The organism is Rhizobium sp. NLR10b (assembly GCF_019685435.1).
Lineage (GTDB): Bacteria > Pseudomonadota > Alphaproteobacteria > Rhizobiales > Rhizobiaceae > Rhizobium.
Genome location: NZ_JABDWV010000008.1, coordinates 57,265 through 287,950, shown reverse-complemented (window position 1 = coordinate 287,950; position 230,686 = coordinate 57,265). Strand labels below are relative to the sequence as shown.

Below are 230,686 nucleotides of genomic sequence, written 5' to 3'. Positions count from 1 at the left end.
GAAGGCGACGACTTCGACGGCACGGTCGGTTTCGATGCCGGCGTCGCTCAGCGCTTCGAGCACCTCGAAAGCACTGAGCGTGCCGAGAGCGCCATCGAAACGGCCACCAGTCGGCTGGCTGTCGAGGTGGCTGCCGATGAGGATCGGTGGCAGGGAAGCATCCCGGCCCTCCCGTCGAATGAACAGATTGGCGATATCATCCTGGAAGACGGTGAAGCCGCGGGCAAGCGCTCGCTCAGCGAGCAGCCGGCGCGCCGCACGGTCTTCGATGCTCAAAGCCTGCCTGTTGACACCACCGGCAGGCGTCGCGCCGATCGCTGCGAAATCGGCGACAGACGCGAGCAGGCGCGCGGCGTTGACATCCGGCTTCCGGGTCATCGGCCAAGGCCTGCAATGAACCGCTTGACCCGCTCGAGCTCAACCGCATTCCACCAGACGCCATCGTATTTAAGGGCGCTTGCAATGATCACGCCGTCCGCGACGGACAGAATATCGTTGGCATTATCATGCGTGACGCCGCTGCCCACCAGTGTAGGCAGCGACGCCGCCTCCTTGATCATGCTGATATAACCGAGATCGGCAGCGTGGCCGGTGCGCTGGCCGGTGGCGATGACGACATCGGCATCGAAGAAGACGAGATCCTTGACCTGTTCTTCGACCGGCCGATCCGCCACGATGGCATGCGCCCCATGCTTGACGTGGGCATCGGCAAAGATGCGGACGCCACGGGCGCGAAGATGGGCACGGTAGCGCATGGCGCGTGCCGATTCTCCCTCCACAAACCCCTCGTTCGCAATATAGGCATTGGCCCACTGGTTGACGCGAATGAAGGATGCTGACGAGGCAGACGCGATGGCAAGCGCCGGGATCGCCGCATTGGCGAGCACATTGATGCCGATCGGGCGACCGAGCTCGCGGCGGATGCGATCCGCGACAACGGCCATATGCGCTGATGTCTCGGGGCCGATATCATCAGGCTTGGCAAACGGAACATCGCCGTGGTTCTCGACGATGACAGCGTCGCAGCCGCCCGAAAGGTAGGCGCGTGCATCTGAAAGACCGCGCTCGTAGATCGTCTCGACGCCTTCATCGTCATAGCGTGGCGCCCCCGGCAATGGCATCAGATGCACCACACCGATCACCGGCTTGTCGCGCCCGAAAAGCGTCCTCAGTGTGTCTTTGTCCTGCCGTCCGATAGGGTTGCTCATGGCGATCACACGTTTTCCAGTTTCAATGTCTTTGTAAGGGCGGCTAGGTCTGCCGAGGTGGGGAAAGAGGCGAGGGTACCGGCACGGCCGACAGCTAGACCCGCCGCCCGTGTTGCAAGTCTTGCGGCATCGGAAACAGGGACGCGCTGCGCGAGAAGCCCCGCCAAGGTTCCGGCAAAACAATCGCCGGCTCCGCTCGCATCCACGGCCTGACGTTTTTTAGCCGGGATCTGGAGCCGGGAAGAGGCATCCAGAACGAAGGCACCTTCTGAGCCGAGCGTCACGATGACGGTGGGGGCTCCCATCGCGCGCAAGCGGTCGGCGGCGCGCTCGGGAGCGGTCTCGCCGGTCAAGGCCTCGGCCTCTGGGCGATTGACGATCAGAAGCGATACCGCCGCCAGATCCAGCGCTTCGGCAGAGAGCGGGCTCGGATTGAAAACCGTGAGCAGTCCGGCTGCGTGCGCCGCCTTCAGGCATTGCGCTGTCACATCGGCACCGAGGTTGCCTTGCATCAGCAGCATGTCGCCGGCGCGCCAGGTCGATACGATCGGGCTCATTGTCAGCGGATCGAATCCCTCTGCGCAGGCGGCGGCGGTGACGATGACGTTCTCGCCGTGGCGATCGATCAAGATCACCGAGCGGTCGCTGGGCAGGTCCAGGCGCGAGAGGCGCAGGTCGGACATCTCCGCGGAAAGCAGGCTTTCCATCCCGTCGCCGGCCGCGTCCCGTCCCAGAGGCGCCCAGAGCGTGACCGACGCCCCTGTCCGGGCGGCAGCGACGGCCTGGTTTGCCCCCTTGCCGCCCAGGCCTTCGCCGGCAGCCGTTGCGTTCAGCGTTTCGCCCGGCTGCGGCAGCCGCTCCAGGCGAAAGCTCGCATCGACGCAGACATTGCCGACGACATGGATGGTCATGGCCTCAGGACCTTCCGTTCAGTCCGTTGCCCAGGCGAGCATCTGCTCGAACAGGGTCTTGTAGCCCGGCCAGGCGATGAATTCCGGCGGCAGCCAGTGCGGGCCGACATCCGACGTCCAGACGAGCGAGCGGCCTTCGCGGTAGGTCCCCGTGACGAGCAGCGGCAACGAACCATATTCCGAGGAAACGGTCATGAGCTGGTTTGCCCCTTCCTTCAGCGTCACTTCGTTGAAGCCAAGCAGATAAGGGAACTCGCCGGAAATGCCCGAAAGGATCGGATGCGAAGCATCGCCCGAAACAATCGGCGTAAAGCCCTCCGGCACCTCGACACGATCATCGACGGGAAGGCAGGCCACCGGCAGCACTTCTTCGACCGCGGTGTTGCGGAAGCGCGCGCCGCCATTGATGCCCTGGAACGAATAATAGCCACCGAACATCAGGAGCGCACCGCCCTGGGCAACGTAGTCGCGCAGCAATTTCAGGCGGTTGGGCGTCCGGCGCGAGTGGATCCAGGTATCGGGATGCAGAAGCAGCGTGTTGGCGCCGATATCCGAAAGCACGATGGCGTCATAGGCCTGAAGGCCTTCGAGCGTGCTCGGAAACTCCTTCTGCGCCTCGTGCGCCGGCATGAAGGTAACGTCGAAGGGGCTATCCTTCAGGGCCTTCAGCAATTCGTCCGCGCCGGTGTGGTAGGTCACGGTCGGGAACTGGTCGAAACCCTTGATGTGGGTGGCAGTCGACACCCAGGATTCGCCGGCGAGCAGCACTTTTTTCTTGGTCATGGAAACTCCTTGAACGATGGGCCAGCGCTTAGGCGATGGCGGAAAAGACGGATTTCGGGTTGTCGATCAGCATGCGGTCGATAGCCGCCTGATCGACGCCATGGCGCTTCAGCCGCGGCAGGAAGTGCTTGAGGATGTAGCCGTAGCCAAAGCCGCCGTAGCGCGTCAGCATGATCTTCAGGAACACATCCTGCGACAGAAGCAGCCGGTCGCCGAAACCCTTGTCGATGAGGGCGGCGATGGCACGGGCATTCTCCTCGTCGGACGGCGACTGGGCGTCCTGATCGGCATAATAATAATCCATGCCGATCATGTCGTATTCCAGGAAAGCACCGCGCTTGGCCAATGCCATCTGGTAATCGAGATCATTATGGCTGGGGTTCATATGACAAAGGACGGTGTGGCGCAGATCCGCGCCCTCTTCTTCCACAATGTCGAGCACGCGATGCGCCAGGCGCTCCCAGCCCGGCAGATGGACGGAGAGCGGCAGGCCGGTGATGCGCGACGCCCGCGCCGAAGCACGAAGCGACTTCTCCTCCTCGGCGGTGAAATTCCGGCTGACGCCAACCTCACCGATAATGCCGGCCATGATCTGGGGCTGCGTCTCGCCGCCACCGACATCATCGACGATGAACTGCGTCACCGCATCGACGTCCATGGCTTTCAGCCAGTCGGGATGGGTGTGCTCCAGATAGAAGCCGGTGCCCATGATGATCCGCAGCCCCGACATGCGCGCGATGCGGGCAAGTCCTGCCGCATCACGGCCGATGCCGAAATTGGTCGTTTCGACTACGGTACAGCCGCCGAGCGCCTGGAACCGCTTGAGCTCCCCAAGCGCCAGATCCCCGTCGTCGAGCGAGACATTGTCCCGGTTCATATAGGGGTTCATGCGCAACTCGCCGATGATCTCGATCGAGACCTTCTGTTCGGCGATTGCCTTTTCGTCCGGATGGCAGGGGCAGATCCAGCTGGTCGCGCCATCAAGGAAGATGTGCTCGTGCATCAGCGTTACGCCGAGATCCTCCACCGGCACGGGGCCGGTGACGGTCATGGCAGCGCCGGAATTCACCCCGATGGGCTGGCGCGCTTTCAGCGCGTCCTTGAAGAGGTCATCGAGCATTTTCAGCGCCCCTTTGCGCCGCCGCGGAACAGGCGGAAATTCAGCCAGATCGCGACGAGGATAATGAAGCCGGTGACGATCGGCGTGAAGAAGGGCGAGAGGTGCGACAGGATGAGGCCGTTTGCGAGCACCGCGACGGTGAGCGCGCCAAGTACGGTCCCCACGAGAGAGCCGCGTCCGCCGAAGAGGCTGGTGCCACCAAGCACGACCGCTGCGATGACATCGAGTTCGAATCCCTGTCCCGCATTCGACGAGCCGGAACCGAGACGGGCGGAAAGGATGACGCCGGCGGCGGCCGCCGCCGTACCCGAGAGCACATAGACCCAGAGGATGACACGGCGCGTGTTGACGCCTGCCCGCCGTGTCGCCTCGGCATTGGCGCCGACGCCCGTGACGTAACGACCGAAATGGGTTTCGTTGAATGCGATGTAGGCGACGGCGAGGATGACGATGGCGATCAGCGCCGGAGCGGGAATACCGAACACCCAGGCGCGGCCAAGCGCCACGAAGGGGCTGGTCGGCTCGATCGGGATCGAATAACCGCCGGTGATGAGCAGCGCAAAACCACGGATCACGGAAAGACCGGCAAGCGTGACGATGAAGGCGGGGATACGCTCATATGCGATGAAGTAGCCCTGAATAACGCCCACAAGGCCGCCGAGAAGCAGCATCAGCAGGATAGCCAGCGGCCAGGGAACACCAGCCTGAAGGGCGGCCGCCGAAAGCGTGGCCGTCAAGGCGAGAACAGAGCCGACCGAAAGATCGATGCCGCCCGTCGTGATCACGAAGGTCATGGCGGCTGCAACGATGAGCAGCGGGGCGGACTGCCGGATGACGTTGAGAAGGTTTGGCGCGGTCAGGAAGGAATCGGTCGTCACCGCAAAGAACAGGCAACAGACGACGAAGAACAGCGCGATCGACATGACGCCGCCATTGGCCACGACCTTGTCGAGGATCGTTGCCTCGCGCATGCGGGGCGGATGGCTGGCATAGGCGTTGGGTTCGGAACTCATGCGGAGACGCCCTTTTCCCGGTTATGGCCTGCGGACCGGGCGGCAAATTTTCGCCCGACGATGAGATTGACGACGTCCTCGATATTGGTGTCCTCGATTCGGCGCTCGGCGACATTCCGCCCCTCGTACATCACCTGGATGCGGTCGCAGACGAGGAAAAGGTCCTGAAGGCGGTGCGTGATGAGGATGACGGACACGCCGCGTTGCGAGACGGTGCGGATGAGTTCGAGCACCGCCTCCACCTCGGCGACGGCAAGTGCCGCGGTCGGCTCGTCCATGATGAGCACGGACGGATTGAAGGATGCGGCGCGGCCGATGGCGATGGACTGGCGCTGGCCACCCGAAAGGTTTTCCACCTTCATGCGCGTATCGGGAATGACGATACCGAGATTGGAGAGCATGTCGCGCGCCCGCTCGTGCATCAGTTTCTTGTCGAGCATCGGCACGCCGGCTATCCGTCGTTTCGGCTCGCGACCAAGGAAGAGATTGCCGGCGACATCGATCGTGTCGCAGAGCGCCAGGTCCTGGTAGACCATCTCGATCCGAGCTGCGCGCGCATCCGCCGGCGAGGTGAAGGCAACCTCCCTGCCATCGATCTCGATGGTGCCGGCATCGGGGATCACCGCGCCGGAGAGAACCTTGCTGATGGTAGACTTGCCCGCGCCGTTGTCACCCACCAGACCGAGGACTTCCCCGGGCTTCAGGTCGAGTGAGGCGTTGTCGAGCGATTGTAGAGCGCCGTAGCGCTTGGAAATGCCGGTCATGCGGACGCGGCTGACTTGCGTGTCGGTCATATTCAACGCCCTTGCTGGAAATCCGGCCGCCCAGCCTGATCGTCAGGCCGGGCGGCGGCGGCAGTTCGGCTTACTTGAACATTTCGCGATACTGATCGACGTTCGCCTTGGTGACGATGGTGACCGGCACGTTGATGATCGGCTCGATCTTTTCACCCTTCTTGACCTTGACGAGCGCCTCGACCGCGGCCTTGCCCTCACCGGCAGGATCCTGCTGGATCACAGCCGTCACGAAGCCCTGGTCGATGCCATCGATGGCGGATTTCGTCAGATCCCAGCCGAAGACCTTGATGCTATCACCGCGGCCTTGGCTGGCAACGGCGGATACCGCGCCGAGCAGCGCCGGCTCGCCGGTCGCGTAGAGTGCCGTCATGTCGGGATTGGCGGTCATCAGGTTTTCAGCGGCAGACAGCGCAACGTCCTGCACATTCTGGCCGTCAACGGTATTCAAAAACTCAACCTTCTGGCCGCCCTTACCCACGGCTGCCTTGAAGCCATCAAGGCGCTGGTTCTGGATGAAGGAGTTGAGCGCGCCGACGACGCCGACTTTTGCAGCACCACCCATGTCGCTCTTCACATAATCGGAGAAGAACTTGCCGATCTCGGCGCCAGCTGCGGTGTTGTCGACACCGACGAAGGCGATGTTGTCCCCTTCCGGAATCTGCGCATCGATGGCGATGACCGGAATGCCGGCATTCTTAGCAGCAGTGATGGCCGGCTTTACGCCGTTGACATCGATGGCAACCAGAATGATGCCGTCGACCTTCTGCGTGATGTAGGTTTCGATCGCATCGTTCTGCGCCGCGGGCACATTGTTGGCGTTGAAGATCACGAGATCGGCGCCTGCAGCCTTGGCTGCGGCGTTGGCACCGTCATTGATCTGGTTGAAGAACAGTGCCTGCTGGTTGATGGTGACGAGCGCGAATGTTTCGGCAAAGGCGCTGGAAACGCCCATGGAAAGCGTCATGGCTGCAGCTGCAGCGCAGCCGAGAAGATATTTGGTCCGACCCATTTTAGGTTCCCCTTGTTAGAAGCCGCTGGCGGCAACAGAATTTACAGGGGCATTATTCAAGTGACTTGAATTATTGTCAAGTCACTTGAATGCAAGCAATCACAAAAGTTAACTCGCAACTTTTCCTGAGTTAAATCAGAATGTTGCCGGGGTATTTACCCAGAAAATCGAGGCGCGCTGATTTCCGACATTGCGATACCAATGGGCCAGTTCGGAATTGAAAACGAAACTGTCTCCGGCGGCCAGGCGAAAGGTCTTATCGCCGATCATCAGTTCGATCTCGCCGACAAGAACGTAGCCCACTTCCTCGCCGACATGCTGGATCGGCCCGGCGCTCTCGCCGCCCACATCGATATGGTGAATGTTGCATTGGAGCAGATGGCCCTGTGAATAGGGAATGATGCGCTCCAACGATATGCCCTCGCCGCGCCGCAGCGGATCGAGCGAGATCAGCGGTCGCGTGCCAGCGCGAAATACCACCCCCTCATCGGCATCCGTCTCCTCGAACATCCAGCCGATATTGGAATCCAGTGCCTGCACCAGCCGGTGCAGCATGGGCAACGAGGGCGAAGCTTTGCCGTTTTCGATCTTGGACAGCAGGCTTTCTGAACAATCCGCAGCCAGCGCCAGTGCCTTCAACGTCAAGCCGCGCGTCTGCCGCGCAAGCTTGAGGCGTGCACCAAGCCGCACCGGATTCGATTGGACCTTGTCCTCTCGGTTGCTTTCGGACGGCAAAGGCGGCTTGACCATATTCATGTTAGAAGCATCGCATTGATCGGTGCCACAATCATAAATCCTTCAGGCAAGCGCTGTCCAGTTAGGATGCTTTAGGCGTAGAACGTTAGGCCTGCTTGCGTGGAGCAAGGCTATCAAACAAAAGGTGACGACAATGCTTGGGCCAGACGGCGTGAACATGCTGCCGACCGGGATTTCTGATTATAATGTCGACTAATCGGAATGTCCCTTTTTTGTTAGTACATGTATAGACATTATTGTTGAACGGTGGTTCTATCCCGCAAAAACAAGGGGATCATCATGGCCAATACGATGTTCGATCTGGCAGGAAGAGTGGCAGTTGTGACTGGTGCGAGCCGCGGCATGGGCCAATGATTGCGCTGGCGCTTGCCGAAGCGGGTGCCGTTATTTGCGTACGGCGCGATCAAAATTCGCTAATCGAAACCAAAGCGAGTATCGAAGCCCTTGGCAGGACCTGTATCACGGGCGCCCAGGATGTGACAAATATTTCGTCCATCGACGAAACGCTAAGCAAGTTCGAAAACATCGCTGGCGCTGTCGATATCCTTGTCAATAATGCGGGTACGAACAGGTATCTCCCTCGCTCGAGATCGATGAACAAATTGGGACAAGATCATCGGCACCAACCTCAGGGGCGCGTTTTTCTGGTCGCAAGGCGCAGCGCGGCGGATGTCAAGGCAGTGCTTGCTCATACGCATAGCCGGAAGAAGCGGTAGTAGATGGACAGGAGTACGGGAACATAACCTCGGCACATTGCACAGAATGGCTTTGCGGCATTGCAATAATTAATAACGCACTGCAATATAGCTGTCACAAACCTGTGCAGTTAAGGTTCCGTTCGATGAGGATTTGTATCTATAAGTCGGAAAGAGCACCTGAGCTTACCCTCCTGCTGCGAGAAGGATTGCCTCTCCCGCTCGATACCAAGGTAGACAAATGGACCAAAATTAAGGTGGTCACCGATAGAGAAATGAGAGCAGACCTTTTGATTCAGATTGGTGGCGTCGGATATGCGTTAGTCCGGCTTGGCGCGATCAGACAACATTAGGCAGTAGCACCCGCCTTGCTGCCGCGTTATCACCAAACGACCGTCGCATCGTGGGCTTTGTCTGCTGGACTCACGAGCCGACCAGCGGCCAATTGTCCGCCTCGGATTGAAAGCTGCTTTGTTGAATTGGTTAGGCTCTTGAAGAGATTCGAACTTGCGATCCGTGATTTAGTCACGTAGCAGGCAGGGGATCAGTGCCTTCGCTTAGGATTGCAAGATATCTACGGTAGCTGAAAACACGGCCACGCTTGCGACCTGTCACCTCGTCGACAATCCCCAAACGCTCCAAGTCAGCGAGCGCTGCATTGACAGTCGGCGCGGAAAGGCCTGTCATTTGAACGACCTGATTTGCCGTATGAAAGGGGTTTTGCTGAAAGAGTTCGTGAATACGAAGGGCCGATCCGGCTCGGTCGCTCTCGACTGTGATTTTCTCCCTGTCCTCCTTGAAAAGATCGACAATCCGAGTGGCAGCTTCAAATGCTTGGTTGGCGGTGTCGGCTACACCTGTCAGGAAGAAGTCTAGCCAAGCTTCCCAGTTTCCATGTTCACGGACCTCTTGCAGTAATCGATAATATTCGCTTCGATGGGCCTTGAGGTAAAGACTGAGGTAGAGCAATGGTTTGCGTAGAACGCCGTTCATGCACAGGTAAAGAGTGACAAGCAGACGACCTATCCGGCCATTGCCATCGAGAAATGGATGGATCGTTTCGAACTGGACATGCAGGAGGCCAGCTTTGATCAGAGCCGGTAACCGTGATTGATCGTCATGCATGAAGCGCTCGAACGCGTCTAGGCAGCCACCCAATTCCGTCACGGGTGGTGGCACGAAGAGTGCGTTGCCGGGTCGCGTGCCTCCAATCCAATTCTGCGAGCGCCGAAACTCTCCTGGATCCTTAGTGCCTCCCCGCCCGCTTTGCAGCAGTCGTGCGTGCATCTCTCGGATCAGGCGCAATGACATTGGCAGCGTTTCCAAACGCTCCAAACCGTACATCATCGCATCAACGTAATTGGAAACCTCACGAATATCATCGACCGGTTGCCCCGCTTGAGCCTCGGTCTCAAACCGCAAAAGATCGGAAAGCGTCGACTGTGTGCCTTCAATCTGCGAGGAAAGAACTGCCTCCTTTCTTACATACATGTAGAGGAATAACTCCTGGCGCGGGAGCAGCATTGTGATGCCATCCAGGCGACCTAGCGCACGCTCTGCCAGACTGAGGCGCTCCAATAGCGAAAGGACATCGATGGATGGCTCGGGCGGCAATGGCGGAGGCACGAACGCCCGCACTGTTTCGCTCGCTGCCGTTGTTTTGACAAAACGGCCCAGGCGCAAATTAGGTTCGGAATCAGACATAGCCTAATATGAATTCCGTCCGTTATTTAAGCAAGAGCCCCTTTATTTAAATAAGCCTCAAGCTTAGGTAAGCGCGCTTAATTAACGTAGACCGTTGTCATTGCGTCAAGCGCAGGCTGAATAGCCCCGAGTTTCGTAGACACCCTCGGGTTAGATTTTCTACTGCTTCTCGAACTCGACGGGCGACAGCATTCCGTTTCTGACGTGCTTGCGTTTCGGGTTGTAGAACATCTCGATGTAGTCGAACACATCCTGGCGAGCTTCATCGCGTGAACGGTAGACCCTGCGACGTATCCTCTCTCGCTTCAGAACATTGAAGAAGCTCTCGGCCACCGCATTGTCATCTGCGCGAACGCCACACGCTTGAGTCTCTGGGAAACCTTGTCGGAATGAGCACACGCAGCCTTGCTCGACACTTCGTGCAGGCCACAGGCTGCACCCCGCATGAGTTCGTGGAGCGGGCAAGAGTAGATGCCGCGAGGAACCTGCTCGAGGGTAGCGATCTTCAGCTGAAGACGGTGGCCTACGACTGCGGATTTGGCACGGCCGACAGGCTGCGGGCCGTCTTCACGCAACGGCTCGCGGTCACTCCAGCTCAGTATCGCGCAAGCTTTCGGAACACGCGGTGATTGGGTGGCCACACCTAAAGCCGCGACCGTTCGGCCAGCTCCAGAAGCCGGCGGCAGGCCTCGCGGAGATTTCTCTGGGGAGCACTCGCGACGCCCAGAAGCAGCCCCGGCTGAGCGCTTGCTGACGACGCGAACCACGTCGAAAGCGGTGCTGGAAACAGACCGAATGGGAGAGCCTCGCTGACCACGGCGACGTCCGAAATGTCGTCCCGCAGCTTGAGCAGGACCGCGAGACCCGGTGTCGAAACATCAACGACGCAATCGGAGCTTGGAAGGGCAGCAAGCACGGCCTGCTGTCGCGAGGCATAGAGACGCTTCATGCGGCGTATGTGCCTCAGATAGTGGCCCTCCCTGATGAACTCTGCGACAGCCATCTGCACTGCGGGACCAGGCGCCGGCATGAGACAGGCGGCCGTCTCCGCGAACAACGGCACCAGTGCATGGGGTACGATGACGAAGCCGAGCCTGAGCGCCGGGCTAATGGTCTTGCTGAAAGAGCCGATGTGGATGACACGCCCGGCTCGATCCAGCGAGGCAAGAGCGGGGGCTGCCCTGCCTGTCAGCTGCAGTTCGCTCAGGTAGTCGTCTTCCACAATCCATGCACCATTCGCCGCTGCCCAGTCGAGCAGAAGCAGACGGCGTCCCAGGGACAAGGTATGGCCCAGAGGTGCCTGCTGTCCCGGCGTGACAACCGCGAGCTTCGCGCCGGGGCATGAGCGCATACCGTGTTCCACGTCGATGCCCTGCGCATCGACCGGGATCGGTGCGACTGAGAGACCGGCCAGTTCGACGCCTCTTCTCGACCAGGGAAAGCTAGGCTCCTCCAGCCAAGCGGGATGTCCGGCCAGCTTTAGGGCGCCGAGTGCAAGCCCCAGACCTGCAGCATATCCATTGGTCACCATCACCTGGTCCGGCGAACAGTTCATGCCACGGGCTATGGCCAGAAAGGAGGCGATCTCGCGTCTCAGCTCTAGCTCCCCACGCGGATCCGGGTAGAGCAGCGGCGCGCTCGCACCGGCTCGCACGGCCTGGCCATACAGACGGGCAAACAATGTTGCGGGAAAGACGTCGGTCGCAGGGACGCCCATTTGGAAGAACGCGGGTCCCTGCGTCATTTCCAGATACATTTGCATGAACGCACCTGGATCTACCCGCGTCTGCATATCCGCAACGGCACCTGGCCGCTGCGCCACGCGGGTGCCCGCCGCCCTTGAAGCCTCGATCAGCTGCGCTGCAGCAAGCCTGTCATAGGCGACCCGGACGGTTCCGCGCGCAACCCCAAGCTCGGCCGAAAGATCCTGCCAGGAAGGCAAGCGCGCTCCCTGTTCCAGGACGCCGTCCTCGATCGCCTTCCTGATTCCGGAGTGAATCTGTTCCGAGAGCGATGTCGATGCGGAGCGGTCGATGGAAAGGCTAAGCTTGGTCCCCATGGGTTCATGGTACACTGTTTCTGCATGTTCTTGGTTCTTTTTTTTATGCCACGGCAGCGGCATCTTCAGGCCATCGAAAGGAGCACACTCATGAAGATGAAAAACCTGTTGCCCGTCGCCGTCGCGGCAATGTCCTGGATCATGGCGTCGCAGGCATCGGCGCATGATCCGCGGTCCGAGACGGTCACCCCCAGGCTCCGGGAAGCCATCCCCAACGTACCGGGTAAGTCGCTTGTCGCAGTCGAAGTCGACTACGAGCCCGGTGCGGCTTCCAAGCCGCATACCCATGCCAAGTCGGCCTTCATCTATGCCTACGTCCTTTCCGGCCGGGTCGAGTCGAAGGTCAACGACGGCCCGGCTCGCATCTACAAGGCCGGAGAAGGCTGGTCGGAGCCGCCTGACACAGTTCATTCCGTCAGCCGCAACGCGAGCTCGACGGAGCCAGCCAGACTGCTTGCCGTCTTCATCACCGATGCCAGCGAAACAAGGCTCACTTTCCCAGTGACGCAAAACTAAGGAGAACCGACATGACACAGAGGCTTGATTACAACCAGATCGCACCAAATGGAGCGAAGGCACTCGGCGGGGTCTATGGCTACGTCACCCAAAGCGGCTTACCGGGAGAACTCGTCGACCTCGTCTATCTGCGCGTATCGCAGATCAACAACTGTGCCTACTGCCTCGACATGCACACCCGCGAGCTTATCAAGCGAGGCGTCAACATAGAGAAGTTGGCCCTCTTGCAGGCCTGGGAAGAGGGCGGCAACCTATTCTCCGAGACGGAGCGTGCGGCTCTCGCGTGGGCGGAGAGCGTCACCCTCGTCGCACAGACTGGCGTGCCTGACAGCGCCTATCTGGCAGCGCGGAAGGTCTTCGACGAGAAGCAGCTTGTCGACCTCACCATCGCGATCAGCCTGATGAACAGCTATAATCGCATGGCCATCAGCTTTCGCAACACGCCGCAGGCAGTGCGGTAAATCGGCCGACGGCCGGTTCCAACCAACCAGTGAATGGAGCGAGCCATGATCCCACTGGAGATAGCCGGTATACGCATTCCTGACAGCAAGCTGGCAGGGGATGTGACCCAGCTTATACGCGACACGGAGAGCGAGCTGCTCTTTCACCATTCGTGTCGCGTCTACTTCTGGGGAGCCATGAGCGGGAAAAGCAAGCGGCTCGTCTACGATCCCGAACTGCTCTTCGTCGCCTCCATGTTCCATGATCTGGGACTAACGGCGCAGTTTGCAAAAAGCCGCCTTCGCTTCGAAGTGGATGGGGCAAATGCCGCGCGCGACTTCCTGCATGCGCGCGGCATCTCGGAGGGCGACATCGAAACGGTGTGGAACGCGGTCGCCTTGCATACGACGCCCGGAATTCCAGAGTTCATGCGTCCAGAAATTGCGCTGCTCCAGGCTGGAGCCGGGATGGACGTCGCCGGGAGAGGATTCGAACATTACACAGAGGCGCAGCGTAATGCGGTCGTCACCGCGTTTCCTCGTGAAGCCGACTTCAAGGCCGGGATCATCGACGCGTTCTACCAAGGCATGAAACACAGACCCGAAACCACCTTCGGAACCTTCAACGACGATTTCCTTGCCGCAAGGGATCCGCAGTTCAAGCGGGTTAATATGTGCTCGGTTATCTGCCATTCGCACTGGGAACACTGAAACCTTCCTGGAGCGTGAGGCAGAAGCGTCAGCGGACACCAGGGGGCCTTCCGTTGCAACTGCATCTCACGAAATCCCGACGGGAGGCAGACGTCGGGGCGGATTTCGTCACCGCGTTCTACCGGCTCCGGAGGACGACCAGACGGCAACCTCGCCGCATAAACCATCTGCAGAATCCTCAGGTGCGCCCCTCAAACGGTTCCGCAATCACGTGATTTTTACGATGACAGGTACAGACATGACTGAACGAATTTTCCTGGTGACTGGTGCAAGCAAGGGCATCGGTCGCGCACTTTCAAATCGCCTCGCCTCCGCAGGCCACCATGTGGTCGGCATTGCACGCGGAAAGGATCCTGACTTCCCTGGTACTTTGGTCTCGGTTGATCTCAACGATACAGAGGCGTCAGAGGAAGCATTCAGGGAATTAGCGCAACTCTACTCCTTCGATGGCGTGGTCAACAATGTCGGATTGGCACGCCTTCACGCGGTGGGTGAAATCGACCTTCTTGATTTGGAGGACATGCTTCGTATCAACTTGCATCCAACGATCCAGACCGTGCAGGCTCTTCTGCCGACAATGAAGGCAAAAGGCTGGGGCAGAATCGTAAACGTCAGCAGCATGGTGACGACCGGGACGCCACTTCGCAGCGGGTATGCAGCTGCGAAGGCTGCGGTAAACAGCCTTACGCGTACCTGGGCAATAGAGCTTGCAAGCAGCGGAATAACTGTTAACGCCGTCGCACCGGGCCCCGCCGAAACTGAAATGTTCCGCCGCAACACGCCCGTCGGGAGCGTTGCCGAAGGACGTTTCCTTTCGATGATTCCTATGCGCCGTCTCGGCAGACCAGAAGAAATTGCGGCAGCTATCGACTTCCTTCTTTCTGAAGACGCAGGCTTCATCACCGGACAGATTCTGTTCGTTGACGGCGGTGGCTCGGTCGGGAGGAGCGCGAGCTGACGCACTGCATCCCCTTCCTGTCTCGATATGTTTGGCGATTGGTGATTTTTCCATTCGTTGGCACACAGCCATTTCCAATCGATCCATTATGCGATATTCATGGCCCAGAACGTGAACACGCTAGCAACAAGCTAGGGAAAGATCTCAGACCAGCGATGTTGGAAATCCCTGGCTGAAGCGGATGTCGACTAGCCGCTATAGTACTAGTATCAGCCCCCACCGGGCCAGAAAATCGATCGTCCGGAGGAAGTTTCGATGCGTTGACCAGCCACTGAATTTTCATCCGGCGATTAGAGCTTCGGCGGTTTTGACCGACAACTCGGGCGGTGAGGCACTGCCAAGCAGCGTGACTGCACCGGATACCCACCACGACCGCGGGTTCAAATTCGCTTCGATGGTCGTGGCGTCAGCCCCTTGGCAATCCGGTCAGCAACAAGTCTCTCCTCATAGGCTTCTCGACCGAACTCCTCCGGCGCGACCCTATGGAATGGAAGGTTGATTATGTTCAGCCCGGCGGCCGCTCGTAGGATCACTTCTTCAGCATGACTGATCGGCCCGGGTGTCCTCGTGGCAGATATCCATTGGGATCTGTTTATGACGAAGGCAGCGAAATCTGCCAACTGGAGGCCGGCAACGTCGGCAGAGTTGCGGAAGCACGCCTTGGGACCCTCAATCACGTCTCCCCAATTCGGAAGGATTCGCTCGCCTCCCGCAGGCATCATGCCTTCATCGATGTAGAGTGGAAATGGCAGATTGAAGTCATGCGGGCTATCGCCTGCCATGGTGCGGATATGGCGAGAGACCTCCGAGCACAACATTAAAAGCCCCAGGTGCGAAATATCTTCGAGGTCCCAATCGCCCGTGCGACCCCTCACCGATGGGAAGGCCGAGCTTGGCCATCACAACTGCCATGAGTTTGATGACCTCGGCGCGTCTTTGAACCGAAACCCGCCTCCACGCGCCCTTGTTGCTGAAGATCTCCGTGAAGTGCAACTCGGCAACCCCGAATTCGTCGCGCACGCCATTCAGGAAAATATCCATTCCCGCCTGGACGCGCGCGGCGATCACAGATGGCACGATGACTGCCGTCCAGGATTTGCGGGCCGACGGCAGAAAGTCCGAACCCGACTCCGCGCCTGGGTTCCCGGAATCGTCGATATAAATCGCGCCTCGAATCATCCAATCTCCCTCCATTCAAGCCCATCGAAAAATGGCGAAGGCTCGGAGCCTCGGTCCAGAATAAGGATCGAAAAACCATAACGCCAGCACTGCGTTTTCTCAGCGAGGCCGCGGTTCCTTGGCCGCGCTCTATCGCGCCGACAACGAAGCACTTCGCTTATTCGGCAAGCAGTCGAGAGAGGTGCCGGTGCTGCAATACAGGCAATTGACTTTGCTGTTCTTCCAGAGATACTTTCTGAATAGATTTAACCTCTCCGAGAGGGGCCGAATTGTCGTTCGCAAAGTTTGATTTTTGGGCTCTTGTGGTCGCCATCTCGGGCTTGTCGTCGCTATTATCAGCGCAGTATTTGCCTATTACGCAAACATCTACAGCAAGGCTGCCAATTCGAATGCGCTAGCGACAGGGTTTGCAGTCGAATCGAATGCCAATCCAACCTCAAACGAGTGTCTGTCGTTCGCCAATCAACTCGGCCCGGATTCCTACGGGCGCTTATTCCAACAACACAACGCGGAGATGATATACGCGGAACCCGCGGCGACTGAGGCATTGATGAGATGTTTGGGTAGTGGCCCAAGAACTGCGCAAGCGCTTACGGTTGACGAAGCAACCAAGGTTAGATGGTCGATCTTCTCGAAATTGAACGCCTATGACGATGTTTTTGAAGGCCTGGCCGCCGGTACGGCTCTACCTGAGATACTTTGTGATGACGTCGCATCCTTTCACCAGGAAAACGCCAAAGCCTTTGTCGAAAAGGCAAGCAGCATGGCTAAACCGCCGCACCAAATACAGGGCTTCAACCAAAATTATTCCGTACTTGTCAGTGCCGCAAAGGGTGCTTTTTGCCCGAAATGAAGTCGGACAACTTCCTTGCCAGTGTACTCAAGTCTTTCTTGATCAGTACCAGAATTTTCTTCAGCATGGCCCTTTTCCTCGACCGTAGGACTTTAAATTAGATGATCCTCCCAGAGGCGCATGTCAAGGATGACTAATATACTATTTTAAGCACCTCGAAGAGCGCCGGGACGATCTCACTCGGTCTCAATGAAAATCCGCGACTTCAGCTTCAAGGAACGAAGTGAAGATCCGGTCATGAAGCTTGGCATTGGTGAAGACGTTTGGCACCGGCGGCGATAATGCGGATGTAGATTGGTCAGCCTTTCGGTAGCATCGCGACCTCGCAATCTCGACAAAAACCCGGGTTGTAAAGTTGAGAATACGCAGCTATAAATATAGCAGATTTCCTGCGCTTGGAAATTGATGACGTTTACGCCGCAATACTTTGAACGTTGCTACACCCGCTGCGAAAGGTTTTCGATATGAGCACGGATTATCGCGTCCAACTGACTGCATCCGACGGATCGCAAGCCAATCTCACAATCGTCGACAGTGCCATTCCTTTCCAGGATAGTTGGAAACCTGACGATCAGTCCCAATGGGGCAGCAGCGGAGGCGCTGTCTCCAGTTGGGGATCTGGAGGCGCATATTTAACAGGCCCAGTCGGGTTGCAGTCAATATTCCTTGATGGTTTCGGGCAGGACACCCAGGTAAATCAATCCGGCTCAGGCCAGAAGAACTACGACGACGGATCCTTTCCCATGGGAACCTTCACTTGGAGATGCCTGTCTAAGGACTGACGCCAGCTTGGCCGAAGCGGCCACTGAGGGCGTTACGCCTGCGCGAAAGCACTGGCACGTTTCAGCAGAGACCCAAGTTCGGGTTCATCGACCATACCTGCCGCGTCATGCGGTGAAAACCATCGTTGGGTCCTCTGACCGCCTTCGGGAAACTTCTGGCTGAGAACGGTCAGCAGGTGGACTTGAACGAGCGAGGGAACCAAATCGCCATTGCGCAGCCTCTTGATGTATGTGTAGAAGTCGATAGGTTTCTTCTTGACCTTGCCGACTACGCCGGCCTCTTCCCAAGCTTCTGGGCCGCGACGTGATGGGGCTTCCTCGTCGCCATCCCCCAACCTTTGGGATTGACCCAGCGATCGCCGTCGCGGCTGGTGATCAGCAAGATCTCGACACCGTTGGGGGATTGCGCACGCAAATCGCCGCGTACTGGCTGATGGCTTCTCCCCCAGGATTTGGGCGGTGACGGTGCTCAACGCGGCAAGCGTCGTTCGTGGCCGATCATCAACTGCATTGCGAAGCCTGCTCTCGGTGAGGAGACCGCTTTCGTCGAGGATCGGATGTGCGACGGAGACGATGTGGGGGTTGGTGCGCTTGAGGTCGCGCAATATGTCGAGATGCAGCGCGCTTTTCTGCAGGCTGTCGGCGCGGCCGTCGCGCAAGCGTTCCAGATGGCTTTCTGCCGACTGCTTTTCCATCCTTCGCACCTCGACCTTCACCTGCACTAGTTGTTTGGCGAGATTGAAGTCACGCGTGATGAAAATCATTTGGGCGACGCGCAGGTTGTTGAGGGTAGGGTCGAAGAGCTGCTTCAGTTCCTCGTACCACTCGTCAGAGAAGTTCAAGGCGAGCTAGGCCTTCTTGGCGCCCTGCGGAAGCAGTCCTTTTCAATACGTCGATATCCTCGAGGTTGATGACCTAGTCGATGATGACGATCGAGCGACGGCCGTTCTCTTCGCTGAGACCTTCGCAGCCGAGCTTGGAAAGGTAGATCTTCTCTCCTGCTGCAGGCTATCGACTTGGCTTTCGAGCGCGGGAACTTCCTTCAGCCTGGACGGATCGTTGCATTCGAAGGCTTCGGAGGCGCGCATCAGCATGCGTTCGATGATGTCGACGACGCCGAGGATCTCGCGGGTGGCGCTGGCAAGGGCGACAAACCGGCGTCAAGATTCCCGGCCGTCCAGATATATCGGCACCTTGTCGGTCCGGGCTTCCTCCGGAACGAGCCGCAGCATCAGCCGCGACAAAAGGCGTGAGAATGGCCAGGCGAGCGCCGCAAGAATGAGGTTGAAGCTGAGATGGGCGTCGACCGGCAGCTTAGCGGGCGCCAGCGGCAGCATCTCCAGAAGTTCGGCGCCATAGCCTGCAAGCGGCAGTGCGATTATGCAGCCGGCGGTCCGCACGATCAGGTTGCCAACGCAACGCGTTTTGCGGAGGCGCGCCCCGAAAGTGAGGCGATGACATGGCGGGATTGCGCTGCCGAGGTTGGCACCGAGAACGAGCACGATGACCAGGCCGGCCTACAGGACGCTGGTCGATGCGAGCGACAGTATCAGGACTACGGCGGCAAGGCTGGACGAGGAGATGAAGGCGATACTGGCGGAGAAGGCAAGCGCCACAGGCCAGACATTGTCGAGCAGGCCGATGAAGGCCGCCAATGCCGGCGACTGGCGCGTCGATCCGGTGGGCACTGCTTAAAAGATGAAGCGACAGTAGCATCAGGCCAGATGACGATCATGGAAGACACGTTTTCTGCCTCCGCACGGCCACCTCCCGCAGAGGAGTCCGCTCAAGGAAGGAACCTATCTGTTCTTCCCAGGAGAGCAGCCGTCCAGACAAGCGACACGCCCAGAGCGACGCATCAACAAGATTTCGATATCCAAGCCAAAATTGCAGAGAGTTGCAACTCAGCGCGCAGTTTTTGGGGGACACGTAATGGCGAGTGCAGTTTCTATATTGACCCGAATGCCGCGGCGCAGTTATCTGCACTTCTAACATCGGTTGCTCCAGTAAATGGGTGACACCCCACAGAGACGCCCATTATGCCCGTAATCCTCACCGCCTGCACGCAAAGAAAGCGGGTTACCCACAATCCGTTCCTGTGCGCCCGCGATTTACCCAAAGGCGCCCTAGAGGACGTCGCTGCGGCGTGGAACGCTCGGCGCAAGAAGGCTCGCTCCGTCGGACGTGCCCGGGAACTTTACAGCGGTCGATCGTTTGTCGAGGCGACGAAGGCGGCACAAGCAGCGCAAGCGGCCTTATACATCGTCTCAGCGGGGCTTGGGCTGGTGCATGGGAACGATGAGGTGCCGTCTTACAATCTGACCGTGTCAAAAGGCAGCCCAGATTGCGTTCTGGACAAAATCGTGGACAGTCGCTCGGAAGCCGACTGGTGGACGGCGCTCGGCGGCACCCAAACGCTTCAGGAAGTGTTTGACCGGCTAGACAGTCTCATCGTGCTTGCGCTGCCCTCCCCTTATCTTCGCATGATTGCTCCAGCGCTTTCATCCCTCACCGACGAAGCATGCGACAGGATCAGGATCGTTGGCGGTCGCGACGCGCCCGACCTGGATCTGCGACTGGAACTCGCGCGTCTTCCCTATGATGACCGTTTCGACGGCCCCCAAAGTCCACTGCCCGGCACCAAATCAGATTTTGCCTCTCGATCTGTTCGCCATTTCGTCGAGGAAATCCTGCTAAGGGCTCCCCATGCGACAGCCGAAACCCACCGTGAACTGGTGGAAGCCGCCTTGTCGACCTGGACACGCCCGGTTGCGAAAGCTGGTGCTCGTATGTCCGATGCGGAATTAAAGTCGGTCGTCCGGGATCAATGGACGCGCGCCGGCGGACGCTCAACAAAGCTTCTTCGAATTCTGCGGGACGAGTTAAACATTGCCTGCGAGCAAAAGCGGTTTTCACGATTGGCTGCCGAGATACGCGAAGAGAGGGCCCGATGACGGGCGTCCACGACACTCTCATGGTTCGGGCCGTCAGAACCCAACAGGGGGACGGGGTGGATGTCTACGCCTTCTTCCTGCATGGCTCCGATCTGACACGTATTGCTGACATCAGCCGGATCCATCGCGATGAAAAAGATCTGAAGGGCTTTCAACGGAAAGAGATTCGAAGCCACGTCAAAGCGATTGTGGAATTTTTGGACAGCGGCCCGGTCCTATTTCCGAACGCGATCACGCTCGCCCTCTCCTCCGATGTATCGTTCGACGTCTCGCGTGGTCCAAAGCCCAAAGGGCTGACGGAGGTTGGCCAATCTGGAACACTGAATATTCCCCTGAGAAAAGACGGCGAGCGGGCTGCCTGGATCGTCGATGGCCAGCAACGTTCCCTTGCACTGGCGAAAGCGAAAGATAGTCGATTTCCAGTTCCAGTCGTTGGCTTCGTGTCTCAGGACGTGCAGGTCCATCGCGAGCAATTTATTCTGGTCAACAAGGTCAAAGCCTTGGATGTCCGGCTGATCAACGAACTCCTTCCAGAAGTCGGCTCTCTGCTGCCGAAGGATCTGGCGGCTAATCGCCTCCCGAGCGAGCTTTGCAACCTTCTCAACAGACAACAAAAATCGCCCTTCTATCGCCTCATCCGACGTGCTTCTGACGCCGGCAACGAGCAGAGCGTCGTTAACGACACGGCCTTGATCGCCGCAATCAAGCAGAACCTTAAGGGTCCGTATGGCGCGCTGAGCCAATATAAGCTTGCCGCGGACGCCTCTAACCCTGATGCAATGTATGAGAGCCTAGTCCTCTATTGGTCGGCCGTCCGAGATGTTTTTCCGGACGCCTGGGGCAAGCAGCCGACCGAAAGCCGACTGATGCACTCCGCCGGCATCAAGGCGATGGGCGCGTTGATGGATCAGGTCATGTTGCGCGCCGACAGCTCGGCGACACCGGAAACCGAAGTCAGGGAGGCGCTGCAGCGGATCGCGCCCCTTTGCGCCTGGACAGAAGGGACGTGGGAAGGTCTCGGCCTGCAGTGGAACGAGATCCAGGGGACACCGCAGCACAACCGCTTGCTTGCCGATCACCTCATGCAACTCGACCGCAGACTATCGAGGCCGACACGATGAAGTTCATTTTTGCCGACAGTCTCGATCATGTCGATCCAGGTTACGACTTCATCAGAGATCGATACTCTGAAGGCCGCACGCCCTACTGGGATGATGCCTACCCCCATGAAATCATGGGCTATGCGCCGTATAAAGGGATGCTCGTCTCGCGCGGCATCGTTGGCGGTGCGGTTGTCGGAGGAAAATACACTGAAGCTCAAGCGATGCGCTTCCGCCGCGTGGGGGCACGGGAATTCCTGCGCCTGGACAAACCGCAATTCGCCAGTCTTCCAATCTTCGGGGACTGCGGCGCCTTCACCTACCACAAGGAAGACAAGCCGCCTTATACGCCTGAGGACACTGCTGAATTTTATGACGACGCGCGCTTCACCCACGGCTGCTCGGTCGACCATATTATCTTCGACTTTGACGAAAGCCTCAAAGGCTTCGAGGGCGGAACTGAGGAAGCGCGACGCCGCTTTGAAATCACGCTCGAAAATGCGTCCGCATTTCGCACGGCGACCCAGCATATGTCGAACCGCTTCACGCCGATGGGCGTCATTCAAGGATGGTCGCCGGGGAGCATGGCCGAGGGCGCCCGCCGGTTGGTTGCCATGGGTTACGACTACCTGGCGCTTGGTGGTACCGTTCCCCTAAAGGCATCGCAGATCAAGGCATGCCTAGTGGCAATCCGCGACGTCATTCCGGAACATACGCGGCTTCACATCCTTGGTTTCGCGAAGGCCGACGAGATCGATACCTTCGGCTCGTTCAACATTACGAGTTTTGACACGACCTCGCCACTGATCCGCGCGTTCAAGGACGCCAAAGCCAATTATTACCTGCCGACAAAAACGGGCAAGCTCGACTACTATACCGCGATCCGGGTGCCGCAGGCGCTTGAGAATCCGAAACTCATGCGTCTCGCCAAGCGCGGCGTGCTCAATCAGGAGCAACTCGTCTCGATGGAAAAGAGCGCTCTTGGCGCACTTCGATCATATGATCGGGGCGAGGCGGAACTCGAGGCGACGCTCGATACGGTCCTCGCCTACGCGACCCCAGCGGTCATCGGCGCGACGATCGACGAATTGCCGGGGGCGAAGGCGGTCAAGGACCTGCGCGAGAAGTATAAGCGCACCTTGACTGACAAGCCTTGGAAACGGTGCTCGTGTCCGATCTGTTCTGCGCTGTCGATCGAGGTTGTCATCTTCCGTGCCAGCAACCGAAACAAAAGACGTGGCATACACAATCTGGGTGTCTACGACACCCTAGTCGACCAACTCCCGAGTAACAGTGGGCGAAATGACGATACTGAAATTTCCAGCAATCAGAGCCAGACAGAGCGAAGCGCACACAGTTCTTTCGTTTGCAGCGCTAGCGTCTGACCTGCATAAATTTGCCGTCATCGAACGGGTGGCGCGCGATGCCGAAGGCGGCTTGAGCGGTTTTCAGCGTCCGCAGATTGCGGGCCATATCAGAGAAATACGGGACTATCTGGAAAAGCCGGAGGCGATCCTTCCAAACCCGATCGTCGTCGCTTTCACAACCAATGTCGAAATTAGCGGCCAGGGTGCAGACGGGCGCTGCATGGTCGAGATCGACATCGCATCCGGGGCTCCGGGCATGGTCGTCGATGGTCAGCAACGTTTGACGGCGCTCGGCCAGGTCCATGAGAAGGATTTTCAGGTGTTCGTTTCGGCGATTCTTTGCCGCGACGACGAGGAACTGCGTCGGCAGTTTGTGCTGATTAACAATACGCGGCCTCTTCCGAAGTCGCTGATCTATGAACTGCTTCCGACGGTGACCGGCCTGCCGCGCCGTCTGGGCGACCGTTCGGTTGCCGCAGATATCGCAGCGCGCTTAAATTACGACGAGGCCTCATCGCTGAAGGGACAGATCTATCAGCACACCAACCCGGGCGGGCTGATCAGAGACACGGCGATCCAGCGTGTGATCATCAACTCTTTGAGCGACGGCGTTATGCGCGAACTGATCCGCGAACCTGACGGTGCGGATCTATGCTTCAAGCTGATCAGCGACTTCTACAAGGCCGTTCAATACGTCTTTAAGGACGAATGGAAGAACCACACGCCGAAGACATCGAGGCTCGTTCATGGTGCCGGCATCATGGCACTCGGCTACGTGATGGAAATCCTCGTTCTTCTCGATGGCGCGCGAACCTTCGACGACTTTGCAAAAGGGCTCGCCTGCCTGGTCGACAACACAGCTTGGACTTCGGGCGAATGGAACTTCGCAGAGAACGACAAGCGCCACTGGAAGTCCGTGCAGAACGTCAACCGAGACATCGTCACGCTGGCGCAATATCTCGTCGGCCTTGTCCGGGCGGACGTAAGGCGGCGGCGCAGCCACGGGCAAAACGGATCTGCAGACCAAGTTCAGAAGGTCGCGGGGATGTCATGATCTACGCAGTCAAGGAACTGTTCAAGACGCTACAAGGCGAAGGCGCCCAAGCCGGGCGCACTGCGGTATTTTGCCGGTTCGCCGGCTGCAATCTGTGGTCCGGTCGCGAAGAGGATCGGCATAAAGCGGTTTGCCAGTTCTGCGACACTGACTTTATCGGCACGGATGGCGAGGGCGGCGGCAAGTTCCGCGACGCGGCGGAACTGGCATCGGCAATCGCCCGGACATGGGGGAGCGTGACGAACCGGCGCTATGTCGTCTTCACCGGCGGCGAGCCTCTTCTTCAACTCGATGACGTCCTAATTGCCGCGGTTCACGAACACGGGTTTGAGATCGCGATCGAGACGAATGGAACAATCGAATCCCCAAGGGGCGTCGATTGGATCTGCGTCAGTCCGAAGGCCGGCGCGCCGCTCAATCTCAGATCCGGAAACGAATTGAAGCTCGTCTACCCCCAGGCGGAGTTGCTTCCCGACGATCTGCCCGAGGTCACCTTCGAGCATTACTTCCTACAGCCCATGGACGGGCCAGACCGGGTCGAAAACATCGCAGCGGTGACGGCGTTTTGCCTTGAAAACCCCCGCTGGCGGCTCAGCCTACAGACACACAAAATGATCGGGATCCCATGAAAATCACCCAAGCATTCACATTCGAGGCCGCCCACCGACTGCCGCACGTGCCCTCGACGCACAAGTGCCATCGCATGCATGGGCATTCCTACCGGGTCGAACTGCAACTGAAAGGGGCCGTCGATCCACAGACCGGTTTCGTGATCGACTTCTTTGATGTGGAGAAAGTCTTCGGGCCAGTTCTCGAGCAACTCGATCATCATACACTCAACGATATCGACGGCCTCGAAAACCCGACGGCCGAGAATATCGCGGTCTGGATCTGGCAAAAGGTCAAGCCGCTGCTCGATGAGTTGAATTCGGTGAAAGTGTTCGAAACACCGTCCTGCTGGGCGGAGTATGAAGGCGATTAAACAGGGAGCGTGCGATGTCGACGACTGCACTGGTGCTTTTCTCGGGCGGCCAAGACTCAACGACGTGCCTTGCCTGGGCTCTCGATCGCTTTGAGCGCGTAGAGACTGTCGGCTTCGACTATGGTCAGCGCCATCGGATCGAACTGGAATGCCGAGACACGCTGCGCGCTAAAATCAGCGCGCTCAATCCAGTCTGGGCGGACCGCCTTGGGGATGATCACACGATCTCGCTCGCCGCACTCGGTGAGATCTCGGACACTGCGCTGACGAGTGGCATGCAGATCGAGATTGCCGAATCTGGACTTCCGAACACGTTCGTGCCGGGCCGTAATTTGATCTTCCTGACCTTTGCCGCGGCTTTGGCATATCGGCGCGATCTGAAGCATATCGTCGGCGGCATGTGTGAGACCGATTATTCCGGCTATCCCGATTGCCGCGACGATACGATCAAGGCCTTGCAGGTGACACTTAATATCGGAATGGAAAAGCGGTTCGTGCTCGACACACCCCTGATGTGGATCGACAAAACGCAGACCTGGCAGTTGGCCAAGGATCTCGGCGGCCGGCCGCTGGTGGATGTGATCGTTGAGGACAGCCACACCTGCTATCTTGGCGAGCGTGGCGAGTTTCATGATTGGGGTTACGGCTGCGGCTTATGCCCGGCCTGCGACCTGCGGGCGAAAGGCTATGAAAAGTTCATCGCGGAAGAAGTGTGAAATGGAGAGCGGGATGAATACGCGGAACCGACAATGGATAGAGGGTGGGATTTTTCTGGCTGGCTTCGCCGCCTGTATCCCGCTCGCCAATTATATGATCGGCCATATTGGCACGATCTGCGTGCCGGACGGTCCCTGCCTGATCCCCGTCGGCCTTGGTCTGACGGCACCAAGCGGTGTCTTGCTTGTCGGTCTCGCGCTCGTTCTGCGTGACCTGGTGCAGCGTCGCCTCGGCCTTTTGTGGTCGCTTGGGGCGATCGTTGTTGGCGCTTTCCTGTCGACGACCTTCACGGCGCCGTCTTTGGCGCTGGCCTCTGCAAGCGCCTTCCTTACCTCCGAGTTTGCTGACCTACTGGTGTTCACGCCTCTCCAGAAAAAGGGCCTGGTCAAAGCGGCCTTTGCAAGCAGCATTGTCGGCCTCGTCGTCGACAGCGTGATGTTTCTTTGGCTGGCATTCGGTTCGCTTGATTTTCTGGCTGGACAGGTTCTAGGGAAATTGATCATGGTTGTATTGGCGCTTCCAATACTATTCTGGATCCGCAACCGAGACCGGCGATTGGGGCTGATGGCAGCATGACGACAGAGGCCGAGGATAAATTGGGATGCATCCAGGCCGTTTTTGAGGCCATTTGGGGTAAGTCTATCTCCTTCTTTCCTCGAGCCGACGACAATCGCGCCCCCGGCAAGCTCCGGACGCTTACCGACAAGGAAGCGATCGAAGCAATCGGTGCCGAGGTCAATCAGTTGGCGCCTGACAAAGTCTCCCTTGAGGCTGCGTTGAAGGTCGCTCGCGAGTCTCTCGACGAAGTCACTGCCCAGACCGACTATCAGGACGGAAAAGCGACGCGTCTGCTCACCATCTTGACCTTCATGTCCGCGTTCTCCGGACTTGCCTTCAATCGGCTCGCGGATGGCTATCCGCTCTCGATCATCTCGTGGGCGGATAAATGGTCAGCAATCAACAGCGTCCTGGTTCTCGCCAGTTATCTGCTCTTCGCAGCGTTTGCCTTGCTCGCCACGTCCGGAGCCCTGGTGACGTTTCATGCGATCAGGGCTCGCTTCCGCTATCCAAGAGCAGCAGCGAAGGACAAGCCTCCGGTCTCGATGCTCTTTTGGATGGGGATCTCGCGCACTCAACCAAACCGGTGGGCAAAAGCCTTCGTTGATCCCGCCGATCCGAAAAAAGTCGCACCGGAACTGCGCACGGAATACCTTAGAAACTATATCGTCGAAACCTATCTGATCGCCGCCAAGGTCGCTGATAAAGTGAGGTTTCTAGAGCCGGCGCAGCGAATCCAGTCCTGGGCGATCAAGACCCTATTCTTTTGGATTATCGTAACGGCTTTCGTATTTGCCTTTGTGCAGCCGGTAAAAAAGGAGTCTAATCCGGTGATTCGAATAGAAACGCCGATCTCCTCGGTGTGCATCACTGGTGGAAACAATGTCTCCACGGCAGCAAACGGCCAGCCTTGCAACACCTCGCCCTGACACGGGTCGCGCGAGACCGCTGGTCTTGATTGATGCGGACAATACCCTCTGGGACACGGATGGCGTTTTTGCCGAAGCTCAATTGGGTCTTCTGGACGCTGTCGAGCATGCCGCCAATCTAACTGGTCCTAAGGCCGACCGCCTAGAGTTCGTCCGGACATTCGATCAGGAATTGGCCCAAAGGCATCATCTTGGACTTCGCTACCCTCCCCGCCTGCTGATCGATGCGTTGACGCTCGGGCTACGGGGCGTCGATTTTCAAGAGGCTGTGCGCCGTGCCTGGAGCAATGGTCCGGATTCGGGTCTCGACCGTGCTGTGGTGGCCAAGGTGGAGAGCGACTTCTTCGTCAACATCGCAAAACAGCCAAAGCTCCTCGCGGGCGTGGTAAAGGGTTTGCGCGACCTCAACTCGATTGGCGCGACGGCGGTGGTTTTCACCGAAGGAAGCCGCAAGCGGGTAATCCGCACGATCGAGTCGCACCAACTCGGCGAGTTCATTGATCGGGTATTCGAAGCGCCAAAAACGGTCCGGATGTTCGAGCGGGTAAAGAAACTGGCGAGGAAGGGTCAATCGATCTATGTGATTGGCGACCAACTTACACGCGACATCCGACCGGCGAATGAAGCCGGCGTCCGGACGATCTACATACCTGGGGGCTTTCAGCCGAAATGGGAGCTCGAAGCCGGGAGCCTGCCCACATTCCAAGCTCGCTCGTTCGATGCGGCGATTTTCTTCCTGCTTCATTCAGAGGATGATCCCCGCCCGGCGACCAGACAGGTCGAAGATCGAGATTATTCGCTGATCCAGAACAGGACATAATCCTCGCCGACCGGCACCAGACGGAATTGGATCGCCTGCGCGAAAGCTGAATCGTCAAACGCAATTGCGTGATATTTCTGCTTTGGCCTTTTTCCGGCGGGAGCCGGCAGGGGCCGATGTCACCGCAAAGCGGGGAACCTACTTTGAAGGCAACTCATGGGCGCCCCTTCTCTTGTCCAGATCAGCCTCTCCAGCTTACTTTGGCTCGTGTGGTGCCGCACCGACAAGGCGGCCGACCTCCCCGGAACCGGCAACGAGTCCACCCTTCCGCAAGACGTAACCGGCGGTGGCTTTGATGCTGGGGCCGGTATTGTTGACCCGGTCGCCAACCATTGCGATACCGTGCCAATGACCGCCCTTCTTCCAATCGACAGAACGCAGGCAGTGGGCCAGATCCTCCGACCAGTCGTCCCGTTCATCTTTGATCAATGCGGCAGCGGCGGTCGCGATAGCCTGCCAGCCAAGTCCAAATGCGAAGACATACCCGGTCGTGTTCTTAGCCTCATCCCCCTCACGCAACTCGCGTGCGGTAACCTTGCCGTTCATCAGATCGTCCCATTCCGGGACGTTATCAATAACGACCTCCCAGACATCCTGGAGCTTTGCCGCCACGGTGCCAACCCGATCCTCGTTGGGATCGCGTTGGCGAAGAGTGGTAATCTCCTTAGCGTCCTTGTATTTTGGCCCGTAGATGGCCTCGAGCAGAATATGATGGGCCTGCACCAGCGTGCCCATTGTAATGACGTCGGGCGACTTCCTTGCCAACGAATTGGATATTTCGTTGACGCGTTTTTCGAAGAGCGGGACGTCTCTCATAATCCGTTTGGTAATGATGACGATCGGATCGCGGCTTTCGAACGCGTAACCCATCGACTGAGACACCGGTTTGGCATTCAGGTTGAGATCACTGAAATGCTGACGCAACTTGTCCTTATCGACATAAGGCAAGAGCACGACAGGCACCTCTTGTGACGTCATGCGCGCCCTATCCTGCTTTAAAGCCTCGATGATTGCCGCCGTGCGATGCTGACCGTCGGCCGGAAACATATCGATGCTCTCGTCGATTTCGAGCATCCCGATCTTGCTATCGGGTACCATCGGGATGAACTTAAAATCCGGGCCTTCCTTGAGCGGTTTGCCGCTGGCGGGCACCAGAATGAGAGCCAACGACGAGAAGAATGCGTCATCGCTTCTGAGAAGATAGGGAACGATCTCGTTGTTGACGCGTGTCTTGTTGAGCTTTCGCTGGGCCTCTTGCTCGCCCTTGCCGCCAAAGACATCGTCCCAGTCGGTATTTTCCGGTAGTTTAACGTATTTTGAGATTGCGGAGAACGACAGGCTTCCAAGCCAGTATTCTGTCGAGAGCGTCTTCCCTTTGACGACGGGAATTTGAATCGCCATAAAATGTGTTCCTTCCGACAGATACGTCTTTGCGGGCCGAGAAGAATTTGGCAGTCCTCGCCCCTTTCTCGGTGTGTGACCGGACCGCCCACCACAGCGCGATTTTAGGCGAACGGGTCAGAATTTTTTCAGATATTTTTCGTCCGGTGGCTGCCTGGGTTCATCTGCGGATTGATCCAGTCATCTTCTATTTTACGCTAGTATATCTGTCAAATTCGCCCTTAGAAATTTACCACATGCATTAAGAAGGATACCATCAGTCCGTTGGTGACTCCTCTCGCTCACTGTGGAAATCCTGTAACGAAAGCATGCGCTTGCGTCCACGGCCGCGCGTCGGCATCGTGCGAACAGCAAAACCGAATCGCAAGCGTGAGTTGAGAATGGGGAAGGGCTTCAGCGCATCTACCGTCAAATCCTGGTTCCAATATCGATGCGAGCGCAAGGTTCGCTACGAACTCTCATCCGATATCGAGCTCGCGGCGATCCCCATCGTGAAAGACGTGCGCGAAAAACCTTGGGCGATCCTCGGAAACCAGTTTGAAGAGCGCGTGGTGCGGCGACTTTCGCGTGAAAATAAGGTGTTGAAGCCGTCTTTCGGGGATGATGCCCTCAGTGAGGTTTTGACCGGTGCCTTCCTCAGAGGAAAACGTCCGGAAACCTATGCTGCGCAGATGAACCTGCGCCCAAGCGGACCAGTTAGTTTTCTGGAAGGCACCGGCCTCTATCTCAATCGCAATCTTGCCGACCTGATACGTCGGTCGCCTTCGGCGAGCGATCCCGGCCGTACAGAACTGACAATTATCGATGTGAAGGCTACCCGACGCGCCACGGCATTCCACAAAACCCAGGTCGCGTTTTATGCCCGCGTGCTGCAGGCTTTGCTGCAGGAAATGAAGGTTTCCGATACCTCCATCAGCAGGACTGGTGAAATTTGGCGTATCAAGGACGAAGGATCCGCTGCCTCGGATAATTGGCAAATCGAAGCGTTCGCACTTGATCCGTATATTCGTCTGGTCGATGACTTTTGCGCCAACCATCTTCCGGAGATCGCCTCAAAGCAGGTCGGGATCGGCGTCGACCGGACGTTTTTCCATGTCTACTTCAAATGTGAGCAGTGTAGCTTCTTAGAACACTGTCGATCCGCAATCGACGACCACAATCCTCCCTCAACAAGGGATGTCTCTGCAGTTGCAGGTCTGACCCATGAAGCAAAACGATCACTCCAGCGTCTCGGCGTGACCTCGGTCGGCAACCTCGCCACCGCAAAGGGGTTGGCGCAAGCGCCCGGAATCAGCTGGTCGCTTTCGAGACGGGCGGGATTGCTGGTCAATCGAGCCGCGTCCCTGGCGAGCGGTTCCGTCTTGCGGACCGAAGAGCAAAATACCTATCTCATGCCGCCCCGCATTGACGCGGCGCTCGTTATTTCGGTCGACCATGATCCGGTCGATGACCGCATAGCCGCACTCGGCTATCGCCGCATTGACGGTGGAGTGATCCGGAATGAAGTCATTAAAGTGGTTCGGTCCGGAGAAGCCCGGGACGAAATCGCTGCCATCGTCGAAGTGCTGGCGGCCCTGATCGCCGACCTGACCGCTATCGACGCTCATAACGAGGCCGTTGACGGTGATGATGATAGGTCCGTTTACGCACACATCTTGTTCTATGAGCCTTCCGAAGTCATCAATCTCCAGACCGCCATCGGGCGACACTTAGAGGACGAGCGGATCCGCACCGGACTGCTTCACTTGGTGCGGCTGTTTCCGTCCGATGATCTCGTGCCGGAGCCGGAGTTTCGTGGCGTCCATCATCTTCCGGCAACGGCGATGAGAACGGTCATCGAGCAGTTATGGGCACTTCCTGTTACCGTTGCATATGACCTTCGTCAGGTTTCACAAGCCGTTTTCGGCCGTGCAGACCCGCGCGCCTATCAGCCGGCGCCACAATTTGAGAGGCCGTTCTCATCGCTCCTGTCGATCGACGTTGTTCGCGATCTGCGCGAAAACGGGGAGGTCCGAACGACGTTTGAGGATGTGAGAAAAGACGTCTCGGATCGCCTTTCTGCTTTGCAGGCTCTTGCGAATTGGACATTGGACCAAAACAGGCAGGCTGCGACGAACGGAAAGGCGCTTCTGCGTTTGTCCAAGAGGCCTTTCCGGTTTCAAGCCACATTCGATCCGTTGAATGCCGTGGATCTCGATGTGCTTCTTGCCTGCGAACTGCTCGAAAACCGAGCAGGGATGCTCGACGCGCTGATCAATCTGGCGCGGCCGGCACAACGCCGCCGCGATTCCGGAAAGTGCTTTGCGAACCTCTATTTTCGAGATGCTCAGCGAAAAGGCGGTAAGGTCTTCATTCAGTTCGAAGTGCCGATCGAGAGCCAAAGTGCCGAACTCAACGCGGGCGAATTTGGCTTGATCCTCACCGACGACGATCCAGACAATCGCCTGAACCCTGCTCTTTGGCCGGCATTCACCTGCCGGATCAGAGCGCCGTCAAATTCCTCATCCTTCCAGACGGGGATATTGCACCTGGAAATGCCCCGTCCGGTCTTCGAGGGACCCGTGTTTCAAAGCGTCCTGCAAAGGAACGCCCGGAACAATTGGTTTGTCGACAAGGCATTTTTCGACGTGAACACAGATCGAGCCGCACGGTTCCTCAGCTACCTTGCAGCGGGAGACGACCGGTGAATATCCGCAGCCAAATTCTCTCATTCCTACGCGATCCGGCGTCATTTGCTCAAAATGCGGATGACGCCGATGTGTGGCTGTCCGGCCTCACAGAATTTGCGATGCCCAATCTCTCCAAGGACGGCCACTACCCCTTGAGGCCCGCGCAAGTTGCCGCGTGGCGAGGTCTAGCTCCAGTCAGGACCGGGCTCATTCTTGGTCCGCCGGGAACCGGCAAAACACATCTTCTGAATTGGCTGATACTTGGCTATATCCATGCGCGAAGAGCCGCTGGGCTTCGCGCAAGGGTTCTGGTGACGGCTTTTACACGAAACGCCATCGGCAATGTCGTCGATGCTGTCGCCAAAAGCACCTCCGAACATTGTCCGGGTGAGATCGAGGTTCGCTACTTCGGCAATGGTCCGGCCAACGGCCTTCGATCGGACGTTCAACACCGGAAAACGATCAGCGACGACACGGTTGGCGCCGCTCTTGGCGATCTCGACAAAGAGTCATTCGTTCTGGGCGCGTCCGTCTGGACGCTAAACCGCCTGCTAGGCGCAGCGAGCGACGGCGATGGGTTCACCTGCGACCTCTTCGATTTGGTTTGCATCGATGAAGCCTCTCAAATGGTCTTGTCCCATGGTTTGATGGCAACGGCCGGACTTCGTCTCGGTGGTCGGCTTATCGTGGCCGGCGACGATCGTCAGCTGCCGCCGATCCGCTCGGGCCGGGAAATCAAAATGGGCGAGCGCCAATTGGGGGGCTCGCTCTATGGGTTTCTCAAATCTGCCGCGGTGCCAGAGTTCGCGCTCGACGAAACATTTCGACTTAACCAACCGCTGGCCGCCTTTCCCGAGAGCAAATTTTATCCCGGCGCCTATCAATCTGCGGTACCGCGATCGCGGCTTGAATACGTGCCGGATTGGCGACAGAGTCTGGAAGACTGGGAAGTTGCCGCGCTCGATCCCGACTATCCTGTTGTGGTGATCCTGCATGATGGCCCAACGGCCGCGACCAGCAGCCCGTTTGAGGTCAGCGTTGTCTCGCGTCTCACGGAGAAGCTTGCGGAGCGCCTTGCCATACGCGATCCGAGCGGTGGCCCGCCTTCAGACTTTTGGACAAACCGTCTGGCAATCGTCAGCCCCCACCGGGCACAAAACGCAGCTCTTCGCAACGGACTGCCTGCTCGCCTGCGAACCGATGCCTTTGTCGAAACCGTTGACCGTATCCAGGGCAAGGAACGGGATGCGATATTTCTCTCCTACTGTGTCTCCGACCCGGAATTTGCCGTCGCCGAAGCAGATTTCATATTTGCGCCAGAGCGATTGAACGTTGCTGTCACGCGCGCGCGCAAGAAACTTGTCGTGCTGATCGGGCGACGCCTTCTTGATTCCGTTCCCACAGATCAGGAGCAAATGGACAAGGCAGAGATCTTGCGGGAATTCGTCATGAACGCGCCCGTTCGAGGCACCGCGTTGATCGCGAACGCCGCCGGTCCGAGTGTGCCTGTAGAGGTCAGGTCGCTGGGGTTCGCAGATAGTCCGGCGATAGAGCCTTTCGAGCCGCTCAACGGCCAAGACGGTTCTGACGATGACAGTCTCCCGCCGGATCTCGAACTTCTCCTCAGCGCCGTCCGACAGGTTTCCCTTGTCGATCCGCACGGCACTGCAACAATCGGGAAAATTCAGCGGGCGCTGGCCCGACGGGACGATCCGCTTCCTGGGCTCGCGAGGCTCCATGCGCTGGGTTATATAGGATTGGAGCATCGACCGGGAACCTATGGGCACTTCTGGCGAGCAAAACCGTTCGAACAACGCCGACGCGTTTACGATCTGGAGATCGAAACTGTTCGACGGACATTGAAGGATGTTATCGCCCGAAATACCACCGGAAGGTCGCTGGCATTTTATGACAATGTCCGAAAACCCTACGCTTGGATGGATGGCGAAGGGACCGATTGCCTGAAGGCTCAGATTGACCGCCTCCAAGACGAACATCTTGTCGCCTGGCGGATCTCCGGCACCACCCGGATGCTTGAATGGATCGACAAAACATCTGAGCAGAATGCTACACCGCTGGAAGAACCACCGGAACTCACCCGCCGCGATTTTGAACTCCTGAACGTCTTGGAAGATATCGAAGCCAAGCGCATTAATTTTGGCGTCTTCGAAGGATGGGTCTCGACCGCAGGCCTCGCGGACGCCGCCGGTCGCACGCGATTGGAGGTTTCAACATCGCTGCCAAAATTAGCTGCGAATGGATGGTTGATGATCGCCGGAGACGGAAGAATCCGTTCCCGCATGGCCGAACTTGCTCGTGAGATCAGATACGTTAAACAGCGCTTTGAGAGAGATGATGCCGACGAGCGTCCCTTTCTCGTCCGCAGCCTCAAGGTGGAACTGCGCGATCGTAACAAACCGGACCGAGAGATCCCTCTCAAACGCACGATCGAGGATCTCAAGGGTACGCTGGCCCACGGCCATTCGGACGCGCTCGAAGCTTTGTATCGCATGCTCGAAGAACTCTGGGGAACTGATCCAGAAATCGCAGGCTTTCAGGCAAGAAGTCTCGAAACGATATCGCGCGCATGGAGCGCTCGAGAGAGCGCAGCCCTGGCGATTGCCGCCGATACTGGATCAGGGAAGACGGAAGCGGCAATCTTGCCCTTGATTGCTGCCGCTGCAGCGGACTATGCGACTGGAAAACGCGGCGTGCGAGCAATCCTGGCGTATCCGCGAGTTCGGTTGGCGACCAATCAGGCGCAACGCATCGCAGGCTATCTTTCGAAGTTCAATGTCCAGGAAGGCATGCCGGTTCTTACGCTGGGCGTACAGATTGCCCAGGTGCCCAGAACTTTCGCGAACCTGCACGATCGTGATCGCGCCGCTGGATGGAGTGACCTCGGCGGCAAAGAGTTCAGCTTTCCACTGTTCAACTGCCCCCACTGCGCATCGGATCTGACCCTCCGCCTCGATGGCGGCAGGGCGAGCGCGGACCGGATTTGTTGCACCGCCTGCCAATGGTCTTTTGACGGCTGGATTGGGTCGAAGGAGAAGTTGCAACGTACACCACCGGCTTTCTTTCTCCCAACGACGGACTCCCTTCATCAGTGGATGCACGACCGCAACTATGGGCGTATCTTCGGCGACGACCCAGATTGGTTTACGCCCAAGGTTCTGATCGCCGACGAGATACATCTTTATTCTCACATCCATGGCGCTCAGGTCGGTTACACGTTCCAACGTCTCGCGGCCCGGGTGGAGTTAAACAACCCTTCTGAGCCGATGCTGATGATCGGGATGAGCGCGACGCTCGGTGACCCCGGCACGGCTTGGGCAAAATTGATCGGCCGCCCGACCAAAGCCGATCTGATCACACCGTGGCAGAATGAAAAGTCCGGTAACCCAAAAGGCCGAGAGTACTTCTACTTCATCCAGCCCGAGGTGGAGTCTCGCGGGAAGGATATTGCCGGGGCATCGACGTCCATCCAATCGATTATGTGCCTTTCCCATGGCATGCGACGAAGAACTGGAAAAGCAGGCGGTTTTCGAAGCCTCGTCTTCCTTGATTCCATCGACAAAGTGCGCCGGCTGCATGCAGCCTATCAAGATGCGGAAAACCATGCTCTGGCGAAGCTCAGAATTGCGGAATTTCCAGACGATCCTGTCACGGGCGCCGAGCGTATCGCTTGCTGCCGGGAACCGCATGGTTGCGACTCGTTTCGAAACGGCGAATGCTGGTTTTTCGCCGCAAACGATCAGGCACAGGCCTCGGTCGGCGGGCGAAAGCTCCCAGGCAGCCCGTTGGCCGTCGCCTCTCAACCGATATTCTCCGGTGCGACCGGTCGTGTAGAAACTTTGATCCGCTCGTCCGACATCGTTTTTACGACCTCGTCTTTGGAAGTCGGATATGATGATCCGGATATAACGATGGTCTATCAGCACTACTCACCTGCAAACCTTGCGAGCTTTGTTCAGCGCAAGGGTCGTGGCGGGCGAGGCGCCGACGACCGCCCGACGACGGCCGTCACGCTTTCGATCTACTCGAACCGGGATACGTGGTGGTTTCAAAATCCGCGCGAAATGATCGAACCGACGGGCTTTGAAACCCCGATGAACCCGGGTAATTTTTTCGTCAGGCGTGGGCACGTTTTGGCAGCAACGCTCGACGCCCTGTCGCGATATCAACGAAAGGAAGGCATACCCGTCGACTTTTGGAACCCCTCTGCCGTCGCGCTTCAAAACGCGTCTCACTTTGTTGAGATGATTTTCGGACAACAGGCCTGGCGGGAATTTGGCAAGGATACGCTCGCTTCATTGTGGCAAGCCGCCCTGGAAAAGCTCAACGATCGAAATTCGGACGACCAGGCCAACGTCTTGCGAACGCGTTGCGACTGGATTCCGGAGCTCTTGTTCGACACGATCAATCTGCCACGGGTCGTTGTCGACGTGGCGGGAAAAGGAGAACGTCAGGAAGACGTCATCATCGGCCTTGCGACGTTGGCGCCCGGAAACGCATCTAGACGTTATGACGGTTCGGATGTGGTCTGGATCCCTCCGGCAAATGGCAGTGAACCTTGGTTCACGCCTGGCGATTACGGCACCGGCTATCGTTCCAAACCCTTTGGCGACGATGCAAATGAATGGCTAACCAGGCTTCCGGATGATGCCAAGGACCTCTTGAAGGATCTGGTGCCAGATTATTTCCGACCCGGCCGTGTGACGGCCTCCAGGTTAGGGCAGATGTTTGGAGCAACTTGGCAGTCGGACTGGAGCATCGACGGGGCAGTTACGCGGCTTTCACCTGCGGGAACGGACAAAGCAAAGCGTGTGCGGCATGACTCGCGCAGTACTCTCCGTGGTTTCCCGATCGTAAAGAAGCAAGACGATTCCGCGACGCTGATAGATGTCGGTCAACTCGCGCCTTGGATTGACCAAATCCAATATTTCCGGGGCGACGGCGTGGGCGGACAGCGGACCGGTCTAGCTCTTGCCAAGGTCTATTGGGGCGCCGACGCGGAAGCAAAGCTCGAAGACCCCCGTCTGGATCCTGTCGTGTTCACGCAGACGTTCACTGCGCCCGGCGACAAACGGCCGATGCTGCATGGTTATCATGTGCAGACGGAGGGGGTAAGCTTTCGATTGAAGAGGGTGATGGTCGACAAGGTCGTCGACGCAGAACTCGCGCAACTCAACGAAGATGAAAAATTGAAACGCTGGCGATCCGGCCAGATGCTTCGCTTCCTGATCGAAAGCAAGGCTACCTTTGCAGGCGTCAACGCCTATGAGGCCATGCGTGGGGCGGAAATCATTGTCAGTGCCGCAGCCGATCCTGAACTGCGCCGTAAACTGATTCGCCTGCGGACTTTTTGGGGCGCCGAGGCACTGCACAGCCTGTTTGAGGAGACCCGAGAAACGCTTCTGTCGCAGCACCCGCTTCTGACCGCAACGCGGGTCAGGGCTGTTGCAAGTTCGCTCTCGGACCAGCGCTTTCAGAAGATCTTCCAGGATGCGATTTCATCGGTGAACGATGAATCCGCTTTCCGGCGCTACCTGAAGAGCACGATCGTCCACAGTCTGACGAACCGGATCAAAGCATCATTTTCGCAATTCGGCGGCGGGGACGAGAGACGCGTTATCGCTCACGCTCGCTTACCAATTCAATTCCAAGAGGTGCAGGATCTGGAGATTACCGTTTGCGAAGCCGGCGCGTTCGGCGACGGAACGGCTCGATCCTTCGTTGCGAACTTCGCAGAATTCCGCGATCAATGGGCCGACGATTTTGGTAGATGTCCCAATGCAGAGGAAGATGCGGCCTATCAACGTTTTCTCAACAATCGCCAACATCACCTAGCTTGGCGGGAATTAGACCCGTATGATCCAAGTTCTCTCACCGCAATTTCTGCAGAGTTAGGGCTCAGGGGAAAGCCCATTCCGAGTTCAATTCTGCGAACGCTCTATGGAAGTGAGAGCATCGGGTCGGAGCGCTTCTCGCTCTATGACCTCGCAATTGCGGTTGATGACGTAAGAGCCGAGTTCGTGCGCCGTGTTCAAAGACGACCGACCGTCTGGGAGTTGGCAAGCGCTGCTGTGACACGAGCTAAGGACCAGAGCGACGGTGATTTGGGCAAGCTTCTGAGGGCTTATGAGGGGTTGGAAGACGCCATTCTTGAGGAGGCCCTGAGCCCTGATGGGCGATTGGCAGACCAGGTCGTGAGACTGAACGCGTCACTTTGCTACGACGGCTGCAGAGCATGCGTTCACCAACCGAGCGACATGATGAGCGACAACATGGTGGAGTCCTCGACGAGCCGAACACTGTTGCACCGGTTCCTTTGTACGCAGGCATAGAAACCTAGGCGATCGGGCGTACCTCAAAAAGATCAAGTGCATCATGCTCCGACAGCCAACGAAAAACGTCGGGCGATACCGATCGGAGTTTGGCCTGACCCTGCGCCAGGCCGGTCAAGAAATGATCGACCTGCTCGTCAGCGGTGAATGATGTTTTTTCGGATTCGAGCAGCGCCCGCGTATCGATGAGCCTTGCGACCGCTAATTTGAATTGATCGGCCTGCATTACTGACAAGCTTGCGTTGGCGTCTTCTGCCAGTTTGACCATCCGGACGCCGAGGCAGTTGCCGTGATCGATTTTCGATAGCAGTTGTCCAAGCGAGAGGAACGGTCGGTAATCTGTTGCCACCTGCGTCCGCCATCGCTGTTTGATCGCTCCCAGGGCACCGCCAATTGTCGACTTGAAGTGCGGCAGGTCACGTTCGATCTGATGCAGGGAAGCGGCGTCGTTCGCATTCATGAGCAACGAAGCCAATTGCGCGGCCTCCTCGATCAAGTCATCCATTTTCTCGACGACTTCGGGGACTTCGCCGAAGCTTATGATATCAGAAATCTCACAGATATCGGAAAGGCGCTGGGTCGCCGCAGTGATGTCGTTCAACAACAAGGCGACGCGAGCAAGGCTCTCTCCCAGTGATCGACGCTCGAGCGCCATCGGAAGTTCAGGGAGAAGTGATTCCAGTTCTTCAAGGACGTCAGCCATTGCGCTTCCCATGATCATTCAGGACCTGCGCAACCGCGCGGCCGACGTCGTGCACTTGAGCAAGTGAGAAAGATCCGCCGCCGTCTTTAATGCAATCTTTAACGTGTCCAAGAAGTTGACCTATGGTCTGTTCGCCTGTTTTCGCAGCGTCCAGGAAAATGCCCAAGTCCTTGGAAGGTGCCAGAGTAAGTTGTTCGAGGCCAAGTCCAGTCCCCGCATCCCGATGCTCCGCAATCGACAGCATGAAGTTCTCCGCGGTTTCGTCAGCTTTCTGTTCAATCCGCGCGGTCGCCTTGGAAAACTCGCCCTTCCAGGCCGCGACACTCTCCGGGTTCGCACGGGGTAGAAGATCGGCGACAGACGTGATCGCCCTGTCAATCCTGATCAGGTGTGCCTCGATGCTTCTCCCCCGTAATAGCTCCTGAAGAGCAGTGGCTCGCGATTCGAGCTGCTGGCGTTCAATCCTTACGATCTGGCCTATGCTGTGCTTAAAGTGCGATGCAATCTCCCTGATAGCATCGAATTCGGAAACGCCGGTTTCTCCGGCATCCGAGGGCGGCTCATCGAACCTTTGGGTCTGACGCAAGCGCCTGATCGGCCCTGCTACCCTTGAAACGTCAGCTAGCCCGAAGCCCGCCGAAGCGCCCTGCGGCATCGAAATCATTGCGCGGAGAGCCTCGCGCAAATTCGCATGGTAGCCCTTCGTCCTGTTGAGAAACTCCTGCCATGGGGCTGACCGAGTGGCAGGATCACTTTCAGTTGGAGGCTCATCAGACAAGATCCCTTGCAATTGCACGAAATGCGGATCGTTCGGTCTCACCGTTCCCCGAAGCCACGCGCGGGCGACCAAAAGTTGCGTGAGGAGAGGAATTGGGCTCCATCTGGAGCCTTCAACCATGCCCAGGCGGCGATCAGCAAAGTCGGAAAGCAGACCTTCCAGCCTTGTTGTGAGCACTGCTAAGGAATGCCGATGGAAAGCGATATCGTTGACCGACATTGTGCCGTCGAGTTGCAGGCTGACAACGGCTTCGAGCCCGCGCCAAAGCCATTCCTCACGCGGGATTGTGAGATAGCTTCGCTGTGAGTGGCCGGTTCCTTCGATCTTTACCTGTTGCTCGGTCAGGATCCGTCTTTTCGAGTAGGGATCGAGGCCAACACGGCGGGGATCAATCTGAGAGAGGATCTCGAATATCGCGACATTATAGACATTAGGATTCTGCGCTTCGCCGCTGATTTCCCAGTTTCGTATCTCGTCTAGCCGGGATTGCAGGTCGGACTTGCCAATCAACCTCTTTGCGGAAGGTGGCTGAGGAATGCGTGTCTGGGCGGGAGACCTCTCTGTCAGGATCGACCGTGTTCCTGGTACTTTGGGTTGCGCGGGCTCACTGATGTTCTCTTGCATCGAGGCGAGAGCGGTCGCGAAAGGTTTCGCTGGAACAACGGACTGTACCGGTTGGGACCCCTCTTCGGAACCCACCCATGGCAGGCCGAATGCTTCAAAAAGGGATCTCGGCACGCCGGCAAAGTGTAACTCACCGGCCGCGTCCACCACCGTATCCGCACGCTCCTTGTCTCCCCAGTAGGAGATAATTCGACGCGTTCGCGCGAAGTCTGCAGGGCGCTCCGTAAGCTGATTCATCAGAACGGCAGTCGCGCGGCGGCCGAGATTGCGACTTTCGGCCACCAAAGCCGCATTTTCCGTCAGCGCGGTTGGGAACTGTCCATCATTGATGGCTCTGACTTGCAGTAGATTGGGGCTGAGTACCGCCTGCAAAACACCGCGTGGCGTCTTCCAGGTCATGCCATTGTCGTTATCGTTCAGCGCTTCAAAGAAGTGGTCGAGTGCGGTCTTGGTGAAGGGATACAATCCGATCCCCGCCGAGGCTCCAAACGTCGCATGGCATCTGTCCTTGTCTGGACAGTTATCGCATCGATTTGGGGGGGCGGCATTTCTGTCGTGCCACAGGTCGTTACGCCATTTATCGAGGGCATCCGGGCCAGCCCTTACGGCCGAAAGATACCGCGACACAAACCGGACCCGATCGTCAGCATTCCTTAGGGTCGCGACATCCTGCAATTCGCCATCCTGTTGTGCGGCGCCGAGATTGACCTCGTGCGTAATACGGCCGCGGTAGTTGCCATGTAGCTTCTTGTAATAGCCGGGTGTGACGCCGACCACCGAGATCAGCGGGCACATATCGGATGCGCCGTCAGCACCTCGCGCCTCGGCATTCGTGACGAGAACATCGATCAAGCTGTCGTCAATGCCTTCCCAACTCGTTATGTCCTCGAGAAGAAGGACGAGCCTCTGACCGCGCTCGGCGAGCGCAACGCGGATCTGGCGAAAGAGTGTTTTCAAACCTTCTGCAGAAACACCGAGGAGGTTTTGAACCGCGTCATTTCGACGTCGATTGAGGGCCCCCACAAGCTTCATCGTTGTGGGAATCTTGTGAGCTTGCTCGGCTGCGATTTCATCCGCTGTCCAACGGGTTTGGCGCAACTCGGCGATATGCGCGGCTTCTTCCATGAGCTTGCGCGCAAGTCGTTCGGTTGGTCCGACAACGCCGCTGTTGAAAACAGCTCCACAGTGGCTTGCCAATTCCTCGATATCGAAGACGTTGAAACTCGCGGACTGAGAATTACGCTCTGCCCGCTCGCCATCGCCCTTTCCTTCCATCAAGGCAAGGATGCGGGCCGGTCCCCGCCAATGATGCTTGATTACCGGCAGATCGATGAGATCTCCAGGGTGAACCGCTCTACACCAATCAACGTCTTCAAGCGGAGGATCAAAATGATCAGGGTGCAGCGCGTTCGCCAGGTTACTCAGAAGCAAATTGGCTCGGCCTCGATCTGTCGCACGATGGCGTCTGCCCATTTTATCGAACAGATCCTGAAATTCTGGAGGTAGGCGTTCGCGCATCTGCCGAAGGGCGCCTTCGAGACTACCGTCGGCACGTTGCAGCAAAAGCTTAACGTCATTATTTCTCGGCCACTTAATCGAAAGCCAGCGGATCAGGTGGGATTTCCCTGATCCAGGCTCCCCCTGTACCACGCAAAACGCGTGTCGGCGGGCGGGATCAGCCAGGACGTCCAAAAGCGCTGCTTCGTCGTGACCGTCAATTTCGCCACCGTGACTGCCGGAAACATCAAAATCGGTAATCGGTGAATGGGTCGCGAGGAAGATCCCTTCATGCCCTTCCAAGGCCTCATTGCTGATAATGGCGGTTGCGTCTTCGGCCCGCCAGCAGGCCGTCATGGGAGCGCTCATGTTATGCACCTCCCTTTATTGCAACTGCATAAAATGCGTCGATTTTGTGGGTGGTGTTCGGGTGAAGCTGCAGGTTGGAAGAGATATCTCCAAGGACCTTTAGTTCGAGGGTACCATCGTCGTGCAGGTCCCGCAGGGCTTCCGAGAGAACGGGCGACAATTGGCGTGGGTCCGGCGTGAAATTAATCCGGCGTGCCGCCTCTAAATACATGCGGCCGCCATCGATGAACGGCATATTTTGCCGCAACAGCCGAAGGAATTCCTCGACGCCAATTTCAACACCGCGATCGACGTCGAGCCGCGTTATCTCACGCCTCAGACGTCGCGAGATGTCGATCTCGTATGGAGGGCTTGCAGCTAGTTCCTCCATAAGGCCCAGGAAGACGAGCCATCTGCGCCAAAAAGGCACCTTGGTGGAATTCATCCGACTTTCAACGTCGTCATCTGCCCCCGAAGGAAGTGCAGCTTCTGCGCTGTCGGCGAGTTCAGGATTCGTCATCTCCAGTATCCAACCCGAAGTCTGACGTTTGGCCGATTCGCACATCACCCACGCGAAAAGTTCCAAGAAGACCGCATCTTTTTCTTGAGACGGCAAATCGATCAGTTGACGATACAGCCAATCTGCGAGTTGATCATAGGTATCGGCTTCACAACTCGGGTTGATTTGCAGTTCCTGCCCGACCAACGAGACCGCACCCATACTCGTCGCAGCGCCCAGAACCTGTCCAAATGTTCCAGGCTTTTCACCGATCGTCTGGCCATCCCTCAGAAATCCCGGATTGAGCCAAGCTGCAGCTTCAGCGCGGCTGATCTTTCCGTCGTATTCCCGAAGAAGGGAAACAAGTGACCAGACCCGTTCTGGTGAACCCTGCGTTGACGACAACATGCTCATGCTACGGTTTCCAATATTGAAAAATGCTCGAGCGAATCCTCGAAATACGGCGCCCGCGGCGATAACGTCTGGTCGAGACGGCGTCCGTCAAGTTCAGTGCTTGGACTTGTGACGACAAGAAGCGGATCGGGTAATATACCTGCGCTTTGCCACTCCTTGATTGCGCTCAGCACCTGTTTCGAAGTTGCCTCGTACGGTCGCAAGAGGACGGCTGTCGGCAAATTGGTAATGCCGCGAGGATCTCGGATAACGCTGCTATGATTGATGACGAGGCCTAGGCGAGCCACGGAATGCATCAAAGCTTCCGCGCATGCGTTGGCCAACTCGTCCGGCGTCAACAATTGCTCTATGCCGGCGGCTGCTAGACGTTCCGTGAGCGACGTTAGATTCTTGCTTAGTGACGGATCTGCCGGAACAAGAAGTGTCACGCCGGGCGGAAGTTTTAACTGCTTTGGTACCTCCTCTGCCGGCCAGGCGTCTGCCAAAACCCTGTATGGTGTATTAAGTGCAGGGGTCTCGCCTCTCGCTCGACAGCCCGGGCACCGGCCGCAGGGAAGAATTTCGTCCGTGGGCCTGTCTTGCAGGAGTTCAAAAACATCGCGCAGCACGCATGTTTTATCCGCCCGCCTCATCACATTAACGAACTGTCGGACGTCCTCTCGAGCGCGCGCTTGCTCGCGGTCTCTAAGTGCAAAAACGCGGTCCCAGATTTCTACAGGATCGTGGGCAAGGAGGCCGGGTTCACGAATCTCTACATCCCAGGCAAAGCGATTCGGCTCTTGCGTGCACGAGATGACATCGACCATGCGTGCACGTTGAAGCAAGTTAATAATGCTCATATTCCAGCGACGATTATGGTCCGTCGAGATCGTTATACCCTGGCGGATAGCGTCAAGGTTGATGGTCATCGCTCGCCTGTCATCGGTCCAACGACCGTTGTAGCTTGATCGGACCATCGCTTCCCAGCGGGGGACGGCCAAATCACGGGTGATCCAGGAGCTTGCTGCGGTGGAGCGTGCGTGTGTCGTATCATCGATCACGTTGTCGGTTTTCGCGTCCGTGAAAAGACAGATCGCCAGACCCTGCCTGCCGTCGCGGGCCGAGCGGCCAATTTCCTGATACCACCGGGCCGGGCTATCGGGAAGGCAAGCGTGGATCACGGATCTAACATTCGATTTATCGACACCCATGCCGAATGCTGACGTTGCGACGACGATGTCTAGTCTATCCGCCGCCCAGTCCTGTACGATCCGATTTCGTTCCGAATTCGAGGATACATCGCCGCTAAAAAGAGCGATGCGTTCATAACCACGCTCGCGCAGACGATTGTAGAGTTCGCTCGCACTGAGGCGTAAGTCACGAGGTCCGCGATCCTCGTCTTCGTCGCCGGCAAGGGTGGTATAAACGATTAGGGGTCGAGGGGCACGATCCAACACGAAATCGAGAGCCCCCAGGCGCGCGTCGGCAGTATCGTAAGCCTGGATGACAATATCGAATTCTGATCGAGGAGTTGCTGCATCGACTTCGGCCCATACACGACCTGATTGGTAGGATGCACGCAGAACGGCGCGAGCGGCCGGTGGCAACGTCGCAGACAGCAGAACGCATCGGAGGTCTCGGTTTTTATCCCTGAGTTCTTGCACAAGACCCGGAAGCCGCTGGAAATCAGGCCGGAACGTGCGCCCCCAATTCTCGACAACATGCGCTTCATCAATGAAAATGGCTGAAAGGTGGGCTTTCAGGGGCCCGAGTTTTTGCGTTGGATTTGTGGCGGCTTCGATCAGATGCTCGCGCGCGGCGCCAAAGGCGATTTCCGGTGACATAAGAAGAATGGGGATTTCTCCCCGTCGGAAGGAATCGACGACATTTGCCCGCTCGATCGGAGCCATTCCGCCGACGAGAGCGCGGCTCCCCTCCAAGCCTGGGATAACAGAAAGTGTGAGCTCGTGATTTAACGCCAACGATACTGTTGGCGTGATGACAACGACGCACCCGCCGGCATTCTCCTCGCGCAATTTGGCCGCCATCAACTGGAAGAGCAGGCTCTTGCCTGAACCCGTCGGCAGACAAACCATCAGCGATGCGCCATAGGGCATGGTGAAGAGCGAGCGGACGGCGGCTTTCTGACCGTCTGAGCGATAGTCCAGGTGCTGGGTATGCCTCAAGAGCATTGCGTCGGGTGGAAGATGCTCGCGATGGCGCCGCAAGGAGACATCCAGGTCGTGGGCGGGCCAAAACCCTTCTGGTGCTCGATCATCCCGCTCATCCAGTAATCGAACGGTGGATGAGTTTATGGCGAGACCGAATCGGGAGGCTGCCTCAAGCTCCTGGTTTGAAAACTCCCATCGAAAGTCTTCGCGGGCCATCCTGCCACCCTTGAGGCGCACGATGGATCGGAGAAGCGCAAGCTTATCCGCGGTCGAAATGGCTTGGGCGAGGCAGTCGTTTAATCGAGCCGCCTCGCCCCTCACCCATTCTTGCGTATCTGAAGAATCACCGGAAGACATTGAGCGAGAAGCTAACATAACTTTTGCTACTTCTGAGTTAATACCTTCATCTTCAACCTTTTTCTTGGTACGAAAGTTGGCTCAATGACTAACGATCGGCCAACCGGCTGTGGCTGCGGGCCGTTGCCTCGACAACGTTCAGGGGTCGGGTTCCGACACAATGCCGTGCCAAATGAAACTTCTAAGGCCGGGATAGTATCGATCTAGAAACGGCAAGAACGGATGCGTCCGGCTCCAATCCAGATAAGGGGGTTCACGGACGAGCCCCAGATAGTAATCCAAGCCGACCAACTGTGCTCTTTGCACATTTTCGACTTTTAGGTGATGGCTAATTACCTCTAAATAAGAAAAGAATGTGTCAAAGCAGTAGCGATAGGTGAGCGCCTCTGGCGTTCTCCAACTCGCACCAAGATCAGCTTTCAGTGCCGCGGACATGTTGCTCTGACTATGCTCGAATGTGCTACAGGGCGGAGTGAATAGGATCCGATATTTTTCCGGGATGATTAGAGGCCCGACACCCCATTCAAGAGCACGTGTACAAAAGACCAATTCGTCATCAGACGAGAGTCGGTCGATCAGACCACGCGCGAATTCGGTTCTGCGCCACTGTTCGTCTCGTTGTTGTTCTTGCCTGCCAAGCTGTATTTGCCTGGCCGCATAGATGACGCCACCCGCCGTGCCCAGGCCGCCCAGCAGGCCACCCGCAGCGGATATCCAGTCTGGCCAATCTATCATTTCCTGGTCTCCCATTAGATAGCACATCCCGCGTCGACCCGCTCTGTCCGCCGCGCATGACCGTCCGATTGAAGAGCCTCGCGGCGGAGGTCGCTTGTTGGTCCTTCGGTATCGTCAAGCAGAACCGCGATGTAACCGTTCAAAGCGCGTCGCAAATCGATTCCATTACTCTGCCTGCCTCATGCGAATAGAGCGGTTGATCTTGGTATGCGAACCCAGCTTCTTGGCGATATGCTTCGCTTAACCTGTCCAAATCGAACATCACCAGCAATCATAATGCCTCCGCCTCCGTTTGTTGACCGCGACGGGAAAGCTCGCCCCGTCACAAATCGTTGAGTTGCGCACCCCCTGACCGATCGAATTTCAGCAGGTCGGTGCGGGCATCCTTCGGTTCGGCGCCGCCAAGAGCATAGCACCAGACAAAGAGCGCCCGTCGCCTGACGTGGCCGAGCGCCAGATCCCGAAGCAGTCCAGGAAACTCAATTTTCTGCGGCAGCGGCGCGGCTGCATGCAGGCGTACGCGTACGACGCCTTTTTTCGATGTTTCGACGACGGAGAAGACCGACGGCGGTGGCGCGATCACTGGTTCAGGTACAATATCGACCTGGACGACCGCCCTGCCGGCCACGAGTTGCAGCCGATCGCCGGGCGCCAGCGGACAGCGTCTACCCAAGGCGTCCTCAGCGAGGCTGGGCGAGACAAGATTCGCAAGAGCCGCCTCAAAGACCACCGCATTGGTCAGGCTGTAGCGGCCGCTACTGTTGGGCGCGATCTCCTGAAGCACCAGCGGCTCCGGAGGTGGCTGGTCGCCCCCCGGAGTGCGCGGCGGCAGTCTTGAGAAACCGATCTCGTACTTGCCATTGTCTTTGACAAACTCCCCGCTTTCAGTGGCAGTCAGCCCTGCGGCGAAATAGAGGGTCGATCCTAGGTCATAGGCCACGCGATCCGCAGCGAGCATGAACGAGCCTGCGCCGCCGATTGCGTCGCTGGCGGTCGGGCTGGCAAGCTGGCGGTCATAGGACGGATCGCCGAACAGAACCGTCTTCGACCACACCGGCAGCACCCGACGCGCACCGGGATCAAGCAGGAGCGGAAGCAGGATCTGCCATCGTGGGCCATCCGGCAGGTCACCGGGAGGCTGCCCGCCGCCCCCATCGCCCTTGGCCTTGAGGTCGACCACCAGCCGCAGATGCGTGTCGGCATTGGCTTCGCGCAGCGCTATCTGGACATCGCCAAGTCCCTCTTGAAGTTTGGCGTAGACTATCGAAGTCACAAGCTTCAAGTCGAGCAACGCCGCGAAAGGCCCATTCTCGTTAACTGATAACTGAACCGGAAACGACAGCGAGCCGATCTCGATCCGACCTGAGGCCGTCAACGTCGGTTCAACGCCGGCGCCTTCTATGCGCGATGCTACTTCGATCGAGATCGCCGCCAGTCCATTCCATCTGGCGCTGATGGTAGCCCCGCCCTTGAGCGTGAACAGGGCGCGGTCGTGTCGATGGGCGTTTGGAGAAGAGAACTCGAATCGGGCCACATCGGCCAGTCCGTCCGACCCCAGGAAGAGTGCAACTCGGCCAGCCTTTTCATCGAAATCGGCCAGCGACGCATAGGTGCGACGGCGAAGGCCGAACGTGACGCGTTCCATCTCCGCCAGGCTCACTGGTTCCCCACTTTTGTCCGGCGGCAAAAGATCGGCCGGGAGAACCGGAGAGCGCGGAGTGCGCAGTTGATGTGCAACCACGGGGCCGGAATTCGCCGGCCGGCCGAACTGGGCCTGTCCGTCGTCGAACGCCGTCTCGTCTGCGGGAACCGTCAACGAGGCAACCGAAACGTCGATCACGCCGGGCCTGCGGCCCACCGTCCCTCGCTCGATGACGGGCGGCAAAATGGCCGCCGCCTGCTTGTGTTGTGGTTTCTCATTTGCCTTGGCGGCCGCGATCGCGTCCGCTTGCTGCAGTGGAGCCGTATGCAGGACGGTTTCCAGCACCGCCTCTGTGGCTTTCGACAAAGGCGCCCGCCGCCGCGCGACCGAAGGCAAGAGATGTCGCGCTGCTGGACCGTCAAAGCCGAATTTGGCGGCATCGCCGCGATCGTAGGCTATCTGGTTGGCGAAAGTCAGATAAAGACCCGCTGGGTCGGCCAAAGGTTGTTCCGTCGACATCGGGATTTCGTCGGAAGAGGCTGGCGCAAAGGCTGGCCATCCGAACATCTGGAAACGTCCCGCAAAGCCGGAGTCGTGACCGAGCAGCGGCAACTCGTCGCCCATTGCCGGCCCCAATTTTGCAAGCCATTGCGTTCCCTCCCCCGTCGGCCATCCAAGCGCAGCGGACGGACCGACATCGCCGTTAGCCGGGGTGAGCGCGGCTCCCTTCACCAGGCCCGCCAGCGGTCGGGAAATTCGCCGCCAGGCAACGCCCGGCAACTCGCCGAGAACGGACGTCACCCGTATCGCGATCAGGGCGTTGGTGTCGACATTGAGCGCCGCCTCCACCAGCTCATCGCGCATGACCTTGTCGGAAAGATCATCTGCGGCGCCGGCAATGACACGCCGATACCTGTCAAGCTTGGTTGCCCGGCTGCGCGACAGGACGATCAGATCTGCAAACACCACAGCCTGTGGATCAGCCAACAATCCGGGCGCGTCGGCGCGGATGGTAACCCGCACGGCAGGTGTCGCGGGCCTGAGGATCAAGCTCCCTGCTGCAAGAAAGCGTCCGCCCTGCAATGTCGATGCCCTCCAGTCAACGGCTGGGCGATCGGCGGCAAACTTATCGAGGTCCCGACGAGCGGCGATCGTGACCATCGCTCGTAGAAAAAACGGCGCCGCTTCCAGGTCCGCCGGTTCAAGAGGCACGCCTGCCTTGCTTTTGCGCTTCTCAAAATAGGCTTGCTCTGCGGGAATGACCTCTCGGGCTTGCGGATCGCCGTCAAAGCCCTCCGGCGTCAACCGTCCCATAATGAACGCAGTGTCGATCGCGCCACCTTCTGCCAGGCTTCCTATCGTGACGTTGCTGATCGGTCCGGTTGTTTTCTGCGGCGTCGAGGGCCATAGATCGACGCTTGCAACTTGCCAGACGCCGGCCTTGGTGTTGAGCGGCTTCGCACCTATAGGCGACTTTGCCAGTGACAGGTCGGCCCATGGCACGACGGCAGAATAGGCATTCGCCTCCCCACCGGGGAATTGCGTAACTGCCCCGCCGATGAAGATTGGAGCATCGTCGCCTTTTGACCACCACTGCTCGACGAGGAGATCGTCGAAGAAGCCGGAGACCGCTGTCGGGAAGGGCGCCAGCCCGTTCTGAACGTCCACTTTTTTCCCTCGGTAGATGTCCTTCCTGCCGAGCGGGGCGAAGGTTTTGGCATTGTTTGCGGCGACCATAAGCTTCGCGGTGGTGATAATGACGTGGTCAAGCGTGGTCCATTGCGACTGCGCTCCCTCCGGTCCCAGCGTATGCGCGGCGACGACAAGCAGGCGTACCGGTTGGCTGACTGTGGCGAGGCCGGCGATCGATGCCAGCCGATCGCCATCGATCCGGTGCCGCTTCAGGGCGAAACGCACCTGATGCTCAAGCCTCGAACCGTTGCTTGCCGCGATATGAAGCTCGCGGCTTAGAACAGTCTGATCGGCATCATCGGGTCTCAGCCATGCGTTAGGAATGCTTTTTCCGCTGGCGTCCTGAAACTGGGATCGAAGCGGCCACTGAATCGGGCTTTTGGCGAGTTTTTCCCAGGTAATGTGGAGGCTGTGCTCGCGTTGATCGTCCGTTGCAGCCAAGAGCACGTGCTCCATCACGTGCTTGGGCTGCTTGGCATCGACGGCGCGAACCTCCATCCACACCGATGACATGTCGAAGCTGGAGATCTGGGCCGCGGGGGCGGCTGCAACTGGTGCTGCGGCAATCAAGGTCGCGGACAATGTCAGCCCGTTCGCCTGGAATCCAAAGGGAGCGATCGCAGCCTTGGTATCCGCCTTTTTCAGACGCCACGACAGGACTCCTGCCTGATGGTCGACGTTGATCACCAGGTCCTTGACGGGGACTGCCAGACCAAGCCAGGTCAGCTTGCCCTTTTCCAACGTGATAAGACACTCATCGGCCAGCGTCTTGCCCCCAGGCTGTGGATAGACCCTGACCTGGCCGGCAATTGTCAAAGTGCGGGATTTTCCGTCTATCGATACGGACCCGCTCTGCGGATAGAACACGACACAGGTCGGCCCTTTCGAAAGCGGCGCTGACGGCATTTCAACCGGCAATTCGACCTTAAAGCCCCGAGCCGTTGGTACAACAGCGGTGTTCTTCGTGGCAAAGTCGTTGCCGAACAGTCGGAAAGTGAAATCGGCGGTCGGTTTATCATTCGCGATGTTGACACAAACGATGGTCTGAACGTCGTCCACCGACTTGAAGAATGCTCCTTCGGGATTGCCAAGCGAAGCCTGGAAATTGACCGTTGGCTCTCTTGTGGAAGCGAAGCTGAGCGTGTTGCCGACGGTTGAAACCTCGCTGCCGGACCAACTGTACGACCACTGTCCATCTTTCCATGTCAGCGTCAGTGTAAAGAGATCGTTGCGTGCGTAGACGTCGTCTTGGCCAAATGGACCGTCGGTATTGGCGGCATCGCCGTTGTCCGGATCAAAACACAGGCTGCCGAGGATGGCGAGCGCCGTTGGTTTGCCCGACTTGTCGAATGTGGCCTTGCGCAGGCGCAACGGCTTGAACGTAAACGGTCCCCAGCGGATGTCATATGGTTTGGATCCGCTGTCGCCCCCAATCTCAAACATGCGCCATTCGTAAAGCGAATAAGGAAAACGGTCCGCATTGAAGGCTTGGCCATCAGTGCCGCGGGCGCTTTCGATCGACAGTTTGTTCTCCCCGTCGAAGACCATGCCCTCCAGAGGCAGATCGCGGGCGAAAAAACCAAGCTTGGTTGCGAATGACCAGGCTTTCTGCGGGTCGACGGCCTCGATGACTGCCACCTCTGCGCTGGTCAGCAGGTTGATAGGCTTTTCGCCTTTCTTAGCATCGGCGAGATAGGCTGCGCCGCGGATGCCGGACTGGAGCTGGGATGACAGGCCAAAGCCGCGCGAATCCCAAAGCCTTTCCGGGTCCCCAATGCTGACTGAATGCTTGAACAGGTTGGCCGCGTAGCCCTCCACTTCGATCGCGCCCTCGCCTACCTTGATTTGCGAACCCTCGATATAGAACGGCACCGGCTTGTCTCCGCCCAGCCCCTCGGCCGCGCGATCCTTGGAGTATTCGACCGTTGCGAGTGCGTACTTGCCCCATCCGTCCAAGGCTTCTGGATGGACCTCCGCCTTGACTGACCACTCGTAAGGCGCGATGAGGCTGTGGATCGTCTGCGGGACGTTTTTGCCAACATCAAACCAGTCGGTCACTTCCGCGTCCTGGGTTCGGGTCAGCGCCATCCGGTTCCGGCTCGCCTGCCAACCTTCCGCCAGTTGCTCCGGTTGCAAAGCGGTGGGGAGCGCCGGCGGCCTAGTAGTCGCCCCATGCGGCGGCAAGGTCGACGACGATGCGGTTTGTTTTGGTGGGTCGGACCAAGCGAAGAGCTCGTCCAGAACCGGCAAATCGAACCGCAGCATCGCCTTGTCGATCCCGTAGTCTGCGCTGGATCTGAACTCGGTTCCGGGCAGCGTGAGAAGGATCAGACGATCGTCGTCAGTGACGACTTGTTGTTGGCCGTTCTTGAGCTTAGCCAGGAACCCGAACCATTCCGTGTCCGGGGCGGTCAGTTTGGGGAGATATCCGCTTCCTGGATCGGACGAAAGCTGGAAAACGGGATTCTTAAGGGGAAGGATCCGCCGTGGCAACAAGCCACGCGAGACGGATGGGTCGGGCGCCGAGGGCAAGCTACGGGTCAATGCGAAGTTCGAAATATAGGCGCTTTCGGCCGGCGGCAGCCAGCAGAGCACAGCGTCAACTCCTTCCGGCGGAACAGGCACGCCAGTGATCGACGCCGAAAATACGCCTGTGTCATGGTTCCAGTCGACATGTCCCTTGATGCAGGGATCGGCAGGCTCGGCGCCAAACCACAAAGGCAGATCGCGGGTCGAAGCTGGCCCCCCGCTAAACGTCGGCAAGGCCTCACGGGCATTGGGGCTGCTCTCGGAAACATAAACCATCCCTAGCAGTTGGCCCTTCGGCGCTCCGGCCCGAAGCTGGATCAGACTGGGCGTGGACGTTCCTGCGAAAGACCAGTCGATCTTGAGCTCGATTGCACTGGCGTCGTCGATGACAACGCCACGATTGGAGCCTTGGTGCGAGACAAAAATGCGCCCGCTCATGGCCGAATCCGGTGTCTCTTCATTGTTCGCAACAGCGCCGAGTTTATCCGAAAGCGGTCTTGGCAACGCGATCTGCAGCCAACCTTCCTGTACTGGCAGGAAGACATAAGGGACCGCGTCTGCTTCAGGACCTATACCGCCCCCTGCCTGATAAATTGGCAACAGCCGTTCCACGACTGGTGTGAGCGGCGCGAAAAAGGGGCAATCCGTGATGTCCGCAAGCGCAGCCGTCCAACCACCCGTCCCATCCTTGTCAAAGGTAATCTCGACGTCGCCCGGGCTGGGTTGCGGCTTCATCGCAACCACGCCCGCGCTTATCGTGAGTTCCACGGTTGGCTTGGCCATGCGCATCCAGGCCACGGTCTTGACGAAGATCGTGGCGAGACCCCGCTCATCGCCGCTGATGCCCTGCGTCCTGACGCGCACGTCAATGGCGGACGCGTCGATCCGCATCTCGAAGTCCTGGTCAGTCTTTACAAGGGTGAGAGCGTTGGCGCTCTGCTTCAGAGGCCATGAGAGGGGAGGCACCAGGGGCCGTTTGTCGTAGCGAATTGCGATGGGCGCCGAGGCCGCGGCAGGCTCGGCCAGCGCCAATGCGATGCGCCCTTCGGTCTTATCGATGGCTGCCTGATTCTCTACGGAAACCAGGCGCAGCAGGTATTGCGGTTCGGGGCCCCGGCTATCGCATTCGAGCCTGAAGGTTCCTTCGATCACATCTGTGGGGGCCCCGCCGAAATCGCGCGTCGGATCCGGCAGGGAACCCTTGAATTCAATGCCGCTCGGAACAAGGCGTGCGTCAAGAAGGGCCGTCCCTTTTGCAACCTGAATCATGAGGCCGCCGAAAAGGCTTTGGGCGCCCTTGGAATAGGCGAGGAATTTGCCGAGACCACCGTTCTTGAGATCGAGCTGGATACTGGCGACCCCGTCAACCAGTCGCATCGCGGGAAGGCGGACATTGGCTCCCTCGTTGCTGGTTGGCCATGGGTTGGTCGGCACAACCATCAGATCGAAGGCGGCAGTCGATTCTTGAAGCAGCCCCTCGATCACACCCTTTTTAGACCACAGAAAGAAGCGCCTTGATCGCACACCCTCGCCCTTTTTCGGGTTATATCCGTACTCCCTCGAGCGTGGATAGACCCGCAACACCGTCGGCGGATTCATCGTGGTTTTGGGTTTTATGATGTCGCGGGTGCTCGCATCGATGAGCAGGCTGCGCAGGCCGAAACTCTCGTCGACAACTTGGCCGGCGTCATCTTTGCTCTCGCGCCAGAACGATCGCAATTGTGCGCTGTAGAAGGGCTTTTGATCGCCGCCGGCGATGTTGATGCGAGCGAGATCCCTCTCGCCGTCGGGTGCAGCTTCCAACAGGAATTGGTCGATGCTCAGGTCAGCCATGTCGAGGCCTCCTTGCGGGAAACGAAAGCGTCACTTGGCAGAACCTGGGCGCCCTTCGACGCGGCCAGGGCCGGTTGACGGCCAGGTCCAAAAAGCTGCTCTTCGGCGAGATCGTAGACCTTGTCGCGAAGTTCGGATGCTTTGCCGCCGCTGTCTGCGAAAGCCTTCAGTTCCATGTCAGTGGGCGGCCTGCGCAGAACGAGCAGATCGGGCATGGCGGGGGCCGGATCAACGCCGGTGATCGATTTCAGAGCTGCAGCGACATTTGGATCTTCCAGTGCTTCAGGCGGTACCGGTAACATGAGAACGCCATGCGTCGGGAGTGTCTGCTGTGCTGCCGCGCCTGCCAACCCAACCGCCTCCGGGCAATCAGAGCGTGCCACGAGGGCATCAACTAGGCCCGTCCACTGCATGGCTGTCGGCATGACCTTCCATTCCACGGGCAAGGTTTGCAGTCCGGCGACGGCAGGACTGGTTCCCGCTGTCGGTGCTGGCAGCAATTTCAGGGCATCTTGAAGCGCCTTTGCCAGACCCGTGTCGAGTGTCAGAGTGACTGGCGCCGGCTCTCGCGCCAGACGGACCGGGACAGCAATGCGCCAGGTTATTTTATCTTTCCCGGTCGGGACAGGCGTTGCGGTGTAGACTGGAGTCGGGTCAATCGGATTGCCCTCCTCATCAAAGTCGAGGCCGGGTACAAACCGCGCGCCTGACTGTTGCAGGAGATAGAGGTCGTCCTCCGTCATCTGAGCTGGCGGATTTGGCAGCACATCGATCTCGGACGTGCGCGCCAGCACTTCCTTGCTGCCCACATCGCTGGAGGTGACCTTGAACGATGTCTCGACCAAAATGCGGTAATTGACCGACGGTTCTGGAAGGTGCGCGACAGCCTTAAAGGCTGTTGACCATAGGCTGCCATCCTTGCCGAACCATGTCTCAGCCTCAGCGACCACCATGCAGTCGACGAACCGGATAGCGGCAATGTCAAAGGTGACAATTGTGACTTCACTAATGCGCTTGGCCGGGTCTTTCTCCGGGTCTGGCGGCGGCTCGGTCGGCCTTCGGCTTACGCTGTAGCGATGCTGCCTGGACAGCTCTCGATATTTGTAGCCGTCGGCTGCGTATGGCCATCCCAGTTTGAAGAACCCCTCCTCGAATGTCGTTGCCACCTGTTCGGACACGACCACGCCGGCCGTCGCGTGGACCAGCGCGTGCACCCTGAAGAAGTACGGCAGGTTCATCGCACTGATCATTGTCGATCCGAGCCAGGCATCGGGAACGCGCTTCCTGAGGTCTGTCAGACGCTCATCGGCGATATCGCGTGTGATCGCCAGGCTTGCGGAGTCGATCGGCCCATCGAGCGTGCCGAGTTGATCCATCGGCTGTAATGTTAGATCGTACTTGCTCTCCAGCGACGTCAACCAGGGCATGTTGGAAAACTCGCGCCAGAATCCGACAGACATATCGAGAGGCGCAAGCAGAGCGGCATTGCGCCGGTTCGCCTCTCCCAGCACAACGTCCGAACTGTGAGCGATGACCAGTTCCATTCGTCCCGGCGCGCTCTTGCTGGGCTGGTGCGTCACCGACGACAAGATGACAGGCTTCTCGAGTGGCTCGGTCCGCGGCAGCGTTACGTCAACGAAGTAGGTCCTGCCTATGGCCTCGGCAGCGACATCCCCAAGCGCTCCCGCTAGATCGGTCGGACCGGTCCAGGTGAATTTCCTTTTTCCCGTGACGTCGAGCTTGTCAGGAGCCGCGCTTGCCCATGCCTCATAGCGACCATAGGGACGTATGGCGAACTTGCGTCGCGCGCCCCTGCGGTCGGCATCCACCATGGTAACGGAGACCGTTCCTGTCGAACCGGGTGCGCGCCGCCACTGACCGGGATCCGCAACAGTGCCCAGGGACAGGAAGACGGAAATAGGCTGGGCTGGCGTCAGTGCGCTCGAGGCCGCCTTGCCCCAGGCCGGCGCGCAATGATCGAGGAAACGACCCCAGAAGGCGACAAACCGATTGGCCATATCTGACCGCAACCGCTTCGCATCCGTCTCGTCGTCGCCCGAACTGACCGGAAACACGAGCGGCGCAAAGCGGCGACCGGCATAGTGCGCGAGCCGATCGAGCGACTGATGGACAGCGATATTGCTCCGCGTCCCCGAAAATAGAGCATCGCCCCAATCGGCCGCAGTCAGTCGTTCAAACCGCCCGAAGCAGAATTCTTCGCCCGGAACCGCAGACTCTGCAAGGGCATTGATAACTGCCGGCTGCACGACCCGTTTCCATGGTTCGTCTATCCCGATTACCGCGCCTTCCGGGGCAAGGATGTCCAGCAGGGGGGCGTCGGGACCTGGTGGGGCGATCCTGATTTCCCGCACGATTGCGATCAGCTGCATGCCGGTTTCCGGCCAGTTGATGGCTTTCGCAGGCTCGTGGAACTCGACGTAAGGCGCATCCTTACTCAGCCGCTTGGGCTTCTGCGTCGTCACCGTGCGCACGACACTGAGAACGTCGTAACGCACCTTCTCGAATGTTTCGTCCCTCTGAGTGATGCGCCAGGGCTTGCTCGCGATTGGCTGGTTCGCGTCAATGACCAGGGCATAGTATGCGACAGCCAGATTCTTCACGGCAGTCTCTTCATCAGCCTCGGCGATTTTCGCGGGCAGAAGCCGGTCGGGACGCGGTCTTAGCGCGATCTGCGCAACTGCTAGCATTTCTTCGCGAACCTGGTCGGCCTCGACGCTGGACACGCTCAAATCACCACCATCGAACCACTCAAGTTTCACATTGCCCCAGGGCTGCGTCAAAAGATCGAAGAATGGCTGACCGTTGTCGCGATCTCCGTCGTCGCCGTACCGTTCAAGTGCGCGCTCGAACGCCAGTTGGACACGCTTCTCAAGCCCTTCAAGCCCTGTTCCGAAACGGACATAGTCGCCGGTGTCGGTGTCGTAGAGCCGGAACCCTGCGGCAAGGCCCAAGGTGCGCAGGGCACCCCAGCCATAAGGATCGCGTTCCGGCGGCACCTCGTCGAGGTAAGCGAGGAAATCCTTTGATGTGATTTGGGGGCTGCTGTCCGGCGCGACGGCGAAGCGGCGATAGATTTTGCCGTCAGCGTTCTTCAGGCCGTTGTCATCCTGGCTATCGTACTGAAGGAAGGCGAGCGCATCGGCCAGGATGGGATGGGTGGCCGGCATCGGGTCGAAACTGTGCTCCTGGCTTGCAACGACCAGCAGTTGCCCGTCGCGGCCGACGCGCAATGCTTCTATGAGAACGCCAATCGACGACATGAAGTCCGGCTGGCTCATCCTCAAGCCCAGAACCTCCTTTTCGCGACCGACGGCTTGCGCTGGATTGTCGCCGGGACTCAGTCGAAGGTTCTGCAGAAGGCGCCTGAGCTTGGCCACCGACATGGCGCCCCCCTCTGCCAGGGAATAGGATACGCTCCAGCCACGCGGGTCAGGGCCAGGGACCGCCACGGGCGCGCTCGCCTGGTCGGTGTATTCGTCCCAACCGGTTGCGTCTTTCAGCGCGCGGCCGATGGATATTGTCCAGCCATCAAGTGCTGGCATCTTGCGATCATCGGCCAGCCAGGACGGAATCGATACCCTGATCATATCCGGCTTGCCGCCGGCAAAGAGTGCTGCGATGAGGCCTTCATCGGGATCGGGCATGATTGAACGCCGGATGGCTGGCTCCGGGAATATCGCCGTTGTATCGGCGTCCGAGTACCAGCCAGCCTTCGACAAGCCGCTGGCGCCCTTCATCTTCTCGCCGTGGAGCAGGCGCAAGGTCTCGCTTGGGTAGGCGCTCTCGATACGCCCGAGGTCGCCGAAGCCGGACGGGTCGAGCCCATCCATCTCGGCCGGGAGCAGCGCCACGCGACCCATGGGACGGGCTGCCGAGACCACCTCCCCAACGACCGTCTCATCGCGTCCTGGCAATGCGTCGGGATCGACGCAGAATAGATCGAAGCCGCCGATCGTGCGGTTGTCGACACCGGCAGCGCTGGTGGTCAGCGCCAGAGAAGCGGGATTGGCGTTCCACTCCAGCCGTGTGGCGGTGCGACGCGCCGCATCACGCACGCCGGCATAACCGATCTTGCCAATCGTCGATGCGACGCCGGGGTGGATAATAATCAGACGGCCGCTCTCGGCGCGCATGTCGCTGCGCTGGAGAGCCTTGAACTCGTAGTGAACCGGCTGTTCGAGAACCTCGACGACCGAACTGATGGCGGTCGTCTCGTCGCTCCTGGCAATTGCAATGTTGAAGGCGGCGGTTCTCCATTCGCCACGCACCGCGGGATCGACGGCGATTTTGTTCGATTCCGCCTTCGGCAGATCAACAGAGGCCAGGAAAAGCCTGTATCCCAAGCGATCGGACGCCTGCGCATTGACGGCATTGATGGCCTTGGCGAGATCGCCAAGCGCCGAAACGCTGTCGGTCTTTTTCGGCAGTTCAGTTGGCCCTTCAGGAGCACGATAGGCCGTTGCGGCAAAGTATCGGATGACCGGCTCTTCCTTGCCCCCTTCAAGATATTCCACGACTAGCGCATAATCCTCGCTCCGCTTTACCTCTTTCATCTGCAGGTAGAATTGCTGGATCTCTGATGGATTGAGCCGGTCGATGGCGTCCTGGTCGGGCTGCCGCCGCGCCTCGTCGACGGCATCCGAGCCGTAACCGCCAGAGGGCGCGATTGGCTGTGGCGCAATGCGCAGAAGATAGACGACCTCATCTGGCCATTGAGGGCGCAGCACTATCTCCTGGCCCTGCTTCTCCGGTTTCATGCCTGGCTTGAGCAGGAAGCAAAGCTTCGCCGAGGGAGCGGCTGTGGCTCCGCCGGGCGCCGCAATATGACTTGGCATGGCGGGATAGGAGACTTGTAGCGTGACTTCGCTAGGTGAAATCGGCGCCGTGTCAATGAGTCCAAAGTCATCGACGACATAGGCCAACCCGAAGTCCGACGTGCCGGCATTGTCCACCGGTACGATCTCGTAGAGAAGGTTGATGGAGGCTCTGACTTTGTCGGCGTCGACTCCGAGTGACTTTGGCCCCCATTCAGTTGTCGTCGCCTCGCCGAGCAGCAGCTTTCGCAGCAGGTCCGGAATGGTTTCGGCCGTGCTCGCCGCCGAGCCGTCGTCCTGCATGCGCAAGCTGTCGACGAACTGAAAATCGGGACGCAGGAAGCTGACCTTTGTGGTCGTCTCACCACTTTCATCGATGCCGAGATGGTACTTGATGGCAGACGCTGCCTTGACCAGGAAATCGGCGCGGTACTCCTTGCCCGGGATGCCGCGCACGGTGCGTCTTATACGGTAATGCTTGAGGTGGAATTCGGGGTCGTCATAGGCGCCCTGCGAGGCGCCCCATGCCGGCTCCAGGTCCCAGTTCAGCTTGATGCCTTGGGCATCGATCTTGCTCGTCGGGGTGAACTTCGGCTGCGCCTCGCGGAACATGCGGGCCGGGGGGTTGAACAAGGCAACGCGGCCATTGTGGTCATAGCCGCCGCCCGAGGCGACATCGCTCTTGAGGACGGCGAACCGCGCCGGCGGCGGCGTGATGGCAGCGCTATCGAGGTCAAACAGCATGCGAAGCGCGGACCGGTTGACGATGAAGGTCAGGCCAAAGTAGCGGGCATCAACCTGTGACAGCCGGTCCGGCCAGACACCATTTGCATCCGCGCCCGCCGCGGCAAGCGAGGCCGCAGTCTCCATCACGGAAGACAGGACAGCCGAACGTGTATCTTCGATCTCCGCCTCACGCCTCTGGTCTCCGGAAAGGTTGGAACGGCTGCGCCCCGCTCTGTCCAGCTGGCTGGCGGAAGCCTGGGCGTCGGGATCTATCGCGGTCAACGAAACGTCAACACTGCGGACTGCGGGCTCGGTCAAGTCGCCGCCGTAGCCGGCGTCGTCCGGCTTGCCGGCAAACAGAGACTGAAGCAGTTTTCCGAGCCGGAGCTCCCGGCCTGTTCCCTCCTCGAGCGCCACAACCGCGTCTAGCAGAATATCGCTGGTGTCCTCGCCATTGGGGGCGATATCGACCTTGCTGACGCTGTTGTTTACCGGAATGCGACCGAGATAGGGCTTTCCCTCGGGTGCGGGAACATCGCCAGCGAAGATCAACTTGTGGCCTGGGGCTGCGAAGTCTTCAACCACCGGCGCCTTTGGCGAGGCATAGAACGTCGCGCGCCCTGTTTCGCGTGCTTTCTCTTCCGGCGTTGTGATCTCTGCTTCCGGACCTATCCTGGTATGGTCGCGGGGCAGGAGCTGCATGACGAACCATTCGCCACCGTCGTCACCATCGCTTGCAAGATCGGCAGAGAAGGTCGGCTCGCGGGTCGGATAGAGGATCGCCCAGAAATCTGATGGACCGATCGGCCTGCCCTTGGCGAACTGGTCTTGGTCGACTGGCGGCAGCGGCTCGGCGCCGATTTGATCTTCGATAGCGGCGTCGCCCTGCCCTGCGGTTTCACCACGGGGCGGATCAGGTTGCGGGTTCTTTTCGATCCTTTGTCCGTCTTGGGTTTTATCGGGTATCGGCGCGGCCAGCCCCATGTCCATGAAGCGGGCGACTTTGGCCCTGGCAATCGCCAGTTTGTCGTTGTTGAAGGATAGCGCGATGCGCACCGAGAGCGAGCGGCCGAAGGCGCGCACGCCGATCGATACATCCGCCCGCCCGCCAAGCAGCGACGGTCCGATCACCGCCTCCAGCGCGATTGAGACGGCAAGAGTGAGCGAGAAGCTCGCCGAGAGGGTAATGCGGCCGCCAAACACGGAGAAACTGAGCCAGACCTCGACGCCGACCCCAACCGAAACGTCGATGCGCATATAGCCGTAGTAGAATGAGTCGCCGATGTCCTTGAGGGATAGATATGAAAGCACCCGCGCCTCGATGGCAAAGTTGGCGCGGGCCACGGCTGCAGCCCCGAGGCTGCTGCCTCCTACCCTGCCTTCCAGGTAGACGGAGCCTTGCGCTTTGAAGGCGATGCCGTTCAGCACGGAAAGATCCTCAATGCGGTGGATCAACCCGCCCTTGAGGTCGAGGTAGAACTTGTCGTTCGGCGCTCCAAGCGTGAAGCTAAGTTCGTAGGGCCAACCGAGTTCAGCATGGAATAGGCCGGGTCTGATATAAAGCGTGGCCGAGAACTTCGTCGCCCTAATCGCCTTGACCAATTGCTCCGGCAGTTTCCGGTGCTCGCCAACATATCCCGATCCGTCTGCGATGAAGCGGCCAAGGAACTCCTTGCGTGGCACCGAAAAATACAAATAGCCGCGCATGGTGGGCGCCGACTTCCAGCTTTCGTTGAGGCCTGAGGAAACCCAGTCGTGGTAATTAACGCTCAGCCAGGCACGCAAATTGATGAGGAAGGTGAAATCCGTACGAAAGGCGGCAACGATGTCAAACAAGAGCGGATTGGGCAGGTTGGCTTCTTCCTTCGGCCTGTACTCCGCCGAACCCTGTGTAGCCGCCGATAGTGCAAACATCCCGCGCAGTGCGAGCGTCAGGCCGTCATTATCATAGGTGGGTTGCCACGCCTTGAAGGTAGCTAGGTTTCCCTGGTACTTCGAGACATCGTCGAGTACTTTGACCAGCTGTTGCGGCGACGTCGCCGTCTCGGCCTGGGCTATACCGGCAAGCGTGTACTTATATCCAAATCCGAAACCGAACTCCCGCAGATATATCCGGCCAATGGGCGTGTCTATTGGCTCGGCAAGCTTTTCCTCCTGTCCGTAGATGAAGAAGGAATGGCGAGGCGCAGAAGACGGATATTTCTTGTTACGCAGCTCGAGAAAGCCCATGGCTCCCGACATCGAAGCCCAGCCGTCGATGTCGAGCTTGCCCGACGCCAGGAACCCTTGAGCCGTGACGTCCTTCGGCAGCACGCCGGGATCGTAAAGGTCGGGCATCGAGCCGTCGACGGCGATCGCGGTCGCTTCGACATTGACGGCGCCGGTCTTGAGGCCGACGGTCAATCCGTCGAAGCGCACCTGGGGCATGGCGGACCCCTCTTTCGGCCCACCGATCAACATGGAGTGGAACTCGACCCCCAGACCCTCCTTATCGTACGGGGTGAACTTGGCCTGGCCGGAGATCGACATCCCAGGCGCGCCGTCAAATTTCGGGACTGCCGGATGAAAGCCGAAGCCACGCAGTTCAAAGTCGAATATGTCGAAGAGCGAGATCTTTTTCGGCGGGTCCACCTTCACTTGGAAGGAGATGGCGCTCATCAGCACGCGCGGGTCGGCCGCCAGCGGCGCCTTGTCGAGCTTTATGGTGATGTCCTTGAAGTTCTTGAGAAGCCCGGTCGTATATTCCGAATTGCCGGGCTTGAAGACCGCGGAACCGGTCAACAGGAAGTAGAAATGATAGCTGCCGGCGTTGACGAAGTCGAAGCCCAATTCGGTGATTGTCAGTTCGAAGCGGGTTGCGTTGCAGCGGATCGGGTCGCCGGCCTTGTCCAGCCTTGCCGTCGCCCCCTTGACGATCACGTCGCCATCGCCGCCAGCGCCAAGCTGAAGCGCAACGGTCGCGTAGGCCTCGCCCACGAGCGCCTGCGGCAACTGGCCGGTACCGGTCAGCGCCCCACCGCCGAATTTCGATCCCTTGATCGTCACCTGGCCGGATGTGAAGCGGAAGGGCATATCGACACCGCCGAGCCTGACAGGTTCGGGCAGGATCGCCGCCTCCAGATCGAAGCCGGAGCGACCGATGCGAAATGTCGAGACGTCGAATTGCAGGCCCTTGCCCGCGCTCGACACTTTGCCATAGGAAAGCAACGCCTTGGCTTCGTCAGCAAGGCCAAGGCTTTCTCCGCCCCGCGACAGATCGATATAGAACTGTTTGTAGGGATCTTTTCCGGGATTTATCGGTAAAATGGTGAGGTCCAGTCCCAGCGGTTGGTAACTTGCCGTCGGCTGGCCCTGCTTGCTGTTGATGTAGATCTTGTCGCCGCCGGTAATCCTCATCGACAGGTCACGCAGCGAGGCTGAAATGATCAGGTCCGTCTGCGGTGCGAAATTATCATCAATGTGGACCGTGACCTCGAGCCCGACCTCGATCGACAAACCCGCGCCCGCCTTGTAGCTGACACCAGTGACCTCGACCTTCTGCTTCAGTTTGTCGAGGAAATCGCTTTTCTCTGCTGCGGGATTTGCGCTGGTTAGCAACGACAGCAACCGGTTTTTGAACGCCTGCGCTTCGAGGGTGACGTCGATAACCGGGTTTCCGACGACCGTCTGCCCGGCTGAAGGAACGATCAACCGTACGCCGGCGTCCTTCAGAACGCCGGTTTCGCGCAGCGCCGCGGCGACATTGCCGTCCTTGAAGTCGAGGAGCTCCGTGAAATTCTTGCCGTCCTCGAAGGTTTGAAAGAACCGCGGCCGCCCACGCTGGATCGCCGCAACGACAATCTCCTGGACCCTGTTCCCGCTCGCCTCCATAGATGGGCTGGCCTTGAGCTGGATCAGTCTCTGCCCATGCGCCTTACCCGTCTCATCTGTGCTTCCCATCGCCTGCTGAGGCGTCGTCTCCTTGTCCAACCACAGATCGGTACCAAGCACGGCGTGGCTGTCGGCGGTCGGCTGGATCACCAGGCCGACCCAGCTTGAGGGGCCAAGGTCAATGATCAGAGAGGGCCTCAGAGCCGCATCGAGGTCGAAATCGAAGCCGAGCGCGCTGAGCGACAGCGTCTTTGTTAAAAGATCGGCGTCCCTGCCGGCCGGCATGACAATGATCTGGCGCAGTTGATATGTCTTGGGATCGAGCCGAACCTCGACAGCGATGTGGCTGACCACGTCGCCTCCAAGCTCTGCGAGGTTGCGCCCCAGTCGCATCAGCCCCTCGAAAACCGCCTCTACCAGCCCAGCAAGTGCCTCTGCGGCATTGCCGGCCTGCCTCGCAAGCCACTTCCCGGCGGTCGTCAACAACTGGCCAATGCGCGCCAAAAGCGCGAAAAACCCGTCCATCTGGGGCTTTGACGCGGTGGGCTTAGGCACAGGAACTGCGGCGATCAACCGGATCAATTCGCCGAGCACGTCGCCGGTCAGCCTGATCAGCTCGATCGGATAAGGCTCGACGATGCTGAGCGCTTTGAGGGTCGCCTTGGTTTTCCCCGAACCGGGGGCAAAGCTGACGTCGACCTCGATTGCGAAGGCGATCAGGATCGAGGGATCGTCCTTGGCCGCGACGACGACCCTGTCGCTCTTGAAGTTGATCGAGAGGCTGGCATTGGCCAGAACCTCGCCGCCACCGATGTCGATGTCGTTGAAACTGGGGGTGAGGGTGCTGCCAGCCAACCGGATTGTGAACGGCGACAACGGAGGGCTGAATTCCTTATCGGGAATGCCGATCGGCGGCGTTTTGCAATCGAGCTGGCTGGTCAGGGTGAATTTCGCGTCAGCGAGGCTGAGGGTGATGTTGGTGACATTCACCCAGGCTTGACCGTCCACATAGAACGTCCCAGCGCCGGCGACGGAAGTTGAGAGTAACAGTGTGCCATTGACAAACCTGGCCGCAAGCTTAGGCGCAGGCGCCCATTTGAAATCCAGTTTGTCCACAAATGGAGGCAAGGCGAGGCAAAACAGCGACGGCGCATCCAGGAAGTCGAGGTCGACCGATGGCAGGTGCAGAACGGCGCCGTCCAGCCAGGAAGCGCCGAATGCAATCTTTGGCAGCCTCAGATTGAAACCCGGAAGCTGCGGCATGTCGAAGCCGATCTCGTCCCAGGCGATCCAGTCTTTAAATGCTGCTTTCCTCACCAATACCGTCGCGAGCAACCGCCCTGTGAGATCCAGCCCTTTCGTGTTGGCGTTGAGGTAAGTGAGGCTGACGTCGGCTGATGCTTCCGCCCGAAGCACCCAATCCTGGTCGTTGATGGCGCCATCAACCAAGGCCGGATTGAGGAAAATCCGCGCTGTGAGCTCAGTCCCGCCAATCGCCTTGACACCAAACAAACCTGTGGCGCTGCCGGCGCCGACATTGGCCTCGATCGGGCTCGCCAGCCGCCGGCGCACACGATCTTTCAACGCTGCCCATTCGTCTTTATCCGCGAATTCGTCGCCCTTCCGGAAGCGGTAACGCTCACTGTCCGGAATCACGAGATTGCCGGGTATGTCGAGCGATAGAGGCTGCTTGTCTTCCAATTCCAGCTGGATGGTTGTGACCGACGTCGTCATCGCCGACTTCACCACCGTTGTGAGACCGGAAAGTCTCAGGTCGCCGGTTTTAAGAAATACACCCAGTCCGACAAGCTCGAAGGTATATTCCGTGGCACTGTCGACGCCGGTTTGGCTGAACAGGACGAGTTGGATTTCCGCCATATCAACCTCCCTCGCATCCTGCTCAGTCTCGTCAAGACAGCTCGCGAGACGCAGAATCGCCCAGCGCAGCGAACGCCGCCCGCCGTAAAAATAGCTTGAAAGTGTATCTTTGATTCAGCGCTTCTATCTATGCATGCACAAGAATAAATAGCAAGAAATATCTGACTTGTACTCTCTGATTATCAGAAATTGCTTTGCGTACAGAAATAAAAGCATACCCTTCACGAGATGAGGCAATACATCTCATGGATTGCAACAAGTATATTACCCGTCCTCTTTCCGGCACCACGCCGTCGAGTTCTCCCCTCAACAGGAGGTTTGTCTTGATTTGCACGCGTGAGATTTAGACGAGGTTTGCGCCGAAAGTCATTTTCCATCATCCTACCAATGCATCAGGTCACCAGAGAAAGCTGCCGTGATGACGCCGTAGGTCGCTCCGCCGACGGCCGGTTCGGGGTTCAAGCCAGTTCGAGGCCTTGTGCCTGTGGGAACCAAAGCGCCGCTGCCCACGGTCGCGGCGGTTGCTGTCCAGCTGATAATCGTCATGACAATGGCCGTGCCGTCAGAATGCTTGGTTCCGAAACGCCGTCACTCGTGGATTAGCTAACTCAGTGTTTCGAAAAACCGGCAACAGTACAGGTCGGGGGATATCCGCGAGGCTGCATCGTGCGTGGTACGCAGGGCTGACTTTAACCGTTTCCCTCCGTTCGACAGCAAATCCTTCCGTTGAAAGTTCCGATCCTATAGTCGATATCCGCGCTGAAAATATAATAATACTGTCCTGTATCTTCAGTCTTTACAGTGAACTTCTGAGCTTCTTTGTGGGTCCCATCGTCAGCTGAAATTCTAACCGTCGTCACATCGTTAAGTGCTACGTTAAGGTGGCCCATCGCCTGAGGTTGGATCGTCACATTTGGCTGTCCGGCGGCCGCTGGTTCAAGCAGGTCAAATCTCGTGGGTATCCCAGCACTGTTGTGGATCGCTATCGAAGCTAAGAAGACTGGCATGAATCATCCTCCTCATGGATTCACTAAATTTCTCGGCTATGCCTACTGTGCGGAAGCTATTGTATAAAAGACTTAGAAAAGTCCTCGCTGCTGCTCCCGTCGCACTAGCAGTTGGGGCTATTTTGAGCTCGCGCAATTCGGAACATCTAGCTAACTCCAAAAGTCCGCCGGTTCCACAAATGTATCGAATATCTCGGGTTTCCGTGTATTCAGTTGGTAGTATAGTGGAGAGAATTGCTGGTACTCTTCCCTATTTGTCCGATTTAACTTGTAAGCTTCTGCCGCTTCCCAGAACTGACCTGGTGAGTCTACATCGATGTCGAACCAGTACAAACCCAATGGATCGCCTCGTTGTAATTGTTGGGAAAACATGTCGTGCACTCGATACTCCCCATTTCTTTTCGCTTGAAAGTATCTGTCTGTTCCTGACTGAACAATCGTTTGCCGAACATCGATACGGGGAGAATGAGGTGATATCCAATTGTTGTAGAAATCCTCCACGTCTTGCAGTCTTGCAAAAGCTTCGTCGTACTCCTTCCGCGCGTCGAGCATAAAAGCTTGTGTCCACGGTGAATCGAGAACGTGCCCAGTCTCATAGACCAGGGCTGCCTTTTCAAGTGTCACCCGACCCGACAGCCATGTCGCAAGCAGGGGCGACGTGAGCAAGAGACCGGCCATACCCTTCGCCCCTTTCACACGCCAAATCTGATCCTGGAGCGAGTTGAGGTCCAACCGCATCGCGGGAATACTTTGCTGAATAAGACTCGGACGCATATAGTCGCTCAGACGTTGGCAAATCGAGTTGGCGATTGCGAGTGCGTCCTGTGCCAAGGCATCATCGATTTGGCCGCGAATTCGCAGTGGCAATAGTCTGATCTCGTTCTGGATGTCGTCCAGCTGGGTCTTGATCTCGTCGAGCTTCCGCGAGATTTCAGCGAGTTGGGTCCGAATAAGCTCCACACTTGCTAAGTAGTCGCCCTGATTATTCGCGCTGACGACTGCTGCATAGGCGTAGGCGAGAGCTACAACGGCCGCCACGATCGGCATAGCATCTTCCTCCCAATCCGAAACAACTTAAATTAGCATATAGAAATCGCCTTACCGATCAACCTATCCGTTTGGGCGACGCTGGTCGCAACTTTGAACCAAAGATCAAAGCTCTGAAGTGCCAGTGGAAGCAACTACCAAGAGCTTTCGCGGCGAGGCGCATCGGCTCGCCAAACGATCGAAGGCAGAATCCATGTTCGGCACGTCACATGGGACGGACCGCTCGAGCCGAACCTTCCCATCTGGTCAATGATGCGGATCGCAACTGAACGCGGCGACAGTACAAAGCAGCATAAAACATCGTCGTCTCCCTTCATCTCGGCCAAGCCGGATAGTAGTGGGTGCTCGCCCGTTTTGTGAGCGCCCGACTACACATGTTTTTGGCAATCAAGGTGGCCCTCGTCACGGCATAACTAGGTTATGGCACCTTCAAGAAGATCAACGCCTACGGGTGTCTACTGGAAGCCAACAAGCGCTTTCGCGCAGCCCAAACGTGAGAAATGCACGAACCGTTAACCATGTGGATTATCGACCAAAATTCCGCAAACAGAAGTTATGGAATTGTTATAGTCCGTCACCTGGGCGCTATTCTTCTCGTGTCCTAACTTCCGATAAGTACTGGTTATCGATGGTTATATGGTTAACCAGTTGGCCTATGCCAGAACTGCTATTATTTTAACGATTGAACCCACTCTGGAAGGCGCACCCCGATGACGACGACGGTAAAATTTCGGAGGCCAAAACCCACCTGTCCGAGCTGCTGGCCCGCGTTGAAGCCGGCGGGGACCGGGGAAATGATCCGGTGGCGCATTATTTTTAGGCAGTTCGCGAAAATCTGTTTCCGGCCAGGACCCGGAGTAATTGCCTTGGCTGCCTGAACCGCGCCGCGATATTCCGGCAGCGAGATTTCCGTGGCGTCATCCCCCACTCCGTGGGGCGCGGGACAATTGTCGCGATAGAGTCCAACGCTGGCTTTGGGCAGATTCAGCCATTGGTCGCCGCGCTGCAGATTAAATTTCGTTAATTGCGAGCGCGTCGATGCTGCTGCAGAGCACGTTGGAGTCGGTAAGAGGCCGCGGATCTAATAGCGACGGCGCCAGCTGGAGCCAATCGGGTTGCGCTGGCAACTGGATACCGTTTACGTCGCCGCGAAGGCGACCAGCAACTCATCGACGGTTTGCCGCATGCCAGTAGTGAGTTGGCGCCCTCGTTGCCAGAACACCACGTAGTGATAGACAGCGCCAGGTTCGAACGGCCTGAACTCCAGCCCGAATTGCCGATATTCGCGTGCAATTAGGCTATTGATAATCGAAATCCCGACGCCGGCCGCGACGTAGCCTACGTCATGGCCGTTCGCGTCGTATTCAACGGCGAGGTCCGGTTCTACGCCCCTGTACCGCAAGGCATTGATATTCATCTGATGAGCCGCAAACTGGGGTTCTATATCCACCAATGCCTCATCGATTATGTCCTCTGGCGTGATCACGTCTTTGACGGCCAGCCGATGCCCCGCCTGGAACAGGCAGACGTTCCTGGCCGTGGCGGCCGGCGCCCACTCGAAGGCACGCTCATCGAGCGGCAGGCGCGAAACTCCCAGATCCGCCCGACCGTTTAGAACATGCTCTGCGATCTGCTGGTGGCTGCCGGATTTGATCTGAAACGACAGGGGATTGCTTTGGCGGACGACTTGGATGGACCGGGGAATGGTATTCAGACAGAAAACGCCAGGAGCAGCCAAGCTCAATGAGCCCGCCTCTTCGTTGCGAATGGCAGCGATCGACTTTTCGATACGGTCGACGCTCTGTAGGGCGCCGTCGACGCTGCGCAACAGATCCCAGGCACGATCCGTCGGTACCAGCCGGTTGTTCTCCCGCGCAAACAGCGCGAGATCAACCTCCAGCTCAAGCTGCCGGATCTGCTGACTGACGGCCGGCTGGGTGATCTTGAGGATCTTTGCGGCATGCCGTTCCGATCCAGCGCGCAAGACCTCGCGAAAAATCTGGAGCTGCCGGATCGTCACGCCCGTCGTGGTTTTGCCGACCATATTTTCGGTCCTTTGGTATTGACCGGCCCGAGCCACATCGCCGTCAAAGAGAGGTTCTGCGAGGGTACGGGAAACGACATATAAGCTGCGCTTATCCCAATTAAGAGCAGCTTATAAATTGACGGCAAATTGTCAAAGTATAAATCTCAAATGAATGCGAACATTACTTGAGATTACAGGTATAAATAATGCTATCTGCGGTAGTATGAAGCGCTTTTTGATGAGAAACCGTACATAACGCGACCTTATTCCGGGACATCCCGATAAGGCGGAGAGGACGTGCGTGCTGAGCTTTGCACTTCAGTTCTTCAATGGTCTCCAGATCACAGTTTTACTGGCGCTCGCAAGCGGCGCGCTGGGATCACTTCTTGGTCTGCTTGTCGCCATGGTCAAACTGTCAAAGCTGGGTGTCTCAGCCCTCCTTGGTCAGGCATACACGACGATCGTGCGCGGCCTGCCCGAACTGCTCGTCATTCTCGTCGTCTATTTCGGGGGAACTGCGGCCATCACGGCGCTGACGGGCCGCTATGTCGAAATCAATGCCTTTGCAGCCGGTGTCGCCGCGCTGATGATTGTGATCGTGCTTGACGAGTGCGCGAAACAGGACGTGAAAGGCGACGCCGACGAGCGCATAGGCGATCGATCCTGCGGTGATGTAAAGAATGGTCGTCAGCATGATGTTGACGCCCATGGCCTCCATGGTCACGCCGGCGATCATTGCCGGGCGGGTGCATGCGAGAAACAACGTATCATCTTCGAGGTGCGGGGCGTTCGTCACGGCGATCAGCTCCCGACGATGGTGTTGACCAGTTCGGTCGCCCCGAAAATTCCGCCGATGCCGATGATCCAGAAACCTGCGCGCCTCAGATCCATGTATCCAAACATCCACGAAATGCAGATGATGATGACGGCAATGACCGCCAGCAGGCGGGCGATATTGCCGGTCAGCATGTCGACGATGTTCTGCAGCACGGTTTCGATACCGGCGGCCTGGGCGAAGGCCGGCTCGACCATGAAGGCGACGATCGCGGCCGCCATGAGGGTGGATTTTGCAAGGGGGCGAAGACGGGGTTTCGAGATCATTCGCTTTGCTCCAATCTATCGTTCTGGAAAACGAGAGCCGACGACCGCCGCCGGGAGTTATAAACATCCCATGGCTCGGCTTCAGCGGCCTCGGCGGGGTGTGAGGCTTGTTTGAGAGGCGCTTGCCTCGGCTGATCCTGCGGCGATGGGGCTGACGGGAGCTGGTCGTCCGTTCCCGCAATGGAGAGCGAGGCCAGCAGAGGCGATAGCCGCTTTCTTTCCTGGCGCACCTGCTCGTCATACCGGACTATTGCGCCGACCGATGGATCGCCGCGACCGTAATAGGAGCGGAGCATGACTGTCTCGGCTCGCGCCGGATCGTCGCCCGCGCGGAGAGCCTCACGGTAGTATCCGTCGAGAAGCGTCGCCGTGGCCTTGAGGCTCAGGCAAGGATCGAAGGCGTCCGCAAGGGACAGATCGAGTTTCTGAAGCGCCTCGATCCCGAGGCCGCCAAGACCGACCTGGATATCCTGGCGATCGGCCATCAGAGATGTGGCGTCCTCGATCGCCTCTTCCTTCGATGTGGGTTGGTCGGCAAGTGGCGGGCCGCTGTTGATGCGAATGGCGAGAGGCTGAAAACCGCTCTCAAGGCTGACGACGGCTGCCAGCGTTTCGACCTTGACCATCGGCGCGCAGGCTTGCGCGATATCGATGAAGGCAGCGGCCATTGTCAGTACCACACCCGCTGCGTCGTCGCGCCGTCGATGGTGACGTCGATATAGTGAGGCTGCGACCTCACATTCGGGCGCATGATCGGGTAACCCATGCACCGGTAGCGCCCATCCTGACGCTGCCAATGTGGTGACAGTACCGAATTGTCGTGGGTGCCAAAGTTGTCAGCATCATGCAAGCAGAGGGCATTGCTCACCGGTTGCGGTGAAGTCGCCACGCAGGTCACTTGCCCCCCGCCGGAACCGTCTCCTCCCCTCAGCCTGTATCCGGCATCGCAATAATAGGGTTCATAACCAGGCCGCGAGCTGTGAAAACCGACGCCGCTGCAGGTCGGGAACGCATGACCTCTGGCAAGCTCCCGCCACAATTTTTGGATCGGCGGCCGGCATTCACCAAATTGCGTCGGCCCTCCTGGATTCGAAAGGCACAGGATAACCTGGCATCCCCAAACTTCAGCTTGCGCTTTACTGCCGGAAATAAGATAGGATGGCGTCATGCAGCAGATCGCAAGCAATGATTTCAGCAGAAGGCTTTTCATGGGCAAACCCCTTCGACACGACGATGTTCCATCGCATTCGGGAGAGCTTGCACAGCTGCCTTCCCGAACTCATACTGCCTTATATAACACAGTTAAATGACATGACAAGCGCACTCAAAAAGCAATGGCAGAACCTTGCCTTCTCCGGACTTATTCTCCATGAGATCCTCGATCATCCATTGGAGGACGAGACGCCGCAGGCGCGACTGAAACAGGTCGGCATGATGACGATCCTCTACACGATGAGCCAGGCGCACCAGAAGCTAACCCTTTCGAATATCATCGAGATTACCGAGCTGACGCGAACTGGCGTCAAGGAAACCGTCGACCTTCTGGTCAAGCGTGGAATGCTGAGCGAGACGATGGTGAAGAATTCCATGGGCAGGGGAACGGCCCGGCAATTCGAGATTTCGGAGGATCTTTTGAACAAACTGAGTTCGTTCCGCGTCGGCCAGAAATCGGATTAAACTGACTTTCTTTCGCAAGTAACGGGACGCAACGGCGAATCATTTGTCGCCCGGTCGTGCTGCTGACCCGGAGAGAAAGGGTGGTCGGGCAACCCGCCCCCGGGCGGGTTCCAGACAGATAATTGAAGAGTATCGGAGAAATCAGCATAGCGCCGCCGAAGGCGGGATTTCGGGAATTCTCGCCACGCTAAGGGCGGAACAAGGGCAGCCGCAGGAGCCTCAGCATAGCGGCCGGCAGGGAGGCGGAACCGACTGCCCCCGCCCGTGCGTTCCTTTTTTCCCGAGAATATTCGCCGCACCTTGTCATCATTATCGCGCGGGAGCCTGGAAGGGGCGATGCGGTTGGCGGAAAAAACAATGCCGTCGAGCGGGCTCGGACCGATCGACGTCATTACCTTATGAGGCGCGCTCAGACCGCGCTTTCGAGTAGCCTCCTCGCCTTACCTTCCAGCTCCAGACGGACGTCCTGATGGTTCTTGTCACGTGCCAGGGCGGTGATTCCCTGAACGAAGTCGAAGACCGATTCCGGCGGGCGGCCTTCTTCGGAGAGAACAGTCTCGATGATCTTGCCCGTTTCACTTTTCGAGAAACCTCGCCGGCGCAGGAATGATTGTCTGTCATCATCGTCGTGGGCGACGATCCGCTCGCGCGCGGCCTGGATGCCTGCGACGAAAGCTGCAGGTGAGGAATTGGCAAAGCTTGTCAGCGCCGGTGCTGCTTCATGGACGAAACGCTCAGCAGCGAATTTGCTGTGCCGGATGCTGATCTCCTGGAAGTTTTCCGTGCCCCAGATGTTGCGGTTGGCGCAGACGGCACGCAGGTAGAAGGAGGCGATGCCGAGCGTTTTCGACCCCACCTCCGAGTTCCAGGCATAGAAGCCGCGAAAGAAGAGATCAGGTTCACCATTGGGCAGGCGCCCCGCCTCGATCGGATGAGTATCATCGACCAGGAACAGGAAGACATCACGGTCGGATGCGTAGAGCGTGGTCGTATCCTTGGAGATATCGACGAAGGGGTTATATGTCATGCTCGCCCAATCAAGCAGGCCCGGCACTTTCCAGATCGTGTCGCCGGTCCCGTTGCCGGCGATTTTCATTACGGCAGACACGAGCTCGTGGTCCCAGATCTTGCCGTAGTCGGGGCCGGTCACCGCCCGCAGCTCGACGCGGCCATCATCCATTTCGAGCGTCTTGACGAGCTCGGCACGATTGTTAAGCAGGCCATGTTGTAGATTGATCGCGGCAAGCGGCGCGGGAAGCTGGCGCATATAGGTGGCGGGCGCGCCTACCAGGTTGCAAAGCTGACCATAGCTCCAATGCGTCGGTGCCACCGGGCGTCGGTTGCCGGGTAAGATCAGCTCGAGCCGCTGGGAGTTGTCGCGACTGGCCTCGAGGCGGATCGACGAACTTTCCACCGTTCGGGCGTGAGCGCGCTCAGCACGGGACCTGACCGCACGTAGAGTTCGCCAAGAGAAAGATAGCGCTCATCAGCAGGTCGAGAGAACCATTCGGACGAGACGCGGCCATTGCGCTCACCGCGCGAGATGTCGACCCTGAAGCCAGATGCCGGTTGCGAGGCGGAGGTGATGGAGTCCATGACATTTGCTCCTTGAAACGAAAGTGGTCCGGCCTCCTGTTGGAGCCGGACCATGCGCGTGGATCGGAATCGAAGGCCCGGCATACCCGCCGGACCATATCGGTCGGATGGTTAAAGCCTACTCGGCAGCATCTAGATGCTTCTGCTCCTGCCGAAAGGCGTCATCCGGCTCTGCCGTCGCTTGCTCGGCGTTCACCTCGTCACTGAGAAAGGCCGGAAGATCTGAAGCCGCGGCTTCGACCAGAACATCATCGGCAGCGCGGTGGGCGATCTCACCGACTGCTGTTCCGGAGCTGTCTGCCGATGCGTCTTCAATCGCCATTTTCAGCGGCTCGGGTAGCCAGCCGCTGCCGTCGAGCAGGCGCTCGGCTTCGCGCGCCATATCGGCTTTCTTCAGATGATCGATCAGGTGAGCGGCTTGTTCGCCCTTCGCCTCCCGCACGGCCTGCAGGATCTGAGCCTTGGTGACCCTTCCAAGATAGGCGTCGACTGTCGGCATCCAGCCGGCACCGGCCATGTCGAAGCCGATTGCACGGGCGAGCTGGTCGGCATGAGCGATCGCGCGGGTGCGTTTGTTCCATGGCTCGATTACGGCATTCAGCGAGAGGGATGCGCAATGGGCAAACAATGCCAGCCGGCTGACCTCATCGAGCCCGATCAGAAAGTCCCAGAGATCCTCGGGTAGCTTCGGAAGGTCCTGGCCCCATGCTTCCTGCCGCTGATCGATCTCCCTGGCCCAGACGGTGCCGGAGAGCCCTTCCGTCTGGCCGAAGGTGGCGCTTTGCAGCGTCAGTTCCAGGCACGTGCCCGACCCATAATGGTAGAAGCTCTTCAGGACGAAGGCGTGCAGCACGGCGATGAATGCGACAGCCGGATTGTTGGCGAGCGCATTGCGCAGCGCCACCGTTCGCGTCGCCGTCAGATCGACAAGCAGACGATCGGATATCGGGCGGATGGCACCGTCCTCCTCTTCTGCCTCATCACCGGCAGCGGCCCGACCGTCGAGCGTTGCCCCACCGGTGGACGATGATCCACTCACCTCGTAGCCGTCATCGCTCCCGGACATCACTGCCTCGGTCTCCACCGTCTCCGGCTGCGGTTCGTCTTCCGGCCGGACAAATCCGCGCTCGATCTTCAGTTCGCCGCCGGCGCCAAGAGAGATGAACGCGCCCCCACGGGCGACATCCTGAGGATCGAAGACATATGGCCGGTCGTTGATCCTGTCGAGCTCGTTCCCGAGTTCCTCCAGCCGATGTTCGGTCTGCTCGCACGCTTCCTCGGCCTCCGCATAGGCTGCATCCAGATCGTCGTATTCGGCCTTCAGCGTGCCGTATCGAGCAGTCTCTTCGTCGGTCATTTCGGCCTGGTGCCCATAGAAGCGACGCAGCCCGGCTGTATGCCCGTAGGGAAAGTCGAAGGCCGCTTCGACCCACTTCCAGCCTTCCGCAGCCTTTATTGCTTCTGCATCTGCCGCCAGTTTCTCGAGCGCCAATTGCTCGAGCAGCGCCGGATCCTGAAGCCACCCGCCGTTGTCCTGCTCGAACAGGTCGCGCATCACGACACCGCCTGCGGCTTCATAGACATCGATGCCAACATAGACGGTCCTGCGATCGCTCGCGCGGATCGTCGTTTCGGTCAGGAGCCTGCGGATGTAATAGGGTTCACGAACCTGCTGGCGCGAGACCGTGTCCCAGACCTGCTCCTGGCGGACGTGGTCGTTGCTGATGGAAAAAGCCATGATCTGTTCAAGTTTCATCTCCTCATTGGCGTAGAGTTCGAGCAGTCGCGGCGAGACCGAAGCCAGGCGCAGGCGCTGCCGGACGGTGGCGGCCGAGACAAAGAAGCGCGCTGCGATTTCCTCTTCGCCAACCCCCTGCCCGCACAAGGCCTGGAACGCGCGGTATTGGTCGAGGGGATGAAGTTCGACGCGCTGGACATTTTCCGCGAGAGAATCCTCGGTTTCGAGGCTATCGCCGCTGCTGACGATGCAGGGAATACCGGCTGTCTTTGCCAGCCGTTTGCGGGAGACCAGCAGCTCAAGCGCACGATAACGCCGGCCACCGGCGGGGATGCGATAAAAGCCGGTCTCCTTGCCGTCGCCGTCGACTTCAGCACGCACATTCAGGCTGGTCAGCAGTCCGCGACGTGCTATGTCCTCCGCAAGATCTTCGATCGAGACTCCTGCCTTGATCCGACGGACGTTCTGCTCGCTCAGGATCAGTTTATTGAAAGGGATGTCGCGTCCAACGTTCAATGTGATTTTCTCGATGGCCTGTGCCATTTCGCTTCTCCGTGACGAGCCGGCCGGAGCTCTCTCCTGCCTTCCAAACCCGTCTCAGAATCCCCCTCCCTCCTCTCCCTCTTGCGTATACTCGCCTGGAATGATCGCAGGAGACCCCGATTGCCTCGGCGTTTTTCGAAGTCGCAAGTTCTTCTGGTGGATTTGTTGGCGAGACCTACGTCTGGCGCGGCCAAAGTGTTGGCAAGTTTCGGTACATCCAGTCTGAATTGATCGACGATGTTGCGCCAGTTCTGACTTCCGGCTTTGCAATGGATTTCGCCGATGGGGCCGGCAAGCTTCAGCGGCGGCGGCGTGGTGCTCGGTGCCGCCCTCCTGCCTTTCCTCAACACGCTCCTGCTGCCGCCGGCTTCGGCCTAAGCCGAAGTACAGCGCGATTCGGCTGCCTCAATCGATCGCCTCGTCGGCGTGGCTGAGATCGGAGGCGATTGCCTTGTCGAGCACCTTCTGGATGTTGGCGACACGCCGGAAGGAAGGCTCCTGGGTCTTGCCCGCACGCACTGCCTGGACAAAACGCTGGTAGCTCGTTTCCACCGGATCGAAGGGCAGGTCACGCCAGGTCGCAGTATGCACGTCTTCGCCGAGGCAGGCGCGCAGCGTCGATTTGCCGGTTCCGATGCTGACCATCACCGAGGTGTCGCGACGCAGCGGCGTTGCCTCATCAGCTCTGCGCTTCTATGAGGAGCGTGGGTTGATCGCATCGGAGCGCGCCGGCTCGGGACACCGACGCTACCACCGGTCTGCATTGCGGCGGATCGCTTTCATCGTCTTTGCACAGCGGATCGGGCTGACGCTTGAGGAGATCGGCGCCGAACTCGCTAAGCTGCCGGCCGATCGCGTACCGTCACGTCGGGATTGGTCGCGGCTGTCGAGCGCGTGGGCAAAGCGTATCGACCAGCGCATAGCCGAGTTACAGCGCCTACGGTCCGGTCTTGGCGAATGCATCGGTTGCGGCTGCCTGTCGATCGACCGATGTCGCTTGGCGAACCCTGCCGACGTGGCAGGGCGCAAAGGGCCGGGAGCGAGGTACTGGCTGGGGTGAATGAGCCTCCAATGGTATGCCGAACGATCTACGATCTTGCCGGTTATTCAATGTGTCATGTCCCGACTTCACCTCCACACTGAAGATTGACTTATGGCGGAACGCTACCCGCATAACCTGATCTCAACAGCCGAAACGACGATTCGAATGTCTGCTTCAAGAAATGAACACAGTATCCCAGGCCACGATCGCCAAGATTGCCGTATAGGTCAGGTGATGAGCGAGCTGGTCGGCACCGTGAAGTATCCAGAATGAACGAGTATTGACCGGGTGCGGCTGACGTTGACCGTGGATGGCCTTCAAGTGGTCGATGAGGAAATGGATCAGAAACTCGCCGGAGGCAATGGCGAAAATCCACATCGGATCCGTGATTGCAACCAAGAGGATTGGCGCGGTGGCGAGGGCGTGGATGCCAGCGTGGACATAAGCGCCCGGCTTCTTGAAGTTCCCTTTGCCGGCAATCATCCATTCGGGCTGCAGGACATAGTCAGCCATGAAGTGCTTGGTTTGCAACCAAATCAGCGTTGTGAGCAGCAGCATCGTCATGCTCCTTCAGTCCGCCATAACCGCCGGATCGATCGTGTGCACACGGACCGGCGCAATCCTTCCCCGTATGCCGACGCAGCCAAGCGGTCTTGTCTGAATAAGGTCTCGGGTCTTTCGAAGCGTTTCGTCGCTTAATGCAATTTCCACGCCTTTGTCCTTGGCCACGCCAACGAGCCGGCTCGCGAGATTGACGACGTCGCCGATCGCCGTATAGCTGAGGCGTTCAGTCGAGCCAATATTGCCGACAAGGGCCACGCCGGTGTTGATGCCGATACGCACCCGAATCTCATCATGCTTGGGCGCAATCGGCGCCATGGCATGCATCGCATCGCGAATTGCCGCTGCGGCGCGGCACGCGCGCAATGCGTGATCCGGCACATTGCCGGGGGCATTCCAGATCGCCATCACCGCATCGCCGATGAATTTGTCGACTGTGCCGCCTTCGGCATGAATAGCGGCGATCGACAGGGTCAGAAACCGCGTCAAGCTTGGTTCAACGCCAGCGCCGAACTCTTCCGTGAGTTCCGTAAAGCCTGGCAAATCCGCAAACAACACCGTTATGTCCCTGAGTTCGCCGCCGGGACGAGGCTTAAGACCGCCATCGACAAGGGGACGAACGACCTCGACGGGCATGAAGCGCGCGAACGCGGCAAGGCCGCTCGACATGCGCTTCAGGGCGGAGGAGAAATGATCGAGTTCAGTCAACAGCGCCGGGCGATGTTCCACGGCGTCGAGTTCGAACCTCTCGATCATATGCAACTGCTCGGCAAGGCGCGACAGTGGCCGAGCGAAGAGAATTCTGGCAAACAGGATCGCCGTCACAGCGGCCAGCACAGCAATGCCCCCGATGATGAAGATCAGTCGCTCGGTATTGGCATCGATGTCACGGGCAAAAGTCGCCCGCGGTATGGCGGTGACCAGACGCCAGTCTTCGAACGGCAACTTGCCAGATGACACGAAGATTGGGCCGAGCGCCTTGCTTGCCACCAGCGTCCGGGAACCGTCGGGCTTTTCGGGGCTGGCAGCCATGGCGACTGCCGCGGCCAGGGCGTCGGACGCGGCAAAATCCTTGAGATGAGCAGCGATCATACCGTCTGACGGCTCGGATGTCGCCAGTACCGCATTATCCCGCGTTAGCACAAAGGCCTTGCTGCCTTCCGGCATCTTGAGCCCTCCAAGGATGGCCGACAGCCGATGCAGGCTGACCGCCACCATCACCACACCTTCGAAATGGCCGAACACCTCGACTTTCTTCGAGACGACGATCGCCGGTTCAAAGCCGTTCGGAAGAATATTGACGAGGCTCCAGGCCGGTTCTGCACTGGTCCGGCCACGTCTAAACCATGGCGAGCCCTCCGGAACGTAGACACTCTCGGCCCTCAGCCGATTTTCGAAAAAGATATCGCCAGGGATTGGCTTATAGAGATCGCGGCGTAGCGGACGCGGCTTGCCGAGAGGTGCGTGGCCGATCTCCACCATTTCGATCTCGCCATCCGGCAGCGCGTGCGCCCCAAAGAAGCGGCCGTCCGGGAAGCCGAAACCGATCCAGGCAATCGCCGGCTGTTCACGCAGCAACGACAGGAATAGGAATTCACGCTTCACCTCGTCGTCCGGCCTGATCGCTCCCTGGAAAAAGACCGATCTGACGATCTCCGCGCTGCTCGAAACCAGCGCCAGATTAGAAGAAAGCTCGTTGCGAACCGCAGCGGTGCTCTGAGCATCAAGGCTCGCAACAATCGTTTCAATGTTCCGGCTTGCGGTACGATACCAGACCAGGTGCACGAGCGCCGCCGTTGACAACACTGCAAGCAGCAGCAGTGCAGTGACCGCACGCCCCATCTTTATGCGTGGGAATGTTCTAGCGTTCATGGCGGTCGGTAATCAGACGGGCGGCGCGGTCATACCGGACATAAGCCAGCGCCCAGTCCGCAAACACCACGATGCGATTGCGGAAGCCCACGAGAAACCAGAGATGGGCGATGTTCCAGACCAGCCAGGCGGAAAATCCTGAAAGACGGATGCGGCGAAAGTCGGCGACCGCCGCATTGCGTCCGATGGTTGCCAGATTTCCGAAATCGCGATAGCCGAACAGACCAGCGGTCCGACCATCGAGACCGGCGAGAATGGCGCGGGCCGCGTATTCGCCCATCTGCTTGGCGGCCGGCGCGACTCCGGGAACCGTTCTGCCGTTCTTGTCCGTGAGCGCCGCGGTGTCGCCGATCACGAAGATCTCGTCATTGCCCGGCGGGTTGAGGTTCCGGTCGACATGAACGCGGCCGGCGCGGTCCGCGGGCACGCCGAGCCATTTGGCCGCCCTGGAGGCCATGACACCGGCCGCCCACAGCACGCAGGACGATCGGATTTGCCGGCCGCCGGCAAGCGCTACTCCTTCAGAGTCGCAGCGCGTTACCGCTTCCCCAAGGGACACCTCGACGCCGAGCATCTCCAGGTGTCGCCGGGCTTCTCCCGACAATTTCGCCGGCATGGTCGGCAGAACGATATTGCCGGCTTCGACCAGCACCACGCGAGCCGAGGACGGATCAATGCGCCTGAAGTCACGGACGATGACCTTTCTTGCCAGCTCGGCGATTGCTCCAGCCAGTTCAACGCCTGTCGGGCCGCCGCCAACAACGACGAAGGTGAGAAACCGCCGCCGCTCGGCTTCGTCCTCGGCTGCCTCGGCACGTTCGAAGGCCGACAGGATCCGGGCACGGATTTCGGTCGCATCGGCGATTGTTTTCAACCCGGGCGCGGTCTCCGCCCATTCATCCTTTCCGAAATATGCGTGCCTTGCACCGGTGGCGACGACCAGATAGTCGTAGGCGATGCGACTATTTGTGGTCTGAACGAACCGGTTCTTCTTGTCGATCCCCTCGACACGCTCCATCAGCACAGTGACGTTGGATTGCCGAGAGAGAATGCGGCGGATCGGCATGGCGATCTGGGCTGGCGAAAGCGCGGCCGTCGCGACCTGATAAAGCAGCGGCTGAAAAAGATGATAGTTGCGCCGATCGACGACCGTCACATCCACGTCCGCATGCCGAAGACCCTTGGCGGCGGCAAGGCCGCCAAATCCGGCTCCGAGGATGACGACCCTAGGACGGCGGCCCGCCGCCTGACTTGCCGCTGGATCCATGAGTGGCGAGTCGCCGCTTGTTTCTTCGATGCCGGCGCGCATGGCTCAGCGCCCCCTCGGGAACAGGCGTGCTCCCAGATAGTCGAGTGAAACCGCACCGGCCCCGCGCGTCAGGATCAACAGCAACGGTGCCGTCCAGAGCAAATGGTCCGGCCAGTTCTGCGGGTAGACGAGGAGCTGGATTGTCAAGATGACGCAAAGCAGCAAAAGGGCAGCGGGCCGAGAGAACAGGCCTAGAAAAATCAAGATCGAGCCAGTGACTTCGGCCGTCGTCGCAAGCACGGCGGCCACGCCGGGATCGATGACGGGCAGCTGGTATTCGAGCGTAAACAGCTGAACTGTCGCCGGCCAGGAGGCAAGCTTGCTCTGCGACGACTGCCAGAAGACGTGGGCGACCGCCAGACGGGCAACGAGCTGGACGAGCGACAACGGCAGGCTGTTGAGGCTCTCGATAGCGGCGACATAGAGACCGATAATACCGCCTCTGTGTCGCGTCGAAGAAGGGGACATCATAGTCATGACTTCCATCCTGTTCACTTGGTTGCGGGCTTGATGTGGCGAATGCGAGCGACGAGGCCAAAGGCGAAAAGGCCGCCAAAGGCACCCTCGAGATCGAAGCCGGGAGTGCGGGCAAGCACACGGCTGACCGCAGCCTCCAGGCTGGCGCGCCTTTTCAGGGCATGAAGGAAGGCGAAATGACTGGCATCGAGGCGCAGAAATCGCATGCTATCTTGGCCGCGCCAGAGCGCGATCCGCTCCGGTCGGCGGCCCAGCCTCGCCAATGCTTCGATGTTTCCGCCGGCTTGATGCGCTTCCCATATGTCCAGCGCCGGCCAACGACAAACCAGCAGGCGTAGCGAGGGCTGAAGAACGATCTCGGGTGAGGTGTCGTCTTCACCGTCCGCCAACTGCTCCAAGCGACAGCCGGGCAGCGCCAGCGCGTCCAGCGCCTCGGCAATCATCCATTCCAGCCGCGCCGTTTCGGCAATGAAGGGCATGGCGCGGATGCCATCAAAGTCCGCCAGGAAGCGCGGGAAACTGCCGCCATAGCGAACAAGCTGCGCTTCCTGCGGCGGATTATTCCGGATGAAGGCGCCGGCGACATGACGAAAGTAGTTTTCGCCGAGAAGCTGGACCGTGATCGGAAAAACCGCGATCAAAGTCGCTGTCAGCGAGGCGAAGGTGTTGTTGCGATAGATGTTGAACCGACGCAGCGGGTCGAAAGCACCTTTCGCCAGCACCGGCGCAAGATCGCAGCCATCTTCACGGAGGACGGCTTGGGCGACCCGCGATTGCAGTGCGCAACTAGAGAGCATGGCCCACCCTCCTTGCGCCGGGACGATTGGCGAACACCGACGGCTTGATTGTCGCAAACGCGGCGAGCGCCGGCATTGGGCCCGTTCGGCTGTCGGCCCGCAATGGCAGGATCATCCCCTCGAACCGGGTCGACTGTGGTGTCGGCCGTTCCACCAGCATGCGATCTTCGAAGGCGATCGATTGCGCCAGCATGTCGGCCCACATGGCTTCACCGAGTAGCACGTCGAGAGCGGGCACATCCGTATCCCATTCGATGAGCGTCGGACGCGGTCCAATCTTGCGGATCGCGTAAGCATAGAGCGACCAGACGGCCGGCGGAACGCGCGAACCGTGGTCGTCGATCAGCACGATATCACCTTCGACCTCGTTGATCGCGTGCCCGGCAAGATGGATCTCACCGATGGCGCACGGGGGAAGCTGGTCGATGAAGGCTTTGGAATCGAAGCCGAGATTGCAGGCCGAGACGTGAACATTATTGATATCGAGAAGCAGGCCGCAGCCGGTAAGGCCCACGAGCTCGACCAGGAATTCCGCCTCGGTCATTGTCGACCCCTCGAAGGCGACATAGGCAGAGAGGTTTTCGATATAGACACGCCGCTGGAGGGTGTCCTGCAGCCTCGAGACATTGGCGGTCACGATGGCGAGGGCCTCTGCGTCGTAACGCAGCGGCAGGAGATCATTCAGATAGGCGCCGTCGGCGGCGCTCCAGGCGAGATGCTCGGACACCAGGCTTGGCTGGAAGCGCAGGCAGAGCTTGCGCATGCGCTCCAGATGGTCGCGGTCGAGACCGGAACTGCTCCCGAGTGAAAGGCCGACGCCATGGACGGACAGGGGATAGCTTTCCCGCAGCCGCTCCAGCGCGTCGACGGCCGCCGAGCCACCCATGTAATTCTCCGCATGGACTTCAAGCCAGCCCGCCGAGGGGCGGCGAGACAGCATTTCACCGATATGCTGGGAGCGAAGACCGATGCCCGCGGCGGTTGGCACCGGATTGCTCGGAAATATCTTGGACATCGATTACTCCTTTGGTTGAAGTGGTGGAAAGGTCAGGCCTTGGGTTCGTTGCTTCCGCCGGTGATTTTGGTGCAGGTGCCGGCCGGCACGTAGATCCAGGAATCCTTGGCGTTGTCGGCGGTGGACGTGCCGGCACAGGAGTGGCTGGCCGTCTGGCAGTCGTTCAGGCCAGCCTTGACGACGCCGAAGCACTTTTCGAACGAGAAATCCGGCTTGGCAGCCGGGCCGGCAAAGGCGCTGCCGGCAGCCACGGAGGCTGCGGCGGCGAGGGCCGAACTGATGAGAAGACGAGTGGTATTCATGAGAAATCTCCTGGGTTGCGTGAGGTCAAACCGCCATCGGCTTGCCTGTCTTCACATTCCCAGAAGTCAGCCGTCATCTGAAATGCTGTCTCTGCATGATTTCGATACGCCGTCTCTATGTGTCGATGGGCAATCTCTTTCAGACAAAAAAAGCCCCCGCCGGAGTGGTGGACGGGGGCTTAAGTTTCGGCCGGCGGGAGGCGGACTGCCGAAATGGCTGAGGATCAAAGATAACGTTCGCGGACGTCTACGGTCGATCGTTTGCCGATTTCCTGGTAATTGGCCTGCAGCCAGAGGTTGGCGCATTGGCGGCCGCGATCCCTCAGGTCCATGAGCGCCCCCCAGTCGGCGTTCATCTTGCTCGCTACGCTGAGGTTTTTCATCGCTTCGTCGTCTGAGATACCGTGCACGAAAATGCGCTTGAGATTGGAAGGCGGCGTCGCTGCCGTGTCGATCAGCTGTGTGACGAAGGCCACCGCCCGCATCTCCCTCAGCAGCGACGAATTGAAACTGATCTCATTGATGCGGTTGAGAATTTCTCCAGCCGTGCGCGGCAGTTCCGTTCGTTCTATCGGATTTATGTGAACCACGAGCACATCGGGCGTGTCGCAGCCATAAATCAGCGGGAAGATTGCGGGGTTGCCCATATAGCCACCGTCCCAATAGGCTTCCCCTCCGATTTCCACGGCTTGGAACAGGAAGGGCAGGCAGGCAGACGCCATGATGGCATCGACCGAGAGCTCGTCGTTGCCGAACACCTTCACCTTGCCAGTCCGCACGTTGGTGGCGCAGATGTTGAGCTTGACAGGGCAGCGTGCCATCCGGATTGCCTCCAGGTCGATCGATTGTTCCAGCACCTGGCGCAGGGGATTGAAATTGAAGGGGTTGAACTGGTACGGCGACATCAGCCGTGTCACCAGGTCGAACATGATGAACGCCGGCGAGAATTCCAGCGATTTCGAGCCTGTAAGGCGGTCGAGCAAGGTTGGCTGCAAAGGTCCGGATGCAGCTGCGTGGCTGACACGGCGCCAGAAATTGGCCAGCGCCGTCTGTGCTCCGCTCCGCCCGCCCTCAGCCAGGCCATAGGCTGCGACCGCAGCATTCATCGCGCCTGCGCTGGTTGCCACAATGCCTTCGAATGACAGGCTTGGCTCGTCCAGCAACCGATCGAGCACTCCCCACGTAAAGGCGCCGTGCGCCCCGCCGCCCTGCAGCGCAAGATTGATCGTCCGCGGCTCGCGCTCGGCGAGCGAAGAGTCGGGCTGCATTTTGAGCTTTGCACCCACATGTTTGTTCACGATCGCAACCTCCGTGTCTCAAATAAAGATTCAGTGCGCAGTCCATCCGCCGTCGACAGGGATCGCCGTGCCTGTGATCGATCCAGCAAGATCGCTGCAGAGAAAGACGGCAAGCGCGCCCATTTCCTCGACGGTGGCAAAGCGCCTCGTCGGCTGGTCCTTCAGGAAGACGTCTCGGATCACCGCGTCGCGTGGGATGTTATGCGACTTCGCCTGATCCTCGATCTGGTGTTCGACAAGCGGCGTCCAGACGTAGCCGGGGCAGATCGCGTTGGATGTCACCCCGAATTCGGCGCCTTCGAGCGCGATCGTCTTGGTGAACCCGACAATGCCGTGTTTGGCCGCCACATAGGCGGATTTGAAGGGGGACGCGACCAATCCATGGGCGGAGGCGACATTGACGATCCGGCCATAGCGGTTGGCGCACATGCTGTCGAACGTCGCCTGAACGAGATGGAAGGCTGAGGAAAGATTGATAGCAAGTATGGCGTCCCACTTTGCAGGCGGAAACTTTCCGAGTGGCGAAACATGCTGGATACCGGCATTGTTGACGACGATGTCCACCTGTCCGAAACGCGCGAACGCCCTCTCGACCATCATATGGATCGCTTCCGGCCTCGACATGTCGGCGGCGTCGTAGGCAACGTCGACATCGTTATCCGTGGCAATGCCGTCGCGCAGCATCTCGATCTCGGCAGGGTCGCCGAAGCCGTTCAACATCACGGCGGCCCCTGCCCTTGCAAGCGCATGTGCAATGCCAAGGCCGATGCCGCTGGTCGAACCAGTGACAATGGCGCTACGCCCTTCCAAGGGCCTGCGGCCGACGAGAGTATCAGTTACGGGATCAAAGGCGTTCAGCATATGTGCTCTCCACTACGATCGACTACGCCGTCTGGCGTCTTGCAATCAGAATGGCCGACGGGGCTTCGCTTTAGAAATGCCAGTCTGGTATGGAATTGATAAATCCATGGCATTGGTGGAGAATGCCGCCCGCGGAGAATATTGAGGGTATTGCAAATAGAATTCATGCCGGGGGGCGGCGATGGATATCCACCATATAAGGTATTTCCTGGCGGTGTGTGAAACTCGAAACTTCACGCGCGCGGCCGAAAAGTGCAATGTTACTCAGCCAGCGCTCAGTCGCGCCATCCAGCAGCTGGAGGATGAGGTGGGCGGCCTGATGTTCCGCCGGGAGCGCAATCTCACCCACATAACAGATCTCGGCAACCTTCTTCGCCCGCGATTCCAGCAGATCCAGGACGAGTTGATGGGCGTGCGTACGGAGGCGTCGCGATTTCTCTGTCTTAGTGAAGCACCGCTCAAGGTCGGCATTATGTGCACGATCGGACCGCGCCGGTTTACTGGCCTGCTCACCGACTTCAACATGCGCCACAAGGGAATCCAGCTGCAACTGATCGAGGGCGTGCCCGCCCGATTGTCCGATCTGCTGGAGACTGGCGAAATCGATGTGGCTTTGATGTCGACGGCAACAAGCTTTCCGGAACGCTTCGACGTGACCTCGCTCTTTCGCGAGAGGTTCATGCTCGCTTTCCCCGCCGGCCACCGCCTCGGTCAATACGATGCCATTCCCATCGCGGCGATCGACGGTGAGATCTACCTGCGGCGTGTCAACTGCGAATACTGGGATTACCTCACGGATCTCTGCGATGCACAAGGCGTGAAGACCCTCGTCTCCTATTCCAGCGAGCGCGAGGACTGGATTCAGAACCTGGTCGCCGGTGGCCTTGGTATCTGTTTCATTCCCGAATACAGCGCCGTTATCCCAGGATTGCAGGTGCGACCTGTCGCGGACCCGGAAGTCTCGCGCGAGGTCTGCCTTGTGACGGTGGCGGGCCGACGCTTCTCCCCGGCGGTTTCAGTCTTTGTCGGCGCCGTGAAATCATACGGCTGGGCGAAAGCGTCGGGCCGTTCGCATTAAGGGCAGTATCGTAACAATCACGGGAGCACAGCCTGGCAAGCTGCCGGGCATTCGGTGTTTCCCCTGCGGCTGACAATAGCTTGCGGCTATCGAAATCAAAAGCATCTGGCATTTCTCTTTCGATCGGCGCTCCGCCAGTCTTCGAACATGCTCGGCACCGTCCTCGCCGGGCTCCAACAAGGAGAAACCGCTGATGAAGCCCGTATTGAAAACCGACCGCATGTCCCTCGCCGCTCTCGCATTTGCTGCAGTGGTCCTGGGCGCCGCCCTGCCCGCCGCGTCCGCCATGGCGGGCGAATGCCCGGCTGATCAGGTCACTGAAGATGGCATGAAGCCTGGCCCGATGATGCCGAAGGGCGTCTCCGACAGCGTCGTCAAATCACTCGATCTCTCGTCCAAGGGCGACGCCTGGAAAGGCAGCATGCTGCGCATGCGCAAGCTCGTCGTGCAGCCGGGAGGCATCGTTCCCTGGCATTCGCACGAGATGCGCCCGGCCAATATCCTGATCATCTCCGGCTCGATTACGGAATACAGCAGCACCTGCAAGGTGCCGATCCTGCACAAGAAGGGCGAGGTGACGGCCGAGTTTGGACATCTCTCCCATTGGTGGAAGAACAATGGCAAGGCTTCGGCCGTGCTCTATTCCTCCGACATACTGAGCCCGGAAATGCACACCGATGACGCGGCGATGTAACGGTTGCCCTTTGATCTGAAGCAGCCCCATCGCTCGCCGGCGTTTCCCTCGCACTGGCAGGGAAACGCCGCATCCCGGAGGAACAAGCATGACCGACATCGAACAGCCGCTCACGGCATCCGTTCAAGAGCGCCGGACCATTCACGCCGACAGTTGGCGCTTTGGACTGATCGCACTCATCGCCTTTTTGACCTTGGTCGACCTCTTTGCGGCGCAAGCCGTATTGCCTTCTCTGGTCGAGAGGTTTCAGGTCAGCCGCGCCACGATGGGTTTCGCCGTCAATGCCAGCACCCTCGGTATGGCGCTCGCCGGTCTGCTCGTCGCCTTCGTCGGCAGCGGCCTGGACCGGCGCAACGGCATCTGGATCAGCCTCGCGATCCTGTCCGTGCCAACGACGCTTCTGGCATTTACCGACAACATCATCGTCTTTGCCGCGCTGCGAGTACTTCAGGGGCTTTGCATGTCGACGGCCTTCACGCTGACGGCCGCCTATCTGTCGGAGCATTTCTCCGCCGGAAAGGCCTCCACGGCCCTAGCCGCCTATGTCACCGGCAATGTTGCCAGCAACCTCTTCGGCCGCATGCTGTCCGCTGCCGTCGCAGGCATTGGCGGCCTCTCGATAAATTTTCTGGTGTTTGCCGCCCTCAACCTCCTCGGCGCCGCCCTGGTTTGGTTCACGCTCAAAAGGACGGCCAGGATGATGCGGAGCGATGATCGCGGGAACCTCACCATGCGCATCTGGGGCGGACATCTTGCCGATCCAAAGCTGCGACGCGTCTTCGCTATCGGCTTCCTCATCCTCTTCGTGTTCATCGGCACCTACACCTATGTCAACTTTCGGATTGTCACGCTCGGGGTACGCCCGATGGCGCTCGGCCTTGTCTATCTCGTCTTCCTTCCGTCGATCTTCACCACGCCTTTCGCCGGCAGGCTCGCAAGCGCTGTGGGGCCGGCAACCGGAATCGTGCTGACGCTTGCGATTGCCATCGTCGGACTCGTCGCGCTTCTCAGTGCGTATTTGCCGGTCATCCTGATCGGTTTGACACTGGTGGCAGTCGGCACCTTCCTCGCACAGGCAATGGCAACCGGCGTCGTCGGTCAACATGCCAGGAGCGACAAGGCTGGAGCGAGCGGCATCTACCTCGCATCCTACTATACCGGAGGCATGGCCGGCAGTGTGGTTCTCGGTCAGGTCTACGATCACGTCGGCTGGAACGCATCCGTCTACGTGCTTATCGCAGCTCTGGCGGTAGCAATGCTGCTCGCGGGTTCGCTAAGCGCCCCGCACCGATAGATCCCAACTTTCCGTGGTAGCCGGAATAGGGGTCGCCCCTTCCATGCGGAAGCCGGCGACGAGTTTGAATACAGACACAACCGAAAGGAGTAAATGACATGCAAAGAATGATCAGACTATTGTTCATGGCCGCGCTTTCATTGGCAGGAATTCTGTCGGCATCAGCCACTATCGTCCAGGCAGGTGCCCGGGACGGTGTCGTTGTTCTGAAGAGTCGCTATTCGGTCGACGAGACTGTCACAAAGATCAAAGGCAGCGTCGCAGAGAAGGGCATAATGCTGTTCGATGATATCGATCAAGCAAGGCTCGGCAACGCGGCTGGCAACAAGGTCCGTCCATCGCGGCTGATCCTGTTCGGCAATCCGGCGCTCGGAACGACGTTCATCACCGCCAATCCAGTGGCCGGGCTCGATTGGCCCGTCAGAGTTCTCGTTTACGAAGCGAAGGATGGAACGGTCCGTGTCGCCTACACCGATTTTAACTGGATCGCGCGACGCCATGGCATCACCAGCCGCGAGAAGGAGTTCAAGATGGCGTCCGAGGTCATCAAAGCGGTGACGGATCCGGTCCATCAATGAGGTCACGGCGATGCGGTGATGAATGGGGAGGGAGCGACTTCCTCCTCATTGCGGATGTTGCAGAGAGGTTACCATCCGAGGCTGCCCTGACCTTGATGGTTGGTTGAGAACCTTCCAGGCGCGATGCTGACTTTGGTCCAGATTCTACTGGTTCTGATGACCGTTGCTCGCCACGGACTTCGCAATGCCCACGGTCCGCTGGTGGCCCCAGACCTGCTGATCATCGTATACAACGGGAAGCTCTGCGCGTTCGCTGATTGGTATAAGGCTGCCAACCATCTCGTGGGACGAGTTGTTCAGCAACTTACTGAAGTGCGACTTGGGACGCTGCTGACATCAATTCTTCGGGACTCGGCGCCCGGCATAGATTTTGGCCCCCCTCTTCGGCTTCTGTGAAACTCCAGCGCACAGTGCCGTCCCGATCGAGCAGGAACTCGCCGATAAGCGGCATGTGACCGGCGATGATAATCTGCTGGTCGGCCGCCGTCATTTCATACGGGTCCTTTTTCTCCAGAAAGTCGCCCGCCGCAGCCGGGTTCATCGGCACGGGCAACTCCCGCGGTAAATCGATCCGCATTGTCCTGACCGCGTCCATTCCGAGCTTGTGCGGCCATTCGGTTTCATTCTCCGTGAGCTCGAGGATGGGTAAACCGAAGGCGCGATGCGAAGCCCCCTCCGGGTCGGATGCGCTGATAAGGTTGGGTAGTGGATGGTAACGAAAGTAGAGCCGCGCCCGTTCGACGGGCGTCTTGACGACAGCGAGACACTCGATGCCTTTCTCCTTCAGGGCAGGGTTGAGCTGCGCCATCGCCGAGACATGACGCCGACAGAATGGACAGTGTAGGCCTCGAAATAGACCGATCAGTAGCGGGCTACGGCCTCGAAAGTCATCGAGCGCGATCTTGCCTTCGCGCGAGATCGCATCGAGTACAACATTCGGTGCCCGGTCGCCCGGCTGCAGCGGGCGGTCGACACTATCCGTGGACATGAACAACCTCCTCCCGATCGATCAAAAAGGCAGCACACCCAGCGCTTCGGGGGGCGAGCCCTGCTGGGCGCAAACTCCCTTCGCCGGGGCAAAGTAGCGTTCGGCCTCTGCCATATTCCAGACGTCGAACTTGAGCTTTGCAGGCCCATCATAGCATGGAAAAGACATCCGCGGGCGAACATTCAGGCTGGTCAGCAATCCGCGGCGTGCTATGTCCTCCGAGAGATTTTGGATCGAGCCGCCTGCCTTCATCCGACGCACGTTCTGATCGTCCAAGACAAGTTTATCGAAAGCGATATCACATCCAACACTGAGCGTGATCTTCTCAACGCCCGTGCCATGTCGTTTCTCCTTAACGAGCCGGCCGGAGCTCTCTCCAGCCTCCGAGCCCTTCGAAAAACTCCCTTTCTAAGTAGGCGACCATCAGCCGCAAGGATAACGCAATCTTGATCGATGATGACAGTTTCCTGATCGCAGCATCGACCTATCTGCTTTGGCAACCACACTGAAGACGCTGCCTGTTGGCGGCGAAGGGAGGGTTGAGGGATGCTCCGGATGTGGAAATTGCCGGCAGCGATGGCAGCGCTCATCGCCGTTGCCATGTCGGCGTCGTCCTGCACGACGACCTCTACCGACCCGGCGCAGACCGGATCGGTTGGATACTCCAGCGCTGACTTCGCACTCAGGCCGGCTTGTCGCGACGGTTTCGGCAACGATCGTCCTTGCAGCTATTAACGTATAGAAGACGCAGCGAGGATGATCGGCACGCCGTTGCGGTTCTCGAAAGCCGGAGCACTTCGTTGGAAAATCGTTACGAACACCGATAAGCGTGATACACACCGTCGAAGTGCTCTCAAGAAAGACGGTCATGCGGTATCTTCGGTCGGGGCCGCGTCGGCTTCACACTCAAGAGTTGGGCGCGCCCCGCGCCAAAACGGTGGGCTTGAGATCGGGTGAGATCGCCGACCGGAATATCCGCGTCATCCTAGAAGCAATCCGCCGGCACGGGCCACTGACGCGCACCGAGCTTGGGCGGCATAGCGGGCTGACCGGGCCTGGCATCACCAATATATTGCGGCGGCTTGCCGACGAGAAGCTCGTGACATCGAACCGGCGCACCGGGCTCGGCGGCGTGGCGACGGCCACGGAATTCGCGCTGCGGCCGGAGGGCGCGTTTTCGATCGGCGTCAAGCTTCGACGGACGCGCGGCGAGATCGTGCTGATCGATTTGAGCGGCCAAGTGCATGACCGGGTCTATTTCGACGTGGAGCCGGAAGACGGGGTTGGCGCGGTACACGCGGCGGTCCGGGACATGGCCGATCGGCATGCGACATTGCCGATCGTCGGGCTCGGGATCGCCGCCAACGATTGGAACGATGCCCGCAGCGAGCAGCTTGCCGCGATGTCGACGATCGCACGCACCTACGTCGAAAACGAATGCACGGCGAGCCTGCTTGCCGAGCGCACGATCGGCAGCGCCATGCCGGAGGGCGGGCTCGCGATGATCATCATCGACGATGACGTTCAGGCGGGTTTCCTCATCCGAGGCATACCCTATTCCGGCGTGCATGGGCGGGCGGGCAGCATCGGCGAAATGCTGACCGGGCCCGACAATGTCCAGCTCAATACCGTCGTCGGTTTCGATTCCCTGCGCTCGCGCATCGGAGACGAGGACTTCGCGCGCCTGCTCAGGGGCGAGGAGTTCTCCTCGTCGTCGCTGTCGCAATGGATACGCGAGGCCGCCGGCCATCTGCTCGACCCGATCATCGCCATGGCCGGCTTCATCGCCCCGAGCGTCGTCATGATCGGCGGCGACCTACCGCAGGGGGTGATCGAGGCGCTGATCCATCAGCTTTCCGTCGAGCGGCGCGACACCTCGACCAGGCCGCTGCTGACGCCATGGATTTCGCCGATGCGGCCGGCAAGCTTCAGCGGTGGCGGCGTGGCACTCGGTGCAGCCCTCCTGCCCTTCCTCAACACGCTTCTGCTGCCGCCAGCTTCGGCCTAAGCCGACCGTGCAACATAATTCGGCGGGCTCAGCCGAGCGCCTCATCGGTATGGCTGAGATCGGAGGCGAGCGCCGTGTCGAGCACCTTCTGGATGTTGGCGGCGCGCCGGAAGGAGGGTTCCTGGGTCTTGCCCGCCCGCACGGCCTGGACGAAACGTTGGTAGTTCGTCTCCACAGGATCGAAAGGCACATCGCGCCACGTCGCGGTATGCACATCTTCGCCAAGGCAGGCGCGCAGCGTCGATTTACCGGTGTCGTAGATCATCTCGACCGAGCCGGTTTCACCATAGACCCTAAGGCGCAGCTGATCCATCTGGCCGGCTGCCGTGCGTGTCGCCTGGATCGTGCCGATCGCGCCATTGGTGAAATCGACATTCATCGTGAAGCTGTCATTGGCGTCGAGATCGTATTCGCCGATCCTGTGATCCGGCGCCTTGTCGAAAGTCTTCAGCCGCGCAAAGACGTGGGCGACGTCGAGGCCGGAGCCATAAGAGGCGAAATCGACGATGTGAATGCCGATATCGCCAAGCGCGCCGTTCGAGCCGTGTTTCTTGCTCAGCCGCCAGAGCCATTTGCTTTCGCTCTTCCAATCGCCCCAGTGGCGGCCGACCAGCCAGCTTTGCAGATGCGACGCCTCGACATGGCGCACGGCGCCGATCTCGCCGGCAAGCACCATCTGCCGGCCCTTCTGCAGCGCCGGCGAATTGCGATAAGTGAGGTTGACCATGCCGACCTTGCCGGCCCGCTCGATCGCCTCGGTCATTTCCATCGCCTTGACGGCATCGGTGGCGAGCGGCTTTTCGCAGAAGACATGTTTGCCGGCGGCGATCGCCTGAAGCGTCGTCGGGTGGTGGATACGATCGGGCGTGACGTTCGCCACCGCATCGAACTCGCCCCACGCGAGCGCATCCTTCAGCGAGATGAAATGATTGGCGATGCCATGTTCGGTGCAAAAGGCCGCGAGCCGCTCCGGGACGACATCGACGCCGCCAACGACGCTGACGCCTTCGATCGCCTTGAAACGCGCGGCGTGCTGGTTGGCCATGCCGCCGGTTCCGAGAATGAGTAAACGCATCTTCTCCTCCATGGACTTCAGTTTCCGGCTGCCGCTGCGGCCCGGAGCACGAACTGACACCATCGCGGCCATCCGCGATCGATCGGCCTTTTCCTCAGGAAAATTGCGGGTTGGATGCGCCTGATTTCCCTAAGGCGCTGTCGGCAACTTATTTTGGCGTGCATCCCTTCCGAAAACCGCAGCGTGCGCTAGCTGCTGTTGAATGTCGCCAGCATCTCATCCTCCCAAGCTCTGGCTTGACATCAAATCAAAGTAACTTAATCTAATTAATGCAGCACGGAATTGAGGAGAGGTCAACCGACCGCCAGGCTGTATTCGTTCAAAATGGGGAGGAGACCCATCATGAAGAGCGCGACCGTCAGCGCATTGGCGCTGAGCACTGTCTTATTTTCAGCATCCACCATTTTTGCCCAGGAACTTGCCACCAAAGACCGGATCGGCCTTGCCGATGCGCCGAAAACGCTCGTCGTCCGCCTGACGAACGACAGCCCGAACAATTCCGATCCCGCCATTGCCGAGGGCTATCAGAAGCTCTTCGTCGATTTCATCAAGAAGCATCCGGACTGGAAATTGCAGATGCAATTCATGTCCTCCGACATCGGCACTGAACAGGCCAAGATGCTGGAGCAGGCCAAGGCCGGCAACGCGCCGGATTGTGCGGCCGTCGACTCCTTCGTGCTCTCGCAGTTCATGGTCAATCACGTGCTGGCCGATTTCACACCCTATTTCTCCAAGGAAGAAGTGGACGATCTCTTCCCCTTCATCCGCAGCGGCATCACCGACAAGGACAAGACCATCCGTGCCTGGTGGTGGGATACGGACCTGCGCGTTCTCTACCGCAACAAGTCTGTGGTCGCAGATGCGCCGAAGACCTGGGACGAACTGAAGAAGGCCGCCCTTGCCTCCACCAAGGAGGGCATGGAAGGCGTGCTCTTCAACGGCGGGCGCTGGGAAGGCACGACCTTCGACTGGCTCGCCAATTACTGGGCGCTCGGCGGCAAACTCGTCGACGACTCGGGCAAGCCAATCTTCGGCGAAGGCGAGAACAAGGAGAAATTCCTGAAGGCGCTGAACTACTTCAAGGATCTCGTCGATTCCGGTGCGGCGCCGAAGCGCGTTACGACGATCGCCAATTACGACGATATGAACGCTGCGGCGGCTGCCGCGACGACGGCGCTCTTCATCGGCGGCAACTGGCAATATGCACAGCTGAAGACGACGCTCGACGAAGAGGAATTCAAGAACTGGACCTTCTCGCCGATCCCGGGCCCCACGGCCGACCAGAAGTCGACGGGCACCGGCGGCTGGACGGTCGCCTCCTTCAGCAAGGACAAGGAGAAGATCGAAATGTGCGCCAACCTGGCGCGCGACGTCTATATGGGTCCTGCAAACGCGCTGCAGCAGCAGCTGCCGACGCGCAAGTCGCTCTTCGACAAGTATGAGGTCTTCTCGACGGAAGCCAACAAGACCTTCGCCAATGCGCTGGTCGATGGCCAAGCCCGGCCCGGCGTGCCGATCTATCCCGAGATCTCCAACCAGATCCAGATCATGATGGGAGACGTGCTGTCGGGGACGAAGAAACCGGAAGAGGCCCTGGATGCCGCATTTAGCGCGGCGATGGAGGCTTACAAGCGTCTCTGATCCCGGGCGTTTCCACGCTTCCGACCGCGACGGCGCCTGGACTTGAGGCGCCGTCGACAGTGCCAAACCCGGACAGAGAAGCCAATGAGCCCAATTGCCATCGAGGCTGACAGCCCGCCTCAAAGCAGAACGTTCATGCGCCGGTTCGCCGGTGCGCCCCTGCCCTGGATCATGCCCGTGATCATCGTCATCGGCATATTCTACCTCTATCCCGTCATCGACGTTTTCCGGCTTTCCTTCACCAATGCGACGCTGATCGGCGAGAACCAGCAATATACGTTTGGCTCGATCACCAGTGCGCTGAGCTCGCCGCAACTGCCCGACATTCTCTGGGCGACGCTGATCTTCGTCGGCGGCAGCGTCATCGGCCAGCAGATCCTCGGGCTTGCGGTCGCCGTCACCGTCATTCGCGGCGAAAAGCGCGGCCTGTTCGGCACCACGATCCTGAGGACCACGGCGCTTGTCGCCTGGGTCGTGCCGGGCATTGCCGGCGGCATCATCTGGCAGATGTTGTTTTCCGAAGCGCCTTACGGCGCGCTCAACAGCATTTTGAGGCTGATGCACATGCCGACCGTCGCCTGGCTCTCGGACCCGGCAATGGCGCCGTGGTCGACTCTGATCTCGAACATCTGGCGCGGCACCGCCTTTTCGATGGTCGTCATGTATGCGGCGCTGAAATCGATCGATCCCTCGCTCTACGAGGCGGCGGAGGTCGACGGCGCCAGCGCCTCGCAGCAGTTCTTCTTCGTCACGCTGCCGCAGCTGCGCGCTGCCATCCTCGTCAACATGATCCTGATCACCATCCAGACGGTGAACACCTTCGATGCGATCATCACACTGACAGGCGGCGGACCCGGGCGCGCGACCGAAGTGATCTCGCTCTACGTCTTCAATATCGTCTTCCGAAACTATGATCTCTCCGGCGGCAGCGTGCTCTCGGTGCTGATGCTGATCATCAGCCTCGGGCTTGCCTTCCTCTACGCGTCGTTCCTGCCAAAGGAGGAAGAGCAATGAGCGGACGCACCGGAACCCGGCTCGGCGACGCCATGAGCTATTTCTTCATGCTGGTGATGTTCGTCTTCTTCGCCGGCCCCCTCACCTATCTCCTTTCGATGGCGCTGCGTGACAAGCGCGAGGTCTATCGCGGCGCGGCGCGCTACATTCCCGACAACCCCACCATCCAGAATTTCATCACCGTTCTCAACAACAGCTATTTTCCGATCTATCTCTGGAACGGCCTGAAGCTTGCGGCGCTCAGCGGTCTCGGCGTGCTGATCGTTGCCTTGCCCGCCGCTTACGCGTTCTCCCGCTTCCACTTCCGCGGCAAGGGTCTGTCGATGATGGGGCTGCTGCTCTTCCAGATGATTTCGCCGCTCGTCATCATGGTCCCGCTCTACCGCTACATGAACCGCCTCGGCCTGCTGGACACACATTTTGCCGTCGTTATGGTCTATATCGCGCTCGGCGTTCCCCTGGCGACCTGGCTGTTGAAGAGCACGGTCGACGGCATTCCGCGCAGCCTCGACGAGGCGGCGATGATCGACGGCTGCAACCGCTTCTCGGTCTTCTGGCGCATCATCCTGCCCCTGTCGGCGCCGGGCATCGCGTCCGTCTTCATCATCACCGTGATTGCCGGCTGGTCGCAATTCCTGGTGCCTTTCCTGCTGCTCACCAAAAATGACCTGATGCCGATCGGCGTCGGAATCTTTAACTTCCGCGGTATGCAGACCGACTCGTCCATCCAGTTGCTTGCCGCCGCCTGCCTGATTGCGGTCGTTCCGGCGATCGTGGCCTTCCTGTCGCTCCAGAGGCTGATCCTCGGTGCGATGACCAGCGGCGCGGTGAAGGGATGAAGAGGTCTGCTTCACTCTTCACGCGTGCGGAAGGATTGAACGCATGAACCAGACACTCGGCGCCAGGCACTCTCCCGATCTGACGGGCGCCAATGTCGAAGACGCGGGCGAGCACAATCGGGCTGTCGTCCTGCGCTGCATCCACCGTCAGGCGCCGATTTCGCGCGCCGAGATCGCCAGGCAGACGGGCTTCACCAAACCAGCGATCGCCCGCATCGTCGACCGCCTGCTGGACGAGGGCCTGATCATGGAGGCCCGCCGCCGGCATGGGCTCAGAGGCCAGCCGGCAATCGAACTCGAAATCAATCCCGATGCCTATTACGCCATCGGCATCAACATCGACCGCGACCATCTGACGATCCTGGCGGTCGACGCCGTCGGCAATGTGCGCGCCCGCGTACACCACGAGAAGCGCTTCATCCTGCCGGCGGAATTCATGCAACTGACATCAGATGCGATCTCGCATTTCCAGCGCAGCCGACTGATCGACGATGCGCGCCTTGCCGGCATCGGCCTTGCCATGCCGGATTGGCTCGGCGAAATCTCGCTGCTCGGCAAGCCCGACGCCTATCAGGAATGGACTGATTTCGACGTGCGCGCCGCACTGGAGAGCCTGACGCCGCATCCCGTCTTCATCGAAAACGAAGCCAATGCCGCGGCCCTTGCCGAACTGGATTACGGCCTCGGCGCAGAAAGCAGCAGCTTCTTCTATATCGCCGTCAATGCCTGCCCGGGCGGCGGCCTCGTTCTCGACGGCAACGGCCATCGCGGCGCCATGGGCCTCAGCGGCGAGATCGGCTGGCTTCCGATTGCCGACGGCCGCAACGGCGAGGCGCAGAAGGTCCAGCTTCTCGGCGAGATCTTCTCGCTGTTCTTCCTCTATGACTTCCTGTCTCGGCACGGGATCAAGGTAAGCGTGCCGCAGGATCTGCTGACGCTCGACGCACGCGGCAAGCGCCTCGTTTCGCAGTGGCTGAAGGAGATGAGCGCGCATCTCGCCGTCGCCGTCAAACATATCGCCATGATCGTCGATCCCGACGCCGTGCTCGTCGGCGGCCGGCTGCCGATCCGCATCGTCGATGAATTGCTGCGTTACGTCCACGAGCATCTCGACGCCGAGGACACGAACCTGCCCTCGCTGCATCGCGCCTCGATCGGCGAGGACGCCTCGGCCATGGGTGCGGCGGCCATGCCGATGGCGGCGGCCCTGATGCTCGCATCGGCCGATGTGGCGCAGCGCACGCGCTCGCCGCTGAAATTCATGGATCGGCTGAACAGTTGAAACGACCGCAAGGCCCCGGATTTTGATGAGGATCGGAGGATATGGTGAAGATCGGCTTCTATACCTCGACATTCAATGATTGCCCGCTGGAGGAGGTGGTGGATTTCGCCGCGTCGGCGGGGTTCGAAGCGATCGAGATCGATGTCGGCGGCCACATCAAGACGCCCGACCGGGTGGAGGATGCCGTTACGCTGGCAAGAAGCCGCGGCCTCTTCGTCTCCTCGATCACTTTTTTCGGCAATCAGCTTGATGCCGATCGCGACAAGCGCCGGGAACTCCGGGCAAGGACCTCAGAATTTGCCGAAGCGATCGGCGGCGCCGGCGTTCCGATCTTCGTGATCTTTCCCGGTCGTAACGATACGGCAAGCGACGAGGCCAATTATGACGACTTCGCCGACTTCGCGATTGGGCTGATCGCGCAAACGCAGGCAAGCGGCCTCACCTTCGCGATCGAGAACTGGCCCGGACCTAGAGACAATTTCATCGGAACGACGCCTAGGGGATGGCAGGAACTTTTCCGCCGCATCGAGGACCCCCGCTTCGGCCTCGAATTCGACCCCTCGCACCTCATCCGCATCGGCGTCGATCCCTATCGGGCGCTGGAGGCGGTCAAGGACCGCATCGCCATTCTGCACGCCAAGGATACGGCGATCGACGCCGAGGCCCTGCAGGCACTCGGCTATCACGGCAAGGGCTGGTGGCAATACAAGTTGCCGGGGCTCGGTCTGCTCGACTGGCCGCGTTTCCTCAGGCAGGCCCGCGGCTACGGTTTTGATGGCACGCTGTCGATCGAGCACGAGGATGCCGCTTACGGCTGGCCGGGCAAGAACTTGGCCGCGCGCAAGGAGGGTGAGCGCCTCGGCCTCGATTTTCTCAAAAGTGTCTTGAACGGACTTTGACGGCGAATTCGGGAGGAGTTTCATGGCCCATGTTTCGGTCAGCAATGCGCGCAAGGACTACGGCGCGTTCAAAGCCATCAAAGGCGTGTCCGTCGATATCGGCGACGGCGAATTCGTCGTCCTGGTCGGCCCCTCCGGCTGCGGAAAATCGACGCTGCTCAGAATGATCGCCGGCCTGGAGGGCATCACCTCGGGCAAGATCCAGATCGGCAAGCACATCGTCAACGAGCTTGCGCCCAAAGACCGCGACATCGCCATGGTGTTCCAGAACTACGCGCTCTATCCGCATATGACGGTGGCGAAGAACATGGGCTTCTCGCTGCGTATGAAGCGCATGCCGAGATCGGAGATCGATCAGCGCGTCGGCAATGCGGCAAAAATCCTCGGCCTGGAAAACCTGCTGGAGCGTTATCCGAAGCAGCTTTCGGGCGGCCAGCGTCAGCGCGTCGCCATGGGCCGGGCGATCGTACGCGATCCGGCCGTCTTCCTGTTCGACGAGCCTTTGTCGAACCTCGATGCCAAGCTTCGGGTGCAGATGCGCTCGGAGATCAAGGAACTGCATCAGCGGCTGCAGACGACGACAATCTACGTGACCCACGACCAGATCGAAGCCATGACCATGGCCGACAAGATCGTCGTCATGAAGGATGGGCTGATCGAGCAATCGGGCTCGCCGCTCGAACTCTACGACCGCCCGAACAATCTGTTCGTCGCCGGTTTCATCGGCTCGCCGGCGATGAATTTCATCAAGGGCAGCATGAGCGAAGACGGGTTCAGGACCGTGGACGGGCTGCTGCTGCCGAGCGAACGCCGGCCGAAGGATGCCGTGACCTACGGCATTCGCCCCGAACATATCATGCTCGACCCCAACGGCATCGAAGTGACGACCGTCGTCGTCGAGCCCACAGGCTCGGAAACACTCGTGCTCGTGCGGCTCGGAGGGCAGACGCTGACCTGCGTCTTCCGCGAGCGGATCCGGGCCGCCCCCGGCGACGTGTTGAGGATCGCCCCCGGCCACGACACCGTTCACCTCTTCGGCGCCGACGAGCAGCGCATCACTACAGGCGAAGCGCCATTGAGTTAAGCCCGCCGAATGCCCCCTCCCCTTCGGCCGGGCGCCGCCGGGGGCGCTTTGTCAGCGCCCCCGGCCCAAAATCCCCGGTCGTCCGGACATCACGCAGAGATCCGGCAAGCGCTTGAACGAGCATCGAAAAGGTTAATATGCGTTAACCTTAAATTTCTTGGCCGGTATCGGAGAATCGCGGATAATAACGGTTACAGGGGCTTTTGATCCCGAAAACCGTTATCCGAAAGATTGCTGCCGATGAACGCTAATTCGAACGCCGTGAAGGCCGCGCCGCTCTATTTCGAGGATCAGATTCTCGAGCACGGCGACGTGATTTCGAAGAAGCTGCATCTCCTGAGCGTGCAGCGCTTTCCGCCGAACGCGAAGAAGACGCTGCGCAACTTCTCTCTCGCCGAGGTCGCCAATTATGTCGGGGCCTCGCAGAGCACGTTGAAGAAACTGCATCTCGAAGGCAAAGGCCCCTGCCCGCAGACTTCGCCTTCCGGGCGGCGCTCCTACAGCGCCGAGCAGATGCTGGAGCTCAGGCGCTATCTCGATGCGCATGGCCGCTCCGAGAGCCGCATGTATGTGCCCCATCGCCGCGGCCATGAGAAGCTGCAGGTGATCGCCGTCGTCAACTTCAAGGGCGGCTCGGGCAAGACGACGACATCAGCCCATCTCGCCCAGCACCTGGCGCTGACCGGCCACCGCGTCCTTGCCGTCGATCTCGATCCGCAGGCATCGCTCTCCTCGCTGCACGGCTTCCAGCCGGAGTTCGACCAGGCCTCGTCGCTCTATGAGGCGATCCGCTATGACGGCGAAAAGAAGCCGCTCTCCGAGATCATCCACAAGACCAATTTTCCCGGCCTCGATATCGTGCCGGCCAATCTCGACCTGCAGGAATATGAATACGATACGCCGCTCGCCATGACCGACAAGTCGAGCAATGACGGCAAGACCTTCTTCACCCGCATCTCCCGCGCGCTCGCTGAAGTCGACGACCGCTACGACGTCGTCGTCATTGATTGCCCGCCGCAGCTTGGCTACCTCACCCTGACGGCGCTGACGGCGGCGACCAGTGTCTTGATCACCATCCATCCGCAGATGCTCGACGTCATGTCGATGGGCCAGTTCCTGCTCATGCTCGGCGGCATCCTGAAGCCGATCCGCGCCGCCGGCGCCGAGGTGAACCTCTCCTGGTATCGCTATCTGATCACCCGCTACGAGCCGACCGACGTGCCGCAGGCGCAGATGGTCGGCTTCATGTCGACGATGTTCCACGAGTTCATGCTGAAGAACCAGATGGTCAAATCGACGGCAATCTCGGATGCCGGGATCACCAAACAGACACTTTATGAGGTCGAGCGTTCCTCGATGAACCGGGGAACCTATGATCGCGCGATGGAGGCGATGGACGCCGTCAACGCAGAGATCGCCGGGCTTATTCACCAGGCATGGGGAAGGTGAATTTGTCGGCTGACAAATTCACGCTTTCCGTGAAGCAAATCAATGGAATGACCGCAACCGGAGGAAGCGATGGCACGGAAAAATCTGCTGGAAGGACTGGCCGATATGCCGGACGAAAACGCGGGCGCGCCTAACTATCCGATGCGCGGCGCAGGCCGGTCGCTCGTCCGCTCGCTGGATGAGCTGGCCAAGCAGGCGGAAAAATTCCTCGAAGGCGAGGCGGTGGTCGATCTTGACCCGGATCTCGTCGAAGCCTCCTTCGTCAAGGACCGGCTGTCCGAGGATGACGAGGACTTCCAAATGCTGGTCGAAGCGATCCGGGCGCGCGGGCAGGATACGCCGATCCTGGTACGTCCCCACACCAGGATCGACGGACGTTATCAGGTGGTCTTCGGCCACCGGCGGCTGCGCGCCGCCCGCGCGCTCGGCCGCAATGTCCGCGCCGTCGTCAAGGCGATCGACGACCGGACCCATGTGATCGCCCAGGGGCAGGAGAATTCCGCCCGCGCCGACCTCACCTTCATCGAGCGCGCGCTCTTTGCGAGGCGGCTTGAGGAACTCGGCTATGACAGGGAGGTGATCTCGACGGCGCTCGCCGCCAATGCGGCTTCAGTCTCGAAGATGCTGTCGGTCATGGATCGTATCTCGCCGGAGGTCGTCCAGGCGATCGGCGCCGCACCCGGCGTCGGCCGCGAGCGCTGGGTGGAGCTGTCGCTGCTCGCCGGCAAATCGGCCAATGCGGCAAATGTCGCCAAAGTCCTGCAAGACGACAACTTTCATCAGCTACCTTCCGACAAACGTTTCGAGGCACTCCATGCGGCGCTGAACAAAAGCGCGCGGCCGGTGAAGAAAACCGTCGCCGCGAGGAAGATGACATGGCAGCCGCTTGATAAGGCGGTCCAGGCGGAAATGAAGAATGACGGTAAGGCGTTCTCGCTCTCGATGAAGGCGAGAAATGCCGGTCGCTTCGGAGAATTTCTCTCCGGCAGGCTGGATGCGCTCTATGAGCAATTCCTCGCCGAGGAGGGCAAACAAGGAGACTGAAACCGCAAAAGAAAAAGGCCCCCAAACGAACGAGTCGTGGAAGCCCTTCTCATATCCTTAGCAAGACAGAGAATCGCATTTTCACGAATCCCCGTCAAGAGTCCTGCAGCGCCTGCGCGTCTTTTCAGACGCGTAAATGATGCTGCAGCACCTTTTCCCTCGCATCGTTTCGGTGAGCGGATTTCTTTTGCCCGATGAGAGGTGAAGGAAATGGAGAGTGACTATGTGACGACGCCCTTCGGGCGGCGGCCGATGACGCTCGCCATGCTGCTGAAACAGCGGCGAGGCGAAGCGATCGCGGCCGAGACGACGCGCAGCAAATGGAAACTGTTCCGCTCCGTCTGCGAGGCGCGGGCAGGGCTCGACGTCTCCGACAGAGCGCTGACGGTGCTCGATGCGCTGCTGAGTTTTTATCCTGAGGACGAACTGTCCAGCGAAAAAGGACTGGTGGTCTTCCCCTCGAACGCGCAGCTTTCGCTCAGAGCCCGCGGCATGGCCGCCGCCACTTTGCGCCGGCATCTCGCCGTACTCATCGAGGCCGGCCTGATCTCCCGCAAGGACAGCCCGAACGGCAAACGTTATGCCCGCCGCGGCCGGGGGGGCGGAATCGACGAGGCCTATGGCTTCAGCCTCGCCCCGCTCCTCGCCCGGGCCGGCGAGATCGAGGTGATGGCGGCACGGATCGCCGCTGACCGGCAGATGCTGCGCGCCATGAAGGAGCGGCTGACGATCTACCGGCGCGACATCGCCAAGCTGATTTCCGCAGCCGTCGAGGAAGCGGTTGCGGGAGATTGCGAGCGCGTGTCCTCAATGTTCCATTCTATCCTGGATCGGATTCCGCGAGCCGCGACGATCGAAACCCTCACGCCCGTCCTCGAAGACCTCGAGACACTCCGCACAGATATCGTCAACCTGTTGGAGCTGCACGCGAAAATGCAGATGGCGAGCACCAGTGAATCCCGGATTGAGCGCCACATACAGAATTCTCACACCGAATCCCTTTCTGAATCTGAACCGCGCTTGGAAACGGGGGCGGGGCAGGCCGGCCGGGATCCGCAACCGGGGACGAAGCCGCACGATGACGGGCCGAAAGCGCAAACACGCGGCCGGGAGGGATCGCGCCTCTCCGTTTGGCCGAGAGTATGCGAACTGAAATCCTTCCCGCTCGCCACTGTTCTCCAGGCTTGCCCCGACATCATGGACTACGGCCCTGGCGGCAAGGTCGACAGCTGGCGGGATCTGATGACAGCGGCCATCGTCGTGCGCTCGATGCTCGCCGTCAGTCCGTCGGCCTATGAGGCGGCGTCACGCGTGATGGGGCCGGAAAGCGCCGCCACCGTCATGGCCTGCATCCTGCAAAGGGGAGAGTGCATCAACTCCGCCGGAGGCTATCTCAGGGACCTGACGCGGCGCGCCGAACGCAGTGAATTTGCACTCGGCCCGATGCTGATCGCCCTGCTGCGTGCAAAAAGCCCGGCTGTCAGCCGGGCCGGGACCTAATCGTGCTTACCTCACGCTGCGTCGCGATAGCTCCGCGTGCCGGAGTCTGCCCCACCCAGTTCGAACTGAGTGACCAGTTCGCGCAGCCGTTCGGCTTCGCTGGCCAGTGTGACGCTGGCGGCGGTCGTTTCCTCCACCATGGCGGCGTTCTGCTGGGTTACCTGGTCGAGCTGACTCATGGCCGAATTGACTTCCGAGAGGCTGGTCGCCTGGTCGCGCGCCGAGGCGGCGAGCGTTTCCATGCGCTGGTTGATATCGACGATGAAGCGGCCGATGTCGCCAAGTGCCGCGCCGGTGTGGTTGACCAGTTCGACGCCGCTCGCGACCTTGGCGGATGCTCGCCCGATCAGCTCCTTGATCTCCCGGGCGGCCTGGGCCGAGCGTTGGGCGAGCTCTCGCACTTCCTGGGCGACGACGGCAAAACCCTTGCCGGCCTCGCCGGCGCGTGCGGCTTCGACCCCTGCGTTGAGCGCCAGCAGATTGGTCTGGAAGGCGATCTGGTCGATGACGCCGATGATATTGTTGATCTGCTTGGAGGATTCCTCGATCTGACTCATGGCGTCGACGGTCTGGGCCACCACCTTGCCGGATGCGATCGCGCTGCGATTGGCGTTGTCGGCAACGCTGCGCGCCTCTTCGGCGATATTGAAGGCTTCGGTCACCTTGGCCGTGACGACGTCGAGCGCAGCGGCGGTCTCCTCGAGCGTTGCCGCCTGCCGCTCGGTGCGGCCGGAAAGCTCGCTGGAGCCGTTGTTGATCTCGCGGGTACCCGTATTGATGATCGACACGCTTTTTGAAACCGAAAGCAGGGTGCGCCCGAGCTGCTCCACCGACGCGTTGAAATCATGCCGCAGCGGCTCGAATTCAGGCGCGAACCGATCCAAGAGCTGGAAGGCGAGATCGCCCTCCGCAAGCCGTTTCAGGCCGGCGGCGAGGGCCGAGGTCGCAGTCTTCAGCCGTGCTGCAGCGCTGCGCTCCGCCTGCTCCTGGTCGGCCAGCCGGTTTGCTTCGGCCAGACGCCGGTTTTCCTCCGCCTGGCTTTCCAGTTGGATGCGCGCAATGGCGTTCTGGCGGAAGACTTCGACGGAGCCCGCCATCAGGCCGATCTCGTCGCCACGCCCGGCATAGGGGATCGCATTGTCAGTCTCGCCGGAGGCAAGTTCCTGCATGGATCGGGTGATGCGCTGGATCGGACGCGACACATGCCGGGCGATGGCAATGAGAATGCCGAGGCCGACGATGGCGGCAAGGCCCGCGAGCGCCAGTTCAGTTTCGATCTTCGTTTCCAGGGCCTTGCCGGCCTCGGCGACGCTTTCGGTCGCGATCCTGTCGACGATACCGTTGACGGCGGTGATGCCTTCCATGATCGCCTGCTGCGAGCGCGCCAGCTTCTCGGCCGTCGGCACTTGGTCGGCCTGCTGCAGGCCGAGGCTCACCTTGACGTCCTTTTCCCAGGCGCCGTGCGCCTCGCGAAGCGAGCGCACCCCCTCGGTCAGCGACATGGCGAGATCAACGCGCCCAAGCTCATCGAGCGACTGCGAAAGCGCGCCATTGCTTTCCTCGAACGCTGCCTTGACCTCGGCTGCCGGCACGAAATTCGTCATCGAAAGCACCCGGTCGACCACCGATGTCGCCTGCCGGAACTGCTGCTCGATATGGGCCGAGCTCAGCTTGGCGTTCACCGCCTCCTGCACCACAGCGGCAACCCGAGCCTGGCCGGTGATAGCCTGGTTGCCGATCAGGAGGGCGCTGCCGAATCCGACGACGATCGTCGCCACCATGGGGACGAGGATCTGCATGCGTATGGAGAGTTTCATGGTATGCACCTCAGTTCGGCAACGTCGGCAGGGGAATGTCCTGCTTTTCGGCGGTCAGAGTTCCCAAAAAGGCGATCAGATCATCGCGCTCCTGGTCAGTCAGCAAGAAGGGCATCATGGCGGGATCTTGCGAGGGGCGGCCGACGCCACCGCTTTCGTAGTGGGCGATCACCTCGTCCATGTTCTTCAGGCTGCCGTCGTGCATATAGGGGCCGCGATAGAGCGTGTTGCGCAGGCCCGGCGTCTTGAAAGCATGCTGATTGTTCGGGCTGCTCGGATCAATCTTGAAGCGGCCTATATCCTCATCCGGCAGGCCGATGTCATGAAACTTGTTGTCAGTGAAATTCCAGCCCGAGTGGCAGGCGGAGCAGCCGGCGCTGCTGGTGAAGACCTCGAAGCCGCGCTTGGCGCTGTCGGAAACCGCCTTCTCGTCGCCATCCACCCAGCGGTCGAAGGGCGACCAGTTGGAAACCACTGTCCGCTCATAGGTGGCGATCGCCGTCAGAATCGTCCCCCTTGTGATCCCTTTATCGGGGAAGACTTCGCCGAACCACGCCTTGTAATCGGGAATGTTCTGCATTTCGGTGACAGCAGTTTCGAGCTTGCCGTTCATCTCGGCGGCTGCGGTGATGGGGCCTGCCGCCTGATCCTCCAGGTTCTTCGCGCGGCCGTCCCAGAAGAAGGGTGAGACCCACGCGACGTTCAGGACTGTCGGCGCCTGGCGGGCGAGCGCGGTATTGGCCGCGCCGATCGGTGTCTTCACCGGCGTCTCGAAGCCGAAGGAAGGATTATGACAGCTGGCGCAGGTCATGTTCTTGTTGCCGGAAAGCCGGGGATCGAAGAACAGCATCTTGCCGAGCGTCGCGAGTTGCGGCGAATAGGGCGTCACCTTCTCGAAAGGCACCGTCAGCGGCCTTTTGTAGGCGGAAAGATCGGCCGCCGCGGACTGGGCTGCGGCCATTGCAAAAAGGGAAGCTGCAACCAGAAAACGCATCGTTTTAGAACGTCCAGCGAGATTTAATAGCTGGTGCTTAAATTAGAATAATAGCGTTAAAGCTCTGTAAAGCGTGAAATACATGAAGTTATAACTACCTGACGTTGCGCAGAAAATAGTTTGGTGTGAGAATACACCAGCAGGTTATTCTTCCATTGCATGTCGAGCGCAATATTCTTCAAGACTTCTGCGTCATGGGTGCTTTCACGACGAGGAGGGCCGCGCCCGCGAGCGCCGCGAAGGCGGCGCCGGCGGTGAAGGTGATGGCGGCCCCGCCGCTTCCCACAGGGCGCCCGCCACCACACTGGCGAGCAGAATTGCAACCCCCGAGACGAGGTTGAAAAACCTAAACCCCGTGCCGCGCAGATCAGCAGGTGCCGCGTCGGCGACGAGCGCCGCGAAAACGCCTTGTGTGAAGCCCATGTGCGGGCCCCAGAAGAACCCGGCCCTTCGTGATGATATCAGCCATCTGCGGATCCTCCGGGCGGGGCATTTTTCTGGCGCAACCGTCAACCCGCCCTGTGCCATGGAAATGCTCAGGGCTTCACCGAAGGAGGAGCAAGGCTGACGTCGTTTCACCCTATTGGGCGGCGTTCCTTTTGCCGAGAAGGGCGGCGCGGATCTGCTCGTTCTTGCTGATGACAGGAGGAGGAACCACCACAGGCGCTGGCTCAGGCTCCTCGGCCTTCCCGGCGCTCTGCTTGAGGCTCAGGAACCGCTTCTGCCCGACCAATCGGTCTTCCTCCGACAGCGGCTCGACCGGTTCGCCGTCGATGTTATGGCGCATGGAATCGGGCTGGGCGCTGGCGAAATAATAGCGCCGGCAATGGACATAGGCAGCGGTCGCGCGCCGAAGCGTCGTCACGCCGGCATCGGGCTTCAGGAGCGGGCGCAGCTCGTTGAAGAGGCCGACGGCGAAGGGAAGGACGGGATCGCCAGGCTTTGTCGGAAGCACGCCGACCGGCCGGACCAACAGCGAGTTGATCGCGTTTGCCTTCTCCACGTCGAGCTCCGTCGCCGCAATCGGCCCACGGCTGATTTTCCAGGGTTTGTCCATGCATCCTCCATAACGGCCGACTGTGATGGTATCTTGACGGAGAGGGTAGATAGAGGCGCAGGTCGCACATTGCTAGCCCTACGGCAAGCCGGATGCGAGAGACGATTTCCCGGCGGATATGAGTGGGGTTTATCGGCCTGCCATGCATCTAATCGTTTTTTGTCGCGGAAGTGCATTGACCTCCCGCTTCGATTACACTTCTTATCCGCGCCCAAGATGAGTGACCGGCCGCGGGGAGGATGTATGCGGGTTTTCTCGAATATTGAAGAGCTGCGCCACACGCTCGATGCGCTGAAGCGGCAGGGGCGCACCGTCGGCCTCGTTCCGACCATGGGCTATCTCCACGCCGGACATCTCAAGCTCGTCACCCGCGCCCGGGCAGAGAACGACCTCGTCGTCGTCTCGATTTTCGTCAATCCGCTGCAGTTCGGCCCGGCCGAAGACCTCGGCAAATATCCGCGCGATCTCGAGCGCGATGGCGACATGCTCAAGCAGGCCGGTGTGAATTTCCTCTTCGCGCCGGGCGTCGAGGACATGTATCCCCGCCCGATGATGACGGTGGTCGACGTTCCCGATCTCGGCCGCGAACTCGAAGGCGCGGTCAGGCCCGGCCATTTTGCCGGAGTGGCCACCGTCGTCACCAAGCTTTTCAACATCGTCCAGCCGCAGACTGCCTATTTCGGCGAGAAGGACTACCAGCAGGTCGTCATCATCAAGCGCATGGTGGAAGATCTCGCCGTGCCGGTGCGGGTGATCTCGGTGCCGACGGTGCGCGACAGCGACGGCCTCGCCTTGTCCTCGCGCAATGTCTATCTCAGCCCCGATGAGCGGCGCGCGGCAGTGATCGTTCCGCAGGCGCTCGACGAGGCCGAGCGGCTCATCGCCGAAGGCCTGACGGATGCGAAAGAACTTGAGGCGAAACTCACCGCCTTCATCGGCCGCGAGCCTCTGGCAAGGGTCGAAGTCGTCGCCGTCAGGGATGCGGTAACGCTGGCACCGGTCGCTTCGCTCGAAGACCCCATCGTCGTGGCGCTCTTCGTGCGAATCGGCACGACGCGGCTTCTCGACAACAGAGTTGTCGGAGACAACAGCAGCCCGGCAAGCGGGAACAGCAAAATGATCCGGGACAACCGAGTGAGCGGCCAGCCGGGGAAGGGAGTGACGAAATGAGCGCCACCGGATCTCAGAAGCGCCTGACGCCGACGCGGATCGCAGCCATGAAGGGCGGTAAGCCGATCGTCTGCCTCACCGCCTATACGACGCCGATGGCGCGCCTTCTCGACGAGCATTGCGACCTGCTGCTGGTCGGAGACTCGCTCGGCATGGTGCTCTACGGCATGGAGACTACGATCGGCGTGACGCTCGACATGATGATCGCCCATGGCAAGGCGGTGATGCGGGGCGTCGCCAATGCCTGCGTCGTCGTCGACATGCCGTTCGGCAGCTATCAGGAATCCAAGGAGGTCGCCTTCCGCAATGCCGTGCGCATCATGCAGGAAACCGGCTGCGACGCCGTCAAGCTCGAAGGCGGCGAGGAGATGGCCGAAACAATCGCCTTCCTGACCAAGCGAGGCATTCCCGTGCTCGGCCACATCGGCCTGATGCCGCAGCTCGTTCACACTGCAGGCGGCTATCGCTCCGTTGGCCATTCCGAACACGAGACCTCCAAGATCCGCCGCGACGCGCATGCGATCGGCGGCTCCGGCGCGTTCGCCGTTGTTGTCGAAGGCACGGTGGAGCCGCTCGCCCGCGAGATGACGACCTCGATCCACATACCGACCATCGGCATCGGCGCCTCGTCCGCCTGCGATGGCCAGATCCTGGTCTCCGACGATATTCTCGGCCTCTTCAATGACTTCAGGCCGCGTTTCGTCAAGCGCTACGATGAACTCGGCAAGAGGGTCGCTGACGCCGCCGCCTCTTATGCCGAGGAGGTGCGCGCGCGCAAATTTCCGGCAGCCGAACATACGTTCAAGCGCCGCAGCTGAGGCGAGGGCAGGGGTCTTTGGCACTCAACTGGCAGCCATCGTCCGTCACCTGCCCATATGCTGCTCCCGCATCGTCTCGGCTGAGCGGCGCACCGCGTCGGCGACCTCCTGCAACTGCTTGGCCATCGGTGTCGAATTGCGCCAGACCATGCCGATCGTTCGCGAGGGCTGTGGCGAGGGGAAGCGGGAGATCGAGACATGGGCCGAGCGTGTTTCGACGGGAACGGCCATCTCCGGGATCAGTGTCACGCCGATGCCGGCGCCGACCATCTGGACGAGAGTGGAGAGCGAGCTGCCTTCCATGATCTCCCGAGGACGGGCAGGGCCCACCTTGCAGAAGGACAGCGCTTGATCGCGGAAGCAGTGGCCCTCTTCGAGCAGCAGCAGCCGCATTTCGCGCAGCGCCTCGCGCTCGGGCACCGGCTTGTCTCCGTCCTCCTGCCGCCTGACCAGCACGAACTCCTCCCTGCGAGTTCGGTGAGCGAGGGTGCCGACACCGGCAGCGCCACGATCGCCATATCGAGCTGGCCCTGCGCCAGTTCATGAACCAGCTTGCCTGTCTGCGTCTCGCGCACCTCGATCTGAATTCCGGCGAAGGTTTCGTTGAGATCGTTTATAATTGCCGGCAGCAGATAGGGCGCGATCGTCGGGATGATGCCGATGCGAAGACGCGTGAGGAAGGATTCGCGCGAAGCGCGGGCGAATTCCCCTAGCTCATCGACGGCGCGCAGGATGTCGCGGACCCTTAGGGCAAAGCTCTGGCCGAATGGGGTAAGCTTGACCTCGCGCGCGCTTCGCTCGAAGAGTTCGCCGCCCAATTCCTGCTCGAGTTCTTTGATCTGCATGGAGAGCGCCGGCTGAGAGATGGCGCAGGCGTCGGCGGCGCGGCGGAAGCGGCCATCCCGCGCCAGGGCTTCAAAATAACGCAGCTGTTTCAGGGTAAGTTTCTTCATAACCTCAGCTTATCGCGGCAATCAGTAAATCCAACTTAAAATTATTGAACGCTTCCGATATGAAGACTGCAAGGGAGAGAGTGGGGCGTCAGCTCGGCTCATCTTTTTGAACCGCAGACAGATCAAGCAATGAAGGAGACGATCATGGACAACCCCACTGACAGCACAGGCAAATGCCCTGTGGCCCATGGCAATACGCCCCGTGGCCGCGCCAACCGTGACTGGTGGCCGAACCAGCTGAACGTGCAGATTCTTCATCACAATTCCGGCCGCGCCGACCCTATGGGCAAGGAGTTCGACTATGCCGAGGAGTTCAAGAAGCTCGATCTCGACGCGCTGAAGCAGGATCTTCACGCGCTGATGACGGATTCGCAGGACTGGTGGCCGGCCGACTTCGGCCATTATGGCGGCCTCTTCATCCGCATGGCCTGGCACAGCGCCGGCACCTACCGCATCACCGACGGCCGCGGCGGCGCCGGCCAGGGCCAGCAGCGTTTCGCACCGCTGAATTCCTGGCCTGACAACGCCAACCTCGACAAGGCTCGCCGCCTGCTGTGGCCGATCAAGCAGAAATACGGCAACCGCATCTCCTGGGCCGACCTCCTGATCCTGACCGGCAACGTCGCGCTCGAATCCATGGGCTTCAAGACCTTCGGCTTCGCCGGCGGCCGCGCCGACGTCTGGGAACCGGAAGAGCTCTACTGGGGTCCTGAGGGCACCTGGCTCGGCGACGAGCGCTACAGCGGCGAACGCCAGCTGGCGGAACCGCTCGGCGCCGTTCAGATGGGCCTCATCTATGTCAACCCGGAAGGCCCGAACGGCAATCCCGATCCGGTCGCGGCGGCCCGAGACATCCGTGAAACCTTCGCCCGCATGGCAATGAACGACGAAGAAACCGTGGCGTTGATCGCCGGCGGCCACACTTTCGGCAAGACCCATGGCGCGGGCGACCCGTCCTTCATCGGCGCCGAGCCGGAAGGCGGCGCGATCGAGGACCAGGGCCTCGGCTGGAAGAGCTCGTTCGGCACCGGCGTCGGCAAAGACGCGATCACCGCCGGCCTCGAAGTCACCTGGTCGCAGACGCCGACCAGGTGGAGCAACTATTTCTTCGAAAACCTCTTCGCCCACGAGTGGGAGCTGACGAAGAGCCCTGCCGGCGCCCATCAGTGGCGGGCCAAGAACGCCGAAGCCTCCATTCCGGATGCTTATGAGCCGGGCAAGAAGCATGTTCCGACCATGCTGACCACCGATCTCTCGCTGCGTTTCGACCCGATCTATGAGAAGATCTCGCGCCGGTTCCTCGAAAATCCCGGTGAGTTCGCCGACGCTTTCGCCCGCGCCTGGTTCAAGCTGACCCACCGCGACATGGGGCCGAAGGTGCGCTACCTCGGCCCGGAGGTTCCGGCCGAAGACTTGATCTGGCAGGACGTGATCCCGGCCGTCGACCATCCCCTCGTCGACGGCAAGGACATTGCCGACCTCAAGGCAAAGGTTCTCGCCACAGGCCTTTCCGTACAGGAACTGGTCTCGACCGCCTGGGCCTCGGCTTCGACCTTCCGCGGCTCCGACAAGCGCGGCGGCGCCAATGGCGCGCGCATCCGCCTTGCTCCGCAGAAGGACTGGGAAGCCAACCAGCCGGCCCAGCTCGCCAAGGTGCTCGGCGTTCTCGAAGGCATCCAGAAAGACTTCAACGCCGCCCAGACGGGCGGTAAGAAGATCTCGCTCGCCGACCTGATCGTGCTCGCCGGTGCGGCCGGCGTCGAGAAGGCGGCAGCTGCCGGCGGCAACACCATCAGCGTGCCCTTCACGCCGGGCCGCATGGATGCGTCCGACGCTCAGACCGACGCACATTCCTTCGCCGCACTCGAGCCGCGCATCGACGGCTTCCGCAACTATGTGAACGGCAAGCGTCTGCAGTTCATGAAGCCGGAAGAAGCGCTTGTCGACCGCGCTCAGCTCTTGACGCTGACCGGGCCCGAGATGACGGTCCTCGTCGGCGGCCTGCGCGTGCTGAGGGCCGGCAACCCCGAGCACGGCGTCTTCACGTCGCGGCCCGAGACGCTGACGAACGACTTCTTCGTCAACCTGCTCGACATGGCGACGCAATGGGTTCCCGCCGGCGAGGACGGCATTTATGAAGGGCGCGACCGCAAGACGGGTGCCGCCAAGTGGACCGGCACCCGCGTCGACCTGATCTTCGGCTCGCACTCGCAGCTGCGCGCCTTCGCCGAAGTCTACGGCCAGGCCGACGCCAAAGAAAAGTTCGTCAAGGACTTCGTCGCCGCCTGGAACAAGGTCATGAACGCCGATCGCTTCGATCTCGTCTGATCGGCAGGCATGCCCAAGGCGTGCCGTGTGGCACGCCTTGTCCACATCATCCTGAACAGGCGCGAGACGGAGTCTCGAAGAACACGCCGAAACGCCGCTGAAGCTCTCTTGGACTACCGCCCGACCGTCCAATCCTCGACGCACAAGCCTTCGACGCGCTGGAATTCCCCGACATTGTTGGTGACGAGAGCCAGATCGCGGCTCCTGGCTTGCGCGGCAATCAGCACATCGTAGGGACCGATCGGCTTTCCCTTGGCCGCCAATGCGGCGCGGATCTCCCCGGCTGCCAGCGCATCCTCGCGCTCGAAACCGACGGCTGGGAAATCCGCCATGAACAGGCGCAGGGTTTCGAGATTGTAGGAAATTTTAGCGCTCTTGTAGGCGCCGTAATAGAGTTCGTGCATGACCACGGTGGAGAGGCCGATCGATCCCTCGTCGCTCTCCATCACGCGGGAGAGCAGCATGTCGGACTTGCGACCGATCAAGGCAATCACGGCATTGGTGTCGATCAGATGCGTAATCACTTGAACAGGCCCTGAAGACCAGGCCTCTCCTGATCCTCCGGCTGTTCTCGCCCTTGTGCCATGAAATCGTCGCTGAGCCCGCGTTCAAGAGCGTTTCGCAACGACGCCCACTGCACGCGGCTATCGACCCGCGGCCGGAGAATGACGGCATCGCCTTCCCGCGTCACTTCCACTTGTTCCACATCGAAACGGAACTCCTTCGGCAGCCGCACGGCCTGCGAATTGCCGGATTGAAACACGCGTGCATATTGCGGCATAGAGAACTCTCCACAGTCTGTATATATAAACATGTATATACGCGACACGCGCCGTTTCTGCAAGAAGCCTTTCCATTAACGAGGCAGAATGCCGAACGGCGAGAGCGTCAGCAGATCGGGATCATCAGTCGCCGTCGCTTTCCCCACCTCGGCATGGCTGATGCTGTAGCCGTAGGCAAGGATGCGGACGCCGTCGATCATGAAGAACTGCGCCTGATCCAGGCCAGGCCGCAGGCTGCCCGTCACGGTCACGGTCTCGTACATTCTTTCGAGATGCAGAGGTTCCTGCGGAACGACGCGCACCAACTGGTTGGGCGGCGGGGAGGGCATGTGGCTGCAGGCTCCAGCCCAGGGCACCAGCATGAATTCGTAGACAAGGTCGCCGTCCTGGTCGATCGGCAGGACGAAGCCCGTCAAGTCGACCGGATGCTCCTCATCATGCCAGGCTAGCGTTTCGCCCTGCGGACCGCTGACCGCCTTGCCCGACAGCGGCACTGTCGCCTTGGCCTGATCGACCGGCCGCAAAGCACTCCAGAAAATGAGCTGCGCTGCAGCGAAGGTGTCGGAAACCGGCCATGCCAAGCCGAATGCCAGCATCGCGAACGTCAGGAAAAAAGGTCTCAGCTTCATCATCGCATTTCCCCGGGCCGGTCGCTTGACCGCCTGCCACTGCCGCACGGATGCTACTCCCGATCCCGCTCGCGGGTCCATCAGCCGAGCTCCCTATGCGTATTGGCCGTCCGCGAATGCTGGCCGAGCAGCTCGGCGGCGATCGGCAGCAGCGAGGCGGCCTCCGCAAGCCCGGCGGGACACGCACGCACAGCCGCTGCAATATTTCGTGTATCCGAGAATAGGCTGCCATCCTATTCATGTCATGCACTTGACGAGGATTCGCACCGTGATTTCAGGCTCAAGGATTGACCCATCGCCTATGGGTGAGCGCGCCGGTTTCGTCATAGCTGAACAGGGCTCTTCGGTTGTCCTGCTGACGCAATTGAAACCAGTCCAGCATCCGCGCGCGAAAACTCAGGACGCCAAAGCGAGCCTTCCCCTCCACTTCGCCGCGAGGCTCCGGCAATTCGGCCACGGTTTCGAAGGCTCGTTCATCTCCCGCGGCCCACCGATATAAGTCATCCGCGTCCGGTTGGGCAGGTTTTCCCAAGCCGCGTCGGCGCGTTCGCTTCCGGGGCCGTGGCGTTCGACGGTGCCTTGGAGCCGTAACTGCAGCCGGGCCTGCGGGCAGAAGCCGAGCACCGTAACGTCGGGATTTGCCGAAAGCTCCAGCCATTTCGGGCTTCGCGTATCGGTGTGGAATTCAAGGCTGCGCCTCGCTCTATCGGCCGCCCGCAGCACCACCATGCGCGCCTGCGGTCTGCCCTCGGCGCCCACCGAGCAGAGGTTCACATAGCGGAAACCCGACTGCGGACCCGCCGCAGCCGTTTCGAGCTCCGCCCATGCCGAGGCATCGATGTCTATGAGATCCACCGCCAGGCCTCGCTCAGACGGAACGGGCGATGCCGCCGTCGACGCGAATGTTCTGGCCGGTGATGTAGCCGGCCCCATCCGACAGGAGGAAGGCGATCGTCGCCGCAATTTCCTCGCTCGTGCCGTAGCGGCCCATCGGAACGCTGTCGCGCCTCTCGTCGGTGGCCGGCAGGCTGTCGATCCAGCCCGGCAGGACGTTGTTCATGCGGATGTTCTTGGCCGCATAGGTGTCCGCGAAGATCTTAGTGAAGCTCGCCAGGCCCGCCCGCGCGACCGCCGAGGTGGGGAACATCGCAGAGGGTTCGAAGGCCCATGCCGTGGAGATATTCACGATCGCGCCGCCGCCCTGCGCTTCCATGATCGGCGTCACCAGCCGGATCGGCCGCACGGCGCTAAGGAAATAGACCTCGATGCCCTTGTGCCAGTCCTCGTCGGAGATTTCGAGGATCGGCGCACGTGGGCCGTGGCCGGCGGAATTGACCAGCGCGTCGATACGGTCCCACCGCTCCATCGCCAGATCCACGAGCCGCTTCACATCGTCGTTCGACTGGTTCGAGCCGGTGACACCGACGCCGCCGAGTTCCTTTGCCAGCGCCTCTCCCTTGCCGGAGGAGGAGAGCACGGCGACGCGATAGCCGTCCGCGGCGAGCCTCCGGGCAGCCGCAGCCCCCATGCCGGACCCGCCTGCAGTGATGAGAGCGACTTTTCCTTCAGACATTGAGACCTCCGATAGCTGATATTGCGAGCATTATGGCAGATGCCGACGGGACTTTCGCGCGAGAAAGAAAGGTGCCAGACTGTAGAAAATCTCCTGGATATGCCGATGACCCAATCCCGCCGCACGCTGCCGCCTCTGAATGCCCTGCGCGCCTTCGAGGCCTCGGGCCGCCGACTGAATTTCCGCGCCGCCGCCGAGGAGCTCGGTGTCACGCAAGGGGCGGTCGCGCAGCAGGTTCGCGCGCTGGAAGAGCAGCTCGGCCTCAGGTTGTTTCTACGCCTTGCCCGCGGCCTTGCGCTCACTGCCTATGGCACGGCCTATCTGGCGGATGTGACCCGCGCCTTCGATACGCTCGCGGAGGCAACCGGGCGGCTTCTCGACCGGCCGGAAATGGTGACGATCAGCGCCACCCCCACGGTCGCCACCAGGCTGTTGATCCCGCGGCTCGCCGAGCTCTACGCGGCCCTTCCCGACATCGATCTGAGGACGGTCGCCACCGAGGCGCTGTCGGATTTCGACCGCGACCAGGTAGATATCGCAGTACGCCTCACCCGCCCGCCTTTTCCGGCGAACCTGCAGGCACAGTTGCTGTTCCGCCAGGAACTTGTGGCGGTCGCAAGCCCGCATCTGGTCGAAGGCCTGATCTTACCCTTGAGCGGCGAAGAGCTTCGCAAACTGCCGCTTCTGCATGACTCGCACGATCAATGGCCGGCATTCCTGCACTCGCGTGAGAAGCTGCCCGGTGCAGCATTCAACCATACGACACTGGCGCTGGATGCCGCACTCGCCGGCCAGGGCGTCGTGCTGGTTTGCCGGGCGTTCGTCGCAACCGATCTCGAAACAGGGCGGCTGGTGCAGGTGACCGATGCGACGGCAACCATGGGACCCGATTACTACCTGGTGCGCAAACGCTCCTCATCGCCGAGAAAGGCCGTGGACGCCGTCTGGGACTGGTGTGCAACGCGGCTGTCGCCGCCCCTGATCGACGCGGCTTAGAACATGGTGTTCTTGTTGGCCGACTCGCTCGGAACGGGCTGGATCACATCCCCATGCTCGACGATCTTGCCGTCCCTGACGCGGAAGATATCGACGATCGCCTGGCCGCAATCGGCCGCGCCGTTCGTCGCATGCACATGCGGCCAGGCGAGATCGCCATCGGCAGCGCTGCGGACGATCTTAGCCTTCGACTGGGCGTTGAAGGAGCCGACGAGAAATCGCAGACTTTGTTCGATTGTATCGAATATGGTTGTCGGGGCAGGGATTCGAACCCCGCGTCACAGCTCGAAAGCTGGAAGCAACCTCGAATACCCGAGGGATGGGGAGAGCGCCGCGCTCCAATTACCCTTACGCCCGACTAAGCATTAACTACCTCGCCTTGCGATTGTTCCTAAAGGGATATTCTGCTGCCAAGATGGTGTGGGCTTTCTGCCCATATCACCCCCGGCTATCGAACCACGCCAACATACAATTCAACCTCCGTAAAGAACGGCGGCACGCCGATAGTGATCATGGGCCGTGCAGTTCGAGGCAAACTTTAAGAGCGCTGCCTTCAGTGTGCGCGCTCTTCGCATTCAGAAACAACCTTGAAGACTTCATTATGGTTGGGTAAGCTCGCCCCTGTTGCGGTGTTATCCATTTATCTCTTCACGGTCCTGCATCCTGTCGTGCACGTTCTCCGGGCCCGCGATCAAGGCGGCGATCGCCGTCACCTTCTCCCGATCACCATAACCGGCCACATAGCCCTCCAACAGGACGCTTCTGCCCACCATGCTTACAGAGATGGACGAGCTTTCTAGTTCTGGCTCCGCGGATACCGCGGCCTGCACGCTCGCAAGCTGATCGTAGGCTAGGCTTTCCGGCTCAAAGGTCATGGCAGTCCTCCTTGGTGATACGAAGGAAACAGCGCGAGGCCAATTTGGTTCGGAGCCGGGACTTAGGTCCCAGAAGCCATGACCGGAAGTCTTATCGGTCCTGTGGTCTCGGCCTTCGGGGACCTGACTGGAGCGACCGGCTCGCGGCGATCATGGGCGACAATATGGCTGGCTGCTCACGAGAGCTTGATGGCCATAAGCCTGTCTGTTCTAGCGAAACTCTTCATTGTTCCAAGTCCATTTGCTCGAGCTAAACGGCCGAAGAGGCTTGAATTCCACCGCCTGCACAGCGCCCGGAAAGGTTGTCATCTTTGCCCGCTCTTTAGAGAGCTCCGCCCACCACTTCGAGGTGGTCCTGATCCGATCAATGCCATCAAGTATACAAAGCATATGTCGGGCTTCCGTGGCCTCCATTCTTACGAGGGGTATGCCGTCCAATCGGGCCGGTGCACCAGTCGCTTCGTCGATTACGGCCCAAGTGGTATCATTCGCTTGCAAACGGTAATTGCTTGCCATTTCGTCCCTCCCGGTCACAAGGGAAGATTGATGTAAAAATTCCAGTGCGCACATCCTGCAAAAGGGATTGGCTTCACCACCAAAAGGTGAATGCGGCCGTTTGAACATACCTCAGCGCTGCTGTTTCAATCGATTAGGGATCACCTCAAGCGAGGCGTATGACATGACGCCCAACGTGGCCGATGCAGGCCAAAAGCAGTGCATCAATTCGGACGGTATTCCTTTGAAAGACGACTACTGGCCCGGCTGGAGTGCGGTCGAAAGCTTTGACACGGTGGAATTCACTCTTTGACCGGCGAAGAGCTTCGCAAGCTGCCGCTTCTGCACGACTCGCACGATCATTGGCCGGCATTCCTGCGCTCGCGTGAAAAGCTGCCCCGTGCAGCATTCAACCATACGACACTGGCGCTGGATGCCGCTCTCGCCGGCCAGGGTGTCGTGCTGGTTTGCCGGGCGTTCGTCGCTGCCGATCTCGCAACAGGGCGGCTGGTGCAGGTGACGGATGCGACGGCAACCATGGGACCCGATTACTATCTGTTGCGCAAACGCTCATCATCGCCGCGCAAGGCTGTCGACGCGGTCTGGGCCTGGTGTACGATGCAGTTGTCGCTGCCGTCGGTTGCGTCGCAGGAAGTCCGGGGAGAGGACCGTGGACGCTGAAATCGAAAAGTTGAAACGCATTTACCGACGACGTCGCATGGGCCAACGGCATGGAGGGCGGCCACGTTCATGGGCGCGAGGCCGTTCGCGCCTACTGGACCCGCCAATGGGCGATGATTGATCCCACGTGGAACCTGCAAGCTTTCACAGGACTTCTGACGGCGCCATCGTTGCAGATGTCCGCCAGTTGGTGCGGGATCTCCAGGGCGCACTTCTGCAGGACAAGATGGTTGGACATGTCTTCCACCTCAGGGACGGCAAGATCATTCGCTTCGACATCCAGGAAGTCTCCTGACGGACGGGTATGACGCACTCAAAAGGAATCGCGGCCCTGGAAAGTCGCATTCGCCGGAACGCCGCGGTCCTCGAGGGCCAACGGGGCATGCCTGCATCTCCGGAGCGGCATCAGTTTCAACCGGTGCGGTGAGAGCGCAGCTTGCCATCACGCCAGCAGCACCTTCCCGCCCGTGCGGAAGGGCAGGGCGGTACGCAGCGCCTCGCCGATCTTTTCCAGTGGAAACACCTGTCGCACTTCGGTGGCGATGACCTTGGCCGTGATCTGCGCGGCCACTTCGGCATATGCGCGCTGGACGTCTTCCATCGCTTCGGAATGGACCCATTCGCGCAGGTGGCAGAAGGAAAAGGCGATATCGAGATGGGGGGCCCAGAAGGAGGGTGGGATGCTCTCCCCCGACAGCAGGCCGTAATGCAGGAAATGCCCGCCGGGCCGCAGCGCATCGGCGAGGATTAAGGCGCGTGCGCCACCGACGCAGTCGAGCACCGCATCGAGCCCGTGCCGGCCCGCGAGGCCGGCGGCGAGATCACCGTCCGACCGGTCGACGATAACTGCCTCCAGCCGGCCGCTGAGGCGCGAGAGGGACTCTTCGCTGCGGACGATTGCGATCGGCTCGACGCCAACCGCGTTTGCCATGCCGATCAGGATGGACCCGATCGAAGACGCCGCGGCATTGATGGCGATGCGCATGCCGGGTCTCAGTCCGATTTTCTTGTGCAGCATCAGCCAGGCCGTCATCGGGTTGACGTAGCTCGTCGCCGCCTCGAGATCGGAAATCGCGTCGGGAACGCGAAGGCACCAGCTTGGGTCGGTGTCCTTGAATTCCTGCCAGCCGCCGGCAGTGCGCACCGGCAGGACGCGCGTCCCCGGCACAAGTCCGTGCACCTCTGCGCCGCATTCTTCCACCACGCCAAAGGCTTCAAAACCCGGAATGAAGGGCAGTGTTGTTCGGCCGGCATAGGCGCCCGAGATGGTGATGATATCTGAGGGATTGATCGATCGTGCCAGCAGGCGCAGCCTCACCTGGTCACGCGAGAGCGGCGCCAGTTCGGCGCGTTCGATCCCGACGACCTCCTCGGCCGGCCCGAATTTTCGCACGACCGCCTGATATTGCATTTGCATCCCCCACACAGTCGGTTAGAACACGCCGTCGAAATTTCGGTGATCGAATGAGCGTTGACGACAGGCCTTTAGCATCGTTCCGGGTCTCGATGCGAGACATCGACATTTATGGTCATGTCCACAACTCGGTTTATCTCGACTATTGCGAGGATGCGGTCGTCGAATTCCTGCGCCACCGCGAGATCCTCACCCACTTCCGCCACACCACCTCGGGCGTGGCCTATCACGTCAAGAAGGCGGAGATCACCTTTCACAATCCGATCGATGTCGACGACGTCGTCGAGGCGAAGGTCAGGGTCGAGAAGATCGGGCGGTCGAGCCTCTCCTTTACGATCGAGCTCTATCGCCAGCGCGATGGCGCCCATTGCGCCTCGGGCGGACTCGTCTGGGTCTGCGTCGGCCTTTCCGACAGCCGCCCGACGCCGATCCCCGAGGCCACCAGGGCCGCCTTGTCGCAGGGCTGACCATGCCGATCCATAGAGCGCTTATTCGACACGCCACGGAGAAACCGGAGAAGGCGGCGGTCGTGATCGACGGCCGCGCCTTGAGCTATGGCGAACTCTATGGCCGCGCCGGCGCGATCTACCGGTTCCTCCAAGCGCTTCCGCGCTCGAACGGCCGTTCATTCGATCTGCCCGGCGTCGAGAAGCTTGTAGCGGTCAGCCTCGGCAATCACATCGGCTTTGCCGAGTATTTCGTCGCCTCCACCGCGCTGGCGAATGCCTGCGCCGTCATCGATCCGGTGATGCCGGAAGACAGAATCGAGCGTATCGTCGAGCGCCTGGCGCCCGACGTGCTCGTCGTCGACGACGCTGCGAGCCCGAGCGCCGAGATCGGCCGCAGGCTCGGCATTCCCGTCATCGTCGCCGGAGCCGAGCCCTTCGATCTCACATCGACGGGAGACGACCTTCCAGCCGATGCCGACGGCATCTTCCTGATCGGTTTTACCTCGGGTACGACAGCCGAGCCGAAGGCCTATTACCGCTCGCGCGAACAGTGGCGCCGGAGCCTCGACCGGGGACGGATCGTTTTCGAACTCCAGGACGCGCCCTCGACCCTGTGCCCGGGAGCTCTCGCGCACGGGCTCGCGCTTTATGCCCTGGTCGAGGCGCTCGATGCCGGAGCGACCTTCCATTCGGTGGGGAAATGGGATGCCGGAGCGGTCGCGAAGATTCTGTCTTCCGGGATCGAACGTCTGGTCGCCGTGCCCACCCATATAGCGGGCATCGCCCGGGCATGGGCGGGTGAGCCGATGGCGTCCTTGCGTGACGTGCTGACGGCCGGCGCCAAGCTCAATCTCAACGAGGTCGAATCCATGCGCCGCCTCTTTCCGAAGGCGCGCATCCGGGAATATTACGGCGCATCCGAAATCGGCTTCATGACGGTCTCGACACTTGTCGGCGGCGTACCCGATTTTCCGATCGACCGGGTCGGACGAGCCTATCCCGGCGTCGAAATTTCCATCCGCGACTCTGGGGAAAACGATGTCGGCGCCGATGTGCCCGGCACCATCTTCGTCAACAGCGACCTGATCGCCGACGGCTATCTCTGGGGCGACGACGGCCAGGCGTTCCGGGTCACGCCGGCGGGTGCTACCGTCGGCGATCTCGGCGAGATCGATGAAAACGGCATGCTGCGGGTGATCGGCCGGGCGGGCGGCATGATGATATCGGGCGGCAACAACGTCTATCCCGCCGAAGTCGAGAGCGCGCTCAAAACCTGCCCCGGCGTCGAAGATGCCGTCGTCTTCGGGGTGCCGGATGCCTATTACGGCCAAAGGATCGTCGCCATCGTCTCGGGCGAGGCGACGGATGCGAAAATGCTTGCCGAGCATTGCGCAGGCAGGCTTGCAAGGTTCAAGGTCCCCAAGCAGTTCTACCATATCGGCTCTTGGCCGATGACGAGCAGCGGCAAGATCGCGCGCGGGCAGGTAGAGGCATCGGTGATTTCGGGAGATGGTCTTGTCCTACGCCTATCAGCCTGACGAGGATTGGCAGCCGGTCGTGGTCGCCGCCTACCGCACGCCGATCGGCCGGGCCTTCGGCTCGCTTTCGACGGTTGCAGCCGAAGACTTGGCTGCGCCCATCATCCGCCGCATCCTTGCAGAAACGGGCGTTGCGCCCGACGCCATCGACGACGTGCTGGTCGGCAATGCCACCGGCGGCGGCGGCAATATCGGCCGACTGGCGGCGCTCAACGCAGGCCTGCCCATGGAGGTTCCCGGTGTCGCCATCGACCGGCAATGTGGTTCCGGTCTGGAAGCGATCATCCTGGCCGCCCGGCTGATCCAGGCGAAGGCCGGTTCGTGTTTCCTTGCCGGGGGCGTCGAAAGCGTCAGCACCGCGCCATGGCGCGTCGAAAGACCGAAAGCCAATGGCGCCCTGCCGCGCTTTTACGGCCGCGCACGCTTCTCCCCCGAGGCGATCGGTGATCCCGAAATGGGCATTGCCGCCGAAAACGTCGCGCGCCAATTCGGCATATCGCGCCAGCGGCAGGATGAATTCGCCCTTCGCAGCCACAGGCTCGCCGTCGCAGCCGCCGAAGCGGGCCGCTTCCGGCCCGAGATCGTAGAGATCGCCACCGGCCACGGACTGGTGGAACGGGACGAATGCCCGCGACCCACGACGTCGATTGAAGCACTGGCAAAACTCCGGCCCGTCTTCCTGGCCGACGGTTCGGTGACGGCAGGCAATGCCTGCCCGCTGAATGACGGCGCCTGCCTGGTGCTCGTCATGAACCGCGGCATGGCGAAAAGCATGGGCATCGAAAAAGGCCTCGCCTTCATCGACAGCGCCGCCGCCGGCGTCGACCCTAACCTGCTCGGCATCGGCCCGGTCGCCTCGACGGATAAGCTTCTGCAGCGCCAGCCCGGCTTCTCGCTTTCCACGATCGATGCGATCGAATTCAACGAGGCTTTCGCCGCGCAGGTCCTGGCTTCACTCGATCAGCTGGATATATCAGCCGACGCGGTCAACAAGGATGGCGGCGCCCTGGCGCTCGGCCATCCGTTCGGAGCCTCTGGCGCGATTCTTGTTAGCCGGCTATATAGTCAGCTGGTGCGCGGGAATGACTGGTCGCTCGGCGCGACCGGTCTCGCCATGATCGGCATCGGCGGCGGCATAGGACTGACGGCGCTGTTCGAGGCGGTCAGGCTATTCTGAGAAGACAGCCATTCAGGCAGGTGCGCTGCCGGCTTCGATCCTCTTCTGATCTGGCTCGGTCATATCGGAAACCAAGGCGGCGCCGGCGCGGCGAGGGCCTGCGCGATCTGATCCCGGAGCCACACACTGCCGGGATCGCGATCGAAACGACGAAGCCAATACATGGTCACGTCCATTTTCGGCGAATCCACCGGAGGCATGAACACATCAAGCATCAGCCGGCCGGTCAACATGCGAGCGAAATGAACCGGAATGCTCCCCAGCATTTCGCTCGCTTCGACGGTAAGAGCGACCGCCTGGAAATGCGGTACCGTGACCATGACACGCCTGGCAAGGCCCAGGCGTGCAAGGGCGGGATCAATCGTCCCCGTCTTGCTGCCATCGGCGGAGCGCAGAACGTGGGGAACAGCGCAGAATACGTCCGCCGGTATGACTTCTCCTGGACAAATGCCATGATTGGCAAGGAGCGGATGTCCTCGCTTCGCAATGCATACCAACCATGATTGGAACATCTTGCGGCTGACAACCCATTCAGGCGGTTCGAGCGATCGATCAATAACAATGTCAGCTCGGCCGTCACGCAACATCTCGAAGACTTCGGATGAAGCATGATCGATCATCTGCAGGGTGGTGGACGGCGCCGCTTTGGCGACGCGCGCAGCGAGGGGCGGCATCAACAGCGAGGAAAAATAGTCCGATCCGATCAACATGAAGGATCGGGTAGACGTGGCAGGGTCGAATGCAGCATTCGTCGCCAACGCCTCTTCCATGCCGGCCAATGCTTGTCTTATCGGTTCACGCAGCTCAAGCGCCCGCGCTGTCGGCATCATCTGATTGCCTTCCCGGACGAACAATTCGTCGTCCAAGAGGGCGCGCAGTCTGCCCAACGCCGAACTCACGGCCGGCTGGGACAAGCCGACACGCTCGCCAGCTCGCACCGTCGAGAGCTCCGCCATCATGGCGTCGAATACACGCAATAGATTGAGATCGAGGGCTGAGAAATTCACGGGCTCAATATCCCTTATACGATCATTCAATTTCCGCGCTGCCGCTTCCGGCGATAGTTTTGGACAGCAGTATAAAACTCTATTCCATTCAACCTTGGAAGGAAATTGCGATGAACGTCGTTGGGCGCATCAGTCGGACCATAACCTGGCTGGGCACCGCCTACACCATCAATGTGGGAAGGATTGAGAGCGGCGGAATTGTCGGAGTTTTCGAAAGCACCGTGCCGGCGGGCGGGGGGCCGCCCGTCCACATCCATCACAATGAGGATGAGGTGATCCACGTCATCGAGGGCGCCTATGAATTCTGGCTGAACGGCGCGATCATCCCGGTTGCCGCGAGCAGATCAATCTTCCTGCCACGAGGCGTGCCGCATACTTTTCGGGTGGCGAGCGCGTCTCCGGGACGCAACCTCACCGTCCTGACACCGGGCGGGCTGGAAGAATTCTTCATCGAGGCCGCTGTGCAGGCTCCGCGCCTACCGGAACACATGGATCGGTTGCTGCAGCTTGCGGGACGCTACGGTATCGAATTTCGCGGGCCGCCGGATTGGGACACCGCCCGGGCGTCCTGACGACGGCGCCCTTCATCAACGATTGCAAAGTGCCTCTCCGACCCCTGGTACGAACCCAGCGCTTGAGCGCCTTCGTCTCCGTCGCGACGGAATCGAAGGCGGCTTGCGCGATCGTGATGACATTCCTCAGTTTCTGTTATCTGCACCGACGGCACGTCCGGCCGAGACCGGATGAAACCAGCCTTGTCTGTTCCGACGGGACACCTCGACCACAGGTGAGGTGCGCTACTGCCTTGGCATAGGACGGCAGCGACCGAGAGAGAATGGTTCGAGCCCCCGATCCGGCGCATTCTCCTGCCGTCGGCTGTGGTCGGCCGCGCCGGGAATCCGCTCGGCGATTGTTCTCATGCCGATCAAGTCGCCTGCCCTACTGAAGAGGCAGTTTGCAGCTCATCTTAAAATCAACAGAGGACATTCCTCGTAAAGGACCAGGGAGATTACCATGAAAATCGTCGTTATCGGCGGCACTGGCCTCATCGGCTCGAAGACCGTGGAAAGATTGCGCAAGAAAGGACATGACGTTTTGGCGGCCTCGCCGAATTCGGGCGTCGACACGATCACCGGCAAGGGCGTCGCCGAAGCGCTTGCCGGGGCGCAGGTGGTGCTCGATCTCGCCAACTCGCCTTCCTTCGAAGACAAGGCCGTGCTCGAATTCTTCCAGACCTCGGGCCGTAACCTGCTGAAGGCGGGGGCTGCGGCCGGCGTGAAGCATCACATCGCGCTGTCGATCGTCGGCATGGAGCGGCTGCAGGGCAGCGGTTACATGCGCGCCAAGATGGCCCAGGAGCAGCTGATCAAGGGCTCCGGCATTCCCTACACCATCGTCCACTCCACCCAGTTTCATGAGTTCATGGCCGGCATCGCCCAGTCGAACACGGTCGGCCAGACCGTGCATCTGTCGCCGGCCTATCTGCAGCCGATCGCCTCGGACGATGTCGCCGACGTCATGGCGGAGGTGGCGCTCGCTGCACCGCTCAACGGCACGATCGAGATCGGCGGGCCCGAGAAGATCCGCCTGACCGATATCGTGACGCGTCTCTTCAAGGCGACGCACGATCCGCGGCAGGTGATGACGGATCCGCACGCCCGCTATTTCGGCGTCGAACTCGACGACACTTCGCTCGTCACCGGTCCGAATGCCCGGCTCGGCAAGATCCGCTTCGACGACTGGCTGAGCCAACAGTTGCTTCAGAAGAAGAGCGCCTGACGGCGAAGCGTCACCTGTCGAGCTATTCCCATCATCGGAGGAGACCAGACATGCTCAGGAAAATCATCTCGGCCGCGGCCATTGCGCTTGTCCTTGCCGCCGGCACTCAGGCTGACGCCGCTGGCGGCAAAGCCAAGGTGACCGTCGTCTTTGAGCAGAAGCTGCCCAATGTTCCCGGCAAGAGCATGAAGGCCGTGCTGGTGGAATATGAGCCGGGGGGCCAGTCGCCCGGCCATACGCACCCGAAGTCGGCCTTCATATACGCCACCGTTCTCGAAGGGGCGATCACCAGCAAGGTGAATGACGGGCCGGAGAAGACCTACAAGGCCGGCGAGAGCTTTCCCGAATTTCCCGGCGATCACCACGCCGTCAGCAAGAACGCCAGCAAGACAAAGCCGGCGCGCCTGCTTGCGGTGTTCGTGCTCAACACCGACGAGACGGAACTGACGACCGACGACAAATAACGCGCAACCGATGCCCGGCGCCGCCGGGCATCGGTTGCGCCGCCGTGTCAAACAGCCTGCAGCGCCAATTCCAGATCGGCGATCAGATCGTCCGGATGCTCGATGCCGATCGACAGCCGGATTGTCGATTCCAGCACGCCGATGCGCTCCCTGACATCGGCGGGCACGCCGGAATGCGTCATGGCGGCGGGGTGGCTCGCGAGCGACTCGGTGCCGCCGAGGCTGACGGCGAGCTTGAAGACCTGCAGCGCGTTCAGGAATTTGAAAGAGGCCGGCTGGCCGCCGCGGATATCGAAGGAGAAGGTCGAGCCGGCGCCGGTGCACTGGGCGGCGAAGGTGCGGCCCGCAGGCGAGTCTGTATCGTGGTAGGGGAGATAGTGGACCTTCTCGACCTTCGGGTGATCACGCAGGAAATCGGCGACGGCGCGCGCATTGCTGTTCGCCCGCTCCATGCGCAGTTGCAGCGTTTCCAGCGATCGGCCGAGCATCCAGCAGGAATGCGGATCGAGCTGCGTGCCGATCGCCCCGCGCAGCGCCTTGACCTGCTTGATGACAGCCTTCCGCCCGAGGACGGCGCCGGCAATCAGATCAGAATGGCCGCCGACATATTTGGTCAGCGAATAGAGAGAGATATCGGCGCCATGCTCGATCGGCCGCTGGAAGACCGGCCCGAGCAGCGTGTTGTCGCAGACGACGACCGGCACATGCCCCTGCCTTGCGCCGATCGCATCAGCCACGCGCCGGATCATCGCGACGTCGACGAGGCTGTTTGTCGGATTGGCCGGCGTCTCGATCAGGATCACGGACACGCGGCCCTTGCCGACCGCCTCATCCGCCGCCTTCTGCACCGAGGCCTCGCTGACGCCATCGGCAAAGCCAACCGCGGCGACCCCGAAATTGAGGAAGGTCTTCGCCAGCAAGGTTTCCGTGCCGCCATAGAGCGGCTGCGAATGCAGGATCGCATCGCCCGGCCGGACGAAGGCGAAGAGCGTGGTGGCGATCGCCGCCATGCCCGAGGAAAATAGCGCGCCGCTTTCCGTCCGCTCATAAACGGCGAGCCTGTCTTCGACGATCTCGCTGTTGGGATGATTGAAGCGCGAATAGACGAGGCCGGCGCCCTTGCCTGCCGGCGGCTCGCGACGGCCGGAGACATAGTCGAAGAAATCCTTGCCATCTTCGGCGGAGTTGAAGACGAAGGTCGAGGTCAGGAACACCGGCGGCTTGACTGCCCCTTCCGAAAGCTCGGGATCGTAGCCGTAGTTCAGCATCTGCGTTTCGGGATGCAGCGCATGATTGCCGATATGGGTTTTGGAAGGATGCGGGGCGGTCATGATCGTCTCCTCTGTCGAACCTGCCGAAGGACAGGATACATCAATTCGAGGAGCAGTCATCGAGACTGCTCTATTAACAGGGGAGCATGATGTCGTCCGAAAAACCGCTCACGCTTTTCGCCTCATGCTCAGACGCTCAGCTCACGATCTCGCCCAGGGTATCGGCGACATAGGCGCCGCGCGCGCCCATCGGCAACGGGTGGCCCGTCGTCGTGTCCCGCGCCGTCTGATGCTCCAGCTCGGCATTGAGCTCCGCGCCGACGATGAGAATGACGACGGAAAGCCAGATCCAGATGAGGAACCCGATCAGTGCGCCGAGGGTGCCGTAGGTCGCGTTGTAATTGGCGAAATGCTCGAGATAGAAGGAGAAGCCGAGCGACATGGCGGCCCAGGCCGCGGCGGTCAAGGCTGCGCCCCAGGTCATCCACCGTATTCTCGCCGGTTCGCGGCTCGGACCGAAGCGATAGACCAGTGTCACGGCCACGGCGACGACGGAGAGAAGCAGCGGCCATCTCAGGAGAAGCGCCATCTGCTCCTTGAACTGATCGAGCCAGAGATAGGAGAGCACGACCGGCATTACACCGACGAGCACCACCATGATGACGGCGAAGAGCATCGCGCATAGCGTGAAGCAGAGGCCGATCAGGTTCAGCCGCACGAGGCTGCGTTTCTCCCTCTCCTCATAGGCGACGTTCATCGCGTCGAAGATCGCCAGCGTGCCACTATGGGTGCTCCAGAGCGCAATACCGAGACCGACGAAAAAGGTTATGCCGAGCGTGCTCTCGCGGTTTTCGACCAGCGCCTTGATCTGATCGGCAAGCAGATCGAAGGCGCCGGGCGGCAGGAGGACAGCCAGTTCGCGCAGATGTTCGGAGATGGTGACGGGATCGGCGATCAGGCCGTACAGCGAGACCAAGGCCGCCAGAGCAGGAAACAGGGCCAGGAGCAGATAGAAGGTGACGCCCGCGGCAATGAGGGTGACCCGGTCGTCAAGGACCTCATGGAAGAGGCGCCAGAACACATCGCGAAGACCGCTCATCGGAATAGCCTCCGGCGTCGCCGCGCTGCGCCCATGATCATCACCCGACCAGCCGGCGGCCGCAGGCGGGGTGAGCGAACCGCGCTGCCTTGTCTGAACCAGCACGAACGCCCCGACCGCAGCCACCATCATCGCCGCAGCGAGCGGATATCTCTTGAGGTGGAGCCCATCAGCCATTACCCTATCCTCCGATTTGCTTCGGGGATAACGCCGGGTGCCGCTAAAGGATGCAAGCTGATGCTTTCCTGCGGAAACCCGGGGCGGGGGAGGGGGATCGCGGCGGCCAATGGCGCGCTTGAGCGAAGATCCGGCGCCAGCCGCGCGACCTACAAGCCACTGATCTTATTGGAACCGCGCTCCACTACGGAAGCGAATCGCGAGTTTAGTTTCGTTAGTGCGGTACGGATGATTTCGCGCGCGCCCAGTAGCGGCGATTTTAAGACCTTGGGGACGGCGAATTGACACGCCGCAGACCTGAATTCCGCCTGCCACCGTTTAAATCCGGCGCCTGCCAGGCAGCTGCGACCGGCAATCCGCAGCGTAGAGACGCTGCACGACAATGCCCCATAAACAATAGCGCCAGCGGCAACCGGCAGCAATAGCCGCGACCTTTATCCCGGGAAAAGATTGGCTTCACAGTGCTTGCTTTGGACGCCAGTCATTGAAGCATCCGCAATTTCCCCGGCGTCCCCTTGGCCGCCTCCAATGCGTATCGCCCGGAAATGTGCAGCCGTTCCGAGATAACGACATGAGGGAAGCAAGGCGCCAAGGCCGCCAACGACGTCTCTGCCGCCCAACGGACGGTCGGCGGCTTGGCGATCGATGCGCGAGCTACCCCGCATTGGCCGCCGTCGGCCTCCTGCGCGCTGGACAACATGTCCGGTTTTGCTGTCGTACCGGTCATCGGGAAATTCGATATTCCAGACGAGACGACGCAACGGCTCCGGGGCGATGTTTCGATACCCAAGCTCCTCCAAACGAAGCAGAAGCAGCAGATGATCGCTCTCGACGACCAGCCCGGCATAGGCGACGAGCTGATACAGCGCCGGATGCATGGCGGCATAGGATTTGAACCCGAACGATGCGGCGATCGCCTCATTGAGGTGCGACGACTTGATGTGAGGATACTGGCTCCGCAGAGCCTTCTTCAGAGCGGCGATATTCGCAGGCGAGAACCTGATGGATGGGTTCAGCATATGGCGATCCAATGTCCCTGGCCGAAGTCTGCCAATTACGCTTCGACCTTGGTGAACATGGTCGTCGAGAAACTCCACTCGCCCTTCAACCCGGCAGCAGGTTCGAATGGGCTTCCAGGTTGAGACCTTAACCTGCGGACGCTTCTTGCTCAGGATATGGGATCGACAGTGAGGCAAGTCACCCACGCCAACTGCCCATTGCCTCACCAATTGGGATAGTCGCCCAGTCGGCCGTTGTCCGCGGACAACGGAGCAATCGCTTCGAGATCAGCTGGATCGTGCCGAGTCATGCCGATGGCGAGCAAAGGCTCTGTTTCAGATAAAGGACACACTTGCCATCAAGCCGGCATTCCGGCAGTTTCGCTGCATGGATCTTGCTGCCCTCGTCTCTCGCATCCGCGCTCAATTTCGCAACTTCACTCAAAAACACCTGGCGAACTGTGTTCAGGGAGTAACCGAGATAAAGTTGCAGCTGAGCGAGGAGAGCAAGCCATGTCCTTTGACGCCGTCAGAGCCACATTCGGCAATTCGTCTTTCCTGATCGAGCACTTGATGGGGGACGGTGTCTTGATCCGGCATAACCTTGAACAACTGCCGTATGACGATCTCTCCAGATGGTTTCGATTGTGGTTGCGGGGATGAACGGCATGCCCCGGCCGCGGACGTATCCGCCGCGATCCATTCGATGCTGCTTCAGCCAGACTGCACCAACATCGATTTCGGCACCGCTCCTCCCAACGCCTTTTGGGAGATCCTGCAATTCTCGAAGCCGCCGGAGCGACGCAAATTGAGATCAGCAACTCGCGAGCCGAAGCGGATAGGCTCGTCTAATCGGCTGATGATCCCAGGCCACATGGCGAGCCTCGTTCGTGCGGTGCTATTGAATCTAGGCAGGCACCTCGGCACGTTGTCCGCGGACAACGCCGTGCCCAAGCCCGACACGGCGCCGTGCCTGCAACATCATCTGTACGATATTGACTCAGCCCTTGGCTTGAATTCGCCGCATTGCGGCACTACCTCGTGACGAGCCGAAGCGCTGCCCCTCCTAGCTGCTTCGGCCCGATAGACAGCACTCCTCCTCCCATGCTGTCGGTCACTATCGAAGCCCGGCGCCCTCTCTCCCGCGCCGGGCTTCTTTCACTTTGACACCGAACACTCGCCGCGTCCTTTGAGGCCCTCGGGCGCGTTTTTCCAACACCTCTCGTCGGCTGCGGCGCTCGCCAACGGACATTCCAGCCATGCCGATACCTCCAAGCCGCGACATCCTCCACCGCCCTTGTACGTTGCCGTTGCTGTATAGTGGGGTCGTGCGACGGGGTGCGCATTTCGGGATGAGAGTGGATGGCCATGCCGTGGGGCACCCCTCTGGCCTGCCGGCCATCTCCCCAAATGGTGGAGATCGGCTGGGCGTGACGGCTTCCCCAAACAACTAAAGTAGTGTGATTGTCGCTGCCGCCTGAGAGGGAGCGACGTTCAGACCACCTGCCAATCTCCACCCTTGTGGGGGAGGTGGCCGGCAGGACAGAGGGGGTGCCACACGGCACGCCGCCCCCAAGAGAGCCTCATCCTTGTCGTTACCCGGCGCAAGGTGCACCCATGCTCTTCAGACGCATCTCGAGTGCCGGTGCGATATCTTCCAACTCTTCTCACCAGAAACACCGAACGAGATCAACAGGAACAACCGAGGTGACAGATGAATAGACTTGCGCAATGCCATTGCGGGTCACTCCGCGCAAAGACATCAGGCGATCCGCTCATGGTGAGCGTCTGCCACTGTCGCGATTGCCAGCGCAGAACCGGCGCCGTGGCGAGCAGCGGTGCGATCTTCACGAAGACAGAGGTAACGGTCGAAGGAGAGCGGAAGGTCTTCGAGCGTGACGCCGCGCAGGGGCGCAAGGTTCGATTTCATTTCTGCCCGAACTGCGGCACGTCTCTCTACTGGGAAGGCGATTTCAACCCGGAACTCTGCGTCGTCGCCGTCGGTGCCTTCGCAGACCCGGCATTTCCGCCGCCCCTGGTTTCCGTCTACGAGGAATCGAGACATGATTGGTTTCAACTGCCGGATGGGATGAAGCATGCGCAACGCGGACTGGCTTCGCTAGCGGCCGCGGCCGGTAACGAATAGTCCGGCAGGTGAACAAATCAACCCGGAGACGCGGTCGAGGCGCTTCCCAGGACAGAGCGGAAGAAGCACCCACGCGCAGTCGCGTCAGCTATGGGCGCCACGCTAGCTGATGGCGAAAGGAACAATTCAAGCATCATCTTCGCACTTGTAACGGGCAATCCAGCATCGCTCATTATCGACACCCACGACAAGTGACGGAAGCGAATGGCGATATTGTTTCCGCAATCGAATCCATCCAAACGAAAACAATACCTTATTTCTATCGACAAGGCACTGTGGCCGCCAACAGCGCCTTGACGCTTTCGGCATCAGGGGCGCAAATGTTGCGCCGATGGTTCGTAAAACCGCGCAGGCTGACTATTGTCCCACTATGCCGGGCTCGAGAGTTAGTGGAGCTAACGTCGCTATGAGCGTATTCATTCTCCTCTTGGGCTTTCCTGGCGTCGGAAAGCTGACGATTGCGAGAGAGTTAAGCCCGCTGCTGGATGCGAAGGTCATTGATAATCATTGGTTCAACAACCCGATACTGCGGCTGCTCGATGACGATGGAGCGACGCCCCTCCCGAATGGAATATGGGAATATACCGGAAGGGTCCGGCAAGTCGTCCTGGATGCGATCGTCGCCTATGGCCCTCCCACGGCGAATTTCATTTTCACACATGCCGGCATAGAAGGTGATGAGCGTAGCAATCGCACCTTTCAGCAGATTGCCGGCGCGGCGCAACAACGCGAAGCGCTGCTGGTGCCTGTGAGATTGCTCTGCGACGAGGAAGAGTTGGCGCGGCGCGTTGCCACACCGGCGCGTCGCGAGCGGTTGAAGTCGATTGACGTGCAGGTTGCCAGAGAGAGAAGCAGACGAGCCCAGGTCCTCGACCCTCAGCACCCGTTCACGCTGACTTTGGATGTCACCTCAAAGACGGCGGAAGCGAGCGCAGCGGCCATTCACAATCATGTCTTGAGTATCGCGCAGACGACGGGTTGGAACCCAGCCTCCGACAAAATATCTGCATATGCCAGATAGCTCGCCCCCCGGATCGTTCGGAGCGCAAGCCCGTCCCTCATACCACCAGCATCCCCTGTCGCTCGGCCAGCGTCACCTCCGCCCGCGTTCCGGCGTTGAACTCCAGAAAATCCGCCTCGATGCCGTCGCTGAAAATCACGCCGTGTTCCGGCATCTCGGAGACGATGGTGAGCGGCTGGTCCTTAGAGACGAGACCGGCGACGATGGTGGTGCCGGTGGTGCGGCTCGGGAAGGGTTCGCGCACGAAGTAGCGCAGATAGTCCGCATCCCAAGCGAAGGACATGTCGATCTCTCGGTCGGCGGGTTCGAGGCCGAGTGCGCTCGCGGCTCCGAGCCAGCCGGAATAGAGGCTCTTCAGCCAGCCGGTCGAGCCCATGCCGGTCGAGACAATGATGCCGCTCGAGGACTGGCGTTCTTCGCGCTCTTCGGCCTGCAGGATATAGCGCGCCGAGACATGGCTTTTCGGGCCGATGAAGAGGTCGTTGACCGCGTGGACGACGGCGCCGGTGTTGAGCGTAGCCTTGGCCATGCTGACATGTTTGATCGGCCGCTTGTCTTTCAGCGCCTCGCCGATCACTTTCGGAAGGCTCTTCGGGTTGAAGGGCAGCAGCAGACCGTCCCAGCGCTTGGGATCGGGGTTGACGCCGAGGACCGGCTGGCGGTCGAGATATTTGAGCGTGTTGGCGACGAGGCCGTCCTGGCCGAGCACGACGACGACATCGTCGGGGCCGAAGACGAAGCTCGCGAGGTAGCGGCGGTCGAGACGCTGGACGCGGGCGACGGCGCGCAGGCTTGCTTCCACCTCTGATATAGCAGTTTCGTAGCGCTTCTTCTCGGCGAGATAGTCGCTGAAGTCGGCGCCGAGATGTTCGACATAGAACTGCGCCTGCTGCACCGTGTTGTAGCGGGCGATGAGTTCGTCAAGCCGGGTCGGCCTGACGACCAGGATGATCTTGCGTTCGTCAGAGGCCGGCACGGTCCTTGCCCTCCTGCGGCTGCAAGATCTCCCTGAGAAGATCGGGCGAGACATTCAGCTGGCCGATCTTCGTCGCATTGTCGGCAAGGTCGCGGAAGGCGAGCGCCATGAGCTGGCCCGGCTGCATGCGGACCGAGGCGAGTGCCTGCAGCACTTTCGGATCAGCTTGCTCGAAGGATTTCATCATCGCCGTCAGCGCATAGGCCTGGGCGTCGGCCTCGGCCCGCGCATTGGTCGCGGCCAGCGTCACCAGGTCGCGGTTCTGCTCTTCGAGCGCGATCTTGCCGGCCATTTCTTCCCGGCGGATCTGCAGCTGCCGCTCCTGCACGGCGCGTTCGGCCTCCATCTGGGCCTCGCGCACTTGGCGCCTCTTGTTCTCCAGGGTGATCTCGGTGGCGATCTCGTTTTCCTTGATCGTCCGCTCCTGCTCGATCGCGGCGTTGCGCCTGCTATAGATGGCTTCGTCGGCTTGGCGCAGCAGCGCTTCGCGGGCATGTGCTTCCAGCGCCTTGGCGGTTTCAGGCTTCGGCATGACGGCGAGCAGCGACAGGCCGAGGATTTCGAGGCCGAGCGCTTCGACCGTCGGATGCACCTTGAGCGCGTCGGCCACGCCGGCGACGAGCGCCTCGCCCGAAGCAAGAACCTCCTTCAGCGACAGCGTCTGAACCTCGGCTCGCATCGCCACCTGGACGCGGTCGATCACGCGGGTCGAAAGCTTCTGCGGATCTTCCGAAACATAGTGGCCCCTGCGGTCGAGCGTGAAATTCAAAAGTGCCGCCGTGCGGCGCGGCTCGGCGATGCGGTAGGTGATCTGCCCCTGCACCGTCACTTCCTGGAAGTCTGATGTCACCAGAGGAAAGATGAAAGGATCGTTGATGCTGGCCGTCGGCACGAGCACGAGAGAGCTCGAAGGCGAGAAATGCCAGAAGGCGAGGCCGGCGCCCTCGCGGACGGCCTTGCCGTTCTGATATTGGATGACGTATTGCGTGGGTTCCGTCTTGATGAAGCGCAGTCCGAACATATCCGTTTTCCTGTTCTTGGCGCGAGCCCCTCGCTCGTGTTGAAAAAGAGAAACATGACTTAGTGACAAATGTCAACTAACTTAGTTGAAGATTTACACTAAGGCTCACACCTGCTATGTTCCCATCATGACGACACACGATAATGACGCCTTCAAACCTATCGCCACCGTCGATCTCGCCATCTTCTCGCTGTCGCCGGCGGGCCTCTCCGTGCTTCTGGTGCGACGCGCGAACGCGCCCTTCACCGGCGACTGGGCCCTGCCTGGCGGCTGGATCCATATCGACGAGGATGCGGATCTGGAGGGCGCGGCGCGGCGGGTTCTGAAGGAAAAGACCGGCGTCGAAACACCCTATCTCGAACAGCTGCAAACGACGGGGAACCGCGATCGAGACCCGAGGGGCTGGAGCATCAGCATCGTCTATATCGCGCTGCTTTCGGCCGACGACGTCGCCGAACGGCAGGATGCGCTGGCCGAGGAGGCCGAATGGCGGCCGGTCGAGGGCGAGGGCGTCGGCTTGTCCCTTGCCTTCGACCATGCGTCCCTCCTCAAGGAGGCGCTCGGCCGCATCCGCAGCAAGGTCGAATATTCGAGCCTGCCCGGCCATCTGCTGCCTGTCCGTTTCACATTAAGCGAGCTGCAATCGGTCTACGAAACCCTTCTCGGCCGCAAGCTGGACAAATCGGCTTTTCGAAAGCGCATGGCGGAGGCCGATTTCCTGGAGCCGGTCGAAGGCGAGATGCGCCGGGCGAGCAACCGGCCCGCCCAGATGTTCCGCTTGAAGGACGCCCAGTCGCTGGTGCTGTTCGACCGAAGGATCTGAGCCGTCCGCGCCCAGCGGGGCGCCAGATTAGGCATTCAGACGCTGCTGCTTCTGCTGGTCGAAGAAATCAACCCGTGGAGCGGTCTGCCGCTCATCCTCCCGCTTGCTGCCTGCAATCCGGGTCGCAGGCCTATGGATGCATTTGTCTTCCACGGAAGCGGAACAATGATCTGCCGGCGAGGTTGTGAATAGGCCTAGCATGCAAAGATCCCCAAGGAGGACAATAGAATGCGTATGAAACTCGTAGCAGCTTCACTTTTCGCTCTCGGCATGGCCACGTCGGCTTTCGCCCAGTCCAACCCGGCACCGGCCGGCGCCACAATCGACAAGAACCAGGCCGATCAGGGCGGCGGCGCCACGACCGACACGAAGGCCAAGAAGCCGATGGCCACTGATACCACCACGACCGGCTCAACGACCAGCGGCACGATGAAAATGGACAAGACCAAGTGCCCGAACCCGGTCAACAACTCCGCCAATCTCCAGACACAGGGCGGCACGAGCAACGCCACGCCGATGGACGAAGCCTGCGCAGCGCATAACAACTGAGCGGCTTGCCTGCTCAATGAACCCCGCTTCGGCGGGGTTCATTCCGAGGGAAGGCATATCTGCCACCCTTCCACCGCTCACTTTATCCATTTCCACAGCCTCCCGTTTCCAGACATTCAGCAAAATTCTAGTTGAGATTGCAGGCGCGAGATGGTCCTATCGTACCTGCGAAGCCCTGAGTCCGCGCTCTCCTTCCGATATTTGAACCCGAGCGGCCCATGTCGATTTCAGATGCGATCTATCGTCCTTTCGAAACCCTGATCCGGCCGCTGGACATACCCTACCGGCCGCTGCCGTCGAAAGGGCCGGTGACGGTGCTCCTGCATTTCATCGGCATGTTTCGTGGCGTGCTGATTGTGCTGGCGCTTTGCTCCATGGTGTTCGAGGTGATCAACCTGACGATCGTCTGGGGGCTTTCGGTCATCGTTGACGGTGTGACTGAGCTGGGTGCTGCCGCCTTCCTGCAGAGTGAATGGCGGCTGCTGACCGTTCTCGGCCTCCTGATCTTTCCCGTAATGCCGATCGTGTCCTTCATGCTCAACACGCTGAACTCGCACACATTGGGCATAGCAATGCCGGCCGCCATCCAGTGGCAGGGGCACAAGGCGGTGGAGCGGCAGGATCTCGCCTTCTTCCACGATGTCTATGCCGGCCAGGTTTCCTCGCGGCTGCAGCAGGTCTCGTCCGCCGTTCAGCAGCAGATCCTCGCCGCTTTCCAGTCCATTCCGCGCTTCCTGATGCAGCTGGTGGGCTCGGTGATCCTGCTGAGCGCGCTTGCCTGGCAGCTTGCGCTGCCGGTCGTCGTCTGGATCGCGCTCAACGTCGCCTTCACCGCCAAGATCGTGCCCGTCTTCGTCGAGCGCTCGCGCCGCACCGCCAAGCAGCGCAGCCTGGTCGCCGGCGCCATCACCGATCTCTATACCAACATGCAGATGATCAAGCAGTTTGCGGCCGAAGACAGCGAGGCGGGCGCCATCCGCCGCATCATCGGCAAGGCGGTGCAGACGCAGCACAGCGAACAGCGCATCTACCGCTCGTCGGAAGTGACCGTCGTCATTTTCAATACGCTGCTGTGGCTGAGCATGCTGGCGATCGGATTTTCCGGCCTCGTCAAAGGCTTCCTCACGGTCGGCGAGTTCGTCGGGGCGATCTATATCCTCCACCGGCTGTCGTCGCAGATCTTCGTCTTCCTGCAGATGGGCCAGCAGATCTTCCAGGCGATCGGCACGATCAAGGACGCCATGCCTGTCATGACGACGCCACCCACAATCATCGACCGGCCGGATGCGACCAACCTCACGGTGCAACAAGGCAAAATCCGCTTCGAAAGCGTCCGCTTCGCCTACAAGTCCGGCAAACCCGTCATCGACAATCTGTCGCTGACGATCCGGCCAGGCGAGAAGGTCGGTCTCGTCGGTCTGTCAGGCGCCGGCAAGACGACGCTGGCAAATCTGCTCCTGCGATTCTACGACATCAACGAGGGCGCGATCCTGATCGATGCGCAGGATATCCGCGCGGTCACCCAAGCGAGCCTTCGCCGGGCGATCGGCGTCATCGCCCAGGATGTCGCGCTGCTGCATCGCTCGGTCGGCGACAATATCCGTTACGGGCGGCCGGAGGCGACGCGGGAAGAGATCGAGCGGGTGGCGAAGATGGCGAGCGCCGATGCCTTCATCGCCGATCTTGCCGACAGCGAAGGCCGCAAGGGCTACGATGCCTTCGTCGGCGATCGCGGCATCAAACTGTCGGGCGGCCAGCGCCAGCGCGTCGCAATCGCCCGCGTGCTCCTGAAGAATGCGCCGATCCTGGTCCTCGACGAGGCGACCTCGGCGCTCGACAGCGAATCCGAAGCCGCTATCCAGGACCGGTTGAACCTCGTCATGGAGGGAAAGACGGTGATCGCCATCGCCCACCGCCTGTCGACGATCGCCAGGATGGACCGGATCGTCGTGCTCGACCACGGCGGCATCGTCGAAGAGGGCAGCCCGGAGAAACTGGTCGAGCAGGACGGCCTGTTCGCCCGCCTGTGGAAACGCCAGACCGGCGGTTTCATCCCCGAGGAGATCGATTGAACGGAACCGGCGCTGCCGCTTGACTCGGCCAGGGACGATGAGTATTGTTTGGGTAATCGATAACCCATGGCGAGACCCGTGACCGCTTCACTCAACGACATAGCCGCCCGCGCAGGCGTTTCGGTCAAGACCGTGTCAGGCGCCCTGCATGGCGGCTCGGCGCGTATGTCGGACGAAACGCGCCAGCGGATCAAGGAGATCGCCGAGGAACTCGGCTATGTCACCAACTTCGCCGCGCGCAGCATGCGGCAGGGCTGGATGCCACTCGTTGGGCTCGTTGCCGATGATCTGATCACGTCACCCTTCGCGACTGAGATCATCAGGGGGCTCGACGGCGCCGTGCGCGCTTCCGACATGGCCGTCTTCGCCATGACGCTCAGCGGCCACCGCAGCGTCGGATCAATCCTCGACGAGATGCGGCGCTTTCGCCCGCGCGCGATTGCCTATGCGGCCATGTATCACAAAAGCGTCGACCTGCCGGCCGAGTTTGCCGACACAGTCGGCGTCATGATCAACTGCCGGGATGCCAATGACCGCGTGACGTCCCTGGTGCCGGACGAGACGGGAGCGGCGATCGAAATCACGCAGTACCTGATCGAGGCAGGCCGTCGCAATATCGCCTTCATCAACCTGCCCGGCATTCTCGCTGGCGAACTGCGCGAACTCGGTTTTCGCCAGGCGCTCGATCATGCCGGCATCAACGGAGCCGGCGCCGTGGTCTTGCCGGCCGTCGGCAAGGCTGTTTACAGCGACCGGGCGCCTAGCCTCGTGGCAACGCATGTGCATGAGTTGATGAAAGGTCCCCGGCCACCCGATGCCATCCTGTGCGGCAATGACCGCGTGGCGATGGAGGTCTATGCCGCACTGCGCCGCTCGGGCGCGACCATTCCCGATGACGTTGCCGTTGCAAGCTTCGACAACCAGGTCGAGATCGCCTCGCGTCTCGATCCGCCGCTCACCACCATGGCGCTGCCGCACCGCGCCATGGGCCATCAGGCCGCGCACATCCTGCTTGCCGAAGACCGGCCTCCGGTCGGGGTGCAGAAACTACCGTTCCAGTTGGTGGAACGGGCATCCGTGTAAATTGAGGAAGGCCCATTCAATTGAGGAGGAATTCTAATGGGTAAACGTTTACTTTGGTCTCTCGTCCTGTCTTCGGCACTGGCCGCCACTTGGGCTGACGCAGCCGAAAAGACCGCGATCCAGGTCATGCATCAGGGCGATCCAGGCTTCGTCGCCGCCTATGGCAAGGTCGCCGAGCGCTTCGAAGCCGCCAATCCCGATGTCGACGTCCAGTTCATCTATACGCCGCACGACGCCTATAACGAGAAGTTCAGCGCGGCCGTCATGGCCAAGCAACTGCCCGACGTCATGGAGCTCGATGCGCCGTTCCTCGCCAATTACGTCTGGTCGGGATATCTTCAGCCGATCAAGCCGCTGATCGACAAGGACGTCCTCGACGACATGACGGAGTCCAACATCGCTCAGGGCACATATCCGATCGACAAAGATCTCTATGCGATCGGCCTGACGGACTCTTCCGTTGTTCTTTACGGCAACAAGAAATATCTCGAAGCGATCGGCGCCCGCATCCCGAAATCCGTCGACGATGCCTGGACGCTGGAGGAGTTCGAAACCTATCTCGAGAAGCTCTCGAAGCTCGATGGCGTGAAATGGCCGATTGACACCTTCCGCGGCTACGGCATCAAGACCGAATGGATCACCTATGCCTATGGGCCGATCCTGCAATCGGCCGGCTGCGACCTTATCGACCGCAAAGCTTGGAAATCCGAGGGCACGCTCGACAGCGACGCCTGCGTCGATGCACTCGCGATGATGCAGAAATGGGTTAAGAACGGCTGGGTCGTGCCACAGTCGGCCGGCACCAACCAGTTCTACGCCGAAGGCAATCCGGCGGCCCTGGCGCTCGGCGGACATTGGGTCTATGCGGAGGCGGTAGCCGCCATGAAGGACAACCTCGTCGTCCTGCCGCTTCCGAAGTTCGGCGCAAAGAGCGTAAGCCCCAATGGCACCTGGATCTGGGCGATCACCAAGACATCGAAACATCCCGATATCGCGGCTAAGTTCATCAGCTTCCTGCTGAAGGACAAGGAATACCGGGCCTATGTCGCAAGCCAATCCGGCTACCCCGGATTGAAGAGCTTCGCTGCCGAGTCTCCGCTCTATGCCGATGGCGGTCCGATGGCGATCGCCTTCGAACAGGCATCGAAGACCGCCGTCGCACGTCCGCCGCATCCAGCCTATCCCACAATCACGTCGGCCTTCATGCAAGCCGTCGACGAGGTGTTCAATGGCGGCGATCCCAAGGAGGCGCTCACAACAGCCGCCAAGAAGATCGACCAGGACATCGAGGACAATGACGGATACCCGCCGTTCGGTGACGAGCAATAATCGCCCTCGCCGACCAATCGGAGCCTTGCGATGTGTCCGTGTGACATCGCAAGGCGGAACCGACATCACGCCTGGAGAGGAGGAGCTGTATGGCCATGCAACAATCGACATCGTCGCGATCCGCTCGAATAACGCTCCGGCGTGACAAGGGACGGCTGATGCAGGAAGCGGCCATGCTCGCGCCGGCCGTGATTCTGTTGACCGTCTTTCTGATCGTGCCGTTCCTCCTGTCTTTCTGGACGGCGATGACCAACCAGCCTCTCGTGCCCCGGCCGACGCCCGTCCGCTTCGTCTGGTTCAACAATTTCATCCGCATCTTCCAGGACGATCTCTTCTGGACGGCTCTCTGGAACGTCTCGCGCTTCACCTTTTGGATCATTCCGGTGCAATGCGGCCTCGCCTTTGCGACGGCGCTGCTGCTGCATCAGAAGCTGCCGTTGCGCAATCTGCTGCGCGGCATGTTCTTCCTTCCGGCGATCACCTCTATGGTGGTGGTCTGCGTCATCTGGGGCACCCTGTTCCAATATCCGACGGGACCGTTCAACCAGATCCTCGGCTTTCTCTCCGGCGGAGCGATCCAGCCGATCGATTGGCTCGGCGATCCCGAATGGGCGATGTTTTCCATCGTCCTGCTCTCGGCCTGGCAGGCCTATGGCTTCCAGATGATCGTCTATCTCGCCGGCCTCCAGGGCATTCCCGACGAACTCTACGATGCCGCCAAGATCGACGGCGCCAACGCCTTCCGGCGATTCTGGCATGTCACGATGCCAGGCCTGCGGCCGACCCATGTCTTCGTCCTCGTGATCACAACTATCCAAGCGTTCAAGCTCTACACCCAGGTCGCCATCCTCACGCAGGGCGGGCCGAAGAACAGCACCGAGACGGTGGTGCATTACATGGTCCGCGCCGGCTTCGAAGAGCAGAAGATGGGCTATGCCTCGGCCGTTTCGGTCATCCTGTTCGTCATCGTTCTCATCATCGCGCTGATCCAGCGCCAGCTCCTGAGGCGCTTCGATGTCTGATATCGCTCTCTCGATCCCACAGGCCCGCGCGGCGCGGCCGCGCTCCGCCGCAAGGGTTCTGCGCACCATCCAGACGGTCTCTATCTTCATCATCGCCCTGGTGATCGTCTCCCCGTTGCTGCTCCTCGTCGTGGCGAGCCTGAAGGATGACCGGTTCCAGATCCTGGCCGATATGGGCAGTTTCCGCGCCTTCTGGGTTTCGAAACCGACGCTCTCCAACTATGCGGAGGTCGGCCACCTCTCAGGCGAACTCGCCTTCGGCCGTTACCTCATCAACTCGCTGATCATTCTGATCACAACGGTTTGTTCCGGCCTGATCGTCAATTCGATGGCCGGCTTCGTTCTGGCCTGGGGATCGCTCAAGGGCCGCGCCGTCATCCTGTCGATCGTGATTGCGCTTTATGTGATCCCGCAGGAAAGCATCATCATGCCCCTGGTGATCATGGTTTCGCGCGCCGGAATGGCCGATACCTTCGCAGTCCAGATCGTGCCCTGGGTCGCGAGCCCTCTCTACATCTTCTTGTTCTATCAGTTCTTCTCGCAATTGCCGAAGGAACTGCTTGAGGCCGCCGAGATCGACGGCGCGTCCTTCTTCCGGGCCTATCGTTCGATTTTCCTGCCCCTCAGCCTGCCCGCACTGGCCACCGTCTCGATCCTGATGGGCATCGAGACCTGGAACCAGTATCTCTGGCCGATCCTCGTGACGCAGACCGATTATGCCCGCCCGATCGCGGTCGCCATCGCGACATTCTTCGGTCAGGACAGCATCTACTGGGATCGCGCGATGGCCGCCTCCGTTTTGATGATGATCCCGATCCTGGGGCTCTACCTCGTTTTCCAGCGCTGGTTCGTGAGTTCCTTCATCGGCTCCGCCGTGAAAGGTTGAATTGATGACAAGCCAAGCGATGACTCCGTCCCATGAACGCGGGCCGGAGACGATCAGCGCCGTCCTGCCCGCGGGAGCGACGATCCACGCGTGGATCAAGGCCCGGCATGGCGGCGCCGTGGGTAGATTGACCGCCCATGTCGATGGCGATCCCGCCATCACTGTGGAAACGTCAAATCGCCATGAATTCGAGTTTCGGGTGCTGACGCTGGAAAGCGGTGGGGAAACCGACTTCTCCTACGATCCGGTGACGACGCAGGTCTCGGTTCTCTACGCCTTCCTTCAGCCCGGCGTTCTCGAAAAAGGCATCCGGATGCTGCATGTCGGGTCTTCCAACGTCGCACCCGAAATCTCCGGCGGCTATCACTTCCGCCCACCCTTCGGTTGGATGAACGATCCCAACGGTTTTGGTAGATTCGGCGGCAGGCTGCACCTGTTCTATCAGCACTATCCCCACAGTCTGCGGTGGAACAACATGCATTGGGGTCACGCTGTCTCGGACGATTTTCTTCATTGGACGCATCTTCCGGTCTTTCTTCCGCCTTCGGACGAACTCGCCGCACGGGCCGATGGACGCGGCGGCGCATTTTCCGGCTCCGCCATCGCGCTCGATGGCGCGGGAATCCGTATCTTCTTCACTGAGCATATGAAGGGCCGGGAGCCGGAGGAGCAGGTTCAGTTCACAGCCATCAGCCACGATCTTGTCAACGTCGAGCCGGCGAGCCTCATCCTGCCCGCCCGACCGGCCGGGCTCGGTCTGACGACCGACTTCCGTGACCCCTATGTCTTCCTAGGCCAGGACGACAAATGGAAGATGCTGCTCGGGACGCGAGACCGCGAGGGCGGCGTCATCCTGCTCTATGAAACCGATGATCCGGCCGCGGCGACGGGATGGACTTTCCTCGGGGTGCTTCATCGCGAGAACCGCTTCGGAATGACGGCCGCGGAATGCCCCTGCCTGGTGCCCCTCGACGGTCCCGCAAACGACCCATCGACGCGCTGGGCCCTGATCTTCGGTCTTCTCACAAGCCGCGATCCGGCAACCGGCCGGCGCAACATGACGATTGCGACGGTCGGCCGCTTCGATGGCCGCAGCTTCTCCGTGGAATTCGAACAGGAACTGGATTTCGGCACTGACGCCTACGCCTTCCAGGCCTTCGTCGATGATAGCGGCCCCGTCGGCATTGCATGGCTGGCGAACTGGACTGACGTCTCAAAGGATATCGACATGGCGACGGCGATGACGCTGCCGCGCCGGCTGGCATTGCACGAGGGGGCTCTGATCACGCCGCCGGTCGCAGGTGTGGAAAGCCTGCGGCAGCGGCGGCTGGATCCTCAAGGCCTTGTGGACGGCCAGGCGGTCGACCTCGCCAACGGCGCCGTCGAAATCCTGCTCACCCTCAAGGAGCCGGGCAAGGCGTTCCGCCTGACGTTCGAACATCCGCAGGCGGCGCTCGAGGTCCTGTTGAACGACGATGGGCTGAGCATTCCCTTTTCGGTGGCGAATGCCAAGGTGTCGCCACGCTACATCGCCGCCGGCGCGCGCCCGTCGACCATCCGGATATTCCTCGATGCAGGTTCGATCGAGGTCTTCGCCGACGATGGCCGCTGGACCGGAACCAAGCGGCTGCCCGGCTTCAGCGGGGTAAGCTCGGTGCGTCTCATCGCGCCCCAAGGGAATCTGCTTACCGCCGAAATCTGGCAACTCAGTCTTTGATCTGCGAGGCAGCCCCGGGAAAAGCACGGCCGCCGAGGCGGCGGCCGTTGCGAATGGACACCGCGGTCGAGCGGCTCAGGCTGCCTTGCCTTTGCCCTTGACGTTGGCCGAGGACTCGGCGAGCTGCGTGAGCTTCTTGTCAGTCGCCTCTTCTTCGGCAAGCGTAGCCTGCAGCAGTGGCACTGCATCCTTGAGGCCGAGCTGCTTTGCCCAGGCGATCAGCGTGCCGTAGCGGGCGATTTCATAATGCTCGACGGCCTGTGCGGACGAAATCAGACCAGCATCGAGGGCGACCGTGCCCTTAAATTCGTCCATGATCTCCTCGGCTTCGGCGATGATGCCCTGAATGGCCTCGCAGGTCTTGCCGCGTGCCGGTTTGCCGACCATCTCGAAAACCTGTTCGAGGCGCTCGACCTGCGCCTGGGTCTCGTCGCGATGCTGCAGAAAACCGGCCTTGCCCTCTTCCGATTGCGCGGCGCGGGCCATCTTCGGCAGGGCCTTCAGGATCTGCTTTTCGGCGTAATAGATGTCCTTGAGAGTATCGAGAAACAGATCGTTCAGAGTCTTCTCGGTTGCCATTTAATCCTCCTGTGGCGTGTCGTGACGACAATCAACTCTCGCATCGGTCGGATGTTCCGATCGGAAATATGACGCCCCCTTGGGCGGGGGCGTCATCTCTGTCCGGCCAAGGAAGAGACCGCCCGATCGAGAGTACCGGGACGGCGATGACCGAACGATTGCGGGAGGCCGTTGTTCCCGTCCTCGAGCCGGCGAGCAGTCGCCGGCCAAGCCGGGACTTTTGTCCGGTATCGTACGGCAACGAATAGGGAGCCAGCGACTTTCCTTCTCATCCCAGGAGAGAAAAATGGCTTCCTCGTCTTCAGTACGCCCCGCATCGCATTGCAAAGAAAAATCCGCGATCGAGCGGGAGATCGTCGAGCTGACACCAGCATTGCGCGCCTTTGCCCGAAGGTTCCTGCGCAGCGATGATGACATCGACGACCTTGTTCAGGAAACCCTGCTGAAGGCGCTGAACTCGCTTCACCTCTACCAGCCCGGCACCTCGCTCAAATCCTGGCTTTTCACCATTCTGCGAAACACCTTTTGCACCAATTATCGCCGGAAGAAGCGCGAGCCGGCCGGAATGGACGCGGCGATGGAACAGGTGGCGATCGCCCCGACCCAGGAGTGGGTACTGCGGGAACATGAATTGCAGCGGGCGTTGACGCGTCTTTCCGACGACAGGCGCCGGGCTCTGACATTGGTGGCTGCCGGAACGAGCTATGAAGACGCCGCCAAAATGTGCGGGTGCCGGATCGGCACGTTGAAAAGCCGGGTGAGCCGCGCCCGCGAGTGCCTGATTGCGATGCTCGGAAACCATCTCGTCGATTGAGCGGCTTGCGCCGGTCCGCTTCGCCTTGAGCGGAACAAACGGTCATGGTCCTGGTTCCAAACCTAATCGATAGGATCGGCAGATCGAATCGATATGGGCCAACCGCCGGGCCAGGCTGAAGAGTCATGAACGCGCGAAGCCACGCCATCTTTCCCAGAGTTAATCGCGCCGGATGGCTCGATACGCTCCGCGTATTGACGGCGGTCGTGGCCCCAACGGTTGCCAAGGGCATCATCATTCGCCGCCCGGCAATGGAGCGTCTGGCGGAGCGGCAAGGCTTCGACAGAACCACCGTGGAACAGATGCAGCGGCTGAGAAACAAATACGGGCCGGCTCCTCTTCTGCTGCCCATCCCATTGCGACCACAGCTGCTGATCCTCGATCCGGCCGATGTCGCCACGGTGCTTCAATCCTCGCCCGAACCGTTTGCCGCGGCGACGGCGGAAAAGCATGCCGCCCTTGTTCACTTCGAGCCGAAAAACGTCCTCATCTCATCGGACTCTCGGCGCGCCGAGCTTCGGCCTGCCCATGAGCACGCTTTGGCAGCGGCAGACCGGCTGCATCCATATGCGATGCATTTCAAAAATATCGTCGACGAAGAATTCCTGCAGGTCCTGAACTTACCCCGTGAGCTCGATTGGCCGGCCTTTTCGCAGGCCTGGTTCCGGATCGTCCGGCGAATTGTCCTCGGCGAACGAGCGCGCAACGACGTCACATTGACCGAGACCTTGAACGAACTTCGAGGCCGGGCGAACTGGGCATTTGCCGCCCCAGTCGATCAGCGCAAGCTTGCTCGGTTTCACGATCAGGTCGGCCGCTATCTTCGAGAGCCGGAGAAGTACAGTCTTGTCAATCGGTTTCCCAGAGGCGATGAGCTTGCTCCGGAAAACCAGGTGGCCCAATGGCTGTTCGCCTTTGATGCAGCCGGAATTGCCGTTTTGAGGACGCTCGCCTTGCTGGCCTGCCATGTGAGCTACTGGGGCAAAGCCGTGGAAGAGGCCATGAGCGGCGATCTCGATCGCCCCTTCACGCGCAGTTGTCTGCTGGAAGCCTTGCGCCTCTGGCCGACGACCCCCGCCATCCTCAGGCAACTGACCAGGGATCTCAAGTCAGGCGACAAGGTCATCGCTCGCGGCACTGGCGTCATCATCTTCGTCCCCTTTTTCCATCGAGACCCCGCGCTCCTCTATGCCAATCGGATGGAACCGAGCATCTGGGGACAGAACGATGCGTTGCCGGCCGCAGGGCTCGTGCCTTTCAGCGCCGGTCCTGTCATATGCCCGGCACATAATCTCGTGCCGACGATTGCAAACCTTGCCGTGGGCACATTCTTGTCGGCCGCCGAGATTGTGCTGCTGCATCCCTCTTTAGACGTCGCCAATCTTCCCGGCACTCTCAATCACCATGGCATCCGGCTGAAGCTGATTGCGCGGCGCAGGGAGAAATAGATGCTGCCTCAATGTCCTCGGCACATTTCAGTTCGCGCCGGTTCACAGCCTTTGCATGACCCCGTAAACGAGGATCAAGACGTAGAGCAGAAAGGCGATAGCGACCAAGGTCGCGATCACGGCAATGACCAGCCACAGGCTTTTCAGCGCATCCCGCTGCCCTTCGTCGCTCGGCCGGTCCAAGCGGATCGGGTTGTCTTTCGGCCACTTCGTCAAGGATTGGCTTCCGTTGAAGATTGCGTGGGCTGACCGCTTATGCTGATCGAGTTCCACGAGAGCGTAGCGCCGAACACGATCACGAGCCCGACCAAGAGAATGGCTCCCAAATAGATCATGAAAGCGCGACGGTCCGATTCCTGGCTCATCTTCTCTCCTTCGGTCCTCGAACCAAGGGAAACCGGGAATGTTCCAGATCAAGAAATCGAGAGGGGTCACCAGCGGAGCAGGCGGGGTCCGGTGACGGCGCCGACAGCGCCGATGAGCAGGATGCCGAGCGTATACCAGATCAACACGAAAGGCATGCCGTTTTCGGTGCAGAACCAGGAATAGACCCAGGCTCCGGCTGCTCCCGCGGCAATGCCGGCGACGAAGCCGGTCAGCCGCAGATCGACAGGCGCCGCGCGGCGCAGTGCCCAGACCGTGCCGGCATAGACCGGGATCGCAAAGCCTGCGATGAGCAGCGGGCAATGCAGCGCCGAGGACCCGACGATCAGCAATCGATAGTTCTCGCTCGGTGCCATCAGGAGCTGGGTGGCCGCGACGGCCGTCATGGCAGCGAAAATCACGGCAAGCAGACCGAAAAAGCGACCTTCCGAACCGTCGGGGCGGGAAAGCCGAAAAACGGCTGCAAAGGCGGCCGCCGCAATCAGCGCGTTATAGGCCGACTTGATCCAGAAGACCGGCAGCCTCAATACGTCGGGCATATCGACCCGGGGGCCGAGAATGATCAGCATCAGCAGCAGGGAAAATGCGAGGGCGGGCGCTATGCCGAGCGCAAAGCGGCGCCCTAGCGCGTTGCGCGGCACCGGCTCCAGGTCGCTTGCCAATCGTTCGATGATATCGTCCGTCTTTGTCACGATGTGCCTCGCAATCTCTCTCCGAGCGCCTTGAGCGCCCGATGGATGCTGACTTTCACCGCCGATTCGGACTGGCCGGTGCGGTTTGCGGCGTCGGCGACCGAGCCGCCCTCGAGCTTCACCTGGCGGATCAGTTCCTGCTGTCTCGGCGGCAAGCCGTCGAGCAACCGCTCGACATCCATGCGGGCAGTCAGCCTATCCTCGCTGAAGTCGCTTTCGATCTCGTCATCAAGCTCGGTCTCCGCCAGCCTGCGTCCGCCGCGGCCGCGATGATGGTCGATCAGCTTGTAGCGGGCGATCGAGAAAAACCAGGCAGTAAAAGGTCTCGTCCGGTCATAGGTGGATCGCCGGGAATGCAGTGCCAGCAACGTCTCCTGGACCAGATCTTCCATGTCCGCCCTCGTTGCCGCAGCCATCCTGCGGCTGTAATAGCCGACAAGCAGCACGCGCAAAACCGTCAACAAACGCCGATAGGCAGCCTCGTCCCCGTCGAGGGACAGAAGCATCAATGCTTTCAGGGCTTCTTCCGAATGGGCGGTCGTCATGCTGTCAAAGAGCTCATTCGTAAAAGCAGACAATCGGTTACAGTTAAAACCAAGGATTTTTGCAATACAGCTCTATAGCACATGCACGTGAAGCTGTAACGCATTGAGACGCGCAGCTGAAAGCATCGTGCGAGTGGGTCGAGCCGATCCCCATTGGGCGGTCGCGGGGCGAATTTCCGGGGTCGTGGAGAAGAACGGTGTACCGGATTTGGCTGGCGCTGTTTCAACCAGCGTGCGATGACCCTACAAAAGTCTGTCGCTTCGATTTTCTGAGAGGTCCAATCAACCGCTCATATTCCTCCTCCGCCCTGCCGTAGGCGTCGGCGGCAAATTCCTCCAAGCCAACGCGATCTCTGACAATGACCAGGCCGCGGACCGAGCGGATGAAATGGTTGCCCTCGAGCAGATGGAGCGCCGTGGTGACGCTCGGCCGTCTGACTGCCAGCATCAGAGCGATGAACTCATGGGTGAGCGCGAGCTTGTCGCCGTCAATGCGGTCGTGGCACATCAAGATCCAGCGAGCCAGCCGCTCATCGATCCCGTGGATCGCATTAGAAAGCGCTGTGAACCCGGCCTGGGTCGCAAGGATGTGCGTGCTCTTGTGCAGCAGGCTGGTAAACACCGGCTGCGTTTTCATCAGATCCACAAGCTTGTCCTGCCGCAGCCGGTAGGCAAAACCCGGCACCTGGACGGCGACCTCGGTGACGCTGATTCCTCCGTCTATCGCTGCCGCCGTGGGTGCAAACCCGTCACGGCCGAACAATCCGGCCTCGACGCGGTTTCCCTCCGGCGAAACATTGATGATCGAACCTACGCCCGAGCACGGGAAATAAGCATAGTCGATCGTTGCGCCTGCTTTAGCCATGAGAAAGCCGCGAGGGGTGTCGCAGGGTTCCAGATCAGCAACGACAGCTGAAAGCTCCTCCTGAGGCAAGAGGGCGAATAACCGGTTTTCCCTGGTCGGTGTCGTTGCTGCCAATGCTCGCCCTCCGGAAGTGTGGGTTGGGCGCAGTCTGATGGTTTCAGGTGCGAAATACTGACTCGCTAGGCGGCTCTCCCACACAACTCACCAGCCCGCTCTTGGTTCCGGATTTGCGCGGAATCGACGAAAGGAATGTTGCCGGACTTGCCGGCCGGCCTCGATCTCCGGATTGTTGTCAATCCGCTTCAACTTCCCCTGGTTCCCGCGCGTATGCAGCTCAAATCTGTCCTCGTTTCGGGAACCGACTCTCGGTCCGGCCGTTCGGGCGCAATCGCCTGCTTCAACCGAATAAACACGGAGAACAATGATGCGGCTGATGCTCAACCTTTCCCTTCTCTTCCTGGCCGCGACGCCTGCCTTTGCTGCCGATGAAGCCTGATAGCGAAGTGACGGACATGACCCCTCGAACAGCATCGGGCCTGCGGCCGGCGCCGTTCACTTCCCGCGAGATCGGCGCCGCCCGCAGGCTCAATGCCTTGCTGCGCTTCCTTCCCAGCTATCATACCGATAGGCGCTGGAACGCCAAAATCGTGCAGACCTCAATTCGCGTCGCGCAACTGCTGGCTCCAGACAGGCTGCTGCGCCGCAGGCACGTTGTCACCCGCATTGTCACAGCCGACGGCAGACGGATCGGCTTGAGGTTGATGCTTCCGAACGGAGCCCCGCGCGGCCTCTATGTCCATTTCCACGGCGGCGCCTAGGTGATGGGCAACGCCCGCTTTGACGACGGCATCACCTGCCCGATCGCAAGAGACTGTCGGATAGTAGCGGCCGGCGTCGATTTTCACAATGCCGCCGACGACCGGCTGGACCTCGCTCTTCTGGACAGCAAAGCGTCGATCGAATGGCTGGCCGACCATCTTGCCGAGTTTGCGGTCGAGCGGATGATCCTCGGCGGCGAGTCCTCGGGTGCACATCTCGCCGCGGAAGCACTTCTTCATCTTCGAGCGCGCAGTAAGGCGGAGGCCGTTGCCGGCTTCGTTTCCATGTGCGGCGCATTCGATCTCGGCGGGTCGCAAAGCCTGCGCCGCTCCACCGGCAGAAGCCTGGTGATCGACGGGCCATCGGCGTTGCGCAATCTGCAGCGACTGACGCCAAGCCTTTCCGGGCGTGAGGCGAAGGGTCCGTTGTTTGCCGATCTCTCTGGCCTGCCCCCCGCCCTGCTGGTCGCCGGAGCGCTCGATCCGATCCTCGACGACAGCATCTCGATGCATGAGCGATGGCAGAGCCAAAGCGGCAATTCCGACTGCGTCATCTTCCCCGAGGCCCCGCACGGCTTCAACCGATTGCCGACTAGGCTGGCGGCCCGAGCGAACAGGTTTGTCAGAGCCTGGATTTCGCAGAGGCTTGATCGCCCTGGCGCGAATAGTGGCTGATCCTGCGCAGACCTTCGATTCTGTACGCTATTGCACAATGTATTGCTCAATGATTCGAGATGGTTAGGTTCGCCCGCAGCAAGGGTCGGAATAACACCGATGCGCGGACGGACATGGATGACCAACAATTGATTTTTCGGAATGAACTTTTGCGCGTCATGGGCCCGCAGGAGCAGCAACTCCTGCTGCCGCATCTGGAGCCCGTCGACCTTGAGGTGCCCACGATCCTCGAAATGGAGAATAGCCCGGTCAGCGACGTCTATATTCTCGAATCAGGGCTCGCCTCGATCGTGGCGAGATTTCGAGGCGGGCGCGACATCGAAGTGGGCATCGTCGGCCGCGAGGGCATGACGGGTGCGGCTGTCATTCTCGGCGGCAATCAATCCGCTAACCGGACGTTCATGCAAGTTTCCGGCCATGGCTTCAAATTGCCGGCATCGACCCTTTCCGCGGCGATGGAGGAAAGCCGTCCCTTACGCAGCCTCCTTCTCGCCTATGTCCAGGCGCTGCTCGCGCAGACGACGTCGACGGTGCTCGCCAACGGCCATGCCAAGCTCGAGGAGCGGCTGGCGCGCTGGCTGCTGATGGTCCATGACAGGACCGACGGCGCGACCATCTGGCTGACGCATGAGTTTCTGGCGGTGATGCTGGGCGTGCGCCGCGCCGGCGTTACGGTCGCGCTGCACCTGCTGGAAGGCAAAGGGCTGATCCGGTCCACCCGACGGCAGATCGTCATCCTCAACCGGCGGGGATTGATCGAAGAGGCGCACGGATCTTACGGCGCTGCCGAAGAAGAATATCGGCGGCTGATCGGCAAGGATCTCGCCCGCTGAAAAGCATGCCGCCGCGTGAGCGCCTCAGGACCGCTCCCTCCGCTCCTTCTCGGAGGCATGCCAGGCTCTGTCGATACTGCCTTCCTCCGCCTTGTGAAAGAATTGCGAGCAGACGAGCCAGCCTTTCAGCGGCCTCAGAATGAGAATGCAGGCGATGACGCTGAGGGGCAGGCTGACGATGAGATGCACCCAGATCGCCGGCTCGAACGTGAATTGGAACCAGAGGGCAAAGGCGAGCGCCGGAACGGCGACGATCGACATCGCGAAGAAGGCCGGCCCATCCGCCGGATCGGCGAATGAATAATCCAGGCTGCAGACTTCGCAGCCTCGGGCGAGCGTAAGATATCCGGAAAACAGATGACCCCGCTGGCACCGCGGGCAGCGTCCCAAAAGTCCCGTGAGGGCAGGGTTCGTCGTTACCTGATAATTGGTGGGAACTTCATTTTCCATACCCCTCAAACCGCGCCCGAAGGAGCAGGTTCCGCAGCCGACGGTGTTTTCGGCGGACCGGCGGTGGATCAGCCTGATCCTGGCGTGATGCTCTGGTCGTCCTTCTCGGACAGCGCGCCGGCGCCGGGCGTTTTGCTTTCGTCTATGAGATGATCTTTGGCGTGAGGACCGGCGGGCGGGCTTTTCCTCGCATCGGCGGTTTCCTTTTCGGTTCCTTCGACGTCGGTTCGCGCTTTTTCACCGTCATTCATGAGCTGCTCCTCGTCAGATTGAGATGACCGAGCGGCCGTTTCGATCTCCGCCCCCCGTGATCGCAGCAGTTCGGGAGAGCCCCTTTTTTACCGAGGCCAGACGGCCGACCGACAGCAGCTTGACCTCGTCAGTCAAACCGTGGCGATAAAGGCGAATGAGCAGAGCGGCGACCTCCTGCATTTCAGGCGAACGCACGGCTTTGCCCGCCTCGCGGCAGATCACATCCAAAACGATTTGCAGACGCTGAAGATCGGCTGAATCGAGCGCTTTCAAATGGATGGACTGAGAATCGAGCATGACCCTGGTCCCTAAGCTTTTCATCGTGCGTTTTTGAATAATGGGACTCTATTGCAGCCGAAACAACTCCTCGTCCTCCATTGTACGGAAGCGAACATCCACCGCATCGCGCGCCCGAAGGGACGCGAGGCGCTTTAGTGATAATAGGACGAGTCCCCTCCGAACAGAGCGGCGATCATCGCGTCCACGTCGGAAGGACGCCCACTGACAACAAAGCCGCCCGGCGGTGTTTCGGATCGCTCGTCATAGGCAAAGATGAAAGGAATCCGCCGTGTCTCCAACCAATCATTTATCCAGAGCATGGCTTCGTCGGAAATCGTCACATCGATGATCACCGCATCGAACAGGAGGCCCTCGCTCAAGCATTCCATGGCGCTGGAGATGACAACGGGGCCGGCGAGCACCGCCTGGCGGGCGATCAACGCCTTTCTTGCACCGTCCGAAAGGAAGCCGGCTTCACCAATGATAAGGATCGTCTTGCCGGCGACCGGACTGAGCGACTTCATGGCGGACGCCTACTGTAATCCAGGTTTTAGGGTGATCATGCTGTTCAATGGCGGTTAGAAACATAGGCGGGTCCGCGCCTGTATCGTGCCTACCATATTCGAGCCTGTCATGCGACGTTCATTTTGCCCTGACCGCCGAACCCTTGCCGGGCCGCCTTGTTCCCCGGCGGTTGGGATCGGGGCGCCGGCCGTGCGATCCGTACGTTTTCGCACCAGCTGTTGAAATCGATGACCCTAAGTTTAGGATCGTCGCATATAAGGGGAGGAACGCGGATGATGCAGCACGCGGGAATCACGAAGCCGCCGTTACAGCCCGACGACGTGGCAATGCTGACCGCGGTCCTTGAAGACTGGTGCCAGGAAAAATCATGCGGGATCGCCAGCCCGGCAGCCGAACATATTGCCAGAGAACTCGTATCCTGGTTCGAATGCGGCATTCGAGACAAGCATAGGCTCGCAGGCCTGATGCGGCATGTGTATCTGGATCCAGAGGACCTGCTCGTCACCCCGGATGCACCGGCCTGCGCACATGTGCGCGAGAATGCCGGGCGGGCCGATGGGCACGATGGATAGAACCCGGCAAAGTGCTCCTGTCGCGGCAGGTCATTCCGAACTCGGTTTTGTCGATCGGCAGATCGCTCTGCGACAGATCGTTGCCGATCTTAGAAACCTGCGCGATGGAGTGCCGGACAACTTCGGTCGAGCTCCGGCTCTCGACCGTCTGCTTCGCATGATCGACGCTTCGGTCATATCGATTGCTGAAGCGGATGACGAGGAATGGGAGATCATTCTTATGGAGCTCCTCGATCTTCGCGCGACGATGACGCGTCTTGCCACTGGCGGCGCCGAAACGTCCCACTGATTTCGACAGCAGCATTTGAAACGAGGATATTGCGCCGTTTTAAAGGGCGCCCTGGTTCTTTTCCACGGAACCTTAAGACAGGCTATGGCATTGATTCTGCAACGATCGGGCGGCTGATGCCAAGATTTTATTTTAATGTCGTTTCAGACACCGGCACGGTCGTTGATCCCGATGGTTCGGAACTGGCCACCATTGAAGACGCCAGGCGCGAAGCCGTTCAGGATGCAAGAGCCCTCATGAGTCAGGCAATTCTTTCGAGAAAAGACATTTCAGCGAGAAAGATTTACATTTGCGACGAACAGGGGAGCCTGCTTCTGATCGTGCCTTTTGCCGATACGATCAGGAGTGCCGATTAGTGGGGCGCCGGATCGGCAGACCGATCAAACGTTGATATTCGCGCTCCGGAACGCCGTAGCAGCCGGCTGCGATTTCTTCCAGCCGGTCCCTGTCGAGGATCCTGACATTGGCGCGCGTCGACCTGATCGCTCGAAGACCTTCGATGACGTGCAATTCGTTGGTGACGCCTGCGCGGCGCACGCCGAGCATGATGGCCAGCAGTTCATGCGTCAGCGGCAGGTCGCTGCCATTCAGCCGGTCGTGGCACATCAGCAGCCAGCGGGCGAGCCGCTCGTGCATATTGTAGCGCCCGTTCGCAAGCGCTGACTGGGCCAGCTGAATGTCGCAGCAATGCATGTATTTGAGGAACAGTTCGTTGGCGACCGGAAATTCCGCCAGCACCTGCTTGAAGCTTTTCACCGACACCTGCACGCCGGAGCCGGCGACCTGAACGAAGGTGCGGTTGGGTGTCGTATCCGTTCTCAGCAGGACATGGAGGCCGGACATGCCGTCATGTCCGATGTGACCGACCTCAACGGCTTCGTCATCGCCATTGGCGGCCACCATTGAGGCAAGACCTCGTTCGATGAAACAGACATACTCGTTCGGCTGATCGGCTTCGACCAGAACATCTCTGGCCGGAAGTTCGATCAGACTGCCATCGCCGGTGAGCTTTTGGAATGCCTCGGCCGGCAGGGCCTTCAACAGCAGATTCCGAATATCGCTTTGGTCCGGTACGCGCATGCGCTTCTCCTGGCGGGAGACAGCCCGTGCTCATACCGACGCCTCTTTGGCGGTAATGAGAGCTATATGGGTCACGCGCGCAATGATGACCATCTTCATATAAGTTTTGTACGGTTCTGACAAACGCCGAGCCATAGTCCCAGGCGCACCGCTTCTGGGATAATTTCCTGCCCGACACGGAACGCTCTCAAACCTCCCTCGGCAGCCTGATCACGAACCCCGTGCCGGGCTCCCGGTTTTCGATGTGAAGCTCGGCCCTCAGTTGCTGCACCAACGCCCGCACGATCTTCATTCCGAGGCTTTTTCCGCCGTTCTCGCCGGACAGCACTTCCGGCGGCAGTCCTCGTCCGTCGTCGGCGATCTCCAGGCGGATCTCGTCGGCAATGCTCCGGGCGCTGACCGTGACGGCGCCTGCTACCTCGGCATAAGCGTGTTTGAAAGCATTGGTCACCAGTTCGTTGACGAGGAGGGCGATCTGGATCGCACGGTCGGCATCGATCATGCATGGATCGGCGACGACCGACACCGTGTGGCCGGAGGTCGATTGCTGCAGGCGTTGGCAAAGGCTGGACAGGAAATCGGCCAGATCCACCGTTTCAATATCAGGCTGGCGCCACAATTGGTCGTGCACCTGGGCAATGGTTCCGACTCGCGCTTCAGCATCCCGAAGCGCCTGTCCGACCTCCTCCTGTTTGGTCGAACGGGCCTGCATGGCGAGCATGGCCGCAACCAGAGCCAGGCTGTTCTTGACGCGATGGCTCATCTCCCGCAGCATGATCTGCTGATGCTCGTCGGCGAAATGCCGCTCGGTATCGTCCCGGAGCACTTTGAGAAAACCGGCGCGCTGGGCGCGCAGCGGCATGGTCAAGCCGCTGCCCCAGAATGTCGAGCCGTCCTTACGCAAGTGAAACCGCTCGTTCTCGGCGCGACCGCGCTCGGCCGCCGCCTCCATCTCGCGCTCCAGCGCGCCCTCTTCGCGGTCCTCGGGAACGAACAGGATGCGGGCGTGGCGACCGAGGATCTCGCTCTCCTCGTAGCCGAAGATGCGGCAGGCGCCGGTGTTCCAGCTGATGATCCGCCCATCGCGGCCGAAGGCGAAGATCGCATAGTCGATCGCGCTTTTGAGAATAAGCTGGAGGCGCTCTTCGCTGGCGCGCCGAGCTTCGTCCTCATGCAGCATCTGCGTTCGGTCGCGGACGATTTTCAGAAGGCCATAGGTCTCACCGGTATCGTTGCGAAGCGGCATCATCAGTCCCGAAGCCCAGAACGAACTGCCGTCCTTTCTCACATGCCAGCGATTGTCGTCGGCGCGGCCGGTGGTCAAGGCAAGCCTGATCTCCTTAAGCATTGCCCCGGCAAGCTGATCTTCGAACGTAAAGATCACGGCACCGCTCTGTCCGATGATTTCGGATCCCGAATAGCCGAAGATTTTTTCGGCACCCGCGCTCCACGTCATGACAGTGCCATTGCGATCCATTGCAAAAATTGCATAATCCCGGGCGCTCTCAACGATGTGCCGATAGATTTCAGTCTCGTTGCTCGGGAGGGGATATTGATCCATGCCAGCGCGCGCCCCGCTATTGCCGTCGACTACATTAGCACTTGCTACAGGAAATTTCTCGGGCGCGTGCGGTTGCGTACAAAACTCCTCCACGAAGCCTTCTGCCGATCATGAGAGATAAGCCTCAGCGCCTTGCAATCGGCCATTCCGGCGTTCATAATTTTGCGTAGGGCTGAGCGCATCTGTGGTGCTGACGGCCGAGAGACAGTGTCCTCTTGCCAAACAAAGGGCAGAGTGATGCGAGCGTTCGAAAGCGAAAATCTCATTCTGTCGCAGTTGGCGGATCCGGAGCTTATGGCTCTGGAGCGCATGCTGGAACCGCTTCTTCTTCCGCGCGACTTCGAGCTCGTGCATTTGGGCATGCCGGTCAGCCATTATTATTTCCTCGAAACCGGCATTGCTTCCATGGTGGCGACGAGCCCCGAGGGCAGGAAGGCCGAGATCGGCGTGCTCGGCAGGGACGGGATGTCGCCGCCGCCCCTGACGGTGGACGCGGAACAGTTTTCATTCGACGTCATGATGCAAGTTGGCGGTCACGGGCGCCGTGTGGAAGCCGGCGCCCTGGCATGCTTCCTCGCCGACCGGCCCACCGTCCGCCGGCTGCTTTTGCGTTTTCTCCATAGTTTTTTCGCGCAGGTCGCCAACACCGCGCTGTCCAACGCCGTTCACAAGATCGACGTTCGTCTGGCGAGATGGCTTCTGCTGTGCCATGACCGCCTCGATGGCGAAGAGATTGAAATCACGCATGAATATATGGCCACGATGCTGGGAGTCCGCCGCTCCAGCGTCACTGATGCCTTACACATCCTGGAGGGCGAGCATCTCATTTATTCCACCCGCGGCCTGGTAATCATCCGCAACCGCGCATCCCTCGAAGCCTTCGCTGCAGACGCCTACGATGTCCCTGGCATCACAGGACGCAGCTAGCCGGGCCCGGCTGAGGCGCTGAAGCGCGTCTCGCACCGGAATCGACGATCTCTCAAGCGTCACTTTCCCGGCAGATCCTTTTCGGTCGTCGCAGCCGCCGGAAGGTTGTTCTGCGACCCCTCTCTATCGGACGCGCGCAAAGGAGCCGTGGGCGCCTTCTGAACATAGATGCCGAGTCCGAGCGCGCCGATGGCCACCACAAAAGCGCCAGCGATGGCTGCAACCGATCGTCGCCATCCTGCTTGATCATTCCGAAAGCAAGAGCAATTCCGAGAAGGGCAGCCCCTCCCGATACCGCAAAAAGCCAGAGAAAATTCATCATCATGCTCCCATGTCGGGCCCGAACCCGTGACGGGGTTGAAGGTTCCCACGGTCGTTGGCGCGGGAACGATGCCAGTTGGAATTTCATGCGGCGCATTGACGCACAACTCCCACGGTGCTACCTCTGAAATTGGTCAGGCCAGTTGACCAGCTGCGCGCTTGAGGAGAAGCCGCCGGGGAGGCCAGATGTTTTTGCCCGTTGAATCGCGCCGCCTCTACAGGCAGGTAGCGGATCAAATTCGTTCGATGATTGCCGGAGGCGAGCTTGTCGTCGGTCAGAAGCTGCCGGCCGAGCGCGATCTCGCGGAGCAACTGTCGGTCTCACGCCCGACCGTGCGCGAAGCCCTGATCGTCCTGGAGGTCGAGGGCCTCGTCAACATCCGCATGGGCTCAGGCATCTATGTGGTGCGCCGTCAGGGCGTCAGCATGGCGACAAGCGAAAGCGAGCCGGTGGAGGGGCCTTTCGAACTGCTGCAGGCACGCGCCATCATCGAATGCGCCATAACCGAAGAGGCGGCAACCCGGGCCAGGCCTGAAGACATTGCCGTGCTTGACGAGGCGCTGATGCGCATGAGCGGCGGCGTCAACGATGCGGCGACGGTGCTCGCCGCCGACCGCGCCTTTCACACTGGCATTGCCGCCATTGTCGGCAATTCGACGTTGACCCGCGTGACGGGCGAGATGTTCGACATGCGCATGACTCCCTATTTCGCGAAGCTGGCCAGCCATTTCGAGGGGCCGACGACATGGCGCAGCGCCGTCGATGAGCACCGGGCCATCCGCGATGCAATCGCCGCCGGCGATGCCGCCGGCGCGAAGGCTGCAATGCGCAGCCATCTCACCCTATCGCAGAAGAGATTTTCCGAGAGCTTTGGGGAGGAGTTCTCGGGAGAGGAGGAGCGCGGCCGCGACAAGGCGCCCGCGAAAGGAACCACCAAGACTTAAACCCGAGCACGGGAGGAGAGCGCAATGAAGAGCAGACTAGCAACGATACTGTGCACCGCAGCCGCGATCATGGCGACGACGGCGGTCGCGCATGCCCAGACGGTATTGAAATGGGCGCATGTCTATGAAACCTCGGAGCCCTTCCACACGGATTCCGTCTGGGCCGCAGAAGAAATCGCCAAACGCACCGACGGGCGCTACAAGATCGAGGTCTATCCAGCCTCGCAGCTCGGCAAGGAAGCCGACATCAACCAGGGCCTCAAGCTCGGCACGGTCGATATCATCATCTCGGGATCGAGTTTTGCCGCACGCGACTACAAGCCGATCGGCGTCACCTACTTCCCCTATATCTTCCGTAATCCCGACCATCTGATCGCCTATACCAAGAGCGATGTCTTCAAGCGTCTCGCCAAGGGTTACGAGGACAAGACTGGCAACCATATCGCCGCCGTCAGCTATTACGGAACGCGCCATACGACCTCGAACAAGCCTATCGCCAAATGCGCCGACATGCAGGGCCTGAAGATCCGCGTGCCCGATGTTCCGGCCTATCTTGCCATGCCGCGCGCCTGCGGCGCCAACACGACACCGATCGCCTTCGCCGAAGTCTATCTGGCTCTGCAGAACGGCACGGTCGAGGCGCAGGAAAACCCGCTGACGACGATCGAGGCGAAGAAGTTCTACGAGGTCCAGAAGAACATCATCCTCACCGGCCACATCGTCGACCACCTGAACACCGTGATCTCGAAGCAGCTGTGGGCGAAGCTCTCCGACGAGGACAAGAAGATCTTCGGCGAAGTGATGCAGCAGGCGGCCGAGCGCACGACCAAGACGATCGCCGGCAAGGAAAACAGCCTTGTTGCGACCTTCAAGGAAAAAGGCCTCAACGTCACCGAGGTCGATAAAGCAGACTTCGAAAAGACCGTGATGGAAAAGGTCAAGTTCGAGGACTTCGGCTATGAAAAGGCCGATTGGGAAGCGATTCGGGCGATTCAGTAGGAGCTCGCTCACTGCCTTCTTCGTGCCGCTCACTCTAACCCTCTCCCCGCGCGCGGGGAGAGAGGGGACGTGCTCTGCGAGAGCAAGCGGGGAACGGAGAGGTCAAGGCATGTCCCTTCTCCCCGCAAGCAGGGAGAAGGTGGCGACAGCCGGATGAGGGGCCGTCCCGCCGAGCAACGAACGAAGGTCGCGCAGCCCAAGCGCCGCGCCCTTCTTCTCCAACCGCAACAAGGCCGAAAATGTCGCAAGAAATTCACACGCCAATCACGGCCGAGGAAATCGGTCACGAATTCGAAGGGCATGCGCCGACGGCGAACGTCTCGGACTATGCCGTCGAGGACTGGATCACGTTGATCGTCTTCTGGCTGATGGCCGGCTGCGTCTTCCTGCAGTTCTTCACGCGGTATGTGCTGAACGACAGCTATGCCTGGACCGAGGAAATCGCCATCAACTGCCTGATCGGCGTCGTCTTTCTCGGCGCCGTCATGTGCGTGCGCACCTCGAGGCATATCCAGGTAGACGTGTTCTATCACTATATGCCTGCAGGGCTGGCGCGCGTGCTCGCGACCTTCGTCGACATCGTCCGCATCGGTTTCTTCGCCTATGGCTGCACTCTGATGTGGCGTTACGTCGACATCGTCGCCGACGAGCAGATGGTCACCATCGACCTGCCGCGCAACATCGTCTTCTACTCGGTGCTAGTCGCCTTCGGGCTGATGCTGATCCGCGCGGTCATCGTCTTCATCGCAAATATGCGCCGCGGCTACTCCGTCCTGGAGCGCCCGGAAGAATTCCAATCCGTCGAAGGATGACCCGATGCTGCTGCTTCTTGGCTCGTTTCTGCTGCTGATGCTGGTCGGCGTACCCGTCGCCATTTCGATGGCCGTCGCCTCCGTGCTTTACATCGTCCTTTATGGCGTGGCGCCCGACATCATCGTCGCCCAACGCATGATCGCCGGCGTCGAAAGTTTTCCGCTGCTCGCCGTGCCCTTCTTCATCCTGGCCGGCAATCTGATGAATTCCGCCGGCGTCACCGGCCGCATCTATTCCTTCGCGGTCGCTCTGGTCGGCTGGATGAAGGGCGGGTTGGCGCAGGTCAATATCATCGGCTCCGTCATCTTCTCCGGCATGTCGGGCACAGCGCTCGCCGATGCCGCCGGCATCGGCACCATCGAGATCAAGGCGATGAAGGACCATGGCTATCCGGTCGAAGCGGCCGTCGGCGTCACGGCCGCCTCCGCCACACTCGGGCCGATCTTCCCGCCGTCCCTGCCCTTCGTCATCTACGGCATGATGGCGAACGTCTCGATCGGCGCACTTTTCATGGCCGGCATCCTGCCGGGCGTCGTCATGACGCTGCTGATGATGATCACCGTCGCCGCCTTCGCCTATCGCAAGCGCTGGGGCTCGGACGCGCCGTTCAATGTGCGCGAGCTCCTGTCGGCCGGCATGGAAATCGTCGTTGTCCTGATGGTGCCTATGGCGATTTATCTGATGATGGGCGCCGGCCTCTCGATGAATGCCGCGGCGGGCATTGCCCTTCTCGTGCTTCTGGCGCTCGACTGGTATTTCGGCTTCTCCGCCGTCATGGCGCTGATGACCCCGGTCATCCTGATCGGCGGCATGACGATGGGCTGGTTCACGCCGACGGAAGCCGCCGTCGCCGCCGTGCTCTGGTCGCTGTTCCTCGGCCTCGTGCGCTACCGCACGATGACGCTCTCGACGCTTGCCAAGGCAAGCTTCGACACGATCGAGACGACGGCATCCGTTTTGTTCATCGTTACCGCCGCATCGGTCTTCGCGTGGCTCTTGACGGTGAGCCAGGCCGCGCAGCTGCTGTCGGATGCGATCCTGTCGATCACCGACAATAAATGGGTGTTCCTGATCCTGGTGAACCTGCTGATGCTTTTCGTCGGCTGCTTCCTGGATACGATCGCGGCGATCACCATCCTCGTGCCGATCCTTCTGCCGATTGTCGCCAAGTTCGGCATCGATCCCGTCCAGTTCGGCCTGATCATGACGCTGAACCTGATGATCGGCTTGCTTCACCCACCGCTCGGCATGGTGTTGTTCGTGCTGTCACGGGTGGCGAAGCTCTCGGTCGAACGCACGACGATGGCGATCGTGCCTTGGCTCGTGCCGCTGTTCCTGGCGCTGCTCCTGATCACCTTCATTCCCGCCGTATCGCTCTGGCTGCCGCAGCAGCTCGGACTGTTGAGATAGGAGGCTAGGATGCAGACGCGTTTGGCGCGGCTTTACCAAAAAGGCGATCTCAGGGTCGAAATGGACACGGTTCCGGCTCCCGGTCCAGGCGAGGTGCTTCTCAAGATGGCGGCCGCGGGCATCTGCGGCTCCGACCTGCATTATTATCAGGACGGCGGCTTCGGGCCGGTCAGGGTGCGCGAGCCGATCATTCCCGGCCACGAGGCCTCGGGGAGGGTGAGCCAAGCGGGCGAGGGGGTCGAGCTCAAAGCCGGCACGCTGGTCGCAGTCAATCCAAGCCAGCCCTGCGGCCATTGCGAATATTGCTTGAAGCGACTGCCGATCCATTGCCTCGATATGCGCTTCATGGGAAGCGCGATGCGCCTGCCGCATGAGCAGGGCATGTTCCGGGAGTGGCTGGTGGTGCCGGCCCGGCAATGTTTCGAAATGGGAGCCGAGACGACCGCCGCGGAAGCGGCCTGCAGCGAGCCGCTCGCCGTCTGCCTGCATGCCGCATCGCGCGCCGCCGAGATCTCGGGCAAACGCGTCCTCGTCACCGGCGCCGGCCCGATCGGCTGCCTGATGGTTGCCGCCGCCCGTTATCATGGCGCGGCCGAGATCGTGGTGACCGACCTTGCCGATGCGGCGCTCGCACGGGCCAAAGCGATGGGCGCCAGCCGCACGATCAATGTTTCCGACGGGGCTGCGGCACTTCCCGAATTCGAGGCGGGTAAAGGGTATTTCGATCTCGTCTTCGAATGCTCGGCCGCCGCACCCGCGATCCGCAGTGCGATCGCCGCCATTCGGCCGCGCGGCACGATCGTGCAGGTCGGCGTCACCGGCGAGATCCCGGTCCCACTCAACGCCATTGTCGGCAAGGAGCTACATATCCACGGCACCCAGCGGTTCCACGAGGAATTCGCCACTGCCGCGGGGCTGATCGCAAGCCGCAAGATCGATGTCCTGCCGATCATCAGCCACAGCTTACCCTTGGAAGAAGTCGCCGCAGCCTTCACCCTTGCCGGCGACCGTGCGGTCGCCTGTAAGGTGCAGCTTACATTCTAGCGGCTTAAATATTCGCCGTAGAGGTATGGGCGCTGACTGGTCGCGCCCCAGCCTTGTGAACTGCCTTACCAGCCATAGCTGAAGGTAGCACCACCGCCGTTATCCCCATCCTGCACGACGTCCGTTTCAGTATTTCGCCCATACTGGAAAATGCCATAGGCATTGTTGTTGCCGTTCTGCTGCAAGGTCGCGGAATGACCATTGCCCCGTTGCCGGACGAACCCCAGGTTGCCGCGGCCAGCCTGAGCGATAGCGGCCGCGTTACCCCAGCCCCGCTGCCGGATGTCAGCATCTTTCAGACCTCGGTAGAGCGAATAGACGCGCAGCCCCGTTGAAAAAAGTCCGGCATCCTGAGCATTGTTCGGTGCGAGGTTGAGCGAGATCCGGCCGCCGGCATAGGCTGGCGCAGACACGGCTACTTGGCCGAGGCTCCCGGCAAGAAGGGTGATGGCAAGGATCTTAAACAAATTGCGAGTCATTCTGATCTCCATTTCCGGCTGCCTCAGCCGATGATCAACTTTCGCATCCTGCAGCTGAACCAAGTCGGAATTGCCCGTTCAGTTGTCGTTCAGTCGCTTCGTCCTGATTGAATGGAAAAGGACGCCGGAAACCGGCGCCCTTTCAGGAAGACTGCAGGTCATGGAGGCCGATTAGTTGCCGCCGATCTGCTTCGCGCAGCTGAAACTCTTATCCCCGACGACGACGTCCAGCGTGGCTTTGTATTTGGCTCCTTTCGAGTCGAGCGAGACCGAACCAAGAATTGCCGTGCGTCCCTCTGCGGCATCGAAATCGCCACTCTGGTTGATCGTGGAGCTTCCGCCGCCTCCCACTTTTTCGACATGGAAGGTGTAAGTCACGCCGACATGCATGTCGGCGTGGACGAGTGCGTCCAGTCTCACCATACCAGCCCCAGGGGTTGTTTTGATTTCGCAAAGCTGCGCGCCGTCAGATGGGTCGGCAGTCGTCATGGCGGAAACCGCGCCGACGGGAAGCAGGACCAGCGCGAGAATCGTCATCGCGCGGCGCGGATGTTGGATGCAATTTGGCATGGTCGTTTCCTCTGATGGTCTGCTGTTGCGATCTTGACCTGTTTCACCGCATTTGCAGCCGCCTACGGGCAGGCCTGGACGAAGGCCGCGACATTGCCGTTGCCGCCCTGGCTGACATTGGCGCTGCAACCGTGGCCAACCTGGACGCCGGCCGCGATGTTGCCATTACCGTCCTGGGTAAGGATGGTCGTATGGCTGGAGCCGAATTGGCCAATTCCCGCTACGTTGCGGTTGCCACGCTGATAGGTGGCGCCATAGTTGTCGTTGCCTTCCTGACCGACAGCTGAAAGATTTCGATGACCATATTGACGGCCGAGAATCCGGTTGTAGCCACCGTTCTGGTAGGTTCTGATCCGGTTTTCGTATCCTTCCTGTGCCCCGCCGGCAGAGTTAGACCAGCCATATTGTTCGATACGAACATCATTGGCCATGGCGGGGCCGGCGGCGGTAATGCCGACGAGAGCGACGAGTGCGGTTGCAATGATAGACGTGCGGATCATGAATATGTCTCCTCAGGCGGATAAGACCGCGGTTGAACGTCTTTCTTCTAGACGCTCCCTTCGGAACGAAAGCTGAAGGCACCATTCAGTCGGGGTTCATTCGCGGAGATCGGCGCCCTCCTCGCGGCCAGATGACCTTGTTCAAATCGATACCCCTCGTGGTTTTTCCGATGGCCATTTTTACGCGCCCGAGCAAATGCGCTTAGTCTAGCACTTCAAGGCTCCGACCGACGCCGTGGCCGAAGAGAGCTGGTGCGCCCTATCCGTTTTGTTGATCACCGCACACTCGGTGCGGCTGGTTCCCTCCCCTCAGACCGGGACGGGATCCTCGTAAAGTCATCGAACAAGACCCGCGGCTTTGAGTGCATTGTAAATGGTGCGCGCTATCGAACTTGAGTTTGGCTGGCTTTCGGGGCCTTCTTTGCCGGAAGGAGACCTTACCTCGACGACTGCCCCTGGCAGGATGATTTCCCCATCGAAGCCGCCGCCGCTATTGTGAACCCGGAGCGACTCGACCTCATCTCTGCCGTCATGTTGCAGAATCTGCCAGAAACGGGCGATTTCCCTTGTTGACGATATGCCGGTCTCGAGCATGAACGGCCCTTCGACGCCGAGGCCACGTTCACCACGCGTCGCGAGCGGCACGCCATGCGCCATGCCGGCGATCTCGAATTGCTCGAGCACCTCGCGACCTGCCGAATCCACCCATATCTTGCGCTTGTTACCGTTGACATTCTTTATGGCCGGCGCCTTCTGAAGTGCATGGATCCGTCGCCACTGCTCGACGATCTGATCGCCGTTGCGCGGCTTGACAGTGTGATCATGAGTGCCGTGCCAGACCGACAAAGTGGGCCATGGGCCGTCGTGTTCGGATGCGTTTCGAACAACTCGCTTCAGCTCATCGGGCGGCGATACCCTCTTTCCCTGCATCTGTTCGAAGGCGGCGGTCACCGTCGCTGCGCAGCCGTAGGGCAATCCGCCGATGACGGCGCCACCGGCAAAGATCTCGGGATAGGTCGCCAGCATGACGGCACTCATCGCACCGCCGGCGGACAGCCCGGTGACAAATATCTTGGCGGGGTCGATTTGACCTGCGGCGACCATTGCGATGATCATCTGGTAAATCGACAGAGCCTCCCCAGTACCTCGCCGGGTGTCTTCAGGCTGGAACCAGTTGAAGCAAAGGTTCTGGTTGTTTGCGCGTTGCTGCTCGGGATAAAGCAGCAGAAAACCTTCTTCGTCGGCAAGCCGAGACCAGCCGGAGCCCCTGTCGTACCCATCGGCATTTTGCGTGCAGCCATGAAGGACGACGACCAACGGTGCAAGGGGAAGGGGATTGCGCGGTTGGTATGTGAAAGCTTTGAGATTGCCGGGGTTGTTTCCGAAGTTGCGAAGTTCGTTCAGACGGCGAGATTGTGAACGCTGGATTTTCATGTCGTTTCCTTCGCGTTTCAGGCACGAAGCTCGACTCTAACCAACGTGATGGCGAAAAGTTGCTGCGATGCAAAATAATTTCGCGGCGCAGCAAACCGTAGGCGATCATTCAAGGGCCCACTCACGGGACACCAGCCAAATGCTGCCGCTTAGAAGATTGCCGTACTCGCTCCCTCGCAAGGTCGCTCAGCATCTGTCGGGCTACGGCTGGCACAACATGATGCGGAAGGTGGCCGACGCCCTCGATCACCCTGATCGTCGGCCCCGGATGCTTCTGCCGAAGGCCATCGATATGCCAGGCCGGCTGAACTATGCGATCCTCCGAACCGAACAGGACGTGCAATGGAAGATTGCCGGGCAGCTGCGGCAGAAGTTCCATGTCTTTGTTGAAGGCCCGCAGCTCGTTAGCCATTGTTTCAATTGCGCCCGGATTGACCATATGAGCGGCCGGCAACACCGATAGCTGGGGAGGTAACGTGTTTGGACAGGATGACGACCGCAGACCACGCTCGAGAAAAAACGCTGCCCATCGGCTGATTACGTGCTGACGGATCAGGGATCCCACCATCGGGGCAACGGCCGCCCGGAGGATGAGCAGCGGTTTTGGTGGGACGGGCCTGCAGCACGGCGAAATCAGCAGCAATCCGTTCACCAGTTCCGGCCGGCGCGCGGCCAGATGAAGTGCCGGTGCGCTGCCGATGGAGTGGGCTACGATCGAGACGCAATGCAGGTCCATTGCATCGATCAGGCGCTCAAGCCAAAAGGATTGGCCTACCGGTCCTCGTTCAGCGAGAGGAAGAGGGCTGCTGAAACCGTAGCCCGGACGATCGGGGGCCACCATTCGGAACGGGCTCTGAGCGAACGGAAGCAGAACCTCTTCAGCCAGGCTCCCACAGCCATGGAGGACAAGGACCGGTCTTGCGTTCAAGTCGCCGCTCTCCAGAACATGCACCTGGTGCTTGTCAATCTGGTAAATCGTGCCGATCCGGGGGCGAAATGCCTGCTGCTTCAACATGATCCAACAAACGCCCGCGGTTGGTTCTCGGTTCCGCGACGCTTGTGGCTTAGTTCAACCAACCTGTTCCAGCCGGAGCGTGCCCGCGCCAAGCCGCCGTAACAAGTTCCACTGACGGCTGTCATCCGGGGTTAACCCGCTTCACCCGCCGGCAATGTCGTCCAATGTCGCCTCGCTTCCCGGCATTATTTCTACTGTAACTCGGCAACGGGGCTGGCGCTCCAAAGATCTCCAATGCGCTCGTTCTCAGAAGCTTGAAAACATGCTAGGTTTCGTCGGCTACAGAGGGGAAAAACAATGCCACGCATCGCAAATCTTTACTTCAAGACCGCCATCATTTTTCTGATCGCCGGCATCTCGATCGGCCTTCACATGTCGATCTCAGGTAATCACGCACCGACCGGGGCCCATGCCCACGCCAACCTGCTCGGCTGGGTCACCATGGCGCTCTTCGGCGTTTACCACGCGCTCAACCCACACAAGGCCGAGAAGCGCCTGGCGATGATCCAGTACGTCGTCTACACCTTCGGTGTCGCGGTGCTGATCCCGTCCCTTTATCTGATGCTTTCCGGAAACACGGCGGTGGAACCGATTGTCGCCATTTCCTCGCTCATCGCCTTCGCCGGCGTGCTGATGTTCGCCGTCATCATCTTCTCGGGCAGCGAGGTTTCGAGGCCGGCCGGCGTCTCCCGGGCGAGCTGATCCAATCGGGATGAGCGACTATCTCGGTTGCCAGTTGCATGTTCGAATTTTCCTCGCGCGTCTCCTGCTTTTGCATTGAGAATGACCGGGAGCTTCGAGCCTGGCTTGGCAACCGTTGCTCGACGCGGCCAAATGCGGATCGTGCCAGGCTGCGACGTCTTGGATTCAGCCGATCGCTGTCACATCGGCTCCGCGAGGGCGGAGATCTCCTAGAATGCTCTGAGGCCCGTTTAGCAATCCGATCGCCAGGATATGAACGCGTTCGCGTCTGCTGGCAGGCTGCGATCCGTTCGATCGGAAGTGAGCCACGGTGACGCTTTTGGCACCGGGCTCATCTTGTATGCCGTCCGCCGCCTGCTTCAGGAAAAACAGATGGCCTCACGACAGGAGCACGTCAGGCCCGGGCCAGACCTCCCATTATTTCACGCGACGCAATAAACTCGCAATTATTCCCGCAATTGTGGATGTGAGGATGTGACGGCAATATTACCCCTGTCAGACGAACACAAGTTAGCTGAAGTTTTCAATAACGAAATCGCAGGACGAAGATGACCCAACCTCGCCATTCCATGACCCGCCGCGACGCGCTGTTGTCCATTGGCGCCGCTGCAGCAGCCATGGCAATTTCACCCTCTCTCAGTTTCGCAGCCAATGCGGCTCCTACCATCAACCCAATCGAAGGATCCAAGAACATGCCATATGTAACCACCAAAGACGGCGTCGAAATCTTCTACAAGGATTGGGGCTCTAAGGATGCCCAGCCGATCATGTTCCACCATGGATGGCCGCTGTCGTCCGACGACTGGGATGCGCAGATGCTGTTTTTCCTGTCGAAAGGTTTTCGCGTCGTCGCCCATGACCGGCGTGGCCATGGCCGATCCGCCCAGGTGGCCGACGGTCACGATATGGACCATTACGCAGCCGATGCCTTTGCCGTCGTCGAGGCGCTCGGCTTGAAGAATGTCGTCCATATCGGTCATTCCACCGGTGGCGGCGAGGTCGCCCGTTATGTGGCCAAGCACGGCGAACCTGCCGGCCGCGTCGCCAAGGCGGTTCTCGTTTCGGCCGTGCCGCCGCTCATGCTCAAGACAGAGGCCAATCCCGAAGGCCTGCCGATGGAAGTGTTCGACGGTTTCCGCTCGGCACTTGCCGCCAACCGCGCGCAGTTCTTTCGCGACGTCCCGACCGGGCCGTTCTACGGCTTCAACCGCGAAGGCGCCAAGGTGCAGGAAGGCGTGATCCAGAACTGGTGGCGTCAGGGCATGATGGGCGGCGCCAAGGCCCATTACGATGGCATCAGGGCCTTCTCCGAAACCGACCAGACGGATGACCTGAAGGCAATCACCGTTCCGACGCTCGTCTTGCATGGGGAAGACGACCAAATCGTTCCGATTGCGGACTCGGCGCTGAAGTCGATGCAGCTTCTGAAGAAAGGTTCGCTGAAGACCTACCCGGGGTTTTCGCATGGCATGCTGACCGTGAATGCCGACGTGCTGAATGCCGACCTGCTGGCCTTCGTCCAGGCCTGATCGGTCCTGGCGACGGGTGCGGCCTCCCACGCACCCGTCGCCTCACAAAGATCCACAGGCGATCGGCGCGCTACCCTCTTCGATAGAAACAGTCCCCGTTAAATGATCAGGCGACCCCCAAGAACTGCCGGATGCGATGGTCCTTCGGCGTTTATCTCGTTGAAATAATTGCCACATGCGAAAAACAAGCACCGCCAAGACACCGGTACCTGTTGCCATGCAACTGACCCCGGACCTCGTAGCCAAAACCTTCAAGCCGGTCGAGGACGAGGGCCCAGAGCCTAACTGGACTCCAATCTCGGGTCAGCGGCTCGATGAACTCGTCAGCAGAGTAGAGCGGGAGGCTGGTGACGAGGAGATATGGGTGTTCGCTTATGGGTCTTTGATGTGGAACCCGAGCTTCGAAGTAGCGACAAGTGAAGAAGCCATTGCCTACGGGTGGCATCGTGCGTTCTCGTTGAGGATAGAACGGCTAAGGGCCACCTCCGATGCGCCGGGTCTGATGCTGGCGCTTCGGCCGGGAGGGAGTTGCTCTGGCCTCGTCCTGAAGCTCCCCTGCGCCACGAAAAGGCAGGATCTGCGTACGCTTCTGGCGCGCGAAATCCGATATGCCGAGGTGTGCGACATGGTGCGATGGGTTTCGGTCGAGACACCGACGGGTAGACGCCGCGCCCTCACATTTTGGGCGAGCACGAAGCGATCACGGCTCACGGAGAAGATACCGCTCGATGACGCCGCAGTGTTGATCGCTCAAGCATGCGGACCGGCGGGATCCTGCGCGGAATACCTGCATCGGACGGTCTTGAATCTGGCAGACCGGAACATCTTCGATCGAAACCTGTGGCAGCTACAGCAAATCGTCGCCGCAAGACTAAGGGCGCTTTCACAGGACGGCTCGATCTGAGGAAGGTGTAAGTCTCCTGAGGATCCGTGATGATGCGCGGCGGTGTACGTCAATCCAGCATGACCATCTGCGCCGCGACTTGCTCTTCGAAGAATTTCGAGAATGAAGCGATGCGTGGTGGAAGGGCTTGGTACGGCGGGTAAAACAGCGTCAGCCACAGGTCAGGCGGCGCCCATCCCTTGAAGACGTGGACGAGACGACCGCTCCTGAGGTGATCGGCGATGTTGAATCCTGGGAGCAGTGCGACACCTGCACCGTCGGCGGCCATGTCCGCCAGTACCTCGCCACTGTTGGCGCTGAAGGCCCGACCTGCCGAGATCGTGATACTTGAGCCACCGTCGGACAATAGCCAGTTCTCGCGCCGGCTTTCGCCGCTATAGGCGAGGCAGTCGTCTGGCTTTAGTTCGTTGGGATGTTGCATCTCGGCGAAACGGCTCCCCGGGGCCGCGACCAGGATACGCGGCACTACCCTGATTTTTCTCCAGATCGTGTACTTGTCCGAAGGCTGTGATGAGATGCGGATCGCCAGATCGTAATCGTCATCGACGATATTCACCAAACCGTCGGACAAGGAGATCTCAAAGCTCATCTTCGGATAGCGTTCCTTGAAACCTGACAGGATCGGCGGCAGCACGGTCTTGCCGAACCACGTCGGCGCGCTGATCCGCAGCCGCCCTTCGTCAGCCTTGTGTGCGTTCATAACTTCGCGGCGCGCTTCTTCCAGCGTCTTCACCGCTGGCTGGATCTGCGCGGCGAAGATCGCGCCGTCAGTCGTCAGCGAGACTTGCCTTGTCGTGCGCACGAAAAGCTGCACGCCAAGTTCCGCCTCGAGTGCTGCGATCGCGCGTGTGACGGCTGCCGGCGTCATGTCCAACTCGCGGGCGACCTGGGCGAAATTTCGCTTCTCGGCGGCGAGCAGGAAGGTTCTGAGGGCTTTGTAATCGTTCATGTCATTGTTTCAGGATTTGCAATTCACTCGAGAGGAATATTGCAATACCCGATGGCGATCAACGGGCGTAGTTTTCAGATGAACAATTTCAATGCCCACTGAAAGGCATCTTCATGATTAAGGACATCAAGGGATTACACCACGTGACTTCGATGGCATCGGACGCGCGGCAGAACAATCGCTTCTTCACCGATACGCTTGGTCTGCGCCGCGTGAAGCAGACGGTCAACTTCGATGACCCCAGCGTCTATCACCTCTACTACGGTGACGAGACGGGGTCGGCCGGGACAGTGATGACCTACTTCCCGTTTCCGAACATGATGCTCGGCCGCCCGGGTGTCGGCGAAGTTGGCGAAACACAGTTCTCAGTGCCGAAGGGTTCGCTGAAGTTCTGGCAGGACCGCTTCACCGCGCAGGGCGTGGATGGACTGGAACTCGACACCGTGTTTGGCGCCAACCGGCTTCGCTTCATGGGCCCGGACGGCGACGCCCTTGCTCTCATTGAATCCTCCGACGACAAGCGGGCACCCTGGGTTGCCGATGGAATTCCCGACGATGCGGCAATTCGCGGTTTCGCCGGCGCAAGATTCAGTCTGCACGACACCGCTGCGACCGAAGAACTGCTCGGCTTCATGGGCTACCAGCGCGCTGACAAAGAGGGCGACGTGACCCGCTTCAATATCCCCGACGGCAATGGGGCGGACACGATCGATCTGGCAGCGTTGCCGAAGACGCCTTTTGCGCGTCCGGGCGCAGGTTCGGTGCACCACATCGCGTTCGCCGTCGAAAACCGCGAGAAGCAGCTCGAAGTGCGCAAAGCTCTCATGGATACAGGCTATCAGGTGACGCCCGTCATCGACCGCGACTATTTCTGGGCGATCTACTTCCGCACGCCGGGCGGGATACTGTTCGAAGTCGCCACGAACGAGCCTGGCTTCAACCGGGACGAGGACACGGCGCACCTCGGGGAGGCGCTCAAGCTCCCGAGCCGATACGAGGACTACCGCGATGAGATCCAGTCCAACCTTGTGCCGCTGACGGCATGAGCAGCAATCTCCAGACAAAACCGCGATAAAACCGCCGCGTTCCGAAAGGGCCGCGGCGCTTTCCATTTCAGCAGCACTGGCGTTCGCGATTGTTGCAGAAGTCGCAATTCAATAGCAATTCTTATTGCAATTCCTTGTGCACCATCCGCGCGGTAAGTGTCTTTCCAGCAGCCAAGACAACGAGTGAGCGGCTCCGATAAGGATCCAGCAACACTTCAAGGATTGCAGAACGAACGTCGCACGGCGGCCGATCGATTGCTGCTGCCCATTTAATAACTCCGCAACAGGCGGTCCAAACAACGGAAGAGGAAGTGACCATGTCCAAGCTCGAAGTCCTGACCCCCGCAAACAGCCAGCTCATCTTTATTGACCAGCAGCCGCAGATGGCATTCGGGGTCCAATCGATCGATCGTCAGACGCTGAAGAACAATGTCGTCGGCCTCGCCAAGGCCGCCAAGATCTTCAACATCCCGACCACGATCACGACGGTCGAGACGCAATCCTTCTCGGGCAACACGTATCCGGAACTGCTTGCTGTCTTCCCGGAGAACGACCTTCTCGAACGCACCTCGATGAACTCCTGGGATGACCAGAACGTCCGCGAGGCGCTGGCGAAGAACGCCGCCGAGGACCGCAAGAAGATCGTCGTCTCCGGTCTGTGGACCGAGGTTTGCAACACGACGTTCGCGCTCTCGGCTCTCCATGATGTCCCGGAATACGAGATCTACATGGTCGCGGATGCTTCCGGCGGCACGTCCGCGGACGCACACAAATACGCGATGGATCGCATGGTGCAGGCAGGTGTTATTCCGGTCACCTGGCAGCAGGTCCTGCTCGAGTGGCAGCGCGACTGGGCCCGCAAGGAGACCTACGATGCGGTCACAGCCCTCGTAAAGGAGCATTCGGGCGCGTACGGAATGGGCATCGACTACGCCTACACGATGGTTCATGGCGCAGAAGAACGCGTCAAGCACGGCAAGCGCATCGGCCCGAACCCCGCGAAGTAACAGTCTGATCAGACCGCTCCGATCACCCCATCGGAGCGGTCCGTTCATTGATTGGAGAACATCTCATGAAAATCTATCTCATGTCGCTTGGCGCTGGCCTGCTCGTCGGGACCGTCTACAGCCTTCTCAACGTCCGATCACCAGCACCGCCTGTCATTGCCCTGGTCGGCCTTCTCGGAATCCTTGTCGGCGAACAAATTATTCCGTTCGCGAAGACGCTTTGGAGAAACGAGCCGGCGGCGATCTCATGGATTCATCAGATCAAGCCGCACATCTTCGGTCACCTTCCGAGGGGCGGGGACCGTATCAACATTGCCCATCAGGCAAAGGCGACTGTAGAGGAGCGGGGCTGATGACCACGCGTCGATCCTTTCTCGGAGGTGCATCGAGCTTGGCCTTCTCGAACCTCTTCTCACCAGCGAAAGCTGCCGATCCCAGACAGACCGGAGTAGATACCATGCATCCCGACCTGATCCTCCACAATGGCCGCGTGACGACCCTTGACCGGACCAATCCGAATGCGACGGCAATCGCCATTAAGGATGGGCTGTTCCTCGAAGTCGGATCCGATAGTGAGATCATGGCGCGCGCTGGTTCCAGCACTAAGATCATCGACCTCAAGGGCAAGCGCGTTCTCCCCGGCCTTATCGACAACCATACCCATGTTGTTCGCGGTGGCCTGAACTACAACATGGAACTGCGCTGGGACGGCGTGCGCTCGCTCGCCGACGCGATGGACATGCTGAAGCGCCAGGTGGCGATCACGCCCGCGCCGCAGTGGGTTCGCGTCGTCGGCGGGTTCACGGAACATCAGTTCGCCGAAAAGCGGCTGCCCACTCTCGACGAGATCAACGCTGTCGCGCCTGACACACCCGTGTTCCTTCTGCACCTCTATGATCGTGCGCTGCTCAACGGTGCGGCTCTCCGCGCTGTCGGCTACACCCGTGACACCCCGAACCCGCCCGGAGGCGAGATCACCCGCGATGCCAACGGCAATCCGACCGGTATGCTGCTGGCCAAGCCGAATGCAGGCATTCTCTATTCGACGCTTGCCAAGGGGCCCAAGCTTCCGCTGGACTACCAGGTCAACTCTACCCGCCACTTCATGCGCGAGTTGAACCGACTTGGCGTGACAGGTGTGATCGACGCGGGTGGTGGTTTCCAGAACTATCCTGACGACTATGAGGTCATCCAGAAGCTGTCCGACGAGAACCAGATGACGGTGCGGCTGGCCTACAATCTCTTCACCCAGAAGCCGAAGGAAGAGAAGCAGGACTTCCTGAACTGGACCCAGTCGGTCAAATACAAGCAGGGTAACGACTACTTCCGGCACAATGGTGCGGGCGAGATGCTTGTGTTCTCGGCCGCCGACTTCGAGGATTTCCGCCAGCCCCGTCCGGAGATGGCTCCGGAAATGGAAGGAGAGCTGGAAGAGGTCGTCCGCGTCCTGGCCGAAAATCGCTGGCCGTGGCGTCTGCACGCCACCTATGACGAGACGATCTCCCGTGCCCTTGACGTGTTCGAGAAGGTCAACAAGGACATTCCACTCGAGGGACTAAACTGGTTCTTCGACCATGCCGAAACCATCTCGGATCGCTCGATCGACCGTATCGCCGCGCTCGGCGGTGGTATCGCCACACAACATCGTATGGCATATCAGGGCGAATACTTCGTTGAGCGCTATGGGCACGGCGTGGCGGAAGCGACACCGCCGATCAGGAAGATGCTCGACAAGGGCGTGAACGTCTCGGCCGGGACCGATGCCACCCGCGTCGCCTCCTATAATCCGTGGGTTTCGCTGTCGTGGATGGTGACTGGCAAGACGCTCGGCGGCATGCAGCTCTATCCGCGTGCCAATTGCCTCGACCGCGAGACGGCGCTCAGGATGTGGACCGAAAAGGTCACATGGTTCTCCAACGAGGAAGGCAAGAAGGGCCGAATCGAGAAGGGTCAGTTCGCCGATCTCGTGGTGTCGGACAAGGACTTCTTCTCCTGCGCCGAGGACGAGATCTCCTTCCTTGTTTCGGAACTGACAATGGTCGGCGGCAAGATCGTGTATGGCGCGGGTGACTTCAAGGCGCTTGACGAGAACGACATCCCGCCCGCGATGCCCGACTGGTCGCCTGTCCGCAAGTTCGGCGGTTACGCGGCTTGGGGTGAACCGGAAGGGGCAGGCGCTCGTTCGCTGCGCCGCACTGCTATCTCTACATGTGGATGTGCGAGCAATTGCGGCGTGCACGGCCACGACCATGCCGGAGCCTGGACATCCAAGCTCCCGATTGCCGACCTCAAGGGCTTCTTCGGCGCTCTCGGCTGCTCCTGCTGGGCGGTCTGACGAACATTCAGCTCGGGTGGCCAACTGCCACCCGAGAGCCGCTCTATAATTGCTATTTTTGCAATTAAGTCGAAACTATTGCTGCAATTGTTGGCAATTCGATAACCGGCCAATATCGCTCCAAGCAACACAGCCGCTCGCGGCGGACATACAGGAGCCGACATGACCTACCAATCTCAATCATCCAATCCAATCCGGAGCCGCGTGGCAGGCGTCGTCGAATCGCCTGTGGTGCGGACGGCGTCGCTGCTGGCTCTTTGCGCAGCCTACATCCAGGGTCCGCTCACCAAGATCTTCGACTTCAACGGTGCACTGGCTGAGATGGATCATTTCGGTCTGCATCCCGCCGCGTTCTTCGCGATCGCCGTGATCGTATTCGAGCTGACGGCCTCCGCGATGGTGATCTCGGGTTTCCTGCGCTGGGCGGGCGCGCTTGCGCTTTCAGGCTTCACCCTACTTGCAACCTTCATCGCCCTTCGCTTCTGGGAGATGGCGCCTGGGATGGACCGCATGATGGCCACCAATGCCTTCTTCGAGCACCTCGGCCTCGCAGGCGCATTCGTCTTCGTTACAGCATTCGACCTCGCCAAGGGAGCAGGCAAATGAGCGCCGCAAAATCATCCGGGGGAACCTTCGCGCCCCTCGCACAGCCCGTGTTCGCCGTCCTCTGGATCGCCACCGTTATTGGTAACACCGGAAGCTTCATGCGCGATGTCGCAAGCTCCTGGTTGATGACGGATCTGTCCGCATCGCCGGCCGCGGTCGCCATGGTCCAGGCTGCCGGAACCCTGCCGATTTTCCTGCTTGGCATCCCCGCAGGCGTTCTCACCGACATCCTCGATCGCCGCAAGTTCCTGATCGCCATTCAGGTGCTACTCGCCTCTGTCAGCATCGCGCTGATGGTTCTCTCGCAGACAGGCATGCTTTCGGTCAGCGCGCTGATTGGCCTGACCTTTTTCGGCGGCATTGGCGCGGCATTGATGGGACCGACATGGCAAGCAATTGTGCCGGAACTGGTGAAGCGCGAGGACGTGAAGAGCGCGGTGGCGCTCAACTCGCTCGGCATCAACATCGCCCGCTCCATCGGACCTGCCGCGGGTGGCCTGCTTCTCGCAGCCTTCGGAGCCGGGATCACCTATGGCGCGGACGTGGCCAGCTATATCGTCGTGATCGCAGCTCTTGTCTGGTGGCCGCGGACAAAGAACTCCAACGATGCGCTTCAGGAGAACTTCTTCGGTGCGTTCCGGGCCGGACTTCGCTACACCCGGTCGAGCGAGCCACTGCACGTCGTGCTTCTGCGGGCCGCGATCTTCTTTGCCTTCGCCAGCGCGGTCTGGGCTCTTCTTCCGCTCGTTGCCCGACAACTCCTCGGTGGTGATGCAAGCTTCTATGGCATCCTGCTTGGTGCGGTAGGTGCTGGTGCGATCGGGGGAGCCTTGGTGATGCCGAAGCTGCGTGAACGCTTGAGCTCGGACGGACTGCTTCTCGGCGCCGCGCTTGTCACAGCAGCCGTCATGGGAGTCCTGTCGCTTGCGCCGCCGAAGATCATTGCCATCGTGGTCCTTCTTTTCCTCGGGGGAGCATGGATCACTGCCCTGACTACACTCAACGGGGCAGCGCAGGCCGTTCTCCCGAACTGGGTGCGTGGTCGTGGTCTTGCCGTCTATCTGACCGTCTTCAACGGTGCGATGACTGCCGGAAGTCTCGGCTGGGGTGCAGTCGGCGAAGCTGTCGGCATCCAGTCCACCTTGCTCATTGGAGCGGCCGGCCTGCTCATCGCCGGGTTCATCATGCACCGCGTGAAGCTTCCCGCAGGCGATGCCGACCTTGTGCCGTCCAACCACTGGCCCGAGCCGCTCGTTGCCGAGCCAGTTGCCCATGATCGTGGCCCAGTTCTCATCCTGATCGAATACAAGGTCGAGAAGCAGCACCGCACAGCCTTCCTGCACGCTCTTGACCATCTTTCCAGGGAACGTCGCCGCGACGGTGCCTACGGATGGGGTGTCACTGAGGACTCGGCGGACCCTGAGAAGATCGTCGAGTGGTTCATGGTGGAATCCTGGGCTGAACATCTTCGCCAGCACAAGCGGGTCTCGAACGCCGACGCCGATCTGCAGGGGAAGGTTCTGGCTTACCATGCCGGTCCTGAGAAACCCGTCGTCCGGCACTTCCTGACAATCAACCGACCGGCGGCGGCTTGACACGGAAAAAAGGGGTGGCGGCTACGGCCGCCGTCTCCAGATCCTCTGGCGAGCTAGGTAACTCCTGCGATCATTTTGCGATGCGAACGCCGCCAATCCTACCGCAGCAGGCCTTCGTTCCCGAACTCGTCCCAACCGCTCAGCCCGGTCGCGGGGTCGTCATCGTTCGCATCAGCTTGTTTGACTTTTTCTTGTTTTTTCAGTGAACGCGTCAGCTTCGCCTGATAGGCGGCGCGTCGCCGGTTTTCCGCTTTCACCACCGCGTCTTGCTCGCGCCATTCGTCCACGGCCCCGCGGTCGAGCAGATCCTCTACAACCCGTGGATCAAATACGTGGAAGGTGATCCGTCGCGCTCGGCCTTGCAGCCGGACGGTTCTCGTTCCAGCGCTCGGAAGACGCCCATCCTCCAGCCAACGCATCCTTTCAGAGGCCGTGATCGTTAGGATGTCCTCGATCTCGCGAGGGATGATCCGAAGGTCTGAAATGTTCTGGAGGGCTTCGGTCACAATCGACGAGGTCGCGCGAAACGCCGTCTTCGAAGTCTCCGGCATGACGAGGGTAAGCTCGCCCGACTGCACATCCAGCGACTTTCTGACCGCCGGGGGCAGGCGGGACCGGATCTCCTGCAGGATTCCCTTCACCCTGACAGCCGATCCGAGCGTCGCCTCCACGGGGAGTGACCACTCCCTGATCAGCTCGGGATCATCGCTCTTATTTTTCGTCTTCGTGTTGGGCATACCGGAGCAGATGGGGTCGGAAGCGGCGAGCGTCAACCGGCTGCCTGTCCGATGCCCGCCTTTGGCGCTTCGCACATTCGGGCGATTTTGCTTGATCCACGAGGGCCTATGTGTCCGTTCTGTTAGCCAGGGCACCCACCCTGCCGTGAGGGATCACCCACTTTAAAGCGGCAGGGCCGCTCAAGTCCTTCCACCGCCAGCGGCCAGCGATTTGATCGGCTTGACTTCGTACTACATTGACGGGTTTTACCACAAGGAACGCGGCCATTGAGGACATCGCCAAGGTTCCGACCAACTCCCCCGAGTCTATGTCCACGTTGACGAGCGCCCTTGAAATCTGCGGTGATAGGAATGCCCGCAACCTCGGCCGAAAGCCGCGAGTCAAGCCGCTGACGTGCAGTAGGTCGGACACTCGAGAGGATCGCCCGTACCGTGACAGACATCCGACTACCGGTCGTTGTCTTCCCCTCGCTTGAAATAGGGCAGCAGAGGCGGCGCCAATCAACAGAAAGACGCCCACGCCGGAAAGGGGTCCAAATCCCGGCAAGCGTATCGTCAGGGTTTAGGGCAAGCGACGGATGGGCGTCGGTGGGATTATCGGCCGCTCGAGAATGCACAATCGACTTGCTTCGGCACAGGCCTGAGATTGGGTCGGCCGAGATGCGCGAGAACAGACCGGCGGACGTCGCCACTCGGCAGCTGAGCAAAGCGGTCAGGCTTGATACCGTATTTTAGGGTGGACCATGTATTTGCACCTTACCTTTCTAGAGTTTCAGATGACCTGTTCCGGCGAACGATCTTTGCCGACATTTTCCGCAAGGAAATCTATGAAAGCGCGAATGCGGGCTGCGAGGTGCTCGTACCCGGCGAATACTGCGTGGATCAATTCGATGTCTTCAGGATTGTATTCTTCCAGCACGGGGATGAGTAATCCAGAGTCGATCTCTGGCTCTACATGAAATTGGCCGATCCGAGCCAAACCAACGCCGGCAAGGCACAACCTGCGTATGGCCATTCCGCTGTTGACCGCGCTGTTGCCGGATACGGGCAACCGATACATCTCGGTCGATCCCGGCGCTCGAAAGGGCCACTCGTTGAGCGTTCGGCGGAAATTGAAAGTCAGGCAATTGTGGCCAGCGAGATCGGCCGGTGTCTTTGGTATGCCATGGGCATCCAGATAGGCCTGAGATGCAACAATGACGCGCCGGCTTTCAAGGAGTTTCCGGGCTTTCAGTGACGAATCTTCCATGGGGCCGGAGCGGATCGCAATGTCGGTCCGCTCTTCGATCAAGCCAATGACGCCGTCCGTAAGTGATATGTCGAGTTGCACTTCGGGATAGAGTTTGAGGAACTTCGGGACGAGCGGGAGGAGATAGCGTTCGCCAAAGCCAACGGAGGCATTGACCCTGAGAATCCCTCGCGGCGCGACTTTTCTGCCAGACGCGATGATCCGTTCAGTCTCCGCAATGTCGCCCAGGATTCGCCGGGCTCTCTCCAGATAAATTTCGCCTTCCGGCGTGAGCGTCATCGTGCGGGTTGAGCGGACGAGCAGTCGGGTCCCGAGCCGGTCCTCAATCCTGGTGACAAGCTTGCTCACCGCCGATGGCGAAAGTTTCAGGCGCCGTCCGGCCGCCGAAAAACTCTGCAATTCCGCCGCATTTACAAATACTTCCATTTCACCAGTGCGATTATCCATCGTGTTGTCCTGTGAATTCGATTCACATCTGTTTCCTCAATATTGCCAATTATCACAAAAGTCCCGTGCAATCATATTGCGGTCAACAACTTCGTCTGACAGCGCTGCTGTCTTTGCAGCCGCCACCTCAACGGCGAGCGGAAAGGAATTTATTATGCCTTTAGCAATCTTAGCCTTGACGATCGCGGCCTATGCGATCGGTACCACAGAATTCGTGATTGTCGGTCTTTTGCCGACCGTTGCCACAGACCTCGACATTACCCTGCCGCTTGCCGGGCTTATCGTCAGCGTCTATGCGCTCGGCGTCACCTTTGGCGCGCCGATCCTGACGGCGCTCACTGCCAAAATCGAAAGAAAGCCGTTGCTGCTCGGCCTAATGGCCTTATTCATCGTTGGCAATACAATCGCGGCGTCGTCGCCGGGCTACGATCTGCTGCTTGTGGCCCGGGTGATCGCCGCCTTCGCCCATGGCGTGTTCTTCTCGGTCGGCTCGACCATTGCCGCCGATCTCGTGCCGGAGAACCGCCGCGCTTCGGCCATTGCCATGATGTTCATGGGCCTGACAGTTGCCATCATCACGGGCGTGCCACTCGGCACCTATATTGGCCAGATCCTCGGTTGGCGCGCGACTTTCTGGGCCGTTGCCGCACTCGGCGTCATCGCCTTCCTCGCCATTGCCGCCCTGTTGCCGCACACGCTCAAGAAGGCGCCGCCGGCAAGCCTGCTCGATCAGCTTCGCGTTCTTGGCTCCGGTCGTCTGCTCATCGTCTTCGCAATGACAGCGCTTGGCTACGGCGGAACCTTCGTCGCCTTCACCTTCCTGGCGCCAATCCTGCAGGAAATCACCGGCTTCTCCGAGGAGAGCGTCAGCCTTATTCTGGTTCTCTACGGCATCGCAATCGCAATCGGCAACATTGCCGGCGGCAGGATCGCCAACCTTAACCCGGTCAAGGCATTGATCGGTCTGTTCATCTTGCAGGCCATTGTACTTGTCATCTTGACCTTTACCGCGGCCTCGCCGGTTCTGGCGATCGTCACCCTGGCTGCGCTCGGGTTCCTTCAGTTCGGCAACGTGCCCGGCCTCCAGCTCTATGTCGTCAAACTGGCCAAAGAACACCGTCCGGGTGCCGTGGACGTCGCATCGGCTCTCAATATTGCCGCCTTCAACCTAGGCATCGCGATCGGCGCATGGCTGGGCGGCCTGGTGGTTGAATCGCCGCTTGGCCTCGGTGCGACCCCTTGGGTTGGTGCCATCCTGGTTGTCATCGCTCTGTTGCTGACCGTGTTGAGCGGCGCTCTCGACCGTCGCGCGGTTCCGGCCCTGAAGACAGCCTAACACAGCGACCCGGCGCGTTCGGCGCCGGGTCGCTCCCATAGGATCTCACCCAGGAGAATTCCCATGTCTACGTTGAAAGCCCGCGAGTTTTCCGCGCTTTCATCGGCAGCAAGGGGGATGACTTTTACCTGACTGCCCGCGATCTGAACACTAACCTGACGGTCTTCCCGAACGGTTATTCTGGCAGCGTCTACGTGTATGCCTGCCTTTCGGCAGTTCCTGGCGCCGGCGGGTTGAGTTTTGTCGAGTCCTACAAAGCACTCATTGGCCGAAGCTTTCCAAAACTGACTGCCTGGGGCCAAACAGGAAAGCCCCTCGCCCCCGCACGGATCGCTAATTCGCTGGAGGGCACCGTCCGTCAAAAACCGCCGCGCGCTGATGCTATCGCAGGAGCGGCAGCAACCGATCACCTTGACGCTTTATCTCCTGCAGATATGGGGTGTCGGATAGGATAAAGTGGCTAATACCAAGATCCTGATATTTGCCCAGGGAGCCTGCCACGTCCTCTGCCGAACCGACGAGCCATGTCGTCCCAGCACCGCCGCCGCCGAACTTGCCCGGCGCGGTGTAAAGATTGTCGTCCAGCACATCGCCGCGCTTGTGCAGGTCAAGCAACCGCTGCTGACCCACCGCGCCAGCTTTATGATCGCTCCAGTTACCACTTCTGCCTTCGGCCATCGCAGCAACTCTTGCCTCCGCGTCCGACCAGGCCTGCTCCCTGGTGTCGCGGACCAAGGTTGTTATCCTCAGCCCAAACTCCAAGGGCGCGAGGTCACGGTCCAAGCCTTTGCTGAGGGTCTTCAAACGCTCGATCCGCTCACGTACACCATCGAGCGGCTCGCCCCAGAACAGTTGGACGTCGGCTTCGGTCGCAGACACCCGTTCGGCGGCCTCGGAGGCGCCGCCGAAATAGATTTTGGGGTGGCGGCGATCGCCACGCACATCGAGCCGCGGTGCAACGGTGGAACCGGTCACATGAAAATGCTGGCCGTTGAATGTGACATCCTCTTCCGTCCACAACAGGCGGATCAGCCGCATGAACTCTTTCGTACGCACGTAGCGCTGCGCCTGATCTCCTTCGTCGTCGCCATAGGCGCCAAGGTCGTCCTGTCCGGAGACGACGTTGACCCGAACACGCCCCCCGGTAAGCTGGTCGAGCGTCGCTGCAGCGGAAGCGAAGTTCGCCGGGCGCCAGTAGCCCGGGCGCACAGCGATCAAGGGCTCGAAGGTCGTGGTGCGTGCGGCAAGCGCTGCTGCGATCGTAAAGGTGTCAGGGCGACCCCAGCCCGTCCCGATGAGCGCCCCCTTCCAGCCATGCTCCTCGAGTGCTCTGGCCTGGCCGGTCAGTGTTTCAAGGCTGTTATGATTTTCGGTTGCGGCGTCGCCCCTGTGGCCTGCCTTGACGTCGTTTGGAATGTACCACAGGAATTCGGAGCTATTGGTCATAGGGGATAGCCTAGATTGTTCTGACTGGATCGTGAAAGGTCGTGTGGTTAGGCCGTGACGCGATTTCGCAACCGGCCCTCCTCGAGCAGGATTCTGACCGTCCGCGCTGCATTGGTGCGCATTTCGACAGCCGCATGGTCGGAATAGAAGGCGTTGTGGGGCGTGATGACAAGCCGTCCGGCAAGCCAATCATCGCGGTTTCGCCATGCAGACAAGAGAGGATGTTGGCCGGGCGGTTCCTGGGCCAGTGTGTCGATCGCCGCTGCAGCAAGATGGCCGCTGCGCAACGCTTTTTCGAGGGCATCGAGATCCCCGAGCAATTCTCCGCGAGCGGTGTTGACGAGGATCGCCCCCGGTTTCAGCCGCGCGAGACCGTCAGCGTCCAGCATGCCGCGGGTCTCTGCGGTGGCAGGGCAATGAAGCGTGACGATGTCCGACTGAGCGAGAATGTCTGGGAGGCGTTCCACGCGCTCATAGCCTACAGCCTTTTCATGGCCAGGCGGCTGACCTGGATCGTAGCCGAGGATGCGGAAGCCGAACGGCTTCAGTCGGTTGACGACCGCCGTACCGATCCGGCCGACGCCGATGACGCCGATGGTTGCGTGGTTCGAACGGGAAAGCGGTTTGAGGCTATGAACCTGCCAACCGGACGCATAGCCGCGAGCGCGGGCATCATGTTCCCAGAGGCGGCGATGGAGCGAGAGGATCATTGCGATCGCGTGATCGGCAACTTCTTCGGTGCCGTAATCGGGATTGTTGGCAAAGGGGATGCCGGCATTTGCCAATGCCGCAAGATCTATCTTCTCGTAGCCGACGCCATAGCGCACGACAACCCGGCAACGCTTAAGATGCGCAATGCTACGCGAGGTCAGTCGCGCGCCCCACACCATCAACGCGTCGAGCCTTGCCAGGCGATCAACATCAAAGAGCGTCTCGTTCGTGGTCGCGAGAAAATCGATCTCCACATCCTGGCCGAGCACCTCGGCTTCCAGGTCGGGACTGCCAATCATGTGATCGGTGATGCCGACCACGTACTTCTTCTGTGTCATCATCTTCGGCCAGCCATGCTATCGCGTCATGCCCCATTTCAGGATCGTGTGCCGTTCCAACTGCCGGAACAGGACATTCTCGACGAGAAGGCCAAGCAGGATGACGGTCATCAGGCCGGCGAACACCCGGTCGGTGTAGAGCTCGTTGCGGTTCTGGAAGATGTACCAACCGAGCCCGCCACGGCCGGAGGACGCGCCGAAGACAAGTTCCGCGGCAATCAATGTCCGCCACGCAAAGGCCCAGCCGATCTTAAGGCCCGCGATGATCGACGGCAGGGCTGCTGGCACAAGAATAAGGAAGACATAGCGCAATCCGCGCAGGCCATAATTGCGGCCCGTCATGCGCAAGGTCTCCGGCACGCTGGTGAAGCCAGTATACATATTGAGAGCAAGCGGCCAGAGCACCGAATGGATCAACACGAAAATCAGACTTCCCTGTCCGAGCCCAAACCACAGAAGCCCGAGCGGCAGGAGCGCGATCGGAGGCAAAGGATTGAGCATGGAGGTCAAGGTCGACAGGAAATCGCGACCGAGTTGGCTGGATACGGCGAGCGACGTCAGGGCGAATGCCAAAACGGCCCCCGCGACATAACCTTTCAACAGAATATCGATGGAGTTCGCTGCCCGACCAGGCAAAACCCCATTGGCGATATCGTCGACGAAGGCTTGAAGTGTCTGAGTGAACGAAGGCAGGAGAAGGTCATTTCCCTGAATTCTTGCGACGATTTCCCATAAAATGGCGAGAAAGATCAGGATAAGTCCTTTTCGCAGCCATGCCTGCTGCCAGAGTCGGCGCGGAAGCGACACGCTCCGTTCGGTGGAGCTTCCGGCGATTGGCTCAGGCATCAACTCGTATTCAGGTCGGATCGGCGGCGTCGGCCGTGTACCGGGGCCAGCGGTAGCAGTGTCACGCATGATCGCTTTCCCTTGCAATGGGCGCGTCGTCGAACAGAAGGCGGTGTATCCGGGTCGCGGCTGCCTGGAACTCGAGACTTCCGCCACTCTGCAGGTCCCATTCATGGCTATTGATCTCGGCGCGCATGCGACCCGGATGCGGGGACAGCAGCGCAATGCGATTGCCGACGACCAACGCCTCTTCGATGGAATGAGTCACGAACAGCAGGGTAAAGCGTACTTCTTCCCATAGGGTCAGTAGTTCCTCCTGCATCTTGCGGCGGGTCAGCGCATCAAGCGCGGCGAAGGGCTCATCCATCAGGAGGACACGCGGTTCCATTGCAAGAGCCCGCGCGATCGCAACCCGCTGCTTCATGCCTCCTGACAGGGCATTCGGATAGGCCTCGGCAAAACGGGATAGTCCGACCTTTTCCAGATAATGGTCGGCACGTTCGAGAGCTTCCTTGCGGCCGAGGCGGCCGGAGACCCGAACAGGAAACGCCACGTTCTCGCGAACGGTCTTCCACGGCGGCAACTGGTCGAATTCCTGAAAGACCACCACGCGGTCCGGGCCCGGCGCGGTGACCGGACGACCGTCCAGCAGGATTTTTCCTTCACTTGGCGCAATGAAGCCGCCGACCGCCTTTAGCAGGGTGGATTTGCCGCAGCCGGAGGCGCCGAGCAGGATGAAGCGATCTGCTTCCCAAACGTCGAAGCTCACATTCTGGGTCGCCCGCACGATCCGTCCGGGCGCAGCATATTCCAGTGTAACGCTCTCGACCGAAAGAAGCGGCGTTTGTGCTGAGCGCTCTATGGCGCTCACGGATGCGGTTGATGTGCAGTCCATTCTATCTCGCAAATGTTCTGCGCGGCCTTTCGGGCCGCGCTATTGCAGGATCAGGTTAATCCGATGAATGTCAGCTGCCGTTGTCGCCCTGCGCTTCCGGGAAGAAGTAGTCCTTCCAGGAACTGGCCTCGTTCTTCAATACGCCGATCTTGTAGAGCTCCAAGGCATATATGAAGGTGTTTTTGGGCACGATCGAAAAGTCGTTTTCCGGATCGTTGATGATATCGAGGACCAGTTTGGGCGGGAGCTTCGATTTCTGCTCACGGATGAAGGTGTCGGCTGCCTCTGCCTTGTGCGTGCTGATCCAATCCGCGGCATCCCGCAGTGCTGCATAGAATGCAGCGTAGGTCTTGGGGTTCTTGTCGTGGAAAGCGGTCGTCGCGTAAAGGACGTTGAACGTCGCCGGGCCACCGAGAATATCATAGGAACTGATAACCTTGTGAACGGCCTTGTTGCCCTGCAGTGCCTGATAATAAAACGGTGCCGAGGAGAAGTGCGAGTTCACTTCCGTTCCGCCTGAAATCAATGCCGCGGTCGCATCAGGATGCGGAAGGCTGATAGTGATATCGTCGAGCTTTTGAAAATTGTCCTTCCCGAAGACCTTGGCCGCTTCAATCTGCAGCGTGCGTGACTGAAACCCCACACCGGCAGCAGGCACTGCGATCCGGTCATTTGGTCCAAAGTCCTTGAGAGTATGGATATTTGGATTGGTCGTCAGCAGGTAGTTGGGCTGCGCGCCAAGTGCCGCGACGAGTTTGACGTCCTGGCGCCCTTTGGTTCGGTCCCAGGTGGTGAGCGCCGGCGGTACGCCGGCTGCGGCGATATCGAGATTGTCGGAAAGAAGCGCCTCGTTCATTGCCGTCGCGCCGGACACTGTTGCCCATTCGACCGCTATATCGAGGCCAGCTTCCTTGCCATGCTTCTCGATGAGCTTCTGATCGCGAATAACGTCGAGCGTCAGGTAAGAGATGCCGAACTGCTGCGCGATGCGGATCTTTCCTTCGGCCGCAGCTTGCCCAGGCGCTAGCATGGCGATGAGGCCAAGGGACGCCCCAACGGCGAATAACGGATTACGCCATTTGTCATGGCGGCGGCTTTTAAGAAAATAACGCGGCAGCATGTGTGCTCCTGTGTCGGGCGTTGCGGTTACGAAAAGCCATGCATTCACACGACTCTCCACGCATTCCCCGGAAAGAGACGCGTGAGATCGGTCGAGGGTATTAATCTCGACTAATTCTATCAACATGCTTGCATTTCGTTTTCAAGCGCGCCTTGAGATAAGAATCCTTTGAAAACGAGTACCTGGGCAAATAAATGAGCCTAGAAGCTGGCTGGCGACAAATGACCGAAACTTTGTTTCCTAAGCGCTTTGCGCTCTGGCGTGTCATTCAGCAGCGGCACGATTGGCACCATTGATCGGAAAGAAGGCACCAATCTCTCCGACTGCCTCATCAATGCGTTTGAGGATCTGATCTGATGAAACGGTGTAATCGACAAAGTCACGATCGGACGCATAGACCGCGGTTGGCAGCGTGTGGGCCATGAAGAACCCGAACAACGGGCGAAGCTGGTGCTCCACCATCAGCGCGTGGCGATCGCCGCCGCCGGTGGCCGTGATGAGGATCGGCTTCGACCGTAGCTCATGAGGATCGATGAGATCGATCAAATGCTTGAAGAGACCCGAGTAGGAGCCCTTGTAGGTCGGTGCGCCGATGATCAGAATGTCGGCTTCGACAATCTCTTGAATGACATGCTGAGCCTTTCCGTCGAGCTGTTTGCGCCAGAGAGCGCTACCGAGCGATGGTCCGACATCGACCATGTCGTAAGTCACGCTATCAAAGCCGTAGCGATCGCTTGCGCGTCCGGCGATATGCTGTACGAGCGCCGTGGTTTTCGAAGGCCGGCTGAAGCTGCCCGATATCGCAACGACCCTAGGCGTTCCCATGTTATTCCGTTCGGTCGGCTTGCCTTCCGAAGGCACGCTAAGCGCCGCGCCATCGGCAGTAACGCGATAAAATTCACTAATATCTCGTGTGCCTGGGGGACGGCCCTCGATCGCAAGCTTCGCCGCAGCCTGTTGGAAGGCGGCGTTGAGAGGTGCTGCAACGCCGTGAATTCGTCCGAGACGGACGATTTCACCGTTCAGATAATCGACTTCGCTAGAAGTGCCGCGGGTGAAACTTTGCCAGGTGGATTGTTGACCCGGCTTGATGCCACTCTCCGGCGCAACCCGCCAGGTTGAGATGTCGATCTTCCAATCCGAGGGCGCTGCGGGATCGTATCCGGCAGCCAGGAGGACGGTACGTGCCTCTTGCGCAAGGCTGGCTGCGGCCTTTGAGCGGACTTCGGGCGGACCCGCGAAAAGCTCGACGGCATTGGTGACGTTGTGCTCGAGCTTGGCCGCCTTCCATCGCCGGATATCGGGGCGCGCTTCGGCGAGATAGCCGGCCTTTGCAAGATCGGCGACGATCGACAAGGCCGTGTCGTCGAGCCCCTCGGGGTAGCGGCCGAGGGCGACGATGCCGACATTCGGCTCGCCTCCGACGACGACCTCCCCGGTGACGGTGTAGCGAGCCGGAATGCGGATACTCGCCGCATAGACACGATCGAAGCGCCGCAGTGCGATGTCTTCCGCAGCGAGACCGTTTTGTAACGTCACGAGTGGCAGTTCCGATGCAAAGCCTCCACCCTCGACCTGCCGCCAAGCCCAGAATTCCGTGGCCGATTCGACATCCTGCGCCTTGACCGCAAGGACCAGAATATCGCCCGCGCGAAGCGCTGGCGGCGAAGCCATGTCGGCGGTGTTGAGCTTGAGCACACGATGTCCGCCCGGCCGCCGATAGGACAGACCATGAGCGCCGATATGGGCGATCTGGGTGCCACGCCCGATGAGCACGTAGGGCACGCCATGCGTCTCGAACTCGGCCGCGAGGCTCGCGCCGACTGCACCGGCACCAATGATGATGTAGCGTGTCATGATCAGGCCGTCTTCAATACCGTGAAATCGATCGGAGGTTCCAATGGCGCGTCCCTTTCGCTTTTCCAACGTTCGAAGGCGGCGCGCCCGAGAATGGAGATGGAAGTGTCCTCCTGCGGGGCATGGACGAGCACCGACTGAATGTCCCGGAAATGCCGCTCAAGCCCCAGTTCGTTCCCGAGGCCGGGATTGCCGATGCCGCGCACGGCGATCTGCACCGCGTCGCGCAGCTGCCGGCCGGCAAGCAACCGGGCCCGGATGTGCTTTTCGGCCTCGGCTTGCTTGTCCTTCAGGGCATCGAAAATTAGCTGCCGGGCGCCGGAAACGTGAAGGTCGATCTCGCCAGAAAGCGTCACGAAGCGCTCGGTGCGGGCAATCGGATGGCCGAGGTTGGTCGGAACACGGTCCTCAGCAAAGCGTATGAATGCCTCCTGTGCCGCTTCGGCCACCCCGAGATAGAGCGCAGTCAGCGCCAGCGTGATTGCTGCATGGGCGCGGTTGTCCTGCTGTGCAACCGATGGATCGACCAGATCGATGACATTTTCCAGCGGGATTTCCACGTCGGTGTATTCCACATCGTGGGAGCCCGAGGCTCTCATGCCAAGGCTGTTCCAGTTTTCGATGACGCGAATGCCCGGAAGCTTGTTCGGCACGACGAATGTTCCCACCCGGGCGGCTGGCTCATCCGTGTGCGCCCAGACCAGGAAATGGGTCAGACCGTGTGCGCCGGTGACGAAGCGCTTCCGGCCGGTGATCGACCAGCCGGACGCCGTCCGGCGGGCGACCGTCGCCGGCAGGCCACCACGGGCGGGCGAGCCCAGTTCCGGTTCGACACGTGCAGCATTGAGCAGCAGCGGATACTGTTTGGACTGGGTCAGCAGGCGCTTGTAAAGGTCCTCGGGCCAATGGCTCTTGGTTGCCTGGCCGAGGTGGTTGAAGATCGTCATGGCGCTGATCAGCGCCACCGATGGATCGCCACGGCCGAGAGCCGCAAGGATCGTTGCCGCGTCGTGGAGCGTTGCACCAGAGCCGCCATATCTCGCCGCGACAGTGCTTTCGAGCAGGCCGCTTTGGTGAACCGCCCGGATACCAATCCAGGGAAAATCCCCCGTTCGGTCCGCCTCGGGAAGCTGCGTCCGCAAGCGCGCGCGTCGTCGCGTTGAGCAGACTTGAATCGAAAGCCGTGACGCGCGCACTCATCAGGCGGCGGCCTTCTTCTTTGCCTCTTCCCGCTCGCGTATGCCTTCGCGCACCAAGGGCAGTATGTACCGGCCGTAATCGACGGCATCGTTGAAATTGTCGTAGCCGCGTATAGAGATCAGGTCGGCGCCGAGATCGATATAGTCAAGGATCGAATCTGCAATGGTGCGCGGCGATCCGACGAGCGCGGTAGTCGCCCCGGAGGCATTGGTCGCCGTGACCGTCGGATACCACAGGGCGCGATCGTGAACGTCGCCGCGCGCAGCAATGTCGAGAAGCCGCTGCGATCCGACATTGGCGGGACGAGGGGCGGCGGGCGGCGCGCGATGAAGGCCCTTTTCCCGGTTGTCCTTGAGGCGGTCGAGGACCCGGTGGGCCTTTTCCCAGGCCAGTTCGTCGGTTTCTGCAACGATCGGACGGAACGTCACCCAGATCCGGGGCCGGTCGGTCCTACCGGCCTTTGCTGCCTCGGCGTAGATCCGCTCGATCTGCTGCTTGGTTTCCGCCAGCGGTTCGCCCCATAGTCCGAAGATATCGCCGAGCGAGCCGCCGATCCGGTAGGCTGCGTCCGATGACCCGCCGACCGAGATGGGGATGGTTCCATTCGTCGGACGAACGGCGCTGCGGAACTGCTTGAACTGGTAATATTCGCCGTCAAAATCGAAGGGCTCGGTCGAGCTCCATGCAAGACGCAGGATACGGATATATTCCTCCTGCCGCTCGTAGCGCTGCTCCTTGTTGAGGAAGTCGCCCTCGCGCGCCTGCTCGTCATCGCTGCCGCCGGCAATGAAGTGAACGACCACCCGGCCGCCGCTCAACTGGTCAAGTGTGGCAAGCGATTTGGCCGCAACTGTCGGATAGACGGTATTGGGCCTGAGCGCGACGATGATCTTGATGTTCTTCGTATGCGCAAGGACGGTGGCGCCAATGGTGAATGGGTCGAAGGAGGAGGACGAGTAGGGGATCAGCGTATAGTTGAAGCCGTAGTCATCGAGCGCGCGTGCATAGCGCTCGAGATAGCTGGGATCGACCGGAGCGTCCGGGATGGGATCGAGATCGTTCGAGGCGTTGGGAAAGCTGACGCTGATGAATTCCGCGGACATGGGAGCTCCTCTGATTGTCGAATGCTGGACAAAAGTTAGGCGGCAGCTAAGGAGTAAGGAAGACAGGTCTTTCTATTTCCATCGAAACTATAGAAAATATTCCCTAATCGCTCCCGTGAAGATCTGTCCGGGCGGCGGCCTTACCAGTGGGGCGACCAACCGAGGCTTGGAGCGACGGTTTCAGTAAGATCGCTGAGCAGCCGGATGTTCTCGGCAAGGTCGAAGGCAGGCGGCAGAAAGAGGACGACTTCGTCGGCCACGGCAAGGCCGGGATCACTGAGCACCGCTTCGATGACCTGGTCCGGCGTGCCGTGGAAGACCGGTGATATCTGGCTTGCTGGCGGCTGGTTGGTCCGCGAGCTCGGCTCAAGCGCGCCCTTCGGCCGCGATGCTGCAATGCCTTGAGTGCGACGCTCGAGATCATAGGCGGCGTATTTTTCGCGAAGGTCCGGCGTGGTGCCGACCAGGATCGACGCTGCCACAGCAACAGACGGCGGCTCGCTTGTCCGTTCCCTCCGCCAGGTGGCGCGGAAAGCCTCGATGCAGCGCGCCTGATAATCTCCGAAGCTCTCACCTTCGGCGTGGTCATGCTGTACGGTTCCGGCGATCAGCCCGATGCCGAGTTCGGCGGCTTGTATCGCCGATCCTAAGCTGGCGGAGCCCTGTCTGATGCGCGAGCGAAGGGTCGGACTATGCGGCGTCACTCTGAGTTGGCTGCCCTCCGCGGCACCCTGGCCGGGTCCTGCGATGGTGTGCAGAACTTCGCCTGCGATCGCGGAAAGAAAACGGGCTTGACGGCGTTTCGCTTCCGTCCGGGCGTCGGTATCGACCGTGCCGAAGACGGCATCGAAGGCGGCGTTGGAGCCGGTCGAGATCGCCAGTTCCAGCCGGCCGCCGATCAGGAGATCTGTCGTGCCTGCGGCTTCCGCCAGCAGGATGGGATCCTGATAGCGCATCGGAATGACGGCCGAACCGAGGACGATATGCCTGGTGTGCTGGCCGGCTGCGGCAAAGAAGGGGAGCGGTGAGGACAGATAATGGTCGAAATGGCGTTGATAGGCCCAACCCGACTGGTAGCCCAGACGTTCTGCTGCCTTGAAAAGCTCGATGCCTTCCCGCAAGCCGTGAGCCGGGCCGGTCTCGTCGTTGAACGAGACGCGCGTGTTGAAGCCAAGCCGTTTCTTCGGACGGAATGATGCGGACGGTGCCGGGGCGGGGGCGATGACGGTCATGCAATCTTTTCCTCGTTGAAGATCTGCCTGTGCTGCAGGGGCCGAGTTCGCGCAGCGGCGCCTGACGGGATCGATTCCAACAGAGAACGGGTATAGGGCTGGCGGGGGGTATCGAAGATCTCTCCGACGGTGCCATGCTCGACGATGCGTCCGCGCTGCATGACGGAGACCGTGTGGGCAAGCTGGCGCACGAGCGCCAGATCATGCGACACGAAAATATAGGTAAGGCCAAGCTTGACCTGCAGCGACAGCAGCACCTCGACAATATCGGCCTGAACGCTGACGTCGAGCGCAGAGGTAGGCTCGTCAAGCACGATCACATCAGGTTTCAGGACAAGCGAGCGGGCAATGGCGACGCGCTGGCGCTGACCGCCAGACAAGGCGGCGGGCTTGCGGGACAGGAGATGCTCTCCCAGCCCGACATCTGCAAATGCCTTGCGCACCGCAAGCGCCCGCTCCTGATGGGTCCCGATCCTGAAGCGGTCCAGCGGCTCGCGCACGAGCCTCTCGACGTTCCAGGTCGGATCGAGCGATGTGAAGGGGTTCTGGTAGACGAGCTGCAGGTGCCGCCAGACAGAGCGCAGCTGTTCGGGTGACCGACCGTTGACCTGTTCGCCGCCGACCGCGATCTTCCCGGCGTCGGGCTGCTCTAGCCCGAGCAGAAGCCGGATCGCCGTTGTCTTTCCTGATCCGGACTCACCGACCAGCGCATGCGTCGTTCCCGCCTGAACGTCGAACGAGACGTCGTTGACGGCGGTCAGCACCTTGCCGTCGACGGTGAAGGTCTTCGTTACGCCGCTGACCTCGATCTTCGGTGTCTTTTCGCGCAGGGCGCCAAGATGCCGGAAACCGGGCTCTCGCAACGGCCGGTACCGGTCTGGGTTGAGTGCCGGCACGTCGCCGTGAAGTTTTCTGGCGTAGGAGGAGGAAGGCGCGGAGAATATCGTAGCGGTACTGCCAGCCTCCTGGACGATGCCGTCCTTGAGGACCACGATGGAATCCGCGCGCTCGGCTGCGATCGCCAGGTCATGGGTGATCAGCAGAAGGCTGATCTGCAGTTCCTCCTGCAACTTTGACAACAGGTCGAGAATACGCTTCTGGATCGTCACATCGAGCGCGGAGGTCGGCTCGTCTGCGATCAGCAGCGACGGCCGCGGCAGAACGGCGAGCCCGATCAGCACGCGCTGGAGCATGCCGCCGGAAAGCTGATGCGGATAGGAATCAAAGACACGCTGCGGATTGTCGAGCCCGACCTGCGCGAATGTCTCAAGAACGAGTGCCTTGCGAAGCGCCTTGTCCGGTTGGCCCAGCAGCGCGACGGCTTCCATTGCTTGTGCGCCGATCGTGCGGACCGGGTTCAGGGAGTTGCCGGGGTCCTGCGGGACGAAGCCTATCCTGCGTCCCCTGAACGGGCGGAAGCGGCGCTCCGAAAGCCCCAGAAGCTCTTGGCCCTTGAATTCGACGCGGCCCGTGGCCTGTCCCGCTGCGGGAAGCAGTCGTAGGACGGCGCGGGCGATGGTCGACTTTCCCGATCCGGATTCGCCGATCAGCGCGAGACCTTTGCCGCGTTGAAGCTCGAAGCCGACATTGCTGACGACCCTATGGGTGCCGTAGGCAACCGACAATCCTTCGGCCCGCAGCAGCGGGGTCGATGGGCGGTTTGAAAGCATGGTCAGTCTGTCTTGCGGAGCCATCGGCTGATCCTGTTTACAGAGAGGACGGTTGCGATCGTGACGAGGGCCGGGGCATAAACCAACCAGGGCCATTTGAGGTAATCCTTGCCGATCGAGATCAGCAGACCCCAGTCGGAAGCCGGCGGCGGATCGCCGTAGCCAAGGAAGGCAAGGCTGGCGATCACCAGAATGGAATCGCCAAACTGCAGGACGGCAAGGGGCAGCACCGATCGCGATGCGTTCGGAAGTACGTGGCGCCATAGAATGTGCCAGCGCGAGCCACCGAGGAGGAAAGACGATTCGACGAATGTCGCCTGCCGGGTCTTGATGACTTCGGAGCGCATCACCCGGGCAAACAAGGCGACGGCGGACACGCCCGTCGCAATTGCCGCATTGGTCGTGTCGAAACCGATTGCGGTGACGACGATGACCGCCAGCAGGAACTTTGGGATGGCCAGCAACACGTCGACGAGACGGGCAAAGGCCGTGTCCACCCAGCCGCCGAAGAAGCCGGCCAGCAATCCGACAACCCCGCCAGCGACGACGCCGATGACGACCGCGATCAGCGCGCTCGCCACCGACGAGGCGGTGCCATAGACGACGCGTGCATAGAGGTCGCGGCCGAGATGATCGGTACCGAACCAATGTGCCGCACTTGGGCCGAGCAGCTTTTGGGCGGGAGTGCCGTTCACCGGATCGTAATGGGTAAAGAGGCCAGGCGCCAAAGACCAGCCGATCGCCAGAGCAACCACCAGCAAAGACAAGATGACCATAGGCGGCACGCGTAGGCGAGCCAGACGGCCGATCGCCGTCGCGCGCGGGGTGGAGGAGACAGAGGCAAGTGTCATGGGGTCACCGCCTTGGAGATGGGGAGAGAGCTGTCATCGGCGGTCGTCGGGCGGCGCGCCTGCCCGCCGAGAAGTTTGACGCGCGGATCGAGGAGCGGGTAGGTGAGGTCGGCGATCAGGTTGACGACGACGAAGACTACCGCGGCAAGCGAAACGACCGCTTGCAGAACCGGCAGGTCCTGCGTGCTGACCGATCGTTGCACCAGGCTGCCGAGCCCGTTTCGCCCGAACACCGTTTCGGTGATCAGCGAGCCTCCGAGCAACTCGCCGATCGTCAAGGCGACGACCGTGATGACCGGGAGCGACGAAGGCTTGAGCAGGTGCATGACGAAGAGACGCATCTGGCCGAGTCCTCGTCCGCGTGCGACGGCGGCATAGTCCTGGCCGGATTCGTGGTCGAGATTGGCAATCAGGACTTCGGCGATCTGTGCCGAGATCGGAATGCCGAGGGCAATCGCTGCGAAAAGTGTTGCCCAGAAACTGTCGGGCTCGATAACGCGAAAGACGCCGAGCTGAAAGCCGAAGAGATGGATCAGCACCAGGCCGATAACGAAGTTCGGAACCGACAGGAACAGCGACGGGAAGCCGCGGAGCAGTCCCTGGCCGAACCGTCGGGGCAGAAATTGCGTGCCATAGGCGATGATTGCCGCCAGCAACAGGGCAACTGCGAGGCCCGCCGAGGCAAGCACGAGTGTCGACGGCAGAACCTCAGCGATCAGCGTCGCAACCGGCCGGTTGGTTCGCATCGACAGACCGAGATCGCCGGTCACGAAGCCGGAAAAGGCGTTCCAAAGCTGCACGGGGATCGGTTTATCCAGCCCCTGCGCAGCGATGATCTCCTTGATTTCGTCCGGTGTGAAGCCGTTCTGAGGGTTGTTCAGGACGTTGGTGACAGGATCGCCGGGCAGGATGCTGACGACGACGAAGGTGAAAACATAAGACAGCAGGATCACGACGATCGCCTGCAGGAGCCGCTTTCCAGCGTAGTCGAAATAGGCTTTGCTCATGCCCATCACCTCTCTAGTCTGTTGAACGGCTGGCCTATTCGCTTTTCGTGGCGGTGTAGTAGCTGGCATAGGCGACGCCGTTGTAGATCTCTCCCCTGAGCTTCGGCGACTGCACGTAGATGCGCTGGACGATCTGGGTTCGCGGAATGAAATAGCCCTGGTCGAGCACGTATCTCTGCAATTCGTCGAGCAGCGGTTTGCGGGCTTCGATGGAGCCGGCGCCGGCGATCTTGTCGCGCAGGTCATTGAGGGTCTTGTCGCTCTCGTCGAGCGCAAACCAGTTCTCGCCATTGTTGGCATTCGTCAGGATGCTGGCGACGGTGCCCGCGTCGATGAAGGAGCGCGTCACCTCATATGCCGGTACGCCCGCGCCGCCGTACTTTACCTTCTGGCCGTAGGTCACGACGTCATAGGCACGGATATCGACCTTCCAGCCGATCTTGCCGAGCTGCTGCGCAATCAGTTCATCGATCGATTTCGATGTCGCGAGGTAGGGGTTGGAATTCAGCGTCAACGACAGCGGCTTGCCATCCTTGACGCGGACGCCGCCCGTTCCCTTCTTCCAGCCTGCCTCGTCGAGAAGCTTCTCTGCCTTTTCAGGATTGTAGGCAAGCAGCGCGCTCTGGTCGCTCGCGCCCGGAACGTTGCTCTGAATGAACGACGTCGCAAGCTTCCAGTCGGGCGTATAGACCGTGTCGATGATCTCCTGGCGATTGATGCCGGCCTGAAGCGCCTGGCGAACCTTTATATCGTCATAGGGCGCAAGCTTGGTGTTGATCGCCCAGCCGTTAACGAAGCCGAGATAGCGCGGCGTCGCTACCGTGAGGCCTTCCGACTTGAGAGACTCAAGTTCCTGCGGCGATGCGTTATAGGCTACGTCGGCCTGGCCGGACTGGACGGCTGCGACGCGCAGCGACGGTTCCGAGACGAGCTTGTAGGTGATCCTGTCGAGATGGGCCGGACCTGTCTGGCCGACCGCCGCAGGACCCCAGTTGTAATCCTTGCGCTTGGTAAGCTTGACGTAGTCGCCTTCCTTCCAGGACTCGACGACGTAGGGGCCGCTGCCGGAGGTCTTGCTGAGATCGGCCTGGCTGCTTGCTGGCGAGGCGATGGTCTTCGGGGAGATAAGGATCGAGCCATGATAGCCGAGCGTCGGAATGAAGCCGAGCGTCGGCTTCTTGAAGAAGACCTTCACGGTTGTCGCATCGACGGCTTCGGCATGATCATAGGTCTTGGGGAACAAGCCGATCGGATTGATGCCCTCGCTCTTGCGTCCGGCATACCAGATGTCGAGATTTGCCACGACGGCTGCCGCATCGAGTGGGCTGCCGTCGGAGAAGGTCACGCCGCTCTTGAGATGCAGGGTGAATTCCGTCGCATTGTCGTTCTGCTCCCAGCGCTCGGCGATCCACGGGCTGACTTTGCCGTCGGCATCGACATAAAGAAGCTTGTCGGTGACATGGCCCCAGATGTGGCCCTGAAAGCTCGAGATCGCGCTGTTGTTGGGAATCCAGGTGTCGCCCAGTGAGTCGATCAGGAAGACGACATCCCCGCCATCATGCGCGCCGTTCTCAGCCAATGCCGGGGTTACATTCGCTGTTGCGACCAGAGCGCCAAATGCCAGTGCAGAGGTGGCGGTCAGCAGACGACGCCGGGAAAGAAGAGGGCGAGAAGAACGGTCGTTCATGAAGCGGTCCTGTTTGGTTGCCGGGCTGATTACAAACAGGAGCCTATGGGAGGGGATCAGTTTCGAGAAAGACTGGTTGTTCTTTTTCTACCAAATCTGTAGATTATTTTATCAGCGCAATCCGAAGCACGAGGATCAAGATTTCCGGCCGTCGATCGCCCGGCGAGCGAGATTGCGCGATGCCGGTCTATCCGGCCCTAAACGTCATTCCGTCGAGAATGCGCACGGGCGGCAGTTCACCGGTAAAGCGCTCGACATCGACCTTCGTCAGTTGGCCCGTCGAGCCTTGGGCAAGCTGCGATGTACCGGCGTCACGGGTGAGGATGTTCGGGTTGCCATGAATGCACATGGCCATCGCGGCATCAGCATCATCGGGCTCGAACCATGCGCCGGTGGCAAGCTGCATGACACCCGGTCTTACGTCCCCACTGATCACCGCAGCCGCCAGGCAACTGCCGCGGGCGTTGAACAGCCTGACGATATCCTGGTCCGAAATGCCACGCTCTGCCGCATCGGTAGGGTGCATGCGCACCGGCTCCCGGCCGCCGATCTTGGTGGAACGGCTGAAGTCACCATAGTCCAGCTGGCTGTGAAGGCGCGCGTGGGGCTGGTTGCAGATGAGGTAAAGAGGATAGGTTGTCTCTACGGGGTCTGTCTCCAGGGCCGGTTCATACCAGCGCGGATGGCCTCGGCAATCGTCATAGCCAAAGCTCTCTATCGTGTCAGAGAAGATTTCGATCCTGCCCGATGGCGTCGGCAGCGGATTGCCGTCTGGATCGGCGCGGAATGCGCGCGCAGGCCCGCCATCGTCAGGCTTTACCGGCAGCATCAGCTCACCCTTTTCCCAGAACGTTTCGAAATCCGGCGCCGGATGCCCGGCGGCGGCGAGTGCTGTTCGGGTGGTCTCGAAGAGGAAAGCCAGCCACTCACGGCTTGACCGGTTCTCGGTGAACTCGCCGCGCCTGCCGAGGCGCTCTGCGATATCAGCGAATATCTCGTAGTCGGAGCGTGCTTCGCCGACCGGCTCGATCAGCTTCTTCATGGCGATCATCATCGGATCGCGGTCGGCCGCGCCGATATCGTCACGCTCGAGCGACGTGGTCGCGGGTAGGACGATATCCGCGTGGCGCGCCGAAGACGTCCACGCCGTCTCGTGCACGATGATCGTCTCCGGCTTCTTGAATGCCTTGCGCAGCCTGTTGAGATCCTGATGATGATGGAACGGATTGCCGCCCGCCCAATAAACGAGGCGGATGTCAGGATAGCGCAAAGACTGGCCATTGTAGTGGAACGGATCGCCGGGGTTCAGCAGCATGTCTGCGATCCGTGCGACAGGAATGAAATCCGTCACCGGATTGTGGAACTGCCTGAGCGTCGGCAGGGGGACGGTGAGTTGGCGCTTGCCGATGTTGCCGAGCGCACCGAGCGAATAGGAAAAGCCGCCGCCATCGAGCCCGATCTGGCCGAGCATGGCCGCCAACACGATCCCCATCCAGACCGGCTGCTCGCCGTAATCGGCGCGCTGCAGGGAATGGCTGACGGTGATCAGCGTTCGGGCATTCGCCATGCTCCGCGCCAGATCCACGATCGTCTCGGCGGCGATACCGCAGATGCCGGCTGCCCATTGCGGGCTCTTCTCGACGCCATCCTCGCGTCCCAGCAGATAAGCCTCGAAGCGTGGATAGCCTGTCGTATAGCGGTCGAGATATTCCCGGTCATGCCGCCCCTCGGCGACGAGAACGAAGGCGATTGCGAGCATGAGCGCGACATCGGTTCCGGGGATGACTGGCAGCCATTCCGCATCGAGATCGGTGGCAATATCATCCTTGAGCGGGCTTATGAGAACGAAGCGCGCACCACGCGCGCGGGCACCGCTCAGCGCAGGGCGCACGACATGCCGGCTGATGCCGCCGCCATGGACATCGGTGTTCTTGACCGCCATGCCGCCGAAGGCGACGATCAGCTCGGTGCTACGCTCGATCGCCTCCCAGGTGACGCTCTTTCGGTCGAAATGATCATAGGGGCCGAGCACATGCGGAATGACGACCATCGCCGCGCCCGAACTGTAGGTATTGACCGATCTTACATATCCGCCGAGCACGTTCAGGAAGCGGTGGATCTGGCTTTGGGCGTGATGAAACCGTCCGGCACTCGACCAGCCGTACGAGCCGCCGAAGATGGCTTGCGGCCCGACTTTGCCGTAGACACGGCGAAGCTCGTTGGCGACCAGATCGAGCGCTTCCGGCCAGGCGACCTCGACATAGACGTCGCTTCCGCGCTTCTCCGCATTATCAGGCCTGCCTTCAAGCCAGCCTCGTCTGACGGCCGGGCGCCGGATGCGGGCGGAGCTATGTGCGATCGCGGGAAGATTGCCGAGCAGGGGAGATGGATGCGGGTCGGCGGGATGGGGACGGATTTTGAGCTCGCCGCTCTGGTGCCGTCCATAGAATGCACCCCAGTGAGAGCTGTGGGGTTTGAAACCGTCCATCGCACCGTCTCCCGCGGCAAGGGTGGAAAAATGAGCAGCACTTATGCCGGCAGGATCTTGCCGGGGTTCATGATGCCTTTGGGATCGATGGCGTTCTTGAGCAGGGCCATCAGCTCGACGGCGTCTCCATGTTCCTGACGCAGATAGCCGATCTTGCCGGTGCCGACGCCGTGTTCCCCGGTCGACGTGCCGCCGACGGAGATTGCGTGTTCCACCATCTTCTTGTTGATGGCGGCGACCTCCGCGAGCTCCGCTTCGTTATCCGAATCCACGGCGAAGACCACATGATAGTTGCCGTCGCCGACATGGCCGAGAATGGCAGCCGGAACGCTGCAGTCCTGCAAGAGCGTGCGCGTCTTGAGAATGCAGCCGCTGAGTTCCGAAACCGGAACGCAGACATCGGATGACCAGCCCCGTGCATTTTGCCGTTGCGAGACGACCGCGTAGAAGGCGTTGTGGCGGGCTTTCCAGAGACGGTTTCGTTCTTCCGGCGCGTTGGCCCATTCGAAGTCCTTGCCACCGTGATCCTTCACGATTTCTCCAACCAATTCGACCTGCTCCTGAACCGAGGCAGGGGATCCGTGGAACTCGAAGGCGAGGGTATCTTCAATCTTGAGAGAGAGACCGGAATAAGCGTTGGTGGCGGAAATTAGGCCACGGTCCATCAGTTCCATCCGGGCGACTGGAATCGCAAGCTGCACGATCGCAATTGCCGCGTTGACCGCTTGCTCAACGTTCTCGAATGAACAAAGGGCCGCCGAAATGGTTTCCGGAACCCCCTGGAGCCGTAACGTCAGTTCAGTGATGATACCGAGCGTGCCTTCCGAACCGACGAACAGGCGTGTGAGGTCATATCCAGCTGCCGATTTACGCGCCCGCCCGCCGGTCCGGATGACCTGGCCACTCGGCAGCACAACAGTCAACGACAGCACGTTCTCGCGCATGGTGCCGTAGCGAACGGCGTTGGTGCCTGATGCACGGGTCGCTGCCATGCCGCCAATCGAAGCGTTGGCGCCCGGGTCGATCGGAAAGAACAGGCCCTGATCGCGCAGATAAGCGTTGAGCTGTTCGCGCGTGACGCCGGCTTGGACGGTGCAGTCGAGATCCTCGGCGCTGACGCGAATGATCTGCGACATCTGCGAAAGATCGATGGAAATGCCACCGCGCACCGCGGTCAGATGGCCTTCGAGCGACGTGCCCGCGCCAAAGGCGACGACGGGCACGTTTTCGGCCGCGCAGAGCCGAACGATCTCGGCGACCTCGTCCGTGCTTTCCGCAAACACCACGGCATCGGGGATTGCCGATGCGTGGTGGGATTCACCGCGGCCATGCTGTTCGCGCAGCGCCTGCGAAATCGAGAAGCGATTGCCGAACATCGACAGCAACTGATCGGATAGCTCGGTGGATAGGGCGCCCATTTCTGGTTCCTCAGTCAGCAGTGGTGGCGGCGAGAAATCGCGCATATGTGTTTGCACCCAGTCTATGGGTGTCAGACGGCGATCTTCTCGCCCTTCAGATGGCGTTCCAGGAATGGCAGGCTGTCCTGGCCCCAGTAGAGCTCGTCCTCGTAACGAAACGTCGGAAGGCCGAAGATACCGGCGTTCTTGGCGCCTTCTATGTTGGATCGCCAGACTGACTGGATCGCCTCCGACCGAGCCCGATCTTCGAGCTTTGTTCCATCGAAACCTGCCGTTTGGGCAATAGCCTGGCGGATTTCGCTTCGGCCGATATCATCGCCATTCGTCCAGAAGGCCGCCTGAAGAGCGCGCGTCAGCTTGAGCCAGTCCAGGCCATCCTCGATGGCGGCAATCACCATAAAGCCCGCCGGAGTCGGATCGGAAAGCGCGGATCGATTTTCCAAGCTGAGCGTCTTGCCGCGCAATGCCGCCCAGCGCTTCAGGTCCTTGGTCCAGTAGGCGCGCCGCGCCTCGGGCCGGTTGCGCGAATAGATACCGCCATTGTCCTCAATAATAGAGATGACGTGCGGGCGGATCGACGCTCCGTGCCTTCCCGCAAGTTCCGTAAAAGCATCGAGACCGATGAAGGACCAAGGTGAACCGATGCCGAAGAAGTAGTCGATTGCTTTGGTCATACTATGCCTGTTCAGCGTCCTTGATTGGGGAAAGTGCGGCGTCGAAAACGAAAAGAGCGCAGTCTCTGGCGGTCAGCACGGCTCGGGGATCGCGGCCAACGGCGACTGTCGCCAGCGCTCCTTCGTAAAGGAGGGCAAGGTGAGCAGCCGGCTGATGTGCTGCGGCATTCGCCCTCGCCATGAGCGCGCGAAACATTTGGCTGACGGCGGCTTTGTGGGCACGTGCGACGGTAACGACACGTTCGGAATCGCCGTGCTCGGCCACCGCCAGAGCGAACGCACATCCTCGAAATTCAGGGCTATCAGCCTTCTCATGCAACCGCTCAAAGACGAGCTTGAGCTGATCCCGTGGATTGGCTGCCTCGTCTAAGACTTCTTCAAGAGAGCGGACGACGCGCTCATGACGGTCCTGAAGATAGGCGGCGACGAGATGGTCCTTTGACGGGAAATGCCGATAGAGCGTCGCTTTGGCGACCTTGGTTTCGTCGATGATCCGGTCAATGCCAACAGCGCGAATACCCTCGCGGTAGAAAAGTGCGCCGGCTGACGCAAGAATGTGGTCTGATATCGATGCTTTCATGGAACTGTTTAAGGCAGCCTTCTTAATCGGTACGCTTTCACGTGCGAACTAGTTTAAGAGCTTTTATGCGCCTTAGATGGCAAGAGAAAGACAGGTCGTTCCTTTTGCTCCGCTGGCTAGGAATGTTTTTGCTTCAACATGGCGAATATTGCGTTGGCTGTGATTCAGCTAGGTGACGACCTAACTGAGCATTCGATCCTCGAGGTTCGTTCGAGCACGAGCAAGGCTGCATTTTCAGCCACTGCAGTCAGCGATGTTATCTGAGGCGAGACAGCATGCGCCCCAATTACAATTTCAACAGAGACGATTTCGGCCCCCGCGGCGGCGAAGCCGACCAGCTGCGGAAATCCATGGCGAAGCTCTTCGAACGGTCGCGTCGGGTTGTGCTCGGCGCCAGCATGATGGCGATCAACGGGCGTGGTTTTGAGACGATCGCTGCCTTCATTGAGGGCCAGATTGTTTCCCCGACTGGTTACCGAAGGAGAATCCAAGAGATCTGCTGAAAACACGACTGTTGATGGCCGATGAACTAGTTGGCGGCTTTGGACGAAATTGCAGATACCGCACGGAAACAAAACGGCAGCTATGTGGTTACTGATCAGACGCGCAGGAGCGTTTCCCTTGCGAGGAAAAGTAGCCGTAACGGGAGCAAGACGATGGACACAGCAACACATTGGGCGCTTCTCCTTGGCATATTGACGTTGGCGAGCTGGTTGGCCGGAGGCTTCGCGGCTGTGCTTGGAAACGTGGAGCTTGGCCATCACGGGCAAAAGACAGCCGAATATCTGACATTCGGTCTGAGCGTCACCGGCTTCATCTCCGCCATCGCGATGGTATTGATCCTGGTGATCCGATGACCTCGATCACCCGACTGGCCATAGGGCCGGCCTTCCCGCGACCGTCGACTATGTGGCTGCGGGCTGGCTGATCGTTCGGGGGATGAGCTCTGATCGATCTGTCTATCCGCTACCCCTGACGTCGCGCGGCGGTCTGTCCGGCGGCAGCAGGCGGACGACGAAAGATCGAGACCTGGTTGCGTCCGGCCTCCTTGGCGCGGTAAAGCGCCATGTCGGCCTCGTGCTGGAGATTGGCCAACGAAACATCCGTATCGAGTGCCGATTTGAACGCCACCCCGACGCTCAGCGTCACCGAGGGGCCAACGCTGGAGGCCGGGTTCGGCAGGGCGGCCGCTTCCACGCTTTCGCGTATTCGCCTGGCGACCGCGACGGCCTCTTCTTCATCGACATCAGGAAGCACGATGAGAAACTCCTCGCCGCCATGTCGAGAGACAAGATCGCGATCTGCGCGCACGCAGCTCTGGATGATGCCGGCAACCTTGACGAGGCAGCGATCGCCTTCGCCATGGCCGAGCTTATCGTTCAGCCCCTTGAAATGATCAATATCGCACATCAGCATGGCGACGCCAGTTTCGCGGCCATTGCGCCAGAGGCCCTCAAGCGTTTCCATCATCCAACGGCGATTGGCGATCCCGGTGAGCGGGTCGGTTCGGGCCAGCCGCTCCAATCGGGCGTTCGCGTCGGCCAGCTCCGCGACACGGCGTTGATCCCTGCAGTCCAGAAGAAATGTCTTCTGCGCCAGGATGTTCATCGTTCGCCTGGCGACCACCGTCGCGATGATCCCACAGGAAAAGAACAGGGTCGCGGCGACGACGCTGCCCGCTTCCAAAAGCGGGTTGTGCCATTGAAGGATGAAGTAGAGACAAAGGGCATAACAGGCGATTGCGGTCGTCCAGGCCAGCGGCACGCTGAAGATGGTGATTGCGCTCGTCGCGACGAACAACATGATGCTCAAATGCCGCTCGTAAAATTCGCCGCCGGCAAAAACGCCGACGAGCCCGACCGAGAGGAGAATGAGGGACATTCCCACAAGCAGCGACGCCCGCTGAACGGCCGCCGGCCGCGGCTTGTTCCAGACGACCGCGGTCAAGATTGCCGCGGGCGGCAAAACGCAGGCGGGCGCAATCATCGACAGAACGATCTGCCGGGGAAGCAGGAGGGCGTTCAGCGCCAGCGTTAGAACATCGACAAATGCGACCCAAATCATCCAGGAGCGGATGACCTTCGCCGTTTGCCGCCACAGCCTTTCCTCAAAACGGCGGCGCAGTTCGCCCGTCAGGCGGATATCGCGGGTTCGGCCCGATAAAAGACGTTCGACCTCATCCACCATTGCGCCGGTCAACGGCCGTGGCGGCACAGACCCGGCTGCAGAGATTTCAGAGGAAGTGCTTTTGGCATCACTCATCTCTGATTTAACTAGCCGCGATGCAAAGCTCGGCAAGGCGTACGCACTCGCATCGGGATTCGTATGTTGATATTTTGTAAACAAGATTGCGCGCGCGGTCTGGGCCGGATCGTCTCGATCATGCTACCAACTCTTTTCCGAGAGGGGGCAGGATGAGGCTCAAACTGGTTGCAGTTGCGGTCGCGGCGCTGGCGCCGGTGGTTGCGATGCTCGTCTACAACGAAGTCGCGCTTCGCCATCAGCGCAACGAGGAAGTGCGTGCCTCCGCGGCGCAGGCGGCGAGGCAAGCCTCGTCGGAAGTCGAGCGGATTATCGAGGGTCTGCACGCCCTTCTCGTCGCCGTATCCGCCATGCCTTCCGTCCGGCATCTCGACGTCCAAGCTTGCAACGATGCACTGAAATCGGTTGTCGAAAGTATCCCCAACATCCGCACCATCTTCGTCGCCGGCCTCGATGGGCATCCCATCTGCGGAAGCATGGCGTTTCCACAGGGTGTGATGTTTTCCGACCGCGATTACTTCCGGCAGACTCTGGAGACCAAGGACTTCGTCGTCGGCACCTATACGCAGAGCCGCCTTTCCGATCGCCCGGTGTTGCCGCTCGCGATGCCGCTGATGGAAGGCGATAGCATCAAGGCGATGATCATCAGCGGAATTCGGCTGGACTGGCTGCAGAACCGCATCACCGAGCGCGGTGTTGCTCCCGGCAATGCGGTGACGCTCGCCGACGCCAAAGGGACTATCATTGCGCACGTTCCCTCTCCCGAACAGTTCGTCGGTACGGTTATGCCCGAGGAATACCAGCGGCTGATCCACGCCGAACAGCCTGATGTCATCGAGATGACCGGCCAGGACGGAACAGCGCATATCGTCGGCTATCGCCCGATAGCCTTGCCTTCCAACCCACTCTATGTCAGCGCCGGCTTCTCGAAAGCGGAAGCCTTCGCGCCGATCGACCGGGCGACGCTGATGAATACGCTCGCCATCATCGGCGGTGCGCTTTTCGCCTTCCTCGCCGCGATTTTTATCGGCAACCGCTTCATCCTGATACCGATCTCGAGGATCGCCGATGTGATGGAAAGCTGGCGCAGCGGTCAGACGACGGCGCGGACCGGCATGACGGGACCGGACGAGCTGGGGCTCGTCGGCGCAACCTTCGATCGGCTGCTCGACGAACTCGAAGAGCGCAGGCGGCAAAATCAGCAGGCGGAGGAGGAACGAAGCCTGCTCGTCCGCGAGCTGGCGCATCGCGTCAAGAATGGCTTTACGCTCGTGCAGGCGATTGCCAGACAAACCTTCTCGCGGTCAGATCCGGAGAGATACAATTCCTTCGCCGAGCGGCTCGCAGCCCTCGCCGGCACCTATGACCTCATCCTGTCGCGGGAGGGGTCGGCTTCGCCCATTCGGGATATCCTCTCCGCAGCCCTGCGGGCGCATGTCGCCTCGCAAGCCGAGCGCATTCATCTCGAAGGACCGGACGTCGTTCTTCCCGCAGACACCGCCCTGCCGCTCTCGCTCGTGATTCATGAGCTGGCGACCAATGCAACCAAGTATGGAAGCCTCGGCAGCGAAAATGGAACAGTCACCATCGAATGGAAACATGAGGATGGATGCGTCCAGCTTCTGTGGACGGAAGCCGGCGGCCCGCCGGTCTCGACGCCGACGAAAAAGGGCTTCGGCTCGGTGCTCATAGAACGTGCCTTCCCTTCGAAGGCGCAGGCGCGATCCCGGGTGGACTACCGGACCGAAGGCCTCATCTTCGAAGTAATATTTTCGATTGGGGAACCGGTTGCCAAAGGCGAAGTTGACCCTCCAAGCCGGGACGAAAAGCATACGAGCCAGACATGAAAACCAAGGTAGTCGTGGTCGAGGACGAAGCTCTGCTGCTGATGATGGCGGTCGCCATCGTCGAGGAGGCAGGCCTTGAGGCGCTCGAGGCACGCAATGCCGACGAGGCGCTCATGCTTTTCGAAAGAGTGCCCGGCATACGGATCCTGTTTACCGATATCGACATGCCGGGAAGCATGGATGGCTTGATGCTGGCAAAGGCGGTCCGTGATCGCTGGCCGCCCGTGGAAATCATCATCGTCTCCGGCATGAAGCAGCCGGAGGCGGATGCTTTGCCCGAGCGCGGCGTCTTCTTCTCCAAGCCCTATGATACCAGGCAGCTTACCAATGCGCTCGTCAGCATGGCCGCGTAGGGCTGCGAGCCACGGCATCATCTGCGCGACTGGAAATGGTGCTGGTCGATGCATCCTTTTGGAATCTCGCGCGTTTTCCCTGCTTCAACAAGGAGACCACCATGTCCAAACGCGAACTCATCGATACAGGCCCCGACAAGCGCTACGTCCGTCGCGACGATCAGGGTCGCTTTACCGAGTCGGTCGAGGTCAGCCGCTCGCTCTCGGCAGACAAGCGACGCCGGGCGAAAAATGATGCGAAGCCCGGAGAGGGCGACTGCGGCGATCATCGCGCCAAGAAGCACTGAAGGCGACGATCGAGTCGTCACTCCGCTCTGGCCAGCGGCCCGATCGACTATCTTTCCGCCAGGGAAGGCCGCTGCAAATCGATGCGGCTGGTGATGACCGGCTGGCCGGAAGCAGGGTCTTTGTCGACAGTCTGCAGTCGAAGCCTGTTCTGCCCGATTTTTTCGATCAGTAGCACTGCGTCTCGGTCTCCGTTGATCAGCCGCGCCCAAGTCACCCGCAGGTTGAGGGCGGCGCCTTTCCTATTCCCTGCAAGCTTCGACGGCAGTCCTGATGGTCCCACGTAATTGCCGGTATAACGCTCTCCGGCGGCCTTTACGGTCGCGGAGAAGGTTCTGGTGAAAACCGCAAGGCCGCGACACGTCCCGCTCATCGAGACGGCCGATGTACCTGCGTCGGATCGAAGGGTGCAGGAGACTTTGAGATTCGGGCCGCCTATCTTGGTCAGCACCATTCCGGTTCCGCTCCAGTCCCCGCCCAAAGACTGTAGAAATCCAGCCTCCGACGCTGTTGCCTTGGCCGGCAGGCAGGAGAGCGAGAGCAAAGTCGCGATCAGAGCAGCACGCATGAGATCCCCCCGGGTTGCATGGCCTAACACCTGAGCGGAGCAGATTGTTCCCCCCGCAGGCTTCGTGCAACCATTGCGGCGGCAGCCTGCTTTCTCGCCTCATTCACTCCATCGCCTCGACGCCGCATCGATTCTCCGGAGCTTGAAGAAATAACGACGGGCATCGCCGTCGACGAACATCATACCAGCGACCTCGTCGTCTCCCGTCCTGCGGAAATAGTCGGCGATTGGCTGCCTGTCGTAGATCATAGCAGCTGTGGTGAGGTTATCGAAGGTCCGAAGCTTCAGCGACGCGGTCGTACCCCGCGCCCGGAGCGCCTTCTGCAGATAGGAGAACCAGTTCCGGGCGATCCGAGTGCGGCCGAACGGCGCCGCCTTGATGGCCAGGCTGATCGGAAAAATGCCGGGGTCGATCGCCACCAGCCGATCCGACCGCCACTGAAAGAGGAGGGCGTCCGCGCGCATGTCGACGTGAAACCGCTTCCCGAACCAGCCGAGGTTCTCGAGAACACCGTCGAGCGGGTGATCCGATGGGATGCCCGCACCTCGCCACAGGCCGAGCATCTCGGTCGGCTGGACCGGCGCCAGCGAGGAAAACCAGGCTGTCATTTCGTCCTGTCGCTTAGCGCTCTTCAGCGGCATCATGACCCCGCCTTCGTTGACAACAGGGCTTGCAGCGACACCGGCCTGAGGCCCTGCGCATCGACGCCCACATCGTACTGGCGGGGCAGGGGCTTGAGGCGACCGTGGGAATGTCCGTGCAGATTGATCGACTTCTTACCCATCTTGTTCCAGGTGCGGAACGGATAATGGCACAGGATCAGCAGATGATCGTCCAGCGTCATCTCGCTGTAGTGCTGAATGCTTGTCCATCCCCTCGCCGCCGTCGTGGTCGCGGGATCATTATTCCCAATGATCAGGTGCTTTCGCCCGTTCAGCATCGAAAGGAGCTGATCACAGTCCCCGCCGCGAGACGACATGAAGTCACCGAGATGCCAGATGTCGTCCTGCGGACCAATAATCTCGTTCCAGTTGCGGATCAGGGTCACGTCATGCGACGTCATGTCGGGAAAGGGGCGTCGGTCGATGCGAAGGACGCGGGGATCTGCAAAATGGGTATCGCCGGTGAAGTAGATCATTTGACAGAGATGGCGCAGCCCGCCCGCTTGGGAAGCCGTTTGCTAATGGCCAGGGGTGGGGATCGATTGCTTGACGTCATCAAAGGACGGGCTGTGCACGACGCGATAGCGCGCTTCGACGAGGTTATAGATCCCGAAGGCCGCCAGTCCGATTGCGACGGCGATATAGAGGATCGAGCCGAAAGGAAGCTGTCTCACCCATTCGAGCGCGTCCGCCATGCTGCCTGCCTGCTGAGGATCAACGCGAAACCCTGCATAGGCGAAGAAGATTCCGATGATCACGAAGACGACGCCGCGGGCGACGAGGCCGTATACGCAGACCGAGGTCACCACGCCGCTGACGTCCGCAAGTCTGAGATAGCGCTCGAATTTCTTGCTGATGCCCTTGGCTGCCGTCACGACCCCGCCGATGATGAAGCCGAGGCCGACGGCTACGGCAAGATAGGCGCCGAACGGCTGCGACATGATCCATTCTGCCAACCCTTTCTCACCAGATTGCTGGCTCCCGCCGCCGCTGAAGAGTGCGTGACCCAGCGCATAACCGGCAAGGCCGAGATAGACGACGGCGCTGCCGAAGAAAACCGTGCGGATGGCGATGGCCTTGGCGTCGCGGCCATGGCCGTCGCTGTCGGCGAGCGACTGCGCCAGTCGCCAGGCGACGAAACCGAGAAGTCCGATGCCGATGAGACCAACCCAGACGCGGCCGAAGGGCTGTGCGAGAAGCGTCGAAAGTGCCGACTTCGTTTCCGGCTTCCCCCCGGCGACGCCGGAAAAGAGGGCGAGGCCCGCCACAAGGAGGAATACGACGCCGCGCGCCACATAGCCGCTCTTGGCAAGCAGGTCGAAACGAAATTCTTTGGGCATGATATTCTCCGCGCGTCTGTGTGGCTGTCACCTCTAACGCGCCACCGCGTGGAAAGTTGTCATCGAGGAAAGACCATGATCATTGAGGGGGTTGTCGATGCCGGTCCGTAGCGCCGGGCTTCTCATCTACCGCCTTTGCGAGACGAGGCTGGAGGTCCTGCTCGTCCATCCCGGCGGTCCCTTCTGGGCGAAGAAGGACGAGGGCGCATGGTCTATTCCGAAAGGTTTGATCGAAGCCGGCGAAGACGAATTGTCGGCAGCGATCCGGGAGGCGCAGGAGGAGCTCGGCGTCGAAATTCAAGGAAGCTTCGCCCCGCTCGGTGAATATCGCCAACCCGGCGGAAAAGTGGTGGTCGTCTGGTCGGTGGAGGCGAACGCGGCGCTTGATGTCGAGACGGTGCGGAGTTCGGAGTTTCAGATCGAATGGCCACCACGATCGGGCCGCATCCAGGCTTTTCCCGAGGTCGATCGCGCGGGATGGTTTCCTACCCCAGAAGCTGAGATCAAAATTCTCAAGGGCCAGCTCCCCATGCTTGCCGATCTCGTTACGCAGCTCGGTCGAGACCAGTGAACCGGAGTCTCAGCCATGATTCTGCTTCGACAAGCCGAGGCTGCAAAAGCCTCAATCGACCCCGGTGATCTCGGGAGTGAAGGCGATAATTTTTTCGGATATCTGACTTCCGTCGCCGCTGCTCGCAGCGAGCAGAAGCGCAGCAGCGACTTCGCCCATCTGACGCCGTGGCGAAATCGAAGTCGCGATCCTGACGGGGAGGGCGCTGGCGACATCCAGCCCATTGAATCCGGCGATCAGGATTTCCGCAGGGCTGGAAATGCCGAGTTCCAGGCACGCAAAGACGCCGCCGGTTGCCATGTCGTCGTTGGAATAATAGATGCAGTCGAGATCTCTCGTCGCCGCGAGCATCGACATCGACAGCCGCTTGCCGTGCGCCACCGAGGAATAGGCGGCGTTGAACCGCTCGTCCACGAAAGAAAGGCCGCTCTCGCGCAGCACTTTCTCGAAGCCGGCTTTCCGCTTGCCGGCGCGCAGATCCCTGTCGATCGCGCTGCCGATATACCCGAACCGCCGCCGGCCGGCCGCCAACAGCGCTTTTGCCATCTCTTCTCCGGCCTTGCCATGAGATAGACCGACGTTGAAATCGATGGGGGTACCGTCGAGGTCCATCAGTTGGATGACGGGAATCGCGGCATTCTGCAGCATTCTCACCGTTTCTGCCGGCTGATCGAGACCCGTCACGATGATGGCGGCAGGGCGCCAGGAGAGCATGTCGCGAATGATCTCGCGCTCCTTCGCCATATCATAATCGGAGATGCCGAACACCGCCTGCATGCCTGATCCTCGCAGCCCGGCCGAAATGCCCGCCAGCATTTCGGGAAAGACGATGTTGGACATGCTGGGAACGACGACGGCGACAAGATTGGTGCGCTGCGACGACAGTGAGAGCGCCAGCCGGTTGCCGACGTAATTTAACCGCTCGGCCTGCTCAAGCACTTTTTCGCGGGTCTCCTTGGAGACGTCGGCGGCGCCGCGAAGAGCGCGCGATGCCGTCATCTTGCTGACGCCGGCCGCAGCGGCAACTTCTTCCAGTGTCGATTTATGCATTGCACCGACCCCATCGTCGAACTGCCTCGCCAGCGGGCAACGTCAAATTCATAGGCCTTTTTCAAAAAAAGGAAAACACTCACTACTTGACAGGAAACGCAAAAATGGGCGTTGTTACCGATACCGGTATCGATAACAGCTATCGGAAACGGGAGGAGAAGCCATGCGGACGAATGACAAGACCGCTGTCTCGGATCATGTCCGATGCGCTGAGCGGGCAGAGCACCTGAGGGTCTGATATCCGACACATGTACGATTGCTGGTGCCTCCGGATCGGTCAAGGACTTGACCCGCAGGTTGCAAATCTATCTGAATTCGATCGGGCATAGTCCGATCAGGCCGGTCCCGGATCGCCGTGACACTGGCCAGGAGTGAGCGCACGAACCATAGGACGCGCAGCGCGATCTTGATCGAATACACCGGCCGACGGGAGGAAGAGCCGATATGCATGTGATGATTCTGGGCGCCGCCGGCATGGTTGGCCGTAAGCTGGTTGAGAGGATTGAGCGTGAGCCGCTCACTTTCGGCCGGCCTGTCACCCGGCTGACCCTGGCAGACGCTTTTCCGCCGCCGGTGCCGGAAGCGCTCCGGTCCGTGACCACCGCGCTGACGGTGGATCTCGCCGGCGCCGGCGCGGCCGACCGGCTGATCGAGGGCCAGCCGGAACTGATCTTCCATCTGGCCGCCATCGTATCGGGTGAGGCCGAAGCGGATTTCGACAAGGGCTACGCGGTCAATCTCGACGGCACGCGCGCCCTGTTCGATGCAATCCGCCAGCTCGGCCTCAAGACCACCTACGTCCCGCGCGTCGTCTTCGCCTCTTCGATCGCCGTCTTCGGCACGCCGTTTCCGGAGGTCATTCCCGACGAATTCTTCACCACGCCGCTGACGAGCTACGGCACCCAGAAGGCGATTGCCGAACTGCTGCTTGCCGATTATTCCCGCCGTGGCATCTTCGACGGCATTGGCATCCGGCTGCCGACCATCTGCGTGCGCCCCGGCGCACCGAACAAGGCGGCCTCCGGGTTCTTCTCCAACATTCTGCGCGAGCCGCTCGTCGGCAGGGAAGCCATATTGCCGGTCAGCGACAGCGTGCGGCACTGGTTTGCCAGTCCGCGCGCGGCCGTCGGCTTTTTCGTCCATGCCGCGACGATCGATACGACGAGGATCGGCGCGCGCCGCAACCTGACCATGCCGGGCCTTTCCGCGCTGGTCTCCGAAGAGATTGACGCACTGCGCCGAGTGGCCGGCGACAAGGCGGTCGCCCTCATCAAACGCGTGCCCGATCCGGTGATCGAACGCATTGTCGCCGGCTGGCCGACGCAGTTCGATGCGACGAGGGCTTCTGCGCTCGGTTTTACGGCGGAAACGAGCTTCGACGAAATTCTGCAGGTGCATATCGAGGATGAACTCGGCGGGAGGATTGCGTGAGCACAGCGGCGAGCGGAGAAGCAAGGATCGCGCTTGTCACTGGCGGTGGCACCGGCGTCGGGCGCGCCATATCGAGGGGACTCGGCGCTGCCGGCTACAGGGTCGTGATTTCAGGACGACGGGCCGATGTGCTTGAAAAGGCCGCGAGTGAGCTAGGCAGCGAAACGGGGGCCGAGTTTTTCGCAGCTCCCGCCGATGTCGGCGACCCCGCTTCGGTGCGGGCTCTGTTCGATGCGATCTCGGAGAGATACGGACGGCTCGACCTCCTGGTCAATAATGCCGGCGTCACCGTGCCCGGCGTGGCCCTCGAAGAGGTTTCCTTCGAGCAGTGGAGCGCCATCGTCGCCGCCAATCTCACCGGCGCCTTTCTCTGCACCCAGCAGGCCTTCCGGCTGATGAAGAACCAGACCCCGCGCGGCGGGCGCATCATCAACAACGGCTCGGTCTCGGCCACGACACCGCGCCCGAATTCCGCGCCTTACACCGCCACGAAGCACGCCATCACGGGTCTGACCAAATCCACCGCCCTTGACGGGCGCGAATTCGACATCGCCTGCGGCCAGATCGATATTGGCAATGCCGCCAGTGACATGACGACGAAAATTGCGGCCGGCGTGCTGCAGGCGAACGGCAGCATCGCCGCGGAGGCGACGATCGATCCGGCCCATATTGCCGACGCGGTCGTCTACATGGCCGGCCTGCCGCTCAGCGCCAATGTACTGACCATGACTGTCATGGCGACGAAAATGCCCTTTGTCGGACGGGGGTGAATCGGCGGGCTGCCGCCGGCTGAAAACGACATATATGCAGTGCTCATGATCTGGGAGGAGGGAGTATGGCAAACGTTCAATTCGCGGATGTCCGGAAATCGTTCGGTGCGCATCCTGTCATCAAGGGAGTGGACATCGATATCGCCGACGGCGAATTCGTCATCCTCGTCGGCCCTTCGGGCTGCGGCAAGTCCACGCTTCTGAGGATGCTGGCAGGGCTCGAGAACATTTCCGGCGGCGAGATCAAGATCGGCGGGCGCGTGGTCAACACGCTGCCGCCGAAGGACCGCGACATTGCCATGGTGTTCCAGAATTATGCGCTCTACCCGCATATGACGGTGGAGCAGAACATGGGCTTCTCGCTCATGCTCAACAAATCGCCGAAGGCGGAGGCCGAAAAGCGGGTGAAATATGCCGCTGGCATCCTCGGCCTCGACAAGTTGCTCGACCGTTATCCGCGCCAGCTTTCCGGCGGTCAGCGCCAGCGCGTCGCCATGGGCCGCGCCATCGTGCGCAATCCGGAGGTCTTCCTGTTCGATGAGCCGCTGTCCAACCTCGATGCGAAACTGCGCGTCGCCATGCGCGCCGAGATCAAGGAACTGCATCAGCGCCTGAAAACGACGACCGTCTACGTCACCCATGATCAGATCGAGGCGATGACGATGGCCGACAAGATCGTCGTCATGCATGACGGCATCGTCGAGCAGATCGGCAGCCCGCTCGAGCTCTACGACCGCCCCGCCAATCTCTTTGTCGGCGGCTTCATCGGCTCGCCGGCGATGAACATGATCCACGGCAGACTCGATCCGGAGAACCCCAGCCAGTTCGTCGCCGCCAACGGCACGCGGCTGCCTGTCGCCAATCCACCGGCGAGCGCTATCGGCCGCTTCCTCGTCTACGGGCTGCGCCCCGAATACATCTCGCTCGATCCCAACGGACTGCCGGCCGAGATCGTGGTGATCGAACCGACCGGCTACGAGACGCATCTGACCGTCCGCCTCGGCGGCAGCGATGTCAGCTGCGTCTTCCGCGAACGTGTCGATGCCCGCCCGGGCGAAGCCATCCGGGTGGCGATCGACGCCAAGCATGTCCATCTCTTCGACGCCGAAGGCGGCATGCGATTGACCGACTGACGCCGGCGGGACAAGGGGAGAGGAGGAGTCTCCCGTTCCGCCGGAGCGCAAGCATTCGAGGGGTGAACCCCCACGGGAGCACAAGCTTTCCGTATCGCGGATGCCAGGCCGCCGTTCACCAAGCGGGAGGTGAATGCCGGAGAATTGCTCCCGCTGTTTCAATGAGGAGGAATCTCATGACGATCAAGAGACGTGAATTTCTTGCTGCATCGGCAGCCGTTGCCGGTGTCGCAGGTCTCGGCATCAAGCCGTCCTTTGCGCAGGCCGAACCGACCTACACGCCGGAAAGCGGCGCCAGCCTGCGGTTGCTGCGCTGGACGCCTTTCGTGAAGGGCGATGAGGAGGCCTGGCTTGCCAATACCAAGAAGTTCACTGAAGCCACCGGCGTGGAAGTGCGCATCGACAAGGAGAGCTGGGAGGACATCCGTCCGAAAGCCGCCGTTGCCGCCAATGTCGGCTCCGGTCCGGATCTCATCATGTGCTGGTTCGACGACGCGCATCAATTTCCGGACAAGCTGGTCGATCTCACGGAACTCGGCAACTATCTCGGCAACAAGTACGAAGGCTGGTACGACGGCCTGAAGGGTTACGCCACCCGTGACGACAAGTTCATCGCCATGCCGCTGACGACGATCGGCAATGCCGTGGTCTATCGCGACAGCCATGTCAAGGCGGCCGGCTTCAACGAATTCCCGAACGATACCGCAGGCTTCCTCGAGCTTTGCAAGGCGATGAAGGCAAAGGGCACGCCCGCCGGTTTCCCGCACGGCAAGGCGGTCGGCGACGGCAACAACTATGCCCATTGGCTGCTCTGGAGCCATGGCGGCAAAATGGTCGACGAAAGCGGCACGGTGACGATCAACAGCCCGGAAACGCTCGCCTCGATCAACTATGCCAAGGAACTCTACGCGACCTTCATTCCGGGCACGGAAAGCTGGCTGGATGTCAACAACAACCGCGCCTTCCTCGCCGGCCAGGTATCGCTGATCGCCAACGGCGTCTCGGTCTATTACACGGCCAAGAACGATCCGAAGCTCGCCGAGATCGCCAAGGACATCCGCACGACGAATTTCCCGATCGGACCGGTCGGCAAGAGCGTCGAACTTTTCCAGACGAGCTCGCTCCTGCTCTTCAAGCACAGCAAATATCCGGAAGCCGCCAAGGCCTACATCAAGTTCATGATGGAAGCCGATCAGATGAATGCCTGGATCCAGGGCTCCAGCGCCTATTGCTGCCAGCCGCTCAAGGCCTTCGCCAAGAACCCGATCTGGACTGCCGACCCGGTCCACGCGCCCTATGCGCTCGCCTCGGAAAAACTGCGCCCGAACGGTTATGCCGGCCCGCTCGGCTACGCCTCGGCGGCGACCATGGCGGACTACGTGCTGGTCGACATGTATGCCGCCGCCGTCACCGGCCAGAAGTCGCCCGAGGACGCGATGAAGGAAGCCGAGCGACGGGCAAATCGCTACTACCGCGTCTGATCCGGAGCCGGGACATGCGGCATGCCTGGTATCCGGCATGCCGCGAGCTCCTCAAGGACTGAATGCAATCTGGAGATAAGCAATGTCGACCTTGAACTCGGGGGATAAGCGCGGCCCCTCGCTGATGCAGAACAACAACGTGCTCGGCTTCCTCTTCATGCTGCCGGCTGCGGTGTTCCTTGTTTGCTTTCTCACCTATCCCCTGGGGCTCGGCGTCTGGCTTGGTTTTACCGACACGCGGATCGGCCGGGACGGCATCTTCGTCGGCCTGGAGAACTATGAGTTCCTGGCCGATGACGCGGTTTTCTGGCTGTCGGTCTTCAACACCATTCTTTACACGGTCATCGCCTCGGCGCTGAAATTCGCGCTCGGCCTCTGGCTGGCGCTGCTCCTGAACCAGCACCTTCCGTTCAAATCCTTCTTTCGAGCGATCGTGCTGTTGCCGTGGGTGGTGCCGACGGTGCTTTCGGCGCTGGCCTTCTGGTGGATCTACGATTCCCAGTTCTCGATCATCTCGTGGTCGCTGATGAAGCTCGGGCTGATCAGCGCGCCGATCAACTTCCTCGGTGATCCCACCAATGCGCGGATATCGGTCATCGTCGCCAATGTCTGGCGCGGCATCCCCTTCGTGGCGATCTCGCTGCTTGCCGGCCTGCAGACCATTCCGGCCTCGCTGCAGGAGGCGGCCTCGCTCGACGGCGCCACGAGCTGGCAGCGCTTCCGCTATGTGACGCTGCCGATGCTGACACCGATCATCGCCGTCGTCATGACCTTCTCAGTGCTCTTCACCTTCACGGATTTCCAGCTGATCTACGTGCTGACCAAGGGCGGGCCTGTTAACGCCACGCATCTGATGGCCACACTCTCCTTCCAGCGCGGCATTCCGGGCGGGCAGCTCGGCGAGGGGGCGGCCATCGCCGTCGCCATGATACCCTTCCTGCTCGGCGCCATCATGTTCAGTTTCTTCGGTCTGCAACGCCGCAAATGGCAGCAGGGCGGACAGGATTGAGGAGCAAACCATGTCGACCAATCTCAAACCCGCCGATGAGGTCCTGACCGACAATGCCGAGGGCATGAGCTATCTGAACCGCCTGCCGCGGCGCGTGGCGATGCTCTACCTGCCGATGGCCGTCTTCGTCTTCGTGCTGCTCTTTCCCTTCTACTGGATGGCGATCACCGCCGTGAAGCCGAACGAACAGCTGACCGACTACAACAATTACAGCCCCTTCTGGGTGGTCGGGCCGACGCTCGACCACATCAAGTACCTCTTCCTCGAGACATCCTATCCCGGGTGGCTGTGGAACACGATGCTGGTGGCCGTGGGGTCGACGGCGCTGTCGCTGGTCGCCTCGGTGTTCGGCGCCTATGCGATCGAGCGTGTGCGCTTCACCGGCTCGCGCCAGATCGGCCTCGTCATCTTTCTCGCCTATCTTATTCCGCCGTCGATCCTGTTCATCCCGCTCGCCTTCATCGTCTTCAAGCTCGGCATCTACGATTCGCGGCTGGCGCTGATCTTCACCTATCCGACGTTCCTCATTCCCTTCTGCACCTGGCTGCTGATGGGCTATTTCCGCTCGATCCCGTTCGAGCTCGAGGAAAGCGCGCTGGTGGACGGTGCCAACCGCTGGCAGATCCTGGTCAAGATCATCCTGCCGCTTGCCGTGCCGGGCCTGATCTCGGCCGGCATCTTCGCCTTCACGCTCTCCTGGAACGAGTTCATCTACGCGCTGACATTCATCCAGTCCTCTGAGAACAAGACCATTCCGGTCGGCGTCCTGACCGAACTGGTGCGCGGCGACGTCTTCGAATGGGGATCGCTGATGGCGGGTGCGCTTTTCGGCTCGCTGCCGGTCGTTATCCTCTATTCGTTCTTCGTCGACTATTATGTGTCTTCGATGACAGGCGCGGTGAAGGAGTGATCTGAACCCTTCAACCTTATCTCGCCAGCATACGCGCAAGCATATGTCTGATATGGTCCTGAGCACCGTAGAAAATCGCAGCAATAACGATCTTGCGATTACTTTCTACGGGCAAGAACCAGACCGCCGTCTTGTCCCTCCGAAGAAAACGGATGCCAGGGTAAATGTCGGGGCGCAATGTCCCGATATAAGGCGTATCGACGAGACGGCCGATTTCGACACGCGATTTACGGATTCGTTCAGCGGTACGCTCCAAAGCCTCGTCAGGCGAGTCTCCGAGTTCGACATGGGAGTCGAAGAGATGATCAAAAATCAACTCAAAATCGCGTTCGACATCCTCGGAATATTCAAGGGTCCACACGATCAGCCCGCCGCTTCCGGTCGATCATTTTCTCGACGCGGCTTTCCATTTCCGTCGTGGAAATCCTCGGGCCGTTCAAACGCCGCTGGATTAATTCGCGAAGCGCTGCCGTTTCGACGGTCTCGCTTTCCGTTTTTACGCGGAGAAGCTCTAGGCCCTGCTGAAGAACGGAACTCATGCTGGAATACCGGCCGCTCTCCACCAGCGACCGGGCAAACGCGTCCTGCTGGTCGGTCAGCGAGATCGACGATTTGACACTCATCGGTTTATCTCCATCGAGCCGAGTTTACTACTCAGTAGCACATTTGTCGACGTGACGAAAGCTTTCATCTGTCGTCATTGAAGGCAGGCCCCACCATTGGCCGTTTTTGCTACTAAAGCCGCACTTTCCAGAGAAACGAGTTTCGTCTGCTTTACAGCCACTGGCAATATTGTGCCAAGAGAGCCTCCGCAACGACCGATACGATCAACTCTTTACAGCTAACATGTCAGTCTGCTACACCTGACTCATTAGCCGGGAGGAACAAAGTTGACATCAAGATTCGGGCTCTCCGTCGCTCTCGCCACGCCGTTCGATAGCGATGGCAATATTGCGATCGAGGCGATGATCGCGCAAGCGCGGCGCTGTCTTGCCGCCGGGTGCTCCAGCGTGACGCTGTTCGGGACGACCGGTGAGGGGTCTTCCATCGGGAATGGCGAACGGGAACGCATAGTGGCAGCCTTTCTTGATGCCGGCATCGCACCGGGCAACATCATCGTCGGCGTGTTGGTCGATGCCGCAGAGGATGCGGCGATGCAGGCCGGTCAGGCTCTTTCCCTGGGCGCCCGCAACATCCTTCTTGCCCCGCCGTCCTATTTCAAGAACGTCAGCGACGACGGCGTCTTCCAGTGGTTCTCAGCCGTATTCGCCCTGTTGGGCGACAAGGCCCGCGATATCATCGTCTACAATCTTCCCTCCGTGACCATGGTGCCGCTGAGCGTGTCGCTGATCGGCCGACTGCGGACCGCCTTTCCCCATATCGTCACAGGCGTCAAGGATTCCTCCGGCGATTGGCCCTATACGGAGGCGCTTCTTAAAGCGCATAGTGATCTCATCATCCTGGTCGGGGACGAGCGGCACCTCGCAAGGGCCGTGCGGCTTGGCGGCCAGGGCGCCATATCGGGCATGGCGAATTTTGTGCCCCGCGAACTCAAGCCGGTGGCCGAAGAGGGCAGGGACGATACTCGCGTTGCCGATTTCGTCCTTGAATTGCTGAAACACCCAGTCATTCCGGCCGTGAAGACGATGATCGCGCGTACGACCTTGGAGGAGATTTGGGTTGCGGTTCGTCCGCCGCTCGTTTCATTATCCGGCGAAGCGCAGGCACAGCTTGCCCTTGCTTTTGACCGTCTTTTTCAATCGAAAGCCGCATAGGTCAGCCATGTTTGCGGGGGAGGCGATGAACGAAACGGAAGAGCAGCCGACACTGCGGGAAAAGGCCTATGCAAGTTTCACGCGCCACCTGCTGGCCCGTGACGTGCGTCCCGGCCAGTTCGTGTCGCAGCGCCGGCTCGTCGAGCTGACCGGGCTGACGCTTGGCGCCATCCGGGAGCTCATCCCGAGGCTTGAGGCGGAGGGGCTGATCAAGACCGTGCCGCAGCGCGGTTTGCAGATCGCTCACATCGATCTCAACCTCATTCGCGAGGCGTTCCAGCTGCGCGTCTTCCTGGAGAAGGAGGCCGTGGCGCTGTTTACCAAATCCGCCTCGGACGAGACGATCGCAAATCTCCTGAAACAGCACCGGGATATCGCCGACGCCATTCGAAGCGGCAACGCGTCGCATGAACTGGAGCTGCACGCGCAGGCCGTCGACTGGGGCATGCACGACGCCTTTATCGATGCGCTTGGAAATACCATCATCTCGAACGCCTACCGCGTGAACTCGATCAAGATGCGCCTGATCAGTCAGGACCGGTTTCGCATCGACGGTCACGTCGGACCCGTGATGGGCGAGCACCTGAAGGTGCTCGAGGCGATCGAGCGCCGGTCGGTGGAGGACGCCGTCAACAGCCTTGTCGCACACATCAACGGTGCAAGGGATCGTGCGCTGAGGATCTAATCGGGAATAAGCAGCCGGAGGTGAGGAGATCGCCGGCGCAAAAGGAGGAGGACTCACATGCCATCATTCTTCAATCCGTCGCGCAGAGAATTTCTGGCGGGTACGGCCGCGCTCGGGGCGAGCAGCATGCTCGGTATGCGCCCGGCCGCCGCCGCGGTCGACTGGAAGCGCTTTGCCGGAACCACGCTTGAGGTCAATCTGGTCAAGAGCCCGCGTAGCGAAATCCTGACCAAGTACCTGTCCGAGTTCGAGGAACTCACCGGCATCAAGGTCAATGCCGAGGCAACGCCCGAACAGCAGCAGCGCCAGAAGACGACGATCGAGCTCAGCTCCGGCAAGCCGAGCTTCGACGTCGTGCACCTCAGCTACCACGTCCAGAAGCGGCAGTTCGAGAAAGGCGGCTGGCTTGCCGATATCAGCGGCTTCCTCAAGGACGCCTCGCTGACCGAACCGTCTCTCACGGAAAGCGACTTCGCCGAAGCAGGCCTCGCCTTCGCCAAGGATAGCGACGGCGTTCTGCGCTCCCTTCCCTTCTCGGTCGATTACTGGATCATCTACTGGAACAAGGCGCTGTTCGAGAAGAAGGGGCTTGCCTATCCCCAGAGCTTCGAAGAACTGGCAAGTGCGGCCGAAGCGCTTACCGACTCGTCGACCAACACCTACGGCTTCGTCGCCCGAGGCCTGAAGAACGCCAACACGCCGGTCTGGACGACGCTGCTGCTCGGTTATGGCTCGAGCCCGCTCGGCCCGGACGGCAAGCTGCGCACGACGTCACCCGAAGCGATCGATGCGGCCAAGCTTTACCAGAGGCTGATGACCAAGACCGCCCCTCCCGGCGTCTCCGGCTTCAACTGGGCCGAGGCGCAGTCGGCCTTCCTGCAAGGCAAGATCGGCATGTGGCTCGATGGCGTCGGTTTCGCCCCGCCGATCGAGAATCCGGAAAAGTCGCGCGTCGTCGGCCAGGTCGGTTACGGCATCATGCCGAAAGGACCGAAGGCGCAAGCCGCAGGCACGTTCGGCGACGGCCTCGGTGTGGTCGCGGCAAGCCAGAAAAAGGAAGCCGCCTACCTGTTCTGCCAATGGGCGATTTCGCACGACATGGGCGCTCGCCTGCTGCAGGCCGGTGCCGGCGTTCCGTTCCGCCAGTCCGTACTTGAGGACGCCAAGGTCCGCGAAGGCGTCAAGATGCCGGGCACATGGCTGGATGCCGTTGCCGGCTCCGGCAAGATCTCGCAGCTCGCCCTGCCGGTCATCATTCCGGTCACCGAGTTCCGCGACATCTATGGCGTCGGTCTCACCAACATGATCGGCGGCGCCGATCCTGAAACCGAACTGAAGACGGCGACGGCACAATTCGAACCCGTCCTGGCGAAAAGCGAGGGATAATGGCCTCGGCAGGCATCGAAACGGCCGCTATGGCCAAGGCGTCGAAAGGAAGGAGCAAACCGGATCGGTTTGCTCCCAACTACTGGCCATTCGTCATCCCGGCGCTCATCGTCATCTCAGCCGTCATCGTCTTTCCATGGGTGTTTACGGTGTGGATGAGCGTCAACAGCTGGACGCTCGGCCAGTCGCAGGTCTTTGCGGGGCTGGACAATTATATCAGACTCGCCACCGACGTGCGCTTCTGGGAGTCACTGTGGCATACGGTGCTCTATACGACGCTTTCCGTCGTGGTTCCCCTTTTCCTGGGGACGCTCGCCGCGCTGATCTTCGATGCCCAATTCCCGCTGCGCGGTCTCATTCGAGGCATATTCGTGATGCCGATGATGGCGACGCCCGTCGCCATCGCGCTCGTCTGGACGATGATGTACCATCCGCAACTCGGCGTGCTCAACTATCTCCTCTCTTTCGTCGGCATCGGCCCGCAGGAGTGGATCTACAATCAGCGCAGCGTCATTCCCTCGCTGGTCCTGGTCGAAAGCTGGCAGTGGACGCCGCTCGTCATGCTGATCGTGCTCGGCGGCCTGGCCGCGGTTCCGCGCGAACCTTACGAGAGCGCTGAGATCGACGGCGCCAATGTCTGGCAGAAATTCCGCTATCTGACGCTGCCGATGATCGCGCCGTTCCTGATGATCGCCGTGATCATCCGCAGCATCGATGCGGTGAAGAGCTTCGACATCATCTATGCCATGACCCAGGGCGGTCCCGGAACGGCATCGGAAACGATTAACATCTATCTCTACAATACGGCGTTCGCCTATTACGACATCGGCTATGGCTCCGCCATGGCGGTCGTCTTCTTCATCCTCATCGTGCTGCTCTCCTTCGTCCTGATGATGATCCGGCAGCGCGTCAACTGGTCCGACGGGGAGGCACGCTGATGAAGCGCAAGACGCTCGACCGCATCGGACTGCTGTTCGTCGCGCTGGTGATGATCTCGCCGGTCGTGCTGTTCTTCCTCTGGATGATCTCGCTGTCGCTGAAATATGAGATCGACAACGGCGCCTATCCGCCGATCTTCATCCCGGAACGTTTCGCCTGGTCGAACTATGTGAAGGTCTTCGAGGAGAACAACTTCTTCCTCTATCTCTGGAATTCACTGCTGGTGACGGGTGCCGCTACGCTTCTGGCGCTGTTGATCGGCGTGCCGGCCGGATACGGCATCGCGCGTCTGAAGGCGGAGAAGTCGGCGATGGTGATCATGATCGCGCGCATGACGCCGGGCCTGTCCTTCCTCATTCCGCTCTTCCTGCTGTTCCAATGGCTGAACCTGCTCGGTACGCTGATGCCGCAGATCATCATCCATCTCGTCGTCACCGTGCCGATCGTCGTATGGATCATGATCGGATATTTCGAGACGACGCCGATGGAGCTGGAGGAGGCGGCAAGCATCGACGGCGCGACGCCCTGGCAGGTTTTCCGCCTGGTCGCCCTGCCGATTGCGAGGCCCGGCATCGTCGTCGCCTTCATCCTGTCGGTGATCTTCTCCTGGAACAATTTCGTCTTCGGCATCGTGCTCGCCAGCCGCGAGACACGCACGCTGCCGGTCGCCGTCTACAATATGCTGTCTTTCGAACAGGTCAGTTGGGGACCGCTCGCGGCAGCCGCGCTGATCGTCACCTTGCCGGTGCTGATCCTGACCGTGTTTGCGCAACGGCAGATCGTCGCCGGTCTGACGGCAGGCGCCGTCAAGTGAGCATGTGAGACGACCGCCGATGACTTCCTCTGCCTTCGGCCCGCCGCCCGGTCCACCACGCCGCGTGCTCTGCATCGGCGCAGCGGTGCTCGACACCCTGTTCCGCGTTCGCTCATTGCCCACGGGCCAGGGCAAGATCTTGCCCTATGAGATGCTGCAAGTCGCCGAAGGCATGGCGTCGAGTGCGGCATTCGCAGTCGCCCGGCTTGGCGGCTATGCCAGCCTCTGGGGCGCGGTTGGCAACGATACGACGGGCGAACGCATCCTTTCCGACCTCGGGAATGACGGCATAGACACGAGCGGCATGACGGTTGTGCAGGGCGCCCGCTCGGCCGTCTCGACGATCCTCATCGATGATCAGGGCGAACGCCTGATCGTGCCTTTCTACGACGAGCGGCTCCACAATACAGTGAGGCTGGTCACCGAGCAGGAGATGTCTGCTTTCGATGCGGTGCTTGTCGATGTCCGATGGCCGAAGCTTGCACTGCGGGCGCTGATCGCAGCTGGCAAGGCGGGCAAACCCGCCATACTGGACGGCGACGTTGCCGGCGAGGGCGTCATCGAGATGCTGGCGCCGGCCGCCAGCCACATCGTGTTTTCACAGCCTGCGGCCGAGCGACTTGCCGGGACGGCGGATCTCGTCGAGACCGTCGGCCTGCTAAAACGGAAATTCGAACATGCCTTCATCAGCGTTACGGCTGGCGAAAACGGGTCCCTGTGGTTCGACGACCCAAGCGGCGACATCCGTCACCTCGCCGCGCCGAAAGTGAGAACCATCGACACGCTTGCGGCCGGTGACATCTTCCACGGCGCCTTCGCGCTGGCAATCGCAGAAGGCCTGCCGATCGAAGAGACGATGCGATTGTCATCGATGGCGGCGGCTCTCAAATGCCAGGTGTTCGGCGGACGCATCGGCGCACCCACGCGAGCAGAGGCGTGCGATGCTCTACGGGATTGGAACGTCCGCGTTTCCCAGAAAGCGAGTGATATCAAGTTCAGATGAGGCGGGACATCGTGGTCCTCGCCGACCGCGAATTGCGCCTCCGCTGCAGGATCGCGTTGCTGGTGAACTCGCTGCCATTGTCGCTGACGATCATCTTCGACACGAGTATTCGGGCGCCTCTCCCTCAGGCTCGGGACACCGTCGCGGAGCACCGTGGATACCACTTTGAGCCTCGGTTCACGTGCGTGACCGGCAATTGATTTCGCGGAACGTCTCGTTCAATTCGCTATCGCAGGATGTAAGATACCGCTATCCGCGAGCAGCAATCTTTCGGGTGGGCATGCGCATTCAGCAACTGGCGAACACGCCACATCCTGCCCCGCCCTCACGGCCGTGAAACAGGAAGACCACGGAGAGGCCCAGCCTCTTCGCCAATTTCAGCCCTCTGTGCTCGCCAAGAACCATCATTGCCGTCGCCCAAGCGTCCGCACTCATGCAATCGTGAGCGATCACGGTCGCCGAGGCGGGCGAATCCTCAAGCGGCATGCCGCGGCATGGATCGATGGTGTGGGAGAGGCGGTGTCCGCCGACATCCACCCAATGGCGATAATCCCCGGAGGTTGCGACGGCCGCATCCTCAAGTTCGATGATGGAATGCGGCGCGCGTTGATGACGATGAGGTTTCTCGACCGCAACCGCCCAGCCCGTGCCGTCAGGCTGCGCGCCGCGGGCGCGTAGCTCGCCGTCAATGGCAAAAAGACCCGCTTCTATGCCGTGCAGAGCGGCGGCTTCCGCCAGCCGATCGACACCGTAGCCCTTGGCGATGCCGTTTAAGTCGAAGCGCATGTCGGCATGCTTTCGCACCCGCCCGTTAGCTGCGTCGAGCTCCAGGATGTCATGAGCCGGGTTACGGCGTAAGCGGCGAGCAGCCTTTATTGCCTGTGCGTCGGCTTCTCCAACGCCGAATCCCCACGCGGCGACGGCATCGCCTATGCCGATGTCGAAGGCTGCGCCTGAAGCCACGCCGACGGCAAGGCCTGCCTGAAGCACCTTCACCAATTGCTCGGGAAGGGCGACCCATTCGCCAGGACGGGCCGCGTTCAGGCGATTGAGATCGCTTTCGGGCTTCCAGGTGGACATCTGCCGATCGACCTCTGCGACAGCACCCGCCATCGCGGCGTAGACCCCAGCGGTTTCAAAGCCGTCTGGCATGTGGAAGAGGGCAGACCAGCGTGTGCCCATGGTGGGACCGTTCAGGGCATGGCGGGCGAGATCAGTAAACGTCTTCGGCATAACGGCCCTCTGCCTTGAGTGCTGCAAGACTTACGCCCTGCGGAATTAGGATTTCAGAGAGAGCGGCGGCCACACCCGCCGCCATGTCACGGCCGCCGCAGACGAGGATCTGGCTGCCTGCCGCGATGAGTCTACCGATCTTAGCGGCATCCTTGCGCAAGATGTCCTGGACGTAGGCCGGATTTGCGGTGCGCGAGAAAGCGGTGGAGACGCCTGCCAGCCGGCCGTCCTGCCTCCAGTCCGACAATTCCTCCGCATAGAGAGCATCGCTCGCCGGATGACGTGTTCCGAAATAAAGATACATGGGGTGGCGGGCCCTATTCGCGCGGGCGAATCCCGCAAGAGGTCCGATACCGGTGCCTGCGCCGATCAGGATGACGGGCCTGCCGCTGTGTAAAGGCCGAAAGCTCGGATTGGAGCGAACGAAGGCCGTCACCGTCTGCCCGGGTTCCAGAGCTGTCAGTTGTCCGGAGCAGAGGCCGCCCGGCTGCTTGCGGACGCAGATTTCGAGGAACCCGTCCTTCGTGCCCGAAGCGATCGAGTAGAAGCGCGGCACTTCCGAACCTTCCGGCAGGATGCCGACCAGGTCGCCGGCTTCGAACCGCGGAAATGCGTTGCCGGCCAGACGCTGCCAGACGGACGGCATCGGCGGAGTGAAGCGCAGGATCACAGTCGTGGCCTGAACGCTTGCGCCATAGTCGCGTCGCGAGACCAGTGAAAGCTCCCAGGTCTTGGGTCTGGTGGGCCGGTGATCGAGTTCGAAGGTGAGCCCGAGCATCTCCGCGAGATCACGGCCCCAGCGAGCAAAATCCGGCGACGACTGACGGTCCACGGTGTCGTAAGGCAGCAGCCTATCCCAGCCCTTCTCTTCCGCCAGCCGCGCGATGTCGGCCGCGAAACCGCAATAGGCAGGGAAGCTCCGGTCGCCGAAGCCGAGAACGGCAAGCGAAAGCCCCTTCTCTGCAGGCGTGCGCCGAAAGCGTTCCAGAAAACCTTGCGCGGACGCCGGGGCTTCGGCGTCGCCATAGGTTGCGGCAAGAAGGATGAGCCGTTGCGCGATGGGCCAGCGTGCGGGTTGGAAGCTCGACATTGGACCGACATGGACATGCATGCCATGCGCCGCGAGCGATTTTCTCAGGGTTTCGGCAAAGCCCCAGGTCGTCCCGCCCTCGCTGCCGACGAGGATTATGGTGTCGGCCTCGTCTGCGGAAACGGAACTGCCTTTCTTCTCGCCACGCCCCCTGAACCAGGCGGCGAGACCGGTCCAACTGAGGACAGGAACGGCAAGTGCGGAAACACCGAGAAGCAGGCCGAGCCACGCCATTCCCTGACCGGTATGCAGCATGGCGAGGAGGTCGGTCAGGCGATTGACCCAGTTTGAATCCTTCCAGGCGAGCAGTTCGCCGCTACCCTGGTCGATATAGCCTTCGCCGGCAGCCGTCTTGAGGGTAAATACGTCGCTTGCATCGCCGGCAGCCGGAAAGCTGAGGGAGCGAAATGTTTCGACCGGGGTCTCCTGCAGTAGGGTTATGGAGGCGATCTGAGCACCGATGGCGCCACTGACCTGCGATGGGAAGGGCGGAGCGCCGGCCCCCTCCGGCAGATAGCCGAATGTTGAGGCGGTCATCCAGAGTGCGCTTAGCGATGACAGGAGCAGGCCGGGCAGCGCAATCCGCGAGATGACGGCATGGAAGCGTCTGTCGCCCGTGCCTTTTGCAGGCTTCAGCATATGGCGCCAGCCGCCGGCACGGCGCGCCAGCAGGAATAGGCCGGACAGGGTCAGCGTCAGCAGGGATGCCGCGCCGCTAGCGACGATGAGACGGCCACTATCGTCGAGGAGCAGCGCGCGATGAAGCTCGATGAGCCAACGCTCGACGGTCGACGTGTCGGCGCTGCCAGCGGGCGAGCCGGTCGCCGGGTCGATGATGGAAGACGCCGGCTGGTCGCCGTCGAAATAGTGTGCCGTGATCCGGCCGGATGGCGCGCGCCTGATCAGCTCTACTGAGGGTTCCGTTGTCTGGATCCGTGCCGCGAGTTCCGCGACACTGATGTCTTGAGTGACAGGGGTGGTGAGCCCCTCAATGGCCGGGAAGATGGAGAGTGCCGTACCGCTCAGGGCGATGACGGCGATAAGCACAGCGGCGACCAGCCCGAACCAGCGGTGGAGTGACCGGATCATGGCAATTTCCTTGCAGATTAACGCGTATAGATGAAGTCGGCGATGTAGTGACTACCTTTAGCCGCCTGACCCGATCCGGCCGAGGTTAGCGGCACGACGATTTCGTTGGGGCTGTCGCGCATGTCTTCGACGGCGGAGTCGATGTGCAGCTTATAGCCGGCATCAAAGAGGGTATCGGCGAGGTCAAGTGTGATCTTGAGCGAGCGGCCGGCCCCGACGCTGGCTCCGGTGATGCCGTTGATTTCGCCTGTGTCGCCGCCTGTGGCCCGATACCAGCCGCTCAGATGCTCGTGGTAGCGCGCCTTGCCTCCTGCCATCCACAAGCTGCCGGCATATTTTCCCTGCGCGTCGGTCACGTAGTAGGCAAGATAGGCTCCGTCTCCACCATAGTTGCGCATGCTGGTGGTGAAGGTCACTTCGGTTGCGAGCGCCAGACCGGGTACTGTCAACGCCGTCGTGACGGCCAGCGTGGCCAAATACGACTTCATCCTCATTGTTTATCTCCTTTCCGGGTGCGGTCAGTTCATCTGGGCGCGCGGCTTGCTGCCGGGCGTAAACAGGCTGTTGCTCGGGGGATTCGCTTTCTCTTGCATGGGGGGATTGCGAGCGTCGCACCCAGCCTTGCCATCGTCATCATCGTCGTCATCACCTCGGCCGCCACAGCCGTTGGCAGCGTAGCGGTCATCCTCGTGTTCACGCCGGCGTTGTTCCTCGCTGTGGCCTTTGCTCTCATGTTCGCGATAATCCGCTTTCACGACGTCGGTACCACTGAGCCTCAATGGATTAAGCGGTAGGGCCATACCGGCGAAGGCGGCGAGAATGCCGGTAGCGACAATCGCGGTAAGAAGGAGCTTGCGGTGTTTCATGCGTGTGTCTCCTTTGAGAATTG

At 60.2% G+C, this 230,686-nt stretch carries 202 protein-coding genes, 1 tRNA gene and 13 pseudogenes (1 of these 216 cut by a window edge); 103 read left to right on the top strand and 113 right to left on the bottom strand.

Features of this window, described 5'->3' with window-relative positions; genetic code table 11:
- The 9 genes from HJB91_RS15940 to HJB91_RS15900 form a co-directional block, all read right to left on the bottom strand.
- Positions 1-378, bottom strand: the beginning of a protein-coding gene (locus tag HJB91_RS15940; protein ID WP_221155337.1) for a Zn-dependent hydrolase. 861 nt of this gene lie to the left of the window's left edge; only the first 378 of its 1,239 coding nucleotides appear in the window; its start codon is at positions 376-378; the stop codon falls past the left edge of the window.
- Positions 375-1,208 (bottom strand): BtpA/SgcQ family protein, encoded by an 834-nt coding sequence (locus HJB91_RS15935; RefSeq protein ID WP_183704896.1) that lies wholly within the window; start codon positions 1,206-1,208, stop codon positions 375-377. Before HJB91_RS15935 ends, HJB91_RS15940 begins: the two co-directional genes overlap by 4 nt.
- A gap of 5 nt (positions 1,209-1,213) precedes the next feature.
- A complete protein-coding gene (locus HJB91_RS15930; RefSeq protein ID WP_221155336.1) occupies positions 1,214-2,119 on the bottom strand; it encodes a ribokinase in 906 nt (301 codons plus the stop codon).
- An 18-nt stretch (positions 2,120-2,137) separates the two neighbouring features.
- A complete protein-coding gene (locus tag HJB91_RS15925) occupies positions 2,138-2,902 on the bottom strand; it encodes a glutamine amidotransferase (RefSeq protein ID WP_221140750.1) in 765 nt (254 codons plus the stop codon).
- A 28-nt stretch (positions 2,903-2,930) separates the two neighbouring features.
- Positions 2,931-4,022: a phosphotriesterase gene (locus HJB91_RS15920; protein WP_221127814.1), complete on the bottom strand. Its 1,092-nt coding sequence runs from the start codon at positions 4,020-4,022 to the stop codon at positions 2,931-2,933.
- 2 nt (positions 4,023-4,024) lie between these two features.
- Positions 4,025-5,035: an ABC transporter permease gene (locus tag HJB91_RS15915; protein WP_221140748.1), complete on the bottom strand. Its 1,011-nt coding sequence runs from the start codon at positions 5,033-5,035 to the stop codon at positions 4,025-4,027.
- A complete protein-coding gene (locus tag HJB91_RS15910; protein ID WP_097600231.1) occupies positions 5,032-5,829 on the bottom strand; it encodes an ATP-binding cassette domain-containing protein in 798 nt (265 codons plus the stop codon). The genes HJB91_RS15915 and HJB91_RS15910 overlap by 4 nt, the downstream gene beginning before the upstream one ends.
- 70 nt (positions 5,830-5,899) lie before the next feature.
- Positions 5,900-6,841, bottom strand: a complete 942-nt coding sequence (locus tag HJB91_RS15905; RefSeq protein WP_221155334.1) for a substrate-binding domain-containing protein — start codon at positions 6,839-6,841, stop codon at positions 5,900-5,902.
- A 135-nt stretch (positions 6,842-6,976) separates the two neighbouring features.
- Positions 6,977-7,591: a cupin domain-containing protein gene (locus HJB91_RS15900; RefSeq protein ID WP_097600263.1), complete on the bottom strand. Its 615-nt coding sequence runs from the start codon at positions 7,589-7,591 to the stop codon at positions 6,977-6,979.
- 356 nt (positions 7,592-7,947) lie between these two features.
- Between HJB91_RS15900 and HJB91_RS15895 the strand changes: the two genes are divergently transcribed.
- Positions 7,948-8,313, top strand: a complete 366-nt coding sequence (locus tag HJB91_RS15895) for an SDR family NAD(P)-dependent oxidoreductase (RefSeq protein WP_259667116.1) — start codon at positions 7,948-7,950, stop codon at positions 8,311-8,313.
- A 504-nt stretch (positions 8,314-8,817) separates the two neighbouring features.
- Here HJB91_RS15895 and HJB91_RS15890 read toward each other — a convergent pair.
- Together HJB91_RS15890 and HJB91_RS15885 are read right to left on the bottom strand one after the other, a co-directional pair.
- On the bottom strand, positions 8,818-9,996 hold the full coding sequence (locus tag HJB91_RS15890; RefSeq protein WP_221127817.1) for a Fic family protein: 1,179 nt from the start codon (positions 9,994-9,996) through the stop codon (positions 8,818-8,820).
- Positions 9,997-10,155: 159 nt separating this feature from the next.
- A pseudogene (locus HJB91_RS15885) lies at positions 10,156-10,338 on the bottom strand (IS3 family transposase); the annotation flags it as partial.
- Here HJB91_RS15885 and HJB91_RS15880 point away from each other — a divergent pair.
- Positions 10,338-10,625 (top strand): annotated as a pseudogene (locus HJB91_RS15880) (helix-turn-helix domain-containing protein); the annotation flags it as partial. The pseudogenes HJB91_RS15885 and HJB91_RS15880 sit on opposite strands and share 1 nt — an antisense overlap.
- A 14-nt stretch (positions 10,626-10,639) precedes the next feature.
- On the opposite strand, the gene HJB91_RS15875 reads toward HJB91_RS15880, so the two are convergent.
- On the bottom strand, positions 10,640-12,055 hold the full coding sequence (locus HJB91_RS15875; RefSeq protein WP_221127832.1) for a PLP-dependent aminotransferase family protein: 1,416 nt from the start codon (positions 12,053-12,055) through the stop codon (positions 10,640-10,642).
- 90 nt (positions 12,056-12,145) lie between these two features.
- Between HJB91_RS15875 and HJB91_RS15870 the strand changes: the two genes are divergently transcribed.
- From HJB91_RS15870 to HJB91_RS15855, 4 genes are all read left to right on the top strand, one after another.
- On the top strand, positions 12,146-12,571 hold the full coding sequence (locus HJB91_RS15870) for a cupin domain-containing protein (RefSeq protein WP_221127818.1): 426 nt from the start codon (positions 12,146-12,148) through the stop codon (positions 12,569-12,571).
- Between the two features lie 11 nt (positions 12,572-12,582).
- Positions 12,583-13,032 (top strand): carboxymuconolactone decarboxylase family protein, encoded by a 450-nt coding sequence (locus HJB91_RS15865; RefSeq protein WP_221127819.1) that lies wholly within the window; start codon positions 12,583-12,585, stop codon positions 13,030-13,032.
- A 45-nt stretch (positions 13,033-13,077) separates the two neighbouring features.
- The gene (locus tag HJB91_RS15860) at positions 13,078-13,722 is read left to right on the top strand and encodes an HD domain-containing protein (RefSeq protein WP_221127820.1); all 645 of its coding nucleotides are present in this window, start codon (positions 13,078-13,080) and stop codon (positions 13,720-13,722) included.
- 238 nt (positions 13,723-13,960) lie between these two features.
- Positions 13,961-14,680 (top strand): SDR family oxidoreductase, encoded by a 720-nt coding sequence (locus HJB91_RS15855; RefSeq protein ID WP_221155331.1) that lies wholly within the window; start codon positions 13,961-13,963, stop codon positions 14,678-14,680.
- Positions 14,681-15,448: 768 nt separating this feature from the next.
- Here HJB91_RS15855 and HJB91_RS30755 read toward each other — a convergent pair.
- Entirely contained in the window at positions 15,449-15,859 is a 411-nt protein-coding gene (locus HJB91_RS30755; protein ID WP_259669899.1) for a hypothetical protein, read from the bottom strand.
- A gap of 637 nt (positions 15,860-16,496) precedes the next feature.
- Here HJB91_RS30755 and HJB91_RS15845 point away from each other — a divergent pair.
- Complete coding sequence (locus tag HJB91_RS15845) at positions 16,497-16,712, top strand: hypothetical protein (RefSeq protein WP_221155329.1); 216 nt, start codon at positions 16,497-16,499, stop codon at positions 16,710-16,712.
- 1,288 nt (positions 16,713-18,000) lie between these two features.
- Here the strand turns inward: HJB91_RS15845 and HJB91_RS30750 are convergent.
- Positions 18,001-19,216 (bottom strand): annotated as a pseudogene (locus HJB91_RS30750) (Na/Pi cotransporter family protein); the annotation flags it as partial.
- Positions 19,217-19,533: 317 nt separating this feature from the next.
- Between HJB91_RS30750 and HJB91_RS15825 the strand changes: the two are divergent.
- The 10 genes from HJB91_RS15825 to HJB91_RS15780 are packed head-to-tail and all read left to right on the top strand — an operon-like array spanning position 19,534 to position 27,975.
- Positions 19,534-20,448, top strand: coding sequence for a DUF6884 domain-containing protein (locus HJB91_RS15825; protein WP_221155327.1), 915 nt, complete (start codon positions 19,534-19,536; stop codon positions 20,446-20,448).
- Positions 20,445-21,569: a DGQHR domain-containing protein DpdB gene (gene dbpB, locus HJB91_RS15820; protein WP_221155326.1), complete on the top strand. Its 1,125-nt coding sequence runs from the start codon at positions 20,445-20,447 to the stop codon at positions 21,567-21,569. The genes HJB91_RS15825 and dbpB (HJB91_RS15820) overlap by 4 nt, the downstream gene beginning before the upstream one ends.
- Complete coding sequence (gene dpdA / locus HJB91_RS15815; protein WP_221155325.1) at positions 21,566-22,933, top strand: tRNA-guanine transglycosylase DpdA; 1,368 nt, start codon at positions 21,566-21,568, stop codon at positions 22,931-22,933. Before dbpB (HJB91_RS15820) ends, dpdA begins: the two co-directional genes overlap by 4 nt.
- Complete coding sequence (gene dbpB / locus HJB91_RS15810) at positions 22,851-23,969, top strand: DGQHR domain-containing protein DpdB (protein WP_221155324.1); 1,119 nt, start codon at positions 22,851-22,853, stop codon at positions 23,967-23,969. Before dpdA ends, dbpB (HJB91_RS15810) begins: the two co-directional genes overlap by 83 nt.
- A complete protein-coding gene (gene queE, locus HJB91_RS15805) occupies positions 23,966-24,598 on the top strand; it encodes a 7-carboxy-7-deazaguanine synthase (protein ID WP_221155322.1) in 633 nt (210 codons plus the stop codon). The genes dbpB (HJB91_RS15810) and queE overlap by 4 nt, the downstream gene beginning before the upstream one ends.
- Positions 24,595-24,951: a 6-carboxytetrahydropterin synthase QueD gene (gene queD, locus HJB91_RS15800; RefSeq protein WP_221155320.1), complete on the top strand. Its 357-nt coding sequence runs from the start codon at positions 24,595-24,597 to the stop codon at positions 24,949-24,951. The genes queE and queD overlap by 4 nt, the downstream gene beginning before the upstream one ends.
- A gap of 14 nt (positions 24,952-24,965) precedes the next feature.
- Entirely contained in the window at positions 24,966-25,667 is a 702-nt protein-coding gene (gene queC / locus HJB91_RS15795; RefSeq protein ID WP_221155318.1) for a 7-cyano-7-deazaguanine synthase QueC, read from the top strand.
- Complete coding sequence (locus HJB91_RS15790) at positions 25,639-26,244, top strand: VUT family protein (RefSeq protein WP_311044442.1); 606 nt, start codon at positions 25,639-25,641, stop codon at positions 26,242-26,244. The genes queC and HJB91_RS15790 overlap by 29 nt, the downstream gene beginning before the upstream one ends.
- Positions 26,241-27,155 carry a hypothetical protein gene (locus HJB91_RS15785; protein WP_221155316.1) on the top strand — a complete coding sequence of 305 codons (915 nt, stop codon included), beginning with the start codon at positions 26,241-26,243 and terminating at the stop codon, positions 27,153-27,155. Before HJB91_RS15790 ends, HJB91_RS15785 begins: the two co-directional genes overlap by 4 nt.
- A gap of 25 nt (positions 27,156-27,180) precedes the next feature.
- On the top strand, positions 27,181-27,975 hold the full coding sequence (locus HJB91_RS15780; protein WP_221155313.1) for an HAD family hydrolase: 795 nt from the start codon (positions 27,181-27,183) through the stop codon (positions 27,973-27,975).
- Positions 27,976-28,170: 195 nt separating this feature from the next.
- On the opposite strand, the gene HJB91_RS15775 is transcribed toward HJB91_RS15780, so the two are convergent.
- Positions 28,171-29,376 carry a DNA sulfur modification protein DndB gene (locus tag HJB91_RS15775; RefSeq protein ID WP_221155311.1) on the bottom strand — a complete coding sequence of 402 codons (1,206 nt, stop codon included), beginning with the start codon at positions 29,374-29,376 and terminating at the stop codon, positions 28,171-28,173.
- Positions 29,377-29,756: 380 nt separating this feature from the next.
- Between HJB91_RS15775 and HJB91_RS15770 the strand changes: the two genes are divergently transcribed.
- Positions 29,757-32,063, top strand: a complete 2,307-nt coding sequence (locus HJB91_RS15770) for a hypothetical protein (RefSeq protein ID WP_221155305.1) — start codon at positions 29,757-29,759, stop codon at positions 32,061-32,063.
- Positions 32,060-38,395, top strand: a complete 6,336-nt coding sequence (locus HJB91_RS15765) for an AAA domain-containing protein (RefSeq protein WP_221155303.1) — start codon at positions 32,060-32,062, stop codon at positions 38,393-38,395. The genes HJB91_RS15770 and HJB91_RS15765 overlap by 4 nt, the downstream gene beginning before the upstream one ends.
- Positions 38,396-38,399: 4 nt before the next feature.
- Here HJB91_RS15765 and HJB91_RS15760 read toward each other — a convergent pair whose 3' ends face one another.
- From HJB91_RS15760 to HJB91_RS15725, 8 genes are all read right to left on the bottom strand, one after another.
- Positions 38,400-39,098: a hypothetical protein gene (locus HJB91_RS15760; RefSeq protein ID WP_221155301.1), complete on the bottom strand. Its 699-nt coding sequence runs from the start codon at positions 39,096-39,098 to the stop codon at positions 38,400-38,402.
- Positions 39,091-42,366 (bottom strand): hypothetical protein, encoded by a 3,276-nt coding sequence (locus HJB91_RS15755; protein ID WP_221155299.1) that lies wholly within the window; start codon positions 42,364-42,366, stop codon positions 39,091-39,093. Before HJB91_RS15755 ends, HJB91_RS15760 begins: the two co-directional genes overlap by 8 nt.
- Position 42,367: 1 nt before the next feature.
- Positions 42,368-43,258, bottom strand: a complete 891-nt coding sequence (locus HJB91_RS15750) for a hypothetical protein (RefSeq protein WP_221155297.1) — start codon at positions 43,256-43,258, stop codon at positions 42,368-42,370.
- A complete protein-coding gene (locus HJB91_RS15745) occupies positions 43,255-45,624 on the bottom strand; it encodes a DEAD/DEAH box helicase (RefSeq protein WP_221155295.1) in 2,370 nt (789 codons plus the stop codon). The genes HJB91_RS15750 and HJB91_RS15745 overlap by 4 nt, the downstream gene beginning before the upstream one ends.
- 279 nt (positions 45,625-45,903) lie before the next feature.
- Positions 45,904-46,515, bottom strand: a complete 612-nt coding sequence (locus HJB91_RS15740) for a hypothetical protein (protein WP_221155294.1) — start codon at positions 46,513-46,515, stop codon at positions 45,904-45,906.
- Positions 46,516-46,822: 307 nt separating this feature from the next.
- A complete protein-coding gene (locus tag HJB91_RS15735; protein WP_221155292.1) occupies positions 46,823-54,196 on the bottom strand; it encodes a hypothetical protein in 7,374 nt (2,457 codons plus the stop codon).
- Positions 54,184-65,505 (bottom strand): hypothetical protein, encoded by an 11,322-nt coding sequence (locus HJB91_RS15730; RefSeq protein WP_221155290.1) that lies wholly within the window; start codon positions 65,503-65,505, stop codon positions 54,184-54,186. Before HJB91_RS15730 ends, HJB91_RS15735 begins: the two co-directional genes overlap by 13 nt.
- Before the next feature lie 1,157 nt (positions 65,506-66,662).
- Positions 66,663-67,559, bottom strand: a complete 897-nt coding sequence (locus HJB91_RS15725) for a hypothetical protein (RefSeq protein ID WP_221155288.1) — start codon at positions 67,557-67,559, stop codon at positions 66,663-66,665.
- 682 nt (positions 67,560-68,241) lie between these two features.
- Here HJB91_RS15725 and HJB91_RS31260 point away from each other — a divergent pair.
- Positions 68,242-68,367: pseudogene (locus HJB91_RS31260) on the top strand (type II toxin-antitoxin system Phd/YefM family antitoxin); the annotation flags it as partial.
- 330 nt (positions 68,368-68,697) lie between these two features.
- Here HJB91_RS31260 and HJB91_RS15720 read toward each other — a convergent pair.
- The 5 genes from HJB91_RS15720 to HJB91_RS15700 all read right to left on the bottom strand — a co-directional run bounded on the left by HJB91_RS15720 (position 68,698) and on the right by HJB91_RS15700 (position 71,896).
- Positions 68,698-69,603 (bottom strand): LysR family transcriptional regulator, encoded by a 906-nt coding sequence (locus tag HJB91_RS15720; protein ID WP_221155287.1) that lies wholly within the window; start codon positions 69,601-69,603, stop codon positions 68,698-68,700.
- 412 nt (positions 69,604-70,015) lie between these two features.
- Positions 70,016-70,321, bottom strand: coding sequence for a VirB3 family type IV secretion system protein (locus HJB91_RS30745; RefSeq protein ID WP_259669901.1), 306 nt, complete (start codon positions 70,319-70,321; stop codon positions 70,016-70,018).
- 65 nt (positions 70,322-70,386) lie between these two features.
- Positions 70,387-70,686 carry a TrbC/VirB2 family protein gene (locus HJB91_RS15710; RefSeq protein WP_221128376.1) on the bottom strand — a complete coding sequence of 100 codons (300 nt, stop codon included), beginning with the start codon at positions 70,684-70,686 and terminating at the stop codon, positions 70,387-70,389.
- Positions 70,683-71,354 (bottom strand): transglycosylase SLT domain-containing protein, encoded by a 672-nt coding sequence (locus HJB91_RS15705; protein WP_221155284.1) that lies wholly within the window; start codon positions 71,352-71,354, stop codon positions 70,683-70,685. The genes HJB91_RS15710 and HJB91_RS15705 overlap by 4 nt, the downstream gene beginning before the upstream one ends.
- Positions 71,355-71,356: 2 nt before the next feature.
- A complete protein-coding gene (locus HJB91_RS15700; RefSeq protein WP_221155282.1) occupies positions 71,357-71,896 on the bottom strand; it encodes a hypothetical protein in 540 nt (179 codons plus the stop codon).
- Between the two features lie 101 nt (positions 71,897-71,997).
- Between HJB91_RS15700 and HJB91_RS15695 the strand changes: the two genes are divergently transcribed.
- A complete protein-coding gene (locus HJB91_RS15695; protein ID WP_085782007.1) occupies positions 71,998-72,363 on the top strand; it encodes a MarR family transcriptional regulator in 366 nt (121 codons plus the stop codon).
- A gap of 409 nt (positions 72,364-72,772) precedes the next feature.
- Here the strand turns inward: HJB91_RS15695 and HJB91_RS15690 are convergent.
- The 3 genes and pseudogenes from HJB91_RS15690 to HJB91_RS15680 all read right to left on the bottom strand — a co-directional run.
- Positions 72,773-73,959 (bottom strand): annotated as a pseudogene (locus HJB91_RS15690) (DUF932 domain-containing protein).
- A 118-nt stretch (positions 73,960-74,077) separates the two neighbouring features.
- Positions 74,078-76,240 (bottom strand): ParB/RepB/Spo0J family partition protein, encoded by a 2,163-nt coding sequence (locus HJB91_RS15685; protein WP_221155280.1) that lies wholly within the window; start codon positions 76,238-76,240, stop codon positions 74,078-74,080.
- A gap of 405 nt (positions 76,241-76,645) precedes the next feature.
- Positions 76,646-76,873 (bottom strand): annotated as a pseudogene (locus HJB91_RS15680) (gfo/Idh/MocA family oxidoreductase); the annotation flags it as partial.
- A 1-nt stretch (position 76,874) separates the two neighbouring features.
- On the opposite strand from HJB91_RS15680, the gene soxR reads away from it, so the two are divergent.
- Positions 76,875-77,300 (top strand): redox-sensitive transcriptional activator SoxR, encoded by a 426-nt coding sequence (soxR, locus tag HJB91_RS15675; protein ID WP_221155278.1) that lies wholly within the window; start codon positions 76,875-76,877, stop codon positions 77,298-77,300.
- Positions 77,301-77,456: 156 nt separating this feature from the next.
- On the opposite strand, the gene HJB91_RS15670 is transcribed toward soxR, so the two are convergent.
- The 9 genes from HJB91_RS15670 to HJB91_RS15630 all read right to left on the bottom strand — a co-directional run bounded on the left by HJB91_RS15670 (position 77,457) and on the right by HJB91_RS15630 (position 85,774).
- Entirely contained in the window at positions 77,457-77,840 is a 384-nt protein-coding gene (locus HJB91_RS15670) for a DUF3307 domain-containing protein (RefSeq protein ID WP_259669898.1), read from the bottom strand.
- Positions 77,841-77,852: 12 nt separating this feature from the next.
- A complete protein-coding gene (locus HJB91_RS15665; protein WP_221155274.1) occupies positions 77,853-79,715 on the bottom strand; it encodes an adenylate/guanylate cyclase domain-containing protein in 1,863 nt (620 codons plus the stop codon).
- The gene (locus tag HJB91_RS15660) at positions 79,705-80,982 is read right to left on the bottom strand and encodes an NAD(P)/FAD-dependent oxidoreductase (RefSeq protein WP_210632188.1); all 1,278 of its coding nucleotides are present in this window, start codon (positions 80,980-80,982) and stop codon (positions 79,705-79,707) included. The genes HJB91_RS15665 and HJB91_RS15660 overlap by 11 nt, the downstream gene beginning before the upstream one ends.
- 45 nt (positions 80,983-81,027) lie before the next feature.
- Positions 81,028-81,501, bottom strand: a complete 474-nt coding sequence (locus tag HJB91_RS15655; protein ID WP_221123546.1) for a DoxX family protein — start codon at positions 81,499-81,501, stop codon at positions 81,028-81,030.
- A 14-nt stretch (positions 81,502-81,515) separates the two neighbouring features.
- Complete coding sequence (locus HJB91_RS15650) at positions 81,516-82,298, bottom strand: putative DNA-binding domain-containing protein (protein WP_221123946.1); 783 nt, start codon at positions 82,296-82,298, stop codon at positions 81,516-81,518.
- A complete protein-coding gene (locus tag HJB91_RS15645; RefSeq protein WP_210632102.1) occupies positions 82,288-83,313 on the bottom strand; it encodes a DUF692 family multinuclear iron-containing protein in 1,026 nt (341 codons plus the stop codon). The genes HJB91_RS15650 and HJB91_RS15645 overlap by 11 nt, the downstream gene beginning before the upstream one ends.
- A gap of 32 nt (positions 83,314-83,345) precedes the next feature.
- Positions 83,346-83,615 carry a DUF2282 domain-containing protein gene (locus tag HJB91_RS15640; RefSeq protein WP_210632101.1) on the bottom strand — a complete coding sequence of 90 codons (270 nt, stop codon included), beginning with the start codon at positions 83,613-83,615 and terminating at the stop codon, positions 83,346-83,348.
- Positions 83,616-83,839: 224 nt separating this feature from the next.
- A complete protein-coding gene (locus HJB91_RS15635) occupies positions 83,840-84,913 on the bottom strand; it encodes a patatin-like phospholipase family protein (protein ID WP_247241777.1) in 1,074 nt (357 codons plus the stop codon).
- A 30-nt stretch (positions 84,914-84,943) separates the two neighbouring features.
- On the bottom strand, positions 84,944-85,774 hold the full coding sequence (locus tag HJB91_RS15630; protein WP_221155272.1) for a 3-hydroxybutyrate dehydrogenase: 831 nt from the start codon (positions 85,772-85,774) through the stop codon (positions 84,944-84,946).
- A gap of 181 nt (positions 85,775-85,955) precedes the next feature.
- Between HJB91_RS15630 and HJB91_RS15625 the strand changes: the two genes are divergently transcribed.
- The 4 genes from HJB91_RS15625 to HJB91_RS15610 all read left to right on the top strand — a co-directional run bounded on the left by HJB91_RS15625 (position 85,956) and on the right by HJB91_RS15610 (position 89,418).
- Positions 85,956-86,852, top strand: coding sequence for a LysR family transcriptional regulator (locus HJB91_RS15625; protein ID WP_210632099.1), 897 nt, complete (start codon positions 85,956-85,958; stop codon positions 86,850-86,852).
- 193 nt (positions 86,853-87,045) lie between these two features.
- A complete protein-coding gene (locus tag HJB91_RS15620) occupies positions 87,046-87,546 on the top strand; it encodes a cupin domain-containing protein (RefSeq protein WP_221155270.1) in 501 nt (166 codons plus the stop codon).
- Between the two features lie 88 nt (positions 87,547-87,634).
- Positions 87,635-88,840 carry an MFS transporter gene (locus HJB91_RS15615; RefSeq protein WP_221155268.1) on the top strand — a complete coding sequence of 402 codons (1,206 nt, stop codon included), beginning with the start codon at positions 87,635-87,637 and terminating at the stop codon, positions 88,838-88,840.
- Positions 88,841-88,938: 98 nt separating this feature from the next.
- Positions 88,939-89,418 carry a DUF302 domain-containing protein gene (locus tag HJB91_RS15610; protein WP_183705088.1) on the top strand — a complete coding sequence of 160 codons (480 nt, stop codon included), beginning with the start codon at positions 88,939-88,941 and terminating at the stop codon, positions 89,416-89,418.
- Positions 89,419-89,722: 304 nt separating this feature from the next.
- Here HJB91_RS15610 and HJB91_RS15605 read toward each other — a convergent pair whose 3' ends face one another.
- Together HJB91_RS15605 and HJB91_RS15600 are read right to left on the bottom strand one after the other, a co-directional pair.
- Positions 89,723-90,406, bottom strand: coding sequence for a peroxiredoxin-like family protein (locus HJB91_RS15605; protein WP_183705030.1), 684 nt, complete (start codon positions 90,404-90,406; stop codon positions 89,723-89,725).
- Between the two features lie 21 nt (positions 90,407-90,427).
- Positions 90,428-90,682, bottom strand: coding sequence for a hypothetical protein (locus tag HJB91_RS15600; protein WP_221155266.1), 255 nt, complete (start codon positions 90,680-90,682; stop codon positions 90,428-90,430).
- Positions 90,683-90,952: 270 nt separating this feature from the next.
- On the opposite strand from HJB91_RS15600, the gene HJB91_RS30740 reads away from it, so the two are divergent.
- Both HJB91_RS30740 and HJB91_RS15595 read left to right on the top strand, forming a co-directional pair.
- A complete protein-coding gene (locus tag HJB91_RS30740; RefSeq protein WP_097601245.1) occupies positions 90,953-91,141 on the top strand; it encodes a hypothetical protein in 189 nt (62 codons plus the stop codon).
- Positions 91,142-91,274: 133 nt separating this feature from the next.
- A complete protein-coding gene (locus HJB91_RS15595) occupies positions 91,275-92,414 on the top strand; it encodes an ROK family transcriptional regulator (RefSeq protein WP_210632096.1) in 1,140 nt (379 codons plus the stop codon).
- Positions 92,415-92,442: 28 nt separating this feature from the next.
- On the opposite strand, the gene HJB91_RS15590 is transcribed toward HJB91_RS15595, so the two are convergent.
- Positions 92,443-93,489 (bottom strand): Gfo/Idh/MocA family protein, encoded by a 1,047-nt coding sequence (locus HJB91_RS15590; RefSeq protein ID WP_221155265.1) that lies wholly within the window; start codon positions 93,487-93,489, stop codon positions 92,443-92,445.
- A gap of 342 nt (positions 93,490-93,831) precedes the next feature.
- Here HJB91_RS15590 and HJB91_RS15585 point away from each other — a divergent pair, with 342 nt between their 5' ends.
- From HJB91_RS15585 to repC, 9 genes are all read left to right on the top strand, one after another.
- Positions 93,832-95,130, top strand: a complete 1,299-nt coding sequence (locus HJB91_RS15585; protein WP_210632094.1) for an extracellular solute-binding protein — start codon at positions 93,832-93,834, stop codon at positions 95,128-95,130.
- 84 nt (positions 95,131-95,214) lie between these two features.
- Complete coding sequence (locus HJB91_RS15580; protein WP_221155263.1) at positions 95,215-96,144, top strand: carbohydrate ABC transporter permease; 930 nt, start codon at positions 95,215-95,217, stop codon at positions 96,142-96,144.
- Entirely contained in the window at positions 96,141-96,983 is an 843-nt protein-coding gene (locus HJB91_RS15575) for a carbohydrate ABC transporter permease (protein WP_221155262.1), read from the top strand. The genes HJB91_RS15580 and HJB91_RS15575 overlap by 4 nt, the downstream gene beginning before the upstream one ends.
- 43 nt (positions 96,984-97,026) lie before the next feature.
- Positions 97,027-98,265, top strand: a complete 1,239-nt coding sequence (locus tag HJB91_RS15570; RefSeq protein ID WP_221155261.1) for an ROK family transcriptional regulator — start codon at positions 97,027-97,029, stop codon at positions 98,263-98,265.
- Between the two features lie 44 nt (positions 98,266-98,309).
- Positions 98,310-99,164 (top strand): sugar phosphate isomerase/epimerase, encoded by an 855-nt coding sequence (locus HJB91_RS15565; RefSeq protein ID WP_221155368.1) that lies wholly within the window; start codon positions 98,310-98,312, stop codon positions 99,162-99,164.
- 22 nt (positions 99,165-99,186) lie between these two features.
- The gene (locus HJB91_RS15560) at positions 99,187-100,248 is read left to right on the top strand and encodes an ABC transporter ATP-binding protein (protein WP_085782018.1); all 1,062 of its coding nucleotides are present in this window, start codon (positions 99,187-99,189) and stop codon (positions 100,246-100,248) included.
- 240 nt (positions 100,249-100,488) lie between these two features.
- Positions 100,489-101,697 (top strand): plasmid partitioning protein RepA, encoded by a 1,209-nt coding sequence (gene repA, locus HJB91_RS15555; RefSeq protein ID WP_221123513.1) that lies wholly within the window; start codon positions 100,489-100,491, stop codon positions 101,695-101,697.
- A 69-nt stretch (positions 101,698-101,766) separates the two neighbouring features.
- The gene (gene repB / locus HJB91_RS15550; protein WP_221123512.1) at positions 101,767-102,741 is read left to right on the top strand and encodes a plasmid partitioning protein RepB; all 975 of its coding nucleotides are present in this window, start codon (positions 101,767-101,769) and stop codon (positions 102,739-102,741) included.
- A 210-nt stretch (positions 102,742-102,951) separates the two neighbouring features.
- Entirely contained in the window at positions 102,952-104,241 is a 1,290-nt protein-coding gene (repC, locus tag HJB91_RS15545; RefSeq protein ID WP_221155260.1) for a plasmid replication protein RepC, read from the top strand.
- A gap of 11 nt (positions 104,242-104,252) precedes the next feature.
- Here repC and HJB91_RS15540 read toward each other — a convergent pair whose 3' ends face one another.
- The 4 genes and pseudogenes from HJB91_RS15540 to HJB91_RS15530 all read right to left on the bottom strand — a co-directional run bounded on the left by HJB91_RS15540 (position 104,253) and on the right by HJB91_RS15530 (position 108,109).
- Positions 104,253-106,058 (bottom strand): methyl-accepting chemotaxis protein, encoded by a 1,806-nt coding sequence (locus HJB91_RS15540; protein WP_221155259.1) that lies wholly within the window; start codon positions 106,056-106,058, stop codon positions 104,253-104,255.
- Positions 106,059-106,068: 10 nt separating this feature from the next.
- Positions 106,069-107,052 (bottom strand): cytochrome-c peroxidase, encoded by a 984-nt coding sequence (locus tag HJB91_RS15535; RefSeq protein ID WP_221155258.1) that lies wholly within the window; start codon positions 107,050-107,052, stop codon positions 106,069-106,071.
- Positions 107,053-107,230: 178 nt separating this feature from the next.
- A pseudogene (locus HJB91_RS30735) lies at positions 107,231-107,487 on the bottom strand (MFS transporter); the annotation flags it as partial.
- Between the two features lie 145 nt (positions 107,488-107,632).
- Positions 107,633-108,109, bottom strand: coding sequence for a ProQ/FINO family protein (locus HJB91_RS15530; RefSeq protein WP_221155257.1), 477 nt, complete (start codon positions 108,107-108,109; stop codon positions 107,633-107,635).
- A 243-nt stretch (positions 108,110-108,352) separates the two neighbouring features.
- On the opposite strand from HJB91_RS15530, the gene panC reads away from it, so the two are divergent.
- Positions 108,353-109,279, top strand: coding sequence for a pantoate--beta-alanine ligase (gene panC, locus HJB91_RS15525; RefSeq protein ID WP_221124298.1), 927 nt, complete (start codon positions 108,353-108,355; stop codon positions 109,277-109,279).
- Positions 109,276-110,097, top strand: coding sequence for a 3-methyl-2-oxobutanoate hydroxymethyltransferase (panB, locus tag HJB91_RS15520; protein ID WP_210632084.1), 822 nt, complete (start codon positions 109,276-109,278; stop codon positions 110,095-110,097). The genes panC and panB overlap by 4 nt, the downstream gene beginning before the upstream one ends.
- A gap of 45 nt (positions 110,098-110,142) precedes the next feature.
- Here panB and HJB91_RS15515 read toward each other — a convergent pair.
- A pseudogene (locus HJB91_RS15515) lies at positions 110,143-111,050 on the bottom strand (LysR substrate-binding domain-containing protein).
- Between the two features lie 144 nt (positions 111,051-111,194).
- Between HJB91_RS15515 and katG the strand changes: the two are divergent.
- A complete protein-coding gene (gene katG, locus HJB91_RS15510; RefSeq protein WP_221147096.1) occupies positions 111,195-113,378 on the top strand; it encodes a catalase/peroxidase HPI in 2,184 nt (727 codons plus the stop codon).
- 113 nt (positions 113,379-113,491) lie between these two features.
- On the opposite strand, the gene HJB91_RS15505 is transcribed toward katG, so the two are convergent.
- The 5 genes and pseudogenes from HJB91_RS15505 to HJB91_RS15485 form a co-directional block, all read right to left on the bottom strand.
- Positions 113,492-113,902 (bottom strand): type II toxin-antitoxin system VapC family toxin, encoded by a 411-nt coding sequence (locus HJB91_RS15505; RefSeq protein ID WP_221147092.1) that lies wholly within the window; start codon positions 113,900-113,902, stop codon positions 113,492-113,494.
- A complete protein-coding gene (locus HJB91_RS15500; RefSeq protein ID WP_210632185.1) occupies positions 113,899-114,159 on the bottom strand; it encodes an antitoxin in 261 nt (86 codons plus the stop codon). Before HJB91_RS15500 ends, HJB91_RS15505 begins: the two co-directional genes overlap by 4 nt.
- Positions 114,160-114,234: 75 nt before the next feature.
- Complete coding sequence (locus tag HJB91_RS15495; RefSeq protein WP_210632080.1) at positions 114,235-114,792, bottom strand: DUF3299 domain-containing protein; 558 nt, start codon at positions 114,790-114,792, stop codon at positions 114,235-114,237.
- Positions 114,793-115,069: 277 nt separating this feature from the next.
- Positions 115,070-115,644: pseudogene (locus tag HJB91_RS15490) on the bottom strand (pyridoxamine 5'-phosphate oxidase family protein).
- 13 nt (positions 115,645-115,657) lie between these two features.
- The gene (locus HJB91_RS15485) at positions 115,658-116,362 is read right to left on the bottom strand and encodes an SDR family oxidoreductase (protein WP_210632078.1); all 705 of its coding nucleotides are present in this window, start codon (positions 116,360-116,362) and stop codon (positions 115,658-115,660) included.
- Positions 116,363-116,467: 105 nt separating this feature from the next.
- Here HJB91_RS15485 and HJB91_RS15480 point away from each other — a divergent pair, with 105 nt between their 5' ends.
- The gene (locus HJB91_RS15480) at positions 116,468-117,358 is read left to right on the top strand and encodes a LysR substrate-binding domain-containing protein (protein ID WP_221155256.1); all 891 of its coding nucleotides are present in this window, start codon (positions 116,468-116,470) and stop codon (positions 117,356-117,358) included.
- On the opposite strand, the gene HJB91_RS15475 is transcribed toward HJB91_RS15480, so the two are convergent.
- The 3 genes from HJB91_RS15475 to HJB91_RS15465 all read right to left on the bottom strand — a co-directional run bounded on the left by HJB91_RS15475 (position 117,355) and on the right by HJB91_RS15465 (position 118,233).
- Positions 117,355-117,606 carry a nuclear transport factor 2 family protein gene (locus HJB91_RS15475; protein WP_311044443.1) on the bottom strand — a complete coding sequence of 84 codons (252 nt, stop codon included), beginning with the start codon at positions 117,604-117,606 and terminating at the stop codon, positions 117,355-117,357. The two genes, HJB91_RS15480 and HJB91_RS15475, sit on opposite strands and share 4 nt — an antisense overlap.
- Before the next feature lie 3 nt (positions 117,607-117,609).
- Positions 117,610-117,717 (bottom strand) — tRNA-OTHER (locus HJB91_RS15470).
- Between the two features lie 273 nt (positions 117,718-117,990).
- Positions 117,991-118,233, bottom strand: a complete 243-nt coding sequence (locus tag HJB91_RS15465) for a BON domain-containing protein (RefSeq protein ID WP_210632076.1) — start codon at positions 118,231-118,233, stop codon at positions 117,991-117,993.
- 679 nt (positions 118,234-118,912) lie between these two features.
- Between HJB91_RS15465 and HJB91_RS30730 the strand changes: the two genes are divergently transcribed.
- The 3 genes and pseudogenes from HJB91_RS30730 to HJB91_RS30725 all read left to right on the top strand — a co-directional run.
- Entirely contained in the window at positions 118,913-119,041 is a 129-nt protein-coding gene (locus HJB91_RS30730) for a hypothetical protein (protein ID WP_259665272.1), read from the top strand.
- Positions 119,038-119,409 (top strand): annotated as a pseudogene (locus HJB91_RS15460) (LysR substrate-binding domain-containing protein); the annotation flags it as partial. The gene HJB91_RS30730 and the pseudogene HJB91_RS15460, both read left to right, overlap by 4 nt.
- Positions 119,410-119,432: 23 nt before the next feature.
- Positions 119,433-119,704, top strand: a pseudogene (locus HJB91_RS30725) (nuclear transport factor 2 family protein); the annotation flags it as partial.
- A gap of 147 nt (positions 119,705-119,851) precedes the next feature.
- Here the strand turns inward: HJB91_RS30725 and HJB91_RS15450 are convergent.
- Complete coding sequence (locus HJB91_RS15450; protein ID WP_221155255.1) at positions 119,852-120,820, bottom strand: zinc-dependent alcohol dehydrogenase family protein; 969 nt, start codon at positions 120,818-120,820, stop codon at positions 119,852-119,854.
- Between the two features lie 53 nt (positions 120,821-120,873).
- Between HJB91_RS15450 and HJB91_RS15445 the strand changes: the two genes are divergently transcribed.
- Genes HJB91_RS15445 through HJB91_RS15435 form a run of 3 tightly spaced genes read left to right on the top strand, consistent with a single transcriptional unit; the run spans position 120,874 to position 123,987 of the window.
- Positions 120,874-121,290, top strand: a complete 417-nt coding sequence (locus tag HJB91_RS15445; RefSeq protein WP_221123504.1) for a thioesterase family protein — start codon at positions 120,874-120,876, stop codon at positions 121,288-121,290.
- Positions 121,291-121,292: 2 nt separating this feature from the next.
- Positions 121,293-122,810 carry a class I adenylate-forming enzyme family protein gene (locus tag HJB91_RS15440; RefSeq protein WP_221155253.1) on the top strand — a complete coding sequence of 506 codons (1,518 nt, stop codon included), beginning with the start codon at positions 121,293-121,295 and terminating at the stop codon, positions 122,808-122,810.
- Positions 122,788-123,987 carry a thiolase family protein gene (locus HJB91_RS15435; RefSeq protein WP_210632072.1) on the top strand — a complete coding sequence of 400 codons (1,200 nt, stop codon included), beginning with the start codon at positions 122,788-122,790 and terminating at the stop codon, positions 123,985-123,987. Before HJB91_RS15440 ends, HJB91_RS15435 begins: the two co-directional genes overlap by 23 nt.
- A 59-nt stretch (positions 123,988-124,046) precedes the next feature.
- Here HJB91_RS15435 and HJB91_RS15430 read toward each other — a convergent pair whose 3' ends face one another.
- Positions 124,047-124,994, bottom strand: a complete 948-nt coding sequence (locus tag HJB91_RS15430) for a LysR family transcriptional regulator (RefSeq protein ID WP_221147082.1) — start codon at positions 124,992-124,994, stop codon at positions 124,047-124,049.
- 110 nt (positions 124,995-125,104) lie between these two features.
- Between HJB91_RS15430 and HJB91_RS15425 the strand changes: the two genes are divergently transcribed.
- The 3 genes from HJB91_RS15425 to HJB91_RS15415 all read left to right on the top strand — a co-directional run bounded on the left by HJB91_RS15425 (position 125,105) and on the right by HJB91_RS15415 (position 127,237).
- Positions 125,105-125,566, top strand: a complete 462-nt coding sequence (locus tag HJB91_RS15425) for a cupin domain-containing protein (RefSeq protein WP_221155252.1) — start codon at positions 125,105-125,107, stop codon at positions 125,564-125,566.
- Between the two features lie 442 nt (positions 125,567-126,008).
- Positions 126,009-126,773, top strand: coding sequence for an SDR family oxidoreductase (locus HJB91_RS15420; RefSeq protein ID WP_221155251.1), 765 nt, complete (start codon positions 126,009-126,011; stop codon positions 126,771-126,773).
- A gap of 50 nt (positions 126,774-126,823) precedes the next feature.
- On the top strand, positions 126,824-127,237 hold the full coding sequence (locus HJB91_RS15415; RefSeq protein WP_210632068.1) for a cupin domain-containing protein: 414 nt from the start codon (positions 126,824-126,826) through the stop codon (positions 127,235-127,237).
- A gap of 47 nt (positions 127,238-127,284) precedes the next feature.
- Here the strand turns inward: HJB91_RS15415 and HJB91_RS15410 are convergent, their stop codons facing one another.
- The 3 genes from HJB91_RS15410 to HJB91_RS30720 form a co-directional block, all read right to left on the bottom strand.
- Positions 127,285-128,568 carry a cystathionine gamma-synthase family protein gene (locus HJB91_RS15410; RefSeq protein WP_221147080.1) on the bottom strand — a complete coding sequence of 428 codons (1,284 nt, stop codon included), beginning with the start codon at positions 128,566-128,568 and terminating at the stop codon, positions 127,285-127,287.
- A 136-nt stretch (positions 128,569-128,704) separates the two neighbouring features.
- A complete protein-coding gene (locus HJB91_RS15405) occupies positions 128,705-129,784 on the bottom strand; it encodes a YihY/virulence factor BrkB family protein (protein WP_210632066.1) in 1,080 nt (359 codons plus the stop codon).
- 434 nt (positions 129,785-130,218) lie between these two features.
- A complete protein-coding gene (locus HJB91_RS30720) occupies positions 130,219-130,803 on the bottom strand; it encodes a hypothetical protein (RefSeq protein ID WP_259672820.1) in 585 nt (194 codons plus the stop codon).
- A 598-nt stretch (positions 130,804-131,401) separates the two neighbouring features.
- On the opposite strand from HJB91_RS30720, the gene HJB91_RS15395 reads away from it, so the two are divergent.
- The 3 genes from HJB91_RS15395 to HJB91_RS15385 all read left to right on the top strand — a co-directional run bounded on the left by HJB91_RS15395 (position 131,402) and on the right by HJB91_RS15385 (position 133,949).
- Positions 131,402-131,827 (top strand): hypothetical protein, encoded by a 426-nt coding sequence (locus HJB91_RS15395; RefSeq protein ID WP_221155250.1) that lies wholly within the window; start codon positions 131,402-131,404, stop codon positions 131,825-131,827.
- Positions 131,828-132,496: 669 nt separating this feature from the next.
- Complete coding sequence (locus HJB91_RS15390; RefSeq protein WP_210632064.1) at positions 132,497-132,928, top strand: GFA family protein; 432 nt, start codon at positions 132,497-132,499, stop codon at positions 132,926-132,928.
- A gap of 406 nt (positions 132,929-133,334) precedes the next feature.
- Positions 133,335-133,949, top strand: a complete 615-nt coding sequence (locus tag HJB91_RS15385; protein WP_210632063.1) for an AAA family ATPase — start codon at positions 133,335-133,337, stop codon at positions 133,947-133,949.
- A 37-nt stretch (positions 133,950-133,986) separates the two neighbouring features.
- Here HJB91_RS15385 and HJB91_RS15380 read toward each other — a convergent pair whose 3' ends face one another.
- Together HJB91_RS15380 and HJB91_RS15375 are read right to left on the bottom strand one after the other, a co-directional pair.
- Positions 133,987-134,925 carry a sugar kinase gene (locus HJB91_RS15380; RefSeq protein ID WP_221155249.1) on the bottom strand — a complete coding sequence of 313 codons (939 nt, stop codon included), beginning with the start codon at positions 134,923-134,925 and terminating at the stop codon, positions 133,987-133,989.
- Positions 134,912-135,946 (bottom strand): SPFH domain-containing protein, encoded by a 1,035-nt coding sequence (locus HJB91_RS15375; RefSeq protein ID WP_221155248.1) that lies wholly within the window; start codon positions 135,944-135,946, stop codon positions 134,912-134,914. Before HJB91_RS15375 ends, HJB91_RS15380 begins: the two co-directional genes overlap by 14 nt.
- Before the next feature lie 127 nt (positions 135,947-136,073).
- Between HJB91_RS15375 and HJB91_RS15370 the strand changes: the two genes are divergently transcribed.
- From HJB91_RS15370 to HJB91_RS15335, 8 genes are all read left to right on the top strand, one after another.
- Complete coding sequence (locus HJB91_RS15370; protein ID WP_221155246.1) at positions 136,074-136,769, top strand: NrtR DNA-binding winged helix domain-containing protein; 696 nt, start codon at positions 136,074-136,076, stop codon at positions 136,767-136,769.
- A 228-nt stretch (positions 136,770-136,997) separates the two neighbouring features.
- Positions 136,998-137,318 (top strand): hypothetical protein, encoded by a 321-nt coding sequence (locus HJB91_RS15365; protein WP_085781329.1) that lies wholly within the window; start codon positions 136,998-137,000, stop codon positions 137,316-137,318.
- Positions 137,319-137,536: 218 nt separating this feature from the next.
- Positions 137,537-139,390 carry an ABC transporter ATP-binding protein gene (locus HJB91_RS15360; protein WP_221155245.1) on the top strand — a complete coding sequence of 618 codons (1,854 nt, stop codon included), beginning with the start codon at positions 137,537-137,539 and terminating at the stop codon, positions 139,388-139,390.
- A 78-nt stretch (positions 139,391-139,468) separates the two neighbouring features.
- A complete protein-coding gene (locus HJB91_RS15355; RefSeq protein WP_221155244.1) occupies positions 139,469-140,473 on the top strand; it encodes a LacI family DNA-binding transcriptional regulator in 1,005 nt (334 codons plus the stop codon).
- A gap of 36 nt (positions 140,474-140,509) precedes the next feature.
- On the top strand, positions 140,510-141,802 hold the full coding sequence (locus HJB91_RS15350) for a sugar ABC transporter substrate-binding protein (RefSeq protein WP_221155243.1): 1,293 nt from the start codon (positions 140,510-140,512) through the stop codon (positions 141,800-141,802).
- Positions 141,803-141,891: 89 nt separating this feature from the next.
- Positions 141,892-142,824, top strand: coding sequence for a carbohydrate ABC transporter permease (locus HJB91_RS15345; RefSeq protein ID WP_221155242.1), 933 nt, complete (start codon positions 141,892-141,894; stop codon positions 142,822-142,824).
- Complete coding sequence (locus tag HJB91_RS15340; RefSeq protein ID WP_221155241.1) at positions 142,817-143,710, top strand: carbohydrate ABC transporter permease; 894 nt, start codon at positions 142,817-142,819, stop codon at positions 143,708-143,710. The genes HJB91_RS15345 and HJB91_RS15340 overlap by 8 nt, the downstream gene beginning before the upstream one ends.
- Positions 143,711-143,714: 4 nt before the next feature.
- Positions 143,715-145,427, top strand: coding sequence for a GH32 C-terminal domain-containing protein (locus tag HJB91_RS15335; protein ID WP_221155240.1), 1,713 nt, complete (start codon positions 143,715-143,717; stop codon positions 145,425-145,427).
- Between the two features lie 75 nt (positions 145,428-145,502).
- On the opposite strand, the gene HJB91_RS15330 is transcribed toward HJB91_RS15335, so the two are convergent.
- The gene (locus HJB91_RS15330) at positions 145,503-146,006 is read right to left on the bottom strand and encodes a ferritin-like domain-containing protein (protein ID WP_097601680.1); all 504 of its coding nucleotides are present in this window, start codon (positions 146,004-146,006) and stop codon (positions 145,503-145,505) included.
- A 286-nt stretch (positions 146,007-146,292) separates the two neighbouring features.
- Between HJB91_RS15330 and HJB91_RS15325 the strand changes: the two genes are divergently transcribed.
- Together HJB91_RS15325 and HJB91_RS15320 are read left to right on the top strand one after the other, a co-directional pair.
- Positions 146,293-146,820: a sigma-70 family RNA polymerase sigma factor gene (locus HJB91_RS15325; RefSeq protein WP_183704965.1), complete on the top strand. Its 528-nt coding sequence runs from the start codon at positions 146,293-146,295 to the stop codon at positions 146,818-146,820.
- Between the two features lie 125 nt (positions 146,821-146,945).
- The gene (locus tag HJB91_RS15320; RefSeq protein ID WP_221155239.1) at positions 146,946-148,268 is read left to right on the top strand and encodes a cytochrome P450; all 1,323 of its coding nucleotides are present in this window, start codon (positions 146,946-146,948) and stop codon (positions 148,266-148,268) included.
- Between the two features lie 42 nt (positions 148,269-148,310).
- Here HJB91_RS15320 and HJB91_RS15315 read toward each other — a convergent pair whose 3' ends face one another.
- The 5 genes from HJB91_RS15315 to HJB91_RS15295 form a co-directional block, all read right to left on the bottom strand.
- Entirely contained in the window at positions 148,311-148,484 is a 174-nt protein-coding gene (locus HJB91_RS15315) for a hypothetical protein (RefSeq protein ID WP_221147062.1), read from the bottom strand.
- The gene (locus HJB91_RS15310) at positions 148,481-148,633 is read right to left on the bottom strand and encodes a hypothetical protein (protein WP_210632049.1); all 153 of its coding nucleotides are present in this window, start codon (positions 148,631-148,633) and stop codon (positions 148,481-148,483) included. The genes HJB91_RS15315 and HJB91_RS15310 overlap by 4 nt, the downstream gene beginning before the upstream one ends.
- 66 nt (positions 148,634-148,699) lie before the next feature.
- The gene (locus HJB91_RS15305; RefSeq protein WP_210632048.1) at positions 148,700-149,344 is read right to left on the bottom strand and encodes an NrsF family protein; all 645 of its coding nucleotides are present in this window, start codon (positions 149,342-149,344) and stop codon (positions 148,700-148,702) included.
- Positions 149,341-149,889 carry a sigma-70 family RNA polymerase sigma factor gene (locus tag HJB91_RS15300; RefSeq protein WP_210632047.1) on the bottom strand — a complete coding sequence of 183 codons (549 nt, stop codon included), beginning with the start codon at positions 149,887-149,889 and terminating at the stop codon, positions 149,341-149,343. Before HJB91_RS15300 ends, HJB91_RS15305 begins: the two co-directional genes overlap by 4 nt.
- Before the next feature lie 223 nt (positions 149,890-150,112).
- The gene (locus HJB91_RS15295; RefSeq protein ID WP_210632184.1) at positions 150,113-150,868 is read right to left on the bottom strand and encodes a Crp/Fnr family transcriptional regulator; all 756 of its coding nucleotides are present in this window, start codon (positions 150,866-150,868) and stop codon (positions 150,113-150,115) included.
- A 398-nt stretch (positions 150,869-151,266) separates the two neighbouring features.
- On the opposite strand from HJB91_RS15295, the gene HJB91_RS30715 reads away from it, so the two are divergent.
- The 3 genes from HJB91_RS30715 to HJB91_RS15285 all read left to right on the top strand — a co-directional run bounded on the left by HJB91_RS30715 (position 151,267) and on the right by HJB91_RS15285 (position 153,080).
- On the top strand, positions 151,267-151,572 hold the full coding sequence (locus HJB91_RS30715; protein ID WP_259669893.1) for a hypothetical protein: 306 nt from the start codon (positions 151,267-151,269) through the stop codon (positions 151,570-151,572).
- A 3-nt stretch (positions 151,573-151,575) separates the two neighbouring features.
- Complete coding sequence (locus tag HJB91_RS15290) at positions 151,576-152,247, top strand: alpha/beta hydrolase (protein ID WP_259669900.1); 672 nt, start codon at positions 151,576-151,578, stop codon at positions 152,245-152,247.
- 113 nt (positions 152,248-152,360) lie between these two features.
- Positions 152,361-153,080 carry a Crp/Fnr family transcriptional regulator gene (locus HJB91_RS15285; protein ID WP_221155236.1) on the top strand — a complete coding sequence of 240 codons (720 nt, stop codon included), beginning with the start codon at positions 152,361-152,363 and terminating at the stop codon, positions 153,078-153,080.
- Between the two features lie 24 nt (positions 153,081-153,104).
- On the opposite strand, the gene HJB91_RS15280 is transcribed toward HJB91_RS15285, so the two are convergent.
- The 4 genes from HJB91_RS15280 to HJB91_RS15265 form a co-directional block, all read right to left on the bottom strand.
- Positions 153,105-153,530 carry a DUF983 domain-containing protein gene (locus HJB91_RS15280; RefSeq protein ID WP_221155235.1) on the bottom strand — a complete coding sequence of 142 codons (426 nt, stop codon included), beginning with the start codon at positions 153,528-153,530 and terminating at the stop codon, positions 153,105-153,107.
- A gap of 68 nt (positions 153,531-153,598) precedes the next feature.
- The gene (locus HJB91_RS15275; protein ID WP_183704946.1) at positions 153,599-153,781 is read right to left on the bottom strand and encodes a hypothetical protein; all 183 of its coding nucleotides are present in this window, start codon (positions 153,779-153,781) and stop codon (positions 153,599-153,601) included.
- A gap of 13 nt (positions 153,782-153,794) precedes the next feature.
- Positions 153,795-154,079 (bottom strand): hypothetical protein, encoded by a 285-nt coding sequence (locus tag HJB91_RS15270; RefSeq protein WP_183704944.1) that lies wholly within the window; start codon positions 154,077-154,079, stop codon positions 153,795-153,797.
- 134 nt (positions 154,080-154,213) lie between these two features.
- Entirely contained in the window at positions 154,214-154,585 is a 372-nt protein-coding gene (locus tag HJB91_RS15265) for a hypothetical protein (protein WP_210632043.1), read from the bottom strand.
- A gap of 273 nt (positions 154,586-154,858) precedes the next feature.
- On the opposite strand from HJB91_RS15265, the gene HJB91_RS15260 reads away from it, so the two are divergent.
- Genes HJB91_RS15260 through HJB91_RS15250 form a run of 3 tightly spaced genes read left to right on the top strand, consistent with a single transcriptional unit; the run spans position 154,859 to position 155,803 of the window.
- Positions 154,859-155,158 carry a hypothetical protein gene (locus HJB91_RS15260; protein WP_097601689.1) on the top strand — a complete coding sequence of 100 codons (300 nt, stop codon included), beginning with the start codon at positions 154,859-154,861 and terminating at the stop codon, positions 155,156-155,158.
- Positions 155,151-155,447 carry a hypothetical protein gene (locus HJB91_RS15255; RefSeq protein WP_221147057.1) on the top strand — a complete coding sequence of 99 codons (297 nt, stop codon included), beginning with the start codon at positions 155,151-155,153 and terminating at the stop codon, positions 155,445-155,447. Before HJB91_RS15260 ends, HJB91_RS15255 begins: the two co-directional genes overlap by 8 nt.
- 29 nt (positions 155,448-155,476) lie before the next feature.
- Positions 155,477-155,803 carry a DUF6894 family protein gene (locus HJB91_RS15250; protein WP_311044661.1) on the top strand — a complete coding sequence of 109 codons (327 nt, stop codon included), beginning with the start codon at positions 155,477-155,479 and terminating at the stop codon, positions 155,801-155,803.
- Here the strand turns inward: HJB91_RS15250 and HJB91_RS15245 are convergent.
- Complete coding sequence (locus HJB91_RS15245; RefSeq protein WP_221147056.1) at positions 155,787-156,527, bottom strand: Crp/Fnr family transcriptional regulator; 741 nt, start codon at positions 156,525-156,527, stop codon at positions 155,787-155,789. The two genes, HJB91_RS15250 and HJB91_RS15245, sit on opposite strands and share 17 nt — an antisense overlap.
- 187 nt (positions 156,528-156,714) lie before the next feature.
- Positions 156,715-158,088 (bottom strand): sensor histidine kinase, encoded by a 1,374-nt coding sequence (locus tag HJB91_RS15240; protein ID WP_221147055.1) that lies wholly within the window; start codon positions 158,086-158,088, stop codon positions 156,715-156,717.
- 132 nt (positions 158,089-158,220) lie between these two features.
- Here HJB91_RS15240 and HJB91_RS15235 point away from each other — a divergent pair, with 132 nt between their 5' ends.
- From HJB91_RS15235 to HJB91_RS15210, 6 genes are all read left to right on the top strand, one after another.
- A complete protein-coding gene (locus HJB91_RS15235) occupies positions 158,221-159,015 on the top strand; it encodes a Crp/Fnr family transcriptional regulator (protein WP_259669892.1) in 795 nt (264 codons plus the stop codon).
- Positions 159,016-159,522: 507 nt separating this feature from the next.
- A complete protein-coding gene (locus tag HJB91_RS15230) occupies positions 159,523-160,281 on the top strand; it encodes a FadR/GntR family transcriptional regulator (protein WP_221155234.1) in 759 nt (252 codons plus the stop codon).
- Between the two features lie 24 nt (positions 160,282-160,305).
- Complete coding sequence (locus HJB91_RS15225; RefSeq protein ID WP_221147051.1) at positions 160,306-161,280, top strand: sialic acid TRAP transporter substrate-binding protein SiaP; 975 nt, start codon at positions 160,306-160,308, stop codon at positions 161,278-161,280.
- 239 nt (positions 161,281-161,519) lie between these two features.
- Complete coding sequence (locus tag HJB91_RS15220) at positions 161,520-162,092, top strand: TRAP transporter small permease (protein WP_221155232.1); 573 nt, start codon at positions 161,520-161,522, stop codon at positions 162,090-162,092.
- A gap of 4 nt (positions 162,093-162,096) precedes the next feature.
- A complete protein-coding gene (locus HJB91_RS15215) occupies positions 162,097-163,503 on the top strand; it encodes a TRAP transporter large permease (protein WP_210632033.1) in 1,407 nt (468 codons plus the stop codon).
- Positions 163,504-163,512: 9 nt separating this feature from the next.
- Positions 163,513-164,547 carry an L-idonate 5-dehydrogenase gene (locus HJB91_RS15210; RefSeq protein ID WP_221155230.1) on the top strand — a complete coding sequence of 345 codons (1,035 nt, stop codon included), beginning with the start codon at positions 163,513-163,515 and terminating at the stop codon, positions 164,545-164,547.
- A gap of 65 nt (positions 164,548-164,612) precedes the next feature.
- Here HJB91_RS15210 and HJB91_RS15205 read toward each other — a convergent pair whose 3' ends face one another.
- From HJB91_RS15205 to HJB91_RS15185, 5 genes are all read right to left on the bottom strand, one after another.
- Positions 164,613-165,026 (bottom strand): curlin, encoded by a 414-nt coding sequence (locus HJB91_RS15205; RefSeq protein WP_210632031.1) that lies wholly within the window; start codon positions 165,024-165,026, stop codon positions 164,613-164,615.
- 171 nt (positions 165,027-165,197) lie between these two features.
- A complete protein-coding gene (gene csgH, locus HJB91_RS15200) occupies positions 165,198-165,596 on the bottom strand; it encodes a curli-like amyloid fiber formation chaperone CsgH (RefSeq protein ID WP_221155227.1) in 399 nt (132 codons plus the stop codon).
- A 62-nt stretch (positions 165,597-165,658) separates the two neighbouring features.
- Positions 165,659-166,096, bottom strand: a complete 438-nt coding sequence (locus HJB91_RS15195) for a curlin (protein ID WP_210632029.1) — start codon at positions 166,094-166,096, stop codon at positions 165,659-165,661.
- 336 nt (positions 166,097-166,432) lie between these two features.
- Positions 166,433-167,530 carry a PHB depolymerase family esterase gene (locus tag HJB91_RS15190; RefSeq protein WP_221155226.1) on the bottom strand — a complete coding sequence of 366 codons (1,098 nt, stop codon included), beginning with the start codon at positions 167,528-167,530 and terminating at the stop codon, positions 166,433-166,435.
- A 121-nt stretch (positions 167,531-167,651) separates the two neighbouring features.
- Positions 167,652-168,545 (bottom strand): alpha/beta fold hydrolase, encoded by an 894-nt coding sequence (locus tag HJB91_RS15185; RefSeq protein ID WP_221155225.1) that lies wholly within the window; start codon positions 168,543-168,545, stop codon positions 167,652-167,654.
- A 297-nt stretch (positions 168,546-168,842) separates the two neighbouring features.
- Here HJB91_RS15185 and HJB91_RS15180 point away from each other — a divergent pair, with 297 nt between their 5' ends.
- The 3 genes from HJB91_RS15180 to HJB91_RS15170 all read left to right on the top strand — a co-directional run bounded on the left by HJB91_RS15180 (position 168,843) and on the right by HJB91_RS15170 (position 171,680).
- Positions 168,843-169,247, top strand: a complete 405-nt coding sequence (locus tag HJB91_RS15180; RefSeq protein ID WP_210632026.1) for a hypothetical protein — start codon at positions 168,843-168,845, stop codon at positions 169,245-169,247.
- Between the two features lie 692 nt (positions 169,248-169,939).
- Positions 169,940-170,776: an alpha/beta hydrolase gene (locus HJB91_RS15175; protein WP_311044440.1), complete on the top strand. Its 837-nt coding sequence runs from the start codon at positions 169,940-169,942 to the stop codon at positions 170,774-170,776.
- Between the two features lie 175 nt (positions 170,777-170,951).
- The gene (locus HJB91_RS15170; RefSeq protein ID WP_221155223.1) at positions 170,952-171,680 is read left to right on the top strand and encodes a gamma-glutamylcyclotransferase; all 729 of its coding nucleotides are present in this window, start codon (positions 170,952-170,954) and stop codon (positions 171,678-171,680) included.
- A 49-nt stretch (positions 171,681-171,729) separates the two neighbouring features.
- On the opposite strand, the gene HJB91_RS15165 is transcribed toward HJB91_RS15170, so the two are convergent.
- Positions 171,730-172,629, bottom strand: coding sequence for a LysR family transcriptional regulator (locus HJB91_RS15165; protein ID WP_221155222.1), 900 nt, complete (start codon positions 172,627-172,629; stop codon positions 171,730-171,732).
- Positions 172,630-172,742: 113 nt separating this feature from the next.
- Here HJB91_RS15165 and HJB91_RS15160 point away from each other — a divergent pair, with 113 nt between their 5' ends.
- The 6 genes from HJB91_RS15160 (at position 172,743) to HJB91_RS15135 (ending at position 179,218) form a co-directional block, all read left to right on the top strand.
- Positions 172,743-173,675 carry a VOC family protein gene (locus tag HJB91_RS15160; RefSeq protein WP_210632024.1) on the top strand — a complete coding sequence of 311 codons (933 nt, stop codon included), beginning with the start codon at positions 172,743-172,745 and terminating at the stop codon, positions 173,673-173,675.
- A gap of 317 nt (positions 173,676-173,992) precedes the next feature.
- Entirely contained in the window at positions 173,993-174,682 is a 690-nt protein-coding gene (locus tag HJB91_RS15155) for a hydrolase (protein ID WP_221123497.1), read from the top strand.
- A 65-nt stretch (positions 174,683-174,747) separates the two neighbouring features.
- Complete coding sequence (locus tag HJB91_RS15150; protein WP_221155221.1) at positions 174,748-175,035, top strand: XapX domain-containing protein; 288 nt, start codon at positions 174,748-174,750, stop codon at positions 175,033-175,035.
- Positions 175,035-177,017: an amidohydrolase gene (locus HJB91_RS15145; protein ID WP_221155220.1), complete on the top strand. Its 1,983-nt coding sequence runs from the start codon at positions 175,035-175,037 to the stop codon at positions 177,015-177,017. The genes HJB91_RS15150 and HJB91_RS15145 overlap by 1 nt, the downstream gene beginning before the upstream one ends.
- Positions 177,018-177,179: 162 nt before the next feature.
- Complete coding sequence (locus HJB91_RS15140) at positions 177,180-177,623, top strand: DoxX family protein (RefSeq protein ID WP_183705585.1); 444 nt, start codon at positions 177,180-177,182, stop codon at positions 177,621-177,623.
- Positions 177,620-179,218 (top strand): MFS transporter, encoded by a 1,599-nt coding sequence (locus tag HJB91_RS15135; protein ID WP_183705586.1) that lies wholly within the window; start codon positions 177,620-177,622, stop codon positions 179,216-179,218. The genes HJB91_RS15140 and HJB91_RS15135 overlap by 4 nt, the downstream gene beginning before the upstream one ends.
- Positions 179,219-179,316: 98 nt before the next feature.
- On the opposite strand, the gene HJB91_RS15130 is transcribed toward HJB91_RS15135, so the two are convergent.
- Positions 179,317-179,955: a hypothetical protein gene (locus tag HJB91_RS15130; protein WP_183705635.1), complete on the bottom strand. Its 639-nt coding sequence runs from the start codon at positions 179,953-179,955 to the stop codon at positions 179,317-179,319.
- A gap of 772 nt (positions 179,956-180,727) precedes the next feature.
- Complete coding sequence (locus tag HJB91_RS15125) at positions 180,728-181,651, bottom strand: LysR family transcriptional regulator (RefSeq protein WP_221139236.1); 924 nt, start codon at positions 181,649-181,651, stop codon at positions 180,728-180,730.
- 154 nt (positions 181,652-181,805) lie between these two features.
- On the opposite strand from HJB91_RS15125, the gene HJB91_RS15120 reads away from it, so the two are divergent.
- The gene (locus HJB91_RS15120) at positions 181,806-182,987 is read left to right on the top strand and encodes an MFS transporter (RefSeq protein WP_221155219.1); all 1,182 of its coding nucleotides are present in this window, start codon (positions 181,806-181,808) and stop codon (positions 182,985-182,987) included.
- A gap of 381 nt (positions 182,988-183,368) precedes the next feature.
- On the opposite strand, the gene HJB91_RS15115 is transcribed toward HJB91_RS15120, so the two are convergent.
- From HJB91_RS15115 to HJB91_RS15030, 18 genes and pseudogenes are all read right to left on the bottom strand, one after another.
- Entirely contained in the window at positions 183,369-184,433 is a 1,065-nt protein-coding gene (locus tag HJB91_RS15115; protein WP_221155218.1) for an LLM class flavin-dependent oxidoreductase, read from the bottom strand.
- Between the two features lie 47 nt (positions 184,434-184,480).
- Positions 184,481-185,482, bottom strand: a complete 1,002-nt coding sequence (locus HJB91_RS15110) for a C-terminal binding protein (RefSeq protein ID WP_259672819.1) — start codon at positions 185,480-185,482, stop codon at positions 184,481-184,483.
- Between the two features lie 18 nt (positions 185,483-185,500).
- Complete coding sequence (locus tag HJB91_RS15105; protein WP_221155214.1) at positions 185,501-186,397, bottom strand: ABC transporter permease; 897 nt, start codon at positions 186,395-186,397, stop codon at positions 185,501-185,503.
- A complete protein-coding gene (locus HJB91_RS15100; protein ID WP_221155213.1) occupies positions 186,390-187,223 on the bottom strand; it encodes an ABC transporter ATP-binding protein in 834 nt (277 codons plus the stop codon). The genes HJB91_RS15105 and HJB91_RS15100 overlap by 8 nt, the downstream gene beginning before the upstream one ends.
- A gap of 70 nt (positions 187,224-187,293) precedes the next feature.
- Complete coding sequence (locus tag HJB91_RS15095; protein ID WP_259669891.1) at positions 187,294-188,469, bottom strand: ABC transporter substrate-binding protein; 1,176 nt, start codon at positions 188,467-188,469, stop codon at positions 187,294-187,296.
- 138 nt (positions 188,470-188,607) lie between these two features.
- Positions 188,608-189,168: an FMN reductase gene (gene msuE, locus HJB91_RS15090; RefSeq protein ID WP_221155359.1), complete on the bottom strand. Its 561-nt coding sequence runs from the start codon at positions 189,166-189,168 to the stop codon at positions 188,608-188,610.
- A 42-nt stretch (positions 189,169-189,210) separates the two neighbouring features.
- Positions 189,211-190,200: pseudogene (locus HJB91_RS15085) on the bottom strand (ketopantoate reductase family protein); the annotation flags it as partial.
- Between the two features lie 2 nt (positions 190,201-190,202).
- Positions 190,203-191,400: pseudogene (locus tag HJB91_RS15080) on the bottom strand (acyl-CoA dehydrogenase family protein).
- Positions 191,400-192,503, bottom strand: a complete 1,104-nt coding sequence (locus HJB91_RS15075; protein WP_221155211.1) for an LLM class flavin-dependent oxidoreductase — start codon at positions 192,501-192,503, stop codon at positions 191,400-191,402. Before HJB91_RS15075 ends, HJB91_RS15080 begins: the two are co-directional and overlap by 1 nt.
- 140 nt (positions 192,504-192,643) lie before the next feature.
- On the bottom strand, positions 192,644-193,735 hold the full coding sequence (locus HJB91_RS15070; RefSeq protein ID WP_221155209.1) for an LLM class flavin-dependent oxidoreductase: 1,092 nt from the start codon (positions 193,733-193,735) through the stop codon (positions 192,644-192,646).
- The gene (locus tag HJB91_RS15065) at positions 193,732-195,429 is read right to left on the bottom strand and encodes an ABC transporter ATP-binding protein (protein WP_221155208.1); all 1,698 of its coding nucleotides are present in this window, start codon (positions 195,427-195,429) and stop codon (positions 193,732-193,734) included. The genes HJB91_RS15070 and HJB91_RS15065 overlap by 4 nt, the downstream gene beginning before the upstream one ends.
- Positions 195,408-196,256 carry an ABC transporter permease gene (locus HJB91_RS15060; protein WP_221155205.1) on the bottom strand — a complete coding sequence of 283 codons (849 nt, stop codon included), beginning with the start codon at positions 196,254-196,256 and terminating at the stop codon, positions 195,408-195,410. The genes HJB91_RS15065 and HJB91_RS15060 overlap by 22 nt, the downstream gene beginning before the upstream one ends.
- Positions 196,253-197,263: an ABC transporter permease gene (locus tag HJB91_RS15055; RefSeq protein ID WP_221155204.1), complete on the bottom strand. Its 1,011-nt coding sequence runs from the start codon at positions 197,261-197,263 to the stop codon at positions 196,253-196,255. Before HJB91_RS15055 ends, HJB91_RS15060 begins: the two co-directional genes overlap by 4 nt.
- Before the next feature lie 34 nt (positions 197,264-197,297).
- Positions 197,298-198,950, bottom strand: a complete 1,653-nt coding sequence (locus HJB91_RS15050) for an ABC transporter substrate-binding protein (protein ID WP_221155203.1) — start codon at positions 198,948-198,950, stop codon at positions 197,298-197,300.
- A gap of 187 nt (positions 198,951-199,137) precedes the next feature.
- The gene (locus tag HJB91_RS15045; RefSeq protein ID WP_221155195.1) at positions 199,138-201,438 is read right to left on the bottom strand and encodes a molybdopterin guanine dinucleotide-containing S/N-oxide reductase; all 2,301 of its coding nucleotides are present in this window, start codon (positions 201,436-201,438) and stop codon (positions 199,138-199,140) included.
- Positions 201,439-201,479: 41 nt separating this feature from the next.
- Positions 201,480-202,856 (bottom strand): FAD-binding oxidoreductase, encoded by a 1,377-nt coding sequence (locus tag HJB91_RS15040; RefSeq protein WP_221155193.1) that lies wholly within the window; start codon positions 202,854-202,856, stop codon positions 201,480-201,482.
- A gap of 71 nt (positions 202,857-202,927) precedes the next feature.
- Positions 202,928-203,530: a 2-hydroxychromene-2-carboxylate isomerase gene (locus tag HJB91_RS15035; RefSeq protein ID WP_221155182.1), complete on the bottom strand. Its 603-nt coding sequence runs from the start codon at positions 203,528-203,530 to the stop codon at positions 202,928-202,930.
- 1 nt (position 203,531) lies between these two features.
- Positions 203,532-204,110 carry a TetR/AcrR family transcriptional regulator gene (locus HJB91_RS15030; protein WP_221155180.1) on the bottom strand — a complete coding sequence of 193 codons (579 nt, stop codon included), beginning with the start codon at positions 204,108-204,110 and terminating at the stop codon, positions 203,532-203,534.
- 275 nt (positions 204,111-204,385) lie between these two features.
- Between HJB91_RS15030 and HJB91_RS15025 the strand changes: the two genes are divergently transcribed.
- Both HJB91_RS15025 and HJB91_RS15020 read left to right on the top strand, forming a co-directional pair.
- Positions 204,386-204,613 (top strand): hypothetical protein, encoded by a 228-nt coding sequence (locus tag HJB91_RS15025; RefSeq protein WP_221155178.1) that lies wholly within the window; start codon positions 204,386-204,388, stop codon positions 204,611-204,613.
- Positions 204,614-204,766: 153 nt separating this feature from the next.
- Positions 204,767-204,967 carry a hypothetical protein gene (locus HJB91_RS15020; RefSeq protein WP_085781373.1) on the top strand — a complete coding sequence of 67 codons (201 nt, stop codon included), beginning with the start codon at positions 204,767-204,769 and terminating at the stop codon, positions 204,965-204,967.
- Between the two features lie 109 nt (positions 204,968-205,076).
- Here the strand turns inward: HJB91_RS15020 and HJB91_RS15015 are convergent, their stop codons facing one another.
- Positions 205,077-206,372 carry a GGDEF domain-containing protein gene (locus tag HJB91_RS15015; protein ID WP_221155176.1) on the bottom strand — a complete coding sequence of 432 codons (1,296 nt, stop codon included), beginning with the start codon at positions 206,370-206,372 and terminating at the stop codon, positions 205,077-205,079.
- A 152-nt stretch (positions 206,373-206,524) separates the two neighbouring features.
- On the opposite strand from HJB91_RS15015, the gene HJB91_RS15010 reads away from it, so the two are divergent.
- The 3 genes from HJB91_RS15010 (at position 206,525) to HJB91_RS15000 (ending at position 208,859) form a co-directional block, all read left to right on the top strand.
- Positions 206,525-208,219, top strand: a complete 1,695-nt coding sequence (locus HJB91_RS15010) for a sensor histidine kinase (RefSeq protein WP_221155174.1) — start codon at positions 206,525-206,527, stop codon at positions 208,217-208,219.
- Positions 208,216-208,572 (top strand): response regulator, encoded by a 357-nt coding sequence (locus HJB91_RS15005; protein WP_221155172.1) that lies wholly within the window; start codon positions 208,216-208,218, stop codon positions 208,570-208,572. Before HJB91_RS15010 ends, HJB91_RS15005 begins: the two co-directional genes overlap by 4 nt.
- A gap of 101 nt (positions 208,573-208,673) precedes the next feature.
- Positions 208,674-208,859: a hypothetical protein gene (locus HJB91_RS15000; protein ID WP_221155356.1), complete on the top strand. Its 186-nt coding sequence runs from the start codon at positions 208,674-208,676 to the stop codon at positions 208,857-208,859.
- A 47-nt stretch (positions 208,860-208,906) separates the two neighbouring features.
- On the opposite strand, the gene HJB91_RS14995 is transcribed toward HJB91_RS15000, so the two are convergent.
- The 4 genes from HJB91_RS14995 to HJB91_RS14980 all read right to left on the bottom strand — a co-directional run bounded on the left by HJB91_RS14995 (position 208,907) and on the right by HJB91_RS14980 (position 211,428).
- Positions 208,907-209,425: a hypothetical protein gene (locus HJB91_RS14995; RefSeq protein WP_210632012.1), complete on the bottom strand. Its 519-nt coding sequence runs from the start codon at positions 209,423-209,425 to the stop codon at positions 208,907-208,909.
- Positions 209,426-209,524: 99 nt separating this feature from the next.
- The gene (locus HJB91_RS14990; RefSeq protein WP_210632179.1) at positions 209,525-210,067 is read right to left on the bottom strand and encodes a GXWXG domain-containing protein; all 543 of its coding nucleotides are present in this window, start codon (positions 210,065-210,067) and stop codon (positions 209,525-209,527) included.
- A complete protein-coding gene (locus tag HJB91_RS14985) occupies positions 210,067-210,564 on the bottom strand; it encodes a metallophosphoesterase family protein (RefSeq protein ID WP_210632011.1) in 498 nt (165 codons plus the stop codon). Before HJB91_RS14985 ends, HJB91_RS14990 begins: the two co-directional genes overlap by 1 nt.
- A gap of 42 nt (positions 210,565-210,606) precedes the next feature.
- Positions 210,607-211,428 (bottom strand): DUF1206 domain-containing protein, encoded by an 822-nt coding sequence (locus tag HJB91_RS14980; RefSeq protein ID WP_210632010.1) that lies wholly within the window; start codon positions 211,426-211,428, stop codon positions 210,607-210,609.
- Positions 211,429-211,525: 97 nt separating this feature from the next.
- On the opposite strand from HJB91_RS14980, the gene HJB91_RS14975 reads away from it, so the two are divergent.
- Positions 211,526-211,999, top strand: a complete 474-nt coding sequence (locus tag HJB91_RS14975; RefSeq protein ID WP_221147035.1) for an NUDIX domain-containing protein — start codon at positions 211,526-211,528, stop codon at positions 211,997-211,999.
- A 51-nt stretch (positions 212,000-212,050) separates the two neighbouring features.
- On the opposite strand, the gene HJB91_RS14970 is transcribed toward HJB91_RS14975, so the two are convergent.
- Positions 212,051-213,049 carry a LacI family DNA-binding transcriptional regulator gene (locus HJB91_RS14970; RefSeq protein ID WP_210632008.1) on the bottom strand — a complete coding sequence of 333 codons (999 nt, stop codon included), beginning with the start codon at positions 213,047-213,049 and terminating at the stop codon, positions 212,051-212,053.
- A gap of 444 nt (positions 213,050-213,493) precedes the next feature.
- Here HJB91_RS14970 and denD point away from each other — a divergent pair, with 444 nt between their 5' ends.
- The 6 genes from denD (at position 213,494) to HJB91_RS14940 (ending at position 219,783) form a co-directional block, all read left to right on the top strand.
- Entirely contained in the window at positions 213,494-214,480 is a 987-nt protein-coding gene (gene denD, locus HJB91_RS14965) for a D-erythronate dehydrogenase (protein ID WP_221155170.1), read from the top strand.
- On the top strand, positions 214,477-215,250 hold the full coding sequence (locus HJB91_RS14960) for an SDR family oxidoreductase (RefSeq protein ID WP_221155168.1): 774 nt from the start codon (positions 214,477-214,479) through the stop codon (positions 215,248-215,250). The genes denD and HJB91_RS14960 overlap by 4 nt, the downstream gene beginning before the upstream one ends.
- 65 nt (positions 215,251-215,315) lie before the next feature.
- Entirely contained in the window at positions 215,316-216,383 is a 1,068-nt protein-coding gene (locus HJB91_RS14955; RefSeq protein ID WP_221155166.1) for an ABC transporter ATP-binding protein, read from the top strand.
- A gap of 176 nt (positions 216,384-216,559) precedes the next feature.
- Positions 216,560-217,864: an ABC transporter substrate-binding protein gene (locus HJB91_RS14950; protein ID WP_221155164.1), complete on the top strand. Its 1,305-nt coding sequence runs from the start codon at positions 216,560-216,562 to the stop codon at positions 217,862-217,864.
- An 82-nt stretch (positions 217,865-217,946) separates the two neighbouring features.
- Positions 217,947-218,873 carry a carbohydrate ABC transporter permease gene (locus HJB91_RS14945; RefSeq protein ID WP_210632003.1) on the top strand — a complete coding sequence of 309 codons (927 nt, stop codon included), beginning with the start codon at positions 217,947-217,949 and terminating at the stop codon, positions 218,871-218,873.
- A 10-nt stretch (positions 218,874-218,883) separates the two neighbouring features.
- Complete coding sequence (locus HJB91_RS14940) at positions 218,884-219,783, top strand: carbohydrate ABC transporter permease (RefSeq protein WP_221123496.1); 900 nt, start codon at positions 218,884-218,886, stop codon at positions 219,781-219,783.
- A gap of 16 nt (positions 219,784-219,799) precedes the next feature.
- Here HJB91_RS14940 and HJB91_RS14935 read toward each other — a convergent pair whose 3' ends face one another.
- Positions 219,800-220,150 (bottom strand): type II toxin-antitoxin system RelE/ParE family toxin, encoded by a 351-nt coding sequence (locus tag HJB91_RS14935; RefSeq protein WP_221155354.1) that lies wholly within the window; start codon positions 220,148-220,150, stop codon positions 219,800-219,802.
- The gene (locus tag HJB91_RS14930) at positions 220,131-220,406 is read right to left on the bottom strand and encodes a type II toxin-antitoxin system ParD family antitoxin (protein WP_221155161.1); all 276 of its coding nucleotides are present in this window, start codon (positions 220,404-220,406) and stop codon (positions 220,131-220,133) included. Before HJB91_RS14930 ends, HJB91_RS14935 begins: the two co-directional genes overlap by 20 nt.
- A gap of 267 nt (positions 220,407-220,673) precedes the next feature.
- On the opposite strand from HJB91_RS14930, the gene HJB91_RS14925 reads away from it, so the two are divergent.
- From HJB91_RS14925 to HJB91_RS14900, 6 genes are read left to right on the top strand one after another with little or no spacing between them, the layout of a single operon-like run.
- Positions 220,674-221,558: a dihydrodipicolinate synthase family protein gene (locus HJB91_RS14925; protein WP_221155160.1), complete on the top strand. Its 885-nt coding sequence runs from the start codon at positions 220,674-220,676 to the stop codon at positions 221,556-221,558.
- A 7-nt stretch (positions 221,559-221,565) separates the two neighbouring features.
- The gene (locus tag HJB91_RS14920; protein ID WP_210631999.1) at positions 221,566-222,243 is read left to right on the top strand and encodes a GntR family transcriptional regulator; all 678 of its coding nucleotides are present in this window, start codon (positions 221,566-221,568) and stop codon (positions 222,241-222,243) included.
- A 57-nt stretch (positions 222,244-222,300) separates the two neighbouring features.
- Entirely contained in the window at positions 222,301-223,629 is a 1,329-nt protein-coding gene (locus tag HJB91_RS14915) for an ABC transporter substrate-binding protein (protein WP_221155159.1), read from the top strand.
- Positions 223,629-224,567 carry a carbohydrate ABC transporter permease gene (locus tag HJB91_RS14910; protein WP_221147028.1) on the top strand — a complete coding sequence of 313 codons (939 nt, stop codon included), beginning with the start codon at positions 223,629-223,631 and terminating at the stop codon, positions 224,565-224,567. The genes HJB91_RS14915 and HJB91_RS14910 overlap by 1 nt, the downstream gene beginning before the upstream one ends.
- Entirely contained in the window at positions 224,567-225,382 is an 816-nt protein-coding gene (locus HJB91_RS14905; protein WP_210631996.1) for a carbohydrate ABC transporter permease, read from the top strand. Before HJB91_RS14910 ends, HJB91_RS14905 begins: the two co-directional genes overlap by 1 nt.
- 19 nt (positions 225,383-225,401) lie before the next feature.
- Positions 225,402-226,385: a sugar kinase gene (locus HJB91_RS14900; RefSeq protein ID WP_221147027.1), complete on the top strand. Its 984-nt coding sequence runs from the start codon at positions 225,402-225,404 to the stop codon at positions 226,383-226,385.
- A gap of 288 nt (positions 226,386-226,673) precedes the next feature.
- On the opposite strand, the gene HJB91_RS14895 is transcribed toward HJB91_RS14900, so the two are convergent.
- From HJB91_RS14895 to HJB91_RS14880, 4 genes are read right to left on the bottom strand one after another with little or no spacing between them, the layout of a single operon-like run.
- Positions 226,674-227,618, bottom strand: a complete 945-nt coding sequence (locus HJB91_RS14895) for an FAD:protein FMN transferase (protein ID WP_221155157.1) — start codon at positions 227,616-227,618, stop codon at positions 226,674-226,676.
- The gene (locus HJB91_RS14890) at positions 227,599-229,797 is read right to left on the bottom strand and encodes a PepSY domain-containing protein (protein ID WP_221155155.1); all 2,199 of its coding nucleotides are present in this window, start codon (positions 229,795-229,797) and stop codon (positions 227,599-227,601) included. The genes HJB91_RS14895 and HJB91_RS14890 overlap by 20 nt, the downstream gene beginning before the upstream one ends.
- A gap of 17 nt (positions 229,798-229,814) precedes the next feature.
- A complete protein-coding gene (locus HJB91_RS14885; protein ID WP_221147024.1) occupies positions 229,815-230,285 on the bottom strand; it encodes a DUF2271 domain-containing protein in 471 nt (156 codons plus the stop codon).
- A gap of 30 nt (positions 230,286-230,315) precedes the next feature.
- Positions 230,316-230,663 carry a hypothetical protein gene (locus HJB91_RS14880; RefSeq protein ID WP_221147023.1) on the bottom strand — a complete coding sequence of 116 codons (348 nt, stop codon included), beginning with the start codon at positions 230,661-230,663 and terminating at the stop codon, positions 230,316-230,318.
- Between the last annotated feature and the right edge of the window lie 23 nt (positions 230,664-230,686).

Coding starts and splice junctions, on each gene's coding strand:
- HJB91_RS15935 (WP_183704896.1), bottom strand. CDS start 1,208: ATGAGCAACCCTATCGGACGGCAGGACAAAGACACACTGAGGACGCTT.
- HJB91_RS15930 (WP_221155336.1), bottom strand. CDS start 2,119: ATGACCATCCATGTCGTCGGCAATGTCTGCGTCGATGCGAGCTTTCGC.
- HJB91_RS15925 (WP_221140750.1), bottom strand. CDS start 2,902: ATGACCAAGAAAAAAGTGCTGCTCGCCGGCGAATCCTGGGTGTCGACT.
- HJB91_RS15920 (WP_221127814.1), bottom strand. CDS start 4,022: ATGCTCGATGACCTCTTCAAGGACGCGCTGAAAGCGCGCCAGCCCATC.
- HJB91_RS15915 (WP_221140748.1), bottom strand. CDS start 5,035: ATGAGTTCCGAACCCAACGCCTATGCCAGCCATCCGCCCCGCATGCGC.
- HJB91_RS15910 (WP_097600231.1), bottom strand. CDS start 5,829: ATGACCGACACGCAAGTCAGCCGCGTCCGCATGACCGGCATTTCCAAG.
- HJB91_RS15905 (WP_221155334.1), bottom strand. CDS start 6,841: ATGGGTCGGACCAAATATCTTCTCGGCTGCGCTGCAGCTGCAGCCATG.
- HJB91_RS15900 (WP_097600263.1), bottom strand. CDS start 7,591: ATGGTCAAGCCGCCTTTGCCGTCCGAAAGCAACCGAGAGGACAAGGTC.
- HJB91_RS15895 (WP_259667116.1), top strand. CDS start 7,948: ATGATTGCGCTGGCGCTTGCCGAAGCGGGTGCCGTTATTTGCGTACGG.
- HJB91_RS15890 (WP_221127817.1), bottom strand. CDS start 9,996: ATGTCTGATTCCGAACCTAATTTGCGCCTGGGCCGTTTTGTCAAAACA.
- HJB91_RS15875 (WP_221127832.1), bottom strand. CDS start 12,055: ATGGGGACCAAGCTTAGCCTTTCCATCGACCGCTCCGCATCGACATCG.
- HJB91_RS15870 (WP_221127818.1), top strand. CDS start 12,146: ATGAAGATGAAAAACCTGTTGCCCGTCGCCGTCGCGGCAATGTCCTGG.
- HJB91_RS15865 (WP_221127819.1), top strand. CDS start 12,583: ATGACACAGAGGCTTGATTACAACCAGATCGCACCAAATGGAGCGAAG.
- HJB91_RS15860 (WP_221127820.1), top strand. CDS start 13,078: ATGATCCCACTGGAGATAGCCGGTATACGCATTCCTGACAGCAAGCTG.
- HJB91_RS15855 (WP_221155331.1), top strand. CDS start 13,961: ATGACTGAACGAATTTTCCTGGTGACTGGTGCAAGCAAGGGCATCGGT.
- HJB91_RS30755 (WP_259669899.1), bottom strand. CDS start 15,859: ATGATTCGAGGCGCGATTTATATCGACGATTCCGGGAACCCAGGCGCG.
- HJB91_RS15825 (WP_221155327.1), top strand. CDS start 19,534: ATGCCCGTAATCCTCACCGCCTGCACGCAAAGAAAGCGGGTTACCCAC.
- dbpB (WP_221155326.1), top strand. CDS start 20,445: ATGACGGGCGTCCACGACACTCTCATGGTTCGGGCCGTCAGAACCCAA.
- dpdA (WP_221155325.1), top strand. CDS start 21,566: ATGAAGTTCATTTTTGCCGACAGTCTCGATCATGTCGATCCAGGTTAC.
- dbpB (WP_221155324.1), top strand. CDS start 22,851: ATGACGATACTGAAATTTCCAGCAATCAGAGCCAGACAGAGCGAAGCG.
- queE (WP_221155322.1), top strand. CDS start 23,966: ATGATCTACGCAGTCAAGGAACTGTTCAAGACGCTACAAGGCGAAGGC.
- queD (WP_221155320.1), top strand. CDS start 24,595: ATGAAAATCACCCAAGCATTCACATTCGAGGCCGCCCACCGACTGCCG.
- queC (WP_221155318.1), top strand. CDS start 24,966: ATGTCGACGACTGCACTGGTGCTTTTCTCGGGCGGCCAAGACTCAACG.
- HJB91_RS15790 (WP_311044442.1), top strand. CDS start 25,639: ATGAAAAGTTCATCGCGGAAGAAGTGTGAAATGGAGAGCGGGATGAAT.
- HJB91_RS15785 (WP_221155316.1), top strand. CDS start 26,241: ATGACGACAGAGGCCGAGGATAAATTGGGATGCATCCAGGCCGTTTTT.
- HJB91_RS15775 (WP_221155311.1), bottom strand. CDS start 29,376: ATGGCGATTCAAATTCCCGTCGTCAAAGGGAAGACGCTCTCGACAGAA.
- HJB91_RS15770 (WP_221155305.1), top strand. CDS start 29,757: ATGGGGAAGGGCTTCAGCGCATCTACCGTCAAATCCTGGTTCCAATAT.
- HJB91_RS15760 (WP_221155301.1), bottom strand. CDS start 39,098: ATGGCTGACGTCCTTGAAGAACTGGAATCACTTCTCCCTGAACTTCCG.
- HJB91_RS15755 (WP_221155299.1), bottom strand. CDS start 42,366: ATGAGCGCTCCCATGACGGCCTGCTGGCGGGCCGAAGACGCAACCGCC.
- HJB91_RS15750 (WP_221155297.1), bottom strand. CDS start 43,258: ATGAGCATGTTGTCGTCAACGCAGGGTTCACCAGAACGGGTCTGGTCA.
- HJB91_RS15745 (WP_221155295.1), bottom strand. CDS start 45,624: ATGGCCCGCGAAGACTTTCGATGGGAGTTTTCAAACCAGGAGCTTGAG.
- HJB91_RS15740 (WP_221155294.1), bottom strand. CDS start 46,515: ATGGGAGACCAGGAAATGATAGATTGGCCAGACTGGATATCCGCTGCG.
- HJB91_RS15735 (WP_221155292.1), bottom strand. CDS start 54,196: ATGGCTGACCTGAGCATCGACCAATTCCTGTTGGAAGCTGCACCCGAC.
- HJB91_RS15730 (WP_221155290.1), bottom strand. CDS start 65,505: ATGGCGGAAATCCAACTCGTCCTGTTCAGCCAAACCGGCGTCGACAGT.
- HJB91_RS15725 (WP_221155288.1), bottom strand. CDS start 67,559: ATGCCGATCGTGGCGGCCGTTGTAGCTCTCGCCTACGCCTATGCAGCA.
- HJB91_RS15720 (WP_221155287.1), bottom strand. CDS start 69,603: ATGGTCGGCAAAACCACGACGGGCGTGACGATCCGGCAGCTCCAGATT.
- HJB91_RS30745 (WP_259669901.1), bottom strand. CDS start 70,321: ATGATCGCCGGCGTGACCATGGAGGCCATGGGCGTCAACATCATGCTG.
- HJB91_RS15710 (WP_221128376.1), bottom strand. CDS start 70,686: ATGATCTCGAAACCCCGTCTTCGCCCCCTTGCAAAATCCACCCTCATG.
- HJB91_RS15705 (WP_221155284.1), bottom strand. CDS start 71,354: ATGGCCGCTGCCTTCATCGATATCGCGCAAGCCTGCGCGCCGATGGTC.
- HJB91_RS15700 (WP_221155282.1), bottom strand. CDS start 71,896: ATGAAAAGCCTTCTGCTGAAATCATTGCTTGCGATCTGCTGCATGACG.
- HJB91_RS15695 (WP_085782007.1), top strand. CDS start 71,998: ATGACAAGCGCACTCAAAAAGCAATGGCAGAACCTTGCCTTCTCCGGA.
- HJB91_RS15685 (WP_221155280.1), bottom strand. CDS start 76,240: ATGGCACAGGCCATCGAGAAAATCACATTGAACGTTGGACGCGACATC.
- soxR (WP_221155278.1), top strand. CDS start 76,875: ATGCTGACCATCACCGAGGTGTCGCGACGCAGCGGCGTTGCCTCATCA.
- HJB91_RS15670 (WP_259669898.1), bottom strand. CDS start 77,840: ATGCTGCTGCTCACAACGCTGATTTGGTTGCAAACCAAGCACTTCATG.
- HJB91_RS15665 (WP_221155274.1), bottom strand. CDS start 79,715: ATGAACGCTAGAACATTCCCACGCATAAAGATGGGGCGTGCGGTCACT.
- HJB91_RS15660 (WP_210632188.1), bottom strand. CDS start 80,982: ATGGATCCAGCGGCAAGTCAGGCGGCGGGCCGCCGTCCTAGGGTCGTC.
- HJB91_RS15655 (WP_221123546.1), bottom strand. CDS start 81,501: ATGACTATGATGTCCCCTTCTTCGACGCGACACAGAGGCGGTATTATC.
- HJB91_RS15650 (WP_221123946.1), bottom strand. CDS start 82,298: ATGCTCTCTAGTTGCGCACTGCAATCGCGGGTCGCCCAAGCCGTCCTC.
- HJB91_RS15645 (WP_210632102.1), bottom strand. CDS start 83,313: ATGTCCAAGATATTTCCGAGCAATCCGGTGCCAACCGCCGCGGGCATC.
- HJB91_RS15640 (WP_210632101.1), bottom strand. CDS start 83,615: ATGAATACCACTCGTCTTCTCATCAGTTCGGCCCTCGCCGCCGCAGCC.
- HJB91_RS15630 (WP_221155272.1), bottom strand. CDS start 85,774: ATGCTGAACGCCTTTGATCCCGTAACTGATACTCTCGTCGGCCGCAGG.
- HJB91_RS15625 (WP_210632099.1), top strand. CDS start 85,956: ATGGATATCCACCATATAAGGTATTTCCTGGCGGTGTGTGAAACTCGA.
- HJB91_RS15620 (WP_221155270.1), top strand. CDS start 87,046: ATGAAGCCCGTATTGAAAACCGACCGCATGTCCCTCGCCGCTCTCGCA.
- HJB91_RS15615 (WP_221155268.1), top strand. CDS start 87,635: ATGACCGACATCGAACAGCCGCTCACGGCATCCGTTCAAGAGCGCCGG.
- HJB91_RS15610 (WP_183705088.1), top strand. CDS start 88,939: ATGCAAAGAATGATCAGACTATTGTTCATGGCCGCGCTTTCATTGGCA.
- HJB91_RS15605 (WP_183705030.1), bottom strand. CDS start 90,406: ATGTCCACGGATAGTGTCGACCGCCCGCTGCAGCCGGGCGACCGGGCA.
- HJB91_RS30740 (WP_097601245.1), top strand. CDS start 90,953: ATGCTCCGGATGTGGAAATTGCCGGCAGCGATGGCAGCGCTCATCGCC.
- HJB91_RS15595 (WP_210632096.1), top strand. CDS start 91,275: ATGCGGTATCTTCGGTCGGGGCCGCGTCGGCTTCACACTCAAGAGTTG.
- HJB91_RS15590 (WP_221155265.1), bottom strand. CDS start 93,489: ATGCGTTTACTCATTCTCGGAACCGGCGGCATGGCCAACCAGCACGCC.
- HJB91_RS15585 (WP_210632094.1), top strand. CDS start 93,832: ATGAAGAGCGCGACCGTCAGCGCATTGGCGCTGAGCACTGTCTTATTT.
- HJB91_RS15580 (WP_221155263.1), top strand. CDS start 95,215: ATGAGCCCAATTGCCATCGAGGCTGACAGCCCGCCTCAAAGCAGAACG.
- HJB91_RS15575 (WP_221155262.1), top strand. CDS start 96,141: ATGAGCGGACGCACCGGAACCCGGCTCGGCGACGCCATGAGCTATTTC.
- HJB91_RS15570 (WP_221155261.1), top strand. CDS start 97,027: ATGAACCAGACACTCGGCGCCAGGCACTCTCCCGATCTGACGGGCGCC.
- HJB91_RS15560 (WP_085782018.1), top strand. CDS start 99,187: ATGGCCCATGTTTCGGTCAGCAATGCGCGCAAGGACTACGGCGCGTTC.
- repA (WP_221123513.1), top strand. CDS start 100,489: ATGAACGCTAATTCGAACGCCGTGAAGGCCGCGCCGCTCTATTTCGAG.
- repB (WP_221123512.1), top strand. CDS start 101,767: ATGGCACGGAAAAATCTGCTGGAAGGACTGGCCGATATGCCGGACGAA.
- repC (WP_221155260.1), top strand. CDS start 102,952: ATGGAGAGTGACTATGTGACGACGCCCTTCGGGCGGCGGCCGATGACG.
- HJB91_RS15540 (WP_221155259.1), bottom strand. CDS start 106,058: ATGAAACTCTCCATACGCATGCAGATCCTCGTCCCCATGGTGGCGACG.
- HJB91_RS15535 (WP_221155258.1), bottom strand. CDS start 107,052: ATGCGTTTTCTGGTTGCAGCTTCCCTTTTTGCAATGGCCGCAGCCCAG.
- HJB91_RS15530 (WP_221155257.1), bottom strand. CDS start 108,109: ATGGACAAACCCTGGAAAATCAGCCGTGGGCCGATTGCGGCGACGGAG.
- panC (WP_221124298.1), top strand. CDS start 108,353: ATGCGGGTTTTCTCGAATATTGAAGAGCTGCGCCACACGCTCGATGCG.
- panB (WP_210632084.1), top strand. CDS start 109,276: ATGAGCGCCACCGGATCTCAGAAGCGCCTGACGCCGACGCGGATCGCA.
- katG (WP_221147096.1), top strand. CDS start 111,195: ATGGACAACCCCACTGACAGCACAGGCAAATGCCCTGTGGCCCATGGC.
- HJB91_RS15500 (WP_210632185.1), bottom strand. CDS start 114,159: ATGCCGCAATATGCACGCGTGTTTCAATCCGGCAATTCGCAGGCCGTG.
- HJB91_RS15495 (WP_210632080.1), bottom strand. CDS start 114,792: ATGATGAAGCTGAGACCTTTTTTCCTGACGTTCGCGATGCTGGCATTC.
- HJB91_RS15485 (WP_210632078.1), bottom strand. CDS start 116,362: ATGTCTGAAGGAAAAGTCGCTCTCATCACTGCAGGCGGGTCCGGCATG.
- HJB91_RS15480 (WP_221155256.1), top strand. CDS start 116,468: ATGACCCAATCCCGCCGCACGCTGCCGCCTCTGAATGCCCTGCGCGCC.
- HJB91_RS15465 (WP_210632076.1), bottom strand. CDS start 118,233: ATGACCTTTGAGCCGGAAAGCCTAGCCTACGATCAGCTTGCGAGCGTG.
- HJB91_RS30730 (WP_259665272.1), top strand. CDS start 118,913: ATGACGCCCAACGTGGCCGATGCAGGCCAAAAGCAGTGCATCAATTCG.
- HJB91_RS15450 (WP_221155255.1), bottom strand. CDS start 120,820: ATGCAATATCAGGCGGTCGTGCGAAAATTCGGGCCGGCCGAGGAGGTC.
- HJB91_RS15445 (WP_221123504.1), top strand. CDS start 120,874: ATGAGCGTTGACGACAGGCCTTTAGCATCGTTCCGGGTCTCGATGCGA.
- HJB91_RS15440 (WP_221155253.1), top strand. CDS start 121,293: ATGCCGATCCATAGAGCGCTTATTCGACACGCCACGGAGAAACCGGAG.
- HJB91_RS15425 (WP_221155252.1), top strand. CDS start 125,105: ATGAACGTCGTTGGGCGCATCAGTCGGACCATAACCTGGCTGGGCACC.
- HJB91_RS15420 (WP_221155251.1), top strand. CDS start 126,009: ATGAAAATCGTCGTTATCGGCGGCACTGGCCTCATCGGCTCGAAGACC.
- HJB91_RS15415 (WP_210632068.1), top strand. CDS start 126,824: ATGCTCAGGAAAATCATCTCGGCCGCGGCCATTGCGCTTGTCCTTGCC.
- HJB91_RS15410 (WP_221147080.1), bottom strand. CDS start 128,568: ATGACCGCCCCGCATCCTTCCAAAACCCATATCGGCAATCATGCGCTG.
- HJB91_RS15405 (WP_210632066.1), bottom strand. CDS start 129,784: ATGGCTGATGGGCTCCACCTCAAGAGATATCCGCTCGCTGCGGCGATG.
- HJB91_RS30720 (WP_259672820.1), bottom strand. CDS start 130,803: ATGCTGAACCCATCCATCAGGTTCTCGCCTGCGAATATCGCCGCTCTG.
- HJB91_RS15395 (WP_221155250.1), top strand. CDS start 131,402: ATGACGATCTCTCCAGATGGTTTCGATTGTGGTTGCGGGGATGAACGG.
- HJB91_RS15390 (WP_210632064.1), top strand. CDS start 132,497: ATGAATAGACTTGCGCAATGCCATTGCGGGTCACTCCGCGCAAAGACA.
- HJB91_RS15385 (WP_210632063.1), top strand. CDS start 133,335: ATGAGCGTATTCATTCTCCTCTTGGGCTTTCCTGGCGTCGGAAAGCTG.
- HJB91_RS15375 (WP_221155248.1), bottom strand. CDS start 135,946: ATGTTCGGACTGCGCTTCATCAAGACGGAACCCACGCAATACGTCATC.
- HJB91_RS15370 (WP_221155246.1), top strand. CDS start 136,074: ATGACGACACACGATAATGACGCCTTCAAACCTATCGCCACCGTCGAT.
- HJB91_RS15365 (WP_085781329.1), top strand. CDS start 136,998: ATGCGTATGAAACTCGTAGCAGCTTCACTTTTCGCTCTCGGCATGGCC.
- HJB91_RS15360 (WP_221155245.1), top strand. CDS start 137,537: ATGTCGATTTCAGATGCGATCTATCGTCCTTTCGAAACCCTGATCCGG.
- HJB91_RS15350 (WP_221155243.1), top strand. CDS start 140,510: ATGGGTAAACGTTTACTTTGGTCTCTCGTCCTGTCTTCGGCACTGGCC.
- HJB91_RS15345 (WP_221155242.1), top strand. CDS start 141,892: ATGGCCATGCAACAATCGACATCGTCGCGATCCGCTCGAATAACGCTC.
- HJB91_RS15340 (WP_221155241.1), top strand. CDS start 142,817: ATGTCTGATATCGCTCTCTCGATCCCACAGGCCCGCGCGGCGCGGCCG.
- HJB91_RS15335 (WP_221155240.1), top strand. CDS start 143,715: ATGACAAGCCAAGCGATGACTCCGTCCCATGAACGCGGGCCGGAGACG.
- HJB91_RS15330 (WP_097601680.1), bottom strand. CDS start 146,006: ATGGCAACCGAGAAGACTCTGAACGATCTGTTTCTCGATACTCTCAAG.
- HJB91_RS15325 (WP_183704965.1), top strand. CDS start 146,293: ATGGCTTCCTCGTCTTCAGTACGCCCCGCATCGCATTGCAAAGAAAAA.
- HJB91_RS15320 (WP_221155239.1), top strand. CDS start 146,946: ATGAACGCGCGAAGCCACGCCATCTTTCCCAGAGTTAATCGCGCCGGA.
- HJB91_RS15310 (WP_210632049.1), bottom strand. CDS start 148,633: ATGAGCCAGGAATCGGACCGTCGCGCTTTCATGATCTATTTGGGAGCC.
- HJB91_RS15300 (WP_210632047.1), bottom strand. CDS start 149,889: ATGACGACCGCCCATTCGGAAGAAGCCCTGAAAGCATTGATGCTTCTG.
- HJB91_RS30715 (WP_259669893.1), top strand. CDS start 151,267: ATGACCCCTCGAACAGCATCGGGCCTGCGGCCGGCGCCGTTCACTTCC.
- HJB91_RS15290 (WP_259669900.1), top strand. CDS start 151,576: ATGGGCAACGCCCGCTTTGACGACGGCATCACCTGCCCGATCGCAAGA.
- HJB91_RS15285 (WP_221155236.1), top strand. CDS start 152,361: ATGGATGACCAACAATTGATTTTTCGGAATGAACTTTTGCGCGTCATG.
- HJB91_RS15280 (WP_221155235.1), bottom strand. CDS start 153,530: ATGGAAAATGAAGTTCCCACCAATTATCAGGTAACGACGAACCCTGCC.
- HJB91_RS15275 (WP_183704946.1), bottom strand. CDS start 153,781: ATGAATGACGGTGAAAAAGCGCGAACCGACGTCGAAGGAACCGAAAAG.
- HJB91_RS15270 (WP_183704944.1), bottom strand. CDS start 154,079: ATGCTCGATTCTCAGTCCATCCATTTGAAAGCGCTCGATTCAGCCGAT.
- HJB91_RS15265 (WP_210632043.1), bottom strand. CDS start 154,585: ATGAAGTCGCTCAGTCCGGTCGCCGGCAAGACGATCCTTATCATTGGT.
- HJB91_RS15260 (WP_097601689.1), top strand. CDS start 154,859: ATGATGCAGCACGCGGGAATCACGAAGCCGCCGTTACAGCCCGACGAC.
- HJB91_RS15255 (WP_221147057.1), top strand. CDS start 155,151: ATGGATAGAACCCGGCAAAGTGCTCCTGTCGCGGCAGGTCATTCCGAA.
- HJB91_RS15245 (WP_221147056.1), bottom strand. CDS start 156,527: ATGCGCGTACCGGACCAAAGCGATATTCGGAATCTGCTGTTGAAGGCC.
- HJB91_RS15240 (WP_221147055.1), bottom strand. CDS start 158,088: ATGGATCAATATCCCCTCCCGAGCAACGAGACTGAAATCTATCGGCAC.
- HJB91_RS15230 (WP_221155234.1), top strand. CDS start 159,523: ATGTTTTTGCCCGTTGAATCGCGCCGCCTCTACAGGCAGGTAGCGGAT.
- HJB91_RS15225 (WP_221147051.1), top strand. CDS start 160,306: ATGAAGAGCAGACTAGCAACGATACTGTGCACCGCAGCCGCGATCATG.
- HJB91_RS15220 (WP_221155232.1), top strand. CDS start 161,520: ATGTCGCAAGAAATTCACACGCCAATCACGGCCGAGGAAATCGGTCAC.
- HJB91_RS15215 (WP_210632033.1), top strand. CDS start 162,097: ATGCTGCTGCTTCTTGGCTCGTTTCTGCTGCTGATGCTGGTCGGCGTA.
- HJB91_RS15210 (WP_221155230.1), top strand. CDS start 163,513: ATGCAGACGCGTTTGGCGCGGCTTTACCAAAAAGGCGATCTCAGGGTC.
- HJB91_RS15205 (WP_210632031.1), bottom strand. CDS start 165,026: ATGACTCGCAATTTGTTTAAGATCCTTGCCATCACCCTTCTTGCCGGG.
- csgH (WP_221155227.1), bottom strand. CDS start 165,596: ATGCCAAATTGCATCCAACATCCGCGCCGCGCGATGACGATTCTCGCG.
- HJB91_RS15195 (WP_210632029.1), bottom strand. CDS start 166,096: ATGATCCGCACGTCTATCATTGCAACCGCACTCGTCGCTCTCGTCGGC.
- HJB91_RS15190 (WP_221155226.1), bottom strand. CDS start 167,530: ATGAAAATCCAGCGTTCACAATCTCGCCGTCTGAACGAACTTCGCAAC.
- HJB91_RS15185 (WP_221155225.1), bottom strand. CDS start 168,545: ATGTTGAAGCAGCAGGCATTTCGCCCCCGGATCGGCACGATTTACCAG.
- HJB91_RS15180 (WP_210632026.1), top strand. CDS start 168,843: ATGCCACGCATCGCAAATCTTTACTTCAAGACCGCCATCATTTTTCTG.
- HJB91_RS15175 (WP_311044440.1), top strand. CDS start 169,940: ATGCCATATGTAACCACCAAAGACGGCGTCGAAATCTTCTACAAGGAT.
- HJB91_RS15170 (WP_221155223.1), top strand. CDS start 170,952: ATGCGAAAAACAAGCACCGCCAAGACACCGGTACCTGTTGCCATGCAA.
- HJB91_RS15165 (WP_221155222.1), bottom strand. CDS start 172,629: ATGAACGATTACAAAGCCCTCAGAACCTTCCTGCTCGCCGCCGAGAAG.
- HJB91_RS15160 (WP_210632024.1), top strand. CDS start 172,743: ATGATTAAGGACATCAAGGGATTACACCACGTGACTTCGATGGCATCG.
- HJB91_RS15155 (WP_221123497.1), top strand. CDS start 173,993: ATGTCCAAGCTCGAAGTCCTGACCCCCGCAAACAGCCAGCTCATCTTT.
- HJB91_RS15150 (WP_221155221.1), top strand. CDS start 174,748: ATGAAAATCTATCTCATGTCGCTTGGCGCTGGCCTGCTCGTCGGGACC.
- HJB91_RS15145 (WP_221155220.1), top strand. CDS start 175,035: ATGACCACGCGTCGATCCTTTCTCGGAGGTGCATCGAGCTTGGCCTTC.
- HJB91_RS15140 (WP_183705585.1), top strand. CDS start 177,180: ATGACCTACCAATCTCAATCATCCAATCCAATCCGGAGCCGCGTGGCA.
- HJB91_RS15135 (WP_183705586.1), top strand. CDS start 177,620: ATGAGCGCCGCAAAATCATCCGGGGGAACCTTCGCGCCCCTCGCACAG.
- HJB91_RS15130 (WP_183705635.1), bottom strand. CDS start 179,955: ATGCCCAACACGAAGACGAAAAATAAGAGCGATGATCCCGAGCTGATC.
- HJB91_RS15125 (WP_221139236.1), bottom strand. CDS start 181,651: ATGGATAATCGCACTGGTGAAATGGAAGTATTTGTAAATGCGGCGGAA.
- HJB91_RS15120 (WP_221155219.1), top strand. CDS start 181,806: ATGCCTTTAGCAATCTTAGCCTTGACGATCGCGGCCTATGCGATCGGT.
- HJB91_RS15115 (WP_221155218.1), bottom strand. CDS start 184,433: ATGACCAATAGCTCCGAATTCCTGTGGTACATTCCAAACGACGTCAAG.
- HJB91_RS15110 (WP_259672819.1), bottom strand. CDS start 185,482: ATGACACAGAAGAAGTACGTGGTCGGCATCACCGATCACATGATTGGC.
- HJB91_RS15105 (WP_221155214.1), bottom strand. CDS start 186,397: ATGCGTGACACTGCTACCGCTGGCCCCGGTACACGGCCGACGCCGCCG.
- HJB91_RS15100 (WP_221155213.1), bottom strand. CDS start 187,223: ATGGACTGCACATCAACCGCATCCGTGAGCGCCATAGAGCGCTCAGCA.
- HJB91_RS15095 (WP_259669891.1), bottom strand. CDS start 188,469: ATGTTGATAGAATTAGTCGAGATTAATACCCTCGACCGATCTCACGCG.
- msuE (WP_221155359.1), bottom strand. CDS start 189,168: ATGGGAACGCCTAGGGTCGTTGCGATATCGGGCAGCTTCAGCCGGCCT.
- HJB91_RS15075 (WP_221155211.1), bottom strand. CDS start 192,503: ATGTCCGCGGAATTCATCAGCGTCAGCTTTCCCAACGCCTCGAACGAT.
- HJB91_RS15070 (WP_221155209.1), bottom strand. CDS start 193,735: ATGACCGTCATCGCCCCCGCCCCGGCACCGTCCGCATCATTCCGTCCG.
- HJB91_RS15065 (WP_221155208.1), bottom strand. CDS start 195,429: ATGGCTCCGCAAGACAGACTGACCATGCTTTCAAACCGCCCATCGACC.
- HJB91_RS15060 (WP_221155205.1), bottom strand. CDS start 196,256: ATGACACTTGCCTCTGTCTCCTCCACCCCGCGCGCGACGGCGATCGGC.
- HJB91_RS15055 (WP_221155204.1), bottom strand. CDS start 197,263: ATGAGCAAAGCCTATTTCGACTACGCTGGAAAGCGGCTCCTGCAGGCG.
- HJB91_RS15050 (WP_221155203.1), bottom strand. CDS start 198,950: ATGAACGACCGTTCTTCTCGCCCTCTTCTTTCCCGGCGTCGTCTGCTG.
- HJB91_RS15045 (WP_221155195.1), bottom strand. CDS start 201,438: ATGGACGGTTTCAAACCCCACAGCTCTCACTGGGGTGCATTCTATGGA.
- HJB91_RS15040 (WP_221155193.1), bottom strand. CDS start 202,856: ATGGGCGCCCTATCCACCGAGCTATCCGATCAGTTGCTGTCGATGTTC.
- HJB91_RS15035 (WP_221155182.1), bottom strand. CDS start 203,530: ATGACCAAAGCAATCGACTACTTCTTCGGCATCGGTTCACCTTGGTCC.
- HJB91_RS15030 (WP_221155180.1), bottom strand. CDS start 204,110: ATGAAAGCATCGATATCAGACCACATTCTTGCGTCAGCCGGCGCACTT.
- HJB91_RS15025 (WP_221155178.1), top strand. CDS start 204,386: ATGCGCCCCAATTACAATTTCAACAGAGACGATTTCGGCCCCCGCGGC.
- HJB91_RS15020 (WP_085781373.1), top strand. CDS start 204,767: ATGGACACAGCAACACATTGGGCGCTTCTCCTTGGCATATTGACGTTG.
- HJB91_RS15015 (WP_221155176.1), bottom strand. CDS start 206,372: ATGAGTGATGCCAAAAGCACTTCCTCTGAAATCTCTGCAGCCGGGTCT.
- HJB91_RS15010 (WP_221155174.1), top strand. CDS start 206,525: ATGAGGCTCAAACTGGTTGCAGTTGCGGTCGCGGCGCTGGCGCCGGTG.
- HJB91_RS15005 (WP_221155172.1), top strand. CDS start 208,216: ATGAAAACCAAGGTAGTCGTGGTCGAGGACGAAGCTCTGCTGCTGATG.
- HJB91_RS15000 (WP_221155356.1), top strand. CDS start 208,674: ATGTCCAAACGCGAACTCATCGATACAGGCCCCGACAAGCGCTACGTC.
- HJB91_RS14995 (WP_210632012.1), bottom strand. CDS start 209,425: ATGCGTGCTGCTCTGATCGCGACTTTGCTCTCGCTCTCCTGCCTGCCG.
- HJB91_RS14990 (WP_210632179.1), bottom strand. CDS start 210,067: ATGCCGCTGAAGAGCGCTAAGCGACAGGACGAAATGACAGCCTGGTTT.
- HJB91_RS14985 (WP_210632011.1), bottom strand. CDS start 210,564: ATGATCTACTTCACCGGCGATACCCATTTTGCAGATCCCCGCGTCCTT.
- HJB91_RS14980 (WP_210632010.1), bottom strand. CDS start 211,428: ATGCCCAAAGAATTTCGTTTCGACCTGCTTGCCAAGAGCGGCTATGTG.
- HJB91_RS14975 (WP_221147035.1), top strand. CDS start 211,526: ATGCCGGTCCGTAGCGCCGGGCTTCTCATCTACCGCCTTTGCGAGACG.
- HJB91_RS14970 (WP_210632008.1), bottom strand. CDS start 213,049: ATGCATAAATCGACACTGGAAGAAGTTGCCGCTGCGGCCGGCGTCAGC.
- denD (WP_221155170.1), top strand. CDS start 213,494: ATGCATGTGATGATTCTGGGCGCCGCCGGCATGGTTGGCCGTAAGCTG.
- HJB91_RS14955 (WP_221155166.1), top strand. CDS start 215,316: ATGGCAAACGTTCAATTCGCGGATGTCCGGAAATCGTTCGGTGCGCAT.
- HJB91_RS14950 (WP_221155164.1), top strand. CDS start 216,560: ATGACGATCAAGAGACGTGAATTTCTTGCTGCATCGGCAGCCGTTGCC.
- HJB91_RS14945 (WP_210632003.1), top strand. CDS start 217,947: ATGTCGACCTTGAACTCGGGGGATAAGCGCGGCCCCTCGCTGATGCAG.
- HJB91_RS14940 (WP_221123496.1), top strand. CDS start 218,884: ATGTCGACCAATCTCAAACCCGCCGATGAGGTCCTGACCGACAATGCC.
- HJB91_RS14930 (WP_221155161.1), bottom strand. CDS start 220,406: ATGAGTGTCAAATCGTCGATCTCGCTGACCGACCAGCAGGACGCGTTT.
- HJB91_RS14920 (WP_210631999.1), top strand. CDS start 221,566: ATGTTTGCGGGGGAGGCGATGAACGAAACGGAAGAGCAGCCGACACTG.
- HJB91_RS14915 (WP_221155159.1), top strand. CDS start 222,301: ATGCCATCATTCTTCAATCCGTCGCGCAGAGAATTTCTGGCGGGTACG.
- HJB91_RS14910 (WP_221147028.1), top strand. CDS start 223,629: ATGGCCTCGGCAGGCATCGAAACGGCCGCTATGGCCAAGGCGTCGAAA.
- HJB91_RS14905 (WP_210631996.1), top strand. CDS start 224,567: ATGAAGCGCAAGACGCTCGACCGCATCGGACTGCTGTTCGTCGCGCTG.
- HJB91_RS14900 (WP_221147027.1), top strand. CDS start 225,402: ATGACTTCCTCTGCCTTCGGCCCGCCGCCCGGTCCACCACGCCGCGTG.
- HJB91_RS14895 (WP_221155157.1), bottom strand. CDS start 227,618: ATGCCGAAGACGTTTACTGATCTCGCCCGCCATGCCCTGAACGGTCCC.
- HJB91_RS14890 (WP_221155155.1), bottom strand. CDS start 229,797: ATGATCCGGTCACTCCACCGCTGGTTCGGGCTGGTCGCCGCTGTGCTT.
- HJB91_RS14885 (WP_221147024.1), bottom strand. CDS start 230,285: ATGAAGTCGTATTTGGCCACGCTGGCCGTCACGACGGCGTTGACAGTA.
- HJB91_RS14880 (WP_221147023.1), bottom strand. CDS start 230,663: ATGAAACACCGCAAGCTCCTTCTTACCGCGATTGTCGCTACCGGCATT.